The organism is Gottfriedia acidiceleris, from assembly GCF_002128425.1.
Taxonomy (GTDB): Bacteria; Bacillota; Bacilli; order Bacillales; family Bacillaceae_G; genus Gottfriedia; species Gottfriedia acidiceleris.
In genome coordinates this window covers 1-230,686 of record NZ_NESS01000006.1, presented here as the reverse complement: position 1 = coordinate 230,686, position 230,686 = coordinate 1, and the positions used below count along the sequence as shown (strand labels likewise).

197 protein-coding genes, 1 rRNA gene, 2 pseudogenes, 3 riboswitches and 2 other annotated features (1 of these 205 cut by a window edge) are annotated in these 230,686 nt (G+C 33.8%); of the genes and pseudogenes, 47 read left to right on the top strand and 153 right to left on the bottom strand.

Annotated elements, in window-relative coordinates; genetic code table 11:
* From B6K90_RS13525 to B6K90_RS13505, 6 genes and pseudogenes are all read right to left on the bottom strand, one after another.
* A protein-coding gene (locus B6K90_RS13525) for a sensor histidine kinase (RefSeq protein WP_088013299.1) crosses the window boundary here: on the bottom strand, positions 1-1,553 show its 5' portion. The gene continues 277 nt to the left of window position 1, outside the view; 1,553 of the gene's 1,830 nt are visible here — the first part of the coding sequence; its start codon is at positions 1,551-1,553; the stop codon falls past the left edge of the window.
* 210 nt (positions 1,554-1,763) lie between these two features.
* Positions 1,764-2,030: pseudogene (locus B6K90_RS13520) on the bottom strand (type II toxin-antitoxin system death-on-curing family toxin); the annotation flags it as partial.
* Positions 2,031-2,156: 126 nt separating this feature from the next.
* On the bottom strand, positions 2,157-2,300 hold the full coding sequence (locus B6K90_RS23730) for a hypothetical protein (RefSeq protein ID WP_167555363.1): 144 nt from the start codon (positions 2,298-2,300) through the stop codon (positions 2,157-2,159).
* Positions 2,301-2,689: 389 nt separating this feature from the next.
* Complete coding sequence (locus B6K90_RS13515) at positions 2,690-3,961, bottom strand: ABC transporter substrate-binding protein (protein WP_088013297.1); 1,272 nt, start codon at positions 3,959-3,961, stop codon at positions 2,690-2,692.
* A gap of 131 nt (positions 3,962-4,092) precedes the next feature.
* Positions 4,093-4,923 (bottom strand): carbohydrate ABC transporter permease, encoded by an 831-nt coding sequence (locus B6K90_RS13510; RefSeq protein ID WP_088013296.1) that lies wholly within the window; start codon positions 4,921-4,923, stop codon positions 4,093-4,095.
* Positions 4,923-5,858, bottom strand: a complete 936-nt coding sequence (locus B6K90_RS13505) for a carbohydrate ABC transporter permease (protein WP_235821801.1) — start codon at positions 5,856-5,858, stop codon at positions 4,923-4,925. The genes B6K90_RS13510 and B6K90_RS13505 overlap by 1 nt, the downstream gene beginning before the upstream one ends.
* A 262-nt stretch (positions 5,859-6,120) precedes the next feature.
* Between B6K90_RS13505 and B6K90_RS13500 the strand changes: the two genes are divergently transcribed.
* Entirely contained in the window at positions 6,121-6,477 is a 357-nt protein-coding gene (locus B6K90_RS13500) for a hypothetical protein (protein ID WP_088013294.1), read from the top strand.
* 33 nt (positions 6,478-6,510) lie between these two features.
* Here the strand turns inward: B6K90_RS13500 and B6K90_RS13495 are convergent, their stop codons facing one another.
* The 15 genes from B6K90_RS13495 to B6K90_RS13425 form a co-directional block, all read right to left on the bottom strand.
* Positions 6,511-7,386, bottom strand: coding sequence for an amidase domain-containing protein (locus tag B6K90_RS13495; protein ID WP_088013293.1), 876 nt, complete (start codon positions 7,384-7,386; stop codon positions 6,511-6,513).
* Positions 7,387-7,559: 173 nt separating this feature from the next.
* Entirely contained in the window at positions 7,560-7,901 is a 342-nt protein-coding gene (locus B6K90_RS13490) for a DUF805 domain-containing protein (protein ID WP_088013292.1), read from the bottom strand.
* A gap of 234 nt (positions 7,902-8,135) precedes the next feature.
* Entirely contained in the window at positions 8,136-8,627 is a 492-nt protein-coding gene (locus B6K90_RS24645) for a hypothetical protein (RefSeq protein WP_235821800.1), read from the bottom strand.
* Positions 8,608-8,949 carry a DUF805 domain-containing protein gene (locus B6K90_RS13480; RefSeq protein WP_088013290.1) on the bottom strand — a complete coding sequence of 114 codons (342 nt, stop codon included), beginning with the start codon at positions 8,947-8,949 and terminating at the stop codon, positions 8,608-8,610. The genes B6K90_RS24645 and B6K90_RS13480 overlap by 20 nt, the downstream gene beginning before the upstream one ends.
* Before the next feature lie 165 nt (positions 8,950-9,114).
* Complete coding sequence (locus B6K90_RS13475) at positions 9,115-10,014, bottom strand: hypothetical protein (RefSeq protein WP_088013289.1); 900 nt, start codon at positions 10,012-10,014, stop codon at positions 9,115-9,117.
* 228 nt (positions 10,015-10,242) lie between these two features.
* Positions 10,243-11,514, bottom strand: a complete 1,272-nt coding sequence (locus B6K90_RS13470) for an ABC transporter substrate-binding protein (protein ID WP_088013288.1) — start codon at positions 11,512-11,514, stop codon at positions 10,243-10,245.
* Between the two features lie 15 nt (positions 11,515-11,529).
* A complete protein-coding gene (locus tag B6K90_RS13465; RefSeq protein ID WP_088013287.1) occupies positions 11,530-12,360 on the bottom strand; it encodes a carbohydrate ABC transporter permease in 831 nt (276 codons plus the stop codon).
* Positions 12,360-13,292: a carbohydrate ABC transporter permease gene (locus tag B6K90_RS13460; protein WP_088013397.1), complete on the bottom strand. Its 933-nt coding sequence runs from the start codon at positions 13,290-13,292 to the stop codon at positions 12,360-12,362. The genes B6K90_RS13465 and B6K90_RS13460 overlap by 1 nt, the downstream gene beginning before the upstream one ends.
* Before the next feature lie 119 nt (positions 13,293-13,411).
* On the bottom strand, positions 13,412-14,356 hold the full coding sequence (locus B6K90_RS13455; RefSeq protein WP_088013286.1) for a DMT family transporter: 945 nt from the start codon (positions 14,354-14,356) through the stop codon (positions 13,412-13,414).
* A 166-nt stretch (positions 14,357-14,522) separates the two neighbouring features.
* The gene (locus B6K90_RS13450) at positions 14,523-15,455 is read right to left on the bottom strand and encodes a C40 family peptidase (protein ID WP_088013285.1); all 933 of its coding nucleotides are present in this window, start codon (positions 15,453-15,455) and stop codon (positions 14,523-14,525) included.
* Positions 15,456-15,736: 281 nt separating this feature from the next.
* Positions 15,737-18,058 (bottom strand): L-type lectin-domain containing protein, encoded by a 2,322-nt coding sequence (locus tag B6K90_RS13445; RefSeq protein WP_088013284.1) that lies wholly within the window; start codon positions 18,056-18,058, stop codon positions 15,737-15,739.
* A complete protein-coding gene (locus B6K90_RS13440; protein ID WP_088013283.1) occupies positions 18,055-19,065 on the bottom strand; it encodes a DUF916 and DUF3324 domain-containing protein in 1,011 nt (336 codons plus the stop codon). The genes B6K90_RS13445 and B6K90_RS13440 overlap by 4 nt, the downstream gene beginning before the upstream one ends.
* Before the next feature lie 129 nt (positions 19,066-19,194).
* A complete protein-coding gene (locus B6K90_RS13435) occupies positions 19,195-19,899 on the bottom strand; it encodes a WxL domain-containing protein (RefSeq protein ID WP_088013282.1) in 705 nt (234 codons plus the stop codon).
* A gap of 445 nt (positions 19,900-20,344) precedes the next feature.
* Positions 20,345-21,853, bottom strand: coding sequence for a helix-turn-helix domain-containing protein (locus tag B6K90_RS13430; RefSeq protein WP_139840731.1), 1,509 nt, complete (start codon positions 21,851-21,853; stop codon positions 20,345-20,347).
* A 364-nt stretch (positions 21,854-22,217) separates the two neighbouring features.
* Positions 22,218-22,394 (bottom strand): aspartyl-phosphate phosphatase Spo0E family protein, encoded by a 177-nt coding sequence (locus tag B6K90_RS13425; protein ID WP_088013280.1) that lies wholly within the window; start codon positions 22,392-22,394, stop codon positions 22,218-22,220.
* Between the two features lie 455 nt (positions 22,395-22,849).
* On the opposite strand from B6K90_RS13425, the gene B6K90_RS13420 reads away from it, so the two are divergent.
* Positions 22,850-24,769, top strand: a complete 1,920-nt coding sequence (locus tag B6K90_RS13420; RefSeq protein WP_088013279.1) for a heavy metal translocating P-type ATPase — start codon at positions 22,850-22,852, stop codon at positions 24,767-24,769.
* A gap of 311 nt (positions 24,770-25,080) precedes the next feature.
* On the opposite strand, the gene B6K90_RS13415 is transcribed toward B6K90_RS13420, so the two are convergent.
* Genes B6K90_RS13415 through B6K90_RS13405 form a run of 3 tightly spaced genes read right to left on the bottom strand, consistent with a single transcriptional unit; the run spans position 25,081 to position 27,009 of the window.
* A complete protein-coding gene (locus B6K90_RS13415) occupies positions 25,081-25,962 on the bottom strand; it encodes a YihY/virulence factor BrkB family protein (RefSeq protein WP_235821799.1) in 882 nt (293 codons plus the stop codon).
* A gap of 17 nt (positions 25,963-25,979) precedes the next feature.
* Complete coding sequence (locus B6K90_RS13410) at positions 25,980-26,519, bottom strand: hypothetical protein (RefSeq protein ID WP_088013278.1); 540 nt, start codon at positions 26,517-26,519, stop codon at positions 25,980-25,982.
* 13 nt (positions 26,520-26,532) lie between these two features.
* Entirely contained in the window at positions 26,533-27,009 is a 477-nt protein-coding gene (locus B6K90_RS13405; RefSeq protein ID WP_088013277.1) for a low molecular weight protein-tyrosine-phosphatase, read from the bottom strand.
* Positions 27,010-27,360: 351 nt separating this feature from the next.
* Positions 27,361-27,465, top strand: a riboswitch (TPP riboswitch).
* Positions 27,466-27,748: 283 nt separating this feature from the next.
* Here B6K90_RS13405 and thiT point away from each other — a divergent pair.
* Positions 27,749-28,330: an energy-coupled thiamine transporter ThiT gene (thiT, locus tag B6K90_RS13400; protein WP_088013276.1), complete on the top strand. Its 582-nt coding sequence runs from the start codon at positions 27,749-27,751 to the stop codon at positions 28,328-28,330.
* 93 nt (positions 28,331-28,423) lie between these two features.
* Here the strand turns inward: thiT and B6K90_RS13395 are convergent, their stop codons facing one another.
* From B6K90_RS13395 to B6K90_RS13380, 4 genes are all read right to left on the bottom strand, one after another.
* On the bottom strand, positions 28,424-29,020 hold the full coding sequence (locus tag B6K90_RS13395; RefSeq protein WP_088013275.1) for a VanZ family protein: 597 nt from the start codon (positions 29,018-29,020) through the stop codon (positions 28,424-28,426).
* Positions 29,020-29,421 (bottom strand): hypothetical protein, encoded by a 402-nt coding sequence (locus B6K90_RS13390; RefSeq protein ID WP_088013274.1) that lies wholly within the window; start codon positions 29,419-29,421, stop codon positions 29,020-29,022. The genes B6K90_RS13395 and B6K90_RS13390 overlap by 1 nt, the downstream gene beginning before the upstream one ends.
* Positions 29,422-29,505: 84 nt before the next feature.
* Positions 29,506-31,587, bottom strand: coding sequence for a WxL domain-containing protein (locus B6K90_RS13385; RefSeq protein ID WP_235821798.1), 2,082 nt, complete (start codon positions 31,585-31,587; stop codon positions 29,506-29,508).
* 31 nt (positions 31,588-31,618) lie between these two features.
* Positions 31,619-32,629 (bottom strand): DUF916 and DUF3324 domain-containing protein, encoded by a 1,011-nt coding sequence (locus B6K90_RS13380; protein WP_088013273.1) that lies wholly within the window; start codon positions 32,627-32,629, stop codon positions 31,619-31,621.
* Positions 32,630-32,958: 329 nt separating this feature from the next.
* On the opposite strand from B6K90_RS13380, the gene B6K90_RS23725 reads away from it, so the two are divergent.
* The 7 genes from B6K90_RS23725 (at position 32,959) to opp4A (ending at position 40,076) form a co-directional block, all read left to right on the top strand.
* A complete protein-coding gene (locus B6K90_RS23725; RefSeq protein WP_167555362.1) occupies positions 32,959-33,114 on the top strand; it encodes a hypothetical protein in 156 nt (51 codons plus the stop codon).
* A gap of 313 nt (positions 33,115-33,427) precedes the next feature.
* Entirely contained in the window at positions 33,428-33,880 is a 453-nt protein-coding gene (locus B6K90_RS13375) for a Dps family protein (RefSeq protein ID WP_139840730.1), read from the top strand.
* A gap of 559 nt (positions 33,881-34,439) precedes the next feature.
* Positions 34,440-35,465: an ABC transporter ATP-binding protein gene (locus B6K90_RS13370; RefSeq protein WP_088013272.1), complete on the top strand. Its 1,026-nt coding sequence runs from the start codon at positions 34,440-34,442 to the stop codon at positions 35,463-35,465.
* Entirely contained in the window at positions 35,446-36,372 is a 927-nt protein-coding gene (locus tag B6K90_RS13365) for an ABC transporter ATP-binding protein (protein WP_088013271.1), read from the top strand. Before B6K90_RS13370 ends, B6K90_RS13365 begins: the two co-directional genes overlap by 20 nt.
* Before the next feature lie 15 nt (positions 36,373-36,387).
* Positions 36,388-37,353 carry an oligopeptide ABC transporter permease gene (opp4B, locus tag B6K90_RS13360; protein WP_088013270.1) on the top strand — a complete coding sequence of 322 codons (966 nt, stop codon included), beginning with the start codon at positions 36,388-36,390 and terminating at the stop codon, positions 37,351-37,353.
* A 14-nt stretch (positions 37,354-37,367) separates the two neighbouring features.
* Positions 37,368-38,273: an ABC transporter permease gene (locus B6K90_RS13355; RefSeq protein ID WP_088013269.1), complete on the top strand. Its 906-nt coding sequence runs from the start codon at positions 37,368-37,370 to the stop codon at positions 38,271-38,273.
* A 24-nt stretch (positions 38,274-38,297) separates the two neighbouring features.
* Positions 38,298-40,076 (top strand): oligopeptide ABC transporter substrate-binding protein, encoded by a 1,779-nt coding sequence (opp4A, locus tag B6K90_RS13350; protein WP_088013268.1) that lies wholly within the window; start codon positions 38,298-38,300, stop codon positions 40,074-40,076.
* A 556-nt stretch (positions 40,077-40,632) separates the two neighbouring features.
* Here the strand turns inward: opp4A and B6K90_RS13345 are convergent.
* From B6K90_RS13345 to B6K90_RS13335, 3 genes are all read right to left on the bottom strand, one after another.
* Complete coding sequence (locus tag B6K90_RS13345; protein ID WP_088013267.1) at positions 40,633-42,039, bottom strand: amino acid permease; 1,407 nt, start codon at positions 42,037-42,039, stop codon at positions 40,633-40,635.
* A 265-nt stretch (positions 42,040-42,304) separates the two neighbouring features.
* A complete protein-coding gene (locus B6K90_RS13340) occupies positions 42,305-43,591 on the bottom strand; it encodes a Glu/Leu/Phe/Val family dehydrogenase (RefSeq protein ID WP_088013266.1) in 1,287 nt (428 codons plus the stop codon).
* Positions 43,592-43,605: 14 nt separating this feature from the next.
* A complete protein-coding gene (locus tag B6K90_RS13335; RefSeq protein ID WP_088013265.1) occupies positions 43,606-44,817 on the bottom strand; it encodes an ornithine--oxo-acid transaminase in 1,212 nt (403 codons plus the stop codon).
* 323 nt (positions 44,818-45,140) lie between these two features.
* On the opposite strand from B6K90_RS13335, the gene B6K90_RS13330 reads away from it, so the two are divergent.
* Both B6K90_RS13330 and B6K90_RS13325 read left to right on the top strand, forming a co-directional pair.
* Complete coding sequence (locus B6K90_RS13330; RefSeq protein WP_088013264.1) at positions 45,141-46,562, top strand: sigma-54 interaction domain-containing protein; 1,422 nt, start codon at positions 45,141-45,143, stop codon at positions 46,560-46,562.
* 139 nt (positions 46,563-46,701) lie between these two features.
* The gene (locus B6K90_RS13325) at positions 46,702-46,989 is read left to right on the top strand and encodes a hypothetical protein (RefSeq protein WP_088013263.1); all 288 of its coding nucleotides are present in this window, start codon (positions 46,702-46,704) and stop codon (positions 46,987-46,989) included.
* Positions 46,990-47,038: 49 nt separating this feature from the next.
* Here the strand turns inward: B6K90_RS13325 and pheA are convergent, their stop codons facing one another.
* The 3 genes from pheA to B6K90_RS13310 all read right to left on the bottom strand — a co-directional run bounded on the left by pheA (position 47,039) and on the right by B6K90_RS13310 (position 49,677).
* Positions 47,039-47,887, bottom strand: coding sequence for a prephenate dehydratase (pheA, locus tag B6K90_RS13320; protein WP_088013262.1), 849 nt, complete (start codon positions 47,885-47,887; stop codon positions 47,039-47,041).
* A gap of 103 nt (positions 47,888-47,990) precedes the next feature.
* Positions 47,991-48,977, bottom strand: a complete 987-nt coding sequence (locus B6K90_RS13315; RefSeq protein ID WP_088013261.1) for a LacI family DNA-binding transcriptional regulator — start codon at positions 48,975-48,977, stop codon at positions 47,991-47,993.
* 262 nt (positions 48,978-49,239) lie between these two features.
* Positions 49,240-49,677 (bottom strand): galactokinase, encoded by a 438-nt coding sequence (locus B6K90_RS13310; RefSeq protein WP_088013260.1) that lies wholly within the window; start codon positions 49,675-49,677, stop codon positions 49,240-49,242.
* A 665-nt stretch (positions 49,678-50,342) separates the two neighbouring features.
* On the opposite strand from B6K90_RS13310, the gene B6K90_RS13305 reads away from it, so the two are divergent.
* Together B6K90_RS13305 and B6K90_RS13300 are read left to right on the top strand one after the other, a co-directional pair.
* Positions 50,343-50,714, top strand: a complete 372-nt coding sequence (locus B6K90_RS13305; RefSeq protein WP_088013259.1) for a DUF2500 domain-containing protein — start codon at positions 50,343-50,345, stop codon at positions 50,712-50,714.
* 20 nt (positions 50,715-50,734) lie between these two features.
* Positions 50,735-51,730, top strand: a complete 996-nt coding sequence (locus B6K90_RS13300) for an NAD-dependent epimerase/dehydratase family protein (RefSeq protein WP_088013258.1) — start codon at positions 50,735-50,737, stop codon at positions 51,728-51,730.
* A gap of 208 nt (positions 51,731-51,938) precedes the next feature.
* On the opposite strand, the gene B6K90_RS13295 is transcribed toward B6K90_RS13300, so the two are convergent.
* The gene (locus B6K90_RS13295) at positions 51,939-52,616 is read right to left on the bottom strand and encodes a Dph6-related ATP pyrophosphatase (RefSeq protein ID WP_088013257.1); all 678 of its coding nucleotides are present in this window, start codon (positions 52,614-52,616) and stop codon (positions 51,939-51,941) included.
* Between the two features lie 66 nt (positions 52,617-52,682).
* Entirely contained in the window at positions 52,683-53,003 is a 321-nt protein-coding gene (locus B6K90_RS13290) for a hypothetical protein (protein WP_088013256.1), read from the bottom strand.
* A gap of 144 nt (positions 53,004-53,147) precedes the next feature.
* Here B6K90_RS13290 and B6K90_RS13285 point away from each other — a divergent pair, with 144 nt between their 5' ends.
* Positions 53,148-53,924: a class I SAM-dependent methyltransferase gene (locus B6K90_RS13285; RefSeq protein ID WP_088013255.1), complete on the top strand. Its 777-nt coding sequence runs from the start codon at positions 53,148-53,150 to the stop codon at positions 53,922-53,924.
* A gap of 85 nt (positions 53,925-54,009) precedes the next feature.
* Here B6K90_RS13285 and B6K90_RS13280 read toward each other — a convergent pair whose 3' ends face one another.
* Entirely contained in the window at positions 54,010-55,272 is a 1,263-nt protein-coding gene (locus B6K90_RS13280; protein ID WP_167555361.1) for an ATP-binding protein, read from the bottom strand.
* A 224-nt stretch (positions 55,273-55,496) separates the two neighbouring features.
* On the opposite strand from B6K90_RS13280, the gene B6K90_RS13275 reads away from it, so the two are divergent.
* Entirely contained in the window at positions 55,497-56,642 is a 1,146-nt protein-coding gene (locus B6K90_RS13275; RefSeq protein ID WP_167555360.1) for a metallophosphoesterase, read from the top strand.
* 119 nt (positions 56,643-56,761) lie between these two features.
* Entirely contained in the window at positions 56,762-57,991 is a 1,230-nt protein-coding gene (locus B6K90_RS13270; RefSeq protein ID WP_088013252.1) for a sensor histidine kinase, read from the top strand.
* 71 nt (positions 57,992-58,062) lie between these two features.
* Here B6K90_RS13270 and B6K90_RS13265 read toward each other — a convergent pair whose 3' ends face one another.
* The 3 genes from B6K90_RS13265 to B6K90_RS13255 all read right to left on the bottom strand — a co-directional run bounded on the left by B6K90_RS13265 (position 58,063) and on the right by B6K90_RS13255 (position 60,497).
* Positions 58,063-58,698 (bottom strand): FMN-dependent NADH-azoreductase, encoded by a 636-nt coding sequence (locus B6K90_RS13265; protein WP_088013251.1) that lies wholly within the window; start codon positions 58,696-58,698, stop codon positions 58,063-58,065.
* Positions 58,699-58,867: 169 nt separating this feature from the next.
* Positions 58,868-59,482 carry an acetate uptake transporter gene (locus tag B6K90_RS13260; protein ID WP_088013250.1) on the bottom strand — a complete coding sequence of 205 codons (615 nt, stop codon included), beginning with the start codon at positions 59,480-59,482 and terminating at the stop codon, positions 58,868-58,870.
* A 133-nt stretch (positions 59,483-59,615) separates the two neighbouring features.
* Entirely contained in the window at positions 59,616-60,497 is an 882-nt protein-coding gene (locus tag B6K90_RS13255) for a radical SAM/SPASM domain-containing protein (RefSeq protein WP_088013249.1), read from the bottom strand.
* A gap of 1,047 nt (positions 60,498-61,544) precedes the next feature.
* Positions 61,545-61,804: a binding site (T-box leader), on the top strand.
* Positions 61,805-61,870: 66 nt separating this feature from the next.
* Here B6K90_RS13255 and B6K90_RS13250 point away from each other — a divergent pair.
* The 4 genes from B6K90_RS13250 to B6K90_RS23430 all read left to right on the top strand — a co-directional run bounded on the left by B6K90_RS13250 (position 61,871) and on the right by B6K90_RS23430 (position 64,249).
* The gene (locus tag B6K90_RS13250) at positions 61,871-62,647 is read left to right on the top strand and encodes an amino acid ABC transporter substrate-binding protein (protein ID WP_088013248.1); all 777 of its coding nucleotides are present in this window, start codon (positions 61,871-61,873) and stop codon (positions 62,645-62,647) included.
* A gap of 16 nt (positions 62,648-62,663) precedes the next feature.
* Complete coding sequence (locus B6K90_RS13245) at positions 62,664-63,305, top strand: amino acid ABC transporter permease (RefSeq protein WP_088013247.1); 642 nt, start codon at positions 62,664-62,666, stop codon at positions 63,303-63,305.
* Between the two features lie 13 nt (positions 63,306-63,318).
* Positions 63,319-63,972, top strand: coding sequence for an amino acid ABC transporter ATP-binding protein (locus B6K90_RS13240; protein ID WP_088013246.1), 654 nt, complete (start codon positions 63,319-63,321; stop codon positions 63,970-63,972).
* 91 nt (positions 63,973-64,063) lie between these two features.
* Complete coding sequence (locus tag B6K90_RS23430; RefSeq protein WP_139840728.1) at positions 64,064-64,249, top strand: hypothetical protein; 186 nt, start codon at positions 64,064-64,066, stop codon at positions 64,247-64,249.
* Between the two features lie 194 nt (positions 64,250-64,443).
* Here the strand turns inward: B6K90_RS23430 and B6K90_RS13235 are convergent, their stop codons facing one another.
* The 5 genes from B6K90_RS13235 to B6K90_RS13215 form a co-directional block, all read right to left on the bottom strand.
* Positions 64,444-65,460, bottom strand: a complete 1,017-nt coding sequence (locus B6K90_RS13235) for a cytochrome d ubiquinol oxidase subunit II (protein WP_088013245.1) — start codon at positions 65,458-65,460, stop codon at positions 64,444-64,446.
* A gap of 107 nt (positions 65,461-65,567) precedes the next feature.
* Complete coding sequence (locus B6K90_RS13230) at positions 65,568-66,899, bottom strand: cytochrome ubiquinol oxidase subunit I (RefSeq protein ID WP_088013244.1); 1,332 nt, start codon at positions 66,897-66,899, stop codon at positions 65,568-65,570.
* A gap of 239 nt (positions 66,900-67,138) precedes the next feature.
* Positions 67,139-68,467: an MATE family efflux transporter gene (locus B6K90_RS13225; RefSeq protein WP_088013393.1), complete on the bottom strand. Its 1,329-nt coding sequence runs from the start codon at positions 68,465-68,467 to the stop codon at positions 67,139-67,141.
* Positions 68,468-68,526: 59 nt separating this feature from the next.
* The gene (locus B6K90_RS13220; protein WP_088013243.1) at positions 68,527-68,895 is read right to left on the bottom strand and encodes a GIY-YIG nuclease family protein; all 369 of its coding nucleotides are present in this window, start codon (positions 68,893-68,895) and stop codon (positions 68,527-68,529) included.
* 21 nt (positions 68,896-68,916) lie between these two features.
* A complete protein-coding gene (locus B6K90_RS13215; RefSeq protein WP_088013242.1) occupies positions 68,917-69,672 on the bottom strand; it encodes a DUF2087 domain-containing protein in 756 nt (251 codons plus the stop codon).
* Between the two features lie 519 nt (positions 69,673-70,191).
* On the opposite strand from B6K90_RS13215, the gene B6K90_RS13210 reads away from it, so the two are divergent.
* Entirely contained in the window at positions 70,192-71,490 is a 1,299-nt protein-coding gene (locus tag B6K90_RS13210; RefSeq protein ID WP_088013241.1) for a polysaccharide deacetylase family protein, read from the top strand.
* 86 nt (positions 71,491-71,576) lie between these two features.
* On the opposite strand, the gene B6K90_RS13205 is transcribed toward B6K90_RS13210, so the two are convergent.
* Complete coding sequence (locus B6K90_RS13205; protein WP_088013240.1) at positions 71,577-72,140, bottom strand: GNAT family N-acetyltransferase; 564 nt, start codon at positions 72,138-72,140, stop codon at positions 71,577-71,579.
* A 541-nt stretch (positions 72,141-72,681) separates the two neighbouring features.
* On the opposite strand from B6K90_RS13205, the gene B6K90_RS13200 reads away from it, so the two are divergent.
* The 3 genes from B6K90_RS13200 (at position 72,682) to B6K90_RS13190 (ending at position 76,342) form a co-directional block, all read left to right on the top strand.
* On the top strand, positions 72,682-73,167 hold the full coding sequence (locus B6K90_RS13200; RefSeq protein WP_088013239.1) for an RNA polymerase sigma factor: 486 nt from the start codon (positions 72,682-72,684) through the stop codon (positions 73,165-73,167).
* 24 nt (positions 73,168-73,191) lie between these two features.
* Positions 73,192-74,064, top strand: coding sequence for a DUF3298 and DUF4163 domain-containing protein (locus B6K90_RS13195; RefSeq protein WP_088013238.1), 873 nt, complete (start codon positions 73,192-73,194; stop codon positions 74,062-74,064).
* 238 nt (positions 74,065-74,302) lie between these two features.
* On the top strand, positions 74,303-76,342 hold the full coding sequence (locus B6K90_RS13190) for an acyltransferase family protein (RefSeq protein WP_088013237.1): 2,040 nt from the start codon (positions 74,303-74,305) through the stop codon (positions 76,340-76,342).
* A 424-nt stretch (positions 76,343-76,766) separates the two neighbouring features.
* On the opposite strand, the gene B6K90_RS24365 is transcribed toward B6K90_RS13190, so the two are convergent.
* Positions 76,767-80,921 carry a S8 family serine peptidase gene (locus B6K90_RS24365; RefSeq protein ID WP_167555359.1) on the bottom strand — a complete coding sequence of 1,385 codons (4,155 nt, stop codon included), beginning with the start codon at positions 80,919-80,921 and terminating at the stop codon, positions 76,767-76,769.
* A gap of 400 nt (positions 80,922-81,321) precedes the next feature.
* On the opposite strand from B6K90_RS24365, the gene B6K90_RS13180 reads away from it, so the two are divergent.
* A complete protein-coding gene (locus B6K90_RS13180) occupies positions 81,322-82,542 on the top strand; it encodes a helix-turn-helix domain-containing protein (RefSeq protein WP_088013235.1) in 1,221 nt (406 codons plus the stop codon).
* A 47-nt stretch (positions 82,543-82,589) separates the two neighbouring features.
* Here B6K90_RS13180 and B6K90_RS13175 read toward each other — a convergent pair whose 3' ends face one another.
* The gene (locus B6K90_RS13175) at positions 82,590-83,396 is read right to left on the bottom strand and encodes a M15 family metallopeptidase (RefSeq protein ID WP_139840727.1); all 807 of its coding nucleotides are present in this window, start codon (positions 83,394-83,396) and stop codon (positions 82,590-82,592) included.
* Between the two features lie 404 nt (positions 83,397-83,800).
* On the opposite strand from B6K90_RS13175, the gene B6K90_RS23720 reads away from it, so the two are divergent.
* Positions 83,801-83,968, top strand: a complete 168-nt coding sequence (locus tag B6K90_RS23720) for a hypothetical protein (RefSeq protein ID WP_167555358.1) — start codon at positions 83,801-83,803, stop codon at positions 83,966-83,968.
* A 321-nt stretch (positions 83,969-84,289) separates the two neighbouring features.
* On the opposite strand, the gene B6K90_RS13170 is transcribed toward B6K90_RS23720, so the two are convergent.
* The 5 genes from B6K90_RS13170 to B6K90_RS13150 all read right to left on the bottom strand — a co-directional run bounded on the left by B6K90_RS13170 (position 84,290) and on the right by B6K90_RS13150 (position 90,867).
* On the bottom strand, positions 84,290-85,864 hold the full coding sequence (locus B6K90_RS13170; RefSeq protein ID WP_088013234.1) for a SagB/ThcOx family dehydrogenase: 1,575 nt from the start codon (positions 85,862-85,864) through the stop codon (positions 84,290-84,292).
* A 23-nt stretch (positions 85,865-85,887) separates the two neighbouring features.
* Positions 85,888-87,831: a TOMM precursor leader peptide-binding protein gene (locus tag B6K90_RS13165; protein WP_088013233.1), complete on the bottom strand. Its 1,944-nt coding sequence runs from the start codon at positions 87,829-87,831 to the stop codon at positions 85,888-85,890.
* Positions 87,828-89,774, bottom strand: a complete 1,947-nt coding sequence (locus B6K90_RS13160) for a putative thiazole-containing bacteriocin maturation protein (protein ID WP_088013232.1) — start codon at positions 89,772-89,774, stop codon at positions 87,828-87,830. The genes B6K90_RS13165 and B6K90_RS13160 overlap by 4 nt, the downstream gene beginning before the upstream one ends.
* A 173-nt stretch (positions 89,775-89,947) precedes the next feature.
* The gene (locus B6K90_RS13155) at positions 89,948-90,169 is read right to left on the bottom strand and encodes a heterocycloanthracin/sonorensin family bacteriocin (RefSeq protein ID WP_088013231.1); all 222 of its coding nucleotides are present in this window, start codon (positions 90,167-90,169) and stop codon (positions 89,948-89,950) included.
* A 254-nt stretch (positions 90,170-90,423) separates the two neighbouring features.
* Complete coding sequence (locus tag B6K90_RS13150; RefSeq protein WP_088013230.1) at positions 90,424-90,867, bottom strand: hypothetical protein; 444 nt, start codon at positions 90,865-90,867, stop codon at positions 90,424-90,426.
* 392 nt (positions 90,868-91,259) lie between these two features.
* Here B6K90_RS13150 and B6K90_RS13145 point away from each other — a divergent pair, with 392 nt between their 5' ends.
* The 3 genes from B6K90_RS13145 to B6K90_RS13135 all read left to right on the top strand — a co-directional run bounded on the left by B6K90_RS13145 (position 91,260) and on the right by B6K90_RS13135 (position 94,160).
* Positions 91,260-92,693, top strand: a complete 1,434-nt coding sequence (locus tag B6K90_RS13145) for a BglG family transcription antiterminator (RefSeq protein WP_088013229.1) — start codon at positions 91,260-91,262, stop codon at positions 92,691-92,693.
* A 34-nt stretch (positions 92,694-92,727) separates the two neighbouring features.
* Positions 92,728-93,294, top strand: a complete 567-nt coding sequence (locus B6K90_RS13140; RefSeq protein ID WP_088013228.1) for an HD-GYP domain-containing protein — start codon at positions 92,728-92,730, stop codon at positions 93,292-93,294.
* A gap of 73 nt (positions 93,295-93,367) precedes the next feature.
* Positions 93,368-93,469, top strand: a riboswitch (purine riboswitch).
* 103 nt (positions 93,470-93,572) lie between these two features.
* Positions 93,573-94,160, top strand: coding sequence for a xanthine phosphoribosyltransferase (locus B6K90_RS13135; protein ID WP_088013227.1), 588 nt, complete (start codon positions 93,573-93,575; stop codon positions 94,158-94,160).
* A gap of 86 nt (positions 94,161-94,246) precedes the next feature.
* On the opposite strand, the gene B6K90_RS13130 is transcribed toward B6K90_RS13135, so the two are convergent.
* From B6K90_RS13130 to B6K90_RS13115, 4 genes are all read right to left on the bottom strand, one after another.
* Entirely contained in the window at positions 94,247-95,257 is a 1,011-nt protein-coding gene (locus B6K90_RS13130) for a FecCD family ABC transporter permease (RefSeq protein WP_088013226.1), read from the bottom strand.
* A complete protein-coding gene (locus B6K90_RS13125; protein WP_088013225.1) occupies positions 95,254-96,264 on the bottom strand; it encodes a FecCD family ABC transporter permease in 1,011 nt (336 codons plus the stop codon). Before B6K90_RS13125 ends, B6K90_RS13130 begins: the two co-directional genes overlap by 4 nt.
* A gap of 68 nt (positions 96,265-96,332) precedes the next feature.
* Positions 96,333-97,253 (bottom strand): iron-hydroxamate ABC transporter substrate-binding protein, encoded by a 921-nt coding sequence (locus B6K90_RS13120; RefSeq protein WP_088013224.1) that lies wholly within the window; start codon positions 97,251-97,253, stop codon positions 96,333-96,335.
* Positions 97,204-98,049, bottom strand: coding sequence for an ABC transporter ATP-binding protein (locus B6K90_RS13115; RefSeq protein WP_088013223.1), 846 nt, complete (start codon positions 98,047-98,049; stop codon positions 97,204-97,206). Before B6K90_RS13115 ends, B6K90_RS13120 begins: the two co-directional genes overlap by 50 nt.
* 202 nt (positions 98,050-98,251) lie before the next feature.
* Between B6K90_RS13115 and B6K90_RS13110 the strand changes: the two genes are divergently transcribed.
* A complete protein-coding gene (locus B6K90_RS13110) occupies positions 98,252-99,301 on the top strand; it encodes an NAD(P)/FAD-dependent oxidoreductase (RefSeq protein ID WP_088013222.1) in 1,050 nt (349 codons plus the stop codon).
* Between the two features lie 299 nt (positions 99,302-99,600).
* Here the strand turns inward: B6K90_RS13110 and B6K90_RS13105 are convergent, their stop codons facing one another.
* The 6 genes from B6K90_RS13105 to B6K90_RS13080 form a co-directional block, all read right to left on the bottom strand.
* Positions 99,601-100,692 carry a DUF871 domain-containing protein gene (locus tag B6K90_RS13105; RefSeq protein WP_088013221.1) on the bottom strand — a complete coding sequence of 364 codons (1,092 nt, stop codon included), beginning with the start codon at positions 100,690-100,692 and terminating at the stop codon, positions 99,601-99,603.
* A 285-nt stretch (positions 100,693-100,977) separates the two neighbouring features.
* Entirely contained in the window at positions 100,978-102,276 is a 1,299-nt protein-coding gene (locus B6K90_RS13100) for a PTS sugar transporter subunit IIC (protein ID WP_088013220.1), read from the bottom strand.
* 174 nt (positions 102,277-102,450) lie between these two features.
* On the bottom strand, positions 102,451-102,759 hold the full coding sequence (locus B6K90_RS13095) for a PTS sugar transporter subunit IIB (protein WP_088013219.1): 309 nt from the start codon (positions 102,757-102,759) through the stop codon (positions 102,451-102,453).
* A gap of 82 nt (positions 102,760-102,841) precedes the next feature.
* The gene (locus B6K90_RS13090; protein ID WP_088013218.1) at positions 102,842-103,168 is read right to left on the bottom strand and encodes a PTS lactose/cellobiose transporter subunit IIA; all 327 of its coding nucleotides are present in this window, start codon (positions 103,166-103,168) and stop codon (positions 102,842-102,844) included.
* A 145-nt stretch (positions 103,169-103,313) separates the two neighbouring features.
* Positions 103,314-105,254: a BglG family transcription antiterminator gene (locus B6K90_RS13085; RefSeq protein WP_088013217.1), complete on the bottom strand. Its 1,941-nt coding sequence runs from the start codon at positions 105,252-105,254 to the stop codon at positions 103,314-103,316.
* 470 nt (positions 105,255-105,724) lie between these two features.
* Entirely contained in the window at positions 105,725-106,270 is a 546-nt protein-coding gene (locus B6K90_RS13080) for a hypothetical protein (RefSeq protein ID WP_088013216.1), read from the bottom strand.
* Positions 106,271-106,562: 292 nt separating this feature from the next.
* On the opposite strand from B6K90_RS13080, the gene B6K90_RS13075 reads away from it, so the two are divergent.
* Positions 106,563-106,904 carry a hypothetical protein gene (locus B6K90_RS13075; RefSeq protein ID WP_088013215.1) on the top strand — a complete coding sequence of 114 codons (342 nt, stop codon included), beginning with the start codon at positions 106,563-106,565 and terminating at the stop codon, positions 106,902-106,904.
* Positions 106,905-106,960: 56 nt separating this feature from the next.
* Here the strand turns inward: B6K90_RS13075 and B6K90_RS13070 are convergent, their stop codons facing one another.
* The 7 genes from B6K90_RS13070 to B6K90_RS13040 all read right to left on the bottom strand — a co-directional run bounded on the left by B6K90_RS13070 (position 106,961) and on the right by B6K90_RS13040 (position 116,118).
* Positions 106,961-107,398, bottom strand: coding sequence for a DUF488 domain-containing protein (locus B6K90_RS13070; RefSeq protein ID WP_088013214.1), 438 nt, complete (start codon positions 107,396-107,398; stop codon positions 106,961-106,963).
* 353 nt (positions 107,399-107,751) lie between these two features.
* Positions 107,752-108,969 (bottom strand): acyl-CoA dehydrogenase family protein, encoded by a 1,218-nt coding sequence (locus B6K90_RS13065; protein WP_088013213.1) that lies wholly within the window; start codon positions 108,967-108,969, stop codon positions 107,752-107,754.
* A 13-nt stretch (positions 108,970-108,982) separates the two neighbouring features.
* On the bottom strand, positions 108,983-110,167 hold the full coding sequence (locus B6K90_RS13060) for a CaiB/BaiF CoA transferase family protein (RefSeq protein WP_088013212.1): 1,185 nt from the start codon (positions 110,165-110,167) through the stop codon (positions 108,983-108,985).
* Between the two features lie 110 nt (positions 110,168-110,277).
* Positions 110,278-111,699, bottom strand: a complete 1,422-nt coding sequence (locus B6K90_RS13055) for an NAD-dependent succinate-semialdehyde dehydrogenase (RefSeq protein WP_407920521.1) — start codon at positions 111,697-111,699, stop codon at positions 110,278-110,280.
* A 32-nt stretch (positions 111,700-111,731) separates the two neighbouring features.
* Positions 111,732-113,102 (bottom strand): 4-aminobutyrate--2-oxoglutarate transaminase, encoded by a 1,371-nt coding sequence (gene gabT / locus B6K90_RS13050; RefSeq protein WP_088013210.1) that lies wholly within the window; start codon positions 113,100-113,102, stop codon positions 111,732-111,734.
* Between the two features lie 80 nt (positions 113,103-113,182).
* Positions 113,183-114,553 (bottom strand): putrescine aminotransferase, encoded by a 1,371-nt coding sequence (locus B6K90_RS13045; protein ID WP_088013209.1) that lies wholly within the window; start codon positions 114,551-114,553, stop codon positions 113,183-113,185.
* A gap of 71 nt (positions 114,554-114,624) precedes the next feature.
* Entirely contained in the window at positions 114,625-116,118 is a 1,494-nt protein-coding gene (locus B6K90_RS13040; RefSeq protein WP_088013208.1) for an aldehyde dehydrogenase family protein, read from the bottom strand.
* 262 nt (positions 116,119-116,380) lie between these two features.
* Between B6K90_RS13040 and B6K90_RS24360 the strand changes: the two genes are divergently transcribed.
* On the top strand, positions 116,381-116,515 hold the full coding sequence (locus B6K90_RS24360) for a hypothetical protein (RefSeq protein ID WP_268875904.1): 135 nt from the start codon (positions 116,381-116,383) through the stop codon (positions 116,513-116,515).
* Positions 116,516-116,538: 23 nt separating this feature from the next.
* On the opposite strand, the gene B6K90_RS13035 is transcribed toward B6K90_RS24360, so the two are convergent.
* The 5 genes from B6K90_RS13035 to B6K90_RS13015 form a co-directional block, all read right to left on the bottom strand.
* Entirely contained in the window at positions 116,539-118,671 is a 2,133-nt protein-coding gene (locus tag B6K90_RS13035) for a sigma 54-interacting transcriptional regulator (protein ID WP_088013207.1), read from the bottom strand.
* A gap of 237 nt (positions 118,672-118,908) precedes the next feature.
* On the bottom strand, positions 118,909-119,157 hold the full coding sequence (locus tag B6K90_RS13030) for a hypothetical protein (protein WP_088013206.1): 249 nt from the start codon (positions 119,155-119,157) through the stop codon (positions 118,909-118,911).
* Between the two features lie 165 nt (positions 119,158-119,322).
* Complete coding sequence (locus B6K90_RS13025) at positions 119,323-119,607, bottom strand: SAV0927 family protein (RefSeq protein WP_088013205.1); 285 nt, start codon at positions 119,605-119,607, stop codon at positions 119,323-119,325.
* Between the two features lie 19 nt (positions 119,608-119,626).
* Positions 119,627-120,925, bottom strand: coding sequence for a Glu/Leu/Phe/Val family dehydrogenase (locus B6K90_RS13020; protein WP_088013204.1), 1,299 nt, complete (start codon positions 120,923-120,925; stop codon positions 119,627-119,629).
* Between the two features lie 383 nt (positions 120,926-121,308).
* A complete protein-coding gene (locus B6K90_RS13015) occupies positions 121,309-122,646 on the bottom strand; it encodes an APC family permease (RefSeq protein ID WP_407920518.1) in 1,338 nt (445 codons plus the stop codon).
* 527 nt (positions 122,647-123,173) lie between these two features.
* On the opposite strand from B6K90_RS13015, the gene B6K90_RS13010 reads away from it, so the two are divergent.
* The gene (locus B6K90_RS13010) at positions 123,174-124,607 is read left to right on the top strand and encodes an APC family permease (RefSeq protein WP_088013203.1); all 1,434 of its coding nucleotides are present in this window, start codon (positions 123,174-123,176) and stop codon (positions 124,605-124,607) included.
* Positions 124,608-124,676: 69 nt separating this feature from the next.
* Here B6K90_RS13010 and B6K90_RS13005 read toward each other — a convergent pair whose 3' ends face one another.
* The gene (locus B6K90_RS13005; RefSeq protein ID WP_088013202.1) at positions 124,677-125,645 is read right to left on the bottom strand and encodes an SIS domain-containing protein; all 969 of its coding nucleotides are present in this window, start codon (positions 125,643-125,645) and stop codon (positions 124,677-124,679) included.
* 190 nt (positions 125,646-125,835) lie between these two features.
* Between B6K90_RS13005 and B6K90_RS13000 the strand changes: the two genes are divergently transcribed.
* Positions 125,836-126,564 carry a UTRA domain-containing protein gene (locus B6K90_RS13000; RefSeq protein WP_088013201.1) on the top strand — a complete coding sequence of 243 codons (729 nt, stop codon included), beginning with the start codon at positions 125,836-125,838 and terminating at the stop codon, positions 126,562-126,564.
* A 634-nt stretch (positions 126,565-127,198) separates the two neighbouring features.
* On the opposite strand, the gene B6K90_RS12995 is transcribed toward B6K90_RS13000, so the two are convergent.
* From B6K90_RS12995 to B6K90_RS12910, 18 genes are all read right to left on the bottom strand, one after another.
* Positions 127,199-128,167: an SIS domain-containing protein gene (locus B6K90_RS12995; RefSeq protein WP_088013200.1), complete on the bottom strand. Its 969-nt coding sequence runs from the start codon at positions 128,165-128,167 to the stop codon at positions 127,199-127,201.
* Between the two features lie 35 nt (positions 128,168-128,202).
* Positions 128,203-129,042, bottom strand: coding sequence for a sugar phosphate isomerase/epimerase family protein (locus B6K90_RS12990; RefSeq protein ID WP_088013199.1), 840 nt, complete (start codon positions 129,040-129,042; stop codon positions 128,203-128,205).
* Positions 129,042-129,887, bottom strand: coding sequence for a PfkB family carbohydrate kinase (locus B6K90_RS12985; RefSeq protein WP_088013198.1), 846 nt, complete (start codon positions 129,885-129,887; stop codon positions 129,042-129,044). The genes B6K90_RS12990 and B6K90_RS12985 overlap by 1 nt, the downstream gene beginning before the upstream one ends.
* A 10-nt stretch (positions 129,888-129,897) precedes the next feature.
* Positions 129,898-130,620 (bottom strand): amino acid ABC transporter ATP-binding protein, encoded by a 723-nt coding sequence (locus B6K90_RS12980; RefSeq protein ID WP_088013197.1) that lies wholly within the window; start codon positions 130,618-130,620, stop codon positions 129,898-129,900.
* Positions 130,607-131,269 (bottom strand): amino acid ABC transporter permease, encoded by a 663-nt coding sequence (locus B6K90_RS12975; RefSeq protein ID WP_088013196.1) that lies wholly within the window; start codon positions 131,267-131,269, stop codon positions 130,607-130,609. The genes B6K90_RS12980 and B6K90_RS12975 overlap by 14 nt, the downstream gene beginning before the upstream one ends.
* Positions 131,270-131,367: 98 nt before the next feature.
* On the bottom strand, positions 131,368-132,186 hold the full coding sequence (locus tag B6K90_RS12970; RefSeq protein ID WP_088013195.1) for a transporter substrate-binding domain-containing protein: 819 nt from the start codon (positions 132,184-132,186) through the stop codon (positions 131,368-131,370).
* A 367-nt stretch (positions 132,187-132,553) separates the two neighbouring features.
* On the bottom strand, positions 132,554-133,999 hold the full coding sequence (locus B6K90_RS12965; protein WP_088013194.1) for a glycoside hydrolase family 1 protein: 1,446 nt from the start codon (positions 133,997-133,999) through the stop codon (positions 132,554-132,556).
* Between the two features lie 77 nt (positions 134,000-134,076).
* On the bottom strand, positions 134,077-135,939 hold the full coding sequence (locus tag B6K90_RS12960) for a beta-glucoside-specific PTS transporter subunit IIABC (RefSeq protein WP_088013193.1): 1,863 nt from the start codon (positions 135,937-135,939) through the stop codon (positions 134,077-134,079).
* 405 nt (positions 135,940-136,344) lie between these two features.
* Positions 136,345-137,178, bottom strand: a complete 834-nt coding sequence (licT, locus tag B6K90_RS12955) for a BglG family transcription antiterminator LicT (RefSeq protein WP_088013192.1) — start codon at positions 137,176-137,178, stop codon at positions 136,345-136,347.
* 495 nt (positions 137,179-137,673) lie between these two features.
* On the bottom strand, positions 137,674-139,095 hold the full coding sequence (locus tag B6K90_RS12950; protein WP_139840733.1) for an amino acid permease: 1,422 nt from the start codon (positions 139,093-139,095) through the stop codon (positions 137,674-137,676).
* A gap of 184 nt (positions 139,096-139,279) precedes the next feature.
* A complete protein-coding gene (locus B6K90_RS12945) occupies positions 139,280-139,558 on the bottom strand; it encodes a YokU family protein (protein WP_088013390.1) in 279 nt (92 codons plus the stop codon).
* The gene (gene kamA / locus B6K90_RS12940; protein ID WP_088013190.1) at positions 139,558-140,988 is read right to left on the bottom strand and encodes a lysine 2,3-aminomutase; all 1,431 of its coding nucleotides are present in this window, start codon (positions 140,986-140,988) and stop codon (positions 139,558-139,560) included. The genes B6K90_RS12945 and kamA overlap by 1 nt, the downstream gene beginning before the upstream one ends.
* A gap of 254 nt (positions 140,989-141,242) precedes the next feature.
* Complete coding sequence (locus tag B6K90_RS12935) at positions 141,243-142,631, bottom strand: sigma-54 interaction domain-containing protein (RefSeq protein WP_088013189.1); 1,389 nt, start codon at positions 142,629-142,631, stop codon at positions 141,243-141,245.
* A 65-nt stretch (positions 142,632-142,696) separates the two neighbouring features.
* Positions 142,697-143,560, bottom strand: coding sequence for a putative beta-lysine N-acetyltransferase (gene ablB / locus B6K90_RS12930; protein WP_088013188.1), 864 nt, complete (start codon positions 143,558-143,560; stop codon positions 142,697-142,699).
* Positions 143,538-144,851, bottom strand: coding sequence for a peptidase (locus tag B6K90_RS12925; protein ID WP_088013187.1), 1,314 nt, complete (start codon positions 144,849-144,851; stop codon positions 143,538-143,540). The genes ablB and B6K90_RS12925 overlap by 23 nt, the downstream gene beginning before the upstream one ends.
* A 15-nt stretch (positions 144,852-144,866) precedes the next feature.
* A complete protein-coding gene (locus B6K90_RS12920; protein ID WP_088013186.1) occupies positions 144,867-145,529 on the bottom strand; it encodes a 3-oxoacid CoA-transferase subunit B in 663 nt (220 codons plus the stop codon).
* Positions 145,514-146,212: a 3-oxoacid CoA-transferase subunit A gene (locus B6K90_RS12915; protein ID WP_088013185.1), complete on the bottom strand. Its 699-nt coding sequence runs from the start codon at positions 146,210-146,212 to the stop codon at positions 145,514-145,516. Before B6K90_RS12915 ends, B6K90_RS12920 begins: the two co-directional genes overlap by 16 nt.
* Positions 146,209-147,543, bottom strand: coding sequence for an aspartate aminotransferase family protein (locus B6K90_RS12910; RefSeq protein ID WP_088013184.1), 1,335 nt, complete (start codon positions 147,541-147,543; stop codon positions 146,209-146,211). Before B6K90_RS12910 ends, B6K90_RS12915 begins: the two co-directional genes overlap by 4 nt.
* A 399-nt stretch (positions 147,544-147,942) precedes the next feature.
* Between B6K90_RS12910 and B6K90_RS12905 the strand changes: the two genes are divergently transcribed.
* The 5 genes from B6K90_RS12905 (at position 147,943) to B6K90_RS12885 (ending at position 152,289) form a co-directional block, all read left to right on the top strand.
* Entirely contained in the window at positions 147,943-149,784 is a 1,842-nt protein-coding gene (locus B6K90_RS12905) for a terpene cyclase/mutase family protein (RefSeq protein WP_088013183.1), read from the top strand.
* A gap of 114 nt (positions 149,785-149,898) precedes the next feature.
* On the top strand, positions 149,899-150,198 hold the full coding sequence (locus B6K90_RS12900; protein ID WP_088013182.1) for a hypothetical protein: 300 nt from the start codon (positions 149,899-149,901) through the stop codon (positions 150,196-150,198).
* A 380-nt stretch (positions 150,199-150,578) separates the two neighbouring features.
* Complete coding sequence (locus B6K90_RS24580; RefSeq protein ID WP_088013181.1) at positions 150,579-150,920, top strand: PadR family transcriptional regulator; 342 nt, start codon at positions 150,579-150,581, stop codon at positions 150,918-150,920.
* Positions 150,921-150,923: 3 nt separating this feature from the next.
* On the top strand, positions 150,924-151,538 hold the full coding sequence (locus B6K90_RS12890) for an HAAS signaling domain-containing protein (protein ID WP_088013180.1): 615 nt from the start codon (positions 150,924-150,926) through the stop codon (positions 151,536-151,538).
* A gap of 115 nt (positions 151,539-151,653) precedes the next feature.
* Positions 151,654-152,289, top strand: a complete 636-nt coding sequence (locus B6K90_RS12885; protein ID WP_088013179.1) for a hypothetical protein — start codon at positions 151,654-151,656, stop codon at positions 152,287-152,289.
* 82 nt (positions 152,290-152,371) lie between these two features.
* On the opposite strand, the gene B6K90_RS12880 is transcribed toward B6K90_RS12885, so the two are convergent.
* The 7 genes from B6K90_RS12880 to proB form a co-directional block, all read right to left on the bottom strand.
* Positions 152,372-153,280 carry an IS3 family transposase gene (locus B6K90_RS12880; RefSeq protein ID WP_235821804.1) on the bottom strand — a complete coding sequence of 303 codons (909 nt, stop codon included), beginning with the start codon at positions 153,278-153,280 and terminating at the stop codon, positions 152,372-152,374.
* Positions 153,235-153,564 carry a transposase gene (locus tag B6K90_RS12875; RefSeq protein WP_088013178.1) on the bottom strand — a complete coding sequence of 110 codons (330 nt, stop codon included), beginning with the start codon at positions 153,562-153,564 and terminating at the stop codon, positions 153,235-153,237. The genes B6K90_RS12880 and B6K90_RS12875 overlap by 46 nt, the downstream gene beginning before the upstream one ends.
* 359 nt (positions 153,565-153,923) lie before the next feature.
* Entirely contained in the window at positions 153,924-155,060 is a 1,137-nt protein-coding gene (gene xerS, locus B6K90_RS12870) for a tyrosine recombinase XerS (RefSeq protein ID WP_088013177.1), read from the bottom strand.
* 83 nt (positions 155,061-155,143) lie between these two features.
* A complete protein-coding gene (hepT, locus tag B6K90_RS12865) occupies positions 155,144-155,560 on the bottom strand; it encodes a type VII toxin-antitoxin system HepT family RNase toxin (protein ID WP_088013176.1) in 417 nt (138 codons plus the stop codon).
* Positions 155,553-155,957: a type VII toxin-antitoxin system MntA family adenylyltransferase antitoxin gene (mntA, locus tag B6K90_RS12860; protein WP_088013175.1), complete on the bottom strand. Its 405-nt coding sequence runs from the start codon at positions 155,955-155,957 to the stop codon at positions 155,553-155,555. Before mntA ends, hepT begins: the two co-directional genes overlap by 8 nt.
* Positions 155,958-156,448: 491 nt before the next feature.
* Positions 156,449-157,696 (bottom strand): glutamate-5-semialdehyde dehydrogenase, encoded by a 1,248-nt coding sequence (locus B6K90_RS12855; RefSeq protein WP_088013174.1) that lies wholly within the window; start codon positions 157,694-157,696, stop codon positions 156,449-156,451.
* 166 nt (positions 157,697-157,862) lie between these two features.
* The gene (gene proB, locus B6K90_RS12850) at positions 157,863-158,966 is read right to left on the bottom strand and encodes a glutamate 5-kinase (RefSeq protein WP_088013173.1); all 1,104 of its coding nucleotides are present in this window, start codon (positions 158,964-158,966) and stop codon (positions 157,863-157,865) included.
* A gap of 102 nt (positions 158,967-159,068) precedes the next feature.
* Positions 159,069-159,281: a binding site (T-box leader), on the bottom strand.
* 393 nt (positions 159,282-159,674) lie between these two features.
* Here proB and proC point away from each other — a divergent pair.
* From proC to B6K90_RS12835, 3 genes and pseudogenes are all read left to right on the top strand, one after another.
* Positions 159,675-160,496 carry a pyrroline-5-carboxylate reductase gene (proC, locus tag B6K90_RS12845; protein WP_088013172.1) on the top strand — a complete coding sequence of 274 codons (822 nt, stop codon included), beginning with the start codon at positions 159,675-159,677 and terminating at the stop codon, positions 160,494-160,496.
* A gap of 53 nt (positions 160,497-160,549) precedes the next feature.
* Complete coding sequence (locus B6K90_RS12840) at positions 160,550-160,810, top strand: ribosome small subunit-dependent GTPase A (protein ID WP_407920520.1); 261 nt, start codon at positions 160,550-160,552, stop codon at positions 160,808-160,810.
* A 377-nt stretch (positions 160,811-161,187) separates the two neighbouring features.
* A pseudogene (locus tag B6K90_RS12835) lies at positions 161,188-161,412 on the top strand (response regulator transcription factor); the annotation flags it as partial.
* Here B6K90_RS12835 and B6K90_RS24575 read toward each other — a convergent pair.
* The 13 genes from B6K90_RS24575 to B6K90_RS12775 all read right to left on the bottom strand — a co-directional run bounded on the left by B6K90_RS24575 (position 161,411) and on the right by B6K90_RS12775 (position 172,968).
* Complete coding sequence (locus tag B6K90_RS24575; RefSeq protein ID WP_407920519.1) at positions 161,411-161,464, bottom strand: hypothetical protein; 54 nt, start codon at positions 161,462-161,464, stop codon at positions 161,411-161,413. The pseudogene B6K90_RS12835 and the gene B6K90_RS24575 sit on opposite strands and share 2 nt — an antisense overlap.
* Before the next feature lie 7 nt (positions 161,465-161,471).
* Positions 161,472-161,714, bottom strand: a complete 243-nt coding sequence (locus tag B6K90_RS12830) for a helix-turn-helix domain-containing protein (protein WP_088013169.1) — start codon at positions 161,712-161,714, stop codon at positions 161,472-161,474.
* 291 nt (positions 161,715-162,005) lie between these two features.
* A complete protein-coding gene (locus B6K90_RS12825) occupies positions 162,006-162,788 on the bottom strand; it encodes an SDR family NAD(P)-dependent oxidoreductase (protein ID WP_088013168.1) in 783 nt (260 codons plus the stop codon).
* 21 nt (positions 162,789-162,809) lie between these two features.
* A complete protein-coding gene (locus B6K90_RS12820; protein WP_088013167.1) occupies positions 162,810-163,319 on the bottom strand; it encodes an aromatic-ring-hydroxylating dioxygenase subunit beta in 510 nt (169 codons plus the stop codon).
* A 19-nt stretch (positions 163,320-163,338) separates the two neighbouring features.
* Positions 163,339-164,640 carry an aromatic ring-hydroxylating oxygenase subunit alpha gene (locus tag B6K90_RS12815; protein ID WP_088013166.1) on the bottom strand — a complete coding sequence of 434 codons (1,302 nt, stop codon included), beginning with the start codon at positions 164,638-164,640 and terminating at the stop codon, positions 163,339-163,341.
* Between the two features lie 23 nt (positions 164,641-164,663).
* Positions 164,664-165,446, bottom strand: coding sequence for an aspartate dehydrogenase (gene nadX / locus B6K90_RS12810; protein WP_088013165.1), 783 nt, complete (start codon positions 165,444-165,446; stop codon positions 164,664-164,666).
* Positions 165,447-165,461: 15 nt separating this feature from the next.
* Complete coding sequence (locus B6K90_RS12805) at positions 165,462-166,907, bottom strand: aldehyde dehydrogenase family protein (RefSeq protein ID WP_088013164.1); 1,446 nt, start codon at positions 166,905-166,907, stop codon at positions 165,462-165,464.
* A 12-nt stretch (positions 166,908-166,919) separates the two neighbouring features.
* On the bottom strand, positions 166,920-168,608 hold the full coding sequence (locus tag B6K90_RS12800) for a thiamine pyrophosphate-binding protein (protein WP_088013163.1): 1,689 nt from the start codon (positions 168,606-168,608) through the stop codon (positions 166,920-166,922).
* A 31-nt stretch (positions 168,609-168,639) separates the two neighbouring features.
* Positions 168,640-169,431, bottom strand: coding sequence for an SDR family oxidoreductase (locus tag B6K90_RS12795; RefSeq protein WP_088013162.1), 792 nt, complete (start codon positions 169,429-169,431; stop codon positions 168,640-168,642).
* A gap of 65 nt (positions 169,432-169,496) precedes the next feature.
* Complete coding sequence (locus B6K90_RS12790) at positions 169,497-170,417, bottom strand: VOC family protein (RefSeq protein ID WP_088013161.1); 921 nt, start codon at positions 170,415-170,417, stop codon at positions 169,497-169,499.
* A gap of 109 nt (positions 170,418-170,526) precedes the next feature.
* Complete coding sequence (locus tag B6K90_RS12785) at positions 170,527-171,060, bottom strand: cupin domain-containing protein (RefSeq protein ID WP_088013160.1); 534 nt, start codon at positions 171,058-171,060, stop codon at positions 170,527-170,529.
* A 275-nt stretch (positions 171,061-171,335) separates the two neighbouring features.
* A complete protein-coding gene (locus tag B6K90_RS12780; protein WP_088013159.1) occupies positions 171,336-172,130 on the bottom strand; it encodes an IclR family transcriptional regulator in 795 nt (264 codons plus the stop codon).
* A gap of 31 nt (positions 172,131-172,161) precedes the next feature.
* Positions 172,162-172,968 (bottom strand): alpha/beta fold hydrolase, encoded by an 807-nt coding sequence (locus B6K90_RS12775; protein WP_088013158.1) that lies wholly within the window; start codon positions 172,966-172,968, stop codon positions 172,162-172,164.
* Positions 172,969-173,432: 464 nt separating this feature from the next.
* On the opposite strand from B6K90_RS12775, the gene B6K90_RS12770 reads away from it, so the two are divergent.
* Positions 173,433-174,725: an MFS transporter gene (locus B6K90_RS12770; RefSeq protein WP_088013157.1), complete on the top strand. Its 1,293-nt coding sequence runs from the start codon at positions 173,433-173,435 to the stop codon at positions 174,723-174,725.
* 140 nt (positions 174,726-174,865) lie between these two features.
* Here B6K90_RS12770 and B6K90_RS12765 read toward each other — a convergent pair whose 3' ends face one another.
* Complete coding sequence (locus tag B6K90_RS12765; protein WP_088013156.1) at positions 174,866-176,134, bottom strand: efflux RND transporter periplasmic adaptor subunit; 1,269 nt, start codon at positions 176,132-176,134, stop codon at positions 174,866-174,868.
* Positions 176,135-176,804: 670 nt separating this feature from the next.
* On the opposite strand from B6K90_RS12765, the gene B6K90_RS12760 reads away from it, so the two are divergent.
* Positions 176,805-178,223 carry an amino acid permease gene (locus tag B6K90_RS12760; protein ID WP_088013155.1) on the top strand — a complete coding sequence of 473 codons (1,419 nt, stop codon included), beginning with the start codon at positions 176,805-176,807 and terminating at the stop codon, positions 178,221-178,223.
* 197 nt (positions 178,224-178,420) lie between these two features.
* On the opposite strand, the gene B6K90_RS12755 is transcribed toward B6K90_RS12760, so the two are convergent.
* From B6K90_RS12755 to B6K90_RS12685, 15 genes are all read right to left on the bottom strand, one after another.
* Positions 178,421-182,842, bottom strand: coding sequence for a S8 family serine peptidase (locus B6K90_RS12755; RefSeq protein ID WP_088013154.1), 4,422 nt, complete (start codon positions 182,840-182,842; stop codon positions 178,421-178,423).
* Between the two features lie 577 nt (positions 182,843-183,419).
* The gene (locus B6K90_RS12750; protein WP_088013153.1) at positions 183,420-184,736 is read right to left on the bottom strand and encodes a 6-phospho-beta-glucosidase; all 1,317 of its coding nucleotides are present in this window, start codon (positions 184,734-184,736) and stop codon (positions 183,420-183,422) included.
* Entirely contained in the window at positions 184,736-185,047 is a 312-nt protein-coding gene (locus tag B6K90_RS12745; protein WP_088013152.1) for a PTS lactose/cellobiose transporter subunit IIA, read from the bottom strand. Before B6K90_RS12745 ends, B6K90_RS12750 begins: the two co-directional genes overlap by 1 nt.
* A 141-nt stretch (positions 185,048-185,188) precedes the next feature.
* Positions 185,189-185,497, bottom strand: coding sequence for a PTS sugar transporter subunit IIB (locus B6K90_RS12740; protein WP_088013151.1), 309 nt, complete (start codon positions 185,495-185,497; stop codon positions 185,189-185,191).
* Between the two features lie 28 nt (positions 185,498-185,525).
* A complete protein-coding gene (locus B6K90_RS12735) occupies positions 185,526-186,050 on the bottom strand; it encodes an RDD family protein (protein WP_088013150.1) in 525 nt (174 codons plus the stop codon).
* A gap of 50 nt (positions 186,051-186,100) precedes the next feature.
* Positions 186,101-187,405, bottom strand: coding sequence for a PTS cellobiose transporter subunit IIC (celB, locus tag B6K90_RS12730; RefSeq protein WP_088013149.1), 1,305 nt, complete (start codon positions 187,403-187,405; stop codon positions 186,101-186,103).
* Between the two features lie 145 nt (positions 187,406-187,550).
* On the bottom strand, positions 187,551-191,183 hold the full coding sequence (locus tag B6K90_RS12725; protein WP_088013148.1) for a hypothetical protein: 3,633 nt from the start codon (positions 191,181-191,183) through the stop codon (positions 187,551-187,553).
* A gap of 94 nt (positions 191,184-191,277) precedes the next feature.
* Positions 191,278-193,218, bottom strand: coding sequence for a BglG family transcription antiterminator (locus B6K90_RS12720; protein ID WP_088013147.1), 1,941 nt, complete (start codon positions 193,216-193,218; stop codon positions 191,278-191,280).
* A gap of 463 nt (positions 193,219-193,681) precedes the next feature.
* Complete coding sequence (locus B6K90_RS12715; RefSeq protein WP_088013146.1) at positions 193,682-194,398, bottom strand: SIS domain-containing protein; 717 nt, start codon at positions 194,396-194,398, stop codon at positions 193,682-193,684.
* Positions 194,399-194,432: 34 nt separating this feature from the next.
* Positions 194,433-195,800 (bottom strand): sugar phosphate nucleotidyltransferase, encoded by a 1,368-nt coding sequence (locus B6K90_RS12710; RefSeq protein WP_212667552.1) that lies wholly within the window; start codon positions 195,798-195,800, stop codon positions 194,433-194,435.
* 25 nt (positions 195,801-195,825) lie between these two features.
* Positions 195,826-196,953: a MupG family TIM beta-alpha barrel fold protein gene (locus B6K90_RS12705; protein ID WP_088013145.1), complete on the bottom strand. Its 1,128-nt coding sequence runs from the start codon at positions 196,951-196,953 to the stop codon at positions 195,826-195,828.
* Between the two features lie 35 nt (positions 196,954-196,988).
* Positions 196,989-197,906, bottom strand: a complete 918-nt coding sequence (locus tag B6K90_RS12700; RefSeq protein WP_167555357.1) for a BadF/BadG/BcrA/BcrD ATPase family protein — start codon at positions 197,904-197,906, stop codon at positions 196,989-196,991.
* 367 nt (positions 197,907-198,273) lie between these two features.
* Complete coding sequence (locus tag B6K90_RS12695) at positions 198,274-199,254, bottom strand: tRNA dihydrouridine synthase (RefSeq protein WP_088013143.1); 981 nt, start codon at positions 199,252-199,254, stop codon at positions 198,274-198,276.
* A 120-nt stretch (positions 199,255-199,374) separates the two neighbouring features.
* The gene (gene rlmD, locus B6K90_RS12690) at positions 199,375-200,757 is read right to left on the bottom strand and encodes a 23S rRNA (uracil(1939)-C(5))-methyltransferase RlmD (RefSeq protein WP_088013142.1); all 1,383 of its coding nucleotides are present in this window, start codon (positions 200,755-200,757) and stop codon (positions 199,375-199,377) included.
* Between the two features lie 109 nt (positions 200,758-200,866).
* A complete protein-coding gene (locus tag B6K90_RS12685) occupies positions 200,867-201,751 on the bottom strand; it encodes a diacylglycerol kinase (RefSeq protein ID WP_088013141.1) in 885 nt (294 codons plus the stop codon).
* 258 nt (positions 201,752-202,009) lie between these two features.
* Between B6K90_RS12685 and B6K90_RS12680 the strand changes: the two genes are divergently transcribed.
* Positions 202,010-202,477: a formate/nitrite transporter family protein gene (locus B6K90_RS12680; RefSeq protein ID WP_088013140.1), complete on the top strand. Its 468-nt coding sequence runs from the start codon at positions 202,010-202,012 to the stop codon at positions 202,475-202,477.
* 57 nt (positions 202,478-202,534) lie between these two features.
* Here the strand turns inward: B6K90_RS12680 and gatB are convergent, their stop codons facing one another.
* The 9 genes from gatB to pcrB all read right to left on the bottom strand — a co-directional run bounded on the left by gatB (position 202,535) and on the right by pcrB (position 215,161).
* The gene (gene gatB, locus B6K90_RS12675; RefSeq protein WP_088013139.1) at positions 202,535-203,965 is read right to left on the bottom strand and encodes an Asp-tRNA(Asn)/Glu-tRNA(Gln) amidotransferase subunit GatB; all 1,431 of its coding nucleotides are present in this window, start codon (positions 203,963-203,965) and stop codon (positions 202,535-202,537) included.
* Between the two features lie 15 nt (positions 203,966-203,980).
* Entirely contained in the window at positions 203,981-205,435 is a 1,455-nt protein-coding gene (gatA, locus tag B6K90_RS12670) for an Asp-tRNA(Asn)/Glu-tRNA(Gln) amidotransferase subunit GatA (protein ID WP_088013138.1), read from the bottom strand.
* Positions 205,436-205,449: 14 nt separating this feature from the next.
* Entirely contained in the window at positions 205,450-205,740 is a 291-nt protein-coding gene (gatC, locus tag B6K90_RS12665) for an Asp-tRNA(Asn)/Glu-tRNA(Gln) amidotransferase subunit GatC (RefSeq protein ID WP_069032659.1), read from the bottom strand.
* A gap of 300 nt (positions 205,741-206,040) precedes the next feature.
* Complete coding sequence (locus B6K90_RS12660; protein WP_088013137.1) at positions 206,041-206,565, bottom strand: deoxycytidylate deaminase; 525 nt, start codon at positions 206,563-206,565, stop codon at positions 206,041-206,043.
* A 678-nt stretch (positions 206,566-207,243) separates the two neighbouring features.
* Complete coding sequence (pruA, locus tag B6K90_RS12650; protein ID WP_088013135.1) at positions 207,244-208,791, bottom strand: L-glutamate gamma-semialdehyde dehydrogenase; 1,548 nt, start codon at positions 208,789-208,791, stop codon at positions 207,244-207,246.
* Positions 208,792-208,991: 200 nt separating this feature from the next.
* Positions 208,992-210,194 (bottom strand): CamS family sex pheromone protein, encoded by a 1,203-nt coding sequence (locus B6K90_RS12645; protein ID WP_088013134.1) that lies wholly within the window; start codon positions 210,192-210,194, stop codon positions 208,992-208,994.
* Between the two features lie 74 nt (positions 210,195-210,268).
* Positions 210,269-212,269, bottom strand: a complete 2,001-nt coding sequence (gene ligA / locus B6K90_RS12640) for an NAD-dependent DNA ligase LigA (RefSeq protein WP_088013133.1) — start codon at positions 212,267-212,269, stop codon at positions 210,269-210,271.
* A gap of 16 nt (positions 212,270-212,285) precedes the next feature.
* Entirely contained in the window at positions 212,286-214,463 is a 2,178-nt protein-coding gene (gene pcrA / locus B6K90_RS12635; RefSeq protein WP_088013132.1) for a DNA helicase PcrA, read from the bottom strand.
* Positions 214,463-215,161 (bottom strand): heptaprenylglyceryl phosphate synthase, encoded by a 699-nt coding sequence (gene pcrB / locus B6K90_RS12630; protein ID WP_088013131.1) that lies wholly within the window; start codon positions 215,159-215,161, stop codon positions 214,463-214,465. The genes pcrA and pcrB overlap by 1 nt, the downstream gene beginning before the upstream one ends.
* Positions 215,162-215,371: 210 nt before the next feature.
* Between pcrB and B6K90_RS12625 the strand changes: the two genes are divergently transcribed.
* The gene (locus B6K90_RS12625; protein WP_235821796.1) at positions 215,372-215,629 is read left to right on the top strand and encodes a YgaP family membrane protein; all 258 of its coding nucleotides are present in this window, start codon (positions 215,372-215,374) and stop codon (positions 215,627-215,629) included.
* Positions 215,630-215,738: 109 nt separating this feature from the next.
* On the opposite strand, the gene purD is transcribed toward B6K90_RS12625, so the two are convergent.
* The 14 genes from purD to rrf form a co-directional block, all read right to left on the bottom strand.
* Positions 215,739-217,004: a phosphoribosylamine--glycine ligase gene (gene purD / locus B6K90_RS12620; protein WP_088013129.1), complete on the bottom strand. Its 1,266-nt coding sequence runs from the start codon at positions 217,002-217,004 to the stop codon at positions 215,739-215,741.
* A 19-nt stretch (positions 217,005-217,023) separates the two neighbouring features.
* A complete protein-coding gene (gene purH / locus B6K90_RS12615; protein ID WP_088013128.1) occupies positions 217,024-218,559 on the bottom strand; it encodes a bifunctional phosphoribosylaminoimidazolecarboxamide formyltransferase/IMP cyclohydrolase in 1,536 nt (511 codons plus the stop codon).
* A gap of 48 nt (positions 218,560-218,607) precedes the next feature.
* Entirely contained in the window at positions 218,608-219,171 is a 564-nt protein-coding gene (gene purN / locus B6K90_RS12610; protein ID WP_088013127.1) for a phosphoribosylglycinamide formyltransferase, read from the bottom strand.
* On the bottom strand, positions 219,171-220,208 hold the full coding sequence (gene purM / locus B6K90_RS12605; protein ID WP_088013126.1) for a phosphoribosylformylglycinamidine cyclo-ligase: 1,038 nt from the start codon (positions 220,206-220,208) through the stop codon (positions 219,171-219,173). The genes purN and purM overlap by 1 nt, the downstream gene beginning before the upstream one ends.
* 86 nt (positions 220,209-220,294) lie before the next feature.
* Positions 220,295-221,707 (bottom strand): amidophosphoribosyltransferase, encoded by a 1,413-nt coding sequence (gene purF / locus B6K90_RS12600; protein WP_088013125.1) that lies wholly within the window; start codon positions 221,705-221,707, stop codon positions 220,295-220,297.
* Complete coding sequence (gene purL / locus B6K90_RS12595; RefSeq protein ID WP_088013124.1) at positions 221,692-223,911, bottom strand: phosphoribosylformylglycinamidine synthase subunit PurL; 2,220 nt, start codon at positions 223,909-223,911, stop codon at positions 221,692-221,694. The genes purF and purL overlap by 16 nt, the downstream gene beginning before the upstream one ends.
* Complete coding sequence (gene purQ / locus B6K90_RS12590; protein ID WP_088013123.1) at positions 223,895-224,578, bottom strand: phosphoribosylformylglycinamidine synthase subunit PurQ; 684 nt, start codon at positions 224,576-224,578, stop codon at positions 223,895-223,897. Before purQ ends, purL begins: the two co-directional genes overlap by 17 nt.
* Entirely contained in the window at positions 224,575-224,829 is a 255-nt protein-coding gene (gene purS / locus B6K90_RS12585) for a phosphoribosylformylglycinamidine synthase subunit PurS (protein ID WP_069032645.1), read from the bottom strand. The genes purQ and purS overlap by 4 nt, the downstream gene beginning before the upstream one ends.
* A complete protein-coding gene (gene purC, locus B6K90_RS12580; RefSeq protein WP_088013122.1) occupies positions 224,817-225,539 on the bottom strand; it encodes a phosphoribosylaminoimidazolesuccinocarboxamide synthase in 723 nt (240 codons plus the stop codon). The genes purS and purC overlap by 13 nt, the downstream gene beginning before the upstream one ends.
* A 115-nt stretch (positions 225,540-225,654) precedes the next feature.
* Positions 225,655-226,950 carry an adenylosuccinate lyase gene (purB, locus tag B6K90_RS12575; protein WP_088013121.1) on the bottom strand — a complete coding sequence of 432 codons (1,296 nt, stop codon included), beginning with the start codon at positions 226,948-226,950 and terminating at the stop codon, positions 225,655-225,657.
* Positions 226,947-228,095: a 5-(carboxyamino)imidazole ribonucleotide synthase gene (purK, locus tag B6K90_RS12570; RefSeq protein WP_088013120.1), complete on the bottom strand. Its 1,149-nt coding sequence runs from the start codon at positions 228,093-228,095 to the stop codon at positions 226,947-226,949. The genes purB and purK overlap by 4 nt, the downstream gene beginning before the upstream one ends.
* Complete coding sequence (purE, locus tag B6K90_RS12565; protein WP_088013119.1) at positions 228,092-228,577, bottom strand: 5-(carboxyamino)imidazole ribonucleotide mutase; 486 nt, start codon at positions 228,575-228,577, stop codon at positions 228,092-228,094. The genes purK and purE overlap by 4 nt, the downstream gene beginning before the upstream one ends.
* 130 nt (positions 228,578-228,707) lie before the next feature.
* A riboswitch (purine riboswitch) is annotated at positions 228,708-228,809 on the bottom strand.
* A gap of 415 nt (positions 228,810-229,224) precedes the next feature.
* Positions 229,225-230,322: a PRK06851 family protein gene (locus B6K90_RS12560; protein WP_088013118.1), complete on the bottom strand. Its 1,098-nt coding sequence runs from the start codon at positions 230,320-230,322 to the stop codon at positions 229,225-229,227.
* Between the two features lie 249 nt (positions 230,323-230,571).
* Positions 230,572-230,686 (bottom strand): 5S ribosomal RNA (gene rrf, locus B6K90_RS12555).

Here is a 230,686-nt window from a genome sequence, read left to right as displayed (position 1 = left end):
TGTCTATGAATCGAAATATTTAATTCACCAAGCTTTTGTTGCTTTTCAAAGCCGTGTTTAAAGAAATTTTCGACGATTGGCTGTAAAATCATTTTTGGCATTTTTACTTTGTTTAACCCTTCATCGACTTCCAGGTTATAAACAAATTTGCCATCGTACCGCTCGTTTTGAAGCGATAAATAATCTTTTATATGATTTAATTCATCCTTAAGCGTTACAAAATCTTCGTTATTTTTCATGCTATATCTCATAATTTTTGATAGTGACATAATTAATCGATACACTTTAATTCCGTCATTTTTTAATGAAAGAGTTCCAATTGACTGCAACGCATTATATAAAAAATGCGGATTAATTTGAGACTGAAGTACTTTCAATTGATTCGTTTTATTCTCTATTTGAAGCTTGTACTCTTTTATATATAAATCATTTAACGTATCGACCATTGAAGTAAAATGTTTACCTAACTGACCAAACTCATCATTTCCTAACGTATCAAAAGAAACAGCAAGTTCTCCTTTTTCAATCCGCTGCATATCTCGAATTAAGATTCGGATTGGTCGTGTAAATCTAAAGGATACGATAATTGTTAAAATGATTACTAATAAGACTGAAATTGCCCCGAGTGTAACTGTAATTTTCAACAATTGATTCGAGTTGTGATAGAGATTTTTATAAGGAATGCTTTTAATGATTGTCCATTGTTGATGATTGCTTCTTATTTTGTCATATACATAGACCCCACTAAAGTCCTTGTCCTTCCAATCAAAACTAGTTTCACCTGACTGATCTGAACTAATTTTTTTATACCATTTTGTTTCTAACTTTTTACCAATCAGTTTTTTTTCAGAAGAATAAAGAACAACATTCCCATCACCAACAACAAAAAGATGTTCCTCTCCTTTTTTATAAATACGATCAAAAATTTCATTAATCCTACTTAATTCAATATCGATCGATAAAAAGCCTAACCATTGGTTGGATGTAACATTATTTAAAAAATAATGAAGCGATACTACTTGCTTAACTGGCTCAATTCGAAAATCAGATAAATTATTATAATTTTGAATTGGATGAGTAGGTTGAATATAATATGCGTCCCTCGAAAAACTTAAATTTCGATAGGTGGGAATTTGATTGAAATTATACAATTTCCCTCGACTACTCACCTTTGCATTGTATACTGTGTAGTCATCCTTACCTTTTGTTAAATATAAATGCAATTGCTCGATTTCTCTTCTTGAAAAATAAAGGCCTAATAAACTTCGATTAATTTCAGTCGAATTCTGTTCAATATAAGTAGAAGCACCATTTTCTAAAACAGACAAAAAAGGTCTATTACTATAGATCGACAATGGAATACCGTGAATCTCATTGAAGTAGTTCAATAAATCATTCCCACTCCGATTTAATAAATCATAGTTCGTATTCACAAAGTCCTTTGTGACGGTATTTTTCGTATAAAAATAATTTGCGACAATCGATAATCCAAATGGAATGATCGTTGCGATTAATAATAAGATAATAAGCTTACTTCGAATACTATTTTTCATGACAACATCCTTTGTGGAAACGTTTGCACTTCTACTATCTAGTTTATCAGAGTTATAGACGGAATCATACCCTTATAAGGATGAAACAATCGGTAAAAAGTACTAACGAATGTTTTGATTGTCGGCTTTTCTGTTACTAAAAAAACCTTCACAATAATAAGTGAAGGCTAATTACTAAATACAAAAAAATGGATTAATACACACCTGTCATTAAACAGTATATGTTTCAATCCATTGTACTACCTCTTCAAATTTGGGCCTTTGATTTCGGTCAGCAACCTTAATCATAAAACTAAAGACTGTATTATTATCTACAATTAAATCGTATCCATTTATCATCAAAAATGCACTGGCTGCCAAAAATGCTGTTCGTTTATTACCATCTTTAAAACAATGACCAGTTGCAATGTAATACAAATAAACTGCCGCTTTTTCATGTAACGTTAGAAAGCGTTCATATCCGTCATAACCAGATGAAGGTAATGCAAGTACAGATTCAAGTCGTTAGATATCACGTCCAGGAATACCACCGTAATCTCTTAACGCATAATCATGCAGCTCTTCAACAAATGCTACATCTAGATAAATGAAATCTGCGCTCACTTAGTTTTTGCTCAATCTCTCTAAAGCTTCGCCATTACGAGCATTGATTTTGTCATAAATAGATTTAATAGTTTGTGGTTTTTCAGTTGGTTTAATTGGATCCTGTACTTTGTTTGGCATATTTTCATCTTCTTTCTCATTCATCGGAAAAACCTCCAATCCATATATGCTATAAGTATATGAATAGGTTGTCCAAGAATATGCTTATTTATTCTGAATTGTACTACAAGTAATAGGTGAAGTCCACTTACGAAAAATGCTACTATTTGTAGTGTTATTAAATATTCGACGCTTATTAGTTTTTACCTTTTTGATTTTAGTCTTAATACATTAAAATATTTTGAAATATAAAGACTGGCTATTTTAGGAGATTTGGAAAAGGAGTTAATTTTATTTGTGGATGGAACACTTTTTGGACAGTAAATGTGCAAAGTGAACTGAACTTTTATAACAGAAAAACCCACAAGGATCATAATTCCTTGTGGGTATCTTCATTTATAAAATAATAGGGAAGTTAGGATATCTTAATCAAATTATTTCTTTAATTTCATCCAAGAATCTTCAAGAGATTTTAACATTTCATTAGCAGATTTTTGCTTTCCAACGTAAGCTTGCATTGATGCGCCAAACTCATTTGTAGCTCCGTCTGGGTATTTGAACCAGTTCCAAGATAATGTTTTACCTTCAGAAGAGTATTTTAATAAGTCGTCAGCGATTGGTCCTAAGTTTTTACCTTCAATTGTTTTTAGTGCCGGAATGAACTTGAATTTTTCAACAATGTATTTCTTACCTGTATCAGAAGTAACCATCCACTCTAAGAATTTTTTAGCTTCTTCTTTGTTTTTAGAGTTTTTGTTAACAACCCAGTTATTTGGTACACCCATTGGTAATTTGTCCATTGCTTCTTTGTCATCGTTGATTGGGATTGGTAATACACCTAAGTTCATGTTAGGAGTAATGCCATCAACCATACCTTGGATCCAGTTACCTTGTTGGATCATAGCAGTTTTACCTTGAGCAAAGTTTGTAACTTGCGTGTTGTAATCCGTTGTTAAAGGATTTTTGTTACCGTATTTAACTGTTAAATCAAACAGTTTCATAAATTGCTTGAATTGCTCGTTGTCTTGAATTTTCACTTTACCAGAAGATACGTCCTTCATGAACTGATCTGGATCTTGTTGTTGAGCGAAAGGAATATTTAATAAGTGAATTCCTAAAATCCACCACTCACCGTATCCGATAGAGAAAGGAGTGATGCCTGCTTTTTTAAGCTTCTCTGCTGCAGCAGTTAATTCGCTTAACGTTTTTGGTGCTTCAGTAATACCAGCTTTTGCGAATAAATCTTTATTGTAAATAAAGCCATAACCTTCAGTATTCATTGGCATACCATAAAGTTTGCCGTCGATTGTCATTGGTTTTTCAGTACCAGGATATAAATCTTTTACCCATGATTGATCTGAAAGATCTTCTAATTTATCTTTCCAAGTAACTGCTTCTTGGAATCCACCATTGTTGAAAATATCAGGCTCGTTACCTGAAGCGAATTGAGCTTTTAATGCTGCACCATAGTCAGCACCGCCGCCAACAGTTTGAATTTTAACTGTTACGTTTGGATTTTCCTTATGGTAATCCTTCGCCATTTGTTCTAAATCTTTCGCAATCTCAGCTTTAAACTGGAATACGTTTAATGTTACTTTTTTATCCTTTGAATCATTTGAAGCTTTGTCTGAAGATCCCCCAGAACAAGCAGAGAATAACATCACTGAAGTTGTTAACGCTGCTGCTACCTTTAGCATCTTTTTCATTACTAAAAACCCCCGTCTCAATATTCTTTATTTTGAATACGCTTTCATTATACATTCAAAAATATCTAACTATAGATAGTCTATATTGACATGATGGGTGGAATATATTGATAGCTTCCACCCATGTCACCTTATTTAATTGAACCGCTTGTAATACCTTTAATAATATGTTTCTGTGCTGCAAAGTAGAAAATTAATAATGGAGTAATCCCTAAAACAAGTCCAGATAATGCTAAGTTCCACTGTTTTGTATATGCTCCAAAGAAGTAGAATGTAGCAAGAGGAATCGTTCTTAACTCCATATCTCTTAAGACAAGTGATGGTAATAAGAAGTCATTCCAAATCCATAATGTATTAAGGATGACAATTGTAACCGTAATTGGTTTTAATAGTGGGAAAACTACTTTCCAAAAAACCATCGTCGGTGAACATCCATCAATAATTGCTGCTTCTTCTAACTCAATTGGTATTGTTTTAATAAAACCATGATATAAGAAGATCGATAACGCTGAACCGAAACCTAAATACATTACTACTAATCCCCAATGGCTATTCATTAAATGAAGAGTACTTCCAACTTTCACTAATGGAATCATAATTGATTGGAATGGGATAACCATTGTCGCTACAAAGATAAAGAAAATGATATTTGAAATTTTACTTTTTGAACGAACTAATTTATAAGCTGCCATCGAACAGAAAAAGACGATGACAACATTACTAACGATTGTCACGATTAACGAATTCATTAGTGCTTTCCAGAAATTCATAATTTGAATGGCTTGTTGATAGTTTGTAAAATCTAAGCTTTTTGGAAGCGAAGATGTATTTTGTAAAATATCAGCAAATGATTTAAACGAATTTCCTAATACATAATAAAAAGGAACTAAGAAGATGAGAGCAACTATAATTGCCGCTATTTCTAATATAAAAGTAAGGCCAGTATATCGTTCTTTTAGCATTATGCCTCAACCTCCCTCTTCTTCGTAATGTATACTTGAATAACTGAAATTAACGCAACGACTACGAAGAATACAATCGCTTTTGCTTCACCTAATCCATAACGATTATTAACAAAAGCTTCAGTATAAATATTTAAAGCCAACATCTCAGTAGACTTAAATGGTCCACCATTTGTTAATGAAAGGTTTGTATCAAACACTTTAAATGACCATGAAATTGTTAAGAATAAACAAACTGTTACAGCTGGTGCTACCATTGGAATAATAATTTTACGTAACACCTGGAATTTATTGGCACCATCAATTTGTGCTGCTTCAATTAATTCCTGTGGTACACCTTGCAGCGCCGCTACATAAATAACCATTATATATCCCGCACCTTGCCAAACTGCTACGATGACAATTGCCCAAAACGCACCTTTTTCTTCTCCTAAAAGTGCTCTTTGTAAAAAGTCTGAATGTAATAATTGTCCAATTGAAATTAAACCTTTATTGAAAATGAACTGCCAAATGAAACCTAATAATAACCCACCGATTAAATTCGGAAGGAAAAAGACTGTTCTTAAAATGTTTCTACTCTTTAAGCTTTGCGTTACGATTAACGCTAAACCAAAACCAATCACATTGGTTAAGATCACAGCGAATAATGTATATTTACCCGTTAAAATAAACGAGTGAATAAAATCTGTATCTTTTGTAAAAATGTATTTATAATTTTCAAGTCCGACCCACTTAGCAGAATCAGCTACACCATCCCACTCAGTAAATGAATAGAAAAAGCCGATTAAAAATGGCGTTAACACGATCGCTGCAAAAACAATAGTTGCTGGTCCTACAAACGTAAGATAATTTAAAAAATCTCTTAATTTTTTAGATGACTTCTTTGTCTTGGCATCTGTTAAATTTGTATCAATCACTTTTTTCGTTTCAATCATCTGTAACACCTCCACTATCATCATAAAATACCACTCAAGTTGTGAAAACGTATTCATTTGAACAGTAGGGTGGAATATATTGACCAGATGTACTTTATGTTTAAATAATTTCTACTTAGTCTTTGACCTGTTTATTTCTGAAAAAAAATTTTGCTTGAGAGTATATTCATAAAAGTTTCATAATCTACTTACTACTTCTAAATAAACAATTTAATAATAATGATAAAATGTTTATAGACCTATAAAATAGGGGGAATATTGAATGAATAAATTACATAAGAAGTTTTTATTTATATTCGTTTTTTTGATCGTTATTATATTTTTCATTGCTCACAAACCATCTAAATTACATAAGGGTTTCCCAATTCCGTTAACTGCAATTCAGTCCAAAATTGACTACAAACATCAATATGTTGTCTACAAATGGAAAATGACATCTGATATTCATGGTCTTCCAAATTCTTATAAATTAATTTTAAAATTACGGGGATGGAATGAAGTAAAAGAAGATGCCCTTGGTACACGAGAGGTTTTCACAAAGAACGGTGAAATAGTACATATTATTTCTATAAAGGATAAGATTGAAATACATTTTTTTAAAAATAAAAAGTATAATTAAAGGGTGTTCATTATAGAAACACCCTTTTTATCACTAATAATTTGAAAATTTCAATACCGACCAACTTCGATTTGATGTTCCTGCTTCTCGAATATCAAAATCTATATCATCTCTGGTATGTTGAGTTACCTTTACTGTAGAAGAAGTTTTAGATGTAACAAATACACTATGCCATCTTTCACCTGTATTAGCATATTTATATTGAATAACGTCCCCCACTGCTGCGTATGTTATCGTATCTTTAAGTGTATATAGGGTCTTATCAGTCACCTTTGGTCCCCAATAGTCATAAAAATCAATTACTCTAACCCAAGATGTAGAGTTCCTGATAGTTTTTATTGGGTAACCTCCTGGATTAGATACTTGATCACTATACCAATACTTTGTAGTTCCATATGTCCCGCTCGGGGGATTACTTGGTCTAGTCTTTGATATTCCACCTGCAAATAAAATTTGAGATACGAAATTTGTACAGTCATATGTATAGTTTCCATACTCAGAATTACGACCTTTCCCCCATGATCTAGCGTAACTAACTGCCTTAGAAATATTCCAAGAAGCTGCTGCTTTTAAGGATTCTTTAATATTATTTTTAGCAACTTCTTCTTTATTTTTATTATTTTCTATTATTTCGGAAATTGATAAATTTGATAGTCTCCCCATATCAAAAACGGGGTGAATTTCTAAATATTCATGTTTACTGAATTCATTTATATACATTGCTGCATATGCAAGTATCTCTTTGTATTCTGTATGGTTTCTTAAATTTTGATCACTCTCAAACATTAATTGATTAAATAAGTAATTAGATAAGTCTTTTGAACCTATTTCATAATTTAAATCATTTTCAATTAAATAATTAAACAAAATTTTTTCGATATCCCCTAAAGTTATTTCAGTGCAAAACATATGTATCTCCTCCAATTATTAAATTTGTGAAAATTTTCACAAATTTATATTAGCATATTTCTATCTAGAATTGTTTTCTTATTAGTGAACTATTAGTGAACTAATAAGAAATTAGATAAAACCACAAAAAACCGCCTATACCAAGGCGGTCTTACTCTTATCACTTTACTCTACTACTTAGGATTCGCTCCAAATCGATTATCTCCCTCTTCACTATCCAGACAGAAGAAAATAATAAGAATAATCGTACCAATAAACGGAATGATTCCAATTAACAGCCACCAAGCACTTTTACCTGAATCATGTAATCTGCGTGCGCCTACTGCTAAATTTGGCAGAATAGTCAAAAGACCATAAATCCCTGTTAATATTTTATCGATATCAGCAAGGCTTTGTAAAAATGAAAGTATAATAGTGATAATGGCATTAAACAAAAAAAACATCCAATACTCTGTTCTTCTAGCTCTTCCGTTGAATACTGCGTAATTCTTTAATACTTTTAAATACCATTCCACGATGGATCCCTCCTAAGAAGTAAATACGGTACATTTAAGTCTATTCTTAATACCCTTGTAACATTATTAATTTTTAATAATAGGACAATATACTTTGAATTAACACAAAAAACCGCCTAAAATTAGGCGGGTATTAAGATTGAATATCTCGGTGTTGGGCCAATGCAATCATCATTTAATGAAAAGTTTATTGAGGAAATACAAAATGATTAATGTATAATAACTTATTATTAATTAAAACATTTTTGGGAGATTTATTTTGAAACCTATGTTCATAAAAATACTGTTAATTTTTTCACTCTTGTTTATTTTTAGGTTTACATTTTTTCCAGTTGCTTCCTTAGGAATAGGTGTTTCTGAGGGTGGATTAAATTTAATCCCATTCATCAACATATTTAATGTGTTTGATATTAAACAATTTATAATTAATATTTTTGGAAATATCATTCTATTTGTGCCATTTGGGTTTATTTTGACATCCATTAAGAGATCAAAAAAAGTTATCCTAATTGGCTTATTTTTATCGGCAAGTATAGAAGTTGTCCAATTTATGATGTCTTTTAGAACCTCAGATATAGATGATGTTATTTTAAATACTATAGGGACATACATTGGGTATAAAATTTCAATGATCATTTTATTTAAGAAATAATATGGTACATTTAAGTCTTTTCCTACTATCCAATGAACATTATTAATTTTAATCTTATCTTGGAACTGGTCCAAAACGATTCTCGTGATTTTCACTTTTAAAACAAGCGAGTATTAATAAAATAATTGATCCTATAAACGGAATTAAACTAATTAAATACCACCAACCACTTTTACCAATGTCATGTAATCTGCGAACACCGACTGCAATTAATGGCAGCAAGGTAAGCAAACCATAAATTCCTGAAATCATGTTATCTGTATTTGCAAAGTTATCTAATAAACTAAGTAAAAAAGTAATAATTGCATTAATCAAGAAGAACATCCAGTATTCAGTTCGACTCGCTCTACCATGAAATCCTACATAATTCTTTAATACTTTTAAATACCATTTCACAACTGATCTCTCCTAAGAAATTATTTTATTAAAAAAGCTAGTGTATACTTCTTTTTTAATATTCCCAAAGAAAGTCAAATCACATATTTCTTATAAAAAAAATGAAAGTTAATCAGTGGACAAATTAAAAAGGAAGTCCAAATTCGGACTCCCTCATCAAATAATTTATTTATTAACATGTGTTAACGTAGCACCATACGGAGTTACATCAAAGAAATCACCATAACCAACAACTTTACCACTACCGTTCGCAATTACCGATTTTCTAGATTTCCATGTTTCTCTCCATTGTGCATTTACATCTGCAGCACGACGATTAACGATAATATTCATTTTTTTCGTTTCGATTTGTTCTTTTGTCATATTTTTTGTATCAATTTTTTTAAAGTCATCTAAAATTAAATTTTTCGTTTCATCCGATATTCCACCACTTTGAACAAATAGATCAAACATTAATGCATATCCTCTTTTTGTCCATAATCCGAATGTTTTGTAATACTTTTCTGCTTGATCGAAGTACCATTTTGAAGCATTAATTTGTTCATCGATACATTCTTTACTTGTACCTAGATTCTTAAAATAAGTCTTCCAAGGCTCTACAACTTGGTATTTATTATTAGGGTCACTTATTGAATCTCCCCATGCTACCTGCTCTTTTGTCGTTTTGTTCATAATTACATCTTTAAATGTATTATAAGCATCCTTATCTCCTTTGAAAGCTTTTAGGATGACATCATTATGATTTGCGAACATATTTTTCATTATTGGTTGTAAAGTTTCTGTTCCAAAATTTTCTTGAAGCGCACCAAAAGATAAACCGGCTCCGTCAAAATTACCACTTGTTGCTCCAAATGCATCAGCTCCAGATGATGAAGTTTCATACCATGAAGTGATTTCTAGTGCCATCTTTTTAACTGATTCACTTGCTGGAAGCTTCACTGGACTAATCGTTTGTATTGCTGGCTTCTTTGTAGCAACAGTAGCAGCATTCGCTGGTCCGACTACTGTTCCTAAAGAAAAGACAATCGCAGTTGATAAAATAACATTTTTAATCGATTTTTTCATAAATATTTTACTCTCCCTTACTATTAATCTATTTATCTAGGTTAACTCAGGAATTTCATTTATTTTCATAACGATATTTACTATATCACGATAATTAATGTTGTTCATCACATAAAATCTTCCAATAAATAATCACAATAAAAATACACGTTAAATAACTGCATAAAAAAAGACAAACCTCATTCGAAATTATTTCGAAATAAGGTTTGTCCATAAGTTATTTCTGTTCTACTGTTTCTTTAACTTATCCCAAGTGTCCTGAAGTGATTGAAGTAATTGCTGTGGATTTTTTTGTCCTCCAACATAAGCTTGCATTGAGGCACCGAATTCGTTTGTTGCACCATTTGGATACTTAAACCAGTTCCATGAAAGCACCTTGCCTTCAGCTGAGTATTTTTGAATATCATCAGCAATTGGTCCTAAGCCTTTTCCTTCAATTGTTTTAACTGCTGGGATGAATTTAAACTTCTCAACAATATACTTTTTACCTGTATCAGAAGAAACCATCCAATTTAAGAACTTCTTCGCTTCTTCTTTGTTTTTTGAATTTTTGTTAACTACCCAGTTATTCGGTACACCGACAGGGATTTTGTCCATTGCATCTTTGTCATCGTTAATCGGAATTGGTAATAGACCAAGTTTCATGTTTGGTGTAATTCCATCAATCATACCTTGTGTCCAGTTTCCTTGTTGCATCATAGCTGTTTTTCCAGAAGCAAAGTTTGTAACTTGTGTATTGTAATCTGTTGTTAATGGATTTTTATTTCCATATTTAATCGTTAAATCAAATAATTTTATAAACTGCTTAAATTTATCATTATCAGGGATTTTTACTTTACCATCATTTAAATCAGCGATAAATTTGTCTGGGTCTGGTTGTTGTGCAAATGGAATATTTAATAAATGAATTCCTAAAATCCACCATTCACCATATCCAACTGAAAACGGCGTAATGCCAGCGTCTTTTAATTTTTTTGCTGCTGCCTCTAATTCAGTTAATGTTTTTGGCAATTGAGTAATGCCTGCTTTATCAAATAAATCTTTATTGTAAATGAATCCATAGCCTTCAGTATTCATAGGCATTCCTAGTAATTTTCCATCAACTGTCATCGGTTTTTCAGTTTCCGGATATAAATCCTTCACCCAATCTTGATCTGAAAGGTCCTCAAGTTTGTCCTTCCAAGTAACAGCCTCTTGGTATCCACCATTATTGAAAATATCCGGTTCATTTCCTGATGCAAATTGAGCTTTCAAAGCTGCCCCATAATCTGCTCCTCCACCTACTGTTTGAACCTTTACCGTTACATTTTTATTTTCCTTTTCATATTCCTTCGCTAAAGCCTCAAGATCTTTTGCAATTTCAGCTTTAAACTGAAAAATATTTAATGTAATTTTTTCACCAGCACCAGGCTTTTTCGTTTCTTCTTTTTTATTACATCCAGTAAATAACAACATACTAGTCGATAAAACTGCAACCGACTTAAATAATTTATTCTTCATATAATCCTCCTTAACTTACTTTATTGAGCCGCTAGTAATACCACGAATAATTTGCTTTTGCGCAGCGAAGAAAAAGATCAATAATGGCGTAATGCCTAGAACTAATCCGGCAAGTGCTAAATTCCATTGTTTCGTATACGCACCAAAAAAATAAAAAGTAGCCAGTGGGATTGTGCGTAGCTCTTCATCACGCAAAACTAGAGACGGTAATAAGAAATCATTCCATATCCATAAAGTATTTAAAATCACAATTGTTACGGTGATCGGTTTTAATAAAGGAAATACCACTTTCCAAAAAACCATAAACGGTGAACATCCATCAATAATCGCTGCTTCTTCAAGCTCAATTGGAATACCCTTTATAAAACCGTGATAGAGAAAAATTGAAAGTGCTGAACCAAACGCTAAATACATCACAACAAGTCCATAATGACTATTCATTAAATGAAGCGTACTTCCAACTTTAACAAGTGGAATCATAATTGATTGAAAAGGAATGACCATTGTTGCAACAAAAATAAAGAAAATAATCGTTGAAATTTTATGCTTTGTGCGTACCAGTTTATAAGCTGCCATTGAGCAAAATAGTACGATTAATGCATTACTCGCAACTGTTACAATTAGTGAATTCAAAAGAGCTCTCCAGAAATCCATAATGACAATTGCTTGTGAGTAGTTTGTAAAATCGAAAGTTTTAGGTAGCGATGATGTATTTTGCAAAATATCTGCAAAGGATTTAAACGAGTTTCCTAATACATAGTAAAAAGGGATTAGGAAAAATATTGCTAAAACGATCCCAAATAGCTCAAGCAAAAACGTTAGTCCGTTATAACGCTCATGTTCCACTATGCTTCAACCTCCCTTTTCTTCGTTAAATACACTTGGAGAATTGATATAGCTGCGACAACAACGAAGAAAACAATTGCTTTTGCTTCCCCTAATCCATATCGATTGTTTACAAATGCTTCTGTATAAATATTTAACGCAAGCATTTCTGTCGATTTAAATGGTCCACCACCAGTCAGTGATAAATTTTGATCAAATACTTTAAAGGACCATGAGATTGTTAAGAATAAACAAACAGTTACAGCTGGTGCTACCATTGGAATGATGATTTTCCTTAAAGTTGTAAAACGATCGGCGCCGTCCACTTGAGCTGCTTCAATCAATTCCTGAGGTACTCCTTGGAGTGCTGCTACATAAATAATCATGATGTATCCAGCACCTTGCCAGATCGCTACAATAATAATTGCCCAAAACGCTCCATTTGCAGTACCTAACAATGACTGCATGAAAGAATCAATACCTAGCGCAGCTCCTAATGAAGTGAGCCCTTTATTAAAAATAAATTGCCAAATAAACCCGAGTAATAAACCACCTATTAAATTAGGTAAAAAGAAAATCGTCCTAAGAATATTTCTTGATTTAAGCCCTTTCGTAACTAATAGCGCTAAGCCAAAACCAATCAAATTCGTTAAGATCACAGCGAAAAACGTATACTTTGTGGTAATAATAAAAGACTGTCTGAAGTCTGCATCTTGCGTAAATATGTACTTATAATTATCAAAACCGACATAATGGATATTTCCGACTACTCCATTCCAGTTTGTAAAGGAATAATACAGACCCATTAAAAATGGAATAAGTACTAAAGCTGCAAATACTAGAAAAGCCGGACCAACAAATACGATGAAACTTCCACTATTTCTACGTTTTTTTCGATAGGAGACCTTAAAGTCAGTAGCATCATCTACAACTGTTTCAACTTCTTTATTCATTGCTTTATCAAACTTTGACAACTATGTACCTCCCTTCATAACGATCTACAAAAAAAAGCAACTCGACCTTATTATTAATAAGTAGAGTTGCTTTTATTCGGGATGCATTCTATTCTAAGTCAAGACGCACTCTTCATATGAGTGCTACGTTGATCCTTTTGATAATTCACAATAATAATACCTGACGTAACCATCATTAAACCAATAAATACAAGATAAGATAACACTTCATTCAGCATGATTGATGATAAAATGACACCAAAAACAGGAACTAAGAATAAGTACATTGATACTTTTCCAACTTGGTTATATTTCATGACATTGTTCCAAAGTATGAAACCTACGCTTGAAAGGACCGATAAATATACTAGCATGCCAAAAGTTTTTAAATCAAAGTGGAATGGTAAAAATCCTGCCGTTAAACCACCAATTAATAACAATCCAATTGAACCAATCATCATTTGATATGCCGTTAAATAGGCAACATCCACTTTCTTTGCCGCTTCCTTAGCAAGTACATTACCATAGCCACCAAACGCCATTGCAAATAATAATAAAATCTCGCCAATTCCTAAATGTAAAGAAAGAGTCCCCTTTGTAATATTCACGATAATTACACCCGCAAAGCCTACTGTTACACCAAGAATCTTGCGCAAGTTTAAACGATCATTTTTATACATAAAATGCGCTGCTAAAAGTTGAAAAAACGAAGTAGTTCCAGCAATAATCGAACCTTGTACTCCCGTTGAAAAACTCAATCCAATATAAAACAAGACATATTGTAAAAACGTTTGAAACAAACCTACTTTTCCGACTACAAAAAAAGTATCTCGCTTAAAAGTTAACTTTCTACCAATTATCGTAAAGAATATTAAAATTAACAATGAGGCCAAAAAGAAACGATAACCCGCAAAAATCATTTGTTTCCATATTTCATTCTTCTCAATATGCAAGTGCTCATAACTTAGCTTAATAAACGGAAATGCGCTTCCCCATAAAAAAGTTGTAATAACCGCTGATGCAATCACTCCCAAAGGATGTGTAAAAAATCTCTTTGCAGACATTGTTTCCCTCCATATGTCTTTTTCTCTGTATAGAATACAGTTTATTCTATCATCTATGGGGCATTCCTATCTATTGGTTTGATTTTGCGACAGCCCCGATGTTAAAGACAATTGTTGGAAATCTTTATAAAAGTAATTTATGAGGATAAAACTCTGTAAAAATTGTTTATGATTTTATTCGCTTATACCCTAAGAAATGCTTTTTCCAATATGAGTCATTAATATTAGAAATCGATACACCATTCCTACTACCTGCTTGAATAAATTCATTTTTATTTAACATGATTCCTATGTGTGATGGACCATATGTATATGTGTTTTGAAAAAATATCAAATCACCTGGTTTTGAATTTGTCACTTTTTGGAATGAAGTATTATTGTACCAATAACCTGATACATTTGTTCTTCCATACGGCATACCATTTTCCTTAAGGACATAATAAATAAAACCACTGCAATCAAATCCCGTAGGAGACACTCCTGCCCACTTGTAAGGAACTCCTAAAAATTGTTTTGCAAAAGAAATCATATTTTGCTCATTACTAGTCGTAACAGTTGAATGTTCACTTTCTTTTTCAGTATATGCTGCACTAATATAACCAATTTTTCCTTTATAGTTTATTTTGTGCCAACCATTTGAAGTTGAAATAACTTCTACCTTCTGCTTCTTAGTCGCACTACCTATTATATTGTAATTCGTTCCACCACCTGAACGAATATTTAATCTGTTCACTGTTACACTATATTTAACCGTATTGATAACTGGTTTTTTATCTTCATTATTCTTTTGTTTCTGAACATATGTGCCACTTATGTAACCAATTCTTCCTTGATAAATAATCTTATACCAACCATTTGAGAAAGATCTGACATCTAATTTAGCATTCTTATTTACGCTACCTAAAATACTATAATTCGTTCCTGCCCCTGAACGAATACGTACTCCGTTTCCTGTTGAGATATAATGATCAACATATGAGATTAAAACTTTAGGTTGATTTGTGTTGGTACTTTCTGCATCCGCTTCTACTAGATCCATAGAATTAATACATGAAACAGATCCTATGATTGCAATTGATTGTATAATTTTTTTTTTCAAAATCTCCACCTGCTTTTTACTTATCTTTATTGATATACTTTTATATGGATTAAATTGTACTTACTGTATAAATATCGGTTGGATGCTTAAAATTCTTTAATATTTTTCCTATTTTATTTTAACAGATGTCTCTATTCATAAAATTTCAACGTTGAAATGGTTTATTTTTATTTAGACATTAAACGTTTTTGATTTTAGATAAGATAATGGGATTTATAAAAACAACAAAAAGAGCCCTAATTTTTTGGTTCGGGCTCTTTTACTAGTTTTACATAATATTTTTACGGAGCGTCAACTAACGTCCAATCTATTTTTCCGTTATAATTACCCGCATGCACAGATGGATTAATTTTTAATAACAGTCCTTGGTTTGTTTCCCAATTTACCGAAATGTTTTGTTGACTTTTTGTTTCCATTTCAAAGACGCTTATCGGTACTCCTAGCTTCATCGTTGTCTCTACTCCTTTGTCATCAATAAAAATTAATGCGTCTTTCAAGAGTTGCCCCTCATCATTTAAAAATTCTTCTGCTAAGGTTGCGGTCATTCGCCATTGGTAACCAGGACCACGAGTATCTTTTATATTTATTATCCAATCATTATTTCGTGATGAAATAGTTGTTTTATCAGATATCTTAACGGTTTCAAAACTAACATTATTTGATACTGTTTCAAACCTCAGGTCGCCTATAACATTTAAAGATAACTTCATACTATTTGATTGACGATTTGAATCATCTATACTATAGACAGCAATCTCATGTGTACCTAAGGATAGTTGTTCACTTGGAATTGTATATTGAAATTCAACAGATTCTCCTTTACTAGATGCATTTTGTACATTAGAAGCAAATTTCACAGGAGCCTCATTATCTATTACATAGAATAAATCTATTTGTTCACTGTCTTTATCACTCCAGCTTCCTTTTAAAGTGAAATTATCACCAAAATCTAATGGAACTTGATGATTCGCTTCATTTAAGGAAATAGTTGGAGGACTTTCTACAAATATTTTTAACTCTTCTTGCGTAGAAATAACACCTTCCTCATCTTTAGAATAAACTTGGAACGTATTTTCACCTAATTTTAATTTATCTGATGTTACTAAATAACTCCAATCTTGAGAAATTGGAGAGCCGCCATTGTCTACACTCTCAATTTTCAAGAGGTTTCCATCTATCATATAATAAAGAGAATTTGTATTATTATCTTCGTCAGCCCATGTTCCTTTTACATCATAATCTGCTCCTACCAGTAAATGAACTGGTACTGTATCATTGATTTTCACTATAGGAGCTTGATTTTTTTTTATAATATATTGGCTTAATCCAGTATGCGCAATATAATTATCTCCTTCAAAATAGGACTCTTCTGAAACTAGCGTATCCTTTGTGACACTATTAACTTTTACTTTAAATTTTAAAGTTACACTGTTTTTAGTCGTATTTAAATTTGGTAAATTAACTTCTAATGATTTACTACTCCAGATTTCATCGTTTAGTGTAATGTCATTGCTTCCATCACTAATTTCTAAAGTATTAGGAATATAGGTAACATAGTTATTCAACAAGGTTTTCAATATAATATTTTGCCAATCCTGTTTACCAGAAAGGTATTTTGCATTGATTGTATAAGTTAATTCTTCTCCTTGCAAAACTAAGGAATTATCTTCTACTACTGATCCATCGGATTTTGTAATTATTTCACTTACTTCTGCATTGACAAGTCCAGGTACACTTTCAAAGGTAACTCGGTTCAATTCATATCTACTACCTGTAGAACCGGTAAACCCCCAATATACACTTGTTGATCCGAATACATCTTGTACATTTATTGGTACTACCACAGGAGCTAGTCCCTCCAATTGATAAGTAAGGTTAGAAGTAGATGCATTCCAGTTAATAGTGAATTTTCTCCATTTATCGTTTGATAAGCCTCCCGGAACAAATTGGACGCCAACATTTCCATCTACATTATTATGCTTCATCGTCCTTCTAAAATCTAATAATATATTGTAATCTATATAGGTTTCACTTTTACCTGGGTAACTCCAAGCAACGTGATTACCTGCCGTAACATTTGTATCAAAATAACCATCTGCGCTACTATTATTTACAAATGTATCAAACTCTATGGCAAAACTTTTTTGTATTCCATTAGTCTTCGAGGCCCCGTTTGTTTGTCCAGCATAAACTCCAAGACCAGAGCCAGTATTAGGAGAAAGGGCATTCGTACCATTTGGATCGTTATGCATTACAAACGCCATACCATCTCCAGCATTGGATCCTTGATTTCCAAAATACATATACATAGTGGAACTAAAATTTTTTGTTAAATCCATTTTATTGTTTACAGTTGACCAAATTCCCCCTCTTTGATAAGTGGTATTTGGTGTAATTTGAACAATATTCTCTCCAATAACAGAACTATTCGAACCTGAAGGAGTCGTAAATATACTATTTAAATTAATTTTTGAAGGAGGGTTATTTTCATTTGCCGCCTCTACTTGTATAGGTTTCATCCAAATAAAGCTTGGTATATTTACACTAAAAGTAACTAAACATAATAAACTAATAACGTAAGACTTTTTAACGAACTTTTTCATGATTGTTCGTCTTCTTTTTTCTTTTTTCTAAACCAAAATATAAGAGTGATTACAGTTAGCAACATTAGTGCAATTACTATATAATTAATAGAATTATTTTTTTCTAACTCAACTGCATGCTTGTTTAATTCAGCCTCTTTATCCTTGATTTCAAACATTTTATCAAATTTCCATACATGATTTTTATCATTCGCAGTAATATATAAATGATATTTACCAGGCTTTAATTCTTGTTGATCCCAACTAATAGGAAAGTCGAAATTTGAATTTGGAGCCATTGATAAATTTTCTTTTTTACTTTTGTGTAGACTCTTTTTTTCTCCCTCTTTTGAAACGACTGCTTCTATATTAAGGTTATTAATAATCGTAGCTTCAGTATTTTGTATATTCGCTGTCACTACAGTTCGATAATTTAGTAAACCTGCTTTTACTTTATTTAATTTTAAATCAGGCTGTACACTTGCTTCTGTTTCAGAAAGCTTTACTCCTATGACATATGAAAATTCATTTTTTAATTGGACATTACTTTGTTTCATTGTTTCTTCTTCGTTATTTATCTTACTTATATAAAAACCACCTAATATTATTCCATCAAATGACTCTTTTGGCATTTGTATTTTAAAATATACTTTCTTTGTTTCTTTACCTTTTAATTCAACTTTTTGTTTACTGGAAATAATATCTGAAAATGCGTACTTTAGAGACGAGTCTTTTTTATAATTGTGTCGATTATAATCGATTACTCCGTTTTGATTAGTAATAGCTGTATTTGGCTCTATCATTAATTCAATTGGATTGTTTCCTTGATTTTGTACTGTTAATGAAATTATTTGGCTCTTTGCTGGGCCAAGTTTTAAGTCAAAATAAGAAACTTTATGATTAATTTGGTTTTCAGGAATATCGGCTTTAACCGAATAATTCATGGAACTAGCATAGACCGCATTTTGATTAAAAAAACAACCTATTCCAATAAATACAGCCATTAAAATAACGAACCACTTCTTCATTCAATCCTTACCTCCTGTATACTCAAAGATGTTGTTATTAACAAAATTAAACTTGGACAATCAATACATTATCCAAGTTTAATTTTCACTAACAAATGGTAAATATCACCATTATTTACTCATCGTTTTTTATTGTGGAGCATCTAATAACGTCCAATTCAAAGTTGAAACATAATCACCCTCGAAGTTTCCGGAAGGTATACTTAATTTAATTTGAGTTGGATCTAATTTATCTACCCAAGTACCCATACCTTGGTTTGCTTGAGCTGACATTAATATATCAGATGAAGATTGTTCGGTATTCAGTGTGATAGCACGCATTGTAGGTGCTTCACTTATATTACCAGCCGTGCTCAATGTCTCACCAGCAGGGAAACTTAATGTCGCACCGACTAATTTTTTTGAACTATCATTTTGTTCTACAAATGGTGAAGCCGTAACTTGCAATGTCCATCCAGCACCTGTTGCACGAACATCTGTAACCTGAACGTTAGGATTTTTAGAAGTTGCATTTACAATGATTGTACTACCTTGCACTTGATGTGAACCAAATTCTAAAGGCGTTACATAGTCAATTGTTAATGCCCCAGTATTTCCTGTTTCTCCGTTTGGTTCACTAGGTAATACCGGATCAACCGGTCCAGTTGTTCCATCCCCTGGTACAATATTTACGTGTCCATAAGTCGTTGCTCCTTTTCCGTCTGGACTTGATAAAATATCTGTTGGATTTATTGCAGCGAATGCGTTGTTTGTTGCAAATAAAACTACTGTAGCAGTTGTTGCTACACCTCCTGCAACTATCTTTTTGAAGTTGAAAATTTTCTTTTCTCCCATGTATTCTCTCTCCTCATTCATTTCATATTTTCTTAAACGGCATATTCAAACATTACTTGTTTGGTAAACGCTATGATTACATATTACATAAAAAAGTAATAACTAAAATTTCTTAAACGAATTACTTTATCTCACAAAAGAAATCGAAAATATGTATGATTCGCAGTGAAAAAAGTGATTAAGGATCTAATACTTTAGTAAAAGAGGATTTGTTCGTCCCAAAAATGCATTTTAATATTTTACTTTAGAATCTTTACGGGAACGTCGTAATGGTACATTTAAAATACTAAATGTACTGATGAGGTGTTGAAGTTGAAAAACAGTCATTCATTATTAAAAATGTTACACAATCATTGTAAAAATACTTATCACTCTCTTAGAGATAAAAAAATTAGAATATTGTCTTCCTCGAATCAAGGGAAGGCAATATTCTAATTTTTATCATTTAATCATTCATTTCGACGTTATGGTTAAAATCAGTAAACGGATAAATTATTGAAGAATCTATACCGTATAGTTCGGCAAATTTTTCAACAATAAATTCACGTATTTTATTTATTTCGGAAAGTAATGGTATAGCTGAAATAATTATACTTGGAACGTGATTAAAATCACTAACCTTTGAATCCGTAGTAATTATCAAGTCATATTCGTCATACTTTTGTCTATAATCATTCGTAAATGCATCCGTTTTAGTAATATTTAAAGCATGACAAAAGTGATATTTTAGAACTGATTCTACATAGTTTTTTTCTATATTTGTCCTACTAATTAAAGCAGTTTTTATCGAAAACCGATTTTTTTTCCTCAATAAAGAAGTTTGAACGAGAAGAAAGAAATCTAAAATATCATGTTCATTTGGATTTAAATCATTTTCAATACAAATTTTAGTTACAATCTCCTCGACAGTTTTATAAAACGGATTCGATTCAAAGTAACGAACATATTGTAGTAAAAATCCACTTCCCATACCAATGCCAAATTCAGTCTCTATTAACATTCTTTTTATTTTCTGAAACCAATAATAAACGATTAGTTCATCCTCTGAAAGATTAAATCCTATATGTTCTTCGAGAATGTTAAATGTTTCAACGACAGGCAATCCTCTTTTAGTTCTTAAAATACTTCTAGCGTATTTAATATATTCCGAGCGATTTGGTGGTTTTTCTTCACTCATTAAGTAAATTACAAATGAGTATATTTCTTGTAATTGAAGCTCTCTATTTGGACACTTAACCATAAATTGAACTAATTCTTTAGCAAAATCCATAAACCTTGATTCAATATTATTTATTGTAATAGTTAATGGAAATTTTACAAAATATCCCATTGAAACTCGTAAATTAGATATAAATAAATACAATGTAAGTCGATCTAGCGCACCAGTCTTAAAAGTAACAGAATATTTACTACCTAACTCTAATAGTTTTGATTGAAAGTTTTTAATATCAATCATATTATCCAATCCAGGATCAAAATCCATAAATTGTAGAAAACCTAAGATAAAATGGCGTGTTACCTTTTCATCTCCTTCTAACTTAAAAGGACTTACAGATAAGGAAATACCTGATTCTCTAATCAATTCTTTTATTTTTTCAAGATGTCTATATGCTGTTGATCGACTTATATGGACATTTTCAGTTATTTGAGAAATATCTACTCCATTATTTAAAATAATTAATTTCAAAATTTGCAGGTATTCGTTTTGATCTCTTATTTGTCCAAGTAAATTTTCTAAAGTTCCATTTTCTGGCTTTTTCAAAAAAATTCCTCGGGCATCGTCCTTCTCAAATTGCCATCCAACTGGAAGGACGGTCTCTAAAAAATCCAAATCTCTCCATATTGTACTTTTAGAGTAACCCGTTTTTAATGATAAATCAGCTAGATTGTGCCAATTATCTCCATTAAAGAAATGAATAATTAAGTCTGCGTAACGCCCCATGAACCTGTGCAATAATATTCCCCCAGCTGTTTATATTTCGTTACAAATTGATTTAATGATAGATTCCTAAAGAAAGCTTCCGTGGTTAGATTAGATCTATAAGACAACCTATTATTATTATCACCTAAACCAAAATTACGAAACATATAATTAAATTATTATAATTAATCTAAATATTACTAAAATTAAAAAACCAAAGCACCCCAAAAACAAAACGTTTCATTTCAATTAAGAAATTTAAATAAAACTACTATTTTTTGTAACATTCCTTACTTATTTGTAATTTATTATTTAATCATCCGCATTTTCTACTTTGTTTATGATAATAAAAAAGGATTGAGATACGAAACTCAATCCTTTACATTTTAAATTTCACTTATTCTTTATTGGGGATTTTATTACACGAAACCTGCAACTTGTAAATTTCTTTATCTAGCTGTTGGCTAATGAGAACAACCTCGGGGTCTGTGTACTCCTTTTGGATCGTTAATTTATATAATCTTGCTCGTTGCTCTTCAATACTTCTTTTAAAACCTGCAGACTTTCTTAGCATATATTTATCCTCCAATAGATGAATATCAACTCAATTCTTATTAAACGTTTACTGCGCTAGATTGAGCAATGCTTATATTCTAAGATATTTTTTAACTATTGGGCTTTCATGTTCAATCTTCATTATTTCATTTTTGGGAACGGTCAGTTTTTTCTTAATTGAAGTCCCTGCTCACCCTACAACTACAACTTAGTTCACAACTCCATCACATTCATTAAAAAATTTTTAATCTAAAAGTAAATTTTTTATATCACATATAAAGTAATGTGGTAATATATATTTAATAAGAATTATTTTAATTAAGAAATCTGTTAACTACACAACTAAGAGATTAAATAAATAGTAAGGTCTTATAAAATGTTCGCTGCTGTCCTAGGACGGCAGCTTTCGTCGTTTTATAAGGATAGTGAATTTGATTATTTTTCTCAATTGAAAATAAGAAAGGGGTATTTACTATGGAAGCAAGTCCAAAAGTTACGACGATTCATGCTACATATGAAGCCGACCATGTGGAATCTACATCATTTCTTTCAAAACATGGAGAATTAATTGCCGCTTTAGTTTCCGGTGTATTAATTCTAAGTGCTTCATTCGTTAAAAACGATAATTCAATCATGTCGATTATTTTATATGTTTTAGCATTTTGTATTGGAGGATACGCAAAGGCAAAGGAAGGTATTGAAGATACGATTGCTGAAAAGGAACTAAACGTTGAAATGCTAATGATTATTGCGGCAGTTGGTTCAGCTGTAATTGGATATTGGACTGAAGGTGCCGTACTGATTTTCATATTTGCTTTAAGTGGCGCACTTGAAACCTATACGTTAAATAAAACAAATAAAGAGATTTCTTCACTATTATCTCTTCAGCCACAAACGGCAATTCGTTTAGTCGATGAAGTTGAAGAAGTTGTCAGCATTAAAAATTTAAACATTGGTGATTATATATTAATTAAAGCTGGAGAACGTATTCCTGCTGATGGTCAGATCGTTAAAGGAGAAACATTAGTAGATGAAGCTGCTCTTACAGGTGAATCAGTTCCTGTTGTTAAAAACTTAAACGATGAAGTGTTTGCAGGAACAATCAACATTAAAGGTACGCTAGTAGTTGAAATTACGAAACATAGTGATGAGACTCTTTTCCAAAAAATCATTAATCTTGTTCAAACAGCTCAAAGTGAACAAACTCCTTCTCAGCAATTCATTGAAAAATTTGAAGGTGTTTATGTTAAAGGCGTATTAATCGCTGTATTATTCATGATGTTTTTACCGCATTTTGCTTTAGATTGGTCATGGACAACAACATTTTATCGAGCAATGATTTTACTAGTTGTCGCATCACCTTGTGCATTAGTAGCATCGATTACACCAGCTGTTTTATCTGCAATCTCGAATGGAGCAAAGTCGGGAATTCTAGTTAAAGGTGGTATTCATTTAGAGCGATTAGGTGTATTAAAAGCAATCGCATTCGATAAAACTGGTACTCTAACAATTGGTAAGCCTGAAGTAACTGGTTTTGAGAAAATAGAAGATTTTGATCGTACAGAGTTATTATCGATTGTTGCTTCAATTGAAAGATACTCTACTCACCCGCTAGCTGCAGCCATTGTTGAATACGCAACGAAACAAGGAATTACAGTATCTTCGTCATTTGAACAAATTGATGACCACCCTGGTTTCGGTGTATCAGCGATTTTAAATGGTACTGAGTATAGAGTAGGTAAAAAAGAGTTCGTAACGATGAAACAAAATCCTCTCATTCATTTTGAACAACAGTGGGAACAAGAAGGTAATACAATCGTTTATGTAGGTACTCAAGATAAAGTTGTTGCGATTTTCTCATTAAAGGATTTAGTTCGTAACGAATCGAAGCAAGCCTTATCTACTTTAAATAAATTAGGTGTTCAAACAGTCATGATAACTGGTGACTCAGAACAAACTGCTAAGGTAATTGCTGCCGAGAGTGAAATCAATGAATATTTTGCATCATGCTTACCGGATGAAAAAGTATCAATTGTTAAAAAGCTAAAAGACCACTATGGTCAAGTTGCAATGGTTGGTGACGGTATAAACGATGCCCCTGCTCTAGCGACTGCAAATGTAGGAATTGCCATGGGTGGTGGAACTGGTGTTGCATTAGAAACTGCAGATGTCGTTCTGATGAAAAACGACTTAACAAAAATATCAAAAGCAATCACTTTATCAAAACGTATGAACAAAATCGTAAAACAAAATATTATTTTTTCACTAAGCATAATCGCATTCCTAATCTGCTCGAATTTCCTACAAATCATTGATTTACCTTATGGAGTAATCGGTCACGAAGGAAGTACAATTTTAGTTATTCTTAACTCATTAAGATTATTAAGAGATTAAAAAAAAGCATCGTACAAAATCATTGTACGATGCTTTTACTTTTAAACTGAACTAGTAATGAGCCTTTTAGCAGGAAAAGCGAGTATTCTAGTCAGTCTAAAAATTAATGATAATCATTATGTCCGTTTGCAGAACCGCTAGTTTTGCCCTTTGGATGAGAGCTACTTTTTTGCTTCTTATTCGATTTATCATTATGGTTTTTCTTATTATTACTCATTTTTAAAATTCCTCCCTTTTTGAAGTCTTTTCTAGTTTACCTCTCTAAAATAAGACTACTCATGGAAGAAAACTCCATTATATTATAGAAGAAATTATTTTGGATTCGGATTATTTGGGTCAATTAATTTTGGTTTAGCTTTGTGCTTACCATATTGTCGTTGCTTTATTAATGCATTAAGCTCTCCACCAATAATGACGACCATTGCCGAAATAAAAAACCAAATCATCAAGACAATAATTCCACCTAAACTACCGTAATGACTTGTGTAATTACCAAAGTTATCAACATAAAAAGCAAATCCAAATGAAGAAATGATCCATCCAAATGTTGAAAATAATGAACCAAAAAATACTTTTTTAATGTGAACAACTTTACTCGGTCCTATTGAATAAAGAACAGTAAATACAATCATTAGGATTACAAAGCTTAGAGACCAACGAATTAAGCTCCATGTATACAAGAAATCCTGAGATATATCTAAAAATTCAAATACAGACTTAGCAATTACTTTCCCAAACACCGGTATTAATAATGCAAACACAATAACAAAAATCATAATAATGGTTAAAAGAATTGAAACCCCTCTTGTGACAAAGTAATTTCGTTTATCCTCTACATCATACGCATCATTAAGTGCCCGGATGATTGCATTAATCCCATTGGAAGCAGCCCAAATCGTCGCAATTACCCCTACTGACAACACTCCACCATGTGATTGCCCGATTATTAACTTTAAGTTACTTCGTATAATGGCCATTGCATCTGGCGGAGCATATTGACTTAAGAATGACAGTATTTCATTAGTAGAAAGTGGTAAATAGGTTACGACTTGTGTTAAAACAAGTAGAAATGGAAAAAGAGATAGCATCAAGTAATATGCTAGCTCCGCTGAACGAGATACTATTTCGTCTTCCATACACTTTTTTACTAAATCCCAAACAAATGCTACAATAGAATTCTTTTTGTTAATCAAATTGACACCTTCAATTGTTATTCTTTAGATGTATTACCTGTCAATAAAATTGATTCTACTTTCTCTTGTACTTCATCTGCATTTTCATCAGTTAAATCTTCAATACCTTCAAGAGTAGCTTCTAACTGCTCGTCAGTATCAGAAGTTTCAGTTTCATGATTTACTTCTAGTGAAGTCGCAGAAATTTGCGATTTACCTTCTTCTAGATCAATTGAATCTTCAATTTTCTCTTCTACAGCTTCAACTGCTTTTTCAGTTACTTTAGAAGAGCCTTTATCAAACTTATTTAATGTAGAATCTTTAATTTCGATCCATTTATCTTTTACAAGCTGTACATTGCCCTCTAATTTCTCAACTGAGTTTTGTACAACTCTTAATTGATTACGGACAGCACCTTTTACGATTTCTGGATCTTCTTTAATTTGATTTAATTTGTTTGTTACACTTCTTCCTTTACGTGAGATTTTCTCACGATTTTCCTTGTTAAGTAGAGTAACTCCTGCACCAATTGCGACTCCGACTAGAATATTGCGTAAAGCTTTGTTACGTTTTGACATTCTACATCCTCCTCTAAACTGTTAATTGGTGTTGCTTTAAAATATGCTGAAGTAAATGAGAGCATCCTTCTGTAATGATGTCATATACTTCATTAAAATTACCCGTATAATATGGATCAGGCACTTCCTTCCACATTGATGCTGGAACATAATCTGAAAGTAGTGAAATCTCTCCTATACAATTATTTCTTGCTAAATTCATTAAATCCTCTTTATTCTGTGCATCCATCGCAACAATATAACTAAAATATTTAAAGTCATTTTCTGTCACTTTTCGAGCTTTCATACCTTCGCAAGTTATACCTTTTTCACTCAATAAACCTTGTGTTCCCTTATGTGGAGGGTGACCTAAATGCCAATCTCCAGTACCAGCTGAGTCTATCATAAATTGTTTATCTAACCCTTTTTCTGTCACTAAATGACGAAAAACAGCCTCAGCCATTGGCGAACGACAAATGTTACCTAAACAGACAAATAATACTTGAATCATCTCAATGTCTCCTTCAAATTATTTACACTTTCTGCCAAAATTTAGCTGTTTCTTTCGTATTCATTCTACACGGTAAATTTTAAAATGAAAAGCAAGCCACTGTGAATAATTTATGACCAGTATAAATAAGATAAAAGTTATAATGCTTATTTTTTACATAATAGCTATGATTACACTCATTTTTTAAAAATAATTTTAATGACGATCTAAAAAAGTTAGCTTTGTTAATGTCTATAGCGATTCTTACATAGATTCCACTAACAGTAGCCAATTTTTTTTAATTTTTATGGATAAATTAATTGTATTTTTAAATCACCTTGACTATATTTAGTAAAGACAACTAAATGTAAGCTAAACCACAAGGGGAGCCATTTGGCTGAGAGTGAATAGATTAGCTATTCTTACCCTCTGAACCTGTTAGTTAGTACTAACGTAGGGATGTGGCACGATGAAAAAGCAACGCCGGGATCATCATGCTACCAGTGTTGCTTTTTTATTTATTCCTAGTACTGTAAACTCCCTAATTTGAAATGTGGAAGCGACTCGCTTTTGCCCCGGCAAGCATAAGGCAAAGACTGGGGAAGAATGATTTTTAACTTCACATTTCTTTGACTTATGACCTCTAGGGGCACAGCATTTGGAACTAGACATTGGAATGTTGGTGACTCTTCGCTAAAAATTCATTATTTATATGTGTTTGACTACATCAGTTGTCCACTAGATAAAGGGGGAAATATAAATGAAGACATCAAAGATTCAATTAATGGCGGAAATAGCAATGTGTGCAGCACTTGCAATCGTTTTTGATTTTTTACCATTATTTACTGCACCTCAAGGAGGCTCTGTATCATTATCAATGATTCCAGTTTTTCTAATTGCTTTCCGCTGGGGATTAAAACAAGGTTTAATTACCGGACTATTACTAGCAGCTCTACAAATTGTAACAAAACTATATTTTGTTCATCCAATACAAGTATTTTTAGATTATATCGCAGCATTTACAAGTCTCGGATTAGCTGGTCTTGTCTATAAACAAATAAAAAATAATTTAGCAAACGGCAATAAAAAAAGTGCAGCAGCTTATATCATATTAGGAACTTTTATCGGCTCGTTAGCTCGTTTCATCTGCCATTTTATTGCTGGAATTGTGTTCTACGGTTCTTACGCTCCAAAAGGAACTCCAGTTTCACTTTATTCATTAGTATATAATGCTTGGTACATGGTTCCTTCCTTTATTATTAGTGCAGTTCTTTTAATCATCTTACTCTCTTCTGCGCCAGTTCTTGTTCATGTTAAAAAGAATCGAAATCAAGCAGCATAATTTAAAAAGAAATGAAAACCCCTTAGAGTAGAAATTATTGCCTACTTCAAGGGGGTCTCTTTTTATATTGGCAAGTGTTGTTTCTATGACCGTTTATTTATAGGCCTTCTGTTTATATTGATATATTAAATAACCTATTAATAAGCCAAAGGAGTTTAATATCATATCATCTATATCAAAACTACCTACTTTAAAGATAAATTGTATAATTTCTACTGAAAATAAAATTATAACACCTGTTAATATAGATAACTTTATACTTTTTATTTTTGTTTTTAATATGATACCTAAAGGCATTAATAACAATAAATTTCCTAATAGATTAGAAATCTTTAGTGAATCATTCATATCATTATTTAAATAGCTAATTATTGTTCTAAAAGGAACGAAATTTATGCCTGTTGACGTTGAATTTCTTCCTAAAAATAAGATAGCGACTAGGAATATGAAATAAAACAAATTAGCCATAAGCAATACTGTATTATCAATTATTTTTTTATCTTTTTGGAAGAGCCTTTTTGTAAAAATTAATAGTACCATTGCAATAAATAATCGCATTAATAGATATATTAATTGAGAAGCTACTGGATAGAATTCCAATAGTAGATCATCGAAAAGATAAAAACAAATTAAAAACGATAAGACTACACTTAAAATTATCCATATTGTATTTATTAGGTATTTTTTCATTAATCGAAATTACCACTTACATAAAATTTAGTACCATCACTTTTGTTTGATTCAAATCTAAGTCTATATGAATCAGACTTTAAGCCAGAGAAAACATGTTTTACTGTTTTTGATTTTGTACTCGTAGCAAATCTTGCTTTTGTTCCAGCTGTTCCCCAACCTAAAATACCTTTTACTAATGGTTGAGCTGTAACTTTATAATCATAACCACTTGTCTTAGCTGTATCTCTTGAATGAGTTAAATTCATTGTTAATGTACCGTCGGTGACAGAATTAGTATTTACGGTGTCCACTAAAGCAGTGTAATTACCACTAAAATTAGTTGATGCTGCATACGCGTTACTAGCTAACATTAAAGATGCACCAAATAAAGCAATTCCTAATTTAGTATTTTTTTTCATAATAATTCCTCCATATTTATAAATTTTTTTATTTTAAAAAACATTTTGTAAATGGTTTTTACAGGAGGTGTCTTACATTTAATATTAAAGTGGTGTATCTGCTAATGTCCAAGTTAATGAAGTCTTATATTGTGCTCCAGCTACTTTATAAGCCGCGCCTGGTACGAAAAGTGCCACACTATTCGCACCTTCTGTTTTATTCTGTCCATATGCAATTGTCCATGTTCCAAGACCTTTACCTTGATCTGCAAAAGCTACCTCTTGAGGAGCTCCATTTGGATTTAATGTTACTGTATTCGCCTCTGGTTTATACTGGTCAGCAGTGGATGAATTTAAAAATGGATTCGTTAATTTTAATTCTGCACCTGTTAACTCATTACTCCCACTCTTGAATTGGCCATTTTGTTGAACTGTTAACTTCCATCCTGTATTCGTTCTTCGCTGATCAGTTACTTGAATAAAGTTTGGTACTTGAATTATCGAATCATTTGAAGCTTGCTTTACTTGATCTAAATGTGCAGTATAAACTTTGTTCTGACCAGAAATTTCCTGATTACCAAAACGGAAGTTTGATACATAGTCAATACTTAATGCACTCTTTGTTCCTGGCTCATGAGGATCTTCTGGATCAGTTGGATTGACTGGTCCTACTGGATTCGTTGGGTCTGTTGGGTCGACCGGATTTTTTGATTCTGCCGTTACTGTAACATTTGATTCTGCACTCGTATTCCCTGCTACATCGGTTGCAGTTACACTCACTAAATCGCCAGCAAATAATGTCTTCGGTATTACTGCTACCGAGTACGAACCATCTTCTCGAGCTGTCGTAGTGAGAATTGATTGATCTTGTAATTTAATCTTTACAAAACTATTCGCTTCTGCAGTTCCAGTGATACTTGTACTTACATCCGTAATTGGGTTAACCACCGGAGGAAGAATAGTTTTATCCACTGTAAAGTTAATATCCTTTTTATTACCAGCATGATCAGTAATCACTAAGTTATGTGCGCCATCTGCTGGATTGACTTCCCCAGTAGTAATACTTATACCATCTAGAAATGCTGTATTAATCCCACTTAAAGTGTCGCTAAAAATAATGTTTTCTGCGGTATTATTGTTATATAATTGTCCTTCAACATAATTGGTAATGGGTGCCTGTTTATCTATACTAACCGTTAACCTTGAACCTTGGTCTGTTACTGGATTACTTTGATTTCCGGAATCATCCTTTACTCGTACTTGAATATTCGTTATTCCTTCATTTTTTACTGTATAGTTAACGCCTGTTGTAGTGCCATTGCTTAAACCATCTGTGCTCCATGTGTTACCATTATCTGTTGAAACTTCGTACGTTGTTGGATCGATTCCATTATCATCATTTGCTGTAAAATGAATCGTTGTATTTTGATTTGTCCATGACGTACCACCTGTATACCCTTCTGGAGTGATAATATTTGCAGCAGTTATTTCTGGTGCCCCCGAATCTAATAACGTTACAGAAACATTTTCAATTTTAAAGATTGAATAGCCATCATTAGGACCTAGGGCATAGTCTTCGAAACTAATAACAAAATTAGACTCAGTTCCCATCGCAGTAAAAGTTGTGGTTGCGTTTTGAGACCCTGTGTACTCTCTATATCCTCTGTCAGTTAAATCGGTGGATGTTGCTCTGTCAGTTACAAACCAGTCGTATCTTAGTTTGTCATTGGTATTTTCAATAAGACTAAAAGACAACTTTACAGTATAAGTTTTTCCTGGAATTGTTTTAACTCTTTGTCTCATAGCTATAAACTCTTGAGATGGGTCAGTGTTCAATAGTTTTAATAAAATTCCATCACCAGAAGGTTGAACATAGGCTTTTGATTTAGGGCTACCTGGTACTTTATACCAACCGTTATCATCTTCTACCAAATCAAACAGAAAGGGTTCAGCAGGCTGTCCCTCATTAAAATACCCCGTAAATGCCCAGTTTGGAATAGTAGTGGTTTGATGATCTAAATTAAATGTAGGGTTTTCTACTAAATTTGGAAGTGTTGCTGCCTGAGCAATATTATTTTTGAACAATCCTTGTAATTCTGCTGATTTTGGTAGAATACCACTCACTATCACTCCAAAAATAGAAGCAAAAACAGTTGCTTTAAAAAGTCTTTTTCTTTTTCTAACCAATCTATTTCTTCCTCTCCAAATTAATCATATTTCATTTATCTTGATCTTTTTTTATTGTCTTTCTAAGTAATAAGAACGTAAATATCAATAGTAAAAAAAGTAATATAATACCGCTTATGATCCTCATTGTATAATCTTTTTCCATCTCTACCGCAGAAGTGTTAAATTTTTTAGCTGTATTTTCCTTAATGGTGAAGGTTCTTGTCCATTCCCAAGTTTGGTCTCCGGCTGTAGCTTTCATTTCTAAACGATACTTACCTGGTTCAAACGCATTATTTTTCCACTTAATTGCATAATCAAAGTTCGAATTAGGAGCCATTCTTAAATTTTCTTTTTTTGTTTTATAAAGGACATTTACTCCTTTTTCCTTATAGACTTTTGCATCTACACTTAAATTCTTTAACATAGCTGGCTTGATATTTTGCAAGTTAGCCGTAACAACATTACGTGCATTGATTTGTGTTGGTTTAATGTCATTTAATTTTAGATCTGGCTTGATTACTTTATCTGTTTCTCTTAATACAACACCAATTACATACGCATATTTATTATTAATTTGTACGCTTTCATCATCTTTTTTAGCTTGTTCTTCCTCTTCTTTCTCACTAAAATAGAGTCCTCCCAATATGACACCATCGAATTGTTGCTTTGGCATCTCAATCGTAATTTCTACTGATTCTTCACTTCTTGCTGGAATTATCGTCTCTTTATTTACTTTAGCTATATTAGCGAATGGGATTTCTAATGTATTATCCACTTTTGGATTTGAAATACTGTAATCTGGAATACCACTACTATTTGTAATCGCTGAATTAGCGCTTGTTTGAATCGTTACACTTTTATCTGTGTCATTCTTTATTTGAACTTTTAGTACTTGTTTTTGGCCGGGTTTCATTTTCAAATCAAAATATGTTTTGCTCGAATCAATCTGATTAGTTGGAATAACAGCTGACACAGCAAAATTCATTTCAGCAGCGTTTGCATGAAAATTATTAATATTAATGAAAAATAAAATAAAAACAATTTTTTTTAGTACTTTCATTGTTAGCTCCTTCATGTGAAAAATGTAACATAGTTATTTTTGTTAGCTCAACCACTTTTTTTACCTTTTGCAACGGTAATGTCGTTAAGTTTTCACTTGTTTGCATTTATTATTTCTTATAAATAGATGCAATTAGCACTTTCGACAGAACTGCTACAGCCAGTAATGTTACAGACTTCGATTAAAGTTGAACGAAGCTATTCGTACACATACTCTTCTATATTTTGAAATATGCATTTAAATTTTGAACACTTTGTGAAATCTGGTTATCTGTCCCTTTCTACATTCATATATATAATTACGGAAAATTTTTAAAGGGGGTTTTTACATTGGCTTATGATGTACTCATCTTTTTCTTTTTCGTTATTATTCTTCTTGGTATGATTTGGGCATTATTTTTATTATTGAAAAATGGTTTAAATGTGGAAGATAGCTTACGAATTGATCCAAAACTTTCCCAACCTATTAAAAATGAACATTCATAGTTTAATAAAGTCCATCCTTTGATGGGCTTTTCATATGTTGAAAAATGACTCATGAGCCTGTTATGAGTCATTTTTTTTCATCTTTTTTCTTTTTTACTTACTCATGAACCTTTTATGAGTACTTCTTTGGGTATGGAAATTATTAAAGCAATAAATTAGACGATCAATATAAAAAGGCATTGACAATTTAACGTTAAATTTACTAATTGTTGTCTTAGCTATCAAATATTACCATGACTATTCTTACTCAATATCAGTTAAGATGGTGTATATGGTTTTTTAATCTTTTACATCATTTAGAGGAGGGATTTTAATGGATACATCATCCATCTCAAAAACGACTGTTGATGTGCTAAACAAGCAAATAGCAGACTGGAATATTCTATTTGTAAAGTTGCATAACTATCACTGGTATGTAAAAGGTCCAAATTTTTTCACTCTACATACTAAATTTGAGGAATTTTACAATGAAGCAAGTTTACATATTGATGAGCTTGCAGAACGAGTGTTAATAATTGGTGGAAAACCGCTGGCTACAATGAGAGAATATCTTGATACTTCAAGTCTTAAAGAAGCAAATAAAAATATCACTTCTGATGAAATGGTTCAGGACATTACTAAAGACTATAATTATTTAATTGAAGAATTAAAAGATGGTATGGAAATTGCAGAGTTTGAAAATGATTCAGTTACTCATGATTTACTATTAGCCATTCGTGAACAACTTGCAAAGCATGTTTGGATGTTAACAGCCTACTTAAATTGAGTTAAAACTTAAGATTAAATTAAGAAAAGCAGTGTAAAATAAATTGGATTATTCATCCTTTTATCTTTACGCTGCTTTTTACATTTCTAATTTGTAGCTAAAATGACGTTAAATAGATTAATAATGTTTAATAACATTTCTTATTTCCTATGTAAAAACAGGTATTATGAACTAGGAACTTCAAACTACAAATTACTTAACCAACTTATATTTTCCACAAAATTAATACATTTTCTGACAAAATCCCCTTTTATTCTTCCTTTTTTTCAAACACATCCTTTTATCTATTGAAACAATATTTTTGTAAACGTTTTCATTATATTTTTTCCTTACTCTCCCTTATATTATTTAATCTATCAACCTTTCTATGGAATGATAATTACATTTTTTCCCTATTTATTTACTAGTTAAGACGAATTTAGAATGAATTTTAGTCAAAAAGGACTATATATTACAGAAAATGTTTTCATATTGAAACATTCGCGTAATAATATTATACTTATGAAAATTCTAAATATAACAACAATTAAGCTCATGAAATCTCGAAAGGAGACACGAAATGTCAAAACCTCTTTTGGAAATTGAACATTTAACGACATCGTTTCGTATAAACAACCAATATTATCCTGCTGTTGATGATGTATCACTGACTGTTCATGAAAATGAAGTTCTTGCAATTGTGGGTGAATCAGGCTGCGGCAAAAGTGCATTAGCCCTATCAATTCTAGGATTACATTCAAATAATCGTACAAAAATGAAGGGATCGATCTCTTACAAGGGTACAAATTTACTAACGCTAAATGATAGTAAATTGAATAAAATACGAGGCAAGGAAATCGGAATGATTTTCCAAGAGCCTCTTACTGCCCTAAATCCGTTAATGACAATTGGTAAACAAATTGAAGAAAATTTAGATTTCCATACTAATCTTTCCCGTTCACAAAAAAAGGAGCGTGCAATAGAGTTACTAGAGCAAGTTGGAATTCCAAAGCCAGAGGTTACTTATAAACAGTATCCACATGAATTATCTGGTGGTATGAGACAACGTGCTATGATTTCAATCGCGATTGCATGTAACCCTTCGTTCATTATTGCAGACGAGCCAACTACTGCTTTAGATGTAACGATACAAGCTCAAATATTAGATTTATTAAAAGAAATACAAAAGAAAACGAAGCTAGGGATTATTTTAATTACGCATGACTTAAGTGTTGTTGCAGAAGTGGCAGACCGTGTTGCTGTAATGTATGCTGGACAAATTATTGAGACTGGTTCAGTTGAAGAAATACTAAATAATCCATTACATCCATATACACGCTCACTATTAAACTCTATTCCTACTACTCATTCAAAAAATCAAAGACTTCATATTATTGAAGGTACTGTGCCACCATTAGATAAACTACCTAGAACTGGCTGCCGATTCAGCCACCGTATCCCTTGGATTCAAGCTTATGCTCATGAAAATCAACCTATCTTGCACGAAGTTAAACCAAATCATTATGTACGTTGTTCTTGTTATAAGCATTTCCATTTCAAGAACGAGAAAGGAGCACCGATCGTAAATGTCTCTATTAAAGGTTGATAACTTAAAAGTACATTACCCCATTCGTGGTGGTATTTTCCGAACAGTTGTAGATCATGTTCGAGCTGTTGATGGAATCTCATTTGAACTAAACGAAGGCGAAACATATGGCTTAATCGGAGAATCAGGTAGTGGAAAATCTACTGCAGGTAAGGCAATTCTTCAATTAACTAAGGCGACTAATGGAAGTATTAAGTTTTTAGACAATGACTTAATAACCTTAAATAAAAAGCAGCTGCGAGCATTTCGCCAAGAGATTCAAATGATATTTCAAGACCCATACTCTTCTTTAAATCCTAAAAAAAGAATTATTGATTTAGTTGCAGAACCTTTAAGAAACTTTGAAACTTTAACTGCTGAAGAAGAGCGTGAAAAAGTACTTTACTACCTTGATAAAGTCGGATTATCACCAGAATCAATCTATAAGTATCCACATGAATTTTCTGGTGGGCAACGTCAACGAATTGGGATTGCAAGAGCTTTAACTTTACAACCTAAATTAATCGTTGCAGATGAGCCTGTTTCTGCTTTGGATGTTTCAGTACAAGCACAAGTACTTAATTTCTTACAAGATTTACAAGAAGAATTCAAACTAACTTATTTATTTATCGGTCATGACTTAGGCGTTATTCGCCATTTATGTGATCGAATTGGTGTTATGTATAGAGGCAGACTTGTTGAAGAAGGCACTACCGAAGATATATTAAACAACCCACAACATATCTACACTAAACGCTTAATTGCGGCAATACCAGATATTCGTCCAGAAGTTCGAGAAGAAAAAATTAAAGAAAGACAAGCAGTTAGACAAGAATATCAACAAAATGCTTCTTCTTACTTTGATGGAAATGGTCGACCATTTGATTTAAAACCAATCTCAGATACTCATCGAGTAGCATTACCTTAGAAAGGAGTAACGAATATGTTGAAATTTATCATTCGCCGTATACTCATCATGATTCCTCAGCTTCTGATTCTGAGTATACTAATCTTTGCACTCGCTAAAGCAATGCCAGGTGATGCATTAACTGGTCGATCGATTAACCCAAAAGCTAATCCACAGGAAATTGAAAAAATCCGTGAAGAAATGGGTTTAAATGATCCTGCTTATGTTCAGTATTATCATTGGATTAAAAATGTTGCAAAAGGAGATTTTGGTGTTTCATATACACACAAAATCAATGTAGTTGATGTAATTGGTGACCGTATTGGAAATACTGTTTTACTTGCCCTCTGCGTGTTTATTGTGACTTATTTACTAGCAATTCCACTTGGCATTATTAGTGGACGCTACAACGACACGTGGGCGGATAATCTGATAACCGGATATAACTATTTAGGTTTTGCTACCCCACTATTTATTTTTGGTCTAGTTATGCTATTTATTTTTGGATTTTATTTTGATCTTTTTCCTACGGGCGGTAGCGTAGACCCACAAATTGCTAACGGAACTTTTGCTTATTACGTAAGTAAATTAGATCATCTTGTCTTACCAACTTTATCAGGTGCACTTATTTCAACTGTTGGAATTTCCCAATACTTACGCAGTGAAATTATTGACACGAAAGTAAAAGATTTTGTACGAACAGCTAGATCAAAAGGTGTTCCTGAAGCAAAAGTTTATTCTAGACATATTTTACGAAATTCATTCTTACCAATTGCTGCATTTTTAGGTTATGAGATTACCGGTTTAATAGCTGGTTCAGTATTTTTAGAGTCAATTTTCGGATATCCAGGAATTGGGCAGCTTTTCGTTAAATCCGTTATGTTACGTGACTTTACAGTTGTAAATGCGCTTGTTTTAATGACTTGTCTTGCAACACTTTTTGGAACATTAATCTCAGATATTATTCTAAGCATCGTTGATCCACGTATACGGATTGAATAGGGTAGGTGAAATTTATGGAATTAAAAATCGAAAATCAAACTCATATTGCAGAACAACGAAAAAGCCCATCTGGTTTTAGTGTCATCTGGACAGAATTTAGACGAGATAAGTTAGCTTTAGGTTCTCTAATCGTGCTTGGCCTAATATTAATAATTGTGTATGGCACTTCCATTGTTCTAGATCAAGACCAAATTGTTAAAGTTGACTTTCTATCAATCTATCAGCCCCCTTCTTCTGCTCATTGGTTAGGTACTGACTACGGGGGACGTGATGTATTTGGACAACTAATAATTGGGACAAAAAATTCTTTTACGATTGGATTTTTTATCACAATTATTACTAATCTACTAGGTCTAACATTAGGTTTAATAGCTGGTTATTTTGGTGGTTGGGTTGACAGTGTCGTAATGCGTATTATTGACTTTTTCTTATCCTTACCAACATTAATGCTAATTATTGTATTCGTAACAGTTGTACCTAAATTCTCTATCATAAATTTTGTCCTTATCATGAGCCTTTTTTTATGGACAGGTAAAGCAAGGTTAATTCGTTCAAAAGTATTATCAGAGAGCGAATTAGATTATGTGGCAGCAGCTAAAGCAATTGGCACGCCAAACTGGAAAATCATTATCTCACATGTTTTACCAAATGTAAGCTCATTAATTATTGTTGCATTCACTTTAAACCTAGCAGGAAATATTGGGATCGAATCTGGTCTAACCTTCCTTGGTTTTGGTTTACCAGAAAGCACGCCAAGTTTAGGAACACTTGTTAGTTATGCAACAAACCCTGATGTATTACAAAATAAGCTGTGGATATGGTTACCTGCATCGTGCATGATTTTAGTGCTCATGCTGAGTATAAATTTCATCGGTGAAGCGCTAAAGCGTGCAGCTGATGCAAGACAAAGAAGAGGTTAATTAACATTAAAGGAGAGTGGAAATATGAAAAATGCAAAAAATTTTACGAAAGTATTAAGCGCAATGGCAGTATCTATGATGATTCTTTCAGCATGTAAAGGCGGCGACACAAAGACTTCGACTACAACTAAGCAAGTCGACCAAGCAGCTTTTCCAATTAAAGTATCTAATAGCAAAAAGTCGATCTCAGGTGGCACATTAAAATACGGATTAGTATCTGATACGCCATTTGAAGGTATCTTAAATACAGTTTTCTATGAAGGCGATCCAGATTCTCAAGTTCTTCAATTCTTTGATGAGCCACTTCTTTCAACTGACGAAAACTATATTTATGACCAAGATGGTGCTGCTACATACAAATTAAGCGACGATAAAAAGACGATTACTTTAACAATTCGCGATAATGTAAAATGGCATAATGGTGATCCTGTTACAGCTTCAGATTTAGAGTACGCTTACCTTGTAATTGGTAACCCAAAATACACTGGTGTACGCTATGATTCACAAATGTCTATGATTGAAGGTATGGAAGAATATCATAACGGTAAGGCAAAAAATATCTCTGGTGTTAAAGTAATTGACGATCACAACATTTCAATTACTTTTAAAGAAGCAAACCCATCAGTACTTACTGGATTATGGACATACCCACTACCTAAAAAATATTTAGCTAATGTTCCAGTTGATAAATTAGTATCATCTGATCAAATTCGTAAAGCTCCTATCGGCTTTGGACCATTTAAAATTAAAAAGATCACTCCAGGTGAAGCTGTAGAGTTTGAAGCGAATAAAGACTACTGGAATGGTGCTCCAAAACTTGACAGTGTACTATTAAAAGTTGTAAATCCAACTATTGCTACATCTTCTCTAGCAAACGGAGATATCGATATCGCTTCTGTTTCAGCTGACCAATATGATCAAGCTAAAAAATTAAAAAATATCCAATTAATCGGTAAAACAGAGTTAGCTTACTCTTACATCGGATTTAAATTAGGTCATTATGATGCGAAAAATGGTGTAAACGTAATGGATAATCCAAAATTCCAAGATAAGCGTGTACGTCAAGCAATGGCTTATGCACTTGATAATAAAGCAGTTGGGGAAAAATTATATAAAGGATTACGAGTGCCTGCAACATCTGTAATTCCACCATCATTCCCTAAATACTTTGATAAAGCATTAAAAGGATATACTCATGATCCTGAAAAAGCTAAAAAATTACTAGACGATGCTGGTTACAAAGATGTAACTGGAGATGGCTTACGTGAAGATCCAAACGGAAAACCATTTAAAATCAACTTCGCTTCTATGAGTGGTGGCGATATCGCTGAACCATTAGCACAATTCTACTTACAATCTTGGAAAGAAGTTGGCTTAGATGTTCAATTATTAGATGGACGTTTACATGAGTTCAACTCATTCTACGATATGGTAGAAAAAGATAATCCAAAAATCGATATTTTCGCAGCAGCTTGGGGAACAGGTTCTGACCCAGACCCATCTGGAATTTGGGCTAAAAATGCACCATTCAACTACGTTCGTTGGGTTAATGACGACAATGATAAACTGTTAAAAGAAGGTATTTCAGCAAAAGCATTTGATGAAAAATACCGTCAAGAAGTATACGACAAATGGCAAGAGCTTGTAAATGACGAAGTACCAGTTATCCCTACTCTATTCCGTTTCGGTTTAGAAGGAGTTAATAAGCGCGTTAAAGGCTACGACTTAACAGCTGGTCAAGGCTTCCAAGGTCACTTACAAGACATCACTGTAACAAATGCAGAGTCTGAAAAAAATAAATAAGCAATAAAAATGCAACTGTCTCTTAAGTCTATGTACTTTTGAGACAGTTCTTTTTTTGTGTATAACTCATACCTTTTGAATAGCCATAACATTAAAAATGTGGATAAGTAATGATCCCCTTCCTATTTGTATTGAATTAGTAAGAGTTATTAACAAGTGCCTGCGAACATTTGTTAATATTTAACGCAGGAGCAATTAAAAACAGGAATACGTTTATCAAAACAGTGGATAAGTAGCCGCTCTCCTCTTCGAAGACAAAAAAGTATTAACGATTATACGAACAAACTATGCACTTTGTTGATAAAGCTGTGAACATTGTTAATAAAGCAGTGATTTTATACATAAGATGGTGGGATTTAGAGATTGTAGATTTAATTTCAAAAAGCATGAACGATATGTAAACATTGTTGATAAAGTTCTGAACTACCTGACCTGTCTATTGCTAAACCTGATCAACAACACTACCACAATTCAAGAAAACACAAAAAACCCGCTAGTAAAGCTTACTTACTAGCGAGTTTTCACCAATCTTTGAGACAACATCAAACTATTATTATTAACTTACTTTTTGACTCTCTTCTTGCTCGTATTTTTCAATTTTATGCTTAGCAGAGAAATGGTAATAGATTAAACATAAAATCATGAACGGAACACCGCAGTACAATGCAATACGTTGGTCTGGGATAAATGCAAGGCTAATTATTACAATTACATTTAAAACTAATGCAACGATTGGAACGATTGGATAAAGAGGCGTTTTGTATTTTAGATCCTCTATTTTCCCACCTTCTTGAATGTATTTCTTTCTGCCTAAAAGGTTTGAAAGTGCAATGCTTGCCCAAACAAATAAGCAGCCAAATCCTGCAATTGATAGTAACCATAGATAAACCGTGTCTTCTGCGTAAATTCCGCTTAATAGTGATAAACACCCAAAGAACATACTAAAAGTTAAAGCGTTTAAAGGTACACCATTTTTAGTTAATTTACCTAATTTAGCGCTAACCATTCCTTTTTGAGCCATTGAATACATCATACGTGATGTTGCGTATAAACCCGAGTTAGCAACTGATAGAACTGCTGTAATAATAACAAAGTTCATAATATCTGCTGCATATGGAATACCGATGTTATCAAATACTACTACGAATGGACTATCTACTAAGCCAGCTTTCTCCCAAGGGAATAAGCCTGCTAAAACAAATATTGATAAAATAAAGAATACTAGAATTCGCCATACAGTGTTATTAATTGCTTTAGGTACAGCTTTTGCTGGATCTTCACTTTCACCAGCTGCAATCCCTACTAATTCACTTCCCTGGAATGAGAAGTTAACTGCAACCATTGTGACCATAATTGCTAAAAAGCCATTCGGGAAAAGTCCGCCGTGGTCTGTAAAGTTAGAAAGCATTGGAGCCTTTGTCCCTTCCATTGGTACAATTCCAAACATTACTGCTCCACCTAAAATAATAAAAAGAACAATTGTTACTACTTTAATACTTGCAAACCAAAACTCAACTTCAGCAAAGGATTTCGTTGAAAGTGCATTTACTGAGAATAATATTACACCAAATACTACACACCAAATCCAAGTCGGTACATCCGGAAACCATCTCTTCATTAACATACTAACTGTAATTAACTCTAAACCGATTGTTACCGACCAGTTTAACCATGCCATCCATCCAACTACATAGCCTGACGCTGGTGAGATATATTTAGTTGCATAAGTTTGATAAGAACCAGCATCTGGTAAATTAACTGCTAATTCTCCTAAACATAGCATTGTTAAATACATTACTAATCCACCTACTAAGTAGGCTAATATTGCTCCACCTGGGCCGGCTTCACTAATTGTATAGCCTGATCCCATAAACAAGCCTGTCCCAATTACTCCCCCAAGAGCAATCATAAACAAGTGTCTACTTTTTAGCTCTTTTTTTAACCCCTGTTCTTGTTGTTTCATGAAAGTCCCTCCTCTAGATGTAAATTGTGTGCATAAGTTATAATATTCTGATATAACAGAATATTATATCCCTTATTTCCTTAATAAACATTAAAGCGCCCTAAACCAACGTATTTTAAGACTAAATTTTCAGAATTTATCTGAAAGCGTATACAAATTATTGTGCTAAAATAATATCTTAATTATAAAAATAGATTTTATTATCTGTCAATACAATATAAGTGCTCCAGATGGAATTTCCACCTGGAGCAAGCCTATTAGTCTATTAAACCCATCCACGGAAACGAGAAGCTTCCGCCATTTTACGAATACCAACCATATATGCAGCTAATCTCATATTTACTTTGCGGTTAACTGATGTTTGGTAAACACTATCAAATGAACGCACCATTTTTTCACGAAGTTTTTCAGCAACTTCTTCATCAGACCAGTAATAACCTTGGTTATTTTGAACCCACTCAAAATAAGAAACAGAAACTCCACCAGCACTTGCTAATACGTCTGGAACTAGTAAAATTCCGCGCTCTGTTAATATTTTAGTAGCTTCTAGAGTAGTAGGACCATTTGCAGCTTCAACTACAATTGATGCTTGAATATTGTGAGCATTTTCAATTGTAATTTGGTTTGAAATTGCAGCTGGAACTAAAATATCACAAGGTTTTTCAAGTAATTCTTTATTCGAAATTACATCAGTAAATAAGTTAGTTACTGTTCCAAAGCTATCTCTTTTTTCTAGTAAGCTATGAATATCTAAACCGTTTGGATCGTATAATGCGCCAAGTGCATCAGAAATTCCGACTACCTTTGCACCTGCTTCTATCATAAACTTCGCTAAGAAGCTTCCCGCATTTCCAAATCCTTGAACAATGACACTAGCACCCTTTAAATCGATTCCCTTACGTTTAGCAGCCTCTTCGATACAAATTGTAACACCTTGAGCTGTAGCTGTTTCACGTCCTTCTGATCCACCTAATACTAGAGGTTTACCAGTAATAAATCCAGGAGAATCAAATTCTTGAATTCTACTGTATTCATCCATCATCCAAGCCATAATTTGTGGGTTAGTATATACGTCTGGAGCAGGAATATCCTTTGTTGGTCCAACGATTTGGCTAATCGCACGAACATATCCTCTACTTAAACGCTCTAACTCAAAAATTGACATTTTTCTTGGATCACAAATGATACCGCCTTTTCCCCCACCGTATGGTAAATCAACGATACCGCATTTTAAGCTCATCCACATTGATAAAGCTTTTACTTCGTCCTCATTAACTTCAGGATGGAATCGAATTCCACCCTTTGTTGGACCTACAGAATCATTATGTTGTGAACGATAGCCAGTGAAAATTTTCACTGAGCCATCATCCATTCTTACCGGAATTTGAACTGTTAAAAATCGTAATGGTTCTTTTAATAACTCATAAAGTTCTTTTGAATAACCAAGTTTATGAAGTGCTTCTGAGATTACTTCTTGAGTAGACTCAATTAATTCTCTGCCTTCTTCTTTGATTTTGTTTTGTACTTCATTTTGTGGGATTGTAGTTGTCATTTTTATCGCTCCATTTATACAGTTGCTTTATATTGGCTAAATACTTCGTTAATTTGTTGAATTGACCAGTCTAAATCTTCTTTTGAAATAATTAATGGTGGTGCAAAACGAATTACTGTATCATGTGTTTCTTTACATAATAAACCTTGTTTCTTCAATGCTTCGCAATAAACACGTGCTGGTACATGAAGTTCAACACCAATAAATAATCCACGTCCTCTAACTTCTTTAATATGAGGATGATCGATTTCTTTTAATTTTTCCATAAAGTAGTTTCCAAGCTCATTTGAACGCTCAGCTAACTTCTCTTCTTCAAGAACTTCTAAAGCAGCTACAGAAACTGCACAAGCTAATGGATTTCCACCAAATGTAGATCCGTGAGAACCTGGCTCAAATACGCCTAAGATTGAACGATTTGCAGCAACACATGAAATTGGGAATACTCCGCCACCAAGTGCTTTACCTAAAATGTACATGTCAGGAATTACTTCATCCCAATCACATGCAAAAGTTTTACCAGTTCTACATAAACCTGTTTGAATTTCATCTGCAATAAATAATACGTTTTCGTTTTTACAAACTTCAACTACTTCACGTAAGAATCCGTCTCTAGGAATATTAATTCCAGCTTCACCTTGAATTGGTTCAATTAAGAATGCAGCAGTATTTGGTGTAATTGCAGCTTTTAATGCTTCAATATCGCCATAAGGAATTAACTTAATTCCTGGTAAGAATGGTCCAAATCCACGTTGATAGTCTTTTTCTGATGATAAAGAAACTGCAGCCATCGTACGTCCGTGGAAGTTTCCAACACATGCAATAATTTCAGCTTGGTTTTCTTCTACACCCTTAACATCATAAGCCCATCTTCTAGCAGCTTTAATAGCTGTCTCAACAGCTTCAGCACCAGTGTTCATAGGTAAAATCATATCTTTGTTAGTAACTTTTGCTACCTTTTCATACCACTCACCCATGTTTTCACTATAGAAAGCACGAGAAGTTAATGTAACTTTATCAGCTTGATCTTTTAAAGCTTGGATAATTTTAGGATGACGATGTCCTTGGTTTACAGAAGAATATGCGCTTAACATATCTAAATATCTGTTACCCTCTGGATCTGTAACCCAAATACCTTCAGCTTTAGAGATTACTACTGGAAGTGGATGATAGTTTTTAGCACCATATTGATTTGTTTGGTCAATGATTTTTTGAGAATTAGTTGTCATTTGAGTTCCCCCAATATTGATTAATTTTTAGTCTTACTAAAATAATAAGCAATTTCCGTGCCAAACATGTTAAGTAAATTAAAATTCACAAAATGTACTTATTCTCAGCGTTATTCATCCTTAAACATGATACCGTTTTCAATTAACCGCAAAATATTTTTGCATTATGGTGCAAAATTAATTAAAATATGCATAGAATATTTGCAGCAAAAAACGATTAAACAAAGAAAATTAGCACATTAGGAAAAAACTGCCTTTTAATCTTACCAAAAATAGTAAGAAGTGCAAATTATTCAATTGTTAAAATGAAAAGAGAGAATTATATGAAAAATGATAAACAAAACTTTTTAGCTGTTGATGAATTATTACAATTAATATTAGAAGAAATAGATATCGGTATACATGTAGTTGATCAAGAAGCAAATACAATGGTGTATAACCGCAAAATGATGGAAATCGAAATGATGAATGAAGAGGATGTCTTACATAAAAATCTTTTAGATGTCTTCACATTTCAAAAAAACCAATCGAGCACCTTACTTGAAGCCCTTCAAAAAGGTAAAGTACGAAAAAATATTAAACAATCTTATTTTAATAATAAGGGAAAAGAAGTTACGACAATCAATGATACTTACCCAATAATGAAAGAAAATAAAATTATTGGAGCTATTGAAATGGTTCGTGACGTGACGGAATTAAAGCAATCTGTGCAAGAAGGTATTTTACAAAATCGAAATACTCGTTATACATTTGAACAATTAATCGGAACATCCGGGGCATTTAAAAGCATAATTGAAGATGCAAAAAGATCCGCCAAAACTTCTTCATCAGTTTTAATTGTAGGAGAAACTGGAACAGGTAAAGAACTATTCGCTCAAAGTATTCATAATGCTAGCAAAAGAGCAACAAAGCCATTCATTTCTCAAAACTGCGCCGCACTTCCAGAATCCTTGATTGAAAGTATACTTTTTGGGACAAAAAAAGGAGCATTCACCGGAGCAATTGATAAACCTGGATTATTTGAAGAGGCAAATGGCGGTACATTATTATTAGATGAAATTAATTCACTTAGCCCTAACTTACAGGCTAAACTTTTAAGGGTTATTCAAGAACGTAAAGTTAGAAGAATTGGTGAGATTAACGAAAAAGAATTAGATGTCCGAATTATCGCTACAATAAATGAAGATCCTATTGAAGCAATCGCGAATAATCATTTACGTAAAGACTTATATTACCGTCTAAGTGTCGTTTCATTATTTCTTCCGCCACTACGTGAACGCTTCGATGATATATTATTGCTAGCAAACTTCTTTATTCAAAAATATAATCGTCTTTTCGGCCACCGGGTAACTAATTTAGATGTAAATGTAGCAAATTTCTTCCTGAATCATAACTGGCCAGGAAATATACGCGAACTTGAACATATGATTGAAGGGGCAATGAACTTAGTAGAAAATGAAACAACTATCACTACTACACATTTACCATCTAGATTTTTTAATGAAAAAAGAACTACAATTTCCGCACCAATTGCCCAACAAAATAGAGAAATTAAATTACATCAATCAGAATCAACAGATGAAAAATCAAATTTAAAAAATACTTTATTGAACAAAGAAAAACAACATATTATTAATGTTTTAAATGATCATAATGGCAATATTACACAAGCTGCAAAAAAATTAGGCATTAGTAGACAAAACTTACAATATCGTATTCGTAAGTTTAATTTATTGAACGATTAACTTTTGATAATGTTAAATTTTTATATTAAGGAAATTTAATTATACAGTACGTTTTAAAATGAAATGTGCCCAAACCTTCCACATTTGTCCTGCATATTTTGAATATGTAAGACTCATAAGCAAAGGAGGTTTTGTTAACATGCAAAATGAACACGAATATCGTCCTCATGGGTTTGGTGGCGGATTTGGTCACGGTGGATTTGGTCACGGTGGATTTGGAGGCTTTCATGGCGGGTTTGGCAGACCAGGATTTGGATTTGGTAGACCAGGGTTTGGATTCGGATTTGGCCGTCCATTCTTCCGTCCATTTTTTCCATTTTTCCCGTTTTTCCCATTCTACGGTGGATATGGTTATGGCTATGGTTATCCATACTCATACTGTCCTCCAGGATACTATTGTCCTCCTCCTTACCCTTATTACTACTAATGTAAATATAAAAAATATAAAAGAGAAGGCTCATAAACCTTCTCTTTTCTTATAATGAGATTGTTGAGTAGCTTCCTAAAATTTCTACACTAAAGCCCAAAGCTTCTAATTCTTGCTTAACTCCAGGTAATAAAACATCATCATACCCCATCTCAACATCAATAATGAAAAAGTAATTTCCTAATCCAGTTTTCGTCGGACGAGATTCAATTTTTGAAAGGTCAATCTGTCTCCAGGCAAATGCAGAAAGCACTTGATGAAGCGCACCAGCGCGGTTCTCCGGCATATTTATTACTAAAGTTGCCTTAGTATGTTTAGGTTCAAAATAATTTGTTTCCACTTTAGCATCTTGTCTTTGTAAAGCAATAAATCTCGTATGGTTATACGAATTAGAATGAATATCTGAAGCAACAATTTCTAATCCATATTTTTTTGCCGCAAATTCGTTTGCAATTGCCGCTATACACTCATTAGATTGCTCACTAACAATTTTAGCTGCAGCACTTGTAGAAGTTACTGGTTCTAGCTTTGTATACTTATACTGATTATGTAAAAAAGTATGACATTGAGCTAATGCATGTGAATGAGAATAAATCACCTCAATATCCTTTACTCGGTGTGCTTGTCCTTTTGCCATCAATAAATGTTGTCTAATCGGTATAATAATTTCACCAACCATTTTTAATGGCTGTTCATGTACAAGATAATCAATTGTTGTAGTCACGGATCCTTCAACCGAATTCTCAATTGGAACGACAACTAAATCAACTTCACCTTCAGCTACATTGTCCATACAAACTGGAATACTAGAATAAGCAATATGTTCATCATTCTTAAAAACAGACCGAACTGCGACATGTGTAAAAGTCGCCTCGGGACCTAAATACCCAACCTTCACGTTCCCACTCCTTTTAATTTTTAATTATACTAAAAAGAGTTAGGATTAAAAGTAAAATGTTTAATTTTTAGCAATTATCTTACAAATTTCACATCTTTCTGCATTAAAGGCTACTTTGACGAACCTTTAACGTCGTTGGAACAATCACTTTCTTGGCTACTTTCCTACCTAAAAGTCTTTCCATTAATAAATCTACTGCAGATTCACCCATCAATTCAGTGTATACCTTTAAAGTACTTAAACTTGGAAAAAGATATTTTGAAAACACAAAATCATTCATTCCGATTATATTTACACGTTCGGGCACTTGTATTTTTGCTTCATGAAGTGCTCTTAAACATCCGACAGCCATCGTATCACAACCAATTAAAAAAGCTGTTGGTAATTCCCCACCTTGTTCTCGGATTGCCTTTTTCATTAAATTAAATCCTGCTTCAGCAGTAAAATCACTTAAGTACAGATTCTCTTTTCGAAAGAGTCCCTTTTCCTCTAAATAATTTTTATATGTTTTCACTCGAGAATTAACTTTCTGACCTAGCTTCTTATCGTACTCACGTCCACCAATATATCCAATTTTTTGATGTCCATGCGAAATAAAATGATCCAAAACTTTTATAATAGCATTCTCATAGTCTGTAACAACAGAATCGTATTTCTCTTCATCTGGTGAAAAATCAACAAACACAATATTTTTGGAAACTTTTTTCAATGAGCTTATTTGATGATCATCAAACTTACCTATTGCAATCACACCAAGTATTTGCTCATCAAACATCCCCTTTTCATTTCCCCGAAAAAAAGTAGAAATATGCAAAGAATGTTGTTCACACTTATTTTCAATTCCAAATCGAACAAGCATATAAAATAAATCACTTAATTCTTCATTTCCATTGTCACCTTTTACAAGTGCGATTTTAGCAATATTCTTTTTTGCCTTTGATTTTTTCCTATATGAAAGCATTTCTGCTGTTTCAAAAATTCTTTGTTTTGTATCGTCACTTACTGATAATGCAGGGTCATAATTAAGCACTCTTGATACAGTAGCAATTGATACTCCCGCTTTTTCCGCAATTTCTTTAATTGTAGTCATTACAACTCTCCTCGTAACCTTCCAATCTGAATTGTTTTCGAAACTATTACTTTAATTAATTTTAACAGTTGAAGGTTGTACGGTTATTCATTAAATATGGAGAATTTTTTACATATTTTATTTTCTTTTAATAAAGATCTTATAATTAAGTTTTATTTATGTAGTTTTGAAATATTATAATTTACATGAGGAGAATTTAATTTTTCTGGAGTAAACATATTTACTTTTTAGTTGTTGAAAATATAGATGTGGGTTCTTGATTCTATTCATATAAAGTTTTTAACATAGTACCTGTCAAAGCTTCAATTAATCTAGTTGAGGATAATCCTACTTCATTTGGAAGATTACTGTAAATAAGTATATCCATTCCCCTATTAATACGATAACCTGCTTGTTTTAAATAGCTTATCACCTTCTTTAAATAGCTAGTCCAGTCATGCTTTATTTCGTCTCCTAAATCATTTAAAGAAATTTCAACGATTCCTAAATCTTCAAAATTTAAGGATACTAATTTAATTAGCTGCGACTCTGTTCTAGACAAAATCACATAAATACCAAATGTTTGTGGAGTATGCTGATCATTTCTATCAAAATCAGTAATTTCTTCTATTTCGTCAGAATGGCCTGATACAAAAAAAACACGTAAACTAGAATGACTGTAATACTGATTGTAAACTGATACTAAATCCTTAACATTCATTTCGTTATCACTCCTGTAAACTAATTTTCCATGATAATCCTAACCGCTATTCGATCATCTTGAATCATCTAACACTGTATTTCCTCACTACCTAGGTTTCCTCATTTATTATCACGGTTTTATTAAAATTCTTAATGTTAGTAGATAACAATCTTGCTAGCATCTATGCTAGTAATAACTATTACCTTGGCAAAGGAAACATAATAGAGAGAAAAAAGAGTTCTATTAAGAGTATCCTACTCCCATGGATATTATTGGTCAATAATTAATCTAACTAAAATTTACTAAAATGGAAAGATTTTTTACTTAGTTTTTTATTCTGTCACAATTAATGCTCATATAAGTAAAATAACGATATTTCCGCTTAATTTAAAGCTTTTTTTGGATAGTAGTTCTATTAGATTATCAATAGTAATTATTTTACATTTTTTACTAAATGATCAATTCTAGAATTATATCTAAATAATAAAAGAAATAAAATTCACTAAAATATTTTAACGTTAATCTATACACATTCCAATTTATTTTGCTAGATGAAAGAAGTAAGTTTATATTTTCCATTGATTTGATTTCAGAAAATTTAATAAACTATATATATAGTCTAATTTAAAGAAAAACAATTAAGAAGTAAAAGCCATACAATAAACTAAAAGGGGGTCTTAGAAATGTCAGGGTTTGATGCAGGGGTTGATATTTTTAAAATTATTGCTTTTGTATTTCCAATCATATTCGTCTTCGTTTTTGCAGGTATATTTTTTGCACTAATAAAGGGATTAAAGCAATGGAATTATAATAATAAACAACCGAAATTAATTGTCCCAGCAAAAATAGTTTCAAAAAGAATAGATTACATTCAGCGCAATAATACGAACCAGTTCGCTCATTCCTCCACACATTATTATGTTACACTTGAGGTCGAATCCGGAGACAGAATTGAATTTCAAGTTGATGGGTTTATTTATGGTCAATTAGTAGAAAATGATACTGGAAAACTAACTTACCAAGGAACTAGATTCATAAACTTTGAGCGACAATAATTTCTTTTTGGGGTGGAATAATGAAAGTTTTCATAAGTGGTGCCACAGGTTTTTTAGGAAAACATACTACTAAAAAATTAAGTGATATGGGATATTCCGTTGTAGCCTTTGGAAGAAATGAAGAAGCAGCTAAATTTTTCATTGATATGGATAATGTCACCTTTCTTAAAGGTGATTTAAACGATACCATCTTATTAGAAGAAAATATAAAAAATGTAGATTATGTAATCCATTGTGCTGCACTTGCAGCACCTTTTGGACCTTTTTCTGAATTTGAGAAAACAAATGTTGTTGGTACAAGGAATATTGTTAATGTTGCACTGTCAACAGATTTAAAAAAGTTTATTAATATTTCGACACCAAGTGTGTACTTCACTAGTGAGAGTCGTAAAAATGTTAAAGAAAGTGACCCGCTACCATCAAAACACTCTAATTACTACGCTAAAACAAAGCACATGGCAGATTTAATTATTGAAGATGCTATTGAAAAAGGACTACCGGCAATATCACTAAGACCTAGACAAGTTTTCGGTCCTTTCGATCATACGATTTTCGGAAGATTTATACAGATAAATGAAAATGGCGGAATTCCATTAGTTCATCAAGGACAAGTTCTAATGGACTTTACTTATATCGATAATGTTGTCGATATGATCATAGCTTGTATGAATGTAGATAATGCCTTTAATGGTGAATACTATAATATTACAAACGATCAACCTATTTATCTTATTGACGTGCTTAAGCAACTCTTCTTTGCCTTAAATAAAGAGTTGCATATAAAAAATATCTCACCAAAACTACTGTCATTTATCGCGTTGAATTCAGAAATAATTGCGAGGATCACTAGCAAACCACCAAAAGTTTCCAAGCATATTGCATATTTCTTAAGCTATGACTATACATTAAATATCGAAAAAATTAAAAATGATTTAAACTATGAACCTAAAGTATCAATTAGTGAAGGTATTAAGCGATATGCTGACTGGTACTTAAATACAAATGCTCAAAAATAAAACAAGCTAAAGTCACCTAAATTGATTTTATTTAAGTGATTTTAGCTTATTTTTGGTTGACCTCATTTAAATCTAGAAAATTTATGTTGATTCTGGCTATTAATTGAATGTACTAGGCTTTTTATTTACAGTTTTAGTATTTTTAAATTGCAGTTCTTCCTACGCTCGCAGCTTTTCCTGGTCTACCCTATATGCCATCTCTAGAAATCTATTTAATAGCTGTTTGTATTTCTTTAATATTTAAAGACCATAATCCACTATTTAGAATTGTATCTGCATCTACTATATTTAAGCGTTCTTTAAATAGTGGTCCATCCGTTACAAACGTATGATATTCTCCGCCCTCTCCCATTAAACAGATTTCTTTGCTAATGAATAGATCTTTTAAATCCTTACTTAAACCCTTACCTACTATTGAAGAATCAAAAATATCCTCTCTTGCCCTACAAATAGTTGCTTCGTATCCAGTCGCGATCCATTGGTCTAGTAAATTAGTGGTTTCACTTTTCTTAATCCACACCGGGAAAATCGGTTCAAGTCCTGCTTTGGTTGCAACTAGTTCATTCCATTGTCGATCTTCCTCGACATATAATGTACCAAATGCAATTGCAGAAAGATCAAATTGCTCCTTTATTGTTTTTAATCCATTAATCATTGACTCCTCGTACTTACCTGCCGAATCAATCATGACAAGAGGAATTCCAATTGCATCAGCTTGCATTTGTAAGAAATTAAGCGGAGTCCCATGCGCATGATTCCTTTCATCCTTTTTTGAAACCATTGATATTAGACAAGCCACTTCATATTTATTTTTAATTAGTAAATCTAATGCTAAACAACAATCCTTCCCACCGCTCCAAGAGACTGCCACTTTACGATTGTTCACTTATATCATTCTCCCTTAAAATTAAAGTGATAGATTATGATTTAAATCTCTATCTATATCCTTCTATTAATTTTTTAGTAAACTTTTAACGTATGTCATACCTTTTATCGCATAATCAAACCACTGATGATCTCCGTATGGAATTTCAACCCATTCTCTCATAGGTTTACCACCCAACGGGTCAAAGTTTTTTGCTCTTTTTAATTTTAATGCTGTTTCAACATCTTCCGGATTTAGCTTTACAACCATATTTGGTTCATTATAGAACGCAAAAACTTTGCCTTGTATTTTTAATCCTTTATGTCCAAAAATACTTCCTTTCGATGCTTCATAGTGATTCATTAGTTCAGTTCTTAAGCTTTCAAATCTTTCTATTGTACCTTCCATTTTCACCATTCCTTTTTTCTCTGACGCTTTTCTTAATAAAAATATCTTATTAATGCCAATAACTTATTGATATTATTCAGTGTAATATCTTCGTCTATACTAATAGTAAAGACTCTTTGAATCAAATTTTAGGGAGGTTATCAAATGACCATCAACTTCCACGATGCACAAAATAAAAAGACTTATACAACTAGAGAGGCAGATCAATCTTGGATTCAGTTAATGAGGGATAACATCGATTTGTTTGGAAAAGATGTAGTTGATATAGGTTGTGGAGGAGGGATTTATTCGAAAGCTCTCACTACGTTAAAAGTAAACCACGTTACGGGGGTAGATTTTTCAGAGGAAATGCTTAAAGGTGCTGCTGAAAATTGTAAAGACTACAGTAACATTTCTTTTAGAAAAGGAGATGCATATAATACTAAACTTCCATCTTCGAATTATGATGTAGTTTTGGAAAGAGCTTTAGTACATCATTTAGATAATTTAAATGCCTGTTTCAATGAGGCAAATCGTTTACTAAAAAAGAATGGAATATTAATCGTACAAGACCGGACGCCAGGAGATTGTTTACTTCCTGGAGACAATAGCCATATACGCGGTTATTTTTTTGATCTATACCCAAAATTGAAAACGAAAGAAATTTCCAGAAGATATGATACACAAGTAATGAACTCAACATTAGAGTCAGCTGGGTTTCATATAGAAAATACAATAAAACTCTGGGAAACAAGACGTATGTATACTAATCTAGATTCACTTCGGAGTGATTTATTACTCAGAACAGGCCGATCAATCCTTCATGAACTTACTGATGAAGAGCTAAATCAACTAGTAAAATTTATCAGTAATAAGCTACTGCATCAATCTTCTATTATTGAAAAAGACCGTTGGACAGTTTGGTTTGCTAGAAAGAAATAACGTTAAGGACACCATTCATATTAACAGAAACGCTTAGTCTAAATTCTAAGCGTTTTTTATGTTCCAACCAATTGATTTCCATTAGTTAACGATCTTTAGGTTCAACTTTTGGTAGTTTAATCGTTACTTTTGTTCCTTCGTAAACGCTGCTCTCAAAGGAGATTGTTCCGTTCATTGCTTCAATGATTCGAACAGAAACCGTTGTTCCTACCCCAGTTCCCTTTTCTTTAGTTGAATAGAATAGTGTACCAATACGTGAAAGTTGTTCTTTAGTCATTCCCTTTCCATTATCTCTAATCGTAATGACCGTTTTATCTTTTTCTTCGTGGAGTTTCGTATGTACAAACCCACCTGAGTCAGTTGCCTCAATAGCATTTTTAATTAGGTTTATTAGTGCTTGTTTAAATTGATCTTTATCCGTATTTATAAATGTTTCGACCTCTGTATCACCTTTTAATTTAACATTTTGCTTTAAAGCTAAAGGAACTAATAAGGTGACGACATCTGAAACGCATTGCTTTAAATTGAACGTTTCTACTTTTTCAAATTGTGGTTTGGCAAAGTTTAAATAATCATTAATGATTCCTTCCGCTCTACCTAATTCACTTAATACTAGCGGTAAATACTCAATAGACTGATTGTCTTTGCTTTCTTGCATTAATTGTAGGAAACCTTTAACGACAGTAAGTGGATTTCGAACTTCGTGGGCAATAGAAGCTGCCATTTCGCTTAACGTATTGAGTTTCTCAGCCCTTTGGATTTCTTTATGTAATATTTTATTTTCAATTAGTGTTTCAATCAGTTTTGCTCCTAAAGTGATTGCAATTAACTCTATTACAATAAAAATTAAAATTAACCCAAATAGTCTGTAATCGCTTTTAAAACTAATCTTATTTACGAATAAAAAAGAAAATAAGATTCCTAGTTGAACTAAAGCTGGCCATAAACTAATAAGAGCTGTTGCAATTATTCTCTGTCTAGGCCTGAATGTCCAAAACCATTTAAATAAAATGAAAGATCCTAGTGAGGATAAGGTGATACTGATCATACCAAAAATGATAGCGTCTCCACCTAAAATTATTCTAGCTAATAAGATCGCTAAAAAAGTCACGATCCCCCAACGATAGCCGCAATAAAGAAAGGCAATAGTTAATGGAATATATCTTAAATCCCAAAATAGCCCATATGCAGGATATGGAAAGGCCATGCAAAAAAAGCCTGCTACAGCCTGAAACATGCCAAATAGATAAATTTTATCTTTATAGCCATGCCTTTCATAAATAATACTGTATATTAATATTGGACTTAATATGATTAAAACATGTAGCAAAAGTTTTTCGATTAACACGTTTTTATCCTCACTAGATTCTAAATTTTCCAAATATAATCAACATAAAAATAATACGACAAAACTTCCAAAAATCCTTTATTTTACCCTATTAACTACCACTATTTTTCATGTTTTGTCGATTAATATTTTTTTCATTTTATTAGAAAGTTAAATAAGTGCGTTTATAAGTTTAAACATTTATACTAGAAGTACCTTACCACTATCGTATGAAGGGGATCAATATGAATAAAAGAATCGTATTAAATATTATTTTGGTTATGATTTTCTTTTTCTTAATTAATTTTTACATAGGTCTTAATGGGTGGAGCTATATTAATGCTTTTCTAAATAGATGGACGAATCCAACAATAGAAATAATCTATTGGATCATATTTCTGTTTATAACTTTTGCGTACATTCTTTCAAGAGTACTAAAGAGTAAGCTTCCTACTTCTTTATTTAAACCGCTTCATAAAATAGGAGCATACTGGTTAGCCATCTTTTATTATTTAATTTTCTTTATCATCGTTGCTGATTTAATTGGACTGATTTTAAGAGAATTTACATCTTTCAAGACAAGTAGTATAACTGCGATACTTGGAACAATTGTCATATTATGTATCACATACCTTATAGTAAAAGGTAGAAAAAGTGCACTAGACACACAGATTGTTCATTATGACATCCATGTTGAAAAAACAAATGAACAATACAAAGAGCTTTCAATCGTACTAGTTTCGGATTTACATTTAAGCACATTAGTCACGAATAAAAGGTTAGAGTTTCTTGTTGAAAAAATTAATAAGCTTGCTCCTGATTTAGTCTTGATTGCTGGAGATATAATTGACGAAGATATTACCCCTTTTGTTGAGGAAAATATGGTCCAAACGTTGAAAAAGTTAAAACCAAAGATTGGCACATACGCCGTACCTGGAAATCATGATTATTATGGTGGGCATTTAGATTTACTTGCCCGGCATTTAAAAGATGCTGGTATTTGCATTTTATTAGATGAGAAAGAACTAGTTGATAACAATTTCTATATCGTCGGTCGTAAAGACCTTGCAAGTAAAAAGCGCTTAGATTTACATGAACTACTTGAAGGAATCGATCATACAAAACCAATTATCTTACTTGATCATCAGCCCCATCATTTAGAAATCCCAACTCAATTAGGCATAGATTTACAAGTGTCCGGACATACACATCGCGGCCAGTTTATGCCAAATCACTTAATTACCCGTCGACTTTACGAAGTTGATTGGGGTTATTTACAAAAAGAGCACTCACACTTTGTCGTTTCATCAGGATTTGGAACTTGGGGACCTCCAATTAGAACAGGTAACCCATCTGAGATTGTTACGATTACTATTTCATTTTCTAAATAGAGACCAAAAAGAATTTTTTGGTCTCTTTTATATTAATATTGTCATAATTTATCTATTAATAATTTTCTGAAAAGTGTAGAATATTATTGAAAGTTTCTTTTCAGAACGGAGATTGAAGCATGAAAAATACAGAGTACTACAACAAAAGAAGCCGTCGAATTTATATTTTTTTTATGGCTTCACTCACTTCTTTATTACTAGTAGGAATTACACTCTCTCCTTTAACTTTTAAGGATCATCCAATTGAACTTATTACTCAAGTTATCTTGTTATTCGTTGTTATTTTTTCTTTATTTTATTTTCTTAAAAAGAATAACACATTTTCAAAAGTATTATTTACGACCATTTCTTCAATCTATGTGTATATTAAATTTTGGACATACCCAGACACATCAACAATGTATAGTTTTGTAGCAATCATCCCAATCTTTACGATCTTTTTGTATAATCGCATAGCATTTTATATCGGTTGGGTATTAAATATTCTAATTGGACCTACCTTTGTATTACTAATCTCATTTTCAAATCTAAAAGAAAAGTACTCTTATATAGCTTTAGATCCTGTCGGCAATATTTTAGAATTCCTTTCCATACAATTAATACTCTTATTTGTATTTTTACAAACAGAGACGAAGGTCATAGCTTTAGAAGCCAATCACAAGGAAATACAACAGGCGAAACAATTAAATTCGATTGGTCAGCTAGCTGCAACGATCGCACATGAAATTCGCAATCCAATTACTGTCGTAAAAGGTTTCGCACAACTTTTTCAAAAAACAAAAACAATGAACTCAGACGAAAAATACTATGTCGATACGATGCTAAAAGAATTAGAATACGCTCAAACCATTATTAATGATTATTTATCACTAGCAAAACCTCAAACCGAAACGCTCCAAGTCGTAGAAGTAAATAAAGAAATATTGAATGTAACTGATTTACTTGCCTCGATGGCAAATAGTCAAAGCAGCTGTTTCAAATTAAACTTTAATCAAATACTATATACGAAAATAAATCCAATCGAATTCAAGCAAGTTCTCGTTAATTTGATGAAAAATGCAATCGAATCAATGCATGATACCGGTGGACTAATTACGATCAATCTCTTACAGGAAAATGAATATGCACTTATTGAAATCATAGACACAGGAATTGGAATGTCTCAAGAAACAATTGAAAAGCTCGGTACTCCCTTCTACTCACTAAAAGAAAGAGGCACAGGGATTGGATTAACTGTTTGCTTTAATATTATCGAAAAATTTAAAGGTAAGATTAAAGTAAGTAGTAAGGAAAACGAAGGATCAATATTTCGAATTTATTTACCGAATTGGCAATATGAAAATGAATGAAGAAAACCAACAATCTACTATTTCCCAAAATAAAAACTCACAAAAATGTGAGTTTTTTTGTAGTGAACATTTTAAAAGTCCTTTGCAGTTTCCTTAGCTTTTTGGATTGCTTGTTCTTTAATTTCTTGTGCTCGGTCTGGGAATTGATTTTGACCTTCTACAAAAATCCCATTAAAATCTTGAACACCTAAGAAGCTCATTATCGTTCCAATATAGCGATGTCCCATTTCAAGACCTGCTGCTGGACCTTCTGAATAAACTCCGCCACGTGCCTGGATATGCAAAGCTTTTTTACCACCTAATAATCCTTGAGGACCATTAGAAGTATATTTGAAAGTTTTACCAGCAACGCAAATTGCATCGATATAGTTTTTCATAATTGGTGGGAATAAAAAGTTCCATAAAGGTGTTACAAATACATATTTATCTGCTTCAGCAAATTGGGTTACAATCTCATTTAATCTTCCTACTTTTGATTGCTCACCTGAAGATAGTGTATCAAAAGATCCTCCAGATTGAAGTTTCCCCCAACCTGCAAATACTTCAGCATCAATATGAGGAATCGTTTCATTATAAAGGTCAATATGTACTACTTGATCATTAGGATGTGCAGCTTTATAACTCTCGATAAACGCATCACCAACCGCCATACTGTATGAAGTAGACTTATCGTGAGGATGTGCAGTAATATACAATAGTGTTGTCAAACGAATTACCACCTTTCAATTTAATTGTCCAAACTACTTTAAAAGCACGATATTATCATCTGTCATTTCTAATCAAACCATACTAATATTTATAAAAAAAACCTTTACTCAAATAGTAAAGGTTTTAGTGTGTGGACATAGTCTGAAAATTGATTTTCAGATTGACTCATTATTTCGCTTTAAAAATACCAAATGGTTTACCTACAGGTAAAAATTCTCTTCCAAAGTGACTATTTAATACAGCTGCAGCTGATCCATAAAATGACATAATTGCAATACCTAATTCACTATATGCTGCAAAAGTATGTGTAGCTTCTTCCATAAATCCTAATGTACTTAATGATAATCCAATAAATAAACAATCAATTAATACAAAAATAATGAATAATACTTTATGTGTTTCCATTGCACCGATTGTCATAAAAATTGTAAAGATTAAATACCCTACAAAAGCAAAACCAAGTTGTTTAACATCAGCTGCTTTCATTAATGCTTCTCCAAAAACACCTAATTGGATTAACCAAGTAGTACCAACAGCTAACCAGAAGAAAGCATATGCTCCAAATGCTGTTGCGCCAAATACATTATTATGTTTAAAATCCTGGATACTCGCAAATAATTGTGCAATAGCACCTAAAAAAATCGCCCAAGGTAATACTAACGAAACACCATCAGTAATTCCTAATTTTTGTGTTGAGGCAACAAGCGTTACCATTGCTAAACCGAATAAACCAATTGCAGATGGATCTGCAGTAGTTATTTTAATTTGTTGTACGTCTTTCATTAATGTAAATCCTCCTAAAATTTTAAACAGACTAAACTATACTACTATAAAATTCCGAGGATTAATATAGCTTTTTTTGGGTTTTAAATAAGAAAGCACTTTCTTTTAAAAAGAAAGCGCTTTTTACCAAAAATTACTTTTTATGTCGTTTTGCATACCCACATCTTTTGCATAAATCTTCCACTGCACATCGTCTTGAGAAACCATCATAAATCGCTCTTGCACGTTCAGAATTTAAAATATCCTCTAATGATGTCTCGTAAATATTCCCTAATGGAATCTTACCTTCACTATCTAAACAACATGGTACTACCGTTCCATCAACTAATACTCCGATTTGATCCCTTAAACCATAGCAGAATACATTTTCATCGATGATATCATTACCCATATCTGGCCATTGGAACTTTTCTGCCATATTTAAATAAATTTTATCGCGTAGTTTAATATTATGTGTTTCCTGAAGTCTTTCACTTAAAGAAAAATCTAAGTTTAGTTTTTCCTCAAGTAAATTTAATATATCAATATTCAATGAGTTACTTGCTCTTAACTCTTCACTATCCATATTCCAAAGTCTAATTGCACAGATCATGTCACTTTTTTCATTCGCTTCATTAATAAAATTTGTAATATTTTCAACGTAATCGTGCAAATCCTTCGTTAAATCATTCGCCTCAAAACTATGAAGTGAAAAATTAATTTGTCTTAAACCCTTGGATTCAATTAATAAATCCTTTACTTTATTAATTAACGTACCATTCGTTGTTATGTTAACCTTCAAACCATTTTCATGACTAATGTCCAAAAATCTACCAAGCTTTGTATTTAAAAACGGCTCACCCATCAAATGAAAATAAATATGATCCGTATAAGGTTTTACCGAATTTACAACATGAGTAAAAGCCTTCTCGTCCAAAAACTTCAACGGCCTCTCCAACGTAGGGCTCGGACAAAAATTACACTTCAGATTACATATATTTGTAATTTCTATATAAACTTTCTTAAATTTTCTCATTCTACTCTCCTACTTCAATTTATCTATATTCACATATATCGCTCTAAAAAAACTATAATCCTATCATACAATAATTTTTAAGATATTAATATTTCAACACTCTGTTCAATTTTTACCAACCGAACAGAATTGTAATCATTCTAAAACTTCATGAAATTGTTTAAATTTTATATTATCACTTCAGTTTAATCATAATTATTTTATTATAATAAAAACAGGCAATTAAATAGCATAGGGGAATTGGTTTTATCTTCTTTTCTACGCATTTTTGTAGAAAGGAGGTGATGCCAATGCAAACACTTGAAATACTTACTCTAATCTTCATCGCAATGACCTTTGTAGTTGCATTGATTCAATTAGTAGTTAGTATTATTAACGCAACAAAAAAGAAATAGCCCCTATGCTTTGACCTGGCATGGGCTACTTCTTAGTAATACTTTAATAGATAAAACCATCTCGGCTTATTTAGTTGCCAAGAACGAGTGTTACAGCACTCGTTCTTTTTTAATATATATTTATTATATCATACGATCCTTTAGATATACTTTGATGACATGAATTTTTTGTTAAATATAAAGAAATTATCTTAACAATGACTTTTTTCGTTGCATTGATCCAATTAGTAATTAGTATTATCAACGTAACAAAAAAGAAATAGCCCCCTATGCTCTTAAACCGCATGGCTACTTCTTTGAATTACTTAGATAAAATCATCTCGGCTTATTTAGTTGCCAAGAACGAGTGATATCCCGCTTATTCTTAATTTTAATTAAAATTTATCATATTTTTTAATCATAATTTATAAAGTATATGTTATTTATGTGAATTGATAATATTTGACAATCCCAATCAGATTTATTAGTATTCAATCGACAATTTTCCATATTTCCCGAGAAATTTCCTACCCAAGTTTTGACAAAATCAAAGTTTTTTTAAATAAAATTTGTTGACAGTTGTTTGTAATCTGTAATATTATTTGTTCATCGCAAAACAAACTAGTTTGATTTTATAAAGACTGCAGTATTGAACATATTTGAAAATTTAATTTTAAAAGCATTGATGAGAAATAGTAAAAGTATTAAGTTCTTAACCAGAGAGTTCCCGGTTGGTGCGAGGGGCGTAAGACAATATTTTGAACACATCTCTGAGCTGAGCACCGAACCCTTTTTGGTAGTAGACTGTTTCCGGATTCCCTGCACCCGTTATCGTGCTAGAGTATAGCTTAATTGCTGCACTTGAAGAGGTTGGTATCGTGAGGTATCAATAAATAGAGGTGGAACCACGTGAGTAATACTCCCGTCCTCTAGCTATTTCATATAGCTAGAGGTCGGGAGTTTTTTGTTTTTCAAGAATATTTTAAGGGAGAGAGTAAAATGAATAAAAAATTAATGTCAGCAATGATCATTTGTATGATTTCAATATTAGTTGTAACTGGTTGTGGAAAAGAAAAACGGAATGCAAACGAAGTAGTCATTGGATTAGATGATACTTTTGTACCAATGGGTTTTAAAGATGATAAAGGTAAGGTTGTAGGTTTTGATATTGATTTAGCAAAAGAAGTATTTAAACGTGAAAATATGAAAGTAACTTTCCAACCAATTGATTGGTCAATGAAAGAAACTGAATTAAAATCAGGAAATATTGATGCAATTTGGAACGGCTATTCAATCACAGATGAGCGCAAGAAAAAAGTAAATTTCTCAGATGCATATTTAAAAAATAGACAAGTTATTATCACCCTAGCAAATTCAAAAATTAAAACAAAATCAGATTTAAAAGGTAAAAATGTTGGGATTCAAGAAGGATCAAGTTCTTTAGATGCAGTTAATAAAGATAAAAACTTAGTAAAATCATTTAACGGTAGTAAACCTGTATTATATGAAAATAACAACCAAGCTTTAATGGACTTAGAATCAAAACGTGTAGATGTGGTTGTAGCGGATGAAACATTAGCTAAATATTACATGAACAAAAGAGGTCAAAACAAATACAAAATTTTAGAAGATAACTTTGGTGAAGAAGAGTATGGAATTGGCGTTAGAAAAGATGATTCTGATTTACTTAAACAAATTAACAAAGAAATTAGTGCTATGAAAAAAGATGGTACTTACGACAAAATTTATAAAAAATGGTTCGGTACATTGAAATAAAAAGGAGCTTACGATCATGGAACAAATTACATCTTTATTACCATCCATGCTTGATGGATTAAAAGTAACGCTAGAGGTTTTCTTAATTACTCTAGCGTTAGCAATTCCACTTGGAATCATCATTGCGCTTGGAAGACTTTCGAATATTACAGCAATCAAATCAATTATTAGTTCTTATATTTTATTAATGCGTGGTACACCTCTACTTTTACAATTAATCTTTATCTTTTTTGGTTTACCACTAGTCGGAATTGTCTTTGACCGTTTTACAACAGTTATTATCGCATTTGCACTTAATTATGCAGCTTATTTTGGGGAAATATTCAGAGCAGGAATTCAATCAGTAGATAAAGGTCAATATGAAGCAGCAGAGGTTTTAGGCTTGAGTCGCAGTCAAACTTTTAAAAGAATTATTCTGCCTCAAATGACTAAAAAAGTATTACCTCCTGTTTCAAACGAAGTAATTACTCTAGTAAAAGATTCAGCTCTTGTTTATGTTGTTGGACTTGATGATATGCTACGAGTAGCTAAAATCGCATCTAATACAAGCGCATCACTGCTGCCTCTTGTTTTCGTTGGTATTATTTATCTACTACTAACAGCTATATTAACGAATTTATTCAAACGATTAGAAAATCGATATTCATATTATAAATAAGGAGAGACTAAAAATGTTAAAAGTAAATAACTTAACAAAACAGTTTAATAAACAAACCGTATTAAATGAAGTCTCTTTTGAAGTTAATAAAGGAGAAATCGTTACTCTATTAGGACAATCAGGAGCAGGTAAAACGACTATACTTCGCTGTATTAATGGTTTAGAAAGCTTCGATGGCGGATCAATTGAAATAGATGGCCAAATGATAAAATCTAAAAAAGATCTTTTAAAAGTTAGAAAAAACGTTGGACTTGTTTTTCAAAACTATAATTTATTCCCACATAAAACAGTAATTGAAAATATTATTGAAGCCCCTACCCTTGTACTAGGTATGAATAAAGAAGAAGCTACAAAAAGAGCAATGGTTTTATTAGAACAAGTTGGTCTAAGTGATAAAGCAAAATCATTACCAAATGAATTATCCGGTGGCCAGCAGCAACGTGTAGCTATCGCTAGAGCGTGTGCACTACAGCCAAAAATTCTTTGCTTTGATGAACCTACTTCAGCACTAGATCCTGAACTAACTAACGGAATTGCTGAGATTATGAAAAAATTAGCAAATGACGGAATGAGCATTCTTGTCATTACTCACGACATGGAATTCGCAAGTAATGTTTCGACTCGTACGCTACTTGTAAAAGAAGGAAAAGTTTTAGAAAGTGCATGAATGTAGCGGAAACCACGTTATTTTTTAAATGATTTTGATTAGATTCACTGATTTCTCAAAATAGCTAAATAATATGAACGGGATTTAATGTATGATCGACTTCATTTTAGGTGAATTTAGCATGTTAATTGCAGATTCACCTTTTTTATTTGCAGTTATGACATTTTTAATTGTAGTTTCACTTAATTTAATTGTAGTTTTGCCTTCTTTATTTGCAGCTCCATCAGTTTATTTACAGCCTCAATCCTCATTCTTATTTCAGTTTCAGCTTATTTAACAAAGGTCCAAAATATTTCAACATCAAAAAAAGACGCCTCAATATCGATAAAATATTGGCGCCTCTCTCTTATTCATTATTCAATGAAAAAATTTACTAATAAAAGATAATCCCATTATAAAAGCTACAATAAAACATAAAATCACAAGTCGCTTTTCGTGTTTATTAGAAGAGTGCATTTTATCTACCCCACTTTACTTTTTGCCTTGAACATATTCGGCATCAAATAAAAATAGTTTAAATAAGAACAATAGCGATGGGACTAACAGTAGTAGCCCTAAGACAAATACAGTTACTAGCATTGTACCGGATGTTTGATTGGTGTATCCATTGTATATGGTAATATATGGGTCTAAAATATATGGCAAGTGCGCTGCTCCATAGCCGAAAAAAGCAAAGAAGAATTGGAGCATTACAAATATAAAGGCTGTTCCGTAATTTCGTTTTAGTAAAATTAATGATGAAGCTATTAAAAAACAAATTAATGATAATAAAAACATCCACCAATAATGATTAACTATATTTTGATAAAATCTAATATTATTATCTCTTAATCCTACAAAAACAAGAAAGCTTGATAGGATCGTTGGAACGGTCCAAAATAAAGCATATTGTCTTAATATTGCTAACGCACTTTCATCTTTCGCTTTACTTGCGTAATAGGTTAAAAATGTTGCGCTAATATATAAGACTGAAATGATTGCAATGATTACAACACTCCAAGAGTAGATACTTGTTAATAAGTTTTTAGCTAAAAATTGGACGACTCCGTTTTTTTCAACTATATACCCTCCTCCAGAAATGGTTAGAACCGTACAAAGTGAAGCGGGAATCAATAGGCCAGTCGCTCCATATAAGAACAAATAAACTTTGTTTTCCTTGGATCCATAATTAGAAAAGGCATAAAATGATCCTCTTATTGCCAATAGAACCAACGAAATACTTCCTGGAATTAATAGGGCCGTTCCATAGTAAAATGCAACACTTGGAAAGAAACCTATAATGCCAACAAAGAAAAATACAAAAAATACATTCGTTATCTCCCAAACAGGTGATAAATATCTACTAATCAAATTATTTATTAAGTGATCCTTTTTCGTTACTTTTCCATAATAAGCAAAGAATCCAGCACCGAAGTCAATTGATGCAATAATGATATATCCATATAGAAATATCCATAAAACGATTATTCCTAATAACTCAATATTCAATGTTCACCCTCCTATTCATTGGCTTTGTCTCAAATTCCACTTTCAAGCTACAAAATTTACTTATCGTAACTTAATGAGCGTTTTTTTAATTGAATTTTAAACAGAGCCTATTTTTTAAAACGATATTTAAGTTCATCTTCGGGTGGATTATGAATGAACATTTTTCGAATAACGATTGTACAAAAGACTCCTAAAAATACATACAATACAAAAAATAACCAAAACATACTGCCTAGTCCTTTGGCAGTTGTGGCTCCTTGTGAAACCTTCATATATCCTCTTAATATCCATGGCTGGCGGCCAATTTCGGCAATCATCCATCCAAGTTCGATATTGATCATCGCTAATGGTCCAGTCAACGCTAGTCCACGTAAAAGCCATTTATTATGCATCCAATTTTTCTTTTTAATAGAGAAAACAACAAAGATGAAAGTCATCGATATAATTAAGCCAACAAAGGTCATCTTAATATCAAATAAATAATGTATGAATAAAGGTGGAGTTTCATCTTTAGGAAATTCATTTAATCCAGTTACTGGTGCATTAAAATCTGAGAAAGATAAAAAGCTTAGCAGTTTAGGAATTCGAATTTCATATTTTACTTCATGTGTTTTATCATCTAACGTTCCGAATAAGACAAAATCTGCCCCTTTTTCTGTCTCAAAATGCCATTCAATTGCTGCTAGTTTTTCCGGTTGATATTTAGCAAGGAATTTTGCTGAAACATCTCCTGTGACACCTGTTAAAACGGCAAAAATTAATCCAAGCGTTGCGGCTAGTCGAAGCCCTTTTCGTGTGTATTCCGTATTCTTTCCTCTTAATAGTTGAATAGCGGCGATCGACGTTAATATAAGAGCAGATGCAACATAAGCAGTAACAATTACATGTAAAGTTTTAGAAGGAGCAGCTGGATTAAACATTGCGGCAATTGGATCGACCGTTTTAATTGCTCCATTTTCCAATGTAAAGCCTTGTGGAGTATTCATAAACGCATTTACTGTAGTGATAAAAAATGCTGACAACGTTGAACCTAATATAACAGGTAAAATTATCAACCAATGATAAATAGGCTTTTTAAATCGATCCCAAGTATACAAATATATACCTAGGAATATTGCTTCAAAAAAGAAAGCGAATGTTTCCATAAACAATGGAAAACTAATTGCTTGACCCGCGATTCTCATAAAGCTCGGCCATAATAAGGATAGTTGTAGACCAATACATGTACCAGTCACTACTCCAACTGCAACGGTAATTGTGTAACCTCTGGCCCATCTTCTTGCCATTAGCGTGTAATGTGGATCCTTTTTTAAGATTCCTAACCCTTCTGCAATTGCAATCATTAAGGGTATTCCTACACCAATTGTTGCAAAAATAATGTGAAATACTAGTGTCATACTTGTTAGTAATCTACTGAGTGTGACATTATCCAACTCCATCTTGAATCCCCCCTATAATGTAATATCTTATTGTCCAATGAAATTAATTATTCTAATCAAATGACCGATAATGTTACGATTTTATGAACACAATCCGTAAAATTGCATTTTAATTTGTATCTATAAAAGTATGTTCCTATAACAATAAAGGTATACGAAGAATCTTAAGTCCATAGAAAGTGTAAGTAAAACAAAAAACCACAAGGAAAACCTTGTGGTTCAACTACATGTATGTCAAATTAATTTACTAAACGGACTATACGTTTCTTTCTCCATGAAAATCTATAATATAAAAAGTTTAATCCAAGTCCAACTATAAAAGCTGCCGGATAGCCGACCCATATTCCTTTTAATCCGAGATTTGTGTAATGGGATAAAAGATATGCTACAGGTACTTCAATACACCATATTATGAGGATACTAATAAGCGTTGGCCAAAGTACCGCTCCACTTGCTCGCATTGTAGACGTTAAAATAAACGAATGTCCGAGTATTAAATATCCCCACAATGTAATCATCAATAAGCTATTTGCTATTTGTACAGTACTATTATTCGTTAGAAACAAAGTTAAAATAGGCTTTGAGAAAAAATAGGTGAGTAATACTAGCATGCCACCTAGCACATAGTTAAGTAATAATCCTATTTTAATAACTTGGTTTAATCGATCAAACTGATTTGCTCCTATTGACTGAGCAGCAAAAATTGATACTGCAATACCAATACAAATTGATGGCATTTGAACATAACTTACTAACTGATTTACTACCCCATAGGAAGCAGTAGCATCTGATCCATATTGATTAACAAATGTAATAACGGCAATCTCAGAAATCGAAAGAAATACCATATTTATACTCGTTGGAATACCTAGTTTTAAAATTAGTTTTAAAAGTCCAGGATCCATCCTTAAATAATTTCTTATTGAAGCATCAAAGCGCAGGGGATGTTTCGTTTTGTGTAAGTATGTGAATAGAACTATACATGTCATAACCGTTGAACCTACTGATGCATAAGCTACCCCATAAATTCCCAGCTTTGGTATGCCTAGCCAACCAAATACTAATGGTGGTAAAAGTGCAACATTTAAAACTGTACTTAATATAAGAAAGTAAAACGGTGTTTTCGAATCCCCAACACCTCTCATTAAGGTTGTATATACCATATAGATAAATAGCACGGGAATCGACCAAAATAAAATGGCAGCATAATGTGTGCTTGTATGAAGTATGTTTTCAGGAGTTCCTATTAATCTCAATAATTTTTCAATAATAATATTACCGATTATAGCCAGCACTACACCGAGGAAAAAAGTAAAAGTAAGAGAGGTTCCAACAATAGCTTTTACTCTTTCTTCAAGCTTTGCACCATGTGCCTGACCGATTAAAACTGAACTGCCAGAGCCAATTCCAATAATGAATGATACTAAAAAGAAAAATATTGGAAAGAAAGCCGAAATTGCAGCTAAAGCATTTTCTCCTAACCAATTGCCTACTATAATCATGCTAAAAACTTGGCCAATTGACTGCATAATATTACTTAAGAGTAATGGAATTAGAAACATAATCATAGGGCGTAATAAAGTAAATTTTACTTTTTTTTGCTCCTGAGGATTAATCTCTGATGTAATCAAGCCTGATCACCCTTGTTATTGTATGTGTTATATCCTCTTTCACCATAAGGTTGGAGTTTTTCTAACCATTTTTCCTCGAGTCTCTTTAGATCACCCTTTATCCCTAATGGACTAATGTCTTCTTCCTTTAGTATTTCTAATTCCTCAAATACAAATGACTCTTTACCATATTCATTCCATTCTTGTTGAAGAATTTTATTTGTACAAGACCCTGCCTCTAATTCAAATTTCTTTCCATTAATTGTTTTTAAATTTTTAGTACTTACTATGAATATTTTCTGATTTTTTATGTTTTTAATTTGATAAATACCTGCTTGAACTTTCGTTTCTTTATATTGCATTTTTAATTCTTTTTTTCTACTCATTTTTAAACAACCTTTCTTTTACTAAACTTTTAACCAATAACTACTTCCGTCCGACTTTCGATCAATAAAGCCATATTCGATTAAGTATCTTCTTAACACGATATAATCAGGATAAATAGCTATCAGCACTTCGTTTATCTCTTTTTCTGTATATGTCTTATTTGGTGAAAATCTTTTAACGATTTCTCTCAGAACAATAAGCTTTTGTTTTTCCTTTAACGGAAATTTCTTCAATGGTCCATCTATGCCTTCCGGAAAGTATTTTTTTAAGGTTTTTTCCATTTCATCCTCTGTAATGTTATAGCGTTCATCGACCATTTTTGCTGTTTTATGGAATGGTAAAAAACTTGGCGCATGTTGATCCTTTTCTTTTAAAAGCTCCATCAATACAAGAAATAATTTTGCTTGTCTTTCTTTTTCCTTTAAAACAAACCGATGATTCCTAATCGTAGAAGCGCTACCGATACCAGTTTCTTTTTGAATGTTTGTATCACTCTTCCCTTGATAAAAAAGACGTAAAAGATGGTTTTGATGCTCTGTTAATCCAGTTAGCTTTTTATCTAGTTGGATTAAATAATCGAAAACAGAGTCATGATTTTGTTCTATATGAACTTTCATGTATTTTTTTGCTTCATATAAAACTCCAGAATCTTGATAAATAATTCCTTTTTCAATTCTTTTACTACAAAGTAAACATAAATAATGATTTTCCTCTTCGATAAATCCTTGTTTTAATTCTTCTATTTCGGCATTCCAAAAAGCGTCTAAATTTTCCACTCAACAAACACAACCCTTTTTTTGTTTATTATTTACCAAACAAACTTTTAAAATGTTTATTTATTTACAAACATATTATGCCATTGTTTGAAAAATGTCAATTTCACTAAATCATATCCTCAGATTATTTATCCAATGTTGGTACTCTTAATTTACACAAAAAAAGCGCCTCAAAGGAGACGCCATTTCAATCTATTAAAAAATATAAAATGGTTCTTTCTATACTTTTCAATCTTACTCTCTTATACCTTAGGGACTAATTTCAAATCTTCAATTGACAATTTCTTACAGTACTTTACAATTAAAATGTAAGGTAAATTTAATATTCGACACATTTTAATGTATTTAAAAACACTGTTCTCAATAGGGAAAATCTTTACTTATTATTTTCCTTATAGACTAATATATTTTAAGAAAAACAGTAGAAATACTTATGACAAAAGATATATTTTCAGATCAGTCTTTAACGTCTAAGAATAAACGAAAATTAATGATTTCTTTACAAGATAGGAGGAAGCTATGTCAATTTACAATGAAAAACTTATTGAGCTTTTATCAATCGAACAAAAATTCGATAAATCCTTTTTGCATATTAAACTATTATTTAACCAAGAAATAGAACTTCATTGGGAAATTGACAACGAAACGGCCAATCTTATGAAATCAAAAATTATTTTTGATGAAAACTATAAGTTTAGCCTTTCTTTATGTAGTACGTGGGAAGAGGATAAAAATCAGTTTACTAGTTTTGTAACTAAGTCAAACAATAATGAGAGTGAAAAAATCTACTTTACTTGTTCAGAAGAATATCATCTTCAACTTCACTCCATAAAAAATATGAAGGATCTTAGGATTTTAATTGATCTACCTTATTTATCAATTAGTCGGTCCAGTTCCAAAAAAGAAAAGGGTAATTCGAAACGATATAAACTTTATGGCTGGCTTACTGTTGCTGCTATTAGTGTTTTATCGATCAGTTTAATAGGTTATAAGAGTCAAACTTGTAAATCAGAATCTTTATTTTGCGGAAAAAAACCAGCAAAAGCTGAAAGTGTTTCAAAAGCACAAAATACTAAAACTCCAGAAAAACAAATAAAACCAAATCAGCATAAACAAGATCCAACGAAATCTTCTATTAAAAACGTTTCTCAACCGAATGTGCAATCAAATGAGCCAGATGTTAGATATGCAATTAAACAGGAACCAATCAATAAACCTGTCCAATCAATTTATCCGACTGTAAAATTAAACAATGTAGTTAGCTATAGTATCCCACAAGGTAGCGTAGCTCTTACTTTTGATGACGGTCCATCGAAGTATTCGAAAGAAATAGTAAATGTTTTAAAAAAATACAAAGTTGGCGGTACTTTTTTCTACATCGGAGATAACGTTCAAAGATATCCTGATTGTGTACAATACGCATATTCTAACGGTTACTCAGTTGGAAGCCACTCTATGCACCATAATAACTTCTTAAAACTATCTTATCAAAAGCAGGAAGATGATCTAGTTAGAACAAATAACTTAATAAAAAATATTACAAAGCAAGACACAATCCTCTTTAGACCACCATACGGTGCAAAAAACCAAGCAACTATTGAATTAATGCAAAAACATCAGTTTAAAATGGTTTTATGGGATAAAGATACTGAGGATTGGAAGAACCGTAATACAAATACAATTATAAATTATGTTAAAAGCCACACTGAATCTGGAAGTATCATTCTACTTCACGAATCTAAACCTTCTTTAGATGCTCTACCACAAATTATTGAATATCTTCAGTCAAAAAACTTAAAAATTGTTAATTTAAATTAAAAAAGTAGTCGCTAATAAAGTGACTACTTTTTTATTCAAACGTTTGTTTAAACATGTGTTGACTCAGCATCTATCCGAATACAAAATTAAGAGTAATACATTTCATTCGTTAATTCAAAAATGTATGAATGTATGTCTTCTTCATTAATTGATTCCCTATTTACTAAGCCCTTATTAATAAATTTATTTTTCTCTAAAATTTGAATTGATTTTTGATTCTCTGACTGAACAAATCCTTCAATGACTTTTAATTTAAGTGTATTAAATCCATATGCTAACACTGCCGTTAATGCTTCTTGCATAACCCCTTTTCCTTGAAGTTCAGGTGAAAGTTCATATCCAACTTCCCCTTTTAATTGCTCGATCGAAAAATTCCACAAGCATATTGTACCAATTAATTGATCTCTTTCTTTAAGCGTAATTGCCCAAAGAACCCAATCATTACGCTTAATTCCTCCATTAATCATCATGATATATTGAAGTGCTTCATCAACCTCTTTTGCAATCGGTCTGTTAATATATTGAGACACCTTTGTATTTGATCGTAATGCAAATATTTCATATTGATCTTCATTATTCATTTGTCTTAAAACTAATCGGTCCGTGTCTATTTTTGGAAATGGGTTGAAATTATAGTGTTCTTTAATCATATATCCTCCAACTAAATTAGTAAGATTAGTACAGTTAGTTTTCAGACTCTTATTTCTATTATCTATAATCTCAATATGTAAATAAATAGTTTTTATAGAAAAAGCACTACTAAAATTAATGCTTCAAGCCCCATGGAAAGCGAGAACCCTTTAGTGGAAATCAAGATCACACAACTTATTTATCAGTAATAAAATTCCATCGTAATTAACAAAGTTTCTTTTTCAACAGCATGTAAAAAAGCAAGGTTTTAAGACCCTTGCTTTTTTTGTTTTAATTTTTTTAAACTTTAAAACGCTAATTGATTAGAACATAAGGTACTCCTTCACTCTTTTTTGATTTATTGTCTATAGATTGTTTACGAATATGTATGCCATCTGTATACTACTAATTTAGGCCTTATTTCCATTAAACTTTGTGGTTATTTTTTAGTAAAAATTTCCTTAAATATTTTTTATATTTTATAAAACTTTTTCGAATAGGTATACGTCTTTTATAATGTGTACCTTCTTAGATACGTATCTCAAAAAAGGAGCTCTTTAAATGAAGGGGAAAACAAACTTAGAAAAGGAACTTGTAGATTTTATTATTAATAATAAAGACGATTTTTATCGGTTAGCTTATAGCTACGTTAAAAACTCAGAAGATGCGGTGGATATATTACAAGATTCTATTCATAAAGCCATTTCCTCAAAAGATAAATTAAAAAATGAACAATCTTTAAAAAGTTGGTTTTATAGAATTGTAGTAAATACATCATTAGATTTTTTAAGAAAACAAAAAAAAGTAACTGTAATGGATGAAGAAACAATTGAGTTATTTTCTTCAGGACAGGATGATAATTATGCAGATATTGATTTAGAAAGATCATTAGAATCTTTGCCAACTAAATATCGGGCTGTAATTGTCCTCAGGTATTTCGAAGACTTAAAGATCGAAGAAGTTGCTGAAATTTTACAGGAAAGTCCAAATACAATAAAAACTCGTTTATATAAAGCTTTAGAAATACTCCGGATTAAAATGAAATGAATTTATTTTTGGGAGGCCAATTAGTTGGATAAAAAATTAGAAAAATTAAGATCGGACTATAAAAACGTCCCTATCCCTGATAATTTGGACATTATTGTTAAAAAAGCAATTAATCGTTCCATTCAAAAAAGATTCCCTCTAAAGTCAATTACAGGTTTTTTAACCGCTGCACTATTTGTTTTATCAATAAATACTAGTTCAACTTTTGCAAAGACATTATCGAATGTTCCAATACTTGGAAATGTTGTTAATGTACTAACTTTTACTGAATATACTGTAGATGAACCAACCTATAAGGCAAATTTAAAAGTCCCTGCCGTTAATAATTTAAAAAATAAAGATTTAGAGCAAAGCTTGAACAGAAAATACTTAGAAGAAAATAAGAAGCTATATGCTCAGTTTATAAAAGAAACGGAATCTGTAAAAAAAGATTCTGGTGCACACTTAGGAATCGATAGTGGTTATGAAGTTAAAACAGATAATGAGGACATATTGTCCATTGAAAGATATGTTGTTAATACTGCTGCTTCTTCCTCAACAACTATGAAATTTGACACAATTGATAAGAAAAAGGAAATATTATTGTCTTTACCTATTCTTTTTAAAGATAAATCATATGTGAAAATAATTAGTGAAAACATAAAAGAACAAATGAAAGATCAGATGAAAAATGATGAAAGTAAGGTATACTGGATACCGGAAGCAAATCTTGATTATTCAATTGATCCGTTCGTAAGCATTAAAGACAATCAAAATTTTTATATAAATAAAGATCATAAGCTAGTTATTTCATTTGATAAATACGAAGTTGCCCCTGGTTATATGGGTGTTGTTGAATTCACGATCCCTACTGAAGTTCTTTCAAAAATTTTAGTTGGTCATCATTATATAAGATAACAAATAATTTATAGAGCCTTTCTCAATTTTGAGATTTGGCTCTCTTTTAGGAAAAATAAATACATTAAACAAAAGCCAAATAGATAAATAAGACTACATAAATAAGTAGATTAGGGGAAGGGGAAATTAGTAATGAACTTCGCGGTTCAGACAGTTAAGAAATTAAATTATATAAGCGCTCAGTATTATTTTGAAAGAGAAATCGTTTACGAAGTGTTTAAACGAAGAGGCTATGCTTATGTCTAAAACAAATAAACAGTTTCGTTATATGGCTGGATTAGACGGGCTTAGAGCTTTGGCAGTTTTATCAGTCATTGCATATCACTTAAATTTTTCTTGGGCTACAGGTGGCTTCCTAGGAGTAACCGTATTCTTCGTACTTTCAGGTTATTTGATAACTGACCTATTAATTGCCGAGTGGGCTATGAATCAAAGGATCGACTTAAAAAGTTTTTGGTTCCGCCGCGCAAAAAGACTTTTACCTGGAATGTTCACATTACTACTAATCGTCATTGCATTTGTTTCCTTATTCAAATCATCAATGATCGGAAATTTAAAACAAGATTCAGTAGCTGCAATTTTTTATTACAGTAATTGGTGGTATATTTTCCATCATCTTTCGTATTTTGAGTCATTTGCAAATCCGTCAATATTAAATCATTTTTGGTCGTTAGCAGTTGAAGAACAGTTTTATATTATTTGGCCAATCCTTACTTTATTAGGCTTAAAATATATTAAAAATAAAGATCGTCTATTTTTGTATACATTAGTTGGTGCAATTGTTTCTGCATTACTGATGGCGATATTATTCCATCCAGGTAGTGATCCTAGTAGGGTCTATTACGGTACTGATACGAGAGCTTTTTCTTTATTAATAGGGGCTGCATTAGCTTTAGTATGGCCTAGCCGAAAACTTACAAATAACGTTACAACCTCTGGAAAGATTTTAATTGATACAGTTGGGATTACTGGGTTACTTATTTTTCTTCTTATGGTCGGTAAAACAAATCAATATGATAGTTTCCTTTATCACGGAGGAATGTTCTTATTGTCTATTTCCGCTGCTATGCTAATTGCAGCAATCGCTCACCCTACAAGTAAGATTGGTAGATTCCTAGCAATGAGACCATTAAAATGGATCGGATTACGTTCATATGGAATCTATTTATGGCAGTATCCTGTAATTATTTTATTTTCCCCTAAGGTTAACACTGGCGATATTTCACTTTTTAGAGCAATTTTTCAAATTACTTTAATATTTGTTCTTGCAGCACTATCCTATCATTACATTGAAGATCCAATTAGAAAAGGTAAACTAGGTATACTTTGGAAGAACTTCCTCGCAGGAAATATTAATTTGAAAGAATTCTTTTACAAACATATTGTTATTATTAGCACGTTTATTTTACTATCTGGTATTGCAAGCATTGGACTATCTGTTCTTCCAGACGCGAAAGGTGTAAAAGCAAGCTCAGAAATTGAATCGGTTCAATCCGTATCAAAGCAATCATCTGAGACTGTTGAAAATGATACTAAAAAACCTCCTTCAACAACTATAGTTGATCACGATAAACAGGCAACTAAGCCAATTCAGCAAAATGACGATGAAAAAACAACAAATAAAGATGAAAAAACAACAAATAAAGATGAAAAGCCAGCAAATAAAGATGAAAAGCCAGTTACCGACAATACAAATAAGCAAAATAACAATGGTCAAACAAACGAATATCCTAAACCAGGAGTAAATAACAATCAAACTCCAAATAATAATAATAAACCTGCTGAAACGAATAAACCGGTTGATTCAAAAAATAGCGTTTTTATCGTTGGAGACTCTGTCGTTATTAATTCAATTCCTGAACTTAAAAAAACATACTCATCTCTATCGGTAAATGCTAAAATTGGAAGACAATTTACTGAAGCATCTTCCATTATTCAACAAGCAAAAAACACAAATTCGCTTGGTAATTTTGTTGTCATAGAGCTAGGTACAAACGGTCCGTTCACCGTAAAACAAATGTCTTCTCTCATAGAGTTAATTGGAAAAGATCGAAAAATTTTATTCGTTAACACACGAGTACCTAGACCTTGGGAATCAATTGTAAATAAAACATTAAGAGCAGGTTCAAGTAAATATCCAAATACTAGAGTTGTAGACTGGTACAGTGCTAGCGCAAATCATAATTCATATTTTTCTCCAGATGGCGTTCATTTAAAACCAGATGGTGCAAAAGTATTTGCTTCATTACTAATAAGTTCAATTGAATCTTGGAAGTAAAACCGGTTAAACTAGATACATGACCAAAAACCACAAGGTAATCCTTGTGGTTCTTTGTGTTTTATTTTTCCTTATTCATCATCAAATTTTTTAGTATTAGATATCAAAACAAGCCCAACTATGAGAATAATGATATATGAAAGTAAAGCATAATGTTCCGGAACGAATAGTAAAATAAACTTAAAATGAAATTCACCTCTACTAAACCAAGGTACAATGCCTCTTATTAAACCTTGATCGCTAATAATAAATAAACTAATACCTAATACTCTTAAAAATGTATTAATACTGGTTCACTCCTACTATTTATTAACTTGACTATGGCTTCAACATAATAGAGTGTCAAATAAACTCTTTAAAACGATAAAAAACCACAAGGTAACTTCCTTGTGGCTGTATATCGCGAAATACTTAATCTTGCACTCTAGTTAAAGGCCTTTTTCAATTCTTCTAACGTTAATTTACCTACTTTTTCAACTGGCTTAATAGATGTAGGGAAATATGGATTTGTTGTCATGAAGTTCTTTTCAACATAATTGAAGTCAAGCATGTCAACAACTCCATCTTTATTTAGATCTTCCTTCAACTTATCGCCGGTTTCTTTAGCTTTATTTGCAATAAGCTTAGCATCATAAATGTCGATTACATTATCTCCATTAATATCTCCTGCTGCTGCAGTATCAGTATAAGCGATATAGTCTATACCTTGGACTTTTCCATCTATTGATTTACTTAATTTAATTTTTCTACTATATTGATAGTGTCCTGGAATGTTAACTACGAATGTATAATCATCAGTAGTTGCCGGAATATCTAAGATCGTCATATAGCCATTTTCTGATATATCAGCTTTATATTGTTTACCTTTTTTGTCTACTACATATGCTTTTACACCTAGCTTCGAATAATCTAAATCATAGTTATAAAAGTTAACTGCTTCACCGTGGAAATATCCTTCTACTACTGAGTGTCGGGCTATGAATTTAAAGTGATTAGCATATGTCGGTAACGTAACTTTATTTCCTTCATTTGTTTGGTATGTTGACTCTTGATAATAAAATCCACTCTCCCTCATATAGTTAAGGTCACTGACTACTTTTAGATTAATATCTAATAAGTCAATATTCCCATTAATTTTTACCGGTAAGTTTGTCTTTTTATCCTTAATGTCGACTGAAAATGTAGTAATATTTGACCAGGTGTCCTCTGTTACTATTGGTTTTCCAATGCGAATACTCCAATTATTTTTCTTCATTAACTCATCTAATTGTTTCGATTGCTTTACACTCATGACTTTATAATAGTTAGGAATATTGATTGTCGCATCGGCACTTGTTAAATCCTTTGCATTGTGGACAGTAAATGTACTTGTAAACTCAGAACCAAGAGTTATTTCTTTAGAATTTGTATTAATCGTTGAATATCGATCGCCTTTATTAATAATCGTAAAATCTGGGAAAACTGGATTTCCAGCTGATGCATAATCATAAGTATAAATTGCTATATTTGTAGGGTAATTTGCATACTCTTCTGGTAATACACCAAACTTGAAGTCACCATTTTTAGTTGGGAAAAATTGTGCTGTCGGCCATGAAGAATCCTGATAAGCATATACTGTATTTGCTTCTTGGGTTAAATCATGTCCTCTACTCTTTAAATAATCAATTGTATCGTCATATACATTCCCGTGGACCCAGTAAGCTTTGTAGTCTTTACCATCCATTGGGTTTGTTTCAGTTGTTAAATCTGCATCTGAAATTTCATTGATGCCTGTCTTTTTATCAAATACTACTTTTGGAGGTGTATTATCAATTACCATATCATTGTCTACTTTATAGGTTTTTCCATCTGCATCTGTTCCGATATAAGAAACAATGTATTTACCCTCATCTAATGTTTCATATTCTAGTGATAATGGCTTATTTGGGTCACCTGTAAATAATTTTACATCACCTGAAAAGCCGTACATGACTAAGTAGTCCGTATCAACATTTGCACCTTCTAAATCGAAAGTGCCGTAGAGTCCAATTGGTTTTCCAGCTAGATCGCTAACAACAACATCGATTTTTTTCATTTCACTGTTTAATCTAATCGTAACTGGTGTAAAAGGTAGTATATCAGGGTGGAAGTTACTTAGGTCATTCGTTATTGCATTCTTAAAGAAATCAACCTTTGCAAAGCCGCTTGTCGCATATCGAACATGGAAAGGTATTTGATACTCCTCCGTTTTAGATTCATTTTCTACATAAATATATCCTTCATATATGCCAAACTCAGCAGATTTTGGTATTGTTACTTTGGCGTCTATATTGACACTTTCATTTCCATTAACAGTTACGTTAGAAGGCAATTCGAGTTTTACTCCATTTTTACTAGCATCCTTTGAAACATCATCGATCGTTAAAAATTCTACTCTTGTATGATATGTTTCATTATTATTGCTTAAGTTTTTAATACTAATTGATGTAGTTCGATTTTGTTCCTCGCTTGTTTGTGTAATACTTCCAAAAGGTAATGAACCTGATACATCATCGATTTGCTTTTTAAATCCATTTTCATCCAGTGTGTATGTTTTATTTTGTACTTCTACTAAAGTCGTGTTATGAACTGCTTCATAAGCATCTACTCGTCCAGCGCCAACTTCGTTTACATTATATGTTCTTCCTTTTAATGGATCCGCCGTATTCATTAGTGCCGCTTTTACATCTGCAACAGTATACTCCGGATGGGATTGTAATAATAATGCAGCAACACCCGCAACATGCGGTGTAGCCATTGAAGTTCCATCCATGCTCGCGTAACTAGTTGAGTAATCAGTTTCTTCCCCGGGATTATTAATATATTCTGGAACAGTTGAGAAAATAGAAACCCCTGGTGCCACAACATCTGGTTTAATATCAAAATTATTATTTACAGGTCCTCTAGAACTAAAGTCTGCTAATACGTCACCAGATGTCATATTTGACTGTAAATCTGTCATTTTTAATTTAACATCCGGATTCTTATTAAGTTCATCAAGAATACTTTTCCCTTCCTCTTGACTCATTTTAAAGGTTGGTACATATCCAAAGTTTTCACCTAAGAAGAAAGGAATCTCTCCTTCTATATTGTTATAAATTAATACCGCTGCAGCTCCTTTTTCATGAGCACGTCGGATTTTTTCATCAAAAGATAAAGTACCGCGTGATATTAACGCCACCTTGCCACTTACATCTTTATTTGCATAATCCTCCTCGGCACCGATTCCTACATCTACTACATTCAATTTTTTATTCATAATGCTTAAATAATCTTTCCCTAAGCCGTGAGCCATTAGCTCATTTTTAATAGAAACCTTACCTATACTCGTTTGTACAGTTGGTATATCTGTAGGAACATCGCTTGCTCCAACAGTAATAGCTAACGGTGATGAACCAGGGGAGCCTAGCGAACCTGGCGTAGGACCTGCGTTACCTCCTGCTACAACAGGAATTACTCCTTGCAAAGCTGCATTATTAATCGCTACTGCTGTAGCATCTAAGGAATAATTATTACTGTTTCCTAAAGAAAGATTAATCACATCCATGCCATCTTCTACGGCCTTTTCTATTCCAGCAATAATCCAAGAATCATATCCAGAACCATAATGACCTAAAACACGATATGCATATAAATCAACATTTGGTGCAACACCAGTCATCGCATATTCAACATTATTACGTGGGTTTGATGCAATCGTGCCTGCTACATGCGTTCCATGCTCTGTAACAAATGGACGACCATCAACTTCTGCAGGCTCACCAGAACTGGCAAGATCAGCAGGTGTAGACTCCATTGGATCCGTGTCATTATCTACAAAGTCATAACCACCTTTATAAGCATCTTTTAAATCCGGATGGTTATAATCGATACCTGTATCAAGTACCCCTACTTTAATCCCCTTTCCGTTTATATCCTCGTTATGTAAACGATCTACACCTAAAAGTGGTAAAGCTGGTGGAATACTTTTATTTTTTGTAGATGCATTATCATTAAGCTCATTGATCGGCACACTAACTTTGTTATCCTTCCATACTCGCTTGACAACACCTGTTTCAAGAAGCAAATTAATTTGATCTGTAGGAATTGTCATCGCCACTCCATTAAATACATTTTCAAATGATTGTTTGATTTGAAATTGATTTGTTTTCTCTTTAGCTAGCTGATTTACTTCTGCTTTTTGATGTTTCTTGTTCCATATTTCCATTAAACGCTTTTTAAAGAACTCTTGTTCACCTCTAATTTTTTCTTTCTTACTTTTGGATACTTCCTTTAATTTCCCATTTTGATCATTTTCGATTGGAGAAGTCTTCAGTTCAACAATGATATTTGCGGATTTATCTTTTAAAGATAATAAACTAGGATCGATTACAAAGCCTTCTTGAGGTGTTAAGCGCTTAATCGATTGTCTTTGCTCATCTGTCAGTCCCTTTAAGGTGGATTCTACAGAGTTCGAAGTTGCATAAGATTTTTTTTGAGGTATTAAATAAGATGTAAAAAAGCTTGTAGTTAATACACTTGTTACCATTACGTTTAGCATTTTCTTCTTTCTAATCTTCATTTGCATGCTCCCTTCTACTTGCTTTAGTTAAATAAGTAAAAAAATGATTAAGTGGATAAATCTATATCATTCATCCGATAAAAAAAATGTTAAAATAAGAATTAGAATAATTAGATAAGTCTAACAATTTAATTGTAATTTAGCTATTTTTCATGGTAAATGGGGGTTATTTCAAACAAAATTTTCATTTATATTCTATTTTTCGCCATTAAAAATCATAATTAATTATTCTTTTTACAGTTAAAGTCTCATATTTTACTAAATTTGTTGATTTATAGATTATGTTTGGAAGAAAATCATTTAAATTCAATAGAAATTTTTATTATTCACTTGGGGGAATTGCTGGTTTTCTACTGCTCAAACTTTTAATAAAAAGATTTTCTAAAGGGAGAAATTTGTTATGTATGAGGGGAAAATCATAAAATATTATCGTGAAAAATCTCAGATGACACAAGAACAGTTAGGGAAAGGAATTTGTTCTAGTACTCATATTAGTAAAATAGAAAGATCTCAAACTGAGTATGCACATGAAATAATAACCCTACTATCTGATCGACTTGGAATAAAAATCGAAAAAGAGATTTCAAAATTAAAAAATATAAAAATGCGTATAAATAGTTGGCAGCAGGCTATTGTAATGCAGCTATTCGACGAAATAGAAGAAATCAACCTTGAACTTGAGCAGGAAGAGTTGATTCAAATTTCAAATTATATTAATCAATATAATTTACTTCGTATCAGATATTTATTAATTCGTAATTTAATGAATGAAGCAAAAGAGCTCATTGATGAAATAAAAAAAATGAAGCATAAATTGTCACCTTATGAAATAAATCTTTTTAGACATGTGTTAGGTATTTATCACTTAACGAACCATGAACCTTTACTTGCTATGAAAGTTTTGAAGAAAATTAATAATGCAGAGTATACAAATGAAGAATATTATTATCATTTAGCATCAGCTTACCATTCTAATGAAATGCCCGTAATGGCTTATTTTTATGCTGACAAAGCACGTCAGTATTTTAAAAATATTAATTCCTATCTTCGAGTAATCGATTCAGAAATGCTTATGCTAATACAAGTTAAAGATAATGAAGAATTTACTGAGACGATTAAAAGATTTGAAAACTTAATTCAAAGCTGTGAAATTTGTAGATCATCAGACCGAAAAGCAAGGGTGTATCATAATTTGGCCTTCGAATATTACCGAAGAAAAAATTATGATTTAGCAAAAAAATACTATTTTGAGTCTATGAAATTGAAAGATTCTAAGTCTGTACCGTATTTACTTTCTCTAGAAGGATTTATACGAAGCTCATACTATGGTGAACTATTACCTAAGGGTGAGTTATTACAGTTTGTAAGTGAAGGGCTTGATATAGCTATCAAGAAAAACGACAAACTTTTTATCAACCTATTCACCTTATTAGACCTTTTAATCTTGAAAAAAGAACAAGAATATCATCAATACTTGGCCGAATATTCATTACCATTTTTCAAAAAAGTAGGTTTCGTTTATTTAATCAATCAGTCGGAAAAAGAATTGTTTAACTATTACATTAAACAAAAACAAACCCGTAAAGCATTAAGTATGGCGAATACACTAATCAATCAGTAGATAGTAAAAGGCATGTCTCAAACTAAATGAGACATGCCTTTTTATTATTATTTTTTAGCTGGCATCGCTTCTTCAAGTGCAAGATGATGCGTATATAAATAAGTAGCGTATTCTTTTCCAACGTATCGAATATGCCATGGCTCATAGTGATAGTTTGTTATGTCTACTTTATCTTCTGGATAACGAATAATAAAGCCGTATTCATGTGCATGTTCTGCTAACCATTTTCCTTCAGGCGTTTTAGCAAAATCAACTTCTAAAGCATTACCAAAAGACGGTGAAGAAACATCTATCGCTAATCCAGTCTGATGCTCACTCGTTCCTGGAAGTGCACTATATGCTTTAGTCCATTCCTCGCCATGTGTAGAAATGTAATTATTGTATAAAGAAACTTGGCGATCGTACGAACGATATCCAGATATTGCAGTTAACGTATAACCATCTGAAGATGCACCAGCAAATAACTTCTCTAATGCATGTCCAGCTTCGCTTCTCATTCTAGTTTTTTCTTTTACTGCTCCATTTAATTTTATTGATGGATAGATAAGATCGTTTGGTTCATAACCATCTGGTAACTTTCGATCTTTATTAACTAATACTAAATTTGAATCAACGTTTAACACTTCTAATAATCCAGATTCATCTTCTTTCGTTGTTTTATAATAATCTGGAAAATTAAGTACGTTATCATTTTTTACAATATCTGTTTTAACTTTAGCATTCTTCTTTATAACAATCGTATTAGGTTCTTTGTTTTTTTCATAAAGTGTACCTGCAACACCAGCTACTAATACTAAAGAAATTGCAATTCCTATAATTGGTTTCTTTCTACGATTTTTTTCACTTCTGGACAATGGTTTTCTCCTCCTATTATTTCTATCCTTTTTATCATTTCTTCAATTGATTGTTTCGAAAAAATTTAATAGTTGATCAAAGTTGTATTGCTCTAGTATCGTCACGAATTCTTTTAATCAAACTACTAAAAATCAACATTAAACAATAAGCAAAACCTAACCATAAAAATTTTTATATTTTGTTTTACTTAAAATAGACGATTTAATTATACAAAAAGTTTTATAATCTGACATTTTTTTTAATTATATGTTATGTTAAAAAATAGTATTTATAACAATTTTAAAATTGTGTTAATATAATTTTATTGGTAGACATATAACCTATTTGTTTAAAGATTTTTTTAGGAAGAATTTTCTCAAAAAAGGCAAATCCATCCAAGAATCTATATACAGGAGAATAAAATATGAAATGGTTAATTTGCTTTGGTCCCTTATTAGAACTAGCTATAACTGCTGGTGTTGCTAAATTTTGGGCTGAAGATTTTAAAGAAATTGCACCGATTATTATACTTCAGTTTTTACTTTATACTTTTTTAATTACGCCAATTCTTCTTTGGGGATTTTTACGCTAAATTTTTTCAAAAATAAAAAACCTTCTTTTGGAAGGTTTTTTTATTTTATATTTAGATAATAACTAAAATTAAGTATACTATATAATTTTAATTCGAAAGAACTATTCGATCTAATTTCCGAGACTTTTGTATGTCTATATATGTCGATTGAGCATTTAGCCCGCGCTACCATTGGGTTTTGTAGATTCATTACTTCAAAATTTACTCTCTAAGTTTATTCTTTATATATGTTATAAACTGTAACAAAAAAACAAGAATACCAGAAAGTATCCTTGTTTTAGTTTTGAACTTTTTAATTAACAATCTTAAAACCAAAATGTATTAACTATGCAAATTTCCTTTTAACCAAGGTCGATTTCGATAATGACCTATTGGAATTTGAATTAAACTTGTTTTTCCTAGTTCTTCTAATTGGTATAACTCATCGCATAATTTTACATTATATCCAAGTAGTGGATGCCCCCCCATTCCTAATGCTGATGCGATTATTAGTAAACGCTGAATCATTATGCCAGCTTCCATCTGTTGAATCCGGTAGCCTCTATAACTATGTGTTGATTTTATATGTTCCTTATTATCCACTACATGTATACAGATTGGCACTTGGAATAAATTGACGGTAGGAGCATTCATTCCACTTTGGAGTTGCATACGATGATCGCCTAATTTTATTTGTACTAGCGTATGCGTTTGATCATCATAATAATAAGCACCATTGTTAATCCCTTCAACGTTATACAAACATAAATATAACTTTAGCCGGTTTTTATTTGTTTTAAAGGAGTCATCTAAATCATTTATATATGAGAAGGATGCTGTCGCCTCTTTAAGTAATGTTGCTAAGTTTATTTGACTAACAGGACGTAAAACATAGTCCAGTTCAGGTGAAAACCGTTCTTTACATACGCTAGCTAAATCATAGGATAGACGATCCACTTTAGGTAAAATTATTCGATGTCGTACATCTAAAGAGTCCACACTTTCATCAACTTTTCTAAATGTTTGAGTCGATTCGATCATCGATACTTTATTCAGTTTAATTAGCATCGGGAACTCTCTAATCTTTTTCGATTTTACTAAATATTTATGTGAAATTGCCTGTAACTCTCTGCTTAGATCCGTTGAATTGTAATTTTTACTTTTTATATTATCTTTTGAAATCAAGGTAGATTCTTCAATAGAGAGCGGAATTACTCCGTACACACTTTCCTCACGTTCGTTTACACCGATTAAGTGGTTGATAGCTTGATCTAGAAACTGGTAATATACTCCAGCTTTAAACCCAAAGCATTGAGCCATCTCTAAAATCTGTCCAATTAGTACTCCGCAATCTAACCCTTGGAGCCGATAAGAAAAATTATTGTACTTAAAGAAATTTTTCCAAAACATTGTTGAAATAAAAATAGTACTAAAACACTTTGGTAGATCACACCTATTTCCTAAAGCTCTTGATACATAAGAATCAAAATTTCCTTCTCTTAATAAAACTAAGCAATGCCTAGCTACATCATAATGATAAATCCCCGAAGAAACTTGATTGGACTTAAGATATATATACAATTCATTCGGATACAATCCTCCACCAGAGGGGATGAATCTTCGGTTTGAAGACATCATATTAACTATTTCGTTGGAACCGGAAGTAAATGCTGTTTGAGCTAATTGGTTTAATCCATATACATACCATAGAAAATAGCCAATTTCATCTAAATTCGGCTCGAATGCGTTCCTTTTTTCTTTTAAGGATAATGGAACGTTAAGAGAAAGTGGAATAGTAGGTAAATCTTTATAAAGTTTATAAGTTAGAGGAGCATCTTCCCAATCAACTTCCCAATCCGATTGATTTGCCTTTTCAATATCAAAATGAAGATTGTGTAGAAATGTTTGTAAACTCATCCAATTACCTCCTAATACACCACCTATGGGAACGGGTGCGGATATGGATTGAGCTGCTCCGGCTTTAGCGGCTTCTTCGTATAGCCCATTTTAACAGGAACTTTCAACACTCGATCAAGTCCATTCAATCGCTTTAGATGATGGCCGAATGTCATAGGCAACATCCCTGGAATTAAGACTTTTACACAAGATAATCCATTTCTTTTGATTTCAGGTGTAGTTTGATCAACTACAATCACATCAAGATTTAATTGTTTAAATACTTGAAGAATATCCTTAAGATCATTCGTCAAATCCAGATGGTTCGTATTCCATTTAAATTCTTCCTCAAAAGTTTTTAATGGACGGTTATCATCTAATAAAAACTTCAAACGCTCCTCTGCTTGACGTAAACCATATAACATTCCATGGTCATCCATTTGCTTAACAAGGTTATTATCTAAAAGCATTTTCATATTTTGAACGTAATTTTCTTCAAACTTTTTATCCAATGTTAACATCATTCCAGCTAACTCATGCACTGCGCTTTTAACTGCCCGAACCGGATCTAGATGAGCACCTGCTGCACAAATGAGATTTAATCCATGTTCTTTTCGATTTTTTGCAATGGCAACAATACTTGGAATTCCATTCTCCATCGTCGAATTAAATAAATGAAGATCATATCCTCCGACCAAGCGCATGCGTTCAATCATTAAATCGAGCTCTTGATCTTTAGCCGATTTTGGATCAAGTCGAGGAAGAGGCAACTGAGCATACCAAGTCATTAAGAATGAATCCCGTTCAACAATTTCCAAAATACCGTAGAATATAGCTTCTTCTAAGCTGCCTCCTAAAGCACATCCATTAGAAGTTTCATACACATAACCGTGACCGCACCCTAGACTATAGTATGAAAGCAACTCTGGTACAAGAATCGGCTTTTCCTTCATAAATGAATAGCCCCATACCCAATCGATCTTCCGTTTAGGATTAAACGCCTTAAATGGGAAATGCGGCAGAGCATATTGCTCTTTTGAATGCGTACCAACAATTTCGGGATTAATTGCATAATCTTTTACGTTGTTATAACTATCATGTACTACCGTTTTTTTTCCTCGTGGAGTAAGACCGCAATACCTTTCTAGGCCCTCCAAAATGGCAGTTAATTCACTAGATTCATATGATAATGTACGTCCTGCTGTACCTTCATCCCCTTGAAGTAACGGTAAGTTTACAACCACATCTGCAAATGGAGTGGTTAGATCATATGCCTTACCATTTAAAAAACCTGTCTTTTGACCTAAATAGTCATTAACTAACACTTTTTTTAATTCATCCATTGAACGACTACGATAACTAGTTGGAGAAACTTTCATACTAGGCTCAAGTGAAATAATCGCCGAATCAGAAGTATCATCTTCTAATTCACCACATATTGGGCAGAGCGGGTTTGGTAAAAAAAAGTGATTAGAGCTTTTGAATGTTTTCATATTTAATAAAAAAATTCGTTCCTCTAGACGAGTTTCTTTACCGTTCATAAATTTCTCTACTTCAGCAGCAATTAAGTAAGCCATTTGTAAAAGTCCCGTTCTTGTTCCCCATACATCGTCCGATATTCCATCACCATCTAATAACTGATGATCTATTTCTAGCATTTCTCTGCGCTCTCTACCAGCCATTAGACGTCTAAAATCGGCACACTTTATACATCCTTTTTGCCCTGGATGTACTAAAGGTCCGATTACACCTTCTCCAAATGAAACACAAGCACGTAGCCATGGAACAGTTCCTGTTCTAAAAATTTCATCTGCTTTTTCATATACTTTAGGGTTCCATGCGTCATCCAAAAAAAGTATTAAACTAGTATCCTCAGAAACCTTCGACTCTAAATCTTTCTGGTGAACTATTTTATATTTATTTAAAAGAATTTCTGATGTGTATTTACTTAATAATCCCTCTCCAAAAATGGTAACCGTTGAATTCAAATCGAGCTCACCTCTCTTAACAAGACACCATAAACTCCCGCAAGTTCATCTATATTAATCGATTCAAGCACAAACTCCAATGTTAATATTTGCATATTATTCTGTTTTAAAATATCCATCGCTGAGATTAATAAATCAGTATGTTTTGCACGATTAGATTCAGGAATAAAAATTTCGGGTATTTGCTGTTCTTCCACTAAAACTGACGAACTCTGGATAGCTGTTGATGCAAGTAGTGGGGTTTTATTTTGTGACTCCTTAAGTACTTGTTTAAGTGCTTCTTGTAAGGCAATCGTTAAATTTAAACCAACGCTTCTATACCAACCTTTTTTTGTACCAACCCAGACTACTGGAAATCCACAAATCTCTTTTCCTAATGCTATTTTTGGAGATTCATGTATTGTATTTAATGTTTGTAAATAAAATTGAGCACAATCATCTTCAATTTTTATCGCGTTTATTTCCTGAATATGATTTTTATGAACACTCGTTTGTTTATTAAGCTCTTCAGACAAATATTTTTTTAGGGCTCTACAAATACTTTCTGAAAAAGTTTGACCAGTAGCTATTGCGATGTATTCCCCAGGTTCTACAGACTCTACAACATCTGTCTCTGAGTTCTTAATAAGTTGACCGGCAATTTGGGATACATACATTTCAACTCCAGTAAGCCCCGCCTCTATTCGTGCTTCTTCATGAGTTAACTCAGTACAAATCGTACTTGTTAATAGTTTTACAGGGCCTTCTGTAAGAGGATCTACTACTTGAATCCGACATTGAGCTAACGGAAGTTGATTTAATTCGCCCTCATCCCAAACGTGAAATAATCCCGTTTCTTGTGAATTGAACTGACCTAAATAAGTTAATAACTTACTTTGATCTCCTCTAGGTTTGTTTTGCTCTAGCTTTTCTTTAAAATTACGAACTATTTTAGCTTTTGCTTTCCCAGTCACTAGTGGATGAGGAGAGAATGTGTGCCAACTGCCCTCTAGCGTCTCTTGATTAATAATATAAACCTGATTAGTTTTTTCTGTCTCGCGTGACTTTGTAATATCCTTAAATAGCTCGAACACCATTATATTTGCCAACATTGCCGATGTAATTGAAGACAATGGTTGGTTGCCTTCCTCTTTACAGAGTATGTTTTGATGAACGCTTCTCCATGCTGATTCAAAGCAAGCTTCAGAATCTGAAGTCACTAGTGGTCCTGCCATACAGATCTTTTGTGAAGAAATAGCTGGAATGAATCTCTTTTTCTCTCTTTTACAAATCTCGTTAAGCATTTTAAGCTCATAAACACGATCATCTTCTGATACGTATAAAATCGAATCAAAAGTTGATACAATCTCTTGTAAGGAAAGCTTCTCTCTCTTCATTAATACAACTTCGACTTCACTATCCGTCTTCTGTGCATTGTCTACAATTTCTTTTATACGTTTTTTATCGTTATTTTCTGTACTTGTTATTAAAAGATGGAATTTCGCTAACCCCGACTCTAATAATGCTGAAACTAGCGAAGTGACAATTGTTCCAGAACCAATTGCCAACACTCTGGATTGGCGATAGGTTTGAAAACGATAGGACCCAGACTCCCCAAAACAATTTAAAAACTCAATTTGACTTGCATACTTGTTTAAAATATCTTCAGATAATTGATGTGGATGATCCTTACTTACATCCCGCGCAAAGCCATTTTTATATAAAATTTCACCAATTTCAAATACTCTATCTCGGTATTGGTCAGGCAATCCATTTGTTAAATTGTCTAATGAGTGATCACCGTTAAACATAGGAAGTAACTTTTCGATCCACTGGTAAACAGAAGCACCTTCCATTCTAAATGAACTTAAGTTATTCCTAAAATAGACACCTCCATTTGAATCAGGTACAAAAAAAGTATCTCGGTTAACCTTTAGCCGTGCAGATGGATTCAATTTTGACATCCTTTTCAACCCCTTCGATTCCGTGAGTTGTATATTGAATTTCACAAATACTTTCTTCATAATCCTATGTATATTTTGTATTCCTTATGTCATAACATAACTAGATAACCCCTACAAAGATCAGTAGGGGTTGATTGTCTATATAGACTCATAGTTTTTATGCAACATTACAATTAACGGTGACAGCGACCGCAGCCTCCGCAACGGAAACAACCTCCGCAGCCTCCACAACCGAAGCAACCTCCACAACCAAAACAACTAAAAATAGGGAAAAAGCATGCAAAGCAAACTCGAGCATCTTGGTTTTGATACTGATTATAATCCCATGGAACTACTTGACTAGCTTGAAACTGATCAACGTTTAATTGTTGAAGCTCTCTTTGAAAATCATACATTTTTATAACCTCCTACATAAAATTTGAAAGCGAATAAAAATATAACGTACTTATAAAAAATAAATACGAGTCCCTAATTTGAATCTACTAAAACGCAGACTCTCAACAACAAAATATGTTGAGTACTTGGGCATTGTTACCGATTTAATTGCCCAATTTATTACTCCTTAGTAAACTTACGAACTGATTAAAAATGCAAAAAACCTCACTTCAAAAGTGAGGTTTTCGTAAGTCATTCAATTTTTCTATACTCTTTAATCTTCATTAAGCGTAATGTTTTTAAGTGGAGAATCTGATTGACCATTATTTTTACTTGTTCGTATTTTTATTTTATGTACTTTAAATAGTAAGAAGTACATTAGTAATAAAAAATCGAAAATGAAAAATAAGTCACCTATCATAAAAAAAGAGAATATTGAGTTGGAGATTTCTTCTTTTTGATTTAGAGTGTAAGAAACAAAAACAGCATACCTTTCATAAACAGTACAAATTAATAATATTGTTCCAACCACTAATGAAGTAAAACTATAACCAATATATCGTTCTCTTTTATTGAATTTTAAAAAGATTGGAAGTAAATATAGCAAAACAACAATAAAAATACTAAATAATACTCCTAACAAAGTAATTCGACTATGTAAAAAAGACTGAACTAGCAAAAGTTTTCCTAGGATAAAAAGCAGTATTATTATAACCATCATTTCCCTCCTCATTTCTCAATTTAGAGCACCAATCATGATCACATCCGAAAAAAATCACAAATTAACCGAGTTCCTTTTCAAAACAAATTATAGCCTTGCTTATTAAAGTTTCATATGATAATTTTTACCTTTTTGATAGGTAAAAACAGTTAATATATAAAATTTCATTAATCGACGCATGCTCTTCATCATTTAAAGGGACATTGTCGATTAGTATATATTTTTTACCGTTTTTAACGGTAAAAATAGTCATATCCTTAACAATCATCAAAGTTTAAAATAATTTTGAAAACATTATCTCAACAACATTTTATGTGAGTGTTATCACAAAAAATGTTGATTTATTTTAGTTAGTAAAAAAATTATTTTAGATCAAAGTAGGAGATGAGATGGATAAGGCGAGTTTACGAAGATTACACTTAATCGATGTTTTAAGCAGTCAAGAAAAATGGTTCAAAACGGAGGAGCTTGCTAAAAATTTAAATTGTACTGAGAAAACAATTAGAACTGATATACAAATAATTAATGCAATATTCCCAGATGGATGGCATATTGAAACGATAAAAGGAAAAGGTATTTATATAAAAAATCCAATTAATTCCTCGCTTGATCAAATTCGTTCACTCTTTGTAAAGAATTCTCTATCGCTTCAAGTAATCATGTTTATTCTAATCAAAGAGATTGAATATATTAATGATTTAGGCAAAGTATTATATACACATCATAATACTGTTTATAAAATTCTCGAAAGAGTAGACACTTTATTGAAATCATATAATTTAAGTTTAAAGCGTGCACCTCTTGAAATTGTAGGTAATGAGCTTCAAAAAAGAATCTTATGCTGTGACGTTCTATATGGTCTATATTCCTATACGAATAAATGGCCTTATGATTCACTATCGTTTTCTATCATAAAAAAAGTAGTTACAAGGTCAGCTGAAAAAAATAATTTACTTTTATTTCCACCTACTTTATATAGATATATATATTATGTTGGTACGATGCTTCAAAGAATGGATCGTGATATAAAATTGGACTTAAATCCTTCTAACAATATTAAAGATTCGAAGTTCTTTTCGATTGCAACTGATATTTGTGTGCAACTACAAAACATTTATAAAGTATCAATTCCATTAAATGAAATTAACGCTCTTTCTCTAATGATTTCCGCATACCCTTATTTCTCTTGTGGTGATGAACGCCAAGATAAAATAATAAACAGCTATCATAAAAAAAATGAAAAACATTACTTAGAATTATATGAGCTCGTTACGATGCTCGAAAAAAAGCTAAGTATAAAACTACATGATCAAAATGACTTTATTCTCACTCTTCAAAAACAATTTAAAGCACTTTCCCTAGTTCTTTTTTTAAACGGTAAAATTGATCGCTCTTGTCTAATTTCTGATTATGTTAAAAAGCGTTATCCGGAGTTATTTTATAAAGTAAAAACTGTATTTCGTAATTGGTGTAAATCCCTTTCATACCCCGAAGTAAATAATGAAGTAATTGCTAAAATAACTTTAAATATTCAAGCAGTAATCATTAAATTATCATTAGTAAAAAAGAGGGTTCTACTATTAAGTAGTGAAGGTTATGGTGTACGTCAGTATATAACAGCTAAACTAATAAAAGAATTTGGAGATAAAATCCAATTTGTTGAACTCAAAAAAGGTGAACTGAGTCCTGAAACGATTAGTGAATTATGTTTGGACTTGATCATTGCTGATTTTCAAATTGATATAGAAATTGTTCCAATTGTGGTAATTAGTTCTACTCTGTCACAGCGCGATATTAATCATATCGAACATTTATTAAAATAAATTTTATTTTGAATAAGCATTCAAAGGTGATTTTATGATAAAAGAAAGGCCAACATTAGTCACAAATGAGTTAGTTGACCTATTAAGTCAACTTGATCATGATACTTTCTTACATGGGATGCGTGTGGGAGAAATGTCGTATAAATTCAGTAGATATTTAGATCTCTCTTTACATCACTCCAATCAATTACATTTTATTGGTTATGTACATGATATTGGTAAACTTAAAATACCAAATTCAATCGTCGCAAAAAAAGGTCCTCTTACTGATTTCGAGTGGAATCTAATGAAGAACCACACAATTTATGGATATGATTTATTAAAAGATTTTTTATATGATAATGAAATTTTAAATGCTGTACGTTATCATCATGAAAATATTGATGGGACTGGTTATGAAGGTTTATGTTGTAACGAAATTGATTTTTATTCGAAAGTAGTTAGAGTCATTGATAGTTTTGACGCACTAACTAATGACCGTTCATATAGAAAGAAATGTTCAATTGAAATATCGTTAAAAAAAATTCAAAAGCTAAGTGGTACTGTTTATGACCAGGATTTAGTAACGGAGTTCACTAAGTTTATTTGTAAATTGTATTAAGTAGGATTCAATAATGCTAATAATTTACACCTATTAATTGCTAGACCAGAATCTATTAACATGTTATAGTTTCATTAAAATTATAAATTTCACTCGTATAATAGTGAGGATATGGCTCACAAGTTTCTACCGGTTAACCGTAAATTTACCGACTATGAGTGGTAACACATCTGACATTTTGCTCTAGTGAATGAAAGACTCAAAATGTGTTACTTCACTCATTTTATACAGTGAAGTACATGTTTTGAGTTTTTTTGTTTAGATTAAGGGGGATCATTATGGAATTATTACTTAAAAAAATTGAACAAGAAGGAATCGTTTTAGCAAATGATGTATTAAAGGTGGATGCTTTCTTAAATCATCAAATGGATCCTGTTTTAATGAAAGAAATTGGTGAAGAATTTGCGCGATTATTTTCTGAAGAAAAAATAACAAAAGTAGTTACTATAGAATCTTCTGGTATCGGACCTGGGCTAATGACAGCACTTGCTTTAAATGTCCCTCTAGTTTTTGCTCGTAAGAAAAAATCAATCACAATGCAGCAAGATGTTTACACTTCAAAAGTATATTCATTTACAAAAAAAGAAGAAAATGAAATTTCTATTTCTCATAAATGGTTAGACAAAGGTGATAAAGTATTAGTAATAGACGATTTCTTAGCAAACGGACAAGCAGCTCTTGGTTTACTTTCAATTATAGAACAAGCGAAGGCAGAAACAGTAGGTTTTGGAATCGTAATTGAAAAATCATTCCAAGATGGCGGAAAGATTTTGCGTAATCGTGGTTATCGAGTAGAATCTCTTGCTCGTATTCAATCTTTAAAAGATGGACAAATTAAATACTTAAACGAAGAATTAACTGTTTAAGAATAAAGAAAAGACATTGTTTGAACGATAGTGTAGTTCAGACAATGTCTTTTTTTATTGAGCAACTGAACTCATTTATTTGGTCTTTAAGTCTTTTTTAGAATTAAATATACAAAGTAAGGTCCACCGATTAGAGCTACTATAATCCCTGCTGGTATTCCTTCTGGATCGACTAAGTTTCTTCCGATTGTATCGGCAACTAATAGTAATAATCCACCAATTAAAATAGCGATGGGTATAAATAATTGATTTCTTGGTCCAACTAAGCTTTTAGCAATATGTGGTGCCATTAATCCGATAAACGCAATTCCTCCTGTTACTGAAACTGCAGATGCAGCTAATGCAACTGCTACTAACATTAAAATAATTCTTTCCTTTTCTAACGAAACCCCTACACCAATTGCAACAGGCTCATTTAAATTAAGAAGGTTTAATGTATTTGCTTTATATAAAGTAAACGGAATTAATACAATTAGCCAAGGTAAGAATGCCCAAATAAACGGCCAATCTGTTCCCCATATATTACCTGCTAACCATTTTGCAATAAAATCTACTTTTGCACGTTCTGCAGATGAAATTAATACAATCATGATTCCTGAAAGAGCCATCGAGAAACCAATACCTACTAAAACTAGTCTTATAGGTTGTAATCCTGAATTTTTCTTATAAGAAAATAGGTAAATAATAATTGCCGTTACAATGGCACCACAAAATCCAACGATTGGGATTAAATAAACAAACGAACCTGCTTCAATTGGAAAGTATAAAAAGAATACTGTAATAGCTACTCCTGCACCAGCATTAAAACCTAGTATTCCAGGCTCTGCCATATCATTTCGTGTTACTCCTTGCAAAATTGCACCAGATAATGCAAGTGCCATTCCCGCCATTAAAGTTATAATCATTCTAGGTAATCGAATTGAAAAGATCACAAACTCTTCTTTAAATGTACCATCACCTAAAAATGTTGGAAGCAATCTACTATATGGTATTGCTGAAAACCCCATACCCATTCCTATAAACATTGTTAAGAGAATAAGTATAAAGAGTATCAACAGAATTAACCTTTGTTTTCTAATAATAGCAGGCTGTATCATGAAAATTCTTTGCCTCCTTTATGTACAATAAATAAAAAGAAAGGAAGGCCAATCATTGCAACAATCGCTGCAACTGGTGTTTCATAAGGTATATTAATTGTTCGCCCGAGTGTATCTGCCAAAAGTAAGAATGTTGCTCCAAAAATAGCAGACATCGGTATAATAAATCGATAATCAGTTCCGACGAACCCACGTACCATGTGAGGTACCATTAAACCTAGAAATGCCATATTTCCTACTAGAGCAACTGCTGCTCCAGCTAGTAAAACGATTACTACAAATAAGATTACTTTGATTCTTGGGATATTTTGACCTAAACCTACAGCAACCTCTTCGTTTAAGCTAAGTATTGTTAATTGACGTGCCAAGAAAATTGCTACTAGGATTCCTATTACAATAAAAGGCGTAATTGTTTTTACTTGACCCCATGAAGTACCAACTAGTCCACCCGAAGTCCACATTGAAATATTTTGAGATATTTTAAAATAAATCCCTACACCTTCAGATATAGCAGTTAAAAAGCCTGTAACTGCCGCCCCTGCTAATACAATCCGAAATGGAGAAAAGCCTCCCTTTTTCGCTGTAGCAATACCAAAAACGATTAGCGAACCAACGGCTGCACCAATAAAACAAGCTATCATAATCCCAAAATAATTTACTTTTGGTAGAAATGCCATTGTTATTGCTAAGGCTGCATTTGCTCCTGCCGTTAAGCCTAGCAAACCTGGATCTGCAAGTGGGTTTCTTGTCATCCCTTGCATAATAGCGCCTGCCACCGCAAGAGCTGCCCCTACAAATATTGCTGCTACCTCTCGGGGTAAACGTAATTCTCTAATAATAGAAATTTGTTGACTATTCATGTTTGTAAAAATCGAATTCCATACATCACGAACAGTTGTATCCGCTGCACCAAATACAATCGCAATTACAAACATCACTATAAAAATAATTATCCCCAATATAAGTTTAAAAAAGAATGGAACAGAACCTTTGTTTTTTTGTGTCATTAGCCTCTCATCTTCTCTGTATAGAATGAAAGAGTAGGAATCATAGAAAATTCCTACTCTTATTTGTGTTAGTCACCTAAAAATTTCTTTTTAAAGAATTCTAATTGCATATCTAAAGTATCTGGATCATTAAAGTAGAATTCACTTCCATTTACTTCGAAAACGTGCTTATTCTTTACTGCAGGTGTATTTTTATAAGTATCTGTTTTTTCGACAGAAGTATCAGTTTGATCAAATTTACTGAAGATTACATAGTCACCCATAAACTCAGGAAGTACTTCTAAGGATATTGCATAATAACCTGGTTTTAATGCATTTTCTTCAACTTTTTTAGGCATTTTTAATTTCATTTCTTGGAAAAGAATTTCTGTTCCACGACCCCAGTTGTTACCGTATACATAAAGCTGCTTGTCGAATTTTTCAATTACAGAAACTGTTGCATCTGGACCAATTTTAGCTTTAATTTCTTCACCGGCCTTTTGTGCACGTGCTTTAAAATCATCCACCCATGCCCTAGCTTCTTTTTCTTTGTTTAATAATTTACCAATTTCAATATGTTGAGTTAAGTAATCTACTTTGCCGTAAGTATAAACTACAGTAGGTGCGATTTTCTTTAATTTATCAAGGTTTTTAACATTATCTAAACCTATAATTAAATCTGGATTTAACTCAATAATTTTTTCGATATTATCATCTGAAACTTCTTCAGCATTTTTTAATTTTTCAGCCCAGCGAGGATTCGACTTAGACCAAGAATCTACTCCCACAATGTTAACACCTAAAGACATTACATTTCCTGCAAACGAAGATAACACTACTACACGTTTAGGGTTTGCTGGGACTTTCACTGGACCATTTTGAGATTGATATGTAATAGTTCCAGACTTTTTTGATTCATTCTTAGAGCCTTCTGTACTTGGTGCTCCTTTACTACATGCACTAATAATTAGCACGAATATTAAAAGAAATGGTATTAAGATTTTCTTCATTCTTCTCTTCTCCCTTAAGTAAATTGTATGTAACGCACATTGGTTTATTTGTTCTTGGATCTCTTCCAATTACTGTATCAATTGAAAAAACTTTTTTTAGAATTTCATGCGTAATGACTTCTTCGCAAGAACCTGCTTTTACGATTTCTCCATCTTTAAGTGCGATAATATAATCAGCAAATCGAGCTGCCTGATTTAGGTCATGTAAAACCATTACAATCGTACGTTCTTGCTCTTGATTCAGCTTTTGTAACAACTCCAAAATTTCGAGCTGGTGAGCTAAATCTAAATATGTAGTAGGCTCATCAAGGAAAATGATTTCAGTTTCTTGTGCTAACGCCATTGCGATCCAAACTCGTTGGCGTTGGCCTCCTGAAAGTGAATCAACTGACTTGTATTTATATTCCTTTGTTCCTGTAACCTCAAGTGCCCAGTCAATTACTTCAATATCTTTTTTTGTTAATCTGCCAAAACCACTTTGATATGGGAATCGACCATAAGATACTAGTTCACCTACTGTTAAACCACTTGCACTCTCTGGTGTTTGAGGAAGAATCGCCATTTTTTTAGCTAGTAATTTAGTATTCTCTGAAGCAATGTTTTCCCCATCTAAAATAATCGTTCCGGATTGATGAGAGATGATTCTTGTAATCGCCTTCAAAAGAGTCGATTTACCGCATCCATTTGAACCGATAATTGTTGTAATTTGTTTATCCGGAATTTTTATATTAAGGTCTTTTACAATCAAACGATCACCATAACCAATGGTCAATTCATTAGTATATAACCGTACCATAAACGGACCTCCATTCATTTAGTATTTCAAATATTAGTGATAATGATAATTATTATCAATAAATGTTACTAGGTAAATATAAGTCTATTTACTAATATTGTCAATATTATTTTTTAGTGAAATCATTGAAAAATTCTCAAAAATGGTTTATATTTTACTGAGAATGATAATCAATGACAGAATATTCTGGAGTGAGAACCGAATGAACATGAACGATCTATATGATGTAACAGTAATCGGAGGAGGTCCCGCTGGACTTTACTCTGCTTTTTATAGTGGTTTACGAGAAATGAAAACAAAAATAATAGAATTTCAACCTGATTTAGGCGGTAAGGTTCATTGTTATCCTGAAAAGATGATTTGGGATGTTGGAGGACAACCACCAATCCCTGGCGAGAGGTTTATCGGTCAAATTGTTCAGCAAGGATTAACGTTTGATCCTACTGTTGTGTTAAATGAAAAAGTCGACACAATCACTCGTGACGATAATGGCATTTTTGTTTTACATACAGCTTCAGGTCAAAAACATTATTCTAAAACAGTTATTGTTGCAGTTGGAAGCGGTATTTTAAATCCAACAAAGCTTAAAATAGATGGTGCAGAAAGATTCGAAGTCTCAAACTTAAACTATACAGTAAAATCACTTAAACATTTCCAAAATAAAACTGTAATCGTTTCTGGCGGTGGGAACTCTGCAATTGATTGGGCCAATGAATTAGAGCCAATTGCTAAGAAAGTTTATTTAACTTACCGAAAAGATGCTCTAAAGGGTCATGAAGCACAAGTCTCTCAATTAATGAATAGTTCAGTTGAATGTCTTTTCAATACATCTATTACAAAATTAATCGCTGGTGAAAACCATGAAGAGATTGAAAAGGTTGAACTTACAAATAATGAAACTGGTGAATTATCTCATTTGGCTATCGATGAGGTAATCATAAACCACGGTTATGAACAAGATACTTCTTTATTAAATAACAGTGAAATAAAAGTAGAAATGGTTCAAGATTTCTATATTAAAGGCAATACAACGAGTGAAACTTCAATCGAGGGGATTTATGCAGCTGGAGATATTCTAATGCATGAAGGAAAGCTACAATTAATTGCTGGTGCATTTCAAGACGCTGCTAATGCCGTTAATAAAGCGAAGCAATATATCCAACCAGATGCTAGTGGGTCAGCAATGGTTTCATCTCATAACGAAGTATTTAAAAAACGAAATCGTGAATTAATTAAACAGATGATGAATTAATCTTGAAAAAATGATGTCTTTTTTTCAAGATTAATTAAAACATTACGGTTTTATCTGGAAGCGTAATTTTAGCAAATTTTTGCTAAGCAAATACTCCAAAAACGTATTCTAAACGAATTCGTTTTTTTATTTGTTAAGTGATAATGAATTTAACACTACTGATCATAAAAAATGTTGGAGTGAATAAGACTGCATTTCAAGAGATGTCCTAGTTGGATCATCTTTGAAAATGCAGTCTTCATTTGTTTTCTCTTATGTCACAAAGCACATTCTATCAATCTATTTACGAGAAACCAGTATTATTCCTCACCCTTTAAGGCAAAAGTACCCCAAGGCTGAATATAATCAATAAGGAAATGCTCTTCCTCCACAACATCCCCAATATAGTTTTTCCGACTATCTAGCGGCATGTCTTTCAACACAACTTGGAGCTCCCCCTTATATTTTCCAAAGCTATTGTTTCCGATGAAGATTCTCCCTTTTTGCTGCTTAATGCTGTTGCGAATTGGGAAATCTTCAGTAGCAAATTTTTTCCTAACCTCTACCGAACGAATCATATATTCACTAATGTCCCCACGTCTTATGTGAAGCTCCCCCAGTGAGATGTTCTTCTCTGTATCAGATATTTCCGGTTGAAGCTTTACTTTTAGTTCCACAAAATCACGATTTAAGGATCCAAGTAGCTGCAGTTCATCTTCGCTTGCATATGCGTTTCCGATTATGACATCGTCAATTAACTTTGTAGCCCATAAATGCTTTGCTTGTACATCAATTGGCAAGGAACGATGTTGTTCTATTGTACATAAGCCATCATTAATGTCCCAAGGGCCGATATTGCCGTGATGAGAAGTGACAAATGCTGCTGTGCGGATTCCATGCTTTTTAAATCGTTCACTGCATTTTATAAAGAAATCATATGGCAAACCTGTATACCTTTGCGGATAAAAATTATGACAACCGAGCAGCAGAGACTTATTACCTTGGTGCATTAGTATGTTCTCTAGATAGTCGACATCATTACTCATGTTCAGTTCAATCTTAAGCCCATATGAGTTATATGTCATCTTTGATTCCTTTAGTCCGTCAAAACCAAGATCCAGTCGGATTCCATCCGCACCTAGTTGAGCAAAGAAGCTTAAGTCATCATAGCTGATATCCAGCTTTTCGAAAACAGCTGGCGCTACATCCAAAATAACTTCCATCCCCAGGGATTTTGCATACGCGATTATATTTATAAACTCTTCCATAATAATTTCTTTTGGTTTATTCACAGAAAGAAGACAAGTAAAAACTCGTTCGAATCCGTACTGAGAAGCTAGTGCTAAATATTCCTTGTCTTTTTCAGGTTTTGAATGTTCGGGATATATGGAAACACCTAGTTTTCTTGTCATTACCTTTTCTTCCTCCTAATTGACTATAATTTTCTGTCAGCAGTCAACCTTGTAACGTAGTCTCTATATCTTGTTGAAACGAACACACTGCAAAATACAGTTGTGACAATTATGATAGAAACAAACTTGCTGCCGATGAGTATAAATATGAAAATGGATAAACCGATAGCTAAAATAGAAATCCCAATCGATGCCCAAGGAGTAATCTTCCTCCCAAAGTTAGAACGATCGAATAAAATATGAGCTATTATTAATGTGAAAACGGCACTTATCATTTGAATCATCTTAGGCTGCTTGTCTCCCTTCTTCTTCCAATTTCATTTGTTTTTTTTCAAACACTTTAAAGAAAGGATAGTATATGACCAATGCGATACAGAAGTTTAGAATAGAAAGGGCACCTGCCGAAAAGGTCCAGTTTGTACTAATAACAGCCCCAATTGGCGCTAGCATTGTGAATGGCAATTTTGCCATCATCATTGGAATGAAACCAGAAACTACTGCAAAGTAAGAGATCGTCGTCGTCACTAATGGCGTAACAATAAACGGAATGCAAAGTATAGGGTTCATCACGATAGGAGCACCAAAGATAATAGGCTCATTGATATTGAATAATCCTGGAACAAAAGCCAACCTTCCTAAATCTTTTAAATATTTTACTTTCGAGAACATAAACAGAACAACAAGAGCCAAGGTTGATCCCGCACCGCCAATCCATACGAACCATTGAAGAAATTGTTCTGTAAATAAATATGGTAGGTGGTGGGCATTTCCAGTCTGTGCAAATTTATCTGCATTTTCAAGGATTGCTGTATCCCACATCGGACGAATGAGCGGATCCAAAATTGCTGGACCGTGAATGCCAAGTGACCAGAAAAATACGATTAAGAAAACTGTTAGTAATCCGCCAAGTAAACTATTACCTACTAATATATTTTTAAGCGGAGAAATCAAAGTTGTAATGAATGAGTTAATATTGAAATTAAATCCGTAACGAATAGTCCAAAAAACAAACACAACCGCAAAAGTAGGAATAAGGGCAGAAAACGATTTTGCGACTGCTGGCGGAACACTGTCCGGCATCCTTACAGTAATATTGTGTTTTATTAAAAACCGATAAATTTCAACAGTAATTAAAGATGTAACAATTGCTCCGAATAATGATCCGGCACTTAAACTGCTGATAGGCAGCCAACGTCCAGCATCGATGACCCCTTCTACTGGCTGTGTGACCTGTACAGGCACAACACAGGAAATTAGAAATGCAAGCATTGATAAAAAGCCAGCATTCAATTGATCCAATTTATATGATTCCGCCAATGCTGATCCTACGCCAAATGCCGCATATAATGACATGGCACCAACCGTAAAACGAAATGGAATATCGAGAGCAGCTTTATGCGGTGCGATCCATTGACTGAACGCATCGACTGGGAAGTTTAGAAATAGCACAAAAAACGATCCAACAATTGTCAGTGGGAGCGTAGACATCACGCCATTTCGTACTGCTAATAAATGCCTTTGTGACCCAATCTTATAAGTGAATGGAGCTATCTTATTCTCCAAAAAGCCGAATAGTTTATTCATCTCCTTGTAATCTCCTTTTAATTATTTGAATGATTCATCAATACGATCTAACTTGATTAGTGTGTTTTTCGATGATGATTATCTTGAAATTCCGATCAACCGTAGGCTTAGGATATCCAGCTTTGTCCATCTTGCTGTGTTATATCAAGTCATCCACAAAAAATTACCATCTTCTTATGCTTTGGAAGTAATTGACTCAGCATGCTTCAGAATGGCTTCACCGTTACACATTCCGTAGTGCATTTGATTGATGACTTCGACTGGTACATTATACTGCTTGCCCAGCTCTTGAAATCTTGGCAGTGAAAAGCGGATTTGTGGCCCTAAAAGCACGACATCACTATCCTTTATTTCTTCTTCTGCTTTGCCTTGGTCAACTGCTTTGATCAAATACTGTTTTCCTTGGATCTCGGCTGAAGCCTGCATTTTTTTAACAATGATGCTAGTGGACATACCTGCTGCACAACATAATAAAATTTTCATAGTAAATCTCTCCTTTTAAAAATTGCTTAAAGTTAGAATATAAATTCTTCTTTATGTAACAAAACTGTTGTTTAAAAAGACCTTATAAAGGCATTTGCATTGTATCTATTTTTTTGTATAACGAAATGAATTCCTCTGCAAGTTCCCTTACTGTGATTGCATTCATCAGATGATCTTGCGCATGGACTAGGAGTAAGTTGATTTCAGTTTTATTATCGGCGGCTTCATCTTGAATAAGCGTAGTTTGTATTTGATGTGCAAGGCCTAATTCCTCTTTCGCCTGTTTCAAACTTTCCAGTGCTTCTTCCATCTTTCCATTCTTGGCGAATCTGATTGCTTCTAATGATAAACTGCGTGCATTCCCTCCATGTAAAATAATTTGAAAACTGATTGGTAAGCTAGTTTCCATATTTACCTCCTGATATTTATAAAAGCGTTTTCTTGATATTTGTATTTTAATTCGAAATCCATTTCCGCTAAATATAAAAAACTTCCGTTAGAAACGGAAGTTTTGAAATAGCATGCCGAAAATTTTTTTCTATATATAAACTAGGCTATTTAACATCTATCAATTTATTAAACTCTTTTTGACTGGTGCAACCTATTATTTTATCTACCGTACTTTTATTATCGAGAATGTTGTATAGGAAATCATATAAATATTGAAGATCACTCTTATTGTTTTGCTTTATGCTAAATAGGCAAACCAATTGTACAGGTGTTCCTCCCCAATCAATTGGCTTAGCCAAGGTACAAAACGCGATAAACGTCTCTTGACTCATATTTTTGATAGGGTGCGGAATTGCTACAAGGTTGCCGAAGGCTGTAGAAGAACATACTTCTCGCTCCAACACGGAAGCACAGAAGGAATCGTCTCCCAACTGTAAATCAACGATTTTGCTACTTAAAAATCGGATGACTTCCTCTCTCGAATTCATTTGCTGCTGTAAAAAGACTAATTCACTCTTTACATGGTTACTGATATCCCCGCTGTGTTGTTGGAATAATTTTTCCCTGATTTTGCTTACATCATCTTTACCTAGTATTGTATTTACTTTTATAACTGGCACAGAAATATCATTATCGATTGTCACAGTACTGATTATAAAATCAATCTGATCCTCTAATACAAAATCTTTCAAATTATAATAGCTTACAACATCGACAATATCCAATGATCCTCCAAAATGCTCAATTAATTTATATTTAAGCAACTGGGCACTTCCCTTTCCTGTTGCACATACGATTAAACAGCGCTTTTGTTTTCTGTTCTTTTTCTGCCTCTCGATGGATGCACCTAAATGAATGGCCAAATACCCGGTTTCGCCTTCTTCAATTTCTTTTTTTATCTTGCAGCTAATCACTTTGGATGCAATTAAGCCGGCTTCAAACGCTAAGGGATATTGTGTTTTGATATCCTGAATTATTGGATTTCTCACATTCAGACCATATTTGATACGATTTAATGCTACATATAAATGTTCCGCCATATTCAGCTTCAGCTCTTCATCATGCTGTAAATCTATATTCATCTCTTCAAAAATAGCCTGAAGAATTTCTTGTATCATATGGTCCACTGTTTCCTCTTTGGAAGGCACGTCGAAAGCCAAATAGCTTGCCACCTTTGTTCCCATTAAATGGATGGTTATATAAATGCTTTCTACATATGGAAAGTGAATAAAAAATGCTTTTTCCAGCTCTGACAGCATTTTGCAAGAAATCTGATATTCCTTTGAATGTTCAATATATTTCGTATCTATATTTATTTCTTTTATTACACTGCCACTCCGTATTCTTTCAATAGAAATTAAAATGTGCACTAGTAAGTTTTCAAACTCCTGGTCGGATAATTCCATGTTTTTTTCCTTTAGGGAACGAAGCATAATCTCATTGACCATTTCTATTTCAAAGGATTTGAACAGATTCAGCATATATTGTACATTTTGCATAAGCGGTGTGTGGATATCGCGATTGAAATAATACTCGGACATGCAAGAACGGATATTAAATTCATCACCCTTTACGCATACGCCGTAGTTTGGGCGTTTTTCCAGCATTAATTTATATTTTCCCAATAGCTTCTTCACATCTTTTATTAAATTATTCACTGTAGATTTGCTAACGAAAATTTCTTCTGCCAAGTCTTCTAGCTTTATATAATCTGGAGAACCGAGCAATCTTCTTATGATATATATAACTCGTCCTTTTTGGTCGATAGGGACATCAGAATCGTTTCCGATATACTTTTGATGGTATGTTTGTATAAACGAATAAAATGAATTTTCATCTAGGATTTCCAATTGATATCCATTCCCTCTATAGGATTGGATAACCGCACCGTGTTCACGAATGAACACATTTAACATTTTTATATCCGCTCGAATCGTACGAGACGATACGTTCGCAAATTTCGAAAGGTAATTTCCATTAATTACTGATTTTGTTTTAAGAAATTCCTGTAGTATAAAAATTGACCGAGGATGCATATTACTCATTCATCATCCCTCCCTTCTTATCTATTTCACTTATAAAAAGTTTTCGTGCAAATATACTATTAAAAAGTAAAAATACATGGCTCAGAGCTTTATGGAGAAGCTTACTGTTTGCACAACTTTTTCGCCAAAGTGACTTATTACGGGTTAGATATCCATCAAAGATACATATGTGTATTTAGGTTACTTAAGTTATATAGTAAACGCTTTCAATCATTGAACTGAAAAGGTATAAGAAATTGCTATTTCTTTTTCATATATTCACAATATCATAGAAAGTCAACCTAGTAAATATAACGTTATAATGTTTAACCAGCGGAGATGGACAACAAAAAATAAGTAGATTGCAGGGAATCAAGCGAAAGAAAAAACATGGATAAATCACTTGATAAAGATGAATTAACCTATAAAAGACAAAATGAGAAAGGAGTTAAATCTCCCTTCCCATTTTGTCAATAGTCCCAAATAGACCTCTATTTCCACACTGTCATATACTTTTTTCGATACTTTGGATCCTCTTCTGTTTCAATTAATTCTAAAGCCTTATGTTTAATCTCTTCATTCTTAACCGCGTCATACAGATTTCTCATACATTGAATGATATCGTACCGAATTAGTGTATGGTTCTTCTCTTCTTTACAATCTAAATAACGTTTTTCTAAATGATCAAGGACGATTGCTCTTTGCTCTGGACCAGCTAAACCTACTCTCCATATTGATTGTAAAGTGTGTCTTGCCGTAACAAATTTTGGATCATATGTAACTTGCCAAATTGCAGGAAAATCGTTTAGCATCCTCTTCTCTGGATCACTAATCGCTAAATTTGAGAGAAATTGTGCGGCTCTTGACCTTTTGTGAATACTTTTATGAGTTAGCTCCGATTTTAAACGGTCCCATACTTCATATGACCAATCCACTTTCTCTTTTGTAACGGAAATAATATAGTTAAAAGCTTCGTATTGCAAATTCTTGTCTTTTGATTCAAGGTTTTCAAAATAAGTTTGAACTTTCTGATCCATTTCACGTACCTCTTTGAAAATAGTCAATATGATGATATCATTCCCTAGCATTTACTAGCTATGAAAAAAAATTATCTTATCGTTCAATTTTTTTCGTTTTTTACTCATACGAAGCTTACTATCCCAAGTCCGTATACTTTAAAATCAAGGAAATCGGTGCATTATATTAAATTTAATTAAACGTTTGTTTAGTTTTGTTGTTAAACTATTTCATTAAAAAGAATCCCTCTAAATTGTATTAAAATGAACGATAGTAAGTTCCGGGTCGTATAAGTATTAAGGAGGGATTTTTATGAAAACAATTTTATTTGAAGAAGATAAATTAATTATTACACTTTCTAGTTTTGAAACAATTTTAGGATTAAAACATACAATCGAAGTAGGATATGGTGATATTAAAGATGTTAAGATAGAGGATCTCCATCAATTTCTATGGAAAATATACGGTACTCAAATTGGTGCAAATAAATATGGTTATTTTAAAAAGGACGGCGTGAACTATTTTGTTGCTACAAGTACTAACAAAGGGAATTTAGTTTTAACTTTAAACAATCACAAATACGATAAAATCATTTTAGAATTAGATCATGTTGACGATGTTTTCCATCAAATAAAAACTACTTTACGTTCATAATTCATCTGTAGCTGGGATTTAATTAAGACTGTCTTTAACGGACAGTCTTTTCGGATTTATAAATGAATAATTTCAAATCGGTTATCAAATTCTCTTAAATACTCTACAACTAATTTGCGGTGACAATGGTGTGGTTTTTCTTCGCTACACAAAAAGCATGGAACGCCGCCGTTGCTTATAAAGTCGTTAATTTTTGTTTCGATTTTACGATTTTGTATTAAGGACAAAAAGTCTTTTTCAAAATCATTCCACGAGACTTCCTTTTTCTTAATTGCTTTCAGTAATTCTTCTGTTGGAGCTAAATCAGTGTCATGCGTATATTGAATGTTTAATAAATCCATTACAAAATGAAGGTCATCTTTTTTTGCAAATCCTGCTAGTTGTGATGTGTTATGTAGTCGGGTATCAATTAGATGAGTTACGTTATTTTGTTGGAGCATTGATGAGAAGGTTCTTAATGATTTTTTTGAGAATCCGATTGTTGTTATGTTCATATTGGATAACTACTCCTTTTATTTGAATGTGATAATTAATATTTGTTGCTTTATAAAAGATGTTGTTGATTTCCACTCCGGAATTCTTGCTTTCCATGGGTCGATTCTTGAGTCTCCTCGGCGCGCCAGCTAAGGTCTTTAGGCTTCCCGCATTTCCCATAAGAGTCTAGCATCCTTGCGTTTCAATCTTTTTCTTCTTCTACAGTTTTCTCTTAAATTCCTTTACATCGTTAGAAGTTATATGACCAATAATAATCAAATATAAATTATTGAACAGTCTAAACTAAACTCCATTATAAAAAGCCCAGCCTAAGCTGAGCTTCAAAGTATTTAGATATTTAACAAATTCTATGTTAAGACTTCACCGTTTCAACTGTAACTTCTTCAAATGGCCAAGATGGAAGCATTTTTCTTAGGATTTTGTCTTCTCTGTAGCCAAGGTCATATTCAGCTTGCATAATTGTATGAATCTCTCTAGTTCCTTCATAAATGACTGGTGCTTTTGAGTTTCTTAAGTAGCGCTCTACTGGGAACTCATTTGAAAATCCGTACGCCCCGTGAATTTGAACTGCATCGTTTGCAGCTTCGTTTGCGGCATTACAAGAAATCCATTTTGCTAGTGACGTTTCTCGAGTGTTACGTTTTCCACTATTTTTTAACCAACCAGCTTTGTAAACTAATAAACGTGAGATTTCAAGGTTTGAAGACATTTTTGCAATCATTTGTTGAACTAATTGATGTTTTCCTATTTCTTTGCCAAATGTTTTTCGTTCGTGGCAGTATTTTACGCTCGCTTCAAGTGAAGCCTGAATTAAACCACAAGCTCCAGCAGCAACTGTAAATCGTCCATTATCAAGCGCAGACATGGCAATTTTAAAGCCTTCTCCTTCAAAACCTAATAAGTTTTCAGCAGGTACTCTTACGTCATCTAAAAATACTTCACCAGTATTCCCTGCTCTAATACCCATTTTTCCTTTGATCGCTTTTGTGGAAACGCCTTCAAATGTACGTTCTACAATAAAACAAGATATTCCATGATGCTTTAAGTCGTGATTTGTTTTCGCAAAAATTAAGAAATGGTCAGCTACATCACATAATGATATCCATGTTTTAGAACCATTTAAAATATAGCTATCCCCATCTTTTACAGCTGTAGTCGACATTGCAACGACATCTGAGCCAGCATTCGGTTCAGTTAGTCCAAATGCTCCAATTTTCTTGCCCTCTGCTTGAGGTATTAAATATTTTTTCTTTTGTTCTTCAGTTCCCCATTGTAGTAATGTCATACTATTCAAACCAGTATGTACAGAAACGGCAGTACGGAAAGCAGTGTCTCCACGTTCTAATTCTTCACAGACAATTGCTAAAGTATTGTAATCCATTCCTACTCCACCATATTGTTCTGGAATACATACACCCATTAGTTGTAAATCTGCAAGTCGTTTTAGAATATTAGCTTCAAAATGCCCTTTTTCATCCCATTCTTTAATAAAAGGGATAATCTCTCTGTCTACAAATGACCTGACTACTTTCCTTACACTAATTTGTTCTTCTGATAATAAAAAATCCATGACTATTTCCTCCTCAAATTGTTTTATTCCGTTTCATTTCTTCTATTTCAATTCGGGAATATCCTAGCTTACTTATTATTTCTTCTGTATGCTCACTATGTAGGGGTGGGTGTCTTAACACTTCAATTGGTGTTTTTGATAACTTTAACGGTGATCCGACTAATTTTAAATCCTTTATAAAAGGATGGTTTACATCTAACACCATTTCTCTCGATTTAGCTTGTTTTGACTGTAGGGCTTCACTCACATTATTTATTGGTCCATTTGGGATTCCAATTTGATCTAATAATTGTTTCCACTCATTTTTACTTTTTGTTTTTAACTTATTTTGAATTAATAGCTCTATTTGTTTTCGATGCTGTAAACGGACAGTATTTGTCTTAAATTTTTCTTCCAAAAGAATAGGTTCATCAATTAGTAAAGCAAACCTTTTAAATTGTTCATCATTACCTACCGCTATGACTAATTCACCGTCACTTGCAGTAAAGACTTGATACGGCACGATATTTGGGTGTTGATTCCCCATTCGCTTAGGTATAATTCCACTGCATAAATAATTACTAGCTACATTTACTAAAGCGGCTAGCTGAGAATCAAACAATGAAATATCGATTTCTTGACCTTCTCCTGTACGATCTCGATGCAAAAGTGAGGCTAAAATCCCGATACATGTAAATAGACCTGTTAAAACATCCGAAATGGCTACACCTACTTTTGTTGGCTCTGATTCTTTCTCACCAGTAATGCTCATTAATCCAGACATCGCTTGGATGATATAATCATATCCTGGTAAACTTGAATTCGGCCCTTCACTGCCAAACCCACTAATAGATGCTAATATTATGTCTTCTTTTATTTTTTTCAAATCCTCGTAGCCAAAACCTAATTTTGTCATTGTTCCAGGTTTGAAATTTTGAACAACTACATCAGCCTCTGAAACTAGCTTTTTTAATATCTCTTTACCTTGCTCACTTTTTAAGTTCAGAGTAATGCCTTGTTTATTGCGGTTTGCACATAAATAATAAGCGCTTTCACCTCCAACGAAAGGTGGCCCCCATCCCCTTGTTTCATCGCCATTATTTATACTTTCTATTTTTATAATCTCCGCTCCTAAGTCTCCAAGGATCATCGTACAAAAAGGCCCAGCTAGTACTCTTGTTAAATCAATGATTTTTACTCCATGTAATGCACCCGGCAAATTTCCCACCTCTATTAATCTAGTTAATAAGCCAGTAAACGATCAATTACAATAGTTGAATTGAATGTTTAACTGGCTTACAACTGCGCTTTGTATTAACAGTAGATTTATTAGATGTCTAACCCAATTGAAATATATTTAACTTCTAAAAATTCCTCAATTCCAAAGTGACCGCCTTCTCTTCCAAGGCCACTCTCTTTATAACCGCCAAATGGAACTTGTACAGCAGAAGGTAGGGCATCATTTAGTCCAATAATTCCGTACTCAAGTGCTTCTGTAACACGGAAAGAACGACTTAAGTTCTCCGTATACACATATGCAGCCAGACCGTAATTTGAATTATTTGCTCGCTCAATTACTTCCTCTTCTGTTTTAAACGTAGCAATTGGTGCAAGTGGACCAAATATTTCTTCCTTCATACATGCCATTTCATCCGTAATTCCAGTTAAAATAGTTGGTGCATAATAATATCCATTTTCCTCTGAAGGTTTATTACCACTAAAGACGATTTTCCCACCATTTTTAGTAGCATCTTCAACTAGTGTTTTTACCTTTTCTAAAGCTGCGTGATCAATAAGTGGGCCAACATCAATTCCTTCTTCTAATCCATTACCCACTTTTAATTTTTCTAGCTCTTTTGTAAATAACGCTGTAAATTCTTCGGCTACACTTTCTTGTACATAAATACGATTTGTACAAATACAAGTTTGACCTGCATTGCGGAATTTTGACTGAACTAGGCCAACCGCTGCTTTTGATAAATCAGCATCATCCATGACAATAAATGGTGCATTTCCACCAAGTTCTAATGACACCTTTTTGACATTCTCCGCTGCTCCTCTCATTAGCGTTTTACCAACTTCAGTCGAACCAGTGAATGTAATTTTCGTTACCCTAGGATCCTTAAGCCATACATCACCAATTTCGGATGATTTACCAGTAACGACATTAATTACACCTTTTGGAATTCCCGCTTCATGAGCAAGCTCTGCAAGCTTTAGTGCAGTTAAAGGTGTTTGAGTAGCTGGTTTAATAACTGTCGTACAACCAGCTGCAAGTGCAGGAGCAACTTTTCTAGTAATCATTGCTGCAGGAAAGTTCCACGGCGTAATTGCTGCCACTACCCCTACAGGCTCTTTTCTAACTAGAATTCGTTTATTAGGCTGTGATGCTGGAATTGTTTCTCCGTATACACGTTTACCTTCTTCTGCATACCAAGAAATAAAACCATTCGCATAAACTGTCTCACCTAATGCTTCTTTTAATGGTTTACCTTGCTCTATTGTCATTAATTTAGCAATTTCTTCTTTCTTTTCGTCGATCAGACGATACCAATTCATTAATAAATGGTATCTTTCTTCTGCTGTCTTCTTTGACCAAGTTTTAAAGGCGGTATGAGCAGCATCAACAGCTAATTTAGCTTCATATGTACCACCTGTTGGAATTGCCCCTACAACTACACCAGTTGCAGGATTGGTAACCTTCGTATAATATTCATGATCATTTCCAACCCATGTACCATCTATATACATTGGGTAGACTTCGTATTTCTCTTTAATTTGGCTCATGAGTTTACCTCCAATTGAAATTCCGGTACTAATACAGCTTCAATTGACTCTTGTAAAATATCTAGTCCCTCTTCAAGCTGTTCATCCGTGATTGTTAGTGGCATTAATAATCGAATAACATTACCAAAGATTCCTGCACTTAATAACATTAACCCTCTATTGTTTGCTTCTTTTACAATCTTTCCAACTGTCACTTTATCTGGTGTTTTATCTTTCTTATTTGTCACAATCTCCATTGCACACATTGCACCAATTCCACGGATATCGCCTATTTGTTCAAACTGTTTAGCCCAGCTGCGCATTTTTTCGTTAACTTTTTCGCCAATTACAACAGCTCGATCATTTAATCCTTCTTCTTCAATGATATCGAGTACTGCTAATGCTGCACGACATCCAAGTGGACTACCAGCATATGTTCCACCTATTTCTCCAGCATCAGAAGCTTCCATAATTTCTTTCCTACCGATAACGCCACTAATAGGAACCCCTGCACCCATTGACTTTGAAATTGTAATTAAATCAGGCTCAATTCCAAAGTGCTCAATTGCAAAATATTTACCTGTTCTAGCAAAACCAGTTTGAATCTCATCTGCTACAAATAATATTCCATATTGCGTACAGATTTCTCTAACCCTTTTTACAAAATCAATATCAGGAACAATAAAGCCACCTTCACCTTGGATTGGTTCCATTACGACAGCAGCAATTGTTTCTGGTGCAACCTCTGCAATGAGAAACTGTTCAAATTGTTCGATGATGAATTTACTATATTCTTTTTCATCCATTTGATCTGGACGACGATAAACATATGGATATGGTGCTTTATACACTTCCGGAGCAAATGGTCCAAATCCATATTTGTAAGGTTTAACCTTACTTGTCATCGTCATTGTCATTAATGTTCGACCATGGAATCCTCTAGTAAAAGAAATGATTCCTTGACGCTTCGTATATTTTCTTGCAATTTTCACTGCATTTTCAACAGCTTCTGCGCCACTATTAAAAAACGCTACTTGTTTATCGAAACTTCCAGGTGAAAGATCCGCCAATTTTTCTGCAAGCTGAATATAAGATTCATACATCATGACATTAAAGCCTGTATGAATATAATCACCAGCTTGAGATTGGAGCGCCCTTACGACTCTAGGATGGGAATGCCCTACATTTATCGTTCCAATTGCCCCTGCAAAATCAATAAATGTATTTCCATCAATATCCTCAACTAGTGCACCCTTTGCTTTTTTTACAAATGCTTCACTATTATTACTAATCCCTTTTGGAACCACTTTATTTCTTCGAGCAACCAACTCTTGAGATTTTGGTCCTGGAATTGATGTTTGGATTTTAACGAATTTACGATCTGCCATTATTACACCATCCTATCTATAACGATTTTGTCTGTAATAAAAGCATGTCATGATTTTTAAAGTCATGACATGCAAGAAGATTAAGCTTTAATAGTAGATAAAATTTCTTTAAATGCATTTACTACAGTATCAACTTCTTCATAGCTAATTTTTAAAGAAGGCTCGATACGAATTGTTTTTGAGTTAATTAATGTACCAGCAACTAGGATACCTTTATCAAACATTCCTTTAGAAACTTCATAGCCAATTTCATCTTGATGGAACTCAATTCCAATCATTAAACCTTGACCACGAATTTCTAAGACTTTATCTTCATGACCTTTTGCTGCTTCTTTTAATTGTTCTAAGAAGTATGCCCCAACTACCTCTGCTCTTTCAGGTAATTTTTCTTCAAGTAGCACGCTAATTGTAGCAATAGCAGCGGCACATGCTAATGGATTTCCACCGAATGTTGTTGTATGCATAAATGGATTTGGGAACCAGCTTTTAAATACTTCTTCTTTTGCAACTACTGCACCAGCTGGCATAACCCCGCCACCAAATGCTTTCGCAAGGCAAATAATGTCTGGAACTACTTCATATAAATCAGCAGCAAACATTCTACCAGTACGGCCCATACCTGTTTGAACTTCATCAAAAATTAATAATGCTCCGTACTCATCACATAGCTCACGAACTTCTTTTAAGTAGTTTGGAGGAGGAAGAATAATTCCACCTTCACCTTGAATTGGCTCAAGTATAACTGCAGCAACATCTTCTCCTACTAAGGAGCAAGTTTCAAATGTTTTTCTCATCATATCAATGTCACCAAATGGAACATGACGGAATCCAGGAATTAGCGGTAAAAATGGTTTACGGAACATGCCTTTTGCAGTACCTGATAAAGAACCTAAACTTTTTCCATGGAATGCACGTGTAGTTGAAATAAATGTACTGCGTTCACTATACATTTTTGCAAGCTTTAATGCCGCTTCTACACTTTCAGTACCACTATTTGTAAAGAATGCGTATTTTAAATCCCCAGGTGTAATATCTGCTAAAATTTTAGCAAGCATTGCGCGTAATGGATCTAATAAATCTTGGCTATGAAGTGCCTGTCTTTTTAACTGATCTGTAACAGCTTTGATAACTTTTGGATGACGGTGCCCAACATTATAAATTCCAAATCCGCCTAAACAGTCAATATACTCTTTACCATTTACGTCTTTAAAGCATGAGCCGCTATCAGACCATTCAACAGATGCAAATTGTCCGCCTTCAGTAACAGTTTTACGGTAAGCAAGAAAACCTGGGTTTACATGCTCTCTAAATCCATCAACTGTTTCCTTTGTAATCCATGCAGCATCTTCTTCTGTAACAGTCTCTTTTTCTATTAAACTTAAAACCTTATTAATGTACTCGGTTACATTTTTTTCTTCACTTTTTAATTCGTTTTTTAAGTTGATACTCATTTTGTTCACTCCTATAGTCGTTTTGTCTATTTTTTTCTTTCCTATATTTCTCTTCTTATAACTGCCTAAAATTATTCTGCAAACCATCCAATTGGTTCAACTTGTAAGTTAATGTTAATTTGCTTAATTTCTTGGAATTCTTCTAGCCCAAATGTACCTAAGCTACGTCCTACACCGCTTTGTTTGTAACCACCCCAAGGTGCTTCATTGTACGTTGGATGGTATGAGTTAATCCAAGTAATACCTGAACGTAGCTTTTTGATTACTCTTAAAGCTTTCGCTCCATCTTTACTAAAGACAGCACCCGCTAAACCATACACAGTTCCATTTGCAAGTTTTAACGCTTCTTCTTCAGATTTAAATTTTTGAATACATACTACTGGACCAAAAATTTCTTCTTGAACGATGCGCATATTTTGTTCAACATCTACAAAAACAGTTGGTTCAACAAAGTAACCTTTTTCTAAACCATCTTTTTCGATACGATTTCCGCCACAAGCAAGTCTTGCGCCTTCTTCTTTACCTATTTGTATATAGCTTAAAACTTTTTCTAAATGCTCTTTACTAACTAGTGGTCCCATTTCTGTTCCGGCTACATCCCCAGGACCTACTTTAATTTTCTTTGCACGTTCAACAAAGCGCTCTACAAAGCGATCATAAATTGATTCTTCGACTAAAATTCTTGATCCAGCTGAACAAACTTGACCTGAACCTGCATAAATTCCAAATAGAGCATAATCTACAGCCGTTTCAAAATCTGCATCAGCAAAAATAATATTCGGAGATTTACCACCAAGCTCAAGTGACACTTTTTTCATCGTATCAGCTGCCGTTTTCATGATATGTTTACCTGTTTTTGTTCCACCTGTGAATGAAACCATGTCTACATCAGGGTTGGCAGCGATTTCATTTCCAACTACTGGGCCAGCACCCATAACCATATTTGCTACACCTTGTGGCAGACCAACTTCTTCAAAAATTTCAAATAATTTCTTAGGAGTCACTGGTGTTACTTCTGATGGTTTGAAAACAATTGTATTACCTGCTGCTAATGCTGGAGCTATTTTCCATATACTCATTAATAACGGGTAGTTCCAAGGAACAATTAACCCGCATACTCCAATTGGTTCCCGAACAACCATAGCCTGCATAGGATCTGCTACATGATAAGTAAACCCATCTGGCTTTGTAATTAATCCTGCATAATAACGAAAGCAAGCTGCTGCATCGGCTACATCGAAGCCAGCTTCACGATTTGGTTTTCCATTATCTAAAGTTTCAAGTTTAGTTAATTCTTCTTGGTATTCTTCTATTTTGTCTGCAATTTTAAATAAGTAAGTTGCTCTTTCTTGAGCAGATAAATCAGACCATCTTCCATCATTGAATGCTTTACGAGCAACATCAATTGCTTCTTTCGCATCTTCAACCGTTCCTTCAGGAGCATATGCAATGATTTCTCCATTTGCTGGATTAATAACAGGGCGTTTCTCATGATTGCTAGAATCTTTCCATTCGCCATTAATAAACATCTTTAAATCAATTGTTTTAAATTGAACATCGACCATTGTATATAAACCCTCCTTAATTTCTTAACAACTTATTAGATTGCAAGAACTGTGCCAACTTTTATAAACCTAATTTATAAGGGTTTTACTCCAATACCTGTACAATAATTATTCAATTTTGCATAACACTATTACACTTTGCATAATCTTTAAAACTCGTAAAAATTCTACGTTAATTAAACGTTTTTAAAACTATTTCTATAAAACGACATATTAAGAAAATTCAATGCATAGGCTAAAACACCATGAAAGGAGGAATATTATGTTGCTTGCAGGAACATGTATTGCAGTGGGACTCATCATCATATTCATGGCATTCAGTATCTCGAGGGATCAAGTTAGTATGACCGAAGTAATTGATAGTAATGTTGAAAATATAGGGGATTTAGAGAAATAAAAAACGCACTTAGTGCGTTTTTTTTATTTAAATGACATAAAGTCACTATTCATATTCTTTTCATTCATTATTTTTTGATACTTACGACTAACGGAAGACTGACTAATTCCTAAAACCTGTGCAGCCTTCGTCGTTGTTTTATATTGCTTCATCGCAAGCACAATAAGTTGCTCCTCAACATAATCAATTGCTTCTTGAAGAGGAATTACTTTATTAATTACTGGTTTAGATTTATTAAAATCATAGCTATTTGGTAAGAACTGATTAACATCCTCTGCATTAATAATTTGATCTTCAGCAGAGACGACTAATCTTTCTATGATGTTTTGAAGTTCTCTAACATTACCTGGCCATGAGTAAAATTCTAAAACATTGATTGCATCTGGAGTAAGATGAAAACTCTTATTATATTTTTCATTTAATTGCTGTAAGAAATGGAAGGCTAATAATGAAATATCTTCAATTCTTTCTCTTAATGGTGGAATATTTAAAGGTATAACATTTAGTCGATAATACAAATCCTCTCTAAATGTCCGTTCTTCAACCATTTTTTCTAATCTTTTATTTGTAGCAGCAATAATTTGAACATTTACTTTAATTGGCTTTGTACTTCCAACTGGAATTACTTCTTGTTCTTGAAGTACTCTAAGTAATTTAACTTGTAAATGCAATGGCATTTCACCAATTTCATCTAAAAATAAAACACCTTCATCTGCTTGCTTAAAGTAGCCGTCTTTATTTTGATCCGCTCCTGTAAATGCCCCTTTAATATAGCCGAAAAGCTCACTTTCCAGAAGATTTTCAGGAATTGCACCGCAATTTAGTTTTAAAAACGGTTTTGAAGAACGATTTCCTAATTGATGAATAGCCTGTGCAATTACTTCCTTACCTACACCAGACTCACCATGCAGTAACACTGTTGAAGAAAAATCAGCAATTTTTTTCGCTTGATTTATGATTTGCTCCATTTTTGGACTACAGTAAATCAGTTTTTTGACAAAAGAATCCTTACTCTTAATATCTTCAAGTTCCTTCTTATATTGCTCAGAAATCTTCTTCATTTCTTTTAATTCCGTTTTAAGGCGTGAAGTTTCTGTAATATCTCTAGAAGCAATAATAATACGTTCGATTTCCATCTTCTCATCAAAAACCGGATTACCTACTGCAAGTACTTTACGTCCATTCATTGTTTCTTGAACAATTGATACTTTCTTCTTTTTTTCTAAAACTAGTTTTGTAACAGATGGCGTAAAAAGTCCTTGGTTTCCGAATTCTAATATACTCTTTCCAAGTAGTTCCTTTAAATCTACATTCCAAAATCCAGGAATTATATTCTCACTATAACGAATTAGTTCTCCTTTATGGTTTACAACAAGTATTTCATCATAAATACTCGATAAAATGGCATTCAAATCTTTATTTAAATCTTTTACGTATTCAATTTCAGAGGCCATTTCTTCAACCATTGGGAGATCTTGTACGACAATAACAACGCCTTCAACCTCGTTATCAACGAAAATTGGGCTATAATCGACAAGAACGCCCATATCGTCATTTATTTGAAGTTGATTAAGAATTGTTTTACCAGTAGCAAATACATTTTCAATTTGTTCACTGCTAAAAATAGTTTCTGCTTTTGTATTAATTACTTTTTCCGATGTTGATTTAATCATTTTTAACCCAGCATCATTGCAATTAATAATAACTTTATTTTTATCTACTACAAACGTTCCCATCGGTATCGATGTTAAAATGCTTTTCAACAAATCCACGCTTTTATTGTCTTGTTTGAAAAGCTCCGCTAATATATCTTCACGAAGTATGTATCCTACTGGCATATCTTCCTCTTCTATTACAATCGAGATCGGCTCACCAATAATTTGAAATAGAACTGTTAATGAAATTTGCCCACTTAAACGACATACACTAGTTATTGATTGAGAAGAACTAGTAATCTTTGAAATTGCTATATTTTTCTTTTTATTATTACCTTGAATAATATTATTTAATTGTACATAGCTAACAATCTTATTTTGCTTACGTAAGAATAAAAAGGGTTCATTTATTTTGGATAAATCAATTTCATCATTTTCTTTAAATTGATCGATATCTATTGCGATGACTGGTCTTATTTGTTTTTCATTAATTGATAACATTTCTTTCCCCCCTTATGTCTAAACCATTATACATTCCTATTTTAGCAGAATTTTTAAATTTATCGTAAAAATCTAAAATTATAATTTATTAATAAACAAAAAGAAAGGGCAGTCCCTTAGGTCAATTTGACAAGAGACACCCCTTTATTTGTTTGAAAAGAGAACACGAAACTAAAATCAAAAAATATTAGTCTTTGTTGTCATCTGAGTACATCTCTTAAACTAATCACACCCAACTTAATCGCTAGCGGTAACAAACAAATCCTCTTTAACATACGCAAGAACCATTCCAGGAACTATTTTGTCTCCATTTGAGACCTCCAATGAAACAACTTCACCGCTTATTCCTTGATGAATAACCTTTGTAACTCCATCTGTAGTTTTAATAAAGAATAACGGCTCCCATTCATAAATTCTTGAATCTTTCTGAATAGCAGTCTCTTCAACTGTTCCATGGTAGTCACTGACAATGACTCCATAATACATATAAGCTCACTCCTTTTTTGCACATTAAGAATATATAAGTTTGCAGCGATGAAGGTGACTCGACGCAGTTGCAAATTTTAGGAATTAAGTATAAGTGCAACTACGCCTCTGTCTTCACCTTAAAGCTTGCGAATCGGCTAGTTTTCTTTTAAAAAAATTCTCATATTATAACTCACAAATGTGTTTTGATGGTAAAACCATGCTAAAGAAATTTTGGATTTCTGAAATATCCTCCTCAGCAATACCTAATTTAGGAGCCCAATAATGTTCAGAGTTAATGTCTTCTAAACATAATAACGCCATTTTACTAGATTGTATTGATGTAACCATTGACTTTCCATAAAAGTGACTTGAAAAGGCTATTGATAAATCATATCTATTATTCTGCGTTAATAAACAATAATGGTGTACAAGCTGTCTTTCAGTTGATTCAGAAATAATATCAATCATTCTAATCTCTCCTTTTGTTTTAGTATTTTACCCAGCCTCTCAAGCGGCAAGCTTCAGCGATTTTACGAATGCCTTCGATATAAGCTGCTATTTTCATGTTTACATTATATTTTTGTGATGTTTTATAAACTTTTAAAAAGCTATCTGTCATTTTTTCTTTTAATCTCTCATCTACAGTACTCTCAGTCCAATAATAACCTTGCATATTTTGACACCATTCAAAATATGAAACAACTACTCCACCTGAGTTAGCTAAAATATCGGGAACGACTAAAATCTCTTTTTGATCAAGAATTTCTAGAGCTTCTTTAGTAGTCGGTCCATTCGCTGCTTCTACAACAATCTTGCATTTTAATTTATCTGCATTACGGTTATTAATCACTCCACTTATTGCTGCCGGTATTAAAACATCACAATCTTTTTCTAATAACTCTTGATTAGAAATCGCATTTTTAAACAGGCTAGATACAACTCCAAATGAATCTCTATTGTCTAATAGATATGGAATGTCTAAACCTTTTGGATCATAAACTGCTCCGAGTACATCTGAAACTCCAACAACCTTTGCTCCAGCTTCATGTAAGTATTGTGCTAAGTAACTACCAACATTTCCAAAACCTTGAATAATGACCTTCATATTTTTAATCTCGATTTTCTGTAATTCACTAATTAACTCGAGAGCATAAAATACTCCTTTTGATGTTGCCGTCTCACGGCCTACTGATCCTCCTAAAGTTAGCGGTTTACCAGTAATAAAGCTTGGCGAATCAAATTCTCTAATATGGTCATACTCATCTAGCATCCAAGCCATTACTTGTGCGTTTGTATACATATCAGGTGCTGGAATATCTTTAGTAGGTCCTACAATTTGGCTTACAGCTCTTACATAACCTCTACTTAATTTTTCTAGCTCATTCATACTTAAAAGTCTTGGGTCACAAACAACCCCACCTTTTGCTCCTCCATAAGGTAAATCAGTAATACTACACTTTAAACTCATCCAGCCTGCTAATGCTTTTACTTCTTCTGGCGTTACATCTGGATGAAATCTGATTCCTCCTTTTGTAGGTCCTAGTGCATCATTATGCTGAGCTCGATATCCTTGAAATACTTTCGTCTCACCATTATCCATTTGAACGGGAATACTAAATTCTAAAAATCGCATTGGTGTTTTAAGGAAATCAAATACTTGGTTCGGATAGTTCATGATGCCGATTGCTTCATTTAACGTTTCTCTAAACTCCTGAAGGGAATCATCTATCTCTACTTGCTCACTACTCTTTTCATTTTGTTCTACTTCAGTTAAATTTGAGCTCATTTTACACACCTCATTAGTTATTTTTAAAAAGTTAATAGCAATTCCTGTGCCAACTTGAATTCATTTCATAATTTTGTGAAGTGATAAAACAGACGAAAGCTTATTAGAAAGGCAATCATTAGACTTTAATTACTTTTTATATTTTTTAAAATGATCCTTATAAGTCATTTTTTTCGTCAAAAACCAAACTCGATCATTTAGTGGTTATATGATTAAATGCATGAATTATTCAATTTTGCATTAATCATTATTCATAATTGAATTACTCAATAAGCATGAACTAGGAAAAGGGAAATGCGAACAAAGTATTAAGGAGTGGTCCCAAACACAAATAAGCCACAAGGAAATTAATTACCTTGTGGCTTTTCTTCATTGTGCGTTTACTACACTGCAGCTTCTTCTTCGTATTTAGGAGGTCCGATTTGGAATGCCTTAGTAAGATAAATTAAATATAATAAACCAATAACGAACCAAATTGTTCCCATTATTAACGAGCTTTTTTCTATGTTGAACCATAGGATTGCTACAGATGCGGCTCCGATTAAAGGCAAAATCAGATAAGAAAAGAAGCCTTTGACAGATCTGTGCTTTCCTCGAATGTAAAAATGATTAATGACTGATAAATTAACAAAAGTAAATGCCATTAATGCTCCAAAGTTAATTAATGAAGTGGCAGTTACCAAGTTGAAAAAGATTGCTGATAATGAAATCGCACCAACGAAAATTACGTTAAATGCTGGTGTTTTCCATTTTGGATGAACAAATCCGAACCATTTATCTGGGAAAACTTTATCGCGTCCCATTACATATAACAAACGTGAGACACTTGCATGTGACGCCAATGCAGAAGCAAGTGTATTAATAAAGGTAATGCATAAGAATATTGACTGAAATAATTTACCTCCTACATATAATGCAATCTCTGGTGATGCAGCATCTGGATGCTTAAATCTAGATATATCTGGATAGTATAATTGAATGAAAAATGCTGTAACTGTGAAAATTACTCCTCCCCAAAGAGCTGTGTATAGAATTGCTTTAGGAATTGTTTTTGCAGGGTTAATTGCTTCTTCTGATAAAGTAGAAACAGCATCAAAACCTAAAAATGAGAAGCAAAGAATTGTTGCACCGGTTACTAATGAACCAAAATGCATTCCTGCATTAAAAATTGGTTTAATACTGAATTCACCGTATCCTTCTCCATGATGTAAGCCTTGGATTACTAGAATGATAAAGACAACCATAATTGCAAGCTGAATTAATACAAAGAAAGTATTGAAATTCGCCAGCATATTTATACTTCTTAAGTTTAAGAAAGTAACTAGCCCTACAAATCCAACTACCCAAATCCAAGTTGGAACATTTGGAAAAAGTGCGTTTAAGTAAATTTTAGTTAATAAAGCATTTACCATTGGTAGGAACAAGTAATCTAGTAATGATGACCATCCTACTAGAAAACCTAAGTGACCACTAATCGCTTTCTGGGTGTAAGTATATGCAGACCCAGCTTCAGGAAATACTCTTACTAATTTACCATAGCTAACAGCTGTAAATAACATTCCAATTAAAGCTATAATATATGCACTCGGTACGTGACCATCAGTAATATCAGATACAATTCCAAATGTGTCGAAAACAACCATTGGGGTCATATAGGCTAACCCCATCATAACTACTTGCCATAACTTTAAGGATCTTTTTAACTGTGTTTTATTTTCCACCTATCATATCCCCTTCGTCTCAAATTAAGCGCTTACACCATAAATACTCTTCCTTATAATTCTTACTTTTCCGACAGAAACCTCCTTTTTTTGAATATTTAAATAAGTCTTATTTTAGAACTGCAAGTTTTATGCCAAAATATTAATTTTTTGTAAACGTTATAAAGAACACCTACTATTGCTTTGAAATTATTAAGTATTGATAGAAAAAGCGAAATTCCTTTCCCTATAATCTACTTTTATGATCAGCCTAGTTGTTATTCATTCCTGCATACATTATTCAAGACCTCATAGGATCTAATTCTCTTTTTTTATGAATCTCTGAAATTAGTACCATCTATTAGACTGGCACGGAAGTTGCATTGTTAACTGTAAAATATCACTCTGCCCAATGTTAGGTTCGAGCAAAATATGTACATTTTGTAATTGATCGATAATAATACTTTTAGTTAATCAAGTCCGACTAACTATGAGTTTAATTATAAGAAAATTCTGTTAATAAATTTTGAATTTGGAGGAGATGATTTATGAGTAAACAAGGTATTGATTCAGATGCTTTACAATCGTTTAACTACAAACAGGAATTACAGCGATCATTAAAATTTTTCAGTTCATTTGCAGTTGCGTTCTCGTTTATCTCAATTACAACTGGTATTTTTAGCTCTTATAGCCTTGCTTTAGGAGCAGCCGGGCCTGCTGGAATTTGGACATGGCCATTTGTAATGGTGGGACATTTACTTGTAGCTTTAATATTTGCAGATTTATCGAGCAAAATTCCTTTAAGTGGCTATGTATACCAATGGGTTAGCCGTTTAACGAATCGAGGATTTGGTTGGTTTACAGGTTGGGCAGCGTTATGTTACTTAATTATCGTTGTACCTACCGTTGATTATGGTGTAGCACCGATTTTTCTTGATTTATTTGGTATTAAGAGTACAACTACAGTTCTTACAACCGTCGTATTAATTACAATCGTTATACAAGCATTATTAAATATTTACGGTGTAAGGATTGCTACGATCATTAACAATTCAGCTGTCTATACAGAAGTAATCGGATTTATTGGGATTATTATTATTTTAAGCTTTGTATTATTTTTCAAAGGAGCAGATTTTTCATTATTAACTTATACTGCTCACAAGGTTGGTTCAAATGGAAGCTATTTTACAGCATTTGTACTAGCAGTCGTAATGGGCTCTTATACTTTAGTAGGCTTTGAAGCAGCAGCAAATCTAGCAGAAGAAACAGTTGATGCTAAAAAAACCGTACCTAAAGCTATTGTTTACTCAATGTTACTTGCAGGTGTAATTGGTTTTGTTTTCTTAATTATTGTTACTTCGGGAATTAAAGATATTAATGGAATCATGGCTTCTGCTTCTCCTATTTCTGATATTTTACAATCACGTTTGGGCACTGCAGTTGCTGATTTCTTCCTTGCATTAGTTATTGTGTCGATATTTGCTTGCGGATTAATAATAATGGCTTCTGCTTCACGACTTATTTACGCCCTTTCAAGAGACAATGTGTTTTTCGCTTCAAATGTATTTAAAAAAGTAGATAAGAAACATAATGTACCGTACAATGCGATTATTTTAGTTTCTGTGCTAGGCATTATTGCTGTATTTTATTTTGGAAAATTATCTTTATTAATAGGTACGTCTGCGGCACTCCCGGCTATCATTTACTTAATAACTGTCATCGCATACGCTACAAAAATTAAGACATTACCGGATGCAGATGGTTTTAAGTTAGGAAAATGGCGACTTCCTGTTACGATTCTTGCGATTATTTGGTTAGTATTTGAAGTTGGTATTTTAACACTGCCAAAAGATTTCCTACCAACTACAAAGGTTATCCTATATTTATTTCTTGCTGGAATTGTTATTTACTGGGCTCTATTTAGATCTAGAATACAAGAAGGTAAAATTGGTATTAATTTAGAGAAAGATTTAGATTTGTAAATTAAGTAATAAATAAAGCCGATGCTCCTAATAGTGGAGATCGGCTTTTTATTAATTAAAAATGGTAGATTAGTATTCTAACTTCCACATATATCTTCTTTTTGTTAAAGGATGATTTCTAACTTTAGCTAGTTGCTCTGCATACACTCGTAATACACCAGAAATTAAAATTGGATTAAAGTAATCTACTACTTCTGTTGGAATGACAGAACCTAAACCAAAATCTTTTGCATCTACCACAGTCGTTTTAGCTTCGAATCGATTTAAGAATTCAAGAGCACGAGAATCCATGTCTCTTGTTCTACCATCATTCATTAATAATAAGAATGGTACATCTTTGTCTACAATTTCGAACGGTCCATGGAAGAACTCACCATCGTGGAATGTTCCTGAGTTAATCCATTGCATTTCCATTAGTAGACAGATTGAGAAGGAGTACGCTACTTCATGCGTTGCGCCGCTAGACATTACATAAATCACTTGATCGTCTTTATAAGCTTCCGCAAAAGCCTGTGCTTGTGGAAGAGCTGTAGTAACAGATTGTTGGATTAAATCGTATATATTGTTAAATCCTACTTGCATTTTCGAATAATTTTCGTAGCCTTCAAATTGATCCAAGATTTCAACTGCTAAACCTAAAACCTTTGTCATTTTTTCCATTTTCGCTGCATAATTAGCTGCCCAGCCATGGTAGACTACATAATCCGCATCTTTTGTGATTGCTGATTCTTTTTCATATGTAACGGCAATTACATGTGCCCCTAATTCTTTTGCTTTTGTAGTTGCAGCAACCGTTTCTGGAGTTGATCCACCTAGTGAACAAGTAATAACGATACTTGTTTCATCTACAGATACTGGAGTTGCATAATTAAATTCATTTGCAGTATAAAGACTGACACGAAGTTGTTTTGCATTAGCCTCTAAGAAATATTTTGCTGGATATAATTCTGCCTTTGAGGCACCACATCCTACAAAAAATACACTTTTAATTTCTGGCTGCTTTTCTTTAATTTGAGAAATGACATAATTCAATTCCATTTTTATCCCTCCGCATATATATTATATAACATTATATAACGTTATAGTAACGGTTAGATCACATAAAGTCAATAACTATTCTGAAAATTAATAATCTTAAATTAATACGGCGAAATTGTTATATACATGAAAACACTTTCATTATATAATATTATATAATGACTTATCGCTCGAAAGGACCATATAACAAATGAAACTAAATAATTCAATTTCAACGCCTTTATATGATCAATTAAAACAAATAATTAAGGACTCCATTTTGCAAGAAGTATATAAACAAGGTGAGAGACTACCGAACGAAACAGAGCTATGTGAAATCTATGGTGTCAGCCGAATAACAGTTAGAAGAGCCATCCAGGACTTAACCGATGAAGGCTTACTAGAGCGTAAACAAGGAAAAGGAACATTTGTCATGCGATCTAAAATTGCAAGAGAATTAGTTTCGGTTGATGGTTTTACAGACTTTAACAAACAATTAGGTAAAAATCCTTCCAAACAAATTATTGTTTGTGAAGAATTAAAAGCTACTCCTAAAATTGCAGAATCGCTACATATTGCAATTAATACTCCTATACTAAGGCTCGTTCGATTAATGTTTATTGATGACTACCCTTTTACACTTGATGAAACTCACTATTCGTTGGAACGTTTCCCTAATTTAACAACTCACTTCCTTCAAAATAGTTCAACTTATGAAGTACTAAAAAAAATATATAATGTAGACATGAATGCTTGTACTACCCACAAAGTTATCACTGTAGTGCCGGCTGGAAAGCTCGAAGCAGAATATTTAGATTGTGAACTTGGTGAAACATTATTTAATATTGATAAAACCGTTTATGATGAAAATAAAATCCCGATCCATACCTCTAACTTTAAAACACGCACTGAATTAATTGCTTTGACAATTACAACGTAAATGGTAATAAAAAGACTTCTCTGTTTATGACGGAGAAGTTTTTATTGTGTTGTAATATGACATAGTCAATTTTGGTGCAGATATGGTTACTTACTCAAGAAAGGGTCATGGGTAAGTAAAAAAGCTTGAAGCTTACTCATAAAGGGGTCATGAGTAAGTATTAAAGCAAAATTACGAAAATAACTTACTCATAAAGGGGTCATGAGTAAGTTTAAACGCAAAATTATGAAACTAACTTACTCATAAGGGGGCATGAGTAAGTTCAATACCAAAATTACGTAATTTACTTACTCATAAAGCGGGCATGAGTAAGTTTAAAAGCAAAATTACGAAACTAACTTACTCATAAAGGGGGCATGAGTAAGTTTAAAAACAAAATTATGAAACTAACTTACTCATAAAGGATCATGAGTAAGTATAAAACCAAAATTACGTAATTTACTTACTCATAAAGGGTTCATCAACTTCTTTTTCAATAGTTGGAAGACTTCACTCTTTATGGAGTTTTATTTGCACCTTTCCAATTCTATTTGCAGTTTTAGCTTTTTATTTCCGCTTTTAACAATTCATATCACCATGCCAAACAGGCATCGCTTTAAACGATACCTGTTTGGCTTTATTATAGAATGATAGTTTAGTATTCTAATTTCCACATATATCTTCTTTTTGTCAGTGGGTGATTACGAGCAATTGATAATTGTTCTGCATATGTTCTGATTACACCAGTAATTAGCATTGGGTTAAAGTAGTCAACTACTTCTTTTGCAATTAGGGAGCCTAATCCGAAGTCTTTTGCATCAACAACAGTCGTTTTTGCACCGAAGCGATTTAGGAATTCTAGTGCTCTTGAATCCATTGCTCTAGTGTGGCCGTCATTCATTAATAATAGGAATGGTACATCTTTGTCTACGATTTCGAAAGGTCCGTGGAAGAATTCGCCATCGTGGAAGCTTCCTGAGTTGATCCATTGCATTTCCATTAGTAAGCAGATTGAAAAAGAGTAAGCTACTTCATAAGTTGCTCCGCTAGACATTACATAAATATAAGGCTCATCTTTGTATGCATCAGCGAATGCTTTTGCTTGTGGTAGGACAGTCTCTACCGATGATTCAATTAGAGCATAGATTTTTGAGAAGCCATCTAACATTTTATCGTAATACTCATATCCTTCAAATTGGTTAAGAATTTCAACAGCAAGGCCAAGAACCTTCGTCATTTTTTCTAATTTAGCTGCATAGTTTGCTTCCCAACCATGGTAAACAACATAATCAGCATCTTTCGTGATAGCAGCATCTTCAACATGTGTAACCGCAATTACATGTGCTCCTAGCTCTTTTGCTTTTGAAGTGGCTGTGACAGTTTCCGGAGTAGTGCCTCCTAATGAGCATGTGATGACGATACTCGTTTCATCAACGGAAACTGGAGTAGCGTAGTTAAACTCATTTGCTGTAAATAGGCTTGTGCGAACTTGCTTCGCGTTTCCTTCTAAGAAATACTTTGCTGGGTATAAGTCCGCCTTTGAAGCACCGCAGCCTACAAAAAATACACTCTTTATATTTGGTTGTTTTTCTTGGATTTGGTTAATTATGTACTTTAATTCCACTTGTTTCTCCTCCAATAATGTTAATTTTTATAGATTTACATAAATTGTTCAAAAGCCTTCATATTTCTAATATCGTGACTAGCAGGGTCTTTAAAATACCTAGCATCCGTAATTTCTTGCGCTAAACAACCTGTATAACAGTTCTTTTTAAGCGTCATCAAAAATTCCTTCAAGTTGTGAGTACCATCACCCCATATAAGATGTCCATAAGGATTTCCATCAACAAAATGCATATGGACAATTTCGCTTCCAAAAATATCAAACCAGTCCTGCAATGTTTCACCTGCTACTCCCATTGCCGTCGTATCGATGAGAATCTTCAAATTAGGATGGTTAATTTCATCAAACATTCTTTTAGCATCATTTACAGTAATGACAAGATTAGATTCTTCTGGACGCAAGCTTTCCAACGCTAATGTAATTCCTTCACGTTGTGCTACATCAGCTAACCTTGAGCGCATCTCTCTTGATCGTTTCCAAGCTTCTTCACGATCTTCATCATAGTAGCCCCATCCCGAATTGCACTGCATGATTGAACAGCTTAATTCAGCCGTTGCTTTAATTCCGTTTGAAAAATATTGAAAGCTTTTTTCAAAAATTTCTGGTTTGGAAGCTGCAAACTGATATTGATACATACAGTTTTCTGGTGTAAAGACCTTTACTTCCAAACCCCTTGAGTTAATTTTTTGTTTTAGTTCTTTGCAATCAGAGTAAGTCATTGGATCTAAATAATAATGTGGAACACCTGTCCAAAATTCCAGGCTTTTAATTCCCGCTTTCACTTGAGCATCCAAAAAATAATCCAATGAGTAGCGCATATAATGGATATTCATCCCGGCTATTTGTTCTCTACTTATTAATGGTGTTGATCCCATTATTCATAAACCTTCCCATATCCAAATGAACCATCAACTAGGCATTGCTTTGAAGAGAAGTCAGCTGCTTTTTCAAGGCTTTCAATAATGATCTGATTTTCATCTAAAACGCCATCATTCAGTTTGTTTAAGTAGTTCACCATGAAACTAGTAATAAAGGAATCACCTGCTCCCATTGTGTCAGTCGCTTTTACAAGCTTTGGTTCCTGTATATAAAATTTAGTTCCATTAAATAATAAAGCTCCTTTTTCTCCCATCGTACACAGCACCAATTTACATCCCAAACTTGATACTTTTAACATAAGATTCAGCATTTCATCTAATGTTAAATGACTAGATGAAAAGTAGGCGTAATCTACTAATGGAGCGATTTCGTTTATTTTATTTTCCGTAAAATCAGATGAAAAATCGAAGCCAATAGGAACACCTAATTCTTTAATTTTTGGTAACTCCTCTTCTGCAAATCCATATAAGCCTGAGTGTACTAAATCAAATTCTTTAATATAGTTTAAATCTTCAACCGTTAAATTTAATCCTTGTTCTCTTAACACTCCGCAGCGATTACTACCTATAAACACTCGATCTCCGTCTTTCAAGTCAACTCTTGCACAACCATTTTCACCTTCATAAATTCTGCTATGACTGGTATCCAATCCTATTTGATTAATGCTTTCCTGCACATGTTCAGCTTCTTTGTCAGTTCCAAAAGCGCCTAGAAATGCTGAATCTACACCAAGCCTTTTCGCGTATACTGCGAAATTTAATGCATTTCCACCAGGATACATCGTCCGAATATGTTCATATTTGTCTACAACATTGTCACCTAAGCCTATTACTTTCATCATTTAACCTCACTTATAATACCTTTGATAAGAAATCAATTGTTCTTGGGTGCTTTGGATTTTCGAAAAATTCCTTCGGGTTATTTTCTTCTAAAATTTTCCCCTGATCAATGAACAGAATACGGTCACCCACTTCTTTAGCAAAACCCATTTCATGCGTAACAACTACCATGGTCATTCCTTCTTTTGCTAGGCCTTTCATTACTGCCAAAACCTCTCCAACCATTTCTGGATCCAAGGCAGATGTCGGTTCATCAAACAACATAACCTCTGGCTTCATTGCCAGTGCTCTTGCGATGGCGATCCGCTGCTGTTGGCCGCCAGACAAGGATGATGGATATGCTTCTATCTTCTCCTCTAGACCTACCTTTTTTAATAACTCTATTGCTAAACTCTTTGCTTCTGGCGCTTTTAACCCCTTAACTTTAATTGGAGCATGGCAGATATTTTGAGAAACATTTTTATGTGGAAAAAGGTTAAACTGCTGGAATACCATTCCCATTTTTTCTCTCACTTTGTCTATATTGACCTTCTTAGCTGTAATATCTTGATCATTTACTAAAATGTTTCCACTTGTTGGTGTTTCCAATAGGTTGAGACATCTTAGGAACGTACTTTTACCAGAACCAGAAGGACCTATTACAACAACTACTTCTCCCTTATTAATTGTTATATCTATTCCTTTTAAAACTTCACTTTTTCCAAAGCTCTTATGTAAATCATTAACGACGATCACTAGTCTTCAACCTCCTTTCAACAGTCCCTAGCAACCTCGACAAAGTAAATGTCAATACTAGGTAGCCAAGAGAAGCTACAAGAATTGGTTCTAAACCTAATGCCGTGTTTCCTCTAACAATAGTCGTTTCATACATTAGCTCAGCTACTCCAATAACCGATACGATTGAAGAATCCTTAATACTTCCAATGAATTGATTACCTAGAGCAGGTAATATATTTTTAAATGCTTGAGGCATAATAATATCAAACATTGCGGTTCTTTGACTCATCCCTAAACTTCTTGCTGCTTCCATTTGACCTTTGCTAACTGCTTCAATACCAGAGCGTATCGTTTCTGAAATATAGGCTGCAGCATTAAGCGATAAAGCGATCGCACCTACTGCTAAGTCTGGTATATCCATTCCGCTAAAAAGTGCAGGTACACCAATATAAATAATGTAAATTTGAGCTAGAAGAGGTGTACCCCTGATGAATTCTACATAAATATCACCAATTACTTTAATGACTTTATATTTAGAACGTCTTAATAAGGTTAATGCAACGCCAAGGATACTCCCTAAAACAACCGCTATCAACGCAAGAATGATTGTTATATAGATTCCTGTTATAAAAAATTGATAATAGGTTCCAAGGAATGAAAAATTCAAACGACTCCCCCCTTTTGAGTATTGTTTTATATGTGATAAACGGTTTTAATTAAAAATTCAGAAAAACGCTTTCATTTGCCTCGTATTTATAAGCTAGTTTAATTTTGTTTTACTTTCGTCATTGCATCAGTTAACCATTTTTCATATTCTGGCTTTGTTCTTTCAATCGTTTTATTAACTGCATCCATTACTTCTTTATCTGAGCCATTAGGCATTGCGATCGCTGCACCTGCTGTATCGTCATCAAAAAGAAGTTCTGTTTTCGCTAAGCTAGGATTACTTTTTACAAGTAGAGTAGCAGTTGGACGGTCCACTAAAACTGCATCAACCTTTTTAGCAGCTAAGTCCATCGCTAATTCAGTTGATTTTCCTAATAGTTTTAAATCAGCTTTAGGAAATTGCTTTTCTACTATTTGTTCTTGTACAGACGACTTAATTGCAGCAATTTTCGCATTTTTTAAACTATCATTAGTTGTATACTTGTCCAATTCGCTTTTACGAACAATCATTACATGTCGATCCTTATAATACACATTTGAGAAGTCAGCATTTTTTTCTCTTTCTTCTGTTGGACTCATTGCCGATATGATCATGTCAATTTTCCCACTCTGTAGAGCAACTAATAAACCATCAAAGTCCATATCTTTAATTTCATATTTAACACCTAAATCTTTAGATACTTGATCTAGTAATTTAATATCAGAACCAATAATTTTATCTTTTCCGCCATCAACAGTATGGAATTCGTATGGAGGTGTAGCTGCCATCATACCAACAACAATTTTTCCTTTTTCTTTTATTCCTTCTAATCCTGATTTTGATGCTGTTTTTTCAGCTGTTCCACAACCTGTTAATGAGATTGCAAGTAAACCAGATAATGCAATCCCACTTACCTTTTTAAATAGTGCTTTTTTCATCTCTTTATTCCCCCTTAGTAGTTTAGTTAAATTTTTTTTACGAACATAAAATACTAATACCATCCAAAACATATAATAACGTTATATAACATTATATTAGTGAATAAGTCCCATAAAGTCAATAATATTTCTGAAAATTTTCAATTAAAAGTTTATTATTTTTATTAAGAGCTTATATAAGAAAAAACTGTTAATCATAACAACAGTGATTTGTTTTATTTCTTTTTCTAATACGTTTTAGTTTCACTACGAAACATGCTATTAATATTGATAAAGTGGTTGTTTTATGTTGAGGAAATAATAGATTAATATAAAAATAACGTACATATTCATTTACAAATATGTACGTTATTACTTATATCTTTAATTAATCAAGTTGTTCTCCATTAGTTTGAATGACATTTTGGTACCAATAAAATGATTTTTTCTTTTTGCGCTCTAACGTTCCACTTCCATCGTCGTTTTTATCTACGTAAATAAAGCCGTAACGTTTAGACATTTCACCAGTAGACGCACTGACTAAGTCAATGCATCCCCATGGAGTGTAACCCATTAGTTCAACACCATCCTCGATTGCTTCACCGATTGCCTGAATATGACTACGTAGGTAATCAATACGGTAATCATCGTTAATCGAACCATCTTCTTCAATTTGATCGTATGCACCAAGACCATTTTCTACGATGAAGAGTGGTTTTTGGTAGTGGTCATATAATTGATTTAATCCAATGCGAAGACCAGTTGGATCGATTTCCCATCCCCAATCACTTTCTTTTAAAAATGGATTTTTAACTCCGCCAACTAAATTACCTTGGCCAATTTCTTCAGGTGTTTTATGTTTTTTCTCTGTACGTGACATGTAGTAGCTTAACGAGATGAAGTCAACTGTACCTTCTTTAATGATTTCTAAATCACCGTCTTGAATGTCTAATTTAATACCATTTTCTTTCCAGTAGCGTTTTGCAAATGCTGGATATGCTCCCCTAACTTGTACATCGCCACAGTAATTATTCCACAAACGAGACTCTTGTAGTGCATACATTACATTTTCAGGATTTGAATCGTAATTGTAAGTTGGAACATACACAAGCATACAACCAATTTGGCTACCTGGGATAATCTTATGTCCTGCTTTTACAGCTAATGCACTTGCTACAAATTGGTGATGAAGCCCTTGGAAGCTATCTTGCAATTGTGTTTCTTTACTTTCAGGTGAAAAACCAAGACCTAATAGTGGTAAATGCGTTGCACCATTAATTTCGTTAAAAGTTAACCAGTATTTTACTTTGTTTTTATAGTATTCGAATAATGTTGTTGCATATCGATCAAAGAATTCGATTACTTTTCGGTTACGCCAACCACCATATTCTGTAATTAAGTGTAATGGAATTTCATAGTGAGAAATTGTTACAACCGGTTCAATATTATATTTTTTTAGTTCATCAAACACAAGGTCATAGAAAGCTAAACCTTCTTCGTTTGGCTCTAATTCGTCACCTTTTGGAAAGATACGGCTCCATGCAATACTCATACGATATGTTTTAAATCCCATTTCTGCAAAAAGTGCAATATCTTCTTTATAACGGTGATAGAAGTCAATTCCATCATGATTTGGATAGACATATTTTTCTTTATTTATTTTAAAATCAAACCCTGGTTCCTGAATGACTTTTAGTCTTACTTTTCCTCCAGGCATAACATCTGCTAAATTTAACCCTTTTCCACCTTCTTGATAAGCACCTTCTAATTGATTGGCAGCAGTTGCTCCTCCCCATAAAAATCCTTTAGGAAATGAATAGTTAATTTTTGTCATAATGTTCTCCTCCATATTTTTTATTTAAATATTCTGACTGCAAACTTTAAATTCAACAGTCAGAACCGTTTTCTAAATTAACCACAAATCGTTAAAAGTGTTTCATTTTCTTTAACGTTTTCTTTATTTACTGCATTTATTTCTAGATAATTAGTACTATTTGTAATTACGATAGGAGTTGTAACTTCATATCCTGCTTCTTTTATTTTTACTAAATCAAATTCAACTAGTAAGTCTCCAGCTTTCACTTCATCCCCTTGGCTAATGTGTGCTGTAAAAAATTTCCCATCTAATTTAACTGTGTCCATTCCAACGTGAATTAGAATTTCAATTCCATTTTCAGATGTAATGCCAATCGCGTGCTTCGTTCTAAATAAAGTTGTAACAACTCCATTTACAGGAGAAACGACTTTTCCTTCTTGAGGTTCGATGGCAATACCTTTCCCTAAAGCTTCACTTGAAAATGTAGCATCCTTAACATCCGTTAAAGGTACAACTTTTCCATTTAAAGGACTTACTACTTCTTGGATACGGTTTTGATCAACGTTTTTTACTTCATTTACAATTTTTTCTTCTTTTTTGTCTTCTTTTACTTCTACATCCTCGAAGCCAATAAAGTACGCTGCAATTGTACCTGCGATAAACGCAATTGGTAAACCGATTAACGCATAAACAAATGTTTCACCAATAAAGAAAGGAATTCCTGGAAGACCAGCGTTACTTGGAATAACGTATAATTTAACGGCCATCAATGCATAGTAAGCTCCACCGATTGCTCCACCGACTAATGCCCCAATGAATGGCTTTTTAAGTCTCATATTTACACCGTACATGGCTGGTTCTGTTACACCCATTAAAGCTGTCATACTAACTGAAAGTGCTAATGATTTAAATGATTTATTTTTTGATTTTAAGAATACTGCAAAAGCCGCTCCAGCTTGCCCCATATTAGCCATAAACATAGCTGGAAGGATTGTATCGTATCCTTTTGTACTTAAGTTTCCAACTACAATCGGAAGAAACGCATAGTGCATTCCAGTCATAACGATTAAAGAGAATGTACCTCCAAGCAGAAGACCTGCAAAAATGCCAGTATGAGCATATAAGAAAGTAACACCTTTTGAAAGACCGCTACCAATGATTACACCTAGTGGACCAACAGCAATTAGAGTGATTGGAACCATTACCAATAAAGTAACAGTTGGTACAATAATCAGTTTAACCATGCTCGGAGTTACGCGATCAGTCCATTTTTCTACATAAGATGCAATCCAAATTGCTAATAAAATCGGAATAACGGAAGATGCATATGTTACAGCCGTTACAGGTAGACCGATAAAGTGTACTGGTTTGCCACTATTTAATAACGCTGTAATGGATGGATGCATAATGGCACCAGCGACGGCAACTGCAACAAATTGATTGGACCCAAACTTTTTGGCTGCACTAAAAGCAACTAAGAACGGTATGAAGTAGAATGCACCGTCTCCTATAGCATTCATAATGATATAAGCTTGGCTTTTGTCTGAAATCCAGTGGAATGTCAAAAGAATAGCAAGAATTGCTTTGATCATACCTGCTCCAGTGATTGCAGGTAATATTGGTGCGAATGTTCCAGATATTACATCAAAAATGCTTCCTATTCCTTTTCCTTTAGTCTTTTTATTGCCTTCTGAACTACCAGAATTAATATTGGCAAGTTTATTAATTTCATCAAATACTTTTACAACATCATTTCCTATGATTACTTGAAACTGAGTACCACTTCTGTTTACTCCCATGACACCTTCAATCGCTTCGATTTTAGCTTTGTTTTTATCTGCAATGCTATCATCGTTCAAATTAAAGCGAAGCCTAGTTATACAATGAATCAAATTGGTTATATTTCTTTCCCCACCGACTAAATCTATAATCTCACTTGCAGTTTTCTTATAATCCATAAATACCCCTCCTCAAATTATGGAAAATTCCAAAAATATTATAGTTTTTTTGAATTATTATTTTAGAAAAATAAAAAACCTAAACTACAGATGCATGTAAAAATAACAATACACACTTGTAATTTAGGTTTTGCCTGCATGACCAGTAACAATCCTGATTTTTGTTATTTAGTTTTTAATCAAATACAACGATATGTAAACTGGCCCGGCCTCAAGTCACTTTGTCCGGATCAAACGTGTCCTTATAAAACAAAAAACCTAAACTGCACGCCTCGAAAAACATAAGAGACGACAATTTAGGTTTTGCCTGCACGACCAGTAACAATCCTATAAAATCGGATGTATTTAATTGATAACTTGATATTATCACTGTAAATCAACATTGTCAACGCTTTCATCAAAAAATTAATTTCTATTTACAACGCGGGCAATATGAATTGTTAGATAAAGTTTTTCTTCAGTGCTTAATTCATACTCATATTTTTTTAGAACAAAATCTTTGATTTTTTCTGTACAAATAGAGGCATCTTTATATTTCTCTTTGATTGTATTAAACAGAAAGTCTTCCTCATTATTTAAATAAGTTTTACTAAAAATCCTTTGAGCAAAAAATTTTAGATGTGTGACAAACCGATAATAGTTTAAAGATTCCTCATCAAATTCGATTTTAAAATGATATTTTACAATAGTTAATATTTCTTGAATGAACTTTGTAATATTTACAATGTTTGTCATTTCCTCATTCAATTCCGCGTTTACTACATGCAAAGCAATAAAACCTGCTTCATCCTCAGGTAAACAAATGCCTGTTTTTTGCTCAATAATATTTAATGCATGTTTACCAACCGAAAATTCTTCCTTATACAATCGTTTTACTTCCCAAAGTAAAGGATTCTTAATTTCCAGCCCATTCTTCTGTCTATATAAAGCAAAATGAATATGATCTGTCAAAGACACATAAATACTTTCACTTAATTTTTTTCCCAATGTCTCTTTTGCAAAGCGGATAATTTCATCTGATAGTTCCATATATTGTAAAGGAATTTCTTCAAGCAGCTTCTTAAAATGCTCCGATAAATCCTTGTTTTCCAACTTGAAAACCTTTTCAATCAGTTGCTCATCAACAGGATCGCCTGGTTTTTTCTTAAAGGCCAACCCTCTTCCCATAACAACCATTTCTTTATTTTTCTCATTCAATACGCTTACGACATTGTTATTAATCACTTTATGGATGATCATCTATCTCACCTCTCTTGCGACTGTTTATTTTCGAAATCATTTATTATTTCTATACTATATCTTCTCTTTTTATCGGTCAATTTAACTACATTTTTACCTATAAATAAAAATAACCTAAATAATCAATGTTTAACATCAAGACATTGATCATCTAGGTTTTGCCTGCATTGCAGTAACAATCCTTTTACTTATAAGATACAGATAATTATAAAAAATATTATATTTATAAACAAGAAATTTTTATTTTTTGATTCTCAGAGAGTATAAAATTGCTATCTACTTACAAATACCAGGGTATTTGTTACTATCTTGATCTGCTAGTTTATTCCAAATAGCAATGGCAGAGTACTTTCGAAACTACTGTTGCATATGTGCTATAAAGTCATGCTGATAAAATAAAAAAGAGATGTCAATTCAATTGCGAATTACATCTCCAAACTATTAAAGTCCCTACAATTAAAAGCTTTTTTATCTAGTAAAATATATCTATCAGGCTCAATTCTCCAAATCACACTCATTAAGCTGAACAATTTTTGTTCTTTTTATGAGTTTATATCCGATCCACAAAACAAGGAATAATGGCAAACCTATATATGAAACAAGTACACCATTCCAGTCAATTGTGTTTCCCATAAATGCTGAATAGTTTTGTCCAAGAATAACGACTCCACATAGTACAAATGCAAATATTGGTCCGAATGGGAACCATTTCGCTTTATACGGTAGGTCATTTAAATCCTTCCCTTGTGCTAAGTAAGCTTTACGGAATCTATAATGACAAATCGCTATGCCGAGCCAGGCAATAAAACCAGACATACCTGAAGCATTAAGTAACCAAATGTAAACTACTCCGTCACCATATAAAGATGCTAAAAAAGCTAATGTACCAACTGCCGCTGTAATCAGTAGTGCATTAACAGGTACACCCCTTTTATTTAGCCTACCTAATGCTTTTGGAGCTTTCCCTTGACGAGCCATGTCCCACAGCATTCGAGCTGAAGCATACATTCCTGAATTTCCAGCTGATAAAACCGCTGTTAAGATAACTGCATTCATGACAGACGCTGCAAATGCAATACCAGCTTTATCAAAAACTAGCGTAAATGGACTAACAGCTACGTCACCACTTGCTAGATTATGATTTGTGTATGGTATTAGTAGACCTATTACAAATATAGATAAAACGTAAAACAATAAAATACGCCAAAATATTTGGCGGGCCGCACGAGGAATATTTCTCTCGGGCTCCTCACTCTCTCCTGCTGCTACGCCTAATAACTCTGTACCTTGGAAAGAGAAGCCAGCTGCCATAAAAATTCCGAGCGTTGCCATAAATCCACCATGAAATGGAGCATCACCAACTGTAAAATTTTTAAACCCAACTGCTTCTCCACCAATAATGCCAAAAATCATTAAAAATCCCGAAATTAAAAAAATGATTACTGTAACAACTTTTATAATAGAAAACCAGTATTCTGATTCCCCAAAACCTTTAACAGACAGATAGTTTAACAGAAAGATAATAGCTAAAAATAATGAACTCCATAAAAGTGAGGATGTATGTGGTAACCAGAATTTCATAACCATTGTAACTGCAGCTAATTCAGCTGCTATAGTAATTGCCCAGTTATACCAGTAATTCCAACCAAGTGCAAAACCAAGTGCAGGATCAACGAATTTTGTTGCATATGTACTAAAAGATCCGGCAACTGGCATATATGTAGCCATCTCAGCAAGGCTTGTCATTAAAAAGTACACCATTATTCCAATCGCTATGTACGCCGCAAGAACACCACCTGGTCCTGCATTATGGATTGCACCTCCACTTGCCAAAAATAGACCTGTTCCAATTGTTCCTCCTAGTGAAATCATTGTAATATGGCGTGGTTTTAATCCACGCTTTAACTCTTGAGGCATAGAAGGAATATGATTCTCAGAATCAATGACTGTAATTGTGTTTACCGTATTTTTCATTAAAATACTCCTTTTCAGTCGTTTTTTGGATTCGATAATTTTCTGCTTTTTTTCAAACATCCATCGGTTGTTTAGGAAAAGTTTGAACATTAGAGAAAATGAGAAGCGAATGGTCGCTTCTCATTTCTTATTTGGAAAAGTCAAAATAATTCCTCTTTAGTAATCTTTCTTGCTCGATCAACCCATTATATGAAGTTGATTTACCAAGCAGCTTAGTATCGATTAAGTATAATTGCTCCTCAATCGCACTAACAGTATCATCTGTTTGATATGTTATTTTACAATTTAAGCAAATGATACATGGTGTTTCTTTAATCTCAATTGCCTTAGTACCATCAGGAAGTTCCCAGTAGACCGTATTTGTTGATTCAACTATGTTAGCTGATTCACACCACTGACATTTCATCATTCAGCGTCTCCTTGTGCACTTCCTACTAGCTTTTCACTAACTTGGATTTTTGTTAGCTGTGCTTGGAATTTCTTTTCTTTTAATTCGTCGCGTTTATCGCGCTTATCTTTCAAAGAAGCATGCTCTGGGTTTGTTGCATATGTTTTACGAACTTCCATACGTTGTAAACCTTCTGGTACAAGATTGAATTTTGTTTCATTCATTAATCCTGCGATTCCTGCATTGGAACGTTTTTCATCCATATTAGGATAAATTTCTTTAAAGTATGCTTCTGCTCTACCTGGTACGTAATTTTGTGGTTCTGGATAAGTAGTAATTACACCTTCAAAATTACGAAGAACAACTTTATCAGCACTTTGAGAAATTAAGTAATTTGGTTGAAGAGAAATTTTTCCTCCACCACCCGGCGCATCTACTACAAATGTTGGTACTGCATATCCAGAAGTATGGCCGCGTAATCCTTCCATAATTTCTAAACCTTTTGAAACAGGCGCACGGAAGTGTCCAATTCCTTCTGATAAATCACATTGATAAATGTAATACGGACGAACACGGATTTTAACTAAATCATGCATTAGCTTTTTCATAATTGGTACACTGTCGTTAATTCCAGCCAAGATTACGGCTTGGTTTCCTAAAGGTACACCAGCATTTGCAAGCATTTCGCAAGCTCGTTTCGATTCCTCTGTAATTTCGATTGAAGTATTAAAGTGAGTATTTAACCAAACTGGATGATATTTTTTTAAGATATTACAAAGATTTTCAGTAATACGTTGCGGGAATACTACAGGTGCCCTTGTACCAATACGGATAATTTCCACATGTGGAATTTCACGTAAATTTTTTAAAATATACTCTAAAATATTATCGTTAATTAAAAGACCGTCCCCACCTGAAATAAGTACATCTCGTACTTGAGGATTGTTGCTAATGTAATTAATAGCAGCATCAAGTTGTTTCTTTGGCACTCCCATTCCAATTTGTCCTGAGAAGCGACGTCTAGTACAGTAACGACAGTACATTGAGCATTGATTTGTTACTAAAAATAGGACACGATCTGGATAACGATGTGTTAAACCTGGTACAGGAGAATCTTCATCCTCATGAAGAGGGTCCTCTAAATCATACTTAGTTTTATGAATCTCCGCAGAGATTGGAACTGATTGCATACGAACTGGACAACGTGGGTCATCCGGATTCATTAACGATGCATAATATGGGGTAATATTTAGTGGAATTGTTTTTGTCGCAATTCGTACCCCATCTTCTTCGTCTGGCGTGAGGTTAATTACTTGCTTTAACTCATCCAATGATTTGATGGTATTTGTAAGTTGCCAAACCCAATCATTCCATTGTTCATCTGTTACATCTTTCCATAATTCAACTTCTTTCCAATGTCTTTTTGGAGCATAGACTGCATTTACCATACTTACATCCCCTTTCAAACTGTTTGTTTTAATATATAGCAAGAGCCGTGCCAAAAATTTACAATTATTTAATAAAATCGCCACAAATATAGAAAATTCAAACTATTCAGCCTGTTTTTTTATTTTTTAAAGCTAAAATCTTAAGATGGTTTCTTCCCAAGAGGAATTAAAAATAATAAAACCGCCTAAAATTAGGCGGCTTGGCTATTGAATGAAGTGCTAAAACTAGTTTTTTTAGAAGATTAAAATGTAGTTTATACTACGATATTTAACTTTTGAATCTTATATTGAAGAGTTTGCCTAGGTATTTCAAGTAGTACTGAGGCTTGTTGAATATTGGAATTTGTTTGTAGCAATGCTTGTTTTATAAGTGAAATTTCCATTTCTTGCATTGCAGAACGTAAAGGCTGAACTCCTTTTGTCTCAGTACTTTTCTTAATCTGCTGTAGTTGAATTGGTAGATGTTTAACCGTAAGAGTATGCCCTTCTGCCATAATCATCGCATGCTCAATCGTATGCTTTAGTTCTCGGACATTACCAGGCCAATTGTATTGGTGAAATAGCTCAAATACGGTATGTTCTACATTTCGAATATTCTTTGAGAAGCGTTCATTAAATTGCTCAACAAAATGAGATGTGAGCAACTCTATATCATAATTCCTTTCTCTTAACGGAGGTATGAACAAAGAAAACACATTCAAACGATAATATAAATCCGGTCTCATAATACCGTTCTGAACGCAATCTAAAGGTGATTCATTAATTGCAGCGATTACCCTTACATTAACTTTTCGAGTCTTTTGATCACCTATTCGGCGAACAACTCCATCCTCTAGTACTCTTAGTAGCTTGGCTTGGAGCTCTAAAGGCATCGAATTTAATTCATCTAAAAACAAGCTTCCACCGTCTGCAAGTTCAAATAAACCTGCTCGATCGATAGCTCCAGTATAACTACCTTTTGTCGTACCAAATAATATACTTTCCAGTAATGATTCTGGTAAAGCAGCACAGTTTTGAGCAATAAAAGGGCCTTCACTTCTATTTGATATATGGTGAATTGACTGTACAAAAAGCTCTTTTCCAGTTCCAGTTTCACCAACAACCAGTACTGCAGAGTCTGCATTTGCTACCTTTTCAACTTGACTCTTAACAGCCATTAAAGCAGGGTCATCCGTTAATATGTCTGAAATCGTATATGAATGAACTTGTTTAGCTTTTCCTTTTTTAACTGGCGGTTTAATCCTCGCTTGTAAGTCTAAAACCTTCTCACCAAGTGATTTAATAGTAGAATAATCCTTTGCAATTTCAACAGCACCGATCAGTTGATCATCCAAAATGATTGGAATTGTCGTGTTAACTGTATCAATGAATTGGCCTTTAATATTTTCATAGCGTTGAGGCTGTTGAATAATCGGTTGCCTTGTTTCTAGTACTTTCAGTAAAGTACTTGTTTCTTTCGTTAAAGAAGGGAAAGCTTCTAGTACATGCTTTCCTAGAACCTCTTCAACTGATACACCATCATGGTCAGCCGCAACTTGATTATAAAATATCGTCATTCCATTTTTGTCGACTGCGTGAATTGATTCATCGATACTGTTTAAGATGGCACTAATCATTTGATTAGTTGGAATTGTTGCGTTCATTTCATAATCATCCTTTCACTGCCGGAAATCTGGCAATTTCACGCTCATTTTTCGGCAGTTTGACATTAAAAGACTACTTTTGAAAGATCCTTCACCCATACGTTCATATCTTCTAATTTATCAAAAATATAGCAGTTGTTTGTCATTCTTCCAGTATACTTATATCCTAATTGATGAAAGGCTGCATTCATTCCATATGATAATGCCCGTGCGATCGTATAAGAGCAATAAACTGATTGGCTTACTAAATCCTGTTCCAACTTCTTCATTAACTCCTTCATCAATCCATGCTTACGATGCTCTTCAAGTGTTGCACAATTTGTAAGCTCGGCATTTCTTTGTCCGAAGTCAACTTCAGCAGATGCTGCGCTTACAATATTTCCATCTTTCTCATAAACCCAATAAATAGTCCCTTCATCCATCGTCTTTTCTACATAAGTGGATTCATTTAAAGGTGTAGGATATACCTTAAAAACTTGACCATATAATTTAGCAAGTTTTTTTGAGTCATTTTTTTCAGCTCTTCGTATAACATAATCGTCAGGAATTACTTTCTCTTTTGAACGATCACTCTTTAAAACAGCATCTAAAATGTCATCTCCAGCAGCCCAATAAAGACTATTTCTTCTATCCTGGCTAGCATATTTCGTAACAAAGAAACCATCACTACCTTGAAAATAGCCTTTCAGTGCAGATTCAATCATGTATCCTGATTGTAAAAAGGAATATAAATGTTCACTTCTTACTTTAATAATTAACTTAGTAAATTTGTTTTCTTTTGCTAGTTTTTCTATTCTCTCGATTAGTAGCGATACGTTCCCTAAGTAGAAATCAACTCGAATTCGCTCATTAAAGTAATCCAAAGCACCTTCGAAATAGTAGTTTTCCTGTTGAATCTTAATTGTTTCATAATACTTTTTCGTTTTCATATGCTCCCTCACCTTCATGTTGTTGGCCTTCAACTCCACACCAGTCAATTAATGTACAAGCAATGATTTCTGCTGCTAAAAACATTTGATCTAAATCAATAAATTCATCTGGGTAGTGCGCTACTTTTGTCTCACCTGGTCCAAAGACAATCATCGGTATATTTAAAATTTGTGTAAATAATCCTCCATCAGTTCCCCATGGCGCAGCTTCAACTACTGGGTTTTGTTTCATTGTTTCTAGGTAGTTTCGTTGCAAAGTTTGCACTAATTCACTATCAGCTTCAACAGTACCAGGAACCCATCTTGCTCCAAACCATTCTACTTCTACAGGATTTTCTACGAACCAATCATCAAGATCTTTCATATTACTAATCCAATTCTCAAATTCTTTTTTCGCATCTTCTAATCTTTCATTTGGTGCTACTCCAAATCTACCTTCTAAAGTAACTAGATCAGATACAGAAGATGGCCATGTTCCCCCATGAATTGTTCCTATATTAATTGGTATTGGAATCGGTACTCCATCATATAATGGATCAGCTATTCGCTCATTTCGTAATTGCTCAAGTTTTTGGATTTGTTGAATGATGAGTACGCTTTTTTCGATAGCGCTTACACCTTCGTAACGAGTACCTCCATGTGCTACCTTACCTTTTACATTGAGACGGAACCACATTGATCCTTGTTGCTTAATGAAAAACTTCATATTTGTTGGTTCAGGGATAATAACACCATCAGCTGAATATCCTCGCAATATTGTAGCAAGTGTACCAGCTCCACCACTTTCTTCCTCAATTACACTTTGAAAATAGACATTACCTTTTAGCGTAATTCCACTTCTTTTTATTGCTTCAATTGCTAAAATTAGCGCAACATTTCCACCTTTCATGTCAGTTGCCCCGCGCCCATAAAGCTTGTTATCCACTACGGTTGCACTGTAAGGTGGGTAAGTCCATTGCTGAATATTACCTTCTGGAACAACATCTATATGTCCATTTAAAATCATGGACTTTCCTCCGCTCGTTCCTTTAAGCGTAGCGACAATATTAGGACTACCAGTAAAACTATCTCTTGTAGAAATAAAATAAGGATGCTCTTTCATTTCTTTTAGATCTGGTTCCCATACGTCTAAATCCAATTCAAGCTCTCTCAATTTTTCAAGGACAATTGCTTGTGCCTTACTCTCGTTACCAGAGACACTATTTTCCATAACTAGCTGTTTAAGAAGATCAATTGTTTTAGCTTTATGCTCACTTATATAATCTTGAATAACTTTTTTGTAATGACTCATCCTCTTCACCCTTTTCTATATAAACATTTTTAAATCCGTACTGATTTCTAGTTCTGCACCAGTATTTTTGATTACATCCTCTACAGTATATGGACTCATTAGTTCTTTAAGCACTAAAGTGTCATTGACAACTTCAATAACAGCCATTTCCGTTATGATTAAGTCTACACAGGATTTTGAAGTTAATGGCAAACTACATTCTTTCACAATTTTTGGATTCCCAGCTTTATCCGTATGATTCATAACGACTATTACTCTTTTAGCTTTTTGAGCTAAATCCATCGCACCACCTATTCCTGGTACACGCTTTCCAGGTACAATCCAGTTAGCTAAATCTCCTTTTTCACTAACTTGTAATGCTCCTAGAACTGTTAAATCTAGTAAACCTCTTCGTATAATGCCAAAAGCAGTAGCACTATCAAAATAGCTAGCACCTTTTAAGATCGTTATCGGGAAACCACCTGCATTACATAAGTTTTCATCTTCTTTTCCTTTTTCAGGACTCGGTCCAATTCCCATAACGCCATTTTCCGCATGAAACATAACATGTACATCTTCCGGTAAGTAATCAGGAACAATGGATGGAATTCCGATACCTAAATTTACGATCATTCCGTTTTTTATTTCCTTAGCAGCTCGCATTGCAATTTTTTGACGAAAGTCTATTCCCATGCCCATTTCCAGTTCACTCCTTCTGATGAAATTATGTAATCAACAAACACACCCGGAGTTACGATTTCCTCAGGATCCAACGAGCCAAGTGGAACGATTTCTTCCGCTTCTACAATCGTAATATCTCCTGCCATAGCCATATGAGGATTCATATTCCTTGCACTCTTGTCAAAAAACAAATTGCCAAATGGATCAGCTTTCTTCGCAAAAATAATACTAACTTCTGCTTTAAGTGCTTCTTCAACTAGAAATTGTTTACCTTTTACAGATACTTTCTCTTTACTGTTTTCCGCCATACTATCAAGACCTACATCAACTAATACTCCTCCAAGCCCCATTCCTCCAGCTCGGATACGCTCTGCTAAAGTACCTTGCGGAGAAAATTCTACATTAAGCTTACCTTCTGTCATTAACTTTCCTGCAAACGGATTCGATCCTATATGTGATGTCACAATTGACTTGATCCTTTCATTCCTTACCATCCTTCCGATACCAATATCCGGAAATCCAGTATCATTGCAAATCAAGTGAAGATCCTTAACTCCACTTTCAAATAATGCTTGAAGTAAAGTTGGCGGTGAACCTACTCCTCCAAATCCTCCAACCATTAGTGTCATTTCATCATGAAAAAATTGATGGATTTGTTCCAGTGTTGTTATTTTTTTATAAGTATTCTCAACTAAATTCATACAATTTCCCCCTTAGCTGCCAAAGTTAGTTGGGATTGTTCCCTTTCCAATTCTTTTAAACTTTCTGTAAGAATTTGAAGCAATTCATCCAGTTCTTCATAAGTAATCGTTAAAGGTGGTGCAATCATGAAAGCACAATCTTCTTTTCCGTTTTTTCCAGCAACGGAAGGGTATAAAAGTAAACCTTTATTCATTACTTTTTGAATAAAAGAACTCGACTTTATATCATGAATAAATTCAATGCCGATTAATAAACCTTTTCCTCTAACATCTCCTATGAACGGAAATTCCTCTTTTAATCTTTGGAGCTTGTTCATCAGGTAATTACCTTTTTCTTTTGCGGCTTGTACTAAATTATGTTTCTCAACATATTCAATAACAGCTAATGAAACTGCAGCTGATAGTGGGTTGGCACTAAATGTATGTCCACTCATTACAACCTTTGAACCTTGCATAATTGGTTCTATAACTCGATCGCTAGCAATTGTTGCAGCCATCGGTGTATATCCAGATGTTAATCCTTTTCCAAGCGTTACGATATCAGGCTGGACACCCCAATGCTCCATTGCAAACATTTTTCCGGTACGTCCAAGGCCGGTCATAACCTCGTCGGAAATTAGCAAAATATCGTACTTATCACAAATAGCTTTAATTCTTTGGTAATATCCTTTAGGCGGTACGATCGCACCACCTGCAGCACCGATAATTGGTTCAGCAATAAATGCTGCAATATGTTCAGGGCCAATTCGATCAATGGCTGTTTCTAATTCGGATGCACATGCTAAATCACAAGATGGATGTTCTAAGCCGAAAGGACAGCGATAACAATACGGTGGTGAAACTGAAGGGTAATCCTCCAATATTGGTACAAAACGTTGACGTCGTAAAGGGTGACCCGACATGGATAAGGCTCCAATTGTTATGCCATGGTAGCTCATCCAGCGTGATAAGATTTTATTCTTCCCCTTCATTCCCTTTTCTTGGTAATGTTGTATCGCTAGTTTCATAGCAGTTTCTGTTGCTTCAGTACCGCTATTAACAAAGAACGTCCAATTTAAATCACCTTGTGTAATATCACTCAGCTTCTTTGCTAGCTTCTCTGCAGGTTCACTTGTAAACTGTGAACGGTAAACAAATGATACTTGCTTCGCTTGTTCAGTCATCACATCAATGATCTCTTCAACACCGTGACCAATTCCTACTGTAATTGCACCAGATGAACCATCGATGTAGCGATTTCCATCTTTATCGAATAGGTACACACCCTTTCCATGAGAAATCATAGGGTAATGCTGGCCAAGCAATGGTTTAATTAAGTAATCTCGATCCATCTTTTTCCCCACCCTTCTTTATATAAAACGAAAAAAGCCACACTACTAAATATTGGAAATTTAAATAGAGGCTATTTTTTAGTATTCTTGCTTTTTGAGCTACTTCCTTTTTATTTTTTTCACTTGACCTATGTATTCAAAAATTTAATTAACTGCTTTAACTTCTTAACAAAAGATTTGTACAGATAGTTGCCCGCCCCAACCAGTGGCCATTTACATATTTATATAAAGAAAACTCGTCGACTGACGATCCTTTTAGGAGAAGTCAGAGGCGTAGTTACACTTATACCTAATTCCTAAAATTGGCAATAACGTCGAGTACGATTCTCTGCTGCCAATTTACCATATATTAGCGTGAAAAAAATATGTATCACAATCAGTTGGCGGTGAAGATTAAAAATGCATTTATCAGCGAAAGTTAAAGCCGAAATAGATAGTCTAATGGACAAAATTAAATTGGATCAGAGTGATGATGGATCATGGAGATATTGTTTCGAAAGCGGTCCTATGACAGATGCCTATATGATTATTATTTTAAGAACGATTGAATGTCATGATGAAGAATTAATTATGAAACTGGTAAATCGTTTATTAATAAAGCAAGACTCAAGTGGTGCTTGGAAGCTTTTTGATGATGATTCAGGAAATTTATCAGTAACTGTAGAGGCATACACTGCATTACTATTCTCTGGTTTTATAGAAATTACTGATGAAAAAATGAAGAAAGCAGAAGAATTCATTCTCCAAAATGGGGGATTAGAGAGTGTACACGTCTCAACAAAATTTATGCTCGCATTACATGGGTTGTACCCTTGGCCCAGGTTTTTTCCAGTCCCTCTCCTTTTAATGAATTTACCAAAGTTTTTTCCTTTCTCCTTCTTTAAATTTAGTTCTTATGTTCGATTCCATTTTGCACCACTTTTACTATTAGGACATAAAAAATTTACGATTAAAAATAAATGGACGCCATCTATACAACATTTGTTCACGAACAAAAAAATTAAAGAGATTAGAAAAAAAAGGAAATTTCCAAATTTTAAAATGCCTTTTATTAAGTCATTATCCAAAGTGGGTATTAAAAAGGCTGAGCAATATATTCTTCAAAGTATTGAAGGAGATGGAACTTTATCAAGTTATGCCAGCGCCACTTTTATTGGAATTTATGCACTTCTTTCATTAGGCTATCAAGTTACTTCTCCCGTAATACAAAATGCTGTTTTAGGCATAAAATCTTTCCTATTCGAATTGGAAGATTCCCTTCATATCCAAAATTCCCCTTCAACAATATGGGATACAGCACTTACTAGTTACGCATTACAGGAGGCAGGTGTACCAATAAATGACAGAGCAATCGTGGCCGCTTCAAACTACTTAGTCTCCCTCCAACATACAGTAGTCGAAGAAGATCATAAGATTTATTTAGGAGGATGGGGATTTTCAGAGAGCAATACTCAAAACCCTGACGTAGATGATACACAAGCAGTCTTAAGAGCTACAACTAATATCTCCTTAATAGATGTCAATTATAGAAAATCCTGGAACGCCGGAGTGAAATGGTTATTTGATATGCAAAATAAAGACGGAGGATGGGCGTCATTTGAAAAAAACAGTAATAAGTACTTAAAACTCATTTTCCCTATCCAAAATTTTGTTGATACTGCAGTTGATCCATCTACGGCGGACTTGACCGGTCGAACAATCGAATTTCTAGGTTCTAAATTAAAATTAAATATGGTTCATCCAAGAATTGAAGATGGAGTTAATTGGTTAATCCATCATCAACACGAAGATGGTTCCTGGTACGGTCGTTGGGGAATTTCATATATTTATGGAACATGGGCTGCAATTACTGGTATGAAATCGGTCGGTATCCCTTCAAGCCATGCTAGCATTCAAAAAGCTAACAACTGGCTACTCAATATAAAAAATGAGGATGGTGGCTGGGGTGAGTCTTGTAAAAGCGATATAGAAAGAAAGTATATCCCACTATCCTTTTCGACAATTGTTCATACATCATGGGTAGTTGATACGCTTATTTCGATCAACGATTACCCTACTAGTGAAATTGACGATGGAATTTTAAACATTTTAAACTGGTTAAAGGTCCATGATAGGCGATTGACCTATCCAACAGGTGGAGGATTACCAGGCCATTTTTATATAAATTACCATAGCTATCGTTATATTTGGCCCTTATTGACTTTAAGCCATTATCTAAAAAAGTATAAGACAAGTGACTAATTAACGCTTTCTAGTTAAACGCCTTGTCCATATTTTATTTGATTGCATATAATACATTGTTATTTGTGTGTATGTCATTTAAGTTTATGGTTTAAACAATAAAGGAGTGGCTTTATGGGAAGTCTTGACCCAAGTTTAATGAGAGAATTTTGTGGTAAAGTTTGTGATCCTCGCTATTTTCCGCGTATTTATAGTATTCTTCGATCATATCGTAGCAATGATTTAAGAAGCCGAGAAGGTGCATGTCATATGATTGATAGACTATCAGATTGTTGTCGTACATCAATAACTGAGGAACAACGTGAAAACGCAGCTCAATGGCTAATGAACTGTAATGTAAACCCACAAGATCCTTCTCACCAAAGAGAAATGTGGAATATGATAAAAAGTAGTAGAAGACGTTTTTGGTTTTAATTAATTGCTGACAGTAATTTTTAATATTTTTAAAGTAAAAGGCCTAAAATTCCTTCTTTTTAAATCATTTCTAAAGGGAATTTTATTGGCCTCTTTTTATGCATGATTTTATACAAGAATAAGAGAATACATTAGTTGTATTGCCCCCTACAAATGTTAAAAAATCAACAACGTATAAAATTTGCATAGCTAGATAAAACACATAAAAGCTAACCCCTTGCCGCAGAAGGGTTTGGCTTTTTGTTTACTACCGTCAAGATTTTTTATGTTAACTAGAATTGCATACTTCATTCATAAGGAAATGCACAAGGATATTTTTGTTTTAATAAAAAAACATATATATCATTGAAATATATGTTTTGATAATATATATTAAGAATATGAAAACATTAAATGAAGATCAATGGATAAACCAACTTAAAAAAGGAACATTCGAATTAAATGTTTTATTGATTTTGAAAAAAAAAGATTCGTATGGTTATGAATTAGTAAAACGTCTTAATGAGCTTCCGTTTTCTTCAATTTCTCAGGCGTCAATATACCCAATACTTAAGAGATTACTAGTTCTTAATTTAATTTCATTTTATTGGATGGAAATGGAAGGTAAACCAGCTCGAAAGTACTACAGAATCACTGGGGAAGGAGAAAATTTGCTATTCCAAAGGTTGGAGGATTATAAGAAAGTATACGAATCTGTTTTAACTTTGGAAAGGGAGTTGTAATTTATGCATAGCACTTTAGTAAATAATTTTTTAAATGATTTAAAGAAAGAATTGTCTTCTTTACCTAATAAAGAAAAAAATAATTGTATTACAGAGATTGAAGACCATCTATTTTCGTTAATAGAAGAAAAAAAAGCAATGGGGGTAACAGAACAAGTTGCAATTGAATCTTCTTTAAGTGAATTTCCCAACCCTAAGGTTCTTGCGCATGATTACATAAAAAATAATCAAGAAAAATTAACGCATGATCCAACAGATAATATGGATTTTAAATTTAGATATAAGTCTGCGCTTATTGTTATGGGATTAGCAGAGTTAGCTTTATTATTAACAGATCAAACATTAAGTGTATATTTAGGTATAATCGGTTTGGTAATGCTTTTGTTTGGAAATATTTTGGTAATTAGACATAAAAACTGGAATAAAGATAACATTAAACAGCTTTTATGGGTAACTATTGGAATATGGATGTGTCTTCCATTAGCATTATTTTTCTTTTTTAGAAGGAATGATATAGACTATTTCTTAATTGGCTATATGATTACTTTAACTATTTTAATTATTATTCAACATTTGATAATATATAAGACATTAAAATCTAAGAACTACAAGGTATAACGGATATCGTTATACCTTTTTTGTATCAATTTTTTGGAAAAACATGGAAAATAGTAATCTATTATACTAGTATTTAGAATGTTGTAAAAATTATATCAGGAGATGATTTCTAGAAATGAAAAAAGCAATGATAGTTTTATCTGTAATTTGTATGTTTTTTAGTTTTGGATTAGGACCTAATGCAACAGCAGCAGCAACGGATTGTAAATGTACTGCTCTACAAGATAAGGTTGCTAAAGAGTACATAAAACAAGCATCTAAATCTGATGTTTATAAAAACAATGTATCTAGTAAAAAAATTGAAGATGGACAAGCTATGTTATTTGAAGCAGGAGAAAAATTTCCTGAAGACGTAGTTGTTGTAAGTGGAACAGTTGGTGAAGATCAAAATAATGCTGTTCAAGTATTTATAACTCCAAAAGATAAAAAGATCGTGAGAGTTACTCATATCCAGTCAGAAGGTTTAAATAACCAAGATGCGTTTACTTTAAAATCTTATGATTCAGAAGGAAACTTACGTGCAACTTCTGATGGAACAATTAATGATATGCGTGAAGGTACAGTTACAGTTGAAAAACAAGAAGTACCAATGAAAGATGGTATTTCTACTTTATCTCTTGATCACTCTTCGCTTTGGTGGGCTTGTCAATTTTCTAGTTTACTAGTTTGTTTAGGGGCAGCTGGAGTTAATGTTTTACTAGCTCTTGCTTGTAGAACTGTTTTTAAATATTTTGCATGTAGCAACCTTTGATACGTTATTTATCAGACAGAAAAAAGGATCTTCAAAGTGGTCTTATCCTTGTCAAGTAGACAATAAATAAAAGGTACGCTAATTAAGCAGCCATAGCCCTATATTCAGTGGGGCTAAGGTTGCTTAATTTCTTTTGAAAACGTTTATTATTATAAAATTTCATGTATTTTTTAATTGCTGCTGTTACTTCTTTTGAAGTTTTGAATCGATATCGGTAAAAACATTCAGTTTTAAATTGGCTAAAAAAACTCTCTATACAAGCATTATCCAAACAATTTCCTTTTCTGGACATACTTCCTTTTATATCGTATCTTGATAATAGTTGATTATATCTTATTGAGGTGTATTGGAATCCTTGATCGCTATGTAGTAGGAGTCCTTTTACATCTCTTTTTTTTATGGCTGATTTTAAAGTATCAGCTACTAGCTTTAGATCGTTTCTATCACTTATCTTGTATGACACAACTTCATTGTTATATAGGTCTAAGATGGCAGATAAATAGATTTTCTTTCTATTAAACTGTAAACAGGTTATATCTGTTACCCATTTTTCATTAGGGCGTGTAGCTGAAAATTCTCTGTTTAGTTTGTTTTCTGAAACAACACATTTTTCTTTACGTCCAAAATATCTCCACTTCTTTTTCCTTATCTTTGCTTGAATTCCATTCTTTTTCATTAAACGATAAAGTCTTTTATGATTAACTTTCAAACCATACGTTTTCTTTAACCATGTTTTAACTCTTGGGTAACCATAACTCCAATTAATATCAGGATCTTCTTGGGATTTAATGATTTTTAATACAATAGTTTGATCTTCCAATTCCTTATTTGAAGGGTTACTTTGGCGTTTTAACCATTTATAATATCCACTCTTTGAAACGCCAGCTATTTTACATAAGATCATGATAGGAAATTGTTTCTTTAGCTCATGAATTATTCTGTATTCTAATGATTTTTCCCTTCTTTTACCAGCCCCCTTTTCGCAGCTAATAGCTTTTTTAAAAAGGCATTCTCTGCTTCTAATCGATTGATTTTTTCGGTATTACTTTCATTATCTATTTTGGCTTTTCTTCTAAGTAGACTGTCAGAAGTTCCTCTTTTTTCATCTAATCCTTGAATTCCTTCTCGTTTGTAGTGTGTTATCCATCTTTGAATAGTCGCAAATCCTATACCTAGTTCTTTAGCTATTGATCTAATCCCCATATCTTTCTTAAAATACAAATCAATAGCTTTCACCTTAATTTCTTTAGAATAAGTTTTTTTTATTTTCCCCATAAAAAAATCCCCTCCTTAATAGACAGTACGATCCTTTCTTTTGACTGTCTACTATAAGGGGATAATATCAAAGTGAAGGTCCTTTTTTAATTGCCGATAAGAATCTTTATGTAAACTAGATATTCATATACAAAAACAAAGATACAGAAGTTAAAATATATGTCAATAATGACAATGTTATTGATGTTAACACTAAAAATGATGATGATAATTATCTTCAAAATCTTTCTTTTAAAAAAGGCTTCGAAGATAAATCGTGAAAAAGAAGATAAATCTAAACTGATTAAAATAGCAATTAGAAAATTATTGGGTTATTGAAAATAATAATCATCCCTTAACAGTTTTATACTCCAGAACTATTATTCTTCAAGTTCATCCATATTCCCTAGATTTTTATGTTGTTTCTCCTTGCCAACATGGGTATAACTAGAGGTTATTTCACTTGATGTATGCCCTAATTGTGTTTGCAGCCCGATCAAATCTTTATTTGCTGTCCAATGCTTGGTTGCGAAAGTATGACGTAATTTGTGTGGTGTTAAACGTTTATTTACATTAAATGCTTTCGAATATTTTTCTACTAGATCCTGAATCGATCGAGTAGATAGGGGTGAGTAACTTCCTTTATATTTAGTGAAAAATACATGTTTTTCATCGGTAGCACATCCATAATTTTCTGCTCTTGTATGCAAGTATTCTTTTAATTCATCCATAGCTCTTGGACTTACAGTGACATATACTTTTCCTGATTGCCCCTTACGATAAACTCCTAATAAGTTTTCCTCAAAATTTATATCTTCTAATTGTAAAAATGTTAATTCAGACAATCGTAATCCGCTGCCTAAAAAGAGCGATAGGATGGCCAAATCTCTATATTTATCCCTTTGGAAAAATCTTAATTGGATAGGGGAAAGGGACTTTTCATATTCAGCTGCAACAAAATCCAAAAAACGTAAATCCTCATTTCCTTTATAGATATTATGTTCAAAAGAATCAGCACGTTTCGCGGGATCTGAACTTACTTTAGTAGTCTCTATTTTTGCAAAAACATTTCGATAAAAGTATGGTTCTTTCGTTATAGGATCCTCTGATTTTTGTGTTAAATAATTAAATAAACTTTTAAGTGCACTAATACGTCTATTAACAGTTCTTGGTTCGTATTTACCATCAAGATAACCCTGATACTCTTCAGCTTCTTCTAGAGGAAGTTCAGCTAGTATCGAAATAGGTATATCAACAGGTGAGATAACATCTTTATCTAGTTTATCTAATACCCAAGTATTATCGGCTAAGAAATTGAAAAATAACTTATAATCATTAGCATAGTTAAATAGAGTAGTAGCTGATCGTTTACGATTATTCTGAAAGTACTTAAACACGTATGGTGGAAGAGAAGGTAGCAGAGCTTTTAATTGATGAAGATGTTTTTCTTGTTGTAAATTTTTCGTTTTCACTTCAAATTGCTCAATATCCTTAAGTGTTTTTGATATATGATGCATAGTATCATTCCTTATCTTACTTTCTTCGACAAAGTTCGCAAATAATCCATTTTATACGCATACTTATTTACATAATATAATGATTAAAAAGTGTCTGAAATTTTTATGATATGTTGTGTAAATGTTTTAAAATCTACAAGATGATTCTCAATTATTTTTTCTACAATATCAAGGTTAACGCTTTGATAATCATGCACAGCGATATTTCGAAATCCAACCATTGCTTTTAATTTCGTTGAAAGGTCTTGAGAGAGCAGGGAGTTAGCTACTAATAAATCAAACGCATCTCGACTTGTTTGTGGAATTCCCAGTTTTCTAACCGCCACTAAATGCATAGCTAAATCAATACACGCTTCACAAGCTCTTTGTATGTTTAGAATAATAGAATCTTGCTTAGTAAAATCATTAAGATTCAATGGGTTATTTTCATAAACTTCATTTATTCTAGAAATACAACGTTCGATTGTAGAAATTTTATTTAAAATTACTTGATTATTCATAAATTGAACCTCTTTTCTTGATATTTTTTAAGATTTCAATTCTTTCTTCATTCAATTTTGCGTACATCTTTAAGGTTTTCATTTCAAAATTTATTCTCCGTTCATCATCTGCACAGTATATTACTTTCCCATTATGTATAATTTCAGCTTGAAATACTGTTGAAGCATTGATTAAATCTATTAAATCAACGTTGTAATTTATAATATTAGCTAGTTCTTGTGATAATAAAAATCGTTCATAATTACTTAATTTAGAATCACTAAGATATGCTATATCATAATCACTATCAGGTCGCATACGATCTTGAGCTGCAGAACCAAATAAGAAAATAGCATATGGATTAATTTTTTTGATTAATGTCTCTGTTATTTTTTGTAGCAATTCTTGAGGGATCATTCAGATTTACCTCCTAAATTATGTAAATTCATATTTCATTATACCACATTTATATACTCAATAAACAACTTCGCGTTTAACTTTAATTATATGCGAAGCTTATTTTATATTAAGTGTTCTAGATAAGTTGGATAATACTAGGAAAGCCACCCTTTTTAAGGATGGCATATTAGTTTTATAATCTTTTAGGATTACTTCTACAAATATAATTATCCATCAGGATTTGAATAATTAATATCAAGTTTATTAATCTTTGCAACAGAATCACTACTATTTCTAATTTACATATCATTTGCACCAGAACCGATTTAAATAATATAAAAGAAATTGTTAGAGTCTTGCCGTAGTCAACAAATTTACTGTCTAGATGCAGAGTGCCGAAAAAAAGTGAAGAAAACAAAAAATAACTCTAAAATCAACTTTTATTGTATATTTTGGAGTTACTTGACGTTTATGATCATCATAAGGATTTGCCTCTTTCCCTACATTCCTTATCTCCGAATTTGTCCATTTCCACGAATCACGTATTTTGTAGAAGTCAATGCAGGAAGCCCCATTGGTCCCCTTACATGTAGCTTTTGCGTACTGATGCCGATTTCTGCACCAAAGCCGAATTCAAAACCATCAGTAAAGCGAGTCGAAGCATTATGGTAGAGCGCCGCGGCATCTACGGACGTGAAAAACTTGTTCACACTTTCTTCCCTTTCTGTAATAATCGCTTCGGAATGCATGGATCCATAAGTATTGATGTGGTTAATAGCTTCTTCAACAGAGGAGACCATTTTGACTGCCAGCGTGAGAGACAAAAATTCAGTTCCCCAGTCTTCTTCTGAAGCAGGTACAATAGAAGAATCGATAGCCAGTGCCTTCTTATCTCCACGTAGCTCTACTCCTTTTTCCTTTAAGGAAGAAAAGAGCTCGGTACCAAATCGGTGCGCCCACTCCTCATGAAGTATAATTGTTTCAATTGCATTACATACAGATGGTCGCTGTGTTTTTGCATTTATAATAATATCAAATGCCATCTGTTTATCCGCTGTTTCATCAATGAAAATGTGACAATTTCCCGCACCTGTTTCCAATACAGGAACAGACGCTTCTCTCACTACAGTATCTATTAGCTGTTTGCCACCTCTTGGGATAAGAACATCCAAATACTCATTTAATGTAAACAGCTGCTTTGCACTATATCGTGACGTATCTTCAATGAGCTGTACGCTTTCTGGAGGCAAGCTCGTTTGTTTAAGAGCTCGGTGAATGACAGCTACGATGGCTTTGTTAGAATAAGTAGCGGAAGAACTGCCACGCAAGATCACTGCGTTTCCTGTTTTCAAGCAAATTGTGGCCGCATCCACAGTTACATTCGGTCGCGCTTCGTAAATCATCCCGACAACACCTAGTGGCACACGCATTTCTTGAATAGACAATCCATTCGGTCTTTCCCATGTGGTTACACATTCTCCAACAGGATCACGCAAATCAATTAGCTGCCGGATACCCTCTGTCATATCAATAATGCGCTGTTCATTCAGCGTAAGGCGGTCAAGTATAGAAGCAGACATTCCATTTGCTTTACCTACTTCAATATCTCTTTTGTTCTCCTCCAAAATATAGGGTGTTTCTATTATCAATTGATCCGCAATCGCAGCAAGTGCCTTGTTTTTTTGAACTGTGGATTTGAGAACAAGTTCTCCAGCTATCTTTTTCGCTTTTTGTCCCTTTTCTAATACTTCATTCATCTTCATTTCCTCCTTTTAAAGATTCAAAATATAAAAACTTGAGGCATGTTTAACTTTGACAACTTGGAACGATCATCCAAGACTCTTCTACATAGATATTAGGTGAATCAATCAGATTTAGGACGGAGGATTCCGCCCTCTTCACTTGAACGGATCCTCTCTATTCTTAAAATGAAACCCAATTATCCCTATGAATGACTTCATAGCTATGTCTTACGCCTTGAGCCTGAATGACGTGACTTTGCATCCCTTTTATATCCTGTAGTTCCTCTGCACTATATCTACATTGACCTTTCCCTATCAAGAGTCCTTGTTGTGTGATGACCTCCACAACTTCACCCGCTCGAAAGAACCCAGACACATTAGTAACACCAGCAGGAAGAAGACTTTTTCCATGATGAATGATGGCAGAGGCTGCCCCAGCATCTACTTCAATTTGTCCACTAACAAGCGAATGTAGCGCGATCCATTGCTTGTTCATCTTAATCACTTTTTGAGGAGCATTACCGATATACGTTCCATCACCTTTACCCTTCAAAACATCTAAAAACTTCTCCTGTCCACGTCCTGTTCCGATAAATACACTCACTCCAAGAGATAGTGCCGTCTTTGCAGCATCGATTTTTGATTTCATACCGCCAGTCCCAAGTTTTGAGCCCGCATCTTCAGCAAGAGAAGCAATTTCTTCCGTAACCTCAGGGAGGAAATAATACTTTTTCGCGTCCGCATTTTTCTGAGGGTTTTGGTCATATAAACCGTTCACATCCGTAAAAATCATGAGCATATCCGCCGAAACAAGCCCACTCACTAAAGCTGACAGCATATCATTATCACCAAAAGTCAGCTCCTCTAAAGAAATTGAATCATTTTCATTGATTATTGGAAGAGAGGAACGATTTAGTAGCTCTTCTAAAGTGGCATATGCATTACTGTATTGATCTTTTCTAGAAAAATCAATTCTCGTCAGCAAAAGCTGCGCGGTAACGATACCATATTTACGGAATTCCTCCGTATACGCCTGCATTAACAGACTTTGTCCTACAGCCGCGGCAGCCTGCTTCCCTTTAATTGTTACAGGTCGACTTGGATACCCAAGAGCAGAAAAACCTGCAGCAATTGCCCCAGATGTAACCAGCAACACTTCATGTCCTTCCTGTTTCAATTGCGCCAAAGCAGCAACATGATCAGAAAGCTGTTCCTCAGAGATACCTCCATGATTAACTGCCAAGGAACTGCTTCCAATTTTCACGACAATTCGCTGTTTTTTCACTTTTGTCCCTCCTATTCTAAATGCGAATTTTTTGTAAATTAATCTTCTAACATGCTATTTAGCAATAAAGAGCAAAATAAAAATGACCGCTTCGCCCTTAATAAAAAGGACGAAACAGTCATTGTTCCGCGGTACCACCTTTATTGATATAAATATATATATCCGCTTGACACCTATAACGAAGGTATACGCCTAAACTTTCGTTTAAGACTCAGGGATAGGTTCGATACTTTCTATACGAGGAATCTTTCAGCCGGTGAATTCCACTCTCTTTCGCAAGAAGATATATGTACTAGTTCCCTTCGACGATTTTCAATTTGATTTTTATACATTATGCAATATAGTGCGTTTTTATGTCAAGAGGCATTTTTTAAATTAAATTAATTTTCTAAACATCTCTTAGCATAAAGTGAAATTCATGTCTAAACATAAGTTTTTTTATATTCATTACGTTGTTAATAGTGATGTATTACTAATCTTCAACATGATTTAAAATTTGATTAGTTAATATATAACAAAGATACTAAATTATTTAGAATATACGCGTTTCATACAGAATAAAACTGATTTCTATATTTTTTTATATTGCAAAAAACAATGTACTCTCTTAAAATGTTTTTTTATATTGCATGGGATATTATCAATTTTTTCAGAATAATAATTTCAAACCGATATAATTTATTTTAGAAGGAGCAAAATTGAGTAAATATGGATAAACAAATTGGATTCATTGGATGCGGAAATATGGGGATAGCTATGATTGGAGGGATGATAACCAAAAATATAGTGCCTTCGGATAAAATAATTTGTTCAGATTTAAACCATACAAATTTAAAAAATGCTAGTAAAAAATATGGTATAACTACAACTACTGACAACAATGAGGTAGCTAAAAATGCTGACATTTTAATTTTATCTATCAAACCAGACCTATACTCATCAGTAATTAACGAAATAAACGAACAGATAAAAAACGATGTTATAGTCGTAACTATCGCTGCAGGAAAAAGCATTAAAAGTACTGAGGAAGCTTTTGATAAAAAGTTAAAGGTTGTAAGAGTAATGCCTAATACACCTGCTCTTGTTGGAGAAGGAATGTCTGCGTTATGTCCTAATGAAATGGTTACAGAAAAAGATTTAGAGGATATACTAAACATTTTTAATAGTTTTGGCCAAACAGAGATAGTAAACGAAAAATTAATGGATGTTGTAACATCTGTTAGTGGTTCTTCGCCAGCATATGTCTATATGTTTATAGAAGCCATGGCAGATGCTGCTGTATTAGATGGTATGCCAAGAAATCAAGCATATAAATTCGCAGCTCAAGCTGTATTAGGCTCTGCAAAAATGGTACTGGAAACGGGAATACATCCAGGTGCATTGAAAGACATGGTTTGTTCTCCAGGTGGAACGACAATAGAAGCTGTAGCAATATTAGAGGAAAAAGGCTTAAGAACAGCTATCATTTCAGCTATAAAGCGTTGTACGCAAAAGTCTGTTGAACTATCCAGTCTCATAAAACATATGTAACACAAAAAAAGGCGATTTTTTGTTCCGTTTTGAACGAAAAAAAAGTATCAGAAATTATAGATTCTGTAGAAAACATAGAAAATGAATTCAAAGATCTTTTGGAATTATCGATTAGATGTAAGTTTTCCAACTGTACTCATACAACTGAGCCAAAGTGTGCAGTTAAAAAAGCAGTTTCTGAAGGCATTTTCTTAGAAGTAAGATTAAATAACTATTATAGATTTAAAAATGAAGCAGAATATGTTTCTGAGAAAAAGAATAAAACCAAAGCTATTGATTATATGAAACAACTGAAGCTCTTTCAAAAGTCTTAGAATTAAGGGTAACAGCTTTATACTACTAAATATGTCGGTCTACTATTTAACGAAGGGAAAAGCCCGATAAATATTGAATACTTGTGGTAATGTTAGTTTGGTATTTGTGAAAGAGTTTTTTATATAAAATTGAACCTGAAAAATTAATAAGCCAACCGTCGAGTCTTTTTATACTATTTGTTCAATAAGAGGGTTTCCACTATTTTTAATAGTCACATACAAAATGTGTAATGTAGAGAATATCAAAAAAAATAAAAATTACTGGATTTCAAAAAGTGGAGAAATTTACATGTAAAATATTGTATTCTAGTACTCCTTAGATATTTTTATCTTGGGAGTATTTTAGTGTATTAATATAGTTTTTATGAAAAACCAGAATAAAAGTTGAGGATGGGATTATAATCAATCGAATCTTAATTGTAGAAGATGATCACTACATTAGTGAGATGATAAAGGATACTTTGGTGAAACATGGATATGCAGTTTCCACCGTCTTTGATGGTGAAGAGGCATTACAGATAGTAGAAGTACAATATTTTGACTTAATTTTACTTGATATTATGATTCCGAAAATTGATGGGATGGAATGCTTAAAGATTATTAGAACCAAAAGTATGATGGCTCATCTAAAATAAGGATTTCAGGCTTTGTAATAATTGCTCTAGCAAAGCCAAGCCTCTGCCACTCGTTTGGCTTTTCTTCTAAGTAGGCTGTCTGATGTTCCTCTTTTTTCTTCTAAACCTTGGATTCCTTCTCGTTTGTAGTGTGTTATCCATCTTTGAATAGTCGCAAATCCTATACCTAGTTCTTTAGCTATTGATCTAATCCCCATATCCTTCTCAAAATACAAATCAATAGCTTTCACCTTAATTTCTTTAGAATAAGTTTTTCTTATTTTCCCCATAAAAAAATCCCCTCCATAGTAGACAGTACAATCCTTTCTTTTGACTGTCTACTATAAAGGGATAATAACAAGTGAAGATCCTTTTTTTATTGCCGATAAGCGTATTTATGAAAACAAGCGTGTAACAACTCTTCCATACGATTTATCATATAACTGGTATCTATATACCAAAACGTATATATACTGTTTAAACTACTACCAACCCCTTACAATTTTATTAACAATAATAAAAAAGAGAGTGTCCCTAAAAAGTCACCCCTTTAAGACACCCTATGTTTTATCAATAATCCCTTAACCAAGTCCACGAACTGATAATCCACCATCACTAGAAATGACTTCACCAGTTATCGCTCGTGACTGATCAGATGCTAAAAGTACATATGCTGCAACATGATCTTCAGGCATTTGTGCTAGTTGAAGTGGATTTCTTCTTTTTATATTGCTTGCTTTCGTATCATTATCTACAGATTTAGTAAAAGTACGTAAAGGTGGGATGACAGTTAGTGCTGTTAAAGTTCCCCCTGGTGCTACTGCATTTACTCGTATATTTGGTGCTAGTTCAAAAGCAAGCTGACGCATTAAACCAATTTGAGCATGCTTACTAGCCGTGTACCAAACTCCACCACCGTCTGGGTAGAAGCTTGCACCTGATACAGTAAAAATAATATTACCATTTGTTTTTTGTAATTCCTCTAAAGCTGCTTTTGCACCAAAAAATGAGCCTTTTACGTTTATATTTAAAAGGTAGTCATATGCCTCTGAAAGGGCTTCGGGTGTCACATCAGCAAATTTTGCAAAGCCATCAAAAACGCCTGCATTCGCAATAAATACATCTAGTTTACCAAACTGTTCAACTGTCGCTTTTACAGCTCGCTCATTGTCTTCATATTTGCTTACATCACCTTGAATGATAAGGAGATTGTCATTAAATTCTTCTTTCATTTGCTCTAGTGTTTCAAGTGAGCGACCTATAATACTTACCTTTGCTCCCTCTTGAACGAATCGTCTCGTAACGGCTGCTCCTATTCCAGATGCGCCGCCTGTAATTAACACTACTTTATCTTTTAATAACATCACTTAGCCACCTTTCTTCTATTAAACAAAGATTGCAAGATTTCTAGTATTAATTGTTGTTTGATCTACAATAAATACCCTCTTGGAAAGCTTCCATTTCCCATCTTCATATGTAAACTCGTCTTTACGTTCTCCAGAAATTAAATCATAGTGAATATCTGTGCTACGGCTTCGATAGATCAGTAAATAACTATTAACCACTGCCTTCTCTTCTTTAACAAACTCTTTTACGCTTACATTGCTTACAAAACGGCGGGTTCTTGAAGGAGGAATTTCAGCCCATGCATAGTCGGTTTTCAATCGATCTACTCGAAGCTTTAATAATTCAATATCATCATTAAAAGTAAACATCTCAGTTGAATAGTCTGGGCGTTGTGTTCCCTCTTTATTTACGCGTACAGGCATTTGATAGATTAAATTCGAGTGCATTAAACGAAACCATTCATCAAATTCAATATCATCAAGTAATTCTGCTTCATCAATTAACCACTGTTCAAATTCTAATTTTGCTAATAGTTTTTCAATATTCATTTCCTTCCTCCCTCCTTTATTACTTGGTCATTAATTCAAGCCAGTACTGGTAGAAATTACGTTGACTTGCTTCTGTAAATTTATCATCATAGGCTACACCTGGTCCGATAAAATCGACAGGTTCACGATGTAGTCCCATTGTATAGTTATAAGTTAAATTCTTTTGAAATGGCATTGGACCTTGAGCAGCTTCTGTTATGTCTGTGAAAACTTCAGTATCATCTTGCTCAAAAATACCAGATGGGCTAAACGTTAAGATAAAGGAATCTCTTGATCGATTCTTCCATTCCTGAGAAGCATTTTTTTCTACTAGCATCCAAGCAATTACTTCCATTTTATTGTGACTAATTGGTCTCCACATTCTAATTGAAGTATTCGAAATTAATTCGCCCTTAATTTTTGTGTGAGATATTAAAAATGACATATTCGGAAAAGCATTACCAATCATATTTTTTAAGTTTGATAAAACTTCATATTGTTCTTCTGACAAATTACTTTTATATTCATCCTTTAATTCTTCAGGAAAAGCAAAGTCTGGGTTTGGTGTTCCAAGGTTTAATCCATGTCCGTTTTCAGTGTGAATTTGAAAACCACGCTTCGAGTATGTTGCATTTGGTACCATACCTAATTTGGCAATTGAACCGTGAGTAACCATCGTATGGTAGGAATCACCTACAAAGTTATCAGAACCGACTTTCCAGTTTGAATTAACAATAAAACGTTGCGGAGCTCCAATTACTTCCATCTCTGCACGTCCTACTACAATATCTAAATACCACTTAAAATCACCGAGAAATTCTTCAAGAGGCTCTGCATTTTCGTCCCAGTTTCCAAATAAAAGACCTTTATATAATTCTAGCTTCACTTGGTGAAGACCCATTTTTGATCGGTCGAGTCTCTCACCATAAATATCTTTTTGAAGCGGTACCCCAACAAGCTCACCTGTATTTTTAAAGTTAAACCCGTGATATGGACATGTAAATAAAGTCTTGTTTCCTTTATCAGCACGGCACAGCTTCATACCACGGTGAGTGCACATATTGTAAAATGCATTGATTTCACCATTACTATCTCGTGAGATAATGATCGAATAACCTGCAAGTTCACGTGTCATAAAGTCCCCCGGATTTGGGACTTCAGATTCATGACCTAGAAAAATCCATGTTTTTAAAAATACTTTTTCATGTTCTAATTCGTAAACCGATTTATCACCTAGAAGATATGCAGGGATGATTCCTTCATCTGGTTTGACGGTTTTATTTAAGTAATTTACTAGTTGCTCTTTTGACAATTCATCTAAAGTTTTTTCTGTTTTAATCACGCTCACACTCTCCCTTCATTTATCTAACCAACTTGTACATATTTATCTTTGTTTTGTAACTTTGCCAAAACACTTAACGCTGCTAAATAACTTGTTTTAGGATTATTTGGCATTGGATCATTTTCGATTTCAAGTTTCAGTTTTCCGAACGCACCAGCTGCTTCAATTGTATGGCTATTTTTTATCACATTCGGGTCAGCAATAATTTTTACTTTCGTGTTGTTAGAGCCTATTCCAGCTAATGATAGTACGATTGCTACGTTTATATTTCTTGGGTATAGCTTAATTGCTTCAGCTGCAAAGCCTTCAAACAAAATCGTTTCTTTAGCAAAAACTTCTCCCGATAATGCTCCAGGTGGTTTTCTAGTTGTAATTGATACAGTCTCTAGACCATTCACAGCTTTTGCTGACTTTAAAATGTCCAATCCACCGATTGCTCCTGATGGTAAGAAAACGTTTACACCACATCTTGTACAAACATCTCGAACTCTTTCTTCAAAAACAGAATCAGCCATTACCCCAATGCTGCTTAACAATAAGTCTTTTCCACCTTCAAGAACTTTAATAGCGTATTCTTCTGCTGCTTCTACTGTTGCAGCTTCAATGACTAAATCTATATTAGAGTGAAGAAGCGCATCTACATCTGTATAAGCTTCTGTTTCAAACTCTTTAGCTAGCTGAACCGCTGATTCTTCACAACGTGTATAAATTGAAACAATCTTTCCGCCAGGTAACATGCCATCTTTATTAATTGCTTGAAGAAGAAATTGTCCAATATTACCACACCCGATTAGACCAAGTCTCACGTGTATTCACCTTCCTCAATTTGCAAATCCATATGAATCTGCAAAGAATTCCAATCCACAATGTCTCGTTTCTCTTGAAACACCACTCTCTTTTAACCCTGGGAAATCCAATGCTAAATCACTAAAGATAGTATGGTTATTATAAAAAACTGCACCTGCTTCTAAGCGATCTGCCATTTCAACCGCTAATTCTTCATTTTCAGTCCAAACAGAAGCCCTTAAACCAAATTCACTGTCATTTGCTAGTTTGATAACTTCGTCAATCGTTGAAAAAGGTAAAATAGGAATGACAGGTCCGAATTGCTCTGTACGAACGATCTCACTTTGCTGGTCAACACCTGTTACGATTGTTGGTAAGATGTAGTATCCTTGATCCCACATTTCAGGATTCAGTTGAATCCCAGCTGTTATTACATTGGCACCTGCTTTTTCAGTACGCTCGATTAATCTGTTGACATAGTCATACTGAGCTTTATTATTTAATGGGCCCATTGTTACATCAGGTTGAATACCATCACCTACAACAATTCGCTCAAATTCTTTCTTTAATTTTTTTACTAATTCAACATATCTAGTTTCATGTACATATACGCGCTTAATAGCTGAACAAACTTGACCTGCTGCTCGTAAAATGCTCATTCTTAATCGTTTAATTGCTTCGTCATCTAAGTTAGCATCCTCTAAAATAATCGCCGGGTCATTCCCACCAAGCTCCATATAAACTTTTTGAAGATTTCCTGAAGACTTTTTCATAATATCTTTACCTGTTTGTGTACTTCCGACAAAAGCAATCGTACGAACTCGTGAATCAGAACAAAGCTTGTCACCAATCATTTTTCCTGAACCTGTTACAATATTAATTACACCAGGTGGAAAATGTTCAGCCACTACTTTTAAACAAGTCATAATTGTTAGTGGACAATTTGTAGCTGGTTTTACGACCACTGTATTCCCTGCTAAAACTGCTGGAATCACTCGCTTAAATGTTAAAATCATTGGCGAATTCCAAGGAGTAATGACTGCCGCGACCCCTCTAGCTCTTCTTCGTACTTGAACTTTCTGATTTCCTGGAAGTAACTCCGGATTCCACCATTTAAGTAGTTCATCTGCTCCACCATTCATCACTTCAACACAGCGTAATAAGTCTTTTTTTGCTTCTACAAGTGTTTTTCCATTTTCACGTACAAATAATGAAACATTTTCTTCAATAATTTTAGATAGTTCCTTCGCCGCTACTTTCATTCTTTCTACGCGATTTTCAACTTCACTTTGTGACCAATCTTCAAATGCTGTCGATGCTGCATCAATTGCTTCGTTTACGATTTCTTCAGTACATAACGCAACTTTACCGATTACTTCCGACTTATTTGCAGGGTTAATGATACTAGCTGTTTCATTTATTTCTTTCCATTCACCATTTATGAGATATCTTCCTGATACAACTGGATATGTCGAAATCATACTGAATCCCCTTTATAATTTTTTTGGCTTAAAACTTTCAGCTGCTCCTGGAGGTCCACCAAATGGTATAGCCATAGGTCCAACTGCTTCCATATCGACAACGATCATTGTTGGTCTTCTTCTTTCAGTTGCTTTCTTTAATTCATTAACAAATTCGTCTCCTGAACCAATACGTGCTGCTTCAAAATGCATTGACTCAGCTAGTTTTACAAAATCTGGACTTAATAAATTCACTGCCACTTGGCGCCCGTATGCTGCTTCTTGAATATTTCGAAGAACTCCATAACCTGAATCATCAAATAACACAATAATAATTGGCAGGTTTTCTTCAGCTGCAGTCACCATTTCACCTACATTAACCATAAATCCGCCATCACCAGCCATCAGTACGACTGTTTGATGAGGGCAACCTACTTGTGCTCCAATAGCAGTAGGAAGACCTTGACCGATACCTCCACCGGATGCATGAATAGATGTTCTAGGTTCGTAAATATCGAATATTCTGCTACCCCATACATTTGCTTGTACTGTCACATCTCGAACTAAAATTGTATCCCTCGGTAAAATCTCTCTCATTCCATCTACAAATTGTTCAAACGGACCAAGTGTTTTACGAAGTTGTCCTCGTACTGCATTTCTTAAGTTACGTACTTCTTCTATATAAGATGGTAAAACCGAAACTGATTTTTCATCGATTTTATTAATTAGAGCCGATAAAATATCCTTGGCATCTCCGACTAACCCGATTTTCGCTTTATAATTACGATTAATTGCATTAAAATCTGCATCAATCGAGATATGTTCTTCAGGGACAGTTACTTTCCAATTTGATGTTTCGTTTCCTCTGAAGCGTACTCCTACGCTGATTAATAAATCTGTATTTCTCAAAAACTCTTTAGTAGACTCATTGGCTGCAAAATGACCTATACATTGCTCATGATCTTCTGGTATCGAGCCTTTTCCTGACTGACTAGTAATAACAGCTGCGCCGATAATTTCTGCCAAATTTGTTAACTCTTTTGACGCATTAGCAGAAATAACACCGCCACCAGCCCAAATAACTGGACGACGTGCTTCTAAAATTTTAGTTATTGCTGATTCCGGTATAACTGTTGTTAACTGCTGTTTATAAACATCCATATGTGCTTTATTAATCGAAACATCCTCAATAATCGCTGATTGAAAATCGATTGGAATTTCTAATGTAACCGGTCCTGTTGGAGCAGTTAATGCTTCTTCAATTGCTTTTCTTACTACTCCTGCTGTTTGTTCAGGTCTTCTAAGTCTTACAGCATTTTTACATGCACCGCTCATCATTGAAAGCTGATCTTTACATTCATGTATATACCCTTTACCAGTTCCAAGATAAGGTGATGCTACTTCTCCCGTCAGATGAAGAAGTGGAACTCCGGCTGCCCAAGCTTCTACTAATGAACCAGCTGCGTTTCCTGCTCCTGTTCCTGTACTAGTAATAACAACACCTAATTTTCCTGTTGCACGAGCATAGCCATCTGCCATATTTACTGCTCCACTTTCGCCACGTGAACAGATTAGTTTGATTCTTCCATCCCTTAAAATCGCGTCATAGATGGGCATGTTGTGAATACTTACAATTCCAAAAGCGACTTCTACGCCTGCTTGAACTAACTCTTTTACGACGGCATCCGCAGTAGTAAATACAATTTCTTCTTGATTTTTCATCTTAGTATCCTACCTTTGTCTAATAATTTATTTAAAGTGCTTTACCGATTGCACCTGCAGTTTCAATTGTAGAACCAGCTACATAACTCGCTTTGTCTGAAGCAAGAAATACTATTACACTAGCAACTTCTTCCGCTTCACCTACACGACCTAGTGGAATATTTCTTTTTATCGCGAGGTCTCTATAATATTCTTCAGGATCCATATGAGGAGCATTTTTCAATCTTCTTCGTTCCCATTGATCAGTCCGGATTAATCCAAGACTTACTGAATTTACTAAAATATTGTCTGATGCCAATTCTTGAGACAACGTTTTGCTTAAATTTAAAAGTCCTGCACGTGTTGCTGCTGTTGCTACCATATGACGCTCAGGTTCTTTTGCTAAAGTTGCATTTATATTAATAATTCTGCCTCCTCCTCTTTTTACTAAATAAGGATGAGCTGCACGAACTGCATAAATAATTGCAAAATACTTTAACTGAATCTGTTCCTGCCACTGTTCATCCGTAATATCGAAAAAATGCCCCATTACACTTTGACCAGCTGCGTTCACTAACGTGTCAATTCCACCAAATTTTTCTGCTGTTTGTTGAATAAACGAGTTAACTTCCTCTTTTGATGTAACATCACAAGTCATCGCAAATAGATCTTCGCTTTTGCCATATGAGTGTAAATGATTTAATGCTTTATCTGCGCGCTCTTTGCTTCTTCCGCAAATCGCTACTTTAGCACCTTCTCCTAAAAATAATTCGGCTGTCTTCAGCCCGACACCAGAAGTGCCGCCCATAATTACTGCAACTTTTCCTTTTAACCCAAGATCCATCCCTTCAACCCCTTATTAAAACTTTCATGTAATTCGTATTACTTAAAACATTTTATATAAACTCTTTAACGTACTTTAACCATTGTATCTACCCAGCCAGTGTCCGGCTCTCCGCCCATAGCTTTACGAGCCTCTGGTTTTGGTGGACCAGCAATTCCCCATTGATCCATTAAATGTGGCACACGTTTCCAAACTCGCGCTCTCCACTCCGCCTCATCTTCAATCGTTTCAAGATAACATGTGTATTCCATGACAAATCCACCGAGATCTTGGAAATAACAAAAGATATTATTACCAGGACCATGTCGACCTGGGCCCCATAGCTCACTTAGTCCAGCTTTCCTAACATTACTAATGCCTCGCATCAGCTCATCTACCGAATCAACCTCGTAAGCAATATGATTAACTGAAGAGTGTGCATCTTGGTTAAATGCAATCGAGTGATGTTTTCGATTACACCTTAAGAACGACATTTGATGTTCGCTCCAATCAGTCACTTTAAATCCAAGCACATCTGTATAGAACTCCACGATCATATCTAAATCTTTTGTATTCATAACTACATGGTTTAATTTAACCGGGTCAACATTTTTATTAGTCCAAATTGATGTTTGAACCTCTACCCAAGCAGAAAGTTCGATTACACGGTTTTCTGGATCAACAAATCGAAGTCCATATCCTCCCCCTGCTTCATCCAAATAACCCGGTTCTTCAATAATATGTACACCTTTTGAATGTAAGATTTCCGCTGCACGATCCACTGCATTTTTATCAACCATTCCAAATGCGATATGGTGTAAACCGCATTTATCTCCTTCACGAAGGCTTAGTATATGATGCTCTGGTCCTGCCCCTCGAAAATATGCGATATTGTCATCTGAAACACTTACACGATCTAAACCCCAAACCTTTTCGTAAAAATTCACTTGTTCGTCAAAGTTTGGTGTGATCAAACTTATATGTCTTAAATGAGTAATTCCTAGCATCAACAATCCCTCCCATTCATCTATATAAAGCGCTTTCTTTTATTAACTCTATTGAAAAAGGCAGCTGCAATTTATTCAAAATGCAGCTGACCCTTTTCAATTTTTTTAATTAACCTTTGATGATTGCTTCTCTTTCTTTAGCGCGTTGTTTACGAAGGTCCTCAAGTGCACTTCCTTGTGGATATGTTGGTAAGTTTGGTTTCACTGCACCAAGCATAACTAACATACGTGCTTCAGTATCTCCATCGTTTCGAATGCCTCGATGAACGCCAGGAGGTGTACTAATACAATCTCTAGCATTTAATTTAATTTCATGTACTTCATCTTTACCAACTTCTTGAATTAAAGCAGTAACTTCTCCCTCAAGAATGAAAAACACTTCTTCTACATCATCGTGAAGATGCAAAGGCCCAATACAGCCAGGAGGTAGAACCATTGTACTTAATGTAAAATGTTCTGCTGCAACTACATTTGAGTCATTATTCGCTGTCGCGCCACGTCCAATATAACGCATTTGAGCACGTTTATATCTAGGATCGATTTCCTCTTGAAACTTTAATACATTCCAATCTAGCGTACGGTCTTCTAAGCGAGCCACGTATTTTTTTTCAAATTCTTTAACTGAAAAAGTTTCATTTGTCATTTTAAAATTCCTCCCTGTATTGTTGGTCTTTTATTAAACAAAATGTTTTGTATGTAACTTTTAGTTTGTTTCATATACAAAACAGTGTTTTATCTATAAAATAATTCTAGGATGGATTTTCTTTTGTGTCAACATAGTTTTTAGAAAATTTTGATATGTTATAAAAATCGAATTAGTAAAAACACTGTATTTTCAATGTTTTTAACTAGTTTTTTAAGCAAAAAAAATATGGACTCCAGTGTAGGAACCCATATTTTTAACTTAATCTATTTTACCTAATTTGAAACTCTGCCATTGTAACCCATATAGTTTGATAGTAAAACAGAGACATCTAGTAGTTTAGGCAGTGCTACTTTATTCATAAAATCTTCTTGATAAGATAATTCAGTGGCTACGATATTCAAGGCCGCTAAAACCTTTCCTGTTCTACCGTAAATTGGCGCTGCGATGGAATGGATACCTTGATGAAACTCTCCGCTAGTCATAGAGTAGCCATTTTGACGTATATTTTCTAATTGATCCATAAACTCCCCAGGAGTCGTCAAAGTCTTATCTGTATATGGTGTTAAATTTGTAACTTGGAACAGCTGCATGAGACTTTCTTTCGGTTCGTACGCAAGAAGTAGTTTTCCATTTGCAGTTGCATGAGCTGGTAATCTTAAACCAATGTTCACATTGACTGCTGAAACCCCTCTAACTGGAGCACTCCCTACATAAACTACTTCATGTCCGTCTAAAATAGACAAATGACAAGAAGCACCTATTTCATCACGTAATGATTCCATATAAGGTTGTGCAATTTCAGGTATTTTCAGGCTATTTATATAACTAAATCCTAATTCAAGAACCTTTGGAGTTAATGAATATTGTTTCGTATTTTCATCCTGTGTTAAGTATCCGATTGACTGCAGTGTGTAAAGTAATCGATAAGGTACCGTTCTGCTTACCCCTAATTTTTTTGCAATCTCAGAAAGTGATAAACTAGGATGTTCCTCATTAAAAAGCTTAATAATTTCTAAACCTCTTACTAATGAATTTGCGCTATATTTTTCTTTTTCTACATTATCCATCGAGCAAACCTCTCCTAATACATAGATTCAATTATTTTTGACCTATCGGTTGTTTCTTTAAAAAGTTTAACACGGATTGATTAAATAGTTTAGGGTCTTCTTGATAGCATAAATGCCCTGTATTTGGAACGATAACAAATTCTGAATTTGGAATCAACTCGTGGAATATTTGTGATTCACTTACTGGAGTTACTTGATCTAACTCCCCACACATAACAAGTGTTGGAACAGTTATTGAAGACAGAATCTCCATTTGGTTTAAGTTTGATAATGAGTAGGAAACAGAACGGTAACCAGATGGACGTACTTGTGACATTATGCGCTCAGCCTCTTTTATAACCTCAGCTGATGCATTCGGAGCTAGTAATGCTTTTACTCTTTTTCTAGCAAGTTCACTTGGATGTAGATTTTCAATGGAGTTTAATCTATTTTGAAGTTTTTTCTCGTTTTCTTCTCTACTTATTCCAGCTGCTCCACGTGTTGCATCTGAAATAATTAACGAATCGACCATATGTGGAAAACGGCTCGTAAAATCAATTGCAATTGCAGAGCCCATTGAATGACCTAGTAAATAGATAGAATCTAGCTCTAGACTATCCAAAAACTCTTTAAGTACATTAGCAAACTCGGAAAATTGACGAAACTCTTCTTTTAGATCAGAACTCCCACCATAACCAGGGGCATCCCAAACGATTACTCTATAATGCTCTTTCAATTCACTTAATTGATGCTTCCATGACTGAGAATTGTTTCCCAAACCATGTAAAATTACAAGGGCTTGTCCTTCACCAGATTCCCTGTAATGAATCGATAACTCTTTTAAATGACTAATTGGCATTCACATTACCTCCACTTTTACTTTACTCAAATCTACTAAATCAAATATCACATAATGATTTAAAAACATTGTGTTTTATATAAAAAACATGTTTTTTCACTTGAATTATAGATTTGTCAGAATTTAATGTCAATAAGTCTATTTTTTCAGTGCATAGGTAAACTATATTTTAGTAGCATTTAAAATAAAAACTGGAAAATATTTCATTAAATTCTCAATTGACAAACTTTTCTAATTATTTTATCTTTAAAAGAGTTTCATTATTAAAAAATGAAACACTGTTTTATATTTAAAACGTTTACATTTTTTTGAAGGGAGTGAATCATACAAGTTAAGACAAAATAAAAACGTGGAGTTTCAACACAAATTATTGAACTTCATATCTATTAGCTAAACGTAGTTTCTGCTTTTTCCTTCCAAATTTTAAACGCAATGACTTGATTTTAAAAGGAGAGAGAATTTTAATGCTACATAGACAAAAAAGATGGATTTTAATTGCTTTACCAATCTTTTTCTTTTGGTTCTTCGGACAAATTGATAAAGTTGGCATTTCTGTCATACAAACGGATCCAGAGTTTTTGAAAGCACTCGGAATGACTGGTGTTGACAAAAATGCAAAAATTGGTCTTCTTTCATTTGTTTTTACGATTGCATATGGAGTGTCGAATCTATTTTGGGGATTCATTATTGATAAATTTGGTGCAAGAAAAACGGCCATAGCTGGATTATTTGTTTGGTCTCTTACTATGTTCTCGTCCGGACTATCCACTACATATGAAGCATTTATTATAAGCCGAATTATTCTTGGATTTGGGGAAGGGATGATGATTCCTGTTTCAGGAAAATTTATTTCTGCTTGGTTCAACAAACGAGAGCTAGGGCGAGCTCAGGCATCTTGGCTTACAGGTAACTATTTAGGACCAGCAATAGGAGCAGTCATATTAGTACTTGTTATTTCATCACTACATTGGCAATCAGCTTTCTTTCTACTCGCTGGCTTTAACTTTTTAATTAATATTCCAATGTTTATTTTTCTTACAAGAAATACACCTGCCGAACATCCGTGGGTTAGCAATGAGGAGTTGGCTCTAATTCAACGCCCAGTTGAATCAGTAGAACAAATAAGTAGTTCAAATGGGAATAAAAATTTTATTCAAGATTATCGTTTCTGGATTGTATGGTTTGGTATGTTAGTCTGTTCTTTCCTTTTCTTCGGAATAAGCATTTGGCTACCAACGTATTTGATCGAGGCAAAAGGTTTTGAGCGTGAAGGTATGACAAGTATCACTTCTTTATCGTGGTTATTTGCACTTGGATTTGTTCTAGCATGTGGCTTTCTTGCCGATAAAACAAGACGCCCAAGCTTAATGGCAACAATATTATTTTCACTGACTGCCATATTTTTAACAACGGCAGTTCTTGTTCCAAATCCAATATTAGCAGGAGTTTGCATGGGACTTGCAATGGGATGTCAAGGTGGTGTCTTCCATCTTAGTAACATGTTCTTAGTAAAATATTCAACGCAAGAGACTGCAGGTCGTGCAGCAGGTTTAATCGGATTTACCAATCTAATGGGTGGCTTTTCTAGCTATATTATGGGTTGGTTACGTGATTCATCGGGGGGCAACTTCACTTCCTCAATTATTATGTTAATCATTACGGCTCTCCTAGGATTGATCGCTTATTTATTCTCTATTAAAGAAGAAGCAACTGAACTACGCGCTGTTCAACAACCTCCACAAAAGTTAAATGCTTAATCTTTTTTTGAAAACGCTTTTATAAATTAAGAAAGAGAGAGCTTATAACTAGCTCTCTCTTTGTGCTTGTCAACAGTCCGAGACAATAAATAGACGACCACTATAGTAAAGTGCATTTTCTATAGTGCTCGTCTATTCTATTACTTATCTAAATCAATCTTAGTTCCAGGGCGGACAGTCCAGGAAGGATTTTTCCCTACTTTATCCCCTTCCTTTACTCCTTTAAGAATGGCAACATATTTCCCTTGTTTTTGTCCAGTTTTTACTTTTTGTTTATAAATAGTTCCTTTTTTAAGTACATACACATATTTTGATTTTCCTGATCCTTTAATACTCGTTTCAGGTACGGCTAATAAATCTTTTGACTGCACTATAATATCAAGCTTTGTTTCGTAGCCTGGATATAATTTCTCTTGTGAATCTAGCGTTGCTCTAAAAGAGTAATATGGTATAGCTTCTTTTTTTGTATTCTTATCTTGCTTCGTGGACGTATCATTCATAGGATAATTACTTACCTCTGAAATACTTCCTTTCCAGCTCTTATTGGCAATAACTTTTGAACTGACTTTAATTGATTGGCCTGGCTCAACTTTTGCTTTCTCTTCTTCGGTTAGCATTCCTTCAATTTGAAATGGTTCATTTGAAGCAATTTGCATAATTGAGATTTGCTGCTTATCTGTCGCTTTATAGCCTTGACCGATACTTTTGTTCAAGTTAAGTACTACCCCATCATTATTACTGTTAACAGTTAAAGATTCTTGTTGTGCTTTCAGTTTTTCAGCTTCAAGTGTATATTGTTCTACTTTTAGCTGTGCCGCATTAAGCTCTTCTTTTGCAGTATTAAGTTGAGCTTGTAGCGATTGAATTTCTGGTGTATTCGTTGTATTTGTTGCATTTTCATCTGTTGTATTTGTATTTACACCAGTTGTATTAGATGATGACACCGAAATTGCATTTTGAATGTCTTTCTCTAATGAGGAAATTTGTTCGCTTTTCTGCGTAACAGTTGTTTCTGCTAGCTTCTTATTTACTTCTGCTTGTCCTATTTCAGCTGCTATAGTAGTATCTTCATAAGAAAAAAGTTTTTGCCCTTTCGTGACAGTATCTCCTTCTTTAACAAAAATCTCATTTATAGAACCTTTAGCTGGATTTACAAAAATCGTGTCAGTATGACTTTGTACTACACGGCCGGTCACTGTTTCAGTTTTCGTAAAACTTTTTACCGCTGGACTGATAAACTGTAATGTTTTCGATTTACTTTTTTTAATTTCTATTACTGCTACGCTAAGAATCACAGAAACGATTAAAAGAACAATGATCCCTATTAAAATAAATTTCTTCTGACGTGGCGTAATTACTTTTGCTAGTTCTTGTTCTTTTTCCTCGTCAATTCTTTTCGCGGATTCCATAACTATACCCCTTCCTAATCTTGCCAATAACTTAATACGAACTTCTCCTATATCTATTGTCTATTTTTTTAAAAAGTGTTTCAAGGAGATTTTTTAGAAAATCATAAATATTTAATATGTTTTTTTTAATAAGCCTTTTTATTTGTCTTTTTGATTAAATTAAAAGGATGATTCAAGTATTTTTTATTATTTCGGAATATTCAAATTTTAATATCCGAAAAATAATTTATCGATTATGTTTGAATGTTTAACAGAAAGTTCAAATTAGTAGAGTCTACTAAAAAAGCCACAGAATGCCTTGATAAATCTATGTATTTTCGCACAAACTTCCATTAAATTAATTAGAATTAATATTTTATTAGCTCAAAATATAATATTTAAAACATTCATACTATAATTGCGTAGGATTATTGAACTATGTTACAATACAAAAAATATATTTGTAGGAAAGGATTATGCTTCCCATTCCATACATCGATTTAAGTGTTTATCGTATTTGCATTAGAAAACGCTTACGGAAAATTTAGAGGATTAACAGTCTTTCCTCCATCAATTTTGGGAATTAGAATCACTCTCTCCCGATACAAATTGATTAGTTACTACGCACTCTTTTAAGCAGTGTGCTATTTACTAAAAATACAGATAATTCACAAAAAGGGGGAGTCTTTGGATGAATGCTTTTTTCAGGAAAAAGTCGATTGAACAGCTTCAACGAGATGGGGCTAAAAATACTGGACTTAAGCGCGTTCTAGGTTTATGGCAACTGACTGCCATCGGTTTAGGCGGTATCATAGGTGTTGGTATCTTCGTATTAACTGGTGTAGCAGCGGCTGAACATGCTGGTCCGGCAGTTCTCTTATCGTTTATTATTGCTGGTTTAGCTAGCGCAGCAGCAGCATTGTGTTATGCTGAATTTGCTGGATTAATACCGGTAGCCGGAAGTGCCTATACTTACAGCTATGCTGTTTTAGGAGAAGGTACAGCTTGGTTAATCGGATGGGATTTGTTACTTGAGTATGCCCTAGTTGTTGCAGTAGTAGCCATTGGATGGTCTGGCTACATGCAAGAGTTTTTACTACAAATGGGTGTTCATATTCCTGTATGGGCACAAGGCGCACCTGGTACTGGAGCAGGTCACAAAGTTGACTTAATTGCCGTTTTAGTTAGTCTTGGAATTGCGGGCTTACTTACATTAGGAACTGAAATGGGTTCTAAATTTAATTCTGTAATGGTTATCATCAAATTAGGTATTATTCTATTAGTTATTGGCGTAGGAAGTTTTCATATTAATTCAGCTAACTGGCATCCTTTCATGCCTTTTGGTTTTCATGGCGTAATGAGTGGAGCAGCTCTAGTATTCTTTGCTGTATTCGGTTATGACACATTAACTACAGCAGCAGAAGAAGCAAAAAGACCTCAACGCGATTTACCACTTGCAGTTATCATATCATTAGCTGTCGCTTTATGTTTGTATGTTGCAATGTCACTTATTATTACAGGTATGGCTCCTTATGAAACACTTAATAATGCAGCACCTGTAGCAAAAGCATTTAGTAATATCGGAATGAAGTGGATTACAATAATCATTTCTGCCGCTGCTATTACAGGTATTCTATCAGTATTGTTCTCATTTATGCTTGCTGGATCTCGTATTTGGTTCTCAATGAGTAGAGATGGTCTATTACCAAAATGGTTTACCAAATTACATCCTAAGTATAAAACTCCATATCGTCCTACTTTAATAATTGGTTTAATTACTGCTTTTGTAGCTGGCGTTACTCCAATAAACGAAGTTGCCGAATTAGTTAATATCGGAACGTTAACAGCATTTATATTAATTTGTTCTTCTATTATTGTATTACGTGTAAAACGTCCTGACTTAAAAAGAGGGTTCAAAACACCATTAGTTCCACTTATTCCTATAATCGGGATCGGATTCTCAGCTTATCTAATTGCTAGTCTTCCAGGCATTACATTTATTCGTTTTATTGTATGGATGGCTATAGGACTTGTTATTTATATGTTGTATGGTAAGAAAAGAAGTGCATTAGAGACGTCAAACAACAATAATAAATCTAAAATAAGCTAAAGTAGCAAAAGAACGGCACTTAATAAGCCACTAAAAACGAAGAATGCCACAAGGGAATTAATTTTCTTGTGGCATTCTTCATTTTGCATTCCTATAAATCCAGTTCTAAACAAAAAAGCATGTATTCGAAATTAAATCGAATACATGCATAAAAACTTTCCTAATTCTAGTAAGCTTTTAAATTAAAAGCTTACCTTTTACTTTCTTGCTCCGTCTTTACCAACTTTATATTTACCGATTGTAGTATTTACTGCCATTACTCCAGATTTGTTGAAGTAATAATATTTACCATTTATTTTTTTCCAACCATTAGTAAACATTACTCCGTTACTTTCGAAGTAGTAGTGTTTTGAACCTAATACTAACCAACCAGTTTTCATTACTCCGTATTTATCAAAGTAATAATGTTTATTACCTAATACTAACCAACTAGTTTTCATTACTCCATATTTATCAAAGTAATAGTGTTTTGTACCTAATACTAACCAGCTAGTTTTCATCACTCCGTATTTATCGAAGTAATACTTCTTACCATTTAATTCTAACCAGCTAGTTTTCATTACTCCGTATTTATCAAAGTAATAGTGTTTAGTACCTAATACTAACCAGCTAGTTTTCATTACTCCATATTTATCGAAGTAATAACGTTTTCCATTTATTACTACCCAACTAGTTTTCATTACTCCGTCTTTATCGAAGTAATATTTTTTACCACCGATTGTAGTTAAACCAACTGCTTTAACACCTTTGCTATTGTAGTAGTATTTTTTGCCATTTTCAACTACCCAACCAGTTTTAATCGGAGCATCTGCACGATTAATTACTACTTCCTTCACTGTTTCATTACCAGCAAGGTCAGTCGCTCTTAACGTAATTTTATTTTGTCCTTCTTTTAATGGTACAGTTACTTCATGATCTTTGTTTAGTGGTTTTACAACATCCACTGGACTAATTAATGGAACTTCAAACTCATGGTTTTCACCAACGAAGAAGTTTAAGTAGCTGTAGTTATCTTTTAAGTTTACTTTAAATGTAACTTCATCTACGTTTTTATTCACTCGAGTAGGAGCGTTTAGTACATTAATTTCTGCTGCGTGAGTATCAACATAAATATGGCGTGCAACTGAGAAATTTTTGTTAGCAAAATCTGTTGCTTCTACTTGAACAGTGAACGGTCCATCTTGGTCAAATGTTACAGTTGTTGAATAGTTGTAGTGTCCAGTCTTAGTATCAAAAGTAGTTGGAACTTCTTTTCCGTTAACTTTAACTGTTTTAATACCAATATCATCTGTTACGAAACCTTTAACTGGAACTGTATTATCACTGTAAGCTCCCCAAGGCTCTGGTGAGTTTGGAATATATTCACCACTATCATCTTTTGATCCGTCAGTGATATATACTAATGGAAGATCTACGTCACCAATTGTAGCAATATCTTCTACCCCGTTACCTGCATAGTCCATAGCAACTACTTCTACTAAAGCTTTAGCAGGAGCTTTTGATAAATCAAAAGAAGATTTTGTATTATCAGTTGTGCCTTCTAGTGTTCCATTTACGAAAATACCATATACTTTGACTCCAGTTCCTTCATCTGACCCTTCCCAAGATACAATTTTCTTATCAGGATCATAAGTTGCTTTAATAGTTGGAGCATGAGTATCAATATAAACAGGAATCTTCTTAGACTGCCACTTTGCATTATCGTAGCCAATTACAGATTTAATCTCGTAATTGTAAAAACCATCCGGCATAACTGCACCATTTACTTTACCATCCCAAATAGTTGACTCACTATCCTTAAACGGTGTGCCTTTACCATTGTCATAGGCATTTTTTGTAACGTCAGATTGAGCACTTAAACGGCGAAGGAATTTACCGTCTTTGTCAAGGATATTATATTGTACTTCTGATGCATTTCTTAAGAATGATGGAAGAGCATTAATATCATCACCACTGTTATCGCCGTTTGGTGAAAACGCGAAATAATTCTTTCCATCCTTTCCAGGAGCAGCTTCCAAGAATGTACTATCATAATCAGTTGTCATATCATGTGCATCATCGATATTATAATTCTTTTTAAAATACGGTTGTAAATCAAAATAACGAGTTTCACCAAGATCTTTGAATCCATCAACGATTGGCAAACTGTCCCACTTACCGTAGAAGCCTACGTATGGAGCTGTTAAATTTGGATTGCCATTTGTACCGATAAGATTTACAGATCCTTCAACAAAAATGTTGTCATGAAGATCTACTAAAATTTTCTTATCATCTTTATCGAATCCAGGAATTTTTGCATTCGTTAAATCAATTTTTACAGTGAAATCAACCGATTGACCCGCTGGAACTTTAATCGTTTCAGGAGCATCTATTTTTGCACCATCTAATGCACCTGTTTGAAGCGCATTACGATCAACATCAGCAGTTTTATAGAATTCATCTGTTAACGCATTTGTGTCAACTTTATATTCAGCATCTTTATCAGAAATATTTTTAGCTGTAAAAGTCATTGATACTTGCTTAGATTGGAAATCCTTCAATTCGTACTTAGCTTCACCTGTTGCCTTGCTATAGAAGTAAACTGGTGTTGTAACAGCGTTTTCAATTTGCATCATACCTGCACCTTGACGGCGTGGGGAGAATGGATGACCATCTAAATCATTAATAACTTTTGCAGTATTCATTAATAACACTTTCGCTAAGTGAGTACGTTGACTTAAGCTTAACGAACTGAAACGATTATCATTTTTCAAGTACTCTTGTACTAATGCTGAACCACCAGCTACGTGTGGAGCTGCCATTGAAGTACCGCTCATTACTTCGTATTGGTTGTTATTAACAGTTGAGTAAATATTTCCACCCGGAGCTGTAATTTCTGGCTTTAACTCAAGGCTAGGTGTAACTCCCCATGAAGTGAAGCCAGTCATACGGCCCATTTCAGGACTTTCATTTTTAGCTGTTTGGTTAACATGAATTGTTCCTGAACCATTAATCGAATTAAATAATGCTTCACCATCTGCTTTTGAGTTAACAAGCATCATCGGAACATCCCATCCGCCTTGGTCAGCATATTGAGTACCGTTGTTTGCATTCCATACGATAATACCTGCTGCGCCGGCTTGAGCGGCATATTTCGTTTTATCAGCAAAAGTATATGTACCACGTGCTACTAATACGATTTTCCCTTTAACATCTACACCTTTATAGTCATCTGGTCCACCTAATTTGTAGTTCCCATCTTTTTTGCCAAGATTTACAACTGGAATATTTCCACCAAATTTATCTGATAGATCTTTCCAAGCATCGATTCCCTTACCAACAACGCTAAGACCATTATTACCATCAACAGTAATCGCATGTTCATACAGATAAGCTTCATTTCCAGAAGCTGCTACTGAGATTGTATCTTTATTCAGACCAGGCGCACCTGTTACACCGATATCAGGGTTTTGTGATAGAGGATCTCCCCATCCATAACCAATATGGTTAGAGTTACCAGAAGAAACAGCACACACAATACCATTATCAACTGCACGAGTAATTGCAAGATCTTCTGCACTATTTGGCTCATAAGAAGATGCTACAGATCCAAGGCTCATATTTAATACATCTGCACCTAGTTTAATAGAATCGTCAATAGCTGCAAGATAAATATCAGACCATGTAGATGGATAGCTTGGGTCATTACTGAATACCTTCATCGCAAGAACTTGCGCTTCTGGTGCAACCCCTTTAATACCACCGTTTGCTTCGTCACCGTTAGCGGCTGTAATACCTGCTACGTGCATACCATGCATTGAAGCACCAGGTCCAAGGTCCGTAACGATACTGTTTTGGTCATAATAGTTATAACCATAAGGAACCTTGTCAGTGTAGAATTTACCTGGTAAAGCTTTATCTTTTACAATTTGTGCTACTGAATCTTTTGTTAAGTCTTCTTTTGAAGGATCAGTTAATTTGAAATCGCGGTGTGTAGGATCAATCCCTGTGTCAATAATGGAGATAACCATACCTTTACCGTCAAAACCAGTATCTTTCCAAGTTTCTTTAGACTGGATAAATTGATGACTCTTCGTCATATCTGGTGTAGATGGTTCAGCTGTAGGACGATTGTATTCATTCGCTAAAAAGACATTTTTTACACCTGAAGTAGCTTCAATTTTTGCTACATCACCATATGCAACTACACCACTGAAACCGTTAAATGCAGTTGAAAATTGTTTTTTATAATTAATGTTGATTCCTTTTGATTGTAGCTTTGATTTTACCGAACTTTGTTGGCTATTTACTTTTGCATAAAGACTAGACTTTTGACTTTCAGATAAGTCCTTAAACAATTTCCCTTGTTTTGTTGCGTATTCAACTGGTGACTGTCCATCCATTTCAACGATAACGCGAACTTTATCTGACGCTTTTAAATTTGCTTTTGCATCAGATACTTTGTTTTTATTTTGTAGTTCTTTTGTTTCCTGTGATTGTTTAATTTGTTCCAACTTGGATGCTAAATCACCTGGTCGGTATGATTCAGCTGAAGTTGGTGAAACAAAAGCTAAATTAGAAAGAGCAAGAGCAGATGCTAATGCATATGTAGTTATTTTACGATTTTTTTTGTTATTCATTTCTCAGTTCCTTTCAAGAAAATTTAAGTGAAAAAAATAGATTAGTATAAAACTTCCCCTGTGTCATTCGAGGTATATCGACAGATTTATTGACGTATTTCTCAAATAAGAACATGCCAACCTCTAGGTTTATTCCAGATCCCCCCTAATATCTCCTTTCATCTTAATTGATCCTATTAATACCTATACTTTCTTAATAATTTTTTAAAAAGTTTTTTTAAGGAATAATAGATAAATTAATTATTCTTTTAATTGAGTCAAAATCCCTTTATAAAATTCCCAATATTTTTAAAATTTTTAAAGTTTTATTGTACATTTCATAAAAATATGTAAAATTTTGTATAATATTAGCGTTTTAAGTATGTATTTTATAGACTTAAAGTTCTAGATTTATTTATGTACCTAGATAAATACTCATAAATTTTTAAAAAATATGAAAAAATACTGTAAGACTTCTATAGTAAATTTAGGTGTTTGAAATCCCAAATTAAATAAGTATTAAGAAGGGCTTTAAATAAGTCAAAAAATAAAAAAGACAGCGCCCACACCTGGTTCGCTGCCTTAAACATCATTCATTTTATTTAAAAAACCTCGGTAAATATTCTTTATGTGCCTCTAGCATTTCGTCAACGATGGCTACAGCTACTTTATCATTTGCTACAAGTGGATTAATCGTCAATGCAAGAATTGCTTTCTCGCGACTTCCTTCTACAGCAGCCTCAATTGCTGTCTGTTCGAAAGATTTAATCGTTTGAATTAATCCTCGAACTGGAACTGGTAATTCCCCGATTGTCAGTGGAATTGGACCATCTTTTGTAATAACACAGCTAACTTCTACAGCACCATCATATGGTAAGCCTGAAATAGCGCCCTTGTTCATCGTATTTATTGGTTGGATATCTTTTGTATCATTATAAATAGATGAAATTAAACGACAAGCCGCATCAGAATAGTAAGCTCCACCACGTTTTTCTAACTCAGGCGGTTTTACATCTAGCGCTTCATCTTTATATTTTTCAAATAGAGATGCTTCAATTCTTTGTACGACTTCTGCACGCGTTTCATTCGACTCAAAATCTTTTAATGCTCTTTCAAGCATTTCAGATGTTTTATAATAATAGTGGTGATATGAACAAGGAATGACATCGACTGCTTTTAGGAATTCTGGTGCCCATTCCTCTGCATCTATGTTCTTTACAAAACTAGCATTAGCAGGATCCATAATCATTTCAAGTACTTGCTCTTTTACACTAACTCCGTCTAAATAAACCTCTGTTCCAAATACCATGTGATTTAGTCCTGCAAAATCAATGCGCACACGTGAGTGATCTACGTTTAATAGTTTTGCAATACCCATTTCCATTCCAATTGGTATATTGCAAAGGCCTATAAATCTCTTAACATTTGAATATCTTAATGCTGCTTCTGTTACCATACCTGCAGGGTTTGTAAAGTTAAGAATCCAAGCATTTGGACATAGTTCTTCAACTTCTTTACAAATATCTAAAATAACAGGAATTGTACGTAAAGCTTTAAACAATCCACCTGCACCATTTGTTTCTTGACCAATTAAGCCATGTTTAAGTGGAATTCTTTCATCCAGTGCACGTGCAGCTAGTTGTCCAACACGAAGCTGCGTTGTAACAAAATCGGCATCTTTCAAAGCTTCTCGACGATCATACGAAAGATGAATTTCCAATGGTACTCCAGCTTTTTTGACCATACGCTTTGCAAGTGCACCAACTGTTTCTAATTTTTCACGACCCGCTTCGACATCAACAAGCCACAGCTCTGTTACTGGGATTTGTTCATAACGCTTAATAATTCCCTCAACCAATTCTGGCGTATAACTTGAGCCCCCACCTATTGTCACGATTTTAAATTTCTTTGACATTATTTTAGGCCCCTTTCATACATGTCAACGAACTCTTTTGCCAAGTCTTTTACAGTCATTGCATTCATTAAGTGATCTTGAGCATGAATCATTAAAAGTGAAATCTCCGTTTGAGTGCCACCTATCTCTGATTGAATAAGCGTTGTTTGAATATGATGTGCTTCATTTAAAGCATCACCTGCTTCTTTCAATTTCTTGCGCGCTAAATCGAAGTCTTGTTTTTTTGCTGCTTGAATCGCTTCCATAGCTGCACTACGACCATTTCCACCATGAAGAATCAGTGTGAAAATTTCAGTTTCATTTTTCACCATAAAACTGACCTCCTCTCTTTATTAATATAAATTCTTTATCGTCATATCCCTATGGTTATCATTAAAATGTTTAAACCTTTAAGGTATTCATCGTATTTTGTTTAAGCAAAGATCAGAAGAGTCAATTCTCAACAATAAGTACTACTTATTTTCTATTAAGTTGATAGCCTGCTCTAATATAGCTTCACCATCACACATGCCATAATTCATCATATTAATTACTTCAACTGGAATATTTTTCTCTTCACAGATTTCTTCCATTTCTTCTAAAAGGAAACGTACTTGTGGACCTAACAATAACACATCAGCTTCTTCAATTTCTGAACGAACAACTGATTCAGAAACTGCCCATATATGTGCTGAAATCCCTTTTGATTCAGCAACCTTTTCCATTTTTGAAACGATTAGACTTGTTGACATGCCAGCAGCGCAGCAAAGTAAGATATTCACGGTAATTTCCTCTTTCTTTAGTAAGTTTTTATACTTCGTTCTTATTAATAACGACAAATCGACCAATTCGATCGTGTACAGCTAATGATTTTTGATTAGTAAACATGCTAATAAAGGATAAGAAGAACGGGATACCTTGAAAAATAAACATTGTCAAAAATTTAAAGAAACTTCTAACAATCACTAATAATACATAAGGAAGCTTTCCCTTTTTGTTATTAACACGTGTTAACTTCAATCGAAAGATTACTTTTCCAATTGTTGATCCTCTTAATAATAAGGTCGTTATAACTTCATAACAAAAATAGATTAAAAGCGATTGGAGAAATGCTTGATTAAAAAGGGCCATTACCTTTACGGCTGCATCTTGTCCAACAGAACCTCTCGCTGTTTTTTGAAGCTCAATCATATTTGCTAGAACCCCTGGAAAGTTTGGTAGTCCTGTGATTCGATATACAATTGACAAGATGATCGAAACAATTATTGCATCAATGACAAAGGCACCGATTCTTTTTAATCGAAACGAAGTAATAATTTTTTGTCGATTTTCCATAGTTGTAGTCCCTTCTTCTAATCAATTATCCATGTATTTGTCTCGGAGTATTATTTACTAGCTTTCTCCAATTCTAAATTTTTCTTATCCCACATGCGAATGAATGGGAACCAAATGAGCGAAGCCACTGCAAAAGCTACCAATTGCATGACTACACCCATAATCTTACCACCTGTCATAAGATAACCACTTATGAAGTATGGGGTTGTCCATGGGATGATTGTACCAGTCGTATGTGGGAAAATTCCCATTGCCGTACCAAAGTACGTAACTGTTAATACTGCTACTGGCGCTAGAATATAAGGAATCATTAAAAATGGATTTAAAACAATTGGAACACCAAACATAATTGGCTCATTTACGTTAAATATAGAAGGTCCAATCGCTAGACGTCCTACCTTCTTAAGAAGTTTTGACTTCGCTAAAAACGTCATATAGATCGCAACTGGTAAAGTAGCTCCAGAACCACCCATCCAGATACCATTCTCATAGAATGTATACGTAATGATATGTGGTAACTCCTTACCTGCTTTAACTGCTGCTAAGTTAGCATCAGCATTTGTAATCCAAATTGGTTCCATAACAGACGTAATAATCGATGAACCGTGGATTCCAAAGCTCCATAAAAGATGTTCCATTAAACATGCGACAAGTGTACCAAGATAAGTTGAACCTAAAATGGTAAATGGTTGTGTCACAACCTTATGAATAAATGTTGCAAAATCTCCCCAACCAGTATGACTAAATCCGTAACGAACTAATAAGAAGAAAAGGATAATCACGAAACCAGGAATAAGAGCAGTAAATGAACGTGAAACTGTTGGCGGTACAGTATCTGGTAACGTAATGATAATCTTCTTTTGTAAGAAGAAACGATAAATTTCAGCAGTAATAATTGCAACAATTAATCCAACGAACAAGTATTGTGCACCAAATAGATCAGGTGACCAAGCTGATACACTTTCCTTCCCGTCTTTAAACGTGCTCATAATATTAACAATTAAATAACTTGCTAATGCTAATACGCCAGCTGGAACTCCATCAATATTCTTTTTATCAACTTTATAACTACTTGCTAAGGAGTAAGCTACCCCAAATACTGCCACTAAAGCGATTATCCCCATTGAACCGTTATATACGATATCTCCGAAAGCATTCCAATTTTCGCCAAATACTTTTGACATGAAGTTTTGATACCAATCTGCTTCTAACCAAGCTACGATAATGAAAAATGAACCAATGATCATTAGTGGCATGGCAAACATAATACCGTCTCGCAAAGCAAGTAAGTGTCTTTGATTACCTATTTTCGAAGCGATCGGTAAGAATTTTTTCTCAAAAAAATTACTTTTCATTTCTTTATCCCCTCTCTAAGGATATAGGATCTTGGCAAATCAAGGATTTCCTCATATACCAAGATCCTTTTATTATTTCTTTTAGTATTTAAGATTTAAAGTTTGAATTTGATAACTGAACCACCTTGTGAATCTATGAAACTGTTTATTTCGCATCCTTATATAAAGTGCGTACAAAAGTCATCACGTGGCTATCAGTTTCAAATCTAGGTTCTCCATCAATTGTCATTGCAGAGTACACAACAGTTGCAGTGATCTTAGTTGGTTTATCTGTTTTATACGTAACAACCCCAGTTTCACTGTCAACGGCTACATCGTCTGGTGAAGATGATTCGTAACTAACTTCTATAAATTTATTCCCATCCGTATTTAAGTTAGACTCAGCCATTGCATTTTTTAACCATGATGGATAGGCAAAAGAATTCTTGTCAAGCTTAGCAGGAGCACTTGGTCCTACTGATTTCTTAGGGTCTACAACATTGATTGTGTATGTTATTTTAGCAGGCGTTCTAAAAAATCCATCAATAACATACGCCGAAACCGTACATGTTCCTGGTTTTAAACCAGTTGCATAAGAACCATAGTACTCGCCATTTACACTTAAATCTGTTGGCCTTACGTTTCCTTCATCACCGTAAGTTGCAATATTTCTTAAGTCGATCACTCCAGATACATTTGAATCAGCATTAATTTGTGTTGGTAATCCATTGATGTATCCCGCTTGATCCCATGCATTTGTTGCCCAAGACACATTCTTAATATAACCCGTTGTTTTTGCATCCAGCTTAACTGAGTCACCGACATAAATCGTAAATGTATGTGTATCTTCATTATATTTCGCATGAGGATTCATCTTTGCGATGTTAGTTGGATAATCTAAGCTCTCAGTACCTTTATTAACTGGTGTAGTCACTTTTGATCCTAAAACTTCTACGTTAGCAGCATCTTCAGGGTTTTGAGTGATCCAGTAAGGCATTGATATTACAGTTGAAGACTCCATTGTTCTACTGTTTCCAGAGTCGATTGTTCTTCTATCCATCGTTCCGAATATGTTTGTGTTGTATTTAGACATCATCACTTCATCACGTGGAATTAGTTGGTCAACCATAAGGTTTGGTGCTACATGTGTTACGTCATTTCTGTTTGCAGAAAGTACATCCCAGTTCATGAAATTATTAGGTATACGTGTCATTTGCCAATTTGCACCTGCAAGGTCAACTTTTGCATTTCCGATATCAATCCCTTTAGCTTTCAATGCTCCTAGTGAAGCAGCGTAGAAAGTTGACATGAACGGGTTTTTCTCTCTCTTTTCGTTTGTCCACCATTGGTTCATGCCTTCTAAGATTTCGTCACCGTTATATTTATCAGCATGGTGAGATAATGTGTAATATGCTAGTGCTTCTTCTTCTTCATCAGAATAGTTCATATATGATTCGTGAGTTACACCGCTTATACCGATATCATCACCGTTATGCGCAGCAATACCAAAGTATCTAGCTAGATATTGTAAAGTCATATCAAGCATCGATTTTGAGTTATATGTTTTTGGATATCTTACTTCAAAATCATTGTGTTCATTAGCTTTTGTTGTCGCCTTTTGGCCATTCATTACTTTGTATTCGTTTGCAAAATCTAGTGGTTCAATTACATTTACACCTTGAGCTTTAAGGATTGCTTTTTCTTCATGAGTATATCCGCCAAAATCTTTTGCAACTGCAAGTGCTTGTAACAGTAATTGAGCATTTAAAGGACCATCTTCATAGTCGGCGTCTCTTCCCCATGCATCCTTATTACCATCAAGGTATTCAGGGTTCAAATTTGCCCATCTAGTTGGAGCATTTGGAACGTTTAATCCATTTACTTCTCCGCTTTGAAGTCCCTCATTAAAACGAGATTCAGTCGGGTTTTCACCATTAACAGTCAGTTGGAAATAATTGTTTAAAATTAGTGCATTTGTGTGGTTAATCATATTATTTTTGATAAGCGCTGCAAGTTCTGGATCTTCGTCTTTGAACGCTTTATATGCTAAATCAAGCGCAAAATAATGACCTACTAATTCATCTGTAGATGTTGTTGCTTTGTATACTACTTTATTTGAGTCTAAAGCTTTTGTATCAGCATCAAAACCTTCGTTTTGGCTTGCAAATATATTTGTTAAACGTGGAGGCACTGCTACTGTGTCATAAGCTTTAAGAGCAGAACTAGTTCCATTTTTGAAAGAACCTGCGACATTATAGTAAACTGTTTTTCCATTGATATCTTTAGCTTGTCCTGCCTTCTTTTTAATCCATGCATTATCCCAAGTTTCAGCTTCTGGAACTGTAGCACCATTGTTACTCGTGCTAACTTTGTACGATCTAGCAAAGAAGCCCGATGCAGCAGGACGACCTGTGTCAGTTAATGTATATTTCCCATTTTCATCAACGTAAACTGGCTTTCCTTCGTTCTTTGCAAGCCATTCTTTTGCTGCAACAATCGTTGATACGTTTCCACCATAAGAGTTAACAACATACACATAGTCGTTTACATTGTTTTTAGATGTTACTTTTAATTGTGTACCAGATACATAACCAAGCGTTACGATTGATTCAACTGCACGAATAGCAGATGCTTTTGCATCTTTTGTTCTTTCATCTGATGCTCCGAAGTTTTTCTTCATGTAGTTGTATCTCCAGATTTCACCAGAAGCATACATTGTCGTCCAAAGACCGTCATTGTCTGTATCGCCTGTTGCTCTAGCTGCGTCTTTATCGGCTGTCATAAGGGCCTTAATCATATCCGCTGTAGAAGAGAAAGACATACTACCAGATTGGAATCCAAATCTGTCTGTATAGTTTCTAGAAATCTCTGTTTGTAGTAAAGATTTACCCATTAGTGACATTTGCTTTCTAACGATATGTGTTGCATTACCTTTTTCACCTAGTACCCAAAGTCCATTATTACCATCAGGCATAATGTTGGTAATCACTTCTTTAGCATTAAAAGTTGCAGCAGAACCTGAATTATTCGTACCGGAACCAGAAGATTCACCAGTTTGAGGTATATATCGTCCACCTTGTAGATATTGAATTTGATCTGCTGGTGCTAAGTTTGGATCGTAAAGTGTAATTGCATCAGATATGATCCCAGAAATTACTCCATGAGCTCTATCATCACCAAGAATAATTTTATCGTTTGACTTGATTAATGTATCCTTTGAAACCAGCCATTTTACGCCCTTTTCTCCATTTACATAGCCAACATAGCTTTTAGATGGGAATTTAGCTCCTGATGGTGCAGTAGGAATTTTTGTTGTTTCCCACTTTGTTTCTTTAAGAGCAGCCGGAATATTTGAGTCTCCTGCATTGTAATAGTAAACTACCTTTTCTAGATTAGTAGATGATTGTGTCTCTACTACAGAAACTGTAATATTCACAGTTGCAGTGTTACCTTTAGTATCAACTCCAGTACCTGTAATAATTGCAGAACCACCAGAAACACCTAGAATCTTTCCGCTGTAATCACCTTTTGCATTACCAATCGTGTCAACATATGCAACGTATGGATCAGAAGTTGTCCATTTTACTGGCTTTGTTGTATCTAATCCACTTGGTTTTGCATGAGTGATTTGTGTCGTATTCATAAAAATTTTAGTGCCAGTTGAGATTGGCGCTACTGATTGAGTTGATATAGTTGGTGCAGCTTTTACAACAACCCCACTAAATGGAGTTGCAAACATTGATGCAGCTAGTACAGAAGCCGGAAGTGCTCTACCTAAAATCCATTTATTTCTTTTCATTTATCTTCCTCCAAATGAATTATCTTTTTAATTTTGATTTATTCTTCTATATCGCCTTTTTTAATTATCAATTCAAAATTTTTTTTCCTCAACATTACGAGCCATACTGGAACAAGATTTTTGAAATCTCATACTGAAAATCATTGAAATTATTTGATTTTAATACTTTCTGTTTCGTCTCGGGGTGATCCATTAAATGTAAAAATAATCGACTTAACTCTTTGTGTAAAAACAAGTCTCCGGCACGAAGATTAATTAAGAATAGGATTTGTACAACTTTTCCATCGATTGTTGGCGGATTTTTAAAAATCACCACACTGATTGAATCCTGGATCGCAACCATTTTTAATGCATGTGGCGCAGCGATCCCATTTTGCAGTATTGTCGATATTTTTTCTTCACGGTCGACAACTAAAGCAGGATAGTTAGGTGCGGCAAATCCAAGTTCAACAACTCTATTTGCCTTTTCTTTAATAAAGTCTTTGTAGTCAAACAACTCTTTGCTTTCTTCTATATAAAACAAATCTGTATGAAATAAAGATAAAAGTGTAGGTACATCTTCTTTAACTTTATTAGCCGGGTATCTAGTCAGTGTACGACGAATTCTTTGGACATCCGTTTCAGTTAGTATTGGTGCTACTTGAATATACGGAATTGAAAGATTGTCAAAAGGAATCGAAGTCGATGAAACTAATAAATCATAATTTTCTAAATTTAATGATTGTAGCTCACTATACAAAACGACGTCAATTATTGCCCCTTGAAAAAGTGTCTCAAGTTTCATTTTCATTAAATCAGCCGATCCTGCTCCTAATCCGTAAGATAGTAGAATTTTTTTATAGGAACTTAATTGTTTTTGCTTCTCCCTTTCCACGTGAGCTGCTAGATGCATTGTAATGTAACCCATTTCGTCACTAGAAAGTTCGAATCCCCATATTTCCTTTATCATTTCAGAAAAATTTAAAGCAATCATAAACACATCTGAATACCTACTGTATACATCGTCTATCAATGGATTCGTAAGCTTTAAATTAAAATATAATCTTCTTAACAATGGATACATATGCATGATCAGCGTATTTAAAAGTTGCTGATCACCTGAAAACTGAGTTAAGAATGTTTGATCTAATCTTTCTAAACAATTCTTTAGTTTTTGTTTTAAGTCATTTTTTTCATGTTCTTCAATATCGTCTACACTAGATTTACCACTTATGTGTGCAGCTAAATAGATAATTTCACTCTCAGGCAATACAACATGATATAGTTCAGAAAGAATTTCACAAATTCTCCTTGCTATATTCATAAACGATGGTTTGATTAGAGAAACATCTAACTTTTTTTCTTGATTAGGCAAGATAAAGTTGTGTTGAGTTACTCGAAACGAGAGTACTTGGATATGCACTAAAATGTTTTCTAATGCAAAATAACTTAATTTCAGTTGATTATTCTGTACTTCTTCACTCAAAACAGCTCGAATTTCCTCAAATGGAAACGCTTTCTCAAAAGTTTGATAAATTGACTTCTTTAACAAACCTGTTTCTTTTTGACTTAGGAAGTAGGAAAACGCTCTTCTAAAATTCGTTTCATCCCCAAGTAAACGAACTCCGTAGCGTGATTTTGTTTCTACTTTTAAATCAAAAATCCTTACTTGCTTTTCAACTTCAATCATGTCTGTAAATACTGTCGATCTGCTAATCATTAGACTATCAGCAAACATATCAATCGTTTGAAACTCAGTCGTTTGAAGCAAAAGCATAATAATATTATTCACTCGAACACGAGGTAAGTCTGGAGCTAATGCCCCGTCTATTTCTTTCATATACGTTTGAACCAACTCTTGGTTTTCTACATGAAGTAAATAGCCTTCACCTCGTTTTTTCTGAATCACAAATCCGGACTTTTCTCCAATCGCGTTTAATTCTTTTAACTCGTTTCGTAAAGTACGATTAGAAATGGCGAATTCTGATTCAAGTTCATGTGAAGTTAGTGATTTTCCTTTTTGATACAAATATTGCAAAATTAAATCTCTTCGCATACATTACCTCACCACCCTAGATGCCTAATCTAGTATTTTAAGTTTACTTTCCAACAAATCTATTTAACAGTTTGAATTTTTCCAAAATAGTTCGCAATTTAAAACAAATACGTCTAGTTCATATATCACGCTATATTCTACTGTAATAATACGTCCTATGTCCTACAGTTAAATACAGGTACATTTTACTAACACAAACCACTTCTAATTCTTTTGTATACAAAAAATCCTAATCATAGCTTTAAAAACCCTATGCTAAAGGAATCTACACTTTTGGTTGTTTTAAGCATTTCTTAACAATGTATTAGAAATTCCGTAATGCGAGGTAAACACTTTAATCAGTTCAAACGCGAAAAAGCGCACCCAAAAACTGGGGACGCAAATATGAGTCAATAAGTTTTAGATAAATCTTTTTAGGTCCCTTTTATTTCAAGGTCCTTTTTACTAGTTATTCAATTAATAATTAAACACCATAATACTTAGCAAACAGCTCTTTATTCCATTCATCTCCACCATCTACGTTAGAGCTTTTAAACACAGGCGGTTTTAATCCAGCTTGATGGTATTTTTTTGCTATTAATATAGAAATTGTTTGAGCAACAAAGGCTCCAGCTATAGTGGATGTTGCCCCCATACCTGTATTTGCCTCTTCTACAAAAAAGTGAGCATCTCCAGGTCCAGTACAATTATCAATAACTACATCACTAAAGTCGCAAAGATATTTTCCGCTACTATGTCTTGATTGTGGTCCTTCGGGATGGTTTGGATTGGTAAAAGCAATAACCTTTGCACCACATTCTTGAGTCATTTTAGCAAGTTCAACAGTCATGCCATTTCTTCCCGAATTCGATGCAATCACAAGAATATCCTTTGAGCATATTTTGTATAAATCAAATATTACCTTTGCATAAGCTTCTATTCGTTCAATTACAGTACTTTTTAATGGGTGGTCATGTAAAAAAAACTCATTCGGCAAAATTGGAGAGACCCCAGCAAACCCACCTGCTCTTACATAAAATTCTTCTGCAAACATATGTGAATGACCAGAGCCAGTAACAAGGAAGCGTCCTCCATTTTGAATGGCTTCAAAAATACACGTTGCCGCTTCGTCAATTTTTTGATTCTGTGTCGTAAATAGTTTTTCAAGATTTGACATCACATACTTAAAATAATTCTCCATATTTCCTCTACCTTCTTTTATTAAATTAATAAAATTACCACCCGTACTTCTTTTCACTCCATTTTTTAATAACCAGGTCTTGTTTTACAAAAACAAGGCTATTTTGTTCGATATCTTTATCGATGATTGCACCTGCACCTAAAACACTATAAGCCCCAATTTTACAACCAGGCATAATAATCGTATTCACACCGGTTCTACAATAATCACCAAGATAAGCTGCATTTGAGAAATGCAAAGGTATTTCTCTCCGTCCATTTACTACGTGCTCAGTTTCACCGTCATCAAAGCGTAATGTTCCGCAAACAGTTGCTGCCCCGATATCCGTATGACTGCCTATTGCGCCATAAAACTCGCCATAGTGGTATAGATATACTTTATCCATTACCATTCCACCAAGGAACTCTGCACAATGGTCGAATATACAGTGTGATCCAATTGAAACTCCATCATAAATAATACAATAATTACGAATGGCAGTATGATCGCCAATAACCGCATTGCCATTGAAAATCGCACCATTATCAATGATTGTATTATCACCAACAATTAGGTTACCGTGGATGACAACTCGATCACCAATTGAGGAATTCTTACCAAGCTTTACGTGACCATGAATGGTTGCATTTTCAGAAATCGTCGCACCTTCCGCTAGGTCATTTTCTTGTATTGCATTACAAAAATGATTCACCATATATTCATTTGCTTCTAACATATGCCAAGGCTTGTCTATATCAAAGAAATGGCCATTACACTCAATCACTTGTAATTTTATTTTCTCAAGAGATTTTAAAAGTGCAGCTTCGATGTATCGTTCTTTCGGAACGCCAACACCTACTTTTACATTCGGAAAATAATCGGGGGTTCTTCTCACTTCATCAATTATTGACTCATCAAAAAGAAATCCTGCGAATTGATGGGTAATACTGTCCCCGCGATAGTGCGCACCGATTGACTGAACGAAACCGTTCTTTATACTCGCACCGATCCAATTTCTTGATGACTCTTCTAATTTTTTTAACAATACTGTAGGCTTGTTGGAATTTACTAATCGCTCGAGATCTTTATATTCGACGATCGTATCACCATAAAGAACGAGAAATTCTTTAGTATTTGAGAGTTTCTCAACTCCCCTTACTAGACTTTCTGCACTTCCTAAATTTGATTGTTCAGATACAAATTTAACATTTTCTATATCGAATAAAAGATTCTCTATCTCTCTTTGATATTCCTCATTAACAACAACGACAATCTCTTCTATTCCCATTGCTACAATGGACTCTATGTTATAACGAATTAATGGTTTACCGCCGATTTTTATTGCTGTTTTAGAACGAACTGCATTGAAAGGAAACATTTTACTCCCTTTTCCTGCCGCTAGAATTACTGCACTTTTTACCATTCTAATACCTCGATTATAAAAATTTTTACTTATATTCAACTAATCGAAATTTATTTTTGCCTGCTAGTAGATAAGGCATTAAATCTTGTGCAAAAGGATGAACAAATCCAATGACATTATGCTCAACAGATTGTCCTAAATCTTTCAATGAGATTTGTACCTCTCCCTCATATTGCGCACTTCGATTATTTAAAATAGAAACTGTATATTTCCCTCTTGGTGCACAATAGCAGTGAGGTACTTCCATCCCTCTTGTATCAGTTGCACGAATAAGACTTGCAGGTTGATCCACTCTTGAAAAAAGAGCCTGTTCCTGAATTTTCACCTTTGTCTGATCGCAAACAAACTGATTAAAAACTACTGGAATTTCTATATAATCTTGTTTGAAACATCTAGCCATTTCATTTAGCTCTGAAAAATCTGCAAACGAGTCTCCAATTAGTACATCATTAAAACCATTTGCAAATAACTCTAGCATGGCAATATGACTAGGCAAAAAGCGGTGTTTTTCAATTGTACAAACTCCATGACCTAAGTGGTGTAAATCTTTAGGAGAAAGCTGTGAAGCAACAAAACCTCCTACTGGTACACCGAATAAAGCAAACATATTGTTAATTGAGCGTATGTCCTCTAAAGACAATGCTGTATCTGGTAGAGGGAAAAAATTATGACAAGCTGTTAGTTGTCCAATATTTCCTTCTCTTTCTATTGTTTCTAAAAACTCACGACATTCGCGTAAAGCGTTTCCATTTTGATTATTGGAAGAAGACATTGAAGCATTAACTTCTATTTGAATTCCCTGCTTATTTTTTGAAAGAATTGCTACTTCTTCACTCGTAAACCCTCCATCAATGCGGAGTCTTGTGATCCCCATATTTTGTAAAGCTGTAAGGTCGGTCAATGTACAACCCAACTCGTTGAAAACTTCATCATTCATATCAGCTGACACATTCATATTAAGTTCCTTACAGTAACTGAGTAATTCATTCCAGGTTTCCGCATTGACATCTCGTGCACCTTCAAAACCATGATTATTTAAAATCAGTGAAACAAATACCTTTTTAAATCCTAATGAACTAGCCTTTTCTAAATAATCTTTGATTTGATTCAAAGGATAAAAGTTGGGATACACACTAATTCCTATTTCACGCATATTTGATCGCCATTCCTTACTAAATTTATTTTGAATTACTTGTATTTTTCGCCAATAATGATAGCACCGAAGACTGGATCATATAGAGGTGTAGAAAGTTCTACTTGTGGTAACGCCACACTTAACTTCTCTTTTAGCGTATTGAAATACTCAGCTGATTTTGTCAGCAAACTTCCTGCGACAGATAGACGGAAATTAATTAATCCCATTTGTCGGCTGATTCCAATGACTAAACGAACCAACTTATCTAGTTCTCCTTCAACAATTGTACACGCAGCTTCGTCTCCCTTTACCCATGATTCTAGAATGATTGGTGTACATGAAGCTACCTTATCAACGGGTATTGAACCGTCCAAGTATAATAAGTCCATAAAATCTTCTGGTGAATTCAACTTAAAATGAGCGAGTAGTTTTTCAGTAAATGATGTAGGAGCAATAACGTTGTCATACTCATTCATAACAGCTGTGATTGCACGTAAACCAATTTGGAAACCTCCACCTTCATCACTTATTAATCCACCCCATCCGCCTGAGCGTAATGTATTTCCTTTTGAGTCTACGCCTATCACAATTGAACCTGTTCCAGCAATTATTAATGCATCTTTTCGATCTCCGTTTCCACCAACAAGAGCGATTTCTGCATCATTCACTACTTCTAATTGACAAGTAAAACCACTTTCTTTTAATGCATTCAAATAAATATCAATATCTTTCTGTCGATCTACTCCCGCAGAGCCTAGTACAAGAATCGCATTTTGTAAACGCTCTCCAAAAATAGAACTAAGCGATTCATATATTTGACTAAATACTGGTCTAAGCCCTTCTACACCGATATTGTTATAATTTGACATCCCAAAATTTTGATCAAATAACGTTTCTCCATCTAGTTGTTCTTTGACCATAACTCTCGTTTTTGTTCCTCCGCCATCCATTCCGATTATCAATCTATTCATTATCTGTTGATACATCCTTTCGTTAAGCTAATAAGTCACCTTAATCCATGTAAATCGTATCAATCTATTTATACATTTAGTCTTTAATTCATTCATTTAAATGTTACTTATTTCATCTTATTTTCAATTTTGTGATGATGTATAGTTGCATTAATTGTAAAGTAAACATTTCTCATTTACTAGGTGGATATTTTCTACATGAAAAGGAAAAAAACCACTTATTCATTTTGATCTTTCAGATTTGGAGTTTAAAATATAATAAAAAAAGTACTCTATAGTTAGACTTTTAAAGCGTCTACTCTAGAGAGTACTTTTTAATTTTATTTAGATGTGTAGGCAGTAATTGGGAACACAAGGGCTGACACTTTTACAGTTCCACTTCATCAAGATTCTTTGCCTCAAAGTTATCGAGCAATGCACGCACTTCATCTGTTGATTTCGTGTTCATCAATTGATTTCTTAATTCACCAGCTCCACGGAATCCTTTGACATAAATTTTGAAAAAACGATGAAGCCCTGTGATTGACCTTGGCAATACTTCCGCATATTGATCTTGAAGATCAAGCTGCAGTCTTAGTAGATCAAGGTGCTCCTTACTGCTATGTTCTTTTGGCTCTTTTTCAAAAGCAAAAGGATTTTTAAAAATGCCTCGTCCGATCATTACCCCATCAATACCATATTTTTCAGCAAGCTGCAGCCCAACTTGACGGTCAGGAATGTCTCCATTGATTGTTAGCAGCGTATTTGGTGCGATGCGGTCACGTAATTTTTTGATTTCCGGAATTAGCTCCCAATGCGCATCTACTTGGCTCATTTCTTCTCTTGTACGTAAATGAATAGAAAGGTTGGCAATATCCTGTTTTAAAATATGCGTTAACCACTCTTCCCACTCATTTACCTCCTTAAAGCCAAGTCGCGTTTTCACGCTGACAGGAAGTCCGCCTGCTTTTGCTGCTTGAATTAGTTCTGCTGCTACATCTGGACGCAGAATTAGGCCACTACCTTTTCCTCTCGATGCTACATTCGGTACAGGGCAGCCCATATTAATATCGATGCCTTTAAATCCTAACTTTGCCATACCAATACTCATTTGACGGAAATATTCAGGATTATCCCCCCAAATATGTGCCACCATAGGCTGTTCATCCTCAGTAAATATCAAACGTCCACGCACACTTTTCATGCCCTCTGGATGACAATAGCTATCTGAGTTTGTAAACTCCGTAAAAAACACATCCGGTCTACCTGCTTTACTCACTACATGGCGAAAAACAACATCCGTTACATCTTCCATCGGTGCAAGTACAAAAAATGGTCGTGGTAAATCACGCCAAAAATTATTTATCATAGTTACATTCAATCCTCTCATTATGGGATACAAGACAAACTCTTTATCCCAAAATTAAATAACGCTGCCCCTGTTTCTTTTACACTTATACCATGCCTCATCATTGACAATGCACCAGGGTCAGTTACCTTCTTTAAGTACTAATTTCGCGACGGCTTCCACGTGACTAGTATGTGGGAACATATCCACTGGCTGTATTTCCAATGTTTTATAACCGCCGTCTTCAAGTACTCGTAAATCTCTTGCTAATGTAGCAGGATTACAAGATACGTAAACTACTTTACTTGGTTTCATATCAATGATTGTATTTAATAAAGCCTCGTCACAACCCTTTCTTGGAGGGTCTACAACTAATACTTCTGCTGTAATTCCTTGCTTGTACCAATTAGGGATAACTTCTTCCGCTTTCCCTACTTCAAATTCAACATTTGTCATCTCATTAATCATGGCATTTCGCTTTGCATCTTCAATTGCTTCTGGTACAATTTCTACTCCATAAACTTTTTTAGCCTTTTGAGCTAAAAATAAGGATATTGATCCGATTCCACAGTATGCGTCAATAACGGTTTCACTACCATTTAAATTTGTATACTCGAGTGTTTTATCATATAAGACCTTAGTTTGCGTAGGGTTCACTTGATAAAATGATCGAGCTGAAATTTCGAAAGTAATGTCACCAATTTTATCTTTGATTGTTTCGCTTCCATATAATACGATTGTTTGATTTCCAAGAATCACATTTGTTTTTTCATTATTTACGTTTTGGATAATACTTGTAATTGTTGGATATTTCTCAACGATCCTTGCTATTAATTCATCTTTTTGAGCAAAGTTCACTTTATTTGTAACAAGAACTAGCATTGATTCATTTGTATAGTATCCATAGCGTGCCATAATATGACGCAATAGTCCTTTGTGGCCAACTTCATCGTATGGCTCAATTTTTAATTCCTCACAAAGATCTCTCACAGCTTGAATCATTTCATCATTTTCTTTTCCTTGAATATAACATTCATTCATCGGAATAATTTCATGGCTTCTCTTTTGGTAAAAACCAACAACTAGTCCACCTTCTAGTTCCCCTACTGGAACTTGTGCTTTGTTACGATAGCTCCATGGATTTTCCATTCCTAAAACTGGATGAATTACTACATCATCCAGTTTCCCAATTCGTTTTACAACTTCTACTACTTGTTTATGTTTCGCCTCAAGCTGGCCTTCATAGCTCATATGTTGAGTTTGACAGCCACCACATTGATTGTAAATCGAACAAATTGGTTCAACTCGAACTTGACTTTCTTTTTGGAATTCAATAATTTTACCGAATCCAAAACCTTTACTTGTTTTTAGCACTTTAATTTGTGCTTTTTCACCTGGAAGTGCATTAGGTACAAATATCGGATATCCATCCACCTTTGCTACTCCATGTCCTTCATGAGTTAAATCGATAAATTCAACATCTATTAATTGATTCTTTTCTACAGGTAACACTCTTTTCGACAAGTCCTTTACCTACCTTTCAACCTTTTATTAAACCATTTCATTATACAAAATAAATAACCACGTTAACTACCGTGGTTACTTTTTCTAGTATTTACTACTATTTCACTTATTATGGTACATAGATTTCTAGATGGTTGTAAAGCATATCAACAGTACATGGTGTTTCTCCACCATACTCGCCATCAATATTTAATAGTAGTTTATCATCAGACATAATTTTCAAATGGCTTGCTCTAGTATAAAGAACATGTTCATTTTGTACATGCTGGCCACTTAATAGCTGAGCACATACTCTGACGATTTCGGCTATATTTGATTTCTTTAAGATTAATAAGTCAAATTGTCCATCATTGATACTTGCTTCAGGTGCAATTTTTTCAAATCCACCAACAGAATTTGTATTCGATAATAAGAACAAAAATGCTTCCTCATCAAAGACTTTTCCATCATACTCAATTTTTAATCGTGTAGGCTTAACTCTAGGTAACATTTCAATACCTTTTAAATAATATGCTAGTTGTCCTAGCATTGTTTTTAGTTTGCTAGGTACTTCATATGTTAATTCTGTAATTTTACCAGCAGCTAAAATATTTACAAAATATTTATCATCCACTCTCCCAATATCAAGGGGTACAGTTTGCCCATTTGTTATGACTTCAGCTGCTTCCATAATTGAAACATTCACACCAATTGCTCTAGCAAAATCATTTGTTGTCCCAACTGGGATTAATCCTAACTTTGGTCGATATTCTTGTTCTGCCAATCCACTAATGACTTCATTAAGTGTTCCATCTCCACCGCAAGCTACAACTAAATCAAATTTTCGTTCACACGCTTCTCTTGCTGCGATCGTCGCATCACCTGCACCGGTTGTTGCATGACAAGAGGTTTCATAACCAGCTTGCTCAAACAATTGCAACACATCGGGAAGCTTTTTCTTAAAAATTTCACGACCAGAAGTAGGGTTGTAGATAATTCTAGCACGTTTCATCATTAACCATCCTACTTATTTATTTAAGTTCTCTAACTTATATCCTAACCTAAAAAGTTTTTGTAGTAAACTTTTTCCATTTACTTATCTATTTTTACCTTTCTAAAGCTTGTTCAAACCCAGATTGAATAGACAATATTATATTAAATTTATATTACATTCGTTTCTTTGCTATATTTTCCAATCGTTTTGAACAACTTAATCATTATAGTACATATTGATAATAAATACATTAAAGTAGAATTAAGGATTGATAATGAGATGGAAAACAAACCGTTCTTGAATGTAGAGTATTTTGCTCTAAAAAAATTAAAAATTTATCGTGATAGTGTTTTGCGTTTTTTATTAAGAGCAATAATGGCTAGTATGTTTATAGGCTTCGGAGTGATCGTAGCATTTAAATCAGGTAACTTTTTTCATGCCGCACATACGCCTTTTGCTTACCCAATGGCTGCTATAACAATTTCTGTCGCCATTCTTCTAATTGCATACGGTGGTGCCGACCTATTCATAGGAAACATATTTTATTTTGCTTATACTGCAATTAGAGGAAAAATGAATTGGCTAGAAGTGTTACATTTATGGCTGATAACATATATTGGGAACATATTAGGTGCTGGTTGTTTTTCTTTATTAATACATATAACAGGATTATATAACGATCCAACAGTAAAGTGGATATCCTTTTGTATGCACCAACAAGCCAACCATATTATTGAGTCATTTTGACCTTAAACAGTACAAAAACTACGAGCGTATAGCCCGTAGTTTTTTGTATTTAAAGCCTTATCTTTTTTGAATTTCTTCCATTAAAATCTTATTTAATAATGGTGGATTCGCTTGACCTTTAGTCGCTTTCATCATTTGACCAACTAGGAAACCAATAGCTCGGTCCTTACCATTTTTAAAGTCTTCAATTGATTGTGGGTTAGCATCAAGAGTTTCAATAACGATTTTACGAAGAGCGCCTTCATCAGATAATTGTACTAAGCCTTTTGCTTTTACAATTTCATTCGCGTCTCCACCGTTTTCGATTAACTCAGTGAATACTTTTTTCGCAATCTTAGAAGAGATTGTACCGTCTGTAATTAACTTAAGCATACTAGATAAGTTTTCAGGCGTTAAAGCAACTTCATGTAACTCTTTTTGTGATTTATTTAAGTATGCTGAAACTTCACCCATTAACCAGTTAGAAGCTAATTTTGCATCTGCACCATTGTTTACAGTAGCGTCGAAGAAATCAGACATTTCTTTTGTTAATGTTAATACCATTGCATCGTATGCAGGTAAGCCTAGTTGCTCTACATATCGTTTTTGACGAGCGTCAGGAAGTTCAGGAATACTACTGCGAACACGTTCTTTCCACTCATCATCAATGTATAATTCAACTAAGTCTGGTTCTGGGAAGTAACGGTAATCGTCTGATCCCTCTTTAACACGCATTAGGAGTGTAGTTTTTGTAGCTTCATCATAACGACGTGTTTCTTGTTGAATAATTCCACCAGATAATAATACTTTTTCTTGACGAATTTGCTCATGCTCTAATCCTTTTTGAACGAAAGCAAATGAGTTTAAGTTCTTTAATTCAGCCTTAGTACCAAATTCCTCTTGGCCGAATGGACGTAATGAGATGTTAGCGTCACAACGAAGTGACCCTTCCTCCATTTTCACATCTGAAACACCAGTAAACTGAATAATTGATTTTAGTTTTTCTAAATATGCATAAGCCTCTTCAGGAGTACGCATATCAGGCTCAGAAACGATTTCAATTAATGGCGTTCCTTGACGGTTAAAGTCTACTAATGAATAACCTTCATCAGTATGATTTAACTTTCCAGCGTCCTCTTCTAAATGAACGCGAGTAATACCAATGCGTTTCTTTTTGCCACCAACTTCAATTTCAATCCATCCATTTTCACCAATCGGCTTATCAAATTGAGAGATTTGGTAAGCTTTTGGATTATCAGGATAGAAGTAGTTTTTACGGTCAAACTTTGTTTCAGTTGCAATTTCACAATTTAATGCCATTGCAGCCTTCATTCCAAAGTTTACGGCTTCTTCATTTAATACTGGTAACACACCTGGATAGCCTAAATCGATTACACCAGTATTTGTATTTGGTTCTGCACCAAACGCATTAGGGCTTGGTGAGAAGATTTTTGATTTTGTTTTTAATTCTACGTGTACTTCTAAACCGATTATCGTTTCAAAATTCATCTTTCCCGCGCCTCCTTATAGTTGTGGTCTTTGTTTTGTAAAGTCAGTTGCTTGCTCGTATGCATGGGCAACTCTATAAATAGTCGACTCATCAAAATGTTTACCAATAATTTGTAATCCTAATGGTAGACCATTGTGGAACCCACAAGGAATAGAAATCGCAGGTACACCCGCTAAGTTAATAGGAATCGTTAAAATATCATTTGCGTACATTGTCAATGGATCACTTACTTTTTCTCCTACTTTAAATGCAGGTGTTGGAGTAGTTGGTCCAATAATAACATCATAGCTTTCAAATACTTTCTCGAAATCTTCTTTTATTAATGTACGTACTTGTTGAGCTTTTTTATAGTAAGCATCATAATAACCAGAACTTAATGCATAAGTACCTAACATGATACGGCGTTTAACTTCATCTCCAAAGCCTTCAGCTCTAGTTTTCTTATAAAGATCAATTAAGTTTTCTACATCAGCTGCACGATGACCGTAGCGAATACCGTCAAAACGAGCTAAGTTAGCAGATGCTTCAGATGAAGAAATTAAGTAATATGTAGCTAATGCATATTTAGAATGTGGTAATGAAACCTCTTCCCAAGTAGCACCTAAGCTTTCTAATAGTTTTAAAGCAGCCATTACAGATGCACGAGCTTCTTCTCCAACACCTTCACCTAAATATTCTTTAGGTACAGCGATTCGAAGACCTTTTACATCACCTGTTAATGCCTTAGTAAATGCAGGAACTTCTACGTCTGCTGAAGTTGAGTCACTTGCATCTAATCCTGAAATTGCTTGTAATAATAGTGCATTATCTTCTACATTTCTAGTAATTGGACCAATTTGATCTAGAGAAGAAGCAAATGCTACTAAACCAGAACGTGATACACGACCATATGTAGGTTTTAAACCAACAACTCCACAGAATGAAGCTGGTTGACGGATTGATCCACCTGTATCAGAACCTAAAGAGAATAATACTTCTCCAGCAGCTACTGAAGCTGCAGATCCACCACTACTTCCTCCTGGTACATAATCAGTATTCCAAGGGTTACGAGTGCCACCGAACGCAGAATTTTCATTAGATGAACCCATTGCAAATTCATCCATATTTAATTTTCCGATCGTAATGCTCTCAGCTTGTGCTAATTTCGTTACAACTGTCGCATCATAAATTGGATTGAAATTCTCAAGAATTTTACTCGCACAAGTAGTACGAAGACCCTTTGTAACGATATTATCTTTAACACCAATAGGCATACCAGAAAGAATTCCACGAGACTCATCCCAAGGCTTTTCATCTAGTGCTTTCGCTTGCAAACGCGCTTGCTCTTCATTTAAAGTTAAAAATGATTTTACTTCACCATCAACTGCAGAGATTCGCTCATAAGATTCATTTACTAATTCTTCTACTTTAATCTCTTTTGATTTTAATTTGCTATGTAATTCTGAAACTGTATATTCAAATAATGACATTCTAATATCCCCCCTTAATCCAATATTGACGGTACTTTAACTTGTCCATCTTTGTGGTCTGGTGCATTTTTCAGTACCTCTTCAATTGGTAAACCTTTACCTGGCTCATCTTTACGTAATACATTACGCATTTTTAGAACATGTGTAGTAGGTTTTACATTCGTTGTATCAAGTTCACCTAACTGCTCAGCAAAATCTAAAATTGCTCCAAGTTGTTTTGAAAACTTCTCTGCTTCTTCCTCAGTCACCGCTAAACGTGCTAAATGAGCAACGTGCTTAACTTGCTCCATTGTAATTTTTGACATTTATATGCACCTCCATATTATTCGCACAACATACAATATACTGATAATACCAAATTTCCCATGTGTCGGGCAACATTCCACTTAAATCCAAGTAAAATAATTACAGACTGCTCGCCAAACGCCCGCTTTCTTCGTTTGATCACCTAACTGAAGTGCTTATTACTATCTACGGTAACTGCACTCCTTATCAGGTTCACATACCTCAAAAAGACATTCGTTTCCAAACAGTCTGAACATCAAATTTTGAATTAACCTACTTATAAAAATAAATCAAACGTTTGTTTAAATATGGATTAACGATTATTCAGTAGGGATTCTTGTTAGTTCAATTCCATATTTTTTAAAATACTCAATTGAATAATCATCCGGATAGCCTACATTATATACAACCCTAGTAATCCCAGCTCCATTTATCATTTTCGCACAAGCTCGACATGGTGCAGTTGTACAATAAATTGTCCAATTATCACCTTTCGTTTTTTGAATTCCTGATTGAACTAGTTGATAAATCGCATTTTCTTCAGCATGGAAAGCATCACAAGGATACTGATCTGAGTATTTACCACTATCTAATAGTCCTTCTTGACGAGCAACAAAGCGTGGACATCCTCCATCAATACAATGCTTAGCTCCTTTTGGATAACCATTATACCCAGAAGCAATTATTCTATTATCACTTACAATAACTGCTCCAACTCTTCTACTTCCACATGTTGAACGAAGAGAAGTTATAAATGCCTGTCCTAAAAAATAAGAGTCCCAATCATCACGAGTTCCTAAAGGAATTGAATCTACTAATTGAATAATTCTCTGTAAAATTTGCATGGAATCCCTTCTCTCTGTTCACTATCGTTTATTTAAAATTATAGCATAATAATATGGGGAAGGGCTTAGTTAGAAGTAATGTATTGAATATAAGAAAAAGAGCGTAATATTACTTACGCTCTTCATGGTATTAAATTTATAATTAGTACTGTTACAGCCGCTTTGTTAAATTATGTATTTGATTGTGAATAATTCCACAAAAAACTTTTAAAAAAATACCTAATTATGGCGCAAACATCAAAACGATTAAGATCAATTTTCGCTATAAATATTGATATTGTAAGTCCAATTATATAAAAAACACTTTGCCTTATTACGAAACCGCCCTGATACTGGCCACTTTTACTAGCTGAATAGATCGCAACAATACTAATAAGCATCAGACAAAAAAATAAAATTAGCATAATAAAGTCGTAGGATTTAAAAAAATCGTTTTTAGGGTTCATATTCAAAGTCCTCTGACATTCTTTACTTTTAATAAATTTCTTTAATAATTATACTAATTGCTTGATTGTATTTACTACGGAACAATTAGATGTTTCGAAAAACATTCAATTTTTAGACATACTATAGACATGAAATGAATAGTAATACAAAGAAACCCCACAAAGAAATTAGTTTCTCTGTGGGGTTTCTTCTTATAAAGGATGTCAATAAAACAAACCTTTACTCTATTTATTAAAGCATTTCTGAAGTTGTTTTACCTTGCATGTGAAGTACTAGGTAGTCTGGTCCGCCTGCTTTTGAGTCAGTACCTGACATGTTGAATCCACCAAATGGTTGGTAACCAACGATTGCACCAGTACATCCACGGTTGAAGTATAAGTTACCAGCGTGGAAATCTTCACGTGCTTTTTCGATGTTTGCACGGTTGTTAGAGATTACAGCACCTGTTAAACCATACTCAGTGTTGTTAGCGATCTCTAATGCGTGATCGAAGTCTTTAGCTTTACAGAATGCAACAACTGGTCCAAAGATTTCTTCTTTCATTAAGCGAGCATCTTCTTTAACGTCAGCAACGATTGTTGGTTTAATGAACCAACCAGTAGAATCGTCTCCTTCTCCACCTGTTACTACACGGCCTTCTTCACGTCCGATTTGTACGTAGCTCATTACTTTATTGAAAGCAGCTTGGTCATTAACTGGACCCATGTAAGTTGAACGGTCTTCTGGGTTTCCAACAGTTAATTCGTTTGTTAATTCGATTGCACGAGCAAGAACTTGATCATACACATCTTGGTGAATTACTGCACGAGAACATGCTGAACATTTTTGTCCAGAGAAACCGAATGCAGAAGCAACGATTGATTTAGCAGCTAATTCTAAATCAGCTTCTTTATCAACTACCATTGTGTCTTTACCGCCCATTTCAGCGATAACACGTTTTAACCAGATTTGACCTGGGTTAACTTTTGCAGCACGCTCATAAATACGGATACCTACTTCTTTAGAACCTGTGAAGCTGATGAAACGAGTGCGTGGGTGATCAACTAAGTAATCTCCTACTTCTGCACCACTACCTGGTACGAAGTTTACTACTCCTGCAGGTAATCCAGCTTCTTCTAATACTTCTAAGAATTTGTAAGCAACTACTGGAGTTGTACTTGCTGGTTTTAATAGAACAGTGTTACCTGTTACTACAGCAGCTACAGTTGTCCCAGCCATGATTGCAAATGGGAAGTTCCAAGGAGAGATTACAACACCAACTCCTAATGGAATGTAGTTGAAACGGTTATATTCACCAGGACGGCTTTCAACAGGAATTCCGTCTTTTAATTGTAACATTTGACGAGCATAGAACTCTAAGAAATCAATTGCTTCAGCTGTATCAGCATCTGCTTCATTCCAAGGTTTACCAGCTTCTTTCGTTAATAAAGCAGAGAATTCGTGTTTACGACGGCGAATAATTGCAGCCGCACGGAATAAGATATCAGCACGAACTTCAGGTTTAACTTTTTTCCATGTATTAAAAGTTGTATCAGCAATTTGCATAGCTTTTTCAGCTAATTCGCGGCTTGCTTTAGATACAGATCCAATAACTTCTTTATGATTTGAAGGATTTACAGATACGATTTGTTCTTCTGTAAAGATACGCTCTCCACCAATGATTAGTGGATATTTTTCACCTAAATAAGATGAAACTTTTACTAACCCTTGTTTGTATTGTTCTTGATTTTCCTCTAAGCCAAAATTAGTAAATGGCTCATGTTTGTAAGGTATAACCATTGAATAAATCCCCCTTTAGTTTGAAAATAGCAATAACTGCAACCGTTTTTCTATCAGTTTTTTCAGTCAATTGCTAGTAGAATAACTACTAAATAAAAAACTCACAATTACATAATACAATATTCCTATATATACTTCAATTCTGAAACGCTTACAGATTTTTCCCTTAAATAAAAAAAGGAAGAGTGGTCCTCTTCCTTTTAGTTATAAATATGCACACTTGGTTCCTTAGCATCTACTTCTTTTACGATGAGCGCTTCCTGTCCATTTGACGAGTAGATATTCGTCTCAACCTTTAAGTATGAAGGGAAATGGTCCATCATAAGTCCTGCTACATATTGAGTAAAAGCTATGACTTCTGCCTTACCATAAAATTGCATAGGTATATCAATTTTTAGTTGTATTAATTCATTATCCTTATAAAATCCAGTGCCTACAACACCAGTATAATTCGGAAAATAATTTTCTATATCTGATTTAAAATTGACCATTTTCATTGCATCATCTCGGTAATCTGCCGTTGCAGCAGCTGAAGGGAATAAATAGTATTTCTCATTTATTTTATCCCAATTACTAATCGAGAAATCATTTCCAGAAACTGATGTCATAGCAACATAGTTTCCAGGTACAACAGATGACTGGCTTTGCTGACGGAAAATAGCAAATGTGATTGGAATATCTTTAAATTCATCCATTTTTCGCACTCGCGTTAAAATTTCTTGAGCGATCGCTTTACCTTGTTTAATCATTTCATCTTGAGGAATTTTAAGCTCTCTTGGGTAGCCATGTTCCTCTTGATAATAATAAACAGAGTTCATTGCTAAACCAATTGCTACTCCCTCAACTTTAACTTCTTTTCCGTCCTTTTTAAGATAATCCTGTTCTAAAATAGAATTTAAAAAAATCGGAGCCTGTTTAGCTTTTTGATCTTCAGTAATATTTTTTGTGTCTGTTTGAATCGGATTCAATCCATCATTTGTAATCGAATTCGGTTTTAAATTTGCACTCTTAAGAGCATCTTGTTTTTGTTTAAATTGAGCAGGAGTATACTTCCTGTTCAGCCATGATTCCACTGTTTTTTTACTTAATAGTTGTCCTTCTTGATACAAATAATCTTTTGTTGAATATTGCTCTTGTACAATTCGCATTAAACCTAATTCAAATTCACTAATATCAAGTCTATTATCGATATTTGCTACGACAGCACCTCTTGTTTTACTCGGCTTAAATGGAAGTATTGTCTTGTAATAATCATTTGAAATTGAATAACGGGGTATAATTGCGTCTTCCCCTTTTTTGTTATTGCTCTCTTGTACAACCTTATCTTCATTCTTTATTGATAATGAACAGCCAGATAAGATGAGCGAAAAACAACATAGGAGCATCCCTATACGTTTTTTCATCTAACTCACACCTTCTATTTATTAAGTGAACGAACTAATACCTCATTAATCCGTCCTCTAATTGATTGTAATAGTTATTGTGGTTGAAGCTCTTTAATCATTCTTTCTTCATCCCATATCTCGATATTTAATTTACGTGCAGCATCTAATTTCGATCCAGCAGCCTCACCTGCAATGACTAAATCAGTACTCTTACTCACACTTCCTGCTACTTTTGCGCCAAGTGCTTCTAATTGTTTCTTAGCCTCACTTCTAGTCATCTGTTCTAGCTTACCAGTTAATACTACTGTTTTACCAGCAAAAAGAGAATCCATATTAATATTTTCTACTTGAATTCCTTTATATTCAGTATTTACGCCAACAGATTTAAACGTTGAAATAAGTTCTTTCACTTCGTCTTGTGAAAAATAATCATTAATAGACTGGGCCATTTTAGAACCAATTTCATTTATTCCGGTTATTTCCTCAACCGATGCTTCCATAATTCGATCAATTGTTTGGAAATGCTGTGCTAATGTTTTTGCTGCTTTTGCGCCAACATGACGAATACCTAATCCAAACAATAATTTTTCAAGTGAATTTTCTTTAGAAGCTTGTATCGCAGAAATTAATTTTTCTGCTGACTTTTCTCCAAATCGTTCTAATGATAATAATTGTTCTTTCGTTAGAAGAAAAAGATCTGTAAATGTCTTAATCAAATTTGCATCAAATAATTGTGCTACTACTCTTTCGCCTAAACCTTCAATATTCATTGCATCACGAGACGCAAAATGAATTAATCCTTCACGAATTTGAGATGGACAGAAAGGATTTACACAACGTAGTGCTACTTCACCTGGTACTCTTATTAGCTCATGATCACAAGAAGGGCAATGAGTTGGCATTGCAAAAGGCTGTTCATCCCCAGTACGACGATCTAATAGTACATTTACGACCTCCGGAATAATATCCCCAGCCTTGCGAATAACGACTGAGTCACCAATTCGAATGTCTTTTTCCTTAATTAAATCTTCATTATGAAGCGATGCACGTTTAACTACTGTACCTGCAACACGAACAGGTTCTAAAATTGCAGTTGGTGTTACCACACCTGTACGTCCAACACTTAATTCGATATCTACTAATTTTGTAACTACCTCTTCAGCTGGGAACTTGAATGCAATAGCCCATCTTGGTACTTTAGCTGTAGATCCTAACTTTTTCTGAATACTGTATTCATCCACTTTTATTACAATTCCATCAATCTCATAAGGTAAGGATGGACGTTTTTCTTTCCATCCCTCAACGTATTCAATTACTTCTTCAATTGTATGGCATGTTTTACGGTACGTATTTGTTTTAAATCCAAGCTTATGAAGATAGTCTAACGCTTCACTATGCTTTTGAATTGAAAATTCCTCAGCTGTAGGGAACCCATAAACAAAAAATGATAAATCTCTCTTTGCAACAATTTTAGGGTCAAGTTGGCGTAATGAACCAGCCGCTGCATTTCTTGGATTAGCAAATAATTCTTCACCATTCTTTTCACGCGATTCATTAACCTTTTCGAAGCTAGCTTTTGGCATGAATGCTTCACCACGAGCTTCTATTGAAATGGGCTCAGATAGTCTTAATGGAATTGCTTTAATCGTCTTTAAATTATGCGTAATATCTTCCCCAACTGTACCATCACCACGAGTTGCACCTTTAACAAACAATCCATTTTCATACTGCAGGGAAACGGCTAAACCGTCTATTTTAAGTTCACAAACATAAGAAACCCCCGCTGAATCCTGTCTAATTCTTTGGTCGAAATCTCTTAAATCTCCTTCATTAAACGCATTTCCAAGGCTTAACATAGGATGACTGTGAACGACTTTTTCGAACAAATCAATTGCCTGTCCACCTATACGTTGAGATGGAGAATCTGGTGTTACAATTTCAGGATATTGTTCTTCTAATCCAATTAGTTCATGTAATAGTGAGTCATACTCGGCATCAGGCACTGATGGCTGATCCAATACATAATACTCATAGTTGTATTGATTTAATTTTGTTCTTAGTTCTTCAACTTTATCATTGATTTTTTGATCCATAAGCACTCCATCCCTTCTATGCTTTCGTAATTGGAGCAAATTTTGCCAATAAACGCTTAATACCTACAGGGCTTGGGAAAGCAATATCTAACTCCATCGCCTCACCTTCTCCTTTTACGCTTACAACTGTACCAATTCCCCATTTACCATGAGAAGCTTTATCTCCAACTCGCCAACCAAGTGACTCGCCACCTGTTGTTTTCATTGCCACTGCTGGTCTAGATACAGCACGGCGCTCAGTTACTACTTTCTTATTTGCACGATCTAATAGTTCATCAGGTATTTCATTAATAAAGCGAGATTCTTGGTTTACACTAGTGCGACCATAAAGTGTACGTGTTTGAGCATTCGTAATATATAAATCTTTTTCCGCACGTGTGATCCCTACATATGCAAGTCTTCTTTCTTCCTCCATTTCTTCTTCGTCCATTAAAGAACGACTATGTGGGAAAATACCTTCTTCCAAACCTATTAGAAAGACTACTGGGAACTCTAATCCTTTTGCAGAGTGAAGCGTCATAAGTATTACCTCATCTGCTTGGGACTCTTCTTTATCCGCTTGATCGATATCAGAAACTAATGCTAAATCAGTTAAAAATGATACTAAACTTTTATCCTCACTGCTTTCTTCAAAAGCGTTTGTAACTGTTAAAAACTCTTCAATATTTTCAATTCTAGATGCAGATTCTATTGTATTTTCATCTTTTAACATTTGGATATAACCGGTTTTATCAAGTACTTCTTCAACTAGCTCAGTTACTGATAAATAATCTAGCATCTGCTGCCAGTTTTTCGTCATAGCATGGAAATCTCCAACTGCTTTCGTAATTTTCCCACTTAATCCAACGAAATCAATTTGCTCTAATGTATCCGATAAAGATAAGTCATTCATAATGCTATAGTTAATAATTTTATCTACAGACGCCGCACCTACACCACGTTTTGGCACATTAATAATTCTTGAAAAACTGATCTCGTCATCTGGATTAGCAATAAATCTTAAGTAAGCAAGAACATCTTTAATCTCTTTACGATCATAGAACTTTACTCCGCCGACCATTTTATAAGGAATATTAGATTTAACTAAAACTTCCTCCATTGCACGTGATTGTGCATTCGTACGATATAGTATTGCAACATCGCCATATTGACGAATGCCTTCTTTCTTCCACTCTGCTAGCTTCCCAGCTACAAAATATCCTTCGTCTTGTTCAGAGGCAGCTCTAAAATAATGAATCGGAGTACCTTGTCCATTTTCTGTCCATAGCTTTTTCGCTTTACGATTTGAATTATTCGTAATAACTGCGTTAGCTGCATCAAGAATCGTTTGAGTCGAGCGATAGTTTTGTTCTAACAGAATTACTTGTGCTTTTTCGTAATCTTTTTCGAATGAAAGAATATTAGAAATATCCGCACCACGCCAGCGATAAATTGATTGGTCTGAATCACCTACAACGCAAATATTTTTGAATTGTTCAGCTAGTAATTTAACTATTTTATATTGTGCATGGTTTGTATCTTGATACTCATCTACGTGAATATATTGAAATTTTCGTTGATAATATTGTAGTACTTCTGGAACACGTTCAAACAAATTAATCGTCATCATAATTAAATCATCAAAGTCTAATGAATGATTTTTACGAAGTCGATCTTGATAAGACGCATAGATTTCCCCAACAACTTTTTCATACGGAGTAAAAGCATCTCTTGAATAATCTGCAGCAGTTTGCAGTTCATTTTTTGCACTACTAATTGTTCCTAGAATACTACGTGGATCAAATTTCTTTGAATCTAAGTTTTTCTCTTTCAGGATATTTTTTATTACCGTTAATTGGTCAGTTGTATCTAATATAGAAAAACTTCTATTAAAGCCAATACGATCAATATCTCTACGAAGGATACGAACACACATTGAGTGAAATGTTGAAATCCAAATATCCTCTGCATCTTTTCCAACTAGATTAAAGATACGCTCTTGCATCTCTCTAGCTGCTTTGTTTGTAAATGTGATCGCAAGTATATTCCAAGGAGCGACACCTTTTTCACCTAATAAATATGCAATTCGATGTGTTAGTACTCGAGTCTTACCTGAACCTGCTCCAGCCATAATTAATAAAGGGCCATCAACCGTTTTAACGGCTTCTTTTTGCATTGGATTTAAACCATGCAATAATTCTTCTGCTGTTTTCATTACTTCGTCGCTCCTTCTTTCACAGCTTTCACAGTAAGTAAAGCCTCTTGTAAGTTATCATATATAATGTTCCCAACAACAATCGTATCAGCAAATTGCTTCATTTCAATTGCTTTTTGAGCTGATGAAATTCCCCCACCATAGAATAATTTCGTATTGTTTAATACTTTTGATACTTCTTCTACAACCTGAGGAGAACCATATGTGCCGCTATATTCTATATAAAAAATCGGTAATTTTAATAATTTCTCAGCAACCTCTGCATAAGCCATAATATCTTCTACTGAAAGATCAGTCACTGCACTAGTAAGCTTCGCCGCCTTGCATTCACTATTTAGAATACAATAACCTTCCATTACTAATTCCTCAGCATGTACTAAATGGGCGAATTCTTTCATAGCTTGTTGGTGCATACCTACAATCCATTTAGGATCGGTACTGTTTAAAACTGTTGGGATAAAATAAAAATCATAACCTGGAGTTACAGCTTCAAGATTTGATACCTCTAAAATACATGGTACTGCATAACGTCTTATTCTAACTAGTAAAGATATCGTGGCATCTAACGTTACATCGTCAGTCCCACCAACTAAAATTGCATCCGTTCCTGACTCGCAAATTTTTTCTAATTCATCATCAGAAATTTCTTTGTTTGGATCTAATTTAAATATGTGATTCCATTGTGAATAATCGTACATTTTGTCCTCCGGAAATGTTTTTAAACTATTTATTTAAGTACTTTTTATCAAAAATATAAATGTATTGTATCTTATTAAAAAGGAAAAGTAACCCTGCGTCCCCATTTTAAGTAATTAATGCTAATTGTTTCCTATGATATTGAAACAATTAAAGGGAAAAATGGTAAAGAGTGATGTAGTCACTGATACTTATTATAAGGGGAGTTACTGTTGAGACCAAATATTAGTATTATAAATGCACTTATACGTATAACTGCTGGCTTGACAATTTTAGCTTATGGCACAGCAAAGCTCACACGCAGAAGATGTAGTAATTCTATAATCATTTTGATCATAATCGGTGCCATGAAAGTCGCCGAGGGAGTTTTACGTTTTTGCCCAATGACTGCTCTTGGTAAGAAATGTATGATTATGGCAGATAAACACGACGAGGGAGATACATTCGAAGATTACATTCAACCTTCATAAAAGTAGTTTATCAAATATGGTGTAGATTGTATAGATAAAAATAGAACACTAGTTCTTATTCTAACAAGAAATAGGGTCGTCATTTATAATTAATGACGACCCTTTCTTATTAATTATTTACTTTAATTGCTTTATGCCCTATATCGTGGCGATAGAATAAGCCAGTTGATTGAATCGTATCAATTTGCTTATATACATTTTCGCAAGCTTCGTTAATTGAGCTTCCTTTATGTGCAATGATTAATACTCTTCCACCATTTGTTACAAATTCATTATTTTCAAGCTTTGTACCAGCGTGGAAAACCATTGTATCGTTAGTTACACTGTTTAATCCATTTATAACAGCACCTTTTTCAGGAACTTCAGGATATCCATTTGCAGCAAGTACAACCCCAACAACAGCTTCATCTGACCATTCTAAATGGATTTCTTCTTCATTCAATATTCCTAATAACACTTCAGCTAACTCACTCTCTAAACGAGGTAATACAACTTCAGTCTCTGGATCCCCAAATCTTGCATTAAACTCGATTACTTTAGGTCCCTGGCTTGTTAACATTAAACCTGCATATAGTATTCCAGTAAAATGTCTTCCTTCAGAAATCATTGCTTCTGCAACTGGTAATACGATTTCTTTTAAAGATTTTTCAACAACTGACTCTGAGATTTGTGGTACTGGTGAATAAGCACCCATACCACCCGTATTAGGTCCTTTGTCTCCATCATAAGCACGTTTATGATCTTGAGCGATTACCATAGGATAAACCTTATTCCCGTTAACAAACGACATTAGCGAGAATTCTTCACCTTCTAAATATTCTTCAATTACAACAGATGCACTTGCATCACCGTACTTTTCATCAAGTAGCATGTCATGAAGGCTTATGATTGCCTCTTCAATTGTCATCGCTACAACTACACCTTTACCAGCTGCTAATCCATCAGCTTTAATAACGATCGGTGCTCCAACTTTTTCAATATAGGCTTTTGCTTCTTCAAAATTAGTAAACGTTTCATATGCTGCCGTCGGAATAGCGTACTTTTTCATTAAATCCTTTGTAAAGCTTTTACTTCCTTCGATAATTGCTGCTTCTTTAGTTGGTCCAAAAATCTTTAAATTAGCAGTTCGAAAATCATTTACAATTCCGTTCATTAAAGGAACTTCAGGACCAACGATTGTTAAATCAATTTCTTCCTTTTTTGCAAATGCAATAAGTGCTTCATGGTCACTTTCATCAATATTGACAAGTGTTGCAACATCAATCATTCCATCGTTTCCTGGAGCAACAAATACATCCGTTACATTCTCCGATTGATTTACCTTCCAAGCAATTGTATGCTCACGGCCTCCGCGACCAATGACTAATACTTTCATCTTGTCATCTCCTTATTTCTTAATGTTTAAAGTGACGAACCCCTGTAAAGACCATTGCAATTCCATATTCATCAGCTTTTTTAATTGAATCTTCATCTTTGATTGATCCACCTGGTTGAATAATTGCTGTAATTCCAGCTTTAGCTGCTGCTTCTACTGTATCATTCATCGGGAAAAATGCATCTGAAGCTAACGCCGCACCATTTGATTTTTCACCAGCTTGTTCAATCGCAATTTTTGCAGCTCCAACGCGATTCATTTGACCTGCACCAACACCAATTGTCATATGATCTTTCGCTAAAACAATCGCATTTGATTTAACATGCTTTACAACTTTCCATCCTAATTTTAAATTCTCCCACTCTTCTTGTGTCGGTTGACGTTTTGTAGGGATTGAAATCGTTGCATCATCTAATCCAAATGTATCCATGTCTTGACGTAATAACCCACCATGAACTGTCGTTAATTTAGGTGCAAATGTAGGTTTAGTTTCTAAGTCCACTGTTAATAAACGTAAGTTCTTTTTACTCGTTAAGATTTCTAAAGCTTCTTCACTGAATGAAGGAGCGATAATAATTTCTAAGAATAATTCATGCATTTTCTTAGCTGTAACAGCATCAACTTCACGGTTTGTCGCGATAATTCCTCCAAAAATTGAAACTGGATCAGCAGTATAAGCACGATCATAAGCTTCTTCAACTGTAGTACCTTCGCCTACTCCACAAGGATTCATGTGTTTTACAGCGACAACAGCTGGATTTGAGAATTCGCGTACAATATTTAATGCTTCATTTGCGTCATTAATATTGTTATAAGAAAGCTCTTTACCATGTAATTGCTCTGCATAAGCAATAGATGAAACTGTTGGCACCTGCGCACGATAGAATGTTGCTTTTTGGTGAGGATTTTCACCATATCGTAAAGATTGCTTTAATTCGTAAGAAACAGTATAGCTTTCAGGATTTTCTTCTCCAACTTGCTCTGTTAAATAGTTAGAAATTAATGAATCATAAGCTGCTGTATGACGGAAAACTTTAGCAGCTAATCGACGGTTCGTTTCAATAGAAACTGTATTATTTTCAGCTAACTCAGCTAAAATTACTTCATAATCTGTTGGGTCAACTACTACAGATACAAACTCATGATTTTTAGCAGCTGAACGAAGCATTGTAGGGCCACCGATATCGATATTTTCAATTGCATCTTCAAATGTAACATCAGGCTTCATGATTGTTTCTTTAAACGGATATAAATTTACACAAACTAAATCAATTGGCTGAATACCTAACTCGTTCATTTGACGCATATGTTCTTCATTTGAACGAACGCCTAGTAAACCTCCGTGAATTGAAGGATGTAATGTTTTTACACGACCATCCATAATTTCTGGAAAGTTAGTTACTTCTGAAATACCAATTACATTTAATCCAGCATCTTTTAATAAATTAAAAGTTCCACCTGTTGAAATAACTTCAAAATCATGTTTAATTAATCCACTTACAAATTCAATAATCCCTTGTTTATCTGAAACGCTAACTAAAGCTCGTTTTTTCATGATACATTCCCCTATCTAATCGATTTCCATGCTCTATATCTAATCTAGTTAACTAAACAATTTTTTAAGTGTTTGCACATATAAAACATGCTCGACACTATGAACCTTTTGCTCAAGAGACTCCTTAGAATCTCCCTTTTCAATTAGAATTTCTTCTTGTGCAATAATTGGACCAGTGTCCATTCCTTCATCGACATAATGAACGGTTACACCTGTCGATTCGACACCAGCTAGGAGAGCTTGACCAATTGCGTCTTTTCCAGGAAATAATGGTAGAAATGAAGGATGAATATTTACAATTTTCCCAGGAAATGAGTCTAAAATTGTCGGACCAATTAATCTCATATAGCCAGCTAATACGATAAATTCGACATCTAACTCTTTAAGATGGGCAATAATTTCACCTTCATACTGCTCTTTTGATTCATAGTTTTTCGCTGAAAATTTAAATGATGGAATATTTGCTTGCTTTGCTCGTTCGATACAAAATGCATTTGGACGATCACAAACAAGTAATTTCACTTCAGCATTCACTTCTCCGCTTTTAGTTGCATCAAGAATGGCTTGAAAGTTGCTACCATTTCCTGAAGCAAATACGGCAATCTTCTTCATTACAGAGAACCTCCACCAAAGGTTACACCTTCGCCTGCTTTTGTTCTTCCGATAATAAATACTTTTTCTCCGTCTTCTTCTAATAGTTTAATAGTGTCATGAAAGTTCTCTTCACTAACCGCAAGAACCATACCGATACCCATATTAAAAATATTAAACATTTCTTCACGCTTTAATTCACCAATCTCTTCTAATAAATCAAAGATTGGTTGGATTGGCCATGAACCATAATCAATTTCAGCACCAATTCCTTCTGGTAACATTCTAGGGATATTTTCAATAAATCCGCCACCAGTTATATGAGCCATACCTTTTACTTCGAATTTTTTAAGGACATTTAAGATTGGTTTTACATAAATTTTTGTAGGACGTAACAGTTCTTCGCCTAAAGTATGACCTAATTTATCAATATGTTGATCAAGTGTTAATCCACCTTTTTCTAATAAAACCTTACGAACTAGAGAATAACCATTACTATGGATACCGTTTGATGAGATTCCTAATAAGATATCTCCTTCTTTAATGTTTTGTCCTGTTACAAGTTTTGGCTTGTCAACAATCCCTACTGCAAAGCCAGCAATATCATATTCATCTTCTGGATACATACCAGGCATTTCTGCAGTTTCTCCTCCAACTAATGAGCAACCTGCTTGTACACAGCCATCTGATACACCTTTTACAATTTGTTCAATCCTCTCAGGTACAGCCTTCCCAACAGCTAAGTAATCTAGGAAAAATAAAGGCTCCGCTCCTTGAACCACAATATCATTCACACACATCGCGACTGCATCAATGCCAATCGTATCGTGACGGTCCATTTGGAAAGCTAATTTTAATTTTGTCCCTACTCCATCTGTCCCTGATACAAGAACTGGTTCCTTATAGTTGAACTTGGAAAGATCAAACATTCCTCCAAATCCTCCTAATCCACCAAGAACTTCTTGACGCATTGTTTTTTGAACGTGTTTCTTCATTCTGTTCACTGCTTCATAGCCAGCTTCGATATCTACTCCAGCTTGTTTATATGCATTCGCCATGTGATGATTTCCCCTTTCAGTTCCTTATGAATAGATTCAATTCAAAAGAGGCGACGACTTTGCTCGCCGCCTCTATTTTTTTTATTTTAATTATGAGAATGTACTAATTCATTTTCATCATAGATTACTGTTGGATATTTCCCTGTAAAGCAAGCAGTACATTGACCTCTATTTGGTCCTTCATGATTTCTACCAATAGCATTTAGTAATCCTTCTAGACTAATAAATTCTAATGAATCTGCACCAATTTCTTCGCATATTTCTTCTATTGTATTAGTTGCGGCAATTAACTCTTCTCTTGTTGAAGTGTCAATACCGTAATAGCAAGGATTTTTCAATGGCGGTGCGCCAATACGAACATGAACTTCACTTGCACCTGCATCACGTAACATTTGTACGATTCGGCGGCTTGTAGTTCCACGAACGATTGAATCATCTACCATTACTACACGTTTACCCTCTACGATTGAACGAACTGGAGAAAGTTTCATCTTAACCCCTTGCTCTCTAAGTTCTTGAGAAGGTTGGATAAATGTGCGACCTACATAACGATTTTTAATCAAGCCAAGTTCATATGGAATACCAGATTCTTCTGCGTAACCAACTGCTGCTGAAATACTTGAATCAGGAACACCGATTACTACGTCTGCTTCTACAGGAGCTTCTTTTGCTAATACACGCCCCATACTTTTTCGTGCAGCATGAACATTGATATTATCAATATTGCTGTCTGGACGAGAGAAATAAATATATTCCATACTACAAATTGTGTGATTAACTGATGAAGTAAACTGATCAGTTTCGACCCCATTATCTGAAATAATAAGTAATTCTCCCGGATTAATATCTCGAATATATTTCGCTCCAACTACATCGAATGCACACGTCTCTGAAGCTACAACATAAGCATCACCTAGTTTAGCTAACGCCAATGGTCTAAAACCATTTGGATCTAGTGCGACATACATTGCATCTTTTGTTAGAACTAAGTAAGCGAAAGCTCCTTTGATCATATTTAAAGATGCTTTAATGCTATCCTTTAATGGAGCAGAGCCATTACGTTTAATTAAGTGAGCAAGTACTTCAGTATCAGAAGTAGTTTGAAAAATACTACCTTGCATCTCTAAATCTTTACGTAATCTTGAAGCATTTACTAAATTACCATTATGGGCAAGAGCAATGCTTCCTGTATGCGATTGGAATAATAGAGGCTGAACATTTTCATAGCCTCCTCCGCCTGCAGTTGCATAACGAACATGACCAATAGCAGCTTTTCCGTGTAAATCATTTAATTGACCTTTACTGAAAACTTCTGTTATTAATCCAAGCCCTTTTGCACCTTCAAGCTCATTCCCATCAGTTACAACAATTCCCGCTCCTTCTTGGCCTCTATGTTGTAAGCTATGAAGACCATAGTAGGAGATTTGGGCAGCATCAGTATGCCCCCAAATTCCAAATATTCCACACTCTTCGTTTAGTCCTTTTATTTCAGCAAGCATGGGATCGCCTCTTTCCAAGCTTGTTTCAGTTCCTCAACTGAAGCATGAAGAACTGTTTCATTCTTTTCATTACGAACTGTTACTGATGTTTCTTCTGTAACTGTACCGATTAACTTTGCATCTACTAATGCTTCGAATTGTTCTTTATGTTCAGGTTTAACTGAAAGTAAGAAACGTGATTGAGTTTCGCTAAATAATGAAACAACCTCATTTCCTTCAATCGTAATAGTTGCACCGACTTCTGACGGACCAAATGTGCTTTCTGCAATCGCTACAGCTAAACCACCCTCAGAAATATCGTGTGCTGAAGCAACTACACCTGCTTGAATAGCAGCAAGAATTTGCTCTTGGCGACTAGATTCAATCGCTAAATCAATACTTGGTGCTTTACCAAAGATTTTGCCATTTAATAATTTTTGAAGCTCACTTCCACCAAATTCAGCTTCTGCCTCACCGATTACATAAATTAAATCGCCAGCAGTTTTAAAGTTTTGAGTCGTGATATGCTCGACATCTTCAATTAGACCTACCATACCAACTACAGGTGTTGGGTAAACTGCTTCACCATTTGTTTCGTTATATAATGATACGTTACCACCGATTACAGGAGTACTTAATACATTACAAGCTTCACTCATACCATCTGTTGCTTTTTCTAATTGCCAGAAAATCTCAGGTTTTTCAGGATTTCCGAAGTTTAAGCAATCTGTAATTGCAAGTGGACGAGCTCCTGAACAAACTACATTACGAGCTGCTTCTGCTACTGCAATTTTCCCACCAACTTCAGGATCTAAATATAAGTAGCGTGCATTACAGTCAGTTGTCATTGCTAGTGCTTTTTTTGTATCACGAATTCTGATTACTGCAGCATCTGAACCTGGAGCAACTACTGTATTTGTACGAACCATATAATCATACTGACCGTAAACCCACTCTTTACTTGCGATTGTAGGTTGAGAAAGTAATTGTTTTAACGTTTCTTTTGAATCACTAATTTCAGGAATATAGTTTTCCATCGCTTGGAACTCACCATAATATGCAGGTTCAGTTGATGGCTTATGATACACTGGAGCTTCTTCAGCAAGAGCATCTACAGGTAATTCAGCTACAACCTCACCTTTATGAAGTAAGCGAAGCATCTTATCATCTGTAACACGTCCTACAGATACAGCATGTAAATCATACTTTTCAAATAAGTCTACGATTTCTTGCTCTCTACCTTTTTCTACAACTAATAACATACGTTCTTGAGATTCTGATAGCATCATTTCGTAAGCTGTCATACCAGCTTCACGTTGAGGAACTAGATCAAGATTCATCTCGATTCCCATTCCTGCTTTTGAAGCCATCTCAGCAGATGAAGATGTTAAACCAGCTGCGCCCATATCTTGAATACCAACAAGAGCGTCATTTTGAACAACTTCTAAACATGCTTCAAGTAATAACTTCTCCATAAATGGATCGCCTACTTGAACCGCTGGACGTTTCTCATCAGATGCATCAGATAACTCTTCAGAAGCAAAAGTTGCACCATGAATTCCGTCACGACCAGTTGAAGCACCAACGTACATTACTGTATTTCCAGCACCATGCGCTTGACCTTTTTTAATATCTTTATGATTGATTAATCCAACACACATTGCATTTACTAAAGGATTGCCTTCGTAACATGGATCGAAGTTTACTTCTCCACCAACTGTTGGAATACCAATACAGTTTCCATATCCAGCAATACCTGCAACTACTTCTTCAAATAAATACTTAACTCTTGGAGTTTCTAATTCACCAAATCGTAAAGAATTTAGAAGTGCAACAGGACGTGCTCCCATTGAAAATACATCACGTATAATTCCACCTACACCAGTTGCAGCACCTTGGTATGGTTCAATTGCAGATGGGTGATTATGGCTTTCGATTTTAAATACTACAGCTTGTTCATCGCCAATATCAACAATACCTGCTCCTTCACCTGGTCCTTGTAACACATGCTCACCACTGATTGGGAATTTGCGTAATAAAGGTTTTGAGTTTTTATAACTACAATGTTCAGACCACATTACTGAGAATAATCCAAGCTCTGTATAGTTCGGATTGCGACCAATAATTGATTTGATTAATTGAAACTCTTCATCAGTTAAGCCCATAGTGGCATAAATTCTATCATTTTCAATTTGAATTGGATTTGGCTCAAGAAGTAACGACATGGTTTTCCCTCCAGTTTCTTACAATCGAACGAAATAGTTGAAGTCCGTCTGCACTACCTAATAATACATCAACTGCACGCTCAGGGTGTGGCATCATACCTAATACATTTCCTTTTTCATTAACAATTCCTGCGATATCATCTAAACTACCGTTCGGATTATTTTGATAACGGAAAACTATCTGATTATTACTTTTAAGTGATTCGTATGTTTCTTGATCGCAATAGTAATTTCCTTCCCCATGTGCGATTGGTACAGTAATTACTTGACCTTTTTCATAACCAGTTGTAAACATTGATTCATTGTTTTCAACAACTAGCTCTACTTGTTTACACATAAATTTTAATTTCTCATTACGTCTAAGAGTACCTGGTAGCAGACCTGCTTCAGTTAGGATTTGGAATCCATTACAAACGCCAAATACTGGTTTACCTTCAGCAGCAGCTTTCTTCACAGCATCCATCACGTTTGCAAAACCTGCAATTGCGCCAGAGCGTAAGTAATCTCCATATGAGAAGCCACCTGGTAATAAGATACCATCAAATTCATCTAAATTCGTTGAATCATGCCATACGTATTCTACTTCTTCGCCTAACTCATCTTTGATTGCATGATACATATCAACATCACAATTTGAGCCCGGGAACACAATTACTGCAAACTTCACTGTGCGACTACCTCCTCTACCTCATAACGGTAATCTTCAATTACGATGTTTGCTAATAACTTTTCACACATTTCTTTTACTGTAGTATCTAAATCTGCAACATTTTTATCAATTAATAATTCCATATATTTACCGATACGAACATCTTGAACTTCGCTAAAATTCATGCTATGAAGTGCGTTTTTAACTGCATTTCCTTGTGGATCTAAAACACTTTCTCTTAATGTAACGAATACTCTTACTTTGAACATGATAATCCCCCTAAGCGTTTTAAAATTTCTTCGTATCCATCTGTTAAGTTACCTAAATCTCTACGGAATACATCTTTATCAAATTTCGCGTTTGTATCTTTATCCCATAATCGGCAAGTATCTGGTGAAATCTCATCTGCTAACAAAATTGTTCCATCATTTAATTTGCCAAACTCTAATTTAAAATCGACTAAACGAACATTACATGCATTAAACTGTTCTACTAGTACATCATTAACACGGAGAGCAATCTCTTTAATTGTTTCAAGATCTTCAGTTGTTGCTAGTTTAAGTGCAGCGATATGATCTTCATTAATAATTGGATCACCTAAATCATCACGTTTGTAATAAAACTCAATGATTGGCTTTTCTAACCTAACACCTTCATCTAATCCCATGCGTTTCGATAAGCTACCAGCAACGATATTTCTAACAACTACTTCAATTGGTACAATTGTTACTCGTTTTACAAGTTGTTCAAGTTCTGATGTTTTTTCTACGAAATGAGATGCAATACCTGATTCCATTAACTTTGAAAATAGTAAACTAGTAATTGCATTATTCAAGCGACCTTTACCGGCAATTTCTGCTTTCTTTTCACCGTTAAATGCAGTTGCTGAATCTTTGTACTCAACTCTTACAATTTCAGGATTCTCAGTTGAGAAAATTCTTTTTGCTTTTCCCTCATACAACATTACTTGCTCTGCCATGCTAACAATGCCTCCCATATCCTCATTTAAACACCCAATAGAATTTATGCTTTATCTGTTATTTGAATTGTTTGGCTAAGAATTTTTTTCTCTAATCTTAGCCAAACAATATTTATTAATTTAATCCTAAGCGTTCAAAAATTGTGTCGACTTGACTTAAGTGGTAGCTGTAGTCAAAGCAATCATTAATTTCTTCTTGAGATAATAAAGAAGTAATTTTTTCTTCTGCTTCTACAAGCTCTTTAAACTGTACTTGCGTTTCCCATGCTTCCATTGCTTTTGGTTGAACAGTATCATAAGCCTCTTCACGTGACATTCCTTTTTCAATTAAAGCAAGAAGTACACGTTGAGAATAAATTAATCCGTAAGTACGGTCCATGTTACGTTTCATATTCTCAGGGAATACTGTCAGGTTTTTAACAATATTTCCAAATCGATTTAACATGTAATTTAAAAGTATTGTTGCATCTGGTAAGATGATTCTTTCTGCAGATGAATGTGAGATATCTCTTTCATGCCAAAGTGATACATTTTCATAAGCTGTAACCATATGGCCTCTAATTACACGAGCTAATCCTGTCATGTTTTCAGATCCAATTGGATTACGTTTATGTGGCATTGCAGAAGAGCCTTTTTGACCTTTTGCAAAGAATTCTTCAACTTCACGAGTTTCACTTTTTTGTAATCCACGTACTTCAGTTGCAAACTTCTCAATTGAAGTTGCAATTAAAGATAATGTTGCCATGTAGTGAGCATGACGATCACGTTGTAATGTCTGAGTTGAAATTGGAGCTGCTTGAATTCCTAACTTTTCACAAACATATTCTTCAACAAACGGAGGAATATTTGCGTATGTTCCAACAGCGCCTGAGATTTTACCTACTCGAACTGTTTCAATCGCATTCTTAAATCGATCTAAGTTACGTTTCATTTCTTCAGTCCATAATGCAAGTTTTAGTCCAAAAGTAGTTGGTTCTGCATGTACACCGTGAGTACGTCCCATCATTACTGTGTACTTATGTTCTTTAGCTTTCGTTTCAAGAATTCCGATAAAGTTCTCTAAATCTTTTAATAAGATATCGTTAGCTTGGCGTAGTAAGTATGAAAGCGCCGTGTCTACTACGTCAGTTGATGTTAAGCCATAATGTACCCATTTACGTTCTTCACCTAATGTTTCAGAAACTGCACGTGTGAATGCAACTACGTCATGACGTGTTTCTTTTTCAATTTCATAAATTCGGTTTATATCGAAAGAAGCTTTTTCACGTAACACTTTTACGTCTTCTTTAGGAATATCTCCTAATTCAGCCCATGCTTCACATGCTAATATTTCTACTTCTAACCAAGCTTTAAATTTGTTTTCTTCTGTCCAAATTGCTGCCATTTCTGGGCGTGAATAACGTTCAATCATATTTTTACCTCCACTGGGTTCTGTTCCCAAATTCCTAACTCTTTTACTTTTTGCATCGCTAGTTCTGTTGATGCTGCCATTATATTAATATGTCCCATTTTACGGCCTTTTTTGCTTTCGTCTTTACCATAAAGATGGACATTTAATGTACTATCATTTTGCATTACATTCAATACTTCTTCAACATGTTCACCTAATATATTCACCATTACTACTGGTTTTAGTAATTCCGTATTACCCAATGGTAAATTACAAACCGCTCGTATATGCTGCTTAAACTGTGAAGTTTCAACTGCCTCCATCGTATAGTGTCCTGTATTATGTGGACGTGGAGCTAATTCATTAATATAAACTTGCTCATCTTCTGTTACAAATAACTCGATGGCTAAAACACCTACAAGATGGAATGAGCTAGCAACTTTTTTTGCATAGTTCTCTGCTGTTTCTATTACAAAGTTTGAGGTATTTGCCGGTACTGTTGAAGTATGCAGAATTTGATTTATATGAACATTCTCTGCTATTGGAAACGTACTTACTTCTCCATTACTATTTCTTGCGACAATTATTGACAATTCTTTTTCAAAAGGAACCCAACCCTCAAGAATACATTGCTGTTTTTTAACAAGTTCTAGTGCTTCTACAAAGTCTTCTTCAGTTCTTAAAACAACTTGCCCTTTTCCATCATAACCACCAGTTGTCGTTTTCAAAACAGCTGGTAAACCGATTGCTGTGACTGCTTCAGAAAATTGTTCTTCATTTTCTACTAAACGAAATGGAGCAACTTTTATGCCTAAATTTTGAATAGCTGTTTTTTCAGTTAATCTATTTCTTGTTAGTTTTAATAATTCACTACCTTGAGGTAAATAGGAATGTTCATCTAAATACTCAAGAGCATTTACATCAATATTTTCAAATTCATATGTTATAACATCACTTACTTGCGCAAGCTGTTTAATTGCTTCTATATTAGAATATTCTGCCGTAATCTCTATATCAGATACTTGCCCACAAGGCGAGTTTGGAGTAGGATCTAAAACAGCTATTTTATAGCCCATTTCTTTCGCTGAAAGCGCCATCATTCTTCCAAGTTGGCCTCCGCCGATAATCCCTATTGTTTGTCCTGGTAGAATTACTTTACTATTCATAGTGACTCACTGCTTTCTAAAACTTGTTTAGTAGTGTTTTCACGACGAGTTTCTAATGCTAAACAAATTTCATGATCTTGGATACTTAATACTTGAGCAGCAAGTAATCCTGCATTCGTCGCACCTGCTTTACCAATTGCAACAGTTGCAACAGGTACTCCACCTGGCATTTGTACAATTGATAATAACGAATCTAATCCATTTAAAGCTTTTGATTGTACTGGCACACCAATTACTGGAAGTGTCGTTTTTGCTGCTACCATACCTGGTAAGTGAGCAGCTCCGCCTGCACCTGCTATAATTACTTTAATACCACGCTCTCTAGCTGATTCTGCATACTCAAACATTAAATCTGGCGTACGATGTGCCGAAACAACTCGTTTCTCATAGCTAATATTTAGCTCCTCTAACACATCACAAGCATGTTTCATTGTTTCCCAATCACTTGTACTCCCCATAATGACCCCAACTAACGGTTTCATCTACTTATCCCCCAAGTTTATTCGCTTTTTTTTATTTTTATAAAAAATTTCCAACAAAAAACGCCTAAATAGAAATATCCCTCTATGGTGAGAAAGATAATCTACTTAGGCGCATACAAATAACGTACACGTGTGATTAACTTCCCCTCATAGTCCAGTAATTTAAGGTTACTAGGTAGAAACTTTTGGGCCATATTCCCAAACTTATATGAGGTTTGCTAAATTTCCTATCTCTATAGTAACAATTTATAACTCTTTTTTCAACAAAATATGAATGTTTTTCTTAAAAAATATTTTAATGTTCGTGTTTTACACAGTTTTTTACATTCTATGATGTCTATTTTTATTAAATTACTGATAGCAACTGTAATTTTTTTATTTCTTATTCGGATTTCTAATATCGAATAAGAAATGTAGAACAAAAAAACTATCTATCCCTATAATAAATAGGAAAGATAGCTTTTTCAATTATTGACTTTTATTAAGATCCGTTACTTTAGTTGGAGTTGTTGTTACTTTGAATCCATCTTTTGTTGTAAATAAGTCGGATTTTTTCAGTTTAATCCTATGTTTTAAACTAATAATTATTTTCTTTAGAAATAAAAAAGGTGACCTAAGCGGTTACACCTTTTTTAAATTAGATAATACTAATTTTTTATTATACTTTCAATTTCCTCTATTAGTTCAGACTGAATCTTATCCACTTTTGAAAAGTCCATAGCTTCAATATAAATAGCTTCTAATTCGTCTCTAAGTACTTTAGCTTCTGCCAAGTAAGAAATTGCTTCTTTCATTTTCTCTTTATATGAATTGGTTGTTCTTTCAATTTCATCAGCGTATTTCTCATCTGTTCCCGGCGTAATACATCTTTCGTACATATCAATAATCTCATCATTTTCACGATCTGGAAAATATTCATGCGGTGCTGTACTGTCAAAGATCGCAATGCTTTTTTCAGGGATAATTACCATATCTAGACTGTTTGGATCAAATCCACAATGATATATTTCTACATCAAAACCTTTTTTTTCTCCAGCAGCCGCTATTTTCTTTAACATTGTTGATTTACCAGAACCAGCTCTACCTTTTATAAAATAACGCTTTTCAATGTCTTCTGTTAAATTTTGAATATAATCAACTGCACCACTTGGAGTTGCTGCACCTAAAAATCTATGTTTTACCTTTGAATCTTTTTCAGTATTATTGTCACTATTATAAAAAAGCATTATCAATTCGTTAGTCAGTTTATTAGCCTCTACAAAGTCCATATTAGAAATATAAATTTCTTCAATCTCATCATGAGCCCTTAAGGAAGCCGCAAATGTGTCATATGCCGTTTGAAACTTTTTAGAAATTTCATCATTTAGTGATAGTATTGCTTCCCTTTGTACTGATAATTTCTTAGAATCCCAAGCAACACCTAAATTCACATATTCCTCTATCACCCCGGGAGCTTTTGGTTCAATTACATGTGGTGCTGTTCCGTCTACTATACCTATTTTAAATTTCGGGATTATTAAGCCATCAACTGAATTTGTATCTGAAGAACAATGTAAATATTCAATATCGATCCCCTTATTTACAACCACATCTCCAATAGTTTTCATTAATGTTGATTTCCCAGTACCTGGACCACCTTTTAGAATGAATAGTTTATCTAAATCTTCTAAAGCTGAGTCATAGAGATTATAAAACCCTTTTGCAGTATTACCTCCTGCATAATAATTGAGTATTTTTCCTCTCATTTTTTTCCCTCCATTCAATCTAAGTTATGTAGATTTATTAATAAGGGTGTTTGCCTAGTGTTAATTACTTTTTAATATTTTTGCAAAAGTAAATTAACTTGTTAGTTTTTATCCGAATTTGTTGGTGATCCCTAAGGTTATCATTTAGGCTTTTGATATCTTCTCTCTTTATGTAAAGTCATAATATGAAGTTACATTTACAAATTTGATTATAAAAAAACATCAGCCTAATAGCTGATGTTTTTGTTTACCAGGCGACGTTCTACTCTCACAGGGGGAAACCCCCAACTACCATCGACGCTGAAGAGCTTAACTGCCGTGTTCGGTATGGGAACGGGTGTGACCTCTTCGCAATAATCACCTG

Bases quoted from the DNA above. Each gene is read 5' to 3' on its own strand.
- B6K90_RS23730 (WP_167555363.1), bottom strand. From the start codon at position 2,300: ATGAATGAGAAAGAAGATGAAAATATGCCAAACAAAGTACAGGATCCA.
- B6K90_RS13515 (WP_088013297.1), bottom strand. From the start codon at position 3,961: ATGAAAAAGATGCTAAAGGTAGCAGCAGCGTTAACAACTTCAGTGATG.
- B6K90_RS13510 (WP_088013296.1), bottom strand. From the start codon at position 4,923: ATGCTAAAAGAACGATATACTGGCCTTACTTTTATATTAGAAATAGCG.
- B6K90_RS13505 (WP_235821801.1), bottom strand. From the start codon at position 5,858: ATGATTGAAACGAAAAAAGTGATTGATACAAATTTAACAGATGCCAAG.
- B6K90_RS13500 (WP_088013294.1), top strand. From the start codon at position 6,121: ATGAATAAATTACATAAGAAGTTTTTATTTATATTCGTTTTTTTGATC.
- B6K90_RS13495 (WP_088013293.1), bottom strand. From the start codon at position 7,386: ATGTTTTGCACTGAAATAACTTTAGGGGATATCGAAAAAATTTTGTTT.
- B6K90_RS13475 (WP_088013289.1), bottom strand. From the start codon at position 10,014: ATGAAAAAATCGATTAAAAATGTTATTTTATCAACTGCGATTGTCTTT.
- B6K90_RS13470 (WP_088013288.1), bottom strand. From the start codon at position 11,514: ATGAAGAATAAATTATTTAAGTCGGTTGCAGTTTTATCGACTAGTATG.
- B6K90_RS13460 (WP_088013397.1), bottom strand. From the start codon at position 13,292: ATGAATAAAGAAGTTGAAACAGTTGTAGATGATGCTACTGACTTTAAG.
- B6K90_RS13455 (WP_088013286.1), bottom strand. From the start codon at position 14,356: ATGTCTGCAAAGAGATTTTTTACACATCCTTTGGGAGTGATTGCATCA.
- B6K90_RS13445 (WP_088013284.1), bottom strand. From the start codon at position 18,058: ATGAAAAAGTTCGTTAAAAAGTCTTACGTTATTAGTTTATTATGTTTA.
- B6K90_RS13440 (WP_088013283.1), bottom strand. From the start codon at position 19,065: ATGAAGAAGTGGTTCGTTATTTTAATGGCTGTATTTATTGGAATAGGT.
- B6K90_RS13435 (WP_088013282.1), bottom strand. From the start codon at position 19,899: ATGGGAGAAAAGAAAATTTTCAACTTCAAAAAGATAGTTGCAGGAGGT.
- B6K90_RS13425 (WP_088013280.1), bottom strand. From the start codon at position 22,394: ATGCTAAGAAAGTCTGCAGGTTTTAAAAGAAGTATTGAAGAGCAACGA.
- B6K90_RS13420 (WP_088013279.1), top strand. From the start codon at position 22,850: ATGGAAGCAAGTCCAAAAGTTACGACGATTCATGCTACATATGAAGCC.
- B6K90_RS13410 (WP_088013278.1), bottom strand. From the start codon at position 26,519: ATGTCAAAACGTAACAAAGCTTTACGCAATATTCTAGTCGGAGTCGCA.
- B6K90_RS13405 (WP_088013277.1), bottom strand. From the start codon at position 27,009: ATGATTCAAGTATTATTTGTCTGTTTAGGTAACATTTGTCGTTCGCCA.
- thiT (WP_088013276.1), top strand. From the start codon at position 27,749: ATGAAGACATCAAAGATTCAATTAATGGCGGAAATAGCAATGTGTGCA.
- B6K90_RS13395 (WP_088013275.1), bottom strand. From the start codon at position 29,020: ATGAAAAAATACCTAATAAATACAATATGGATAATTTTAAGTGTAGTC.
- B6K90_RS13390 (WP_088013274.1), bottom strand. From the start codon at position 29,421: ATGAAAAAAAATACTAAATTAGGAATTGCTTTATTTGGTGCATCTTTA.
- B6K90_RS13380 (WP_088013273.1), bottom strand. From the start codon at position 32,629: ATGAAAGTACTAAAAAAAATTGTTTTTATTTTATTTTTCATTAATATT.
- B6K90_RS13375 (WP_139840730.1), top strand. From the start codon at position 33,428: ATGGATACATCATCCATCTCAAAAACGACTGTTGATGTGCTAAACAAG.
- B6K90_RS13370 (WP_088013272.1), top strand. From the start codon at position 34,440: ATGTCAAAACCTCTTTTGGAAATTGAACATTTAACGACATCGTTTCGT.
- B6K90_RS13365 (WP_088013271.1), top strand. From the start codon at position 35,446: ATGTCTCTATTAAAGGTTGATAACTTAAAAGTACATTACCCCATTCGT.
- opp4B (WP_088013270.1), top strand. From the start codon at position 36,388: ATGTTGAAATTTATCATTCGCCGTATACTCATCATGATTCCTCAGCTT.
- B6K90_RS13355 (WP_088013269.1), top strand. From the start codon at position 37,368: ATGGAATTAAAAATCGAAAATCAAACTCATATTGCAGAACAACGAAAA.
- opp4A (WP_088013268.1), top strand. From the start codon at position 38,298: ATGAAAAATGCAAAAAATTTTACGAAAGTATTAAGCGCAATGGCAGTA.
- B6K90_RS13345 (WP_088013267.1), bottom strand. From the start codon at position 42,039: ATGAAACAACAAGAACAGGGGTTAAAAAAAGAGCTAAAAAGTAGACAC.
- B6K90_RS13340 (WP_088013266.1), bottom strand. From the start codon at position 43,591: ATGACAACTACAATCCCACAAAATGAAGTACAAAACAAAATCAAAGAA.
- B6K90_RS13335 (WP_088013265.1), bottom strand. From the start codon at position 44,817: ATGACAACTAATTCTCAAAAAATCATTGACCAAACAAATCAATATGGT.
- B6K90_RS13330 (WP_088013264.1), top strand. From the start codon at position 45,141: ATGAAAAATGATAAACAAAACTTTTTAGCTGTTGATGAATTATTACAA.
- B6K90_RS13325 (WP_088013263.1), top strand. From the start codon at position 46,702: ATGCAAAATGAACACGAATATCGTCCTCATGGGTTTGGTGGCGGATTT.
- B6K90_RS13315 (WP_088013261.1), bottom strand. From the start codon at position 48,977: ATGACTACAATTAAAGAAATTGCGGAAAAAGCGGGAGTATCAATTGCT.
- B6K90_RS13310 (WP_088013260.1), bottom strand. From the start codon at position 49,677: ATGAATGTTAAGGATTTAGTATCAGTTTACAATCAGTATTACAGTCAT.
- B6K90_RS13305 (WP_088013259.1), top strand. From the start codon at position 50,343: ATGTCAGGGTTTGATGCAGGGGTTGATATTTTTAAAATTATTGCTTTT.
- B6K90_RS13300 (WP_088013258.1), top strand. From the start codon at position 50,735: ATGAAAGTTTTCATAAGTGGTGCCACAGGTTTTTTAGGAAAACATACT.
- B6K90_RS13290 (WP_088013256.1), bottom strand. From the start codon at position 53,003: ATGGAAGGTACAATAGAAAGATTTGAAAGCTTAAGAACTGAACTAATG.
- B6K90_RS13285 (WP_088013255.1), top strand. From the start codon at position 53,148: ATGACCATCAACTTCCACGATGCACAAAATAAAAAGACTTATACAACT.
- B6K90_RS13275 (WP_167555360.1), top strand. From the start codon at position 55,497: ATGAATAAAAGAATCGTATTAAATATTATTTTGGTTATGATTTTCTTT.
- B6K90_RS13270 (WP_088013252.1), top strand. From the start codon at position 56,762: ATGAAAAATACAGAGTACTACAACAAAAGAAGCCGTCGAATTTATATT.
- B6K90_RS13260 (WP_088013250.1), bottom strand. From the start codon at position 59,482: ATGAAAGACGTACAACAAATTAAAATAACTACTGCAGATCCATCTGCA.
- B6K90_RS13255 (WP_088013249.1), bottom strand. From the start codon at position 60,497: ATGAGAAAATTTAAGAAAGTTTATATAGAAATTACAAATATATGTAAT.
- B6K90_RS13250 (WP_088013248.1), top strand. From the start codon at position 61,871: ATGAATAAAAAATTAATGTCAGCAATGATCATTTGTATGATTTCAATA.
- B6K90_RS13245 (WP_088013247.1), top strand. From the start codon at position 62,664: ATGGAACAAATTACATCTTTATTACCATCCATGCTTGATGGATTAAAA.
- B6K90_RS13240 (WP_088013246.1), top strand. From the start codon at position 63,319: ATGTTAAAAGTAAATAACTTAACAAAACAGTTTAATAAACAAACCGTA.
- B6K90_RS23430 (WP_139840728.1), top strand. From the start codon at position 64,064: ATGATCGACTTCATTTTAGGTGAATTTAGCATGTTAATTGCAGATTCA.
- B6K90_RS13230 (WP_088013244.1), bottom strand. From the start codon at position 66,899: ATGGAGTTGGATAATGTCACACTCAGTAGATTACTAACAAGTATGACA.
- B6K90_RS13225 (WP_088013393.1), bottom strand. From the start codon at position 68,467: ATGATTATGTTTCTAATTCCATTACTCTTAAGTAATATTATGCAGTCA.
- B6K90_RS13220 (WP_088013243.1), bottom strand. From the start codon at position 68,895: ATGAGTAGAAAAAAAGAATTAAAAATGCAATATAAAGAAACGAAAGTT.
- B6K90_RS13210 (WP_088013241.1), top strand. From the start codon at position 70,192: ATGTCAATTTACAATGAAAAACTTATTGAGCTTTTATCAATCGAACAA.
- B6K90_RS13205 (WP_088013240.1), bottom strand. From the start codon at position 72,140: ATGATTAAAGAACACTATAATTTCAACCCATTTCCAAAAATAGACACG.
- B6K90_RS13200 (WP_088013239.1), top strand. From the start codon at position 72,682: ATGAAGGGGAAAACAAACTTAGAAAAGGAACTTGTAGATTTTATTATT.
- B6K90_RS13190 (WP_088013237.1), top strand. From the start codon at position 74,303: ATGTCTAAAACAAATAAACAGTTTCGTTATATGGCTGGATTAGACGGG.
- B6K90_RS24365 (WP_167555359.1), bottom strand. From the start codon at position 80,921: ATGAAGATTAGAAAGAAGAAAATGCTAAACGTAATGGTAACAAGTGTA.
- B6K90_RS13180 (WP_088013235.1), top strand. From the start codon at position 81,322: ATGTATGAGGGGAAAATCATAAAATATTATCGTGAAAAATCTCAGATG.
- B6K90_RS23720 (WP_167555358.1), top strand. From the start codon at position 83,801: ATGAAATGGTTAATTTGCTTTGGTCCCTTATTAGAACTAGCTATAACT.
- B6K90_RS13170 (WP_088013234.1), bottom strand. From the start codon at position 85,864: ATGAGTTTACAAACATTTCTACACAATCTTCATTTTGATATTGAAAAG.
- B6K90_RS13160 (WP_088013232.1), bottom strand. From the start codon at position 89,774: ATGTCAAAATTGAATCCATCTGCACGGCTAAAGGTTAACCGAGATACT.
- B6K90_RS13155 (WP_088013231.1), bottom strand. From the start codon at position 90,169: ATGTATGATTTTCAAAGAGAGCTTCAACAATTAAACGTTGATCAGTTT.
- B6K90_RS13150 (WP_088013230.1), bottom strand. From the start codon at position 90,867: ATGGTTATAATAATACTGCTTTTTATCCTAGGAAAACTTTTGCTAGTT.
- B6K90_RS13145 (WP_088013229.1), top strand. From the start codon at position 91,260: ATGGATAAGGCGAGTTTACGAAGATTACACTTAATCGATGTTTTAAGC.
- B6K90_RS13140 (WP_088013228.1), top strand. From the start codon at position 92,728: ATGATAAAAGAAAGGCCAACATTAGTCACAAATGAGTTAGTTGACCTA.
- B6K90_RS13135 (WP_088013227.1), top strand. From the start codon at position 93,573: ATGGAATTATTACTTAAAAAAATTGAACAAGAAGGAATCGTTTTAGCA.
- B6K90_RS13130 (WP_088013226.1), bottom strand. From the start codon at position 95,257: ATGATACAGCCTGCTATTATTAGAAAACAAAGGTTAATTCTGTTGATA.
- B6K90_RS13125 (WP_088013225.1), bottom strand. From the start codon at position 96,264: ATGACACAAAAAAACAAAGGTTCTGTTCCATTCTTTTTTAAACTTATA.
- B6K90_RS13120 (WP_088013224.1), bottom strand. From the start codon at position 97,253: ATGAAGAAAATCTTAATACCATTTCTTTTAATATTCGTGCTAATTATT.
- B6K90_RS13115 (WP_088013223.1), bottom strand. From the start codon at position 98,049: ATGGTACGGTTATATACTAATGAATTGACCATTGGTTATGGTGATCGT.
- B6K90_RS13110 (WP_088013222.1), top strand. From the start codon at position 98,252: ATGAACATGAACGATCTATATGATGTAACAGTAATCGGAGGAGGTCCC.
- B6K90_RS13105 (WP_088013221.1), bottom strand. From the start codon at position 100,692: ATGACAAGAAAACTAGGTGTTTCCATATATCCCGAACATTCAAAACCT.
- B6K90_RS13100 (WP_088013220.1), bottom strand. From the start codon at position 102,276: ATGAATAAACTATTCGGCTTTTTGGAGAATAAGATAGCTCCATTCACT.
- B6K90_RS13095 (WP_088013219.1), bottom strand. From the start codon at position 102,759: ATGAAAATTTTATTATGTTGTGCAGCAGGTATGTCCACTAGCATCATT.
- B6K90_RS13090 (WP_088013218.1), bottom strand. From the start codon at position 103,168: ATGGAAACTAGCTTACCAATCAGTTTTCAAATTATTTTACATGGAGGG.
- B6K90_RS13085 (WP_088013217.1), bottom strand. From the start codon at position 105,254: ATGAGTAATATGCATCCTCGGTCAATTTTTATACTACAGGAATTTCTT.
- B6K90_RS13080 (WP_088013216.1), bottom strand. From the start codon at position 106,270: ATGGATCAGAAAGTTCAAACTTATTTTGAAAACCTTGAATCAAAAGAC.
- B6K90_RS13075 (WP_088013215.1), top strand. From the start codon at position 106,563: ATGAAAACAATTTTATTTGAAGAAGATAAATTAATTATTACACTTTCT.
- B6K90_RS13070 (WP_088013214.1), bottom strand. From the start codon at position 107,398: ATGAACATAACAACAATCGGATTCTCAAAAAAATCATTAAGAACCTTC.
- B6K90_RS13065 (WP_088013213.1), bottom strand. From the start codon at position 108,969: ATGGATTTTTTATTATCAGAAGAACAAATTAGTGTAAGGAAAGTAGTC.
- B6K90_RS13055 (WP_407920521.1), bottom strand. From the start codon at position 111,699: ATGTATATAGATGGTACATGGGTTGGAAATGATCATGAATATTATACG.
- gabT (WP_088013210.1), bottom strand. From the start codon at position 113,102: ATGGCAGATCGTAAATTCGTTAAAATCCAAACATCAATTCCAGGACCA.
- B6K90_RS13045 (WP_088013209.1), bottom strand. From the start codon at position 114,553: ATGAGTATCAACTTAAAAAACGAATTAAAAAGTGAAGAAAAAAATGTA.
- B6K90_RS13040 (WP_088013208.1), bottom strand. From the start codon at position 116,118: ATGGTCGATGTTCAATTTAAAACAATTGATTTAAAGATGTTTATTAAT.
- B6K90_RS24360 (WP_268875904.1), top strand. From the start codon at position 116,381: ATGTTGCTTGCAGGAACATGTATTGCAGTGGGACTCATCATCATATTC.
- B6K90_RS13035 (WP_088013207.1), bottom strand. From the start codon at position 118,671: ATGTTATCAATTAATGAAAAACAAATAAGACCAGTCATCGCAATAGAT.
- B6K90_RS13030 (WP_088013206.1), bottom strand. From the start codon at position 119,157: ATGTATTATGGAGTCATTGTCAGTGACTACCATGGAACAGTTGAAGAG.
- B6K90_RS13025 (WP_088013205.1), bottom strand. From the start codon at position 119,607: ATGATTGATATTATTTCTGAATCAACTGAAAGACAGCTTGTACACCAT.
- B6K90_RS13020 (WP_088013204.1), bottom strand. From the start codon at position 120,925: ATGAGCTCAAATTTAACTGAAGTAGAACAAAATGAAAAGAGTAGTGAG.
- B6K90_RS13010 (WP_088013203.1), top strand. From the start codon at position 123,174: ATGAGTAAACAAGGTATTGATTCAGATGCTTTACAATCGTTTAACTAC.
- B6K90_RS13005 (WP_088013202.1), bottom strand. From the start codon at position 125,645: ATGGAATTGAATTATGTCATTTCTCAAATTAAAGAAAAGCAGCCAGAA.
- B6K90_RS13000 (WP_088013201.1), top strand. From the start codon at position 125,836: ATGAAACTAAATAATTCAATTTCAACGCCTTTATATGATCAATTAAAA.
- B6K90_RS12990 (WP_088013199.1), bottom strand. From the start codon at position 129,042: ATGGGATCAACACCATTAATAAGTAGAGAACAAATAGCCGGGATGAAT.
- B6K90_RS12985 (WP_088013198.1), bottom strand. From the start codon at position 129,887: ATGATGAAAGTAATAGGCTTAGGTGACAATGTTGTAGACAAATATGAA.
- B6K90_RS12970 (WP_088013195.1), bottom strand. From the start codon at position 132,186: ATGAAAAAAGCACTATTTAAAAAGGTAAGTGGGATTGCATTATCTGGT.
- B6K90_RS12965 (WP_088013194.1), bottom strand. From the start codon at position 133,999: ATGACAAAAATTAACTATTCATTTCCTAAAGGATTTTTATGGGGAGGA.
- B6K90_RS12960 (WP_088013193.1), bottom strand. From the start codon at position 135,939: ATGGATTATAAGAAAACTGCAAGTGAGATTATAGATTTAGTCGGTGGG.
- licT (WP_088013192.1), bottom strand. From the start codon at position 137,178: ATGATCATCCATAAAGTGATTAATAACAATGTCGTAAGCGTATTGAAT.
- B6K90_RS12950 (WP_139840733.1), bottom strand. From the start codon at position 139,095: ATGCCTCAAGAGTTAAAGCGTGGATTAAAACCACGCCATATTACAATG.
- B6K90_RS12945 (WP_088013390.1), bottom strand. From the start codon at position 139,558: ATGAAATGTCAGTGGTGTGAATCAGCTAACATAGTTGAATCAACAAAT.
- kamA (WP_088013190.1), bottom strand. From the start codon at position 140,988: ATGGTAAATGCAGTCTATGCTCCAAAAAGACATTGGAAAGAAGTTGAA.
- B6K90_RS12935 (WP_088013189.1), bottom strand. From the start codon at position 142,631: ATGAACGCAACAATTCCAACTAATCAAATGATTAGTGCCATCTTAAAC.
- ablB (WP_088013188.1), bottom strand. From the start codon at position 143,560: ATGAAAACGAAAAAGTATTATGAAACAATTAAGATTCAACAGGAAAAC.
- B6K90_RS12925 (WP_088013187.1), bottom strand. From the start codon at position 144,851: ATGAGTCATTACAAAAAAGTTATTCAAGATTATATAAGTGAGCATAAA.
- B6K90_RS12920 (WP_088013186.1), bottom strand. From the start codon at position 145,529: ATGGGCATGGGAATAGACTTTCGTCAAAAAATTGCAATGCGAGCTGCT.
- B6K90_RS12915 (WP_088013185.1), bottom strand. From the start codon at position 146,212: ATGAATTTAGTTGAGAATACTTATAAAAAAATAACAACACTGGAACAA.
- B6K90_RS12910 (WP_088013184.1), bottom strand. From the start codon at position 147,543: ATGGATCGAGATTACTTAATTAAACCATTGCTTGGCCAGCATTACCCT.
- B6K90_RS12905 (WP_088013183.1), top strand. From the start codon at position 147,943: ATGCATTTATCAGCGAAAGTTAAAGCCGAAATAGATAGTCTAATGGAC.
- B6K90_RS12900 (WP_088013182.1), top strand. From the start codon at position 149,899: ATGGGAAGTCTTGACCCAAGTTTAATGAGAGAATTTTGTGGTAAAGTT.
- B6K90_RS24580 (WP_088013181.1), top strand. From the start codon at position 150,579: ATGAAAACATTAAATGAAGATCAATGGATAAACCAACTTAAAAAAGGA.
- B6K90_RS12890 (WP_088013180.1), top strand. From the start codon at position 150,924: ATGCATAGCACTTTAGTAAATAATTTTTTAAATGATTTAAAGAAAGAA.
- B6K90_RS12885 (WP_088013179.1), top strand. From the start codon at position 151,654: ATGAAAAAAGCAATGATAGTTTTATCTGTAATTTGTATGTTTTTTAGT.
- B6K90_RS12875 (WP_088013178.1), bottom strand. From the start codon at position 153,564: ATGGGGAAAATAAAAAAAACTTATTCTAAAGAAATTAAGGTGAAAGCT.
- xerS (WP_088013177.1), bottom strand. From the start codon at position 155,060: ATGCATCATATATCAAAAACACTTAAGGATATTGAGCAATTTGAAGTG.
- hepT (WP_088013176.1), bottom strand. From the start codon at position 155,560: ATGAATAATCAAGTAATTTTAAATAAAATTTCTACAATCGAACGTTGT.
- mntA (WP_088013175.1), bottom strand. From the start codon at position 155,957: ATGATCCCTCAAGAATTGCTACAAAAAATAACAGAGACATTAATCAAA.
- B6K90_RS12855 (WP_088013174.1), bottom strand. From the start codon at position 157,696: ATGAATGAAGTATTAGAAAAGGGACAAAAAGCGAAAAAGATAGCTGGA.
- proC (WP_088013172.1), top strand. From the start codon at position 159,675: ATGGATAAACAAATTGGATTCATTGGATGCGGAAATATGGGGATAGCT.
- B6K90_RS12830 (WP_088013169.1), bottom strand. From the start codon at position 161,714: ATGGGGAAAATAAGAAAAACTTATTCTAAAGAAATTAAGGTGAAAGCT.
- B6K90_RS12825 (WP_088013168.1), bottom strand. From the start codon at position 162,788: ATGTTATTAAAAGATAAAGTAGTGTTAATTACAGGCGGCGCATCTGGA.
- B6K90_RS12820 (WP_088013167.1), bottom strand. From the start codon at position 163,319: ATGAATATTGAAAAACTATTAGCAAAATTAGAATTTGAACAGTGGTTA.
- B6K90_RS12805 (WP_088013164.1), bottom strand. From the start codon at position 166,907: ATGATTTCGACATATCCAGTTGTATCAGGAAGATATCTCATAAATGGT.
- B6K90_RS12800 (WP_088013163.1), bottom strand. From the start codon at position 168,608: ATGAAAAATCAAGAAGAAATTGTATTTACTACTGCGGATGCCGTCGTA.
- B6K90_RS12795 (WP_088013162.1), bottom strand. From the start codon at position 169,431: ATGGATCTTGGGTTAAAAGGAAAAGTTGCAGTAATTATGGGCGGCACT.
- B6K90_RS12790 (WP_088013161.1), bottom strand. From the start codon at position 170,417: ATGCTAGGAATTACTCATTTAAGACATATAAGTTTGATCACACCAAAC.
- B6K90_RS12785 (WP_088013160.1), bottom strand. From the start codon at position 171,060: ATGACAAATGAAACTTTTTCAGTTAAAGAATTTGAAAAAAAATACGTG.
- B6K90_RS12780 (WP_088013159.1), bottom strand. From the start codon at position 172,130: ATGGATAATGTAGAAAAAGAAAAATATAGCGCAAATTCATTAGTAAGA.
- B6K90_RS12775 (WP_088013158.1), bottom strand. From the start codon at position 172,968: ATGCCAATTAGTCATTTAAAAGAGTTATCGATTCATTACAGGGAATCT.
- B6K90_RS12770 (WP_088013157.1), top strand. From the start codon at position 173,433: ATGCTACATAGACAAAAAAGATGGATTTTAATTGCTTTACCAATCTTT.
- B6K90_RS12765 (WP_088013156.1), bottom strand. From the start codon at position 176,134: ATGGAATCCGCGAAAAGAATTGACGAGGAAAAAGAACAAGAACTAGCA.
- B6K90_RS12760 (WP_088013155.1), top strand. From the start codon at position 176,805: ATGAATGCTTTTTTCAGGAAAAAGTCGATTGAACAGCTTCAACGAGAT.
- B6K90_RS12755 (WP_088013154.1), bottom strand. From the start codon at position 182,842: ATGAATAACAAAAAAAATCGTAAAATAACTACATATGCATTAGCATCT.
- B6K90_RS12750 (WP_088013153.1), bottom strand. From the start codon at position 184,736: ATGTCAAAGAAATTTAAAATCGTGACAATAGGTGGGGGCTCAAGTTAT.
- B6K90_RS12745 (WP_088013152.1), bottom strand. From the start codon at position 185,047: ATGGTGAAAAATGAAACTGAAATTTTCACACTGATTCTTCATGGTGGA.
- B6K90_RS12735 (WP_088013150.1), bottom strand. From the start codon at position 186,050: ATGGAAAATCGACAAAAAATTATTACTTCGTTTCGATTAAAAAGAATC.
- celB (WP_088013149.1), bottom strand. From the start codon at position 187,405: ATGAAAAGTAATTTTTTTGAGAAAAAATTCTTACCGATCGCTTCGAAA.
- B6K90_RS12725 (WP_088013148.1), bottom strand. From the start codon at position 191,183: ATGAAAAGAAATAAATGGATTTTAGGTAGAGCACTTCCGGCTTCTGTA.
- B6K90_RS12720 (WP_088013147.1), bottom strand. From the start codon at position 193,218: ATGCGAAGAGATTTAATTTTGCAATATTTGTATCAAAAAGGAAAATCA.
- B6K90_RS12715 (WP_088013146.1), bottom strand. From the start codon at position 194,398: ATGGAGAATTATTTTAAGTATGTGATGTCAAATCTTGAAAAACTATTT.
- B6K90_RS12710 (WP_212667552.1), bottom strand. From the start codon at position 195,800: ATGGTAAAAAGTGCAGTAATTCTAGCGGCAGGAAAAGGGAGTAAAATG.
- B6K90_RS12705 (WP_088013145.1), bottom strand. From the start codon at position 196,953: ATGCGTGAAATAGGAATTAGTGTGTATCCCAACTTTTATCCTTTGAAT.
- B6K90_RS12700 (WP_167555357.1), bottom strand. From the start codon at position 197,906: ATGAATAGATTGATAATCGGAATGGATGGCGGAGGAACAAAAACGAGA.
- B6K90_RS12695 (WP_088013143.1), bottom strand. From the start codon at position 199,254: ATGATAAATAATTTTTGGCGTGATTTACCACGACCATTTTTTGTACTT.
- B6K90_RS12685 (WP_088013141.1), bottom strand. From the start codon at position 201,751: ATGATGAAACGTGCTAGAATTATCTACAACCCTACTTCTGGTCGTGAA.
- B6K90_RS12680 (WP_088013140.1), top strand. From the start codon at position 202,010: ATGGAAAACAAACCGTTCTTGAATGTAGAGTATTTTGCTCTAAAAAAA.
- gatB (WP_088013139.1), bottom strand. From the start codon at position 203,965: ATGAATTTTGAAACGATAATCGGTTTAGAAGTACACGTAGAATTAAAA.
- gatA (WP_088013138.1), bottom strand. From the start codon at position 205,435: ATGTCATTATTTGAATATACAGTTTCAGAATTACATAGCAAATTAAAA.
- gatC (WP_069032659.1), bottom strand. From the start codon at position 205,740: ATGTCAAAAATTACAATGGAGCAAGTTAAGCACGTTGCTCATTTAGCA.
- B6K90_RS12660 (WP_088013137.1), bottom strand. From the start codon at position 206,565: ATGCAAATTTTACAGAGAATTATTCAATTAGTAGATTCAATTCCTTTA.
- pruA (WP_088013135.1), bottom strand. From the start codon at position 208,791: ATGGTTATACCTTACAAACATGAGCCATTTACTAATTTTGGCTTAGAG.
- B6K90_RS12645 (WP_088013134.1), bottom strand. From the start codon at position 210,194: ATGAAAAAACGTATAGGGATGCTCCTATGTTGTTTTTCGCTCATCTTA.
- ligA (WP_088013133.1), bottom strand. From the start codon at position 212,269: ATGGATCAAAAAATCAATGATAAAGTTGAAGAACTAAGAACAAAATTA.
- pcrA (WP_088013132.1), bottom strand. From the start codon at position 214,463: ATGAAAACAGCAGAAGAATTATTGCATGGTTTAAATCCAATGCAAAAA.
- pcrB (WP_088013131.1), bottom strand. From the start codon at position 215,161: ATGTACGATTATTCACAATGGAATCACATATTTAAATTAGATCCAAAC.
- purD (WP_088013129.1), bottom strand. From the start codon at position 217,004: ATGAAAGTATTAGTCATTGGTCGCGGAGGCCGTGAGCATACAATTGCT.
- purH (WP_088013128.1), bottom strand. From the start codon at position 218,559: ATGAAAAAACGAGCTTTAGTTAGCGTTTCAGATAAACAAGGGATTATT.
- purN (WP_088013127.1), bottom strand. From the start codon at position 219,171: ATGAAGAAGATTGCCGTATTTGCTTCAGGAAATGGTAGCAACTTTCAA.
- purM (WP_088013126.1), bottom strand. From the start codon at position 220,208: ATGGCGAATGCATATAAACAAGCTGGAGTAGATATCGAAGCTGGCTAT.
- purF (WP_088013125.1), bottom strand. From the start codon at position 221,707: ATGCTTGCTGAAATAAAAGGACTAAACGAAGAGTGTGGAATATTTGGA.
- purL (WP_088013124.1), bottom strand. From the start codon at position 223,911: ATGTCGTTACTTCTTGAGCCAAATCCAATTCAAATTGAAAATGATAGA.
- purS (WP_069032645.1), bottom strand. From the start codon at position 224,829: ATGTTCAAAGTAAGAGTATTCGTTACATTAAGAGAAAGTGTTTTAGAT.
- purC (WP_088013122.1), bottom strand. From the start codon at position 225,539: ATGGCAGAGCAAGTAATGTTGTATGAGGGAAAAGCAAAAAGAATTTTC.
- purB (WP_088013121.1), bottom strand. From the start codon at position 226,950: ATGATTGAACGTTATTCACGCCCAGAAATGGCAGCAATTTGGACAGAA.
- purK (WP_088013120.1), bottom strand. From the start codon at position 228,095: ATGAATAGTAAAGTAATTCTACCAGGACAAACAATAGGGATTATCGGC.
- purE (WP_088013119.1), bottom strand. From the start codon at position 228,577: ATGAAACCGTTAGTTGGGGTCATTATGGGGAGTACAAGTGATTGGGAA.
- B6K90_RS12560 (WP_088013118.1), bottom strand. From the start codon at position 230,322: ATGAGAGGAAAAATACTCAATTATTATGCAGGAGGTAATACTGCAAAA.